The 226,789-nt window shown below is 62.1% G+C and carries 214 protein-coding genes, 1 tRNA gene and 5 pseudogenes (1 of these 220 cut by a window edge); 74 read left to right on the top strand and 146 right to left on the bottom strand.

Annotated features, from left to right (window positions below; translation table 11 throughout):
• Both AFIDRAFT_RS09810 and AFIDRAFT_RS09805 read right to left on the bottom strand, forming a co-directional pair.
• Positions 1-1,290: the start of a multidrug efflux RND transporter permease subunit gene (locus AFIDRAFT_RS09810; RefSeq protein WP_009339204.1), read on the bottom strand. It extends 1,860 nt beyond the left edge of the window; 1,290 of the gene's 3,150 nt are visible here — the first part of the coding sequence; the start codon lies at positions 1,288-1,290; the stop codon falls past the left edge of the window.
• A 2-nt stretch (positions 1,291-1,292) separates the two neighbouring features.
• On the bottom strand, positions 1,293-2,441 hold the full coding sequence (locus tag AFIDRAFT_RS09805; protein WP_009339203.1) for an efflux RND transporter periplasmic adaptor subunit: 1,149 nt from the start codon (positions 2,439-2,441) through the stop codon (positions 1,293-1,295).
• A 149-nt stretch (positions 2,442-2,590) separates the two neighbouring features.
• Here AFIDRAFT_RS09805 and AFIDRAFT_RS09800 point away from each other — a divergent pair, with 149 nt between their 5' ends.
• Positions 2,591-3,082 carry a MarR family winged helix-turn-helix transcriptional regulator gene (locus AFIDRAFT_RS09800; RefSeq protein WP_009339201.1) on the top strand — a complete coding sequence of 164 codons (492 nt, stop codon included), beginning with the start codon at positions 2,591-2,593 and terminating at the stop codon, positions 3,080-3,082.
• A gap of 29 nt (positions 3,083-3,111) precedes the next feature.
• Here AFIDRAFT_RS09800 and AFIDRAFT_RS09795 read toward each other — a convergent pair whose 3' ends face one another.
• From AFIDRAFT_RS09795 to AFIDRAFT_RS09775, 5 genes and pseudogenes are all read right to left on the bottom strand, one after another.
• A complete protein-coding gene (locus AFIDRAFT_RS09795) occupies positions 3,112-3,321 on the bottom strand; it encodes a hypothetical protein (RefSeq protein ID WP_009339199.1) in 210 nt (69 codons plus the stop codon).
• Positions 3,318-4,472, bottom strand: coding sequence for a PepSY-associated TM helix domain-containing protein (locus AFIDRAFT_RS09790; RefSeq protein ID WP_009339197.1), 1,155 nt, complete (start codon positions 4,470-4,472; stop codon positions 3,318-3,320). The genes AFIDRAFT_RS09795 and AFIDRAFT_RS09790 overlap by 4 nt, the downstream gene beginning before the upstream one ends.
• Positions 4,473-4,484: 12 nt before the next feature.
• The gene (locus AFIDRAFT_RS09785) at positions 4,485-6,854 is read right to left on the bottom strand and encodes a TonB-dependent siderophore receptor (protein WP_009339195.1); all 2,370 of its coding nucleotides are present in this window, start codon (positions 6,852-6,854) and stop codon (positions 4,485-4,487) included.
• Between the two features lie 403 nt (positions 6,855-7,257).
• Positions 7,258-7,452 carry a hypothetical protein gene (locus AFIDRAFT_RS09780; protein WP_009339188.1) on the bottom strand — a complete coding sequence of 65 codons (195 nt, stop codon included), beginning with the start codon at positions 7,450-7,452 and terminating at the stop codon, positions 7,258-7,260.
• Between the two features lie 390 nt (positions 7,453-7,842).
• Positions 7,843-8,801: pseudogene (locus AFIDRAFT_RS09775) on the bottom strand (HlyD family secretion protein).
• A gap of 222 nt (positions 8,802-9,023) precedes the next feature.
• On the opposite strand from AFIDRAFT_RS09775, the gene AFIDRAFT_RS09770 reads away from it, so the two are divergent.
• The gene (locus tag AFIDRAFT_RS09770) at positions 9,024-10,028 is read left to right on the top strand and encodes a SphA family protein (protein ID WP_009339185.1); all 1,005 of its coding nucleotides are present in this window, start codon (positions 9,024-9,026) and stop codon (positions 10,026-10,028) included.
• A gap of 102 nt (positions 10,029-10,130) precedes the next feature.
• On the opposite strand, the gene AFIDRAFT_RS09765 is transcribed toward AFIDRAFT_RS09770, so the two are convergent.
• Positions 10,131-10,204, bottom strand: a tRNA-Gln gene (locus AFIDRAFT_RS09765).
• A gap of 363 nt (positions 10,205-10,567) precedes the next feature.
• On the opposite strand from AFIDRAFT_RS09765, the gene AFIDRAFT_RS09760 reads away from it, so the two are divergent.
• Both AFIDRAFT_RS09760 and AFIDRAFT_RS09755 read left to right on the top strand, forming a co-directional pair.
• Positions 10,568-12,346, top strand: a complete 1,779-nt coding sequence (locus AFIDRAFT_RS09760; protein WP_009339184.1) for an ATP-binding protein — start codon at positions 10,568-10,570, stop codon at positions 12,344-12,346.
• Positions 12,347-12,352: 6 nt separating this feature from the next.
• Entirely contained in the window at positions 12,353-12,811 is a 459-nt protein-coding gene (locus tag AFIDRAFT_RS09755; RefSeq protein WP_009339183.1) for an MgtC/SapB family protein, read from the top strand.
• Between the two features lie 34 nt (positions 12,812-12,845).
• Here AFIDRAFT_RS09755 and AFIDRAFT_RS09750 read toward each other — a convergent pair whose 3' ends face one another.
• The gene (locus AFIDRAFT_RS09750; protein ID WP_009339182.1) at positions 12,846-13,469 is read right to left on the bottom strand and encodes a ParB-like protein; all 624 of its coding nucleotides are present in this window, start codon (positions 13,467-13,469) and stop codon (positions 12,846-12,848) included.
• Between the two features lie 227 nt (positions 13,470-13,696).
• On the opposite strand from AFIDRAFT_RS09750, the gene AFIDRAFT_RS09745 reads away from it, so the two are divergent.
• The 7 genes from AFIDRAFT_RS09745 (at position 13,697) to AFIDRAFT_RS09715 (ending at position 19,476) form a co-directional block, all read left to right on the top strand.
• On the top strand, positions 13,697-13,981 hold the full coding sequence (locus tag AFIDRAFT_RS09745; protein WP_009339181.1) for a hypothetical protein: 285 nt from the start codon (positions 13,697-13,699) through the stop codon (positions 13,979-13,981).
• Between the two features lie 174 nt (positions 13,982-14,155).
• The gene (locus AFIDRAFT_RS09740; protein ID WP_002711294.1) at positions 14,156-14,437 is read left to right on the top strand and encodes an acyl carrier protein; all 282 of its coding nucleotides are present in this window, start codon (positions 14,156-14,158) and stop codon (positions 14,435-14,437) included.
• Positions 14,438-14,448: 11 nt separating this feature from the next.
• On the top strand, positions 14,449-14,916 hold the full coding sequence (locus AFIDRAFT_RS09735; protein WP_009339180.1) for a 3-hydroxyacyl-ACP dehydratase FabZ family protein: 468 nt from the start codon (positions 14,449-14,451) through the stop codon (positions 14,914-14,916).
• Positions 14,913-16,112, top strand: coding sequence for a beta-ketoacyl-ACP synthase (locus AFIDRAFT_RS09730; protein WP_009339179.1), 1,200 nt, complete (start codon positions 14,913-14,915; stop codon positions 16,110-16,112). The genes AFIDRAFT_RS09735 and AFIDRAFT_RS09730 overlap by 4 nt, the downstream gene beginning before the upstream one ends.
• Before the next feature lie 15 nt (positions 16,113-16,127).
• A complete protein-coding gene (locus AFIDRAFT_RS09725) occupies positions 16,128-17,408 on the top strand; it encodes a beta-ketoacyl-ACP synthase (protein WP_009339178.1) in 1,281 nt (426 codons plus the stop codon).
• A 112-nt stretch (positions 17,409-17,520) separates the two neighbouring features.
• The gene (locus AFIDRAFT_RS09720; protein ID WP_009339177.1) at positions 17,521-18,543 is read left to right on the top strand and encodes a zinc-binding dehydrogenase; all 1,023 of its coding nucleotides are present in this window, start codon (positions 17,521-17,523) and stop codon (positions 18,541-18,543) included.
• The gene (locus tag AFIDRAFT_RS09715; protein WP_009339176.1) at positions 18,544-19,476 is read left to right on the top strand and encodes a lipid A biosynthesis lauroyl acyltransferase; all 933 of its coding nucleotides are present in this window, start codon (positions 18,544-18,546) and stop codon (positions 19,474-19,476) included.
• Positions 19,477-19,482: 6 nt separating this feature from the next.
• Here AFIDRAFT_RS09715 and AFIDRAFT_RS09710 read toward each other — a convergent pair whose 3' ends face one another.
• From AFIDRAFT_RS09710 to AFIDRAFT_RS09680, 7 genes are all read right to left on the bottom strand, one after another.
• Positions 19,483-20,574, bottom strand: a complete 1,092-nt coding sequence (locus tag AFIDRAFT_RS09710) for a polyamine ABC transporter substrate-binding protein (RefSeq protein WP_009339175.1) — start codon at positions 20,572-20,574, stop codon at positions 19,483-19,485.
• A gap of 10 nt (positions 20,575-20,584) precedes the next feature.
• Complete coding sequence (locus AFIDRAFT_RS09705) at positions 20,585-21,736, bottom strand: aminotransferase (RefSeq protein WP_009339174.1); 1,152 nt, start codon at positions 21,734-21,736, stop codon at positions 20,585-20,587.
• 48 nt (positions 21,737-21,784) lie between these two features.
• Positions 21,785-22,102 carry a rhodanese-like domain-containing protein gene (locus tag AFIDRAFT_RS09700; RefSeq protein ID WP_040298246.1) on the bottom strand — a complete coding sequence of 106 codons (318 nt, stop codon included), beginning with the start codon at positions 22,100-22,102 and terminating at the stop codon, positions 21,785-21,787.
• Between the two features lie 101 nt (positions 22,103-22,203).
• Positions 22,204-24,126, bottom strand: coding sequence for a potassium transporter Kup (locus AFIDRAFT_RS09695; RefSeq protein WP_009339172.1), 1,923 nt, complete (start codon positions 24,124-24,126; stop codon positions 22,204-22,206).
• Between the two features lie 112 nt (positions 24,127-24,238).
• Positions 24,239-26,140 (bottom strand): potassium transporter Kup, encoded by a 1,902-nt coding sequence (locus AFIDRAFT_RS09690; RefSeq protein ID WP_009339171.1) that lies wholly within the window; start codon positions 26,138-26,140, stop codon positions 24,239-24,241.
• Between the two features lie 162 nt (positions 26,141-26,302).
• Positions 26,303-27,130, bottom strand: coding sequence for an OmpA/MotB family protein (locus AFIDRAFT_RS09685; RefSeq protein ID WP_009339170.1), 828 nt, complete (start codon positions 27,128-27,130; stop codon positions 26,303-26,305).
• A 30-nt stretch (positions 27,131-27,160) separates the two neighbouring features.
• Entirely contained in the window at positions 27,161-27,934 is a 774-nt protein-coding gene (locus AFIDRAFT_RS09680) for a motility protein A (RefSeq protein ID WP_009339169.1), read from the bottom strand.
• 215 nt (positions 27,935-28,149) lie between these two features.
• Between AFIDRAFT_RS09680 and AFIDRAFT_RS09675 the strand changes: the two genes are divergently transcribed.
• A complete protein-coding gene (locus AFIDRAFT_RS09675) occupies positions 28,150-28,362 on the top strand; it encodes a hypothetical protein (RefSeq protein WP_009339168.1) in 213 nt (70 codons plus the stop codon).
• Between the two features lie 16 nt (positions 28,363-28,378).
• Here the strand turns inward: AFIDRAFT_RS09675 and AFIDRAFT_RS09670 are convergent, their stop codons facing one another.
• From AFIDRAFT_RS09670 to AFIDRAFT_RS09660, 3 genes are all read right to left on the bottom strand, one after another.
• Entirely contained in the window at positions 28,379-29,263 is an 885-nt protein-coding gene (locus AFIDRAFT_RS09670; protein WP_009339167.1) for a CDP-alcohol phosphatidyltransferase family protein, read from the bottom strand.
• Positions 29,264-29,356: 93 nt separating this feature from the next.
• On the bottom strand, positions 29,357-30,070 hold the full coding sequence (locus tag AFIDRAFT_RS09665) for a phosphatidylserine decarboxylase (RefSeq protein WP_283804992.1): 714 nt from the start codon (positions 30,068-30,070) through the stop codon (positions 29,357-29,359).
• A gap of 142 nt (positions 30,071-30,212) precedes the next feature.
• Entirely contained in the window at positions 30,213-32,150 is a 1,938-nt protein-coding gene (locus AFIDRAFT_RS09660; protein ID WP_009339165.1) for an ABCB family ABC transporter ATP-binding protein/permease, read from the bottom strand.
• A 183-nt stretch (positions 32,151-32,333) separates the two neighbouring features.
• On the opposite strand from AFIDRAFT_RS09660, the gene AFIDRAFT_RS09655 reads away from it, so the two are divergent.
• Entirely contained in the window at positions 32,334-32,945 is a 612-nt protein-coding gene (locus AFIDRAFT_RS09655) for an LOG family protein (RefSeq protein WP_009339164.1), read from the top strand.
• Positions 32,946-32,975: 30 nt separating this feature from the next.
• Here the strand turns inward: AFIDRAFT_RS09655 and cimA are convergent, their stop codons facing one another.
• The 3 genes from cimA to cysS form a co-directional block, all read right to left on the bottom strand.
• The gene (gene cimA, locus AFIDRAFT_RS09650) at positions 32,976-34,571 is read right to left on the bottom strand and encodes a citramalate synthase (protein WP_009339163.1); all 1,596 of its coding nucleotides are present in this window, start codon (positions 34,569-34,571) and stop codon (positions 32,976-32,978) included.
• A 10-nt stretch (positions 34,572-34,581) separates the two neighbouring features.
• Positions 34,582-35,103, bottom strand: coding sequence for a GNAT family N-acetyltransferase (locus AFIDRAFT_RS09645; protein WP_009339162.1), 522 nt, complete (start codon positions 35,101-35,103; stop codon positions 34,582-34,584).
• Positions 35,104-35,212: 109 nt separating this feature from the next.
• Positions 35,213-36,607, bottom strand: coding sequence for a cysteine--tRNA ligase (gene cysS / locus AFIDRAFT_RS09640; RefSeq protein WP_009339160.1), 1,395 nt, complete (start codon positions 36,605-36,607; stop codon positions 35,213-35,215).
• A 352-nt stretch (positions 36,608-36,959) separates the two neighbouring features.
• Between cysS and AFIDRAFT_RS09635 the strand changes: the two genes are divergently transcribed.
• Together AFIDRAFT_RS09635 and AFIDRAFT_RS09630 are read left to right on the top strand one after the other, a co-directional pair.
• Positions 36,960-37,262: a hypothetical protein gene (locus tag AFIDRAFT_RS09635; RefSeq protein WP_009339159.1), complete on the top strand. Its 303-nt coding sequence runs from the start codon at positions 36,960-36,962 to the stop codon at positions 37,260-37,262.
• Positions 37,263-37,412: 150 nt separating this feature from the next.
• Complete coding sequence (locus tag AFIDRAFT_RS09630; protein WP_040298327.1) at positions 37,413-38,474, top strand: DUF2865 domain-containing protein; 1,062 nt, start codon at positions 37,413-37,415, stop codon at positions 38,472-38,474.
• A gap of 13 nt (positions 38,475-38,487) precedes the next feature.
• Here AFIDRAFT_RS09630 and AFIDRAFT_RS09625 read toward each other — a convergent pair whose 3' ends face one another.
• From AFIDRAFT_RS09625 to rpiA, 7 genes are all read right to left on the bottom strand, one after another.
• Positions 38,488-40,242, bottom strand: coding sequence for an NAD+ synthase (locus AFIDRAFT_RS09625; protein WP_009339157.1), 1,755 nt, complete (start codon positions 40,240-40,242; stop codon positions 38,488-38,490).
• Positions 40,243-40,291: 49 nt separating this feature from the next.
• Positions 40,292-40,645 (bottom strand): diacylglycerol kinase, encoded by a 354-nt coding sequence (locus AFIDRAFT_RS09620; protein WP_009339156.1) that lies wholly within the window; start codon positions 40,643-40,645, stop codon positions 40,292-40,294.
• 1 nt (position 40,646) lies between these two features.
• Positions 40,647-42,035: a class II 3-deoxy-7-phosphoheptulonate synthase gene (locus AFIDRAFT_RS09615; protein WP_009339155.1), complete on the bottom strand. Its 1,389-nt coding sequence runs from the start codon at positions 42,033-42,035 to the stop codon at positions 40,647-40,649.
• A 306-nt stretch (positions 42,036-42,341) separates the two neighbouring features.
• Positions 42,342-43,502 (bottom strand): YncE family protein, encoded by a 1,161-nt coding sequence (locus AFIDRAFT_RS09610; RefSeq protein WP_009339154.1) that lies wholly within the window; start codon positions 43,500-43,502, stop codon positions 42,342-42,344.
• Between the two features lie 118 nt (positions 43,503-43,620).
• Positions 43,621-45,006: a glutathione-disulfide reductase gene (gor, locus tag AFIDRAFT_RS09605; protein ID WP_040298325.1), complete on the bottom strand. Its 1,386-nt coding sequence runs from the start codon at positions 45,004-45,006 to the stop codon at positions 43,621-43,623.
• 64 nt (positions 45,007-45,070) lie between these two features.
• Positions 45,071-45,574 (bottom strand): DUF2059 domain-containing protein, encoded by a 504-nt coding sequence (locus tag AFIDRAFT_RS09600; RefSeq protein WP_009339152.1) that lies wholly within the window; start codon positions 45,572-45,574, stop codon positions 45,071-45,073.
• 10 nt (positions 45,575-45,584) lie between these two features.
• Positions 45,585-46,295 carry a ribose-5-phosphate isomerase RpiA gene (gene rpiA, locus AFIDRAFT_RS09595; protein ID WP_009339151.1) on the bottom strand — a complete coding sequence of 237 codons (711 nt, stop codon included), beginning with the start codon at positions 46,293-46,295 and terminating at the stop codon, positions 45,585-45,587.
• Between the two features lie 137 nt (positions 46,296-46,432).
• Between rpiA and AFIDRAFT_RS09590 the strand changes: the two genes are divergently transcribed.
• The 5 genes from AFIDRAFT_RS09590 to AFIDRAFT_RS09570 all read left to right on the top strand — a co-directional run bounded on the left by AFIDRAFT_RS09590 (position 46,433) and on the right by AFIDRAFT_RS09570 (position 51,522).
• Entirely contained in the window at positions 46,433-47,116 is a 684-nt protein-coding gene (locus AFIDRAFT_RS09590) for an HAD-IA family hydrolase (RefSeq protein WP_009339150.1), read from the top strand.
• 170 nt (positions 47,117-47,286) lie between these two features.
• Entirely contained in the window at positions 47,287-47,730 is a 444-nt protein-coding gene (locus AFIDRAFT_RS09585) for a PEGA domain-containing protein (protein ID WP_009339149.1), read from the top strand.
• 115 nt (positions 47,731-47,845) lie between these two features.
• Positions 47,846-48,877, top strand: coding sequence for a GTP 3',8-cyclase MoaA (gene moaA, locus AFIDRAFT_RS09580; protein WP_040298241.1), 1,032 nt, complete (start codon positions 47,846-47,848; stop codon positions 48,875-48,877).
• Between the two features lie 166 nt (positions 48,878-49,043).
• On the top strand, positions 49,044-49,640 hold the full coding sequence (locus AFIDRAFT_RS09575; protein WP_009339147.1) for a TRAP transporter small permease subunit: 597 nt from the start codon (positions 49,044-49,046) through the stop codon (positions 49,638-49,640).
• A gap of 37 nt (positions 49,641-49,677) precedes the next feature.
• On the top strand, positions 49,678-51,522 hold the full coding sequence (locus tag AFIDRAFT_RS09570; RefSeq protein ID WP_009339146.1) for a TRAP transporter large permease: 1,845 nt from the start codon (positions 49,678-49,680) through the stop codon (positions 51,520-51,522).
• 63 nt (positions 51,523-51,585) lie between these two features.
• Here the strand turns inward: AFIDRAFT_RS09570 and AFIDRAFT_RS09565 are convergent, their stop codons facing one another.
• The 3 genes from AFIDRAFT_RS09565 to AFIDRAFT_RS09555 form a co-directional block, all read right to left on the bottom strand.
• Positions 51,586-52,674: a TRAP transporter substrate-binding protein gene (locus AFIDRAFT_RS09565; protein ID WP_009339145.1), complete on the bottom strand. Its 1,089-nt coding sequence runs from the start codon at positions 52,672-52,674 to the stop codon at positions 51,586-51,588.
• A gap of 166 nt (positions 52,675-52,840) precedes the next feature.
• A complete protein-coding gene (locus AFIDRAFT_RS09560) occupies positions 52,841-53,929 on the bottom strand; it encodes a TRAP transporter substrate-binding protein (protein WP_009339144.1) in 1,089 nt (362 codons plus the stop codon).
• 141 nt (positions 53,930-54,070) lie between these two features.
• Complete coding sequence (locus tag AFIDRAFT_RS09555) at positions 54,071-55,180, bottom strand: Mrp/NBP35 family ATP-binding protein (protein ID WP_009339143.1); 1,110 nt, start codon at positions 55,178-55,180, stop codon at positions 54,071-54,073.
• 253 nt (positions 55,181-55,433) lie between these two features.
• Between AFIDRAFT_RS09555 and AFIDRAFT_RS09550 the strand changes: the two genes are divergently transcribed.
• From AFIDRAFT_RS09550 to AFIDRAFT_RS09525, 6 genes are all read left to right on the top strand, one after another.
• Positions 55,434-56,075: a DUF47 domain-containing protein gene (locus AFIDRAFT_RS09550; protein WP_009339142.1), complete on the top strand. Its 642-nt coding sequence runs from the start codon at positions 55,434-55,436 to the stop codon at positions 56,073-56,075.
• Positions 56,076-56,087: 12 nt separating this feature from the next.
• Positions 56,088-57,092, top strand: a complete 1,005-nt coding sequence (locus AFIDRAFT_RS09545) for an inorganic phosphate transporter (RefSeq protein WP_009339141.1) — start codon at positions 56,088-56,090, stop codon at positions 57,090-57,092.
• Positions 57,093-57,115: 23 nt separating this feature from the next.
• Positions 57,116-57,832, top strand: coding sequence for an MgtC/SapB family protein (locus AFIDRAFT_RS09540; RefSeq protein ID WP_009339140.1), 717 nt, complete (start codon positions 57,116-57,118; stop codon positions 57,830-57,832).
• A gap of 166 nt (positions 57,833-57,998) precedes the next feature.
• Positions 57,999-59,576, top strand: coding sequence for a sensor histidine kinase (locus AFIDRAFT_RS09535; protein ID WP_009339139.1), 1,578 nt, complete (start codon positions 57,999-58,001; stop codon positions 59,574-59,576).
• A 58-nt stretch (positions 59,577-59,634) separates the two neighbouring features.
• A complete protein-coding gene (locus AFIDRAFT_RS09530) occupies positions 59,635-59,850 on the top strand; it encodes a DUF1289 domain-containing protein (RefSeq protein ID WP_009339138.1) in 216 nt (71 codons plus the stop codon).
• Positions 59,851-59,878: 28 nt separating this feature from the next.
• Complete coding sequence (locus AFIDRAFT_RS09525) at positions 59,879-60,391, top strand: TIGR02281 family clan AA aspartic protease (RefSeq protein ID WP_009339137.1); 513 nt, start codon at positions 59,879-59,881, stop codon at positions 60,389-60,391.
• Here the strand turns inward: AFIDRAFT_RS09525 and dusA are convergent, their stop codons facing one another.
• The 8 genes and pseudogenes from dusA to AFIDRAFT_RS20210 all read right to left on the bottom strand — a co-directional run bounded on the left by dusA (position 60,392) and on the right by AFIDRAFT_RS20210 (position 68,074).
• Entirely contained in the window at positions 60,392-61,381 is a 990-nt protein-coding gene (dusA, locus tag AFIDRAFT_RS09520) for a tRNA dihydrouridine(20/20a) synthase DusA (RefSeq protein WP_283804991.1), read from the bottom strand.
• Positions 61,382-61,732: 351 nt separating this feature from the next.
• Positions 61,733-61,937, bottom strand: a pseudogene (locus AFIDRAFT_RS19780) (IS3 family transposase); the annotation flags it as partial.
• 3 nt (positions 61,938-61,940) lie between these two features.
• Positions 61,941-62,588 (bottom strand): hypothetical protein, encoded by a 648-nt coding sequence (locus tag AFIDRAFT_RS19120; RefSeq protein ID WP_009339135.1) that lies wholly within the window; start codon positions 62,586-62,588, stop codon positions 61,941-61,943.
• Positions 62,589-62,661: 73 nt separating this feature from the next.
• A complete protein-coding gene (locus AFIDRAFT_RS09510) occupies positions 62,662-63,270 on the bottom strand; it encodes a Crp/Fnr family transcriptional regulator (RefSeq protein WP_009339134.1) in 609 nt (202 codons plus the stop codon).
• Positions 63,267-63,554 carry a hypothetical protein gene (locus AFIDRAFT_RS20410; protein ID WP_198007809.1) on the bottom strand — a complete coding sequence of 96 codons (288 nt, stop codon included), beginning with the start codon at positions 63,552-63,554 and terminating at the stop codon, positions 63,267-63,269. Before AFIDRAFT_RS20410 ends, AFIDRAFT_RS09510 begins: the two co-directional genes overlap by 4 nt.
• Positions 63,555-63,686: 132 nt before the next feature.
• Positions 63,687-65,192, bottom strand: coding sequence for a DUF1254 domain-containing protein (locus AFIDRAFT_RS09500; RefSeq protein ID WP_009339131.1), 1,506 nt, complete (start codon positions 65,190-65,192; stop codon positions 63,687-63,689).
• 92 nt (positions 65,193-65,284) lie between these two features.
• Positions 65,285-67,711, bottom strand: a complete 2,427-nt coding sequence (locus tag AFIDRAFT_RS09495; RefSeq protein WP_245258156.1) for an arylsulfatase — start codon at positions 67,709-67,711, stop codon at positions 65,285-65,287.
• Positions 67,712-67,822: 111 nt separating this feature from the next.
• On the bottom strand, positions 67,823-68,074 hold the full coding sequence (locus AFIDRAFT_RS20210; RefSeq protein WP_009339127.1) for a hypothetical protein: 252 nt from the start codon (positions 68,072-68,074) through the stop codon (positions 67,823-67,825).
• Between the two features lie 594 nt (positions 68,075-68,668).
• Between AFIDRAFT_RS20210 and AFIDRAFT_RS09490 the strand changes: the two genes are divergently transcribed.
• Positions 68,669-70,825, top strand: a complete 2,157-nt coding sequence (locus AFIDRAFT_RS09490) for a tetratricopeptide repeat protein (RefSeq protein WP_009339125.1) — start codon at positions 68,669-68,671, stop codon at positions 70,823-70,825.
• A 26-nt stretch (positions 70,826-70,851) separates the two neighbouring features.
• Here AFIDRAFT_RS09490 and AFIDRAFT_RS20345 read toward each other — a convergent pair whose 3' ends face one another.
• Positions 70,852-70,974: a hypothetical protein gene (locus tag AFIDRAFT_RS20345; RefSeq protein ID WP_009339123.1), complete on the bottom strand. Its 123-nt coding sequence runs from the start codon at positions 70,972-70,974 to the stop codon at positions 70,852-70,854.
• Positions 70,975-71,074: 100 nt separating this feature from the next.
• On the opposite strand from AFIDRAFT_RS20345, the gene AFIDRAFT_RS09485 reads away from it, so the two are divergent.
• Entirely contained in the window at positions 71,075-71,431 is a 357-nt protein-coding gene (locus tag AFIDRAFT_RS09485; RefSeq protein ID WP_009339121.1) for a YbaN family protein, read from the top strand.
• On the opposite strand, the gene AFIDRAFT_RS09480 is transcribed toward AFIDRAFT_RS09485, so the two are convergent.
• The 7 genes from AFIDRAFT_RS09480 to oxc form a co-directional block, all read right to left on the bottom strand.
• On the bottom strand, positions 71,432-72,169 hold the full coding sequence (locus AFIDRAFT_RS09480; protein ID WP_009339119.1) for an ABC transporter ATP-binding protein: 738 nt from the start codon (positions 72,167-72,169) through the stop codon (positions 71,432-71,434).
• Positions 72,166-72,900, bottom strand: coding sequence for an ABC transporter ATP-binding protein (locus tag AFIDRAFT_RS09475; RefSeq protein ID WP_009339116.1), 735 nt, complete (start codon positions 72,898-72,900; stop codon positions 72,166-72,168). The genes AFIDRAFT_RS09480 and AFIDRAFT_RS09475 overlap by 4 nt, the downstream gene beginning before the upstream one ends.
• The gene (locus AFIDRAFT_RS09470) at positions 72,897-73,844 is read right to left on the bottom strand and encodes a branched-chain amino acid ABC transporter permease (RefSeq protein ID WP_009339113.1); all 948 of its coding nucleotides are present in this window, start codon (positions 73,842-73,844) and stop codon (positions 72,897-72,899) included. Before AFIDRAFT_RS09470 ends, AFIDRAFT_RS09475 begins: the two co-directional genes overlap by 4 nt.
• Positions 73,841-74,704, bottom strand: coding sequence for a branched-chain amino acid ABC transporter permease (locus AFIDRAFT_RS09465; RefSeq protein WP_009339112.1), 864 nt, complete (start codon positions 74,702-74,704; stop codon positions 73,841-73,843). Before AFIDRAFT_RS09465 ends, AFIDRAFT_RS09470 begins: the two co-directional genes overlap by 4 nt.
• A 48-nt stretch (positions 74,705-74,752) precedes the next feature.
• Positions 74,753-75,970: an amino acid ABC transporter substrate-binding protein gene (locus AFIDRAFT_RS09460; protein ID WP_245258155.1), complete on the bottom strand. Its 1,218-nt coding sequence runs from the start codon at positions 75,968-75,970 to the stop codon at positions 74,753-74,755.
• 248 nt (positions 75,971-76,218) lie between these two features.
• Entirely contained in the window at positions 76,219-77,493 is a 1,275-nt protein-coding gene (gene frc / locus AFIDRAFT_RS09455; RefSeq protein WP_009339109.1) for a formyl-CoA transferase, read from the bottom strand.
• Positions 77,494-77,569: 76 nt separating this feature from the next.
• Positions 77,570-79,309, bottom strand: a complete 1,740-nt coding sequence (oxc, locus tag AFIDRAFT_RS09450; RefSeq protein ID WP_009339107.1) for an oxalyl-CoA decarboxylase — start codon at positions 79,307-79,309, stop codon at positions 77,570-77,572.
• A 657-nt stretch (positions 79,310-79,966) separates the two neighbouring features.
• Between oxc and oxlT the strand changes: the two genes are divergently transcribed.
• From oxlT to AFIDRAFT_RS09425, 5 genes are all read left to right on the top strand, one after another.
• Positions 79,967-81,271, top strand: a complete 1,305-nt coding sequence (gene oxlT, locus AFIDRAFT_RS09445; RefSeq protein ID WP_009339105.1) for an oxalate/formate MFS antiporter — start codon at positions 79,967-79,969, stop codon at positions 81,269-81,271.
• Between the two features lie 324 nt (positions 81,272-81,595).
• Positions 81,596-83,728, top strand: a complete 2,133-nt coding sequence (locus tag AFIDRAFT_RS09440) for an acetate--CoA ligase family protein (RefSeq protein ID WP_009339103.1) — start codon at positions 81,596-81,598, stop codon at positions 83,726-83,728.
• 12 nt (positions 83,729-83,740) lie between these two features.
• Positions 83,741-84,937 (top strand): ADP-forming succinate--CoA ligase subunit beta, encoded by a 1,197-nt coding sequence (sucC, locus tag AFIDRAFT_RS09435; protein WP_009339100.1) that lies wholly within the window; start codon positions 83,741-83,743, stop codon positions 84,935-84,937.
• A 4-nt stretch (positions 84,938-84,941) separates the two neighbouring features.
• Entirely contained in the window at positions 84,942-85,850 is a 909-nt protein-coding gene (sucD, locus tag AFIDRAFT_RS09430; RefSeq protein ID WP_009339098.1) for a succinate--CoA ligase subunit alpha, read from the top strand.
• A 134-nt stretch (positions 85,851-85,984) separates the two neighbouring features.
• A complete protein-coding gene (locus tag AFIDRAFT_RS09425) occupies positions 85,985-86,722 on the top strand; it encodes a GntR family transcriptional regulator (RefSeq protein WP_009339096.1) in 738 nt (245 codons plus the stop codon).
• A gap of 91 nt (positions 86,723-86,813) precedes the next feature.
• On the opposite strand, the gene AFIDRAFT_RS09420 is transcribed toward AFIDRAFT_RS09425, so the two are convergent.
• From AFIDRAFT_RS09420 to gcl, 6 genes are all read right to left on the bottom strand, one after another.
• Positions 86,814-87,587, bottom strand: a complete 774-nt coding sequence (locus tag AFIDRAFT_RS09420) for a fumarylacetoacetate hydrolase family protein (RefSeq protein ID WP_009339094.1) — start codon at positions 87,585-87,587, stop codon at positions 86,814-86,816.
• Between the two features lie 40 nt (positions 87,588-87,627).
• On the bottom strand, positions 87,628-89,037 hold the full coding sequence (pyk, locus tag AFIDRAFT_RS09415; protein ID WP_009339092.1) for a pyruvate kinase: 1,410 nt from the start codon (positions 89,035-89,037) through the stop codon (positions 87,628-87,630).
• Between the two features lie 170 nt (positions 89,038-89,207).
• The gene (locus AFIDRAFT_RS09410; protein WP_009339090.1) at positions 89,208-90,227 is read right to left on the bottom strand and encodes a 2-dehydropantoate 2-reductase; all 1,020 of its coding nucleotides are present in this window, start codon (positions 90,225-90,227) and stop codon (positions 89,208-89,210) included.
• 65 nt (positions 90,228-90,292) lie between these two features.
• Complete coding sequence (glxR, locus tag AFIDRAFT_RS09405; protein WP_009339088.1) at positions 90,293-91,183, bottom strand: 2-hydroxy-3-oxopropionate reductase; 891 nt, start codon at positions 91,181-91,183, stop codon at positions 90,293-90,295.
• Positions 91,184-91,224: 41 nt separating this feature from the next.
• On the bottom strand, positions 91,225-91,995 hold the full coding sequence (gene hyi, locus AFIDRAFT_RS09400; RefSeq protein ID WP_009339086.1) for a hydroxypyruvate isomerase: 771 nt from the start codon (positions 91,993-91,995) through the stop codon (positions 91,225-91,227).
• A 53-nt stretch (positions 91,996-92,048) separates the two neighbouring features.
• Complete coding sequence (gene gcl, locus AFIDRAFT_RS09395) at positions 92,049-93,842, bottom strand: glyoxylate carboligase (RefSeq protein ID WP_009339083.1); 1,794 nt, start codon at positions 93,840-93,842, stop codon at positions 92,049-92,051.
• A 214-nt stretch (positions 93,843-94,056) separates the two neighbouring features.
• On the opposite strand from gcl, the gene bhcR reads away from it, so the two are divergent.
• On the top strand, positions 94,057-94,881 hold the full coding sequence (bhcR, locus tag AFIDRAFT_RS09390; RefSeq protein ID WP_009339081.1) for an HTH-type transcriptional regulator BhcR: 825 nt from the start codon (positions 94,057-94,059) through the stop codon (positions 94,879-94,881).
• 52 nt (positions 94,882-94,933) lie between these two features.
• Complete coding sequence (locus AFIDRAFT_RS09385) at positions 94,934-95,287, top strand: GFA family protein (RefSeq protein WP_009339079.1); 354 nt, start codon at positions 94,934-94,936, stop codon at positions 95,285-95,287.
• Positions 95,288-95,296: 9 nt separating this feature from the next.
• Here AFIDRAFT_RS09385 and sucD (AFIDRAFT_RS09380) read toward each other — a convergent pair whose 3' ends face one another.
• Positions 95,297-96,178: a succinate--CoA ligase subunit alpha gene (sucD, locus tag AFIDRAFT_RS09380; protein ID WP_009339078.1), complete on the bottom strand. Its 882-nt coding sequence runs from the start codon at positions 96,176-96,178 to the stop codon at positions 95,297-95,299.
• A gap of 1 nt (position 96,179) precedes the next feature.
• Positions 96,180-97,352 (bottom strand): ADP-forming succinate--CoA ligase subunit beta, encoded by a 1,173-nt coding sequence (sucC, locus tag AFIDRAFT_RS09375; RefSeq protein WP_009339075.1) that lies wholly within the window; start codon positions 97,350-97,352, stop codon positions 96,180-96,182.
• 510 nt (positions 97,353-97,862) lie between these two features.
• On the opposite strand from sucC (AFIDRAFT_RS09375), the pseudogene AFIDRAFT_RS09365 reads away from it, so the two are divergent.
• Positions 97,863-100,124, top strand: a pseudogene (locus AFIDRAFT_RS09365) (PAS domain-containing sensor histidine kinase); the annotation flags it as partial.
• Between the two features lie 28 nt (positions 100,125-100,152).
• Here AFIDRAFT_RS09365 and AFIDRAFT_RS09360 read toward each other — a convergent pair.
• The 16 genes from AFIDRAFT_RS09360 to AFIDRAFT_RS09285 form a co-directional block, all read right to left on the bottom strand.
• Positions 100,153-103,119, bottom strand: a complete 2,967-nt coding sequence (locus AFIDRAFT_RS09360; protein WP_009339071.1) for a bifunctional [glutamine synthetase] adenylyltransferase/[glutamine synthetase]-adenylyl-L-tyrosine phosphorylase — start codon at positions 103,117-103,119, stop codon at positions 100,153-100,155.
• Positions 103,116-104,525, bottom strand: coding sequence for a sensor histidine kinase (locus AFIDRAFT_RS09355; protein WP_009339069.1), 1,410 nt, complete (start codon positions 104,523-104,525; stop codon positions 103,116-103,118). Before AFIDRAFT_RS09355 ends, AFIDRAFT_RS09360 begins: the two co-directional genes overlap by 4 nt.
• A complete protein-coding gene (locus tag AFIDRAFT_RS09350) occupies positions 104,509-105,228 on the bottom strand; it encodes a response regulator transcription factor (RefSeq protein WP_009339067.1) in 720 nt (239 codons plus the stop codon). The genes AFIDRAFT_RS09355 and AFIDRAFT_RS09350 overlap by 17 nt, the downstream gene beginning before the upstream one ends.
• A gap of 137 nt (positions 105,229-105,365) precedes the next feature.
• Positions 105,366-106,943, bottom strand: a complete 1,578-nt coding sequence (locus AFIDRAFT_RS09345) for a Do family serine endopeptidase (RefSeq protein WP_009339065.1) — start codon at positions 106,941-106,943, stop codon at positions 105,366-105,368.
• Positions 106,944-107,037: 94 nt separating this feature from the next.
• Complete coding sequence (locus AFIDRAFT_RS09340) at positions 107,038-107,742, bottom strand: MSMEG_1061 family FMN-dependent PPOX-type flavoprotein (protein ID WP_009339063.1); 705 nt, start codon at positions 107,740-107,742, stop codon at positions 107,038-107,040.
• A 45-nt stretch (positions 107,743-107,787) separates the two neighbouring features.
• Entirely contained in the window at positions 107,788-108,279 is a 492-nt protein-coding gene (locus tag AFIDRAFT_RS09335; RefSeq protein WP_009339062.1) for a cytochrome c-type biogenesis protein, read from the bottom strand.
• Between the two features lie 4 nt (positions 108,280-108,283).
• Positions 108,284-110,272, bottom strand: a complete 1,989-nt coding sequence (locus tag AFIDRAFT_RS09330; protein ID WP_009339061.1) for a heme lyase CcmF/NrfE family subunit — start codon at positions 110,270-110,272, stop codon at positions 108,284-108,286.
• Positions 110,269-110,769, bottom strand: a complete 501-nt coding sequence (gene ccmE, locus AFIDRAFT_RS09325; protein ID WP_009339060.1) for a cytochrome c maturation protein CcmE — start codon at positions 110,767-110,769, stop codon at positions 110,269-110,271. Before ccmE ends, AFIDRAFT_RS09330 begins: the two co-directional genes overlap by 4 nt.
• Before the next feature lie 58 nt (positions 110,770-110,827).
• Positions 110,828-111,931, bottom strand: coding sequence for a c-type cytochrome biogenesis protein CcmI (gene ccmI, locus AFIDRAFT_RS09320; protein ID WP_009339059.1), 1,104 nt, complete (start codon positions 111,929-111,931; stop codon positions 110,828-110,830).
• 116 nt (positions 111,932-112,047) lie between these two features.
• Positions 112,048-113,430, bottom strand: coding sequence for a hypothetical protein (locus tag AFIDRAFT_RS09315; RefSeq protein WP_009339058.1), 1,383 nt, complete (start codon positions 113,428-113,430; stop codon positions 112,048-112,050).
• Positions 113,431-113,588: 158 nt separating this feature from the next.
• Positions 113,589-114,974: an ATP-binding protein gene (locus tag AFIDRAFT_RS09310; RefSeq protein ID WP_009339057.1), complete on the bottom strand. Its 1,386-nt coding sequence runs from the start codon at positions 114,972-114,974 to the stop codon at positions 113,589-113,591.
• Entirely contained in the window at positions 114,964-115,638 is a 675-nt protein-coding gene (locus tag AFIDRAFT_RS09305) for a response regulator transcription factor (RefSeq protein ID WP_040298316.1), read from the bottom strand. Before AFIDRAFT_RS09305 ends, AFIDRAFT_RS09310 begins: the two co-directional genes overlap by 11 nt.
• A gap of 159 nt (positions 115,639-115,797) precedes the next feature.
• A complete protein-coding gene (locus AFIDRAFT_RS09300) occupies positions 115,798-116,109 on the bottom strand; it encodes a PilZ domain-containing protein (RefSeq protein ID WP_009339055.1) in 312 nt (103 codons plus the stop codon).
• Between the two features lie 177 nt (positions 116,110-116,286).
• Positions 116,287-116,538, bottom strand: a complete 252-nt coding sequence (locus AFIDRAFT_RS09295; protein ID WP_009339054.1) for a hypothetical protein — start codon at positions 116,536-116,538, stop codon at positions 116,287-116,289.
• Position 116,539: 1 nt separating this feature from the next.
• Positions 116,540-116,932, bottom strand: coding sequence for a hypothetical protein (locus AFIDRAFT_RS09290; RefSeq protein ID WP_009339053.1), 393 nt, complete (start codon positions 116,930-116,932; stop codon positions 116,540-116,542).
• Between the two features lie 11 nt (positions 116,933-116,943).
• Positions 116,944-117,189: a Pam3-gp28 family putative phage holin gene (locus tag AFIDRAFT_RS09285; protein ID WP_009339052.1), complete on the bottom strand. Its 246-nt coding sequence runs from the start codon at positions 117,187-117,189 to the stop codon at positions 116,944-116,946.
• On the opposite strand from AFIDRAFT_RS09285, the gene AFIDRAFT_RS09280 reads away from it, so the two are divergent.
• On the top strand, positions 117,176-117,406 hold the full coding sequence (locus tag AFIDRAFT_RS09280) for a hypothetical protein (protein WP_156786882.1): 231 nt from the start codon (positions 117,176-117,178) through the stop codon (positions 117,404-117,406). The two genes, AFIDRAFT_RS09285 and AFIDRAFT_RS09280, sit on opposite strands and share 14 nt — an antisense overlap.
• 8 nt (positions 117,407-117,414) lie before the next feature.
• On the opposite strand, the gene AFIDRAFT_RS09275 is transcribed toward AFIDRAFT_RS09280, so the two are convergent.
• Genes AFIDRAFT_RS09275 through AFIDRAFT_RS09215 form a run of 13 tightly spaced genes read right to left on the bottom strand, consistent with a single transcriptional unit; the run spans position 117,415 to position 128,198 of the window.
• A complete protein-coding gene (locus AFIDRAFT_RS09275; protein ID WP_009339050.1) occupies positions 117,415-117,942 on the bottom strand; it encodes a lysozyme in 528 nt (175 codons plus the stop codon).
• A gap of 57 nt (positions 117,943-117,999) precedes the next feature.
• The gene (locus AFIDRAFT_RS09270) at positions 118,000-119,457 is read right to left on the bottom strand and encodes a DUF2793 domain-containing protein (RefSeq protein ID WP_009339049.1); all 1,458 of its coding nucleotides are present in this window, start codon (positions 119,455-119,457) and stop codon (positions 118,000-118,002) included.
• 7 nt (positions 119,458-119,464) lie between these two features.
• The gene (locus tag AFIDRAFT_RS09265; protein WP_009339048.1) at positions 119,465-123,334 is read right to left on the bottom strand and encodes a baseplate multidomain protein megatron; all 3,870 of its coding nucleotides are present in this window, start codon (positions 123,332-123,334) and stop codon (positions 119,465-119,467) included.
• Complete coding sequence (locus AFIDRAFT_RS09260; RefSeq protein WP_009339047.1) at positions 123,334-123,777, bottom strand: NlpC/P60 family protein; 444 nt, start codon at positions 123,775-123,777, stop codon at positions 123,334-123,336. The genes AFIDRAFT_RS09265 and AFIDRAFT_RS09260 overlap by 1 nt, the downstream gene beginning before the upstream one ends.
• 11 nt (positions 123,778-123,788) lie before the next feature.
• A complete protein-coding gene (locus AFIDRAFT_RS09255; protein ID WP_009339046.1) occupies positions 123,789-124,679 on the bottom strand; it encodes a phage/gene transfer agent baseplate hub protein in 891 nt (296 codons plus the stop codon).
• Positions 124,676-125,317 carry a DUF2460 domain-containing protein gene (locus AFIDRAFT_RS09250; protein ID WP_009339045.1) on the bottom strand — a complete coding sequence of 214 codons (642 nt, stop codon included), beginning with the start codon at positions 125,315-125,317 and terminating at the stop codon, positions 124,676-124,678. The genes AFIDRAFT_RS09255 and AFIDRAFT_RS09250 overlap by 4 nt, the downstream gene beginning before the upstream one ends.
• 14 nt (positions 125,318-125,331) lie before the next feature.
• A complete protein-coding gene (locus AFIDRAFT_RS09245; RefSeq protein WP_009339044.1) occupies positions 125,332-125,922 on the bottom strand; it encodes a phage tail tape measure protein in 591 nt (196 codons plus the stop codon).
• Positions 125,919-126,122 (bottom strand): rcc01693 family protein, encoded by a 204-nt coding sequence (locus tag AFIDRAFT_RS09240; RefSeq protein WP_009339043.1) that lies wholly within the window; start codon positions 126,120-126,122, stop codon positions 125,919-125,921. Before AFIDRAFT_RS09240 ends, AFIDRAFT_RS09245 begins: the two co-directional genes overlap by 4 nt.
• 3 nt (positions 126,123-126,125) lie before the next feature.
• Positions 126,126-126,437 carry a gene transfer agent family protein gene (locus AFIDRAFT_RS09235; protein WP_009339042.1) on the bottom strand — a complete coding sequence of 104 codons (312 nt, stop codon included), beginning with the start codon at positions 126,435-126,437 and terminating at the stop codon, positions 126,126-126,128.
• A 9-nt stretch (positions 126,438-126,446) separates the two neighbouring features.
• Positions 126,447-126,854 (bottom strand): phage major tail protein, TP901-1 family, encoded by a 408-nt coding sequence (locus AFIDRAFT_RS09230; RefSeq protein WP_009339041.1) that lies wholly within the window; start codon positions 126,852-126,854, stop codon positions 126,447-126,449.
• A gap of 36 nt (positions 126,855-126,890) precedes the next feature.
• Positions 126,891-127,301 (bottom strand): DUF3168 domain-containing protein, encoded by a 411-nt coding sequence (locus AFIDRAFT_RS09225; protein WP_009339040.1) that lies wholly within the window; start codon positions 127,299-127,301, stop codon positions 126,891-126,893.
• 10 nt (positions 127,302-127,311) lie between these two features.
• Positions 127,312-127,632, bottom strand: a complete 321-nt coding sequence (locus AFIDRAFT_RS09220) for a phage head closure protein (RefSeq protein ID WP_009339039.1) — start codon at positions 127,630-127,632, stop codon at positions 127,312-127,314.
• A complete protein-coding gene (locus AFIDRAFT_RS09215) occupies positions 127,629-128,198 on the bottom strand; it encodes a head-tail connector protein (RefSeq protein WP_009339038.1) in 570 nt (189 codons plus the stop codon). The genes AFIDRAFT_RS09220 and AFIDRAFT_RS09215 overlap by 4 nt, the downstream gene beginning before the upstream one ends.
• 56 nt (positions 128,199-128,254) lie before the next feature.
• Between AFIDRAFT_RS09215 and AFIDRAFT_RS09210 the strand changes: the two genes are divergently transcribed.
• A complete protein-coding gene (locus AFIDRAFT_RS09210) occupies positions 128,255-129,013 on the top strand; it encodes a S1 family peptidase (protein WP_009339037.1) in 759 nt (252 codons plus the stop codon).
• A gap of 35 nt (positions 129,014-129,048) precedes the next feature.
• A complete protein-coding gene (locus tag AFIDRAFT_RS09205) occupies positions 129,049-129,312 on the top strand; it encodes a hypothetical protein (RefSeq protein WP_009339036.1) in 264 nt (87 codons plus the stop codon).
• Positions 129,313-129,344: 32 nt separating this feature from the next.
• Here AFIDRAFT_RS09205 and AFIDRAFT_RS09200 read toward each other — a convergent pair whose 3' ends face one another.
• Entirely contained in the window at positions 129,345-129,548 is a 204-nt protein-coding gene (locus AFIDRAFT_RS09200) for a hypothetical protein (RefSeq protein WP_009339035.1), read from the bottom strand.
• 200 nt (positions 129,549-129,748) lie between these two features.
• Here AFIDRAFT_RS09200 and AFIDRAFT_RS09195 point away from each other — a divergent pair, with 200 nt between their 5' ends.
• Positions 129,749-129,967: a hypothetical protein gene (locus tag AFIDRAFT_RS09195; protein WP_009339034.1), complete on the top strand. Its 219-nt coding sequence runs from the start codon at positions 129,749-129,751 to the stop codon at positions 129,965-129,967.
• Between the two features lie 50 nt (positions 129,968-130,017).
• Here the strand turns inward: AFIDRAFT_RS09195 and AFIDRAFT_RS09190 are convergent, their stop codons facing one another.
• The 9 genes and pseudogenes from AFIDRAFT_RS09190 to AFIDRAFT_RS20020 all read right to left on the bottom strand — a co-directional run bounded on the left by AFIDRAFT_RS09190 (position 130,018) and on the right by AFIDRAFT_RS20020 (position 136,025).
• The gene (locus AFIDRAFT_RS09190; protein ID WP_009339033.1) at positions 130,018-130,269 is read right to left on the bottom strand and encodes a PilZ domain-containing protein; all 252 of its coding nucleotides are present in this window, start codon (positions 130,267-130,269) and stop codon (positions 130,018-130,020) included.
• Between the two features lie 143 nt (positions 130,270-130,412).
• Positions 130,413-131,669 (bottom strand): phage major capsid protein, encoded by a 1,257-nt coding sequence (locus tag AFIDRAFT_RS09185; protein WP_009339032.1) that lies wholly within the window; start codon positions 131,667-131,669, stop codon positions 130,413-130,415.
• 11 nt (positions 131,670-131,680) lie between these two features.
• Positions 131,681-132,172, bottom strand: coding sequence for an HK97 family phage prohead protease (locus AFIDRAFT_RS09180; RefSeq protein WP_009339031.1), 492 nt, complete (start codon positions 132,170-132,172; stop codon positions 131,681-131,683).
• Between the two features lie 59 nt (positions 132,173-132,231).
• A complete protein-coding gene (locus tag AFIDRAFT_RS09175; RefSeq protein WP_009339030.1) occupies positions 132,232-132,411 on the bottom strand; it encodes a hypothetical protein in 180 nt (59 codons plus the stop codon).
• Between the two features lie 2 nt (positions 132,412-132,413).
• Positions 132,414-132,611 (bottom strand): hypothetical protein, encoded by a 198-nt coding sequence (locus tag AFIDRAFT_RS09170; RefSeq protein WP_009339029.1) that lies wholly within the window; start codon positions 132,609-132,611, stop codon positions 132,414-132,416.
• 256 nt (positions 132,612-132,867) lie between these two features.
• Complete coding sequence (locus AFIDRAFT_RS09165; protein WP_009339028.1) at positions 132,868-134,043, bottom strand: phage portal protein; 1,176 nt, start codon at positions 134,041-134,043, stop codon at positions 132,868-132,870.
• Between the two features lie 13 nt (positions 134,044-134,056).
• Positions 134,057-135,365: pseudogene (locus AFIDRAFT_RS09160) on the bottom strand (DNA-packaging protein).
• Complete coding sequence (locus AFIDRAFT_RS09155; protein ID WP_009339025.1) at positions 135,316-135,834, bottom strand: hypothetical protein; 519 nt, start codon at positions 135,832-135,834, stop codon at positions 135,316-135,318. Before AFIDRAFT_RS09155 ends, AFIDRAFT_RS09160 begins: the two are co-directional and overlap by 50 nt.
• Positions 135,835-135,875: 41 nt before the next feature.
• Positions 135,876-136,025 (bottom strand): hypothetical protein, encoded by a 150-nt coding sequence (locus AFIDRAFT_RS20020; protein WP_198007818.1) that lies wholly within the window; start codon positions 136,023-136,025, stop codon positions 135,876-135,878.
• 316 nt (positions 136,026-136,341) lie between these two features.
• Between AFIDRAFT_RS20020 and AFIDRAFT_RS09150 the strand changes: the two genes are divergently transcribed.
• Positions 136,342-137,919 carry a DUF262 domain-containing protein gene (locus tag AFIDRAFT_RS09150; RefSeq protein WP_009339023.1) on the top strand — a complete coding sequence of 526 codons (1,578 nt, stop codon included), beginning with the start codon at positions 136,342-136,344 and terminating at the stop codon, positions 137,917-137,919.
• Between the two features lie 4 nt (positions 137,920-137,923).
• Entirely contained in the window at positions 137,924-138,067 is a 144-nt protein-coding gene (locus tag AFIDRAFT_RS19775; RefSeq protein WP_156786881.1) for a hypothetical protein, read from the top strand.
• Between the two features lie 67 nt (positions 138,068-138,134).
• Here the strand turns inward: AFIDRAFT_RS19775 and AFIDRAFT_RS09145 are convergent, their stop codons facing one another.
• Positions 138,135-139,079, bottom strand: coding sequence for an IS1595 family transposase (locus tag AFIDRAFT_RS09145; RefSeq protein WP_009339022.1), 945 nt, complete (start codon positions 139,077-139,079; stop codon positions 138,135-138,137).
• A 179-nt stretch (positions 139,080-139,258) separates the two neighbouring features.
• Between AFIDRAFT_RS09145 and AFIDRAFT_RS09140 the strand changes: the two genes are divergently transcribed.
• Positions 139,259-139,459, top strand: coding sequence for a hypothetical protein (locus AFIDRAFT_RS09140; protein WP_040298233.1), 201 nt, complete (start codon positions 139,259-139,261; stop codon positions 139,457-139,459).
• Between the two features lie 58 nt (positions 139,460-139,517).
• Here the strand turns inward: AFIDRAFT_RS09140 and AFIDRAFT_RS09135 are convergent, their stop codons facing one another.
• The 3 genes from AFIDRAFT_RS09135 to AFIDRAFT_RS19770 all read right to left on the bottom strand — a co-directional run bounded on the left by AFIDRAFT_RS09135 (position 139,518) and on the right by AFIDRAFT_RS19770 (position 141,882).
• Complete coding sequence (locus AFIDRAFT_RS09135) at positions 139,518-141,086, bottom strand: MDR family MFS transporter (RefSeq protein WP_009339021.1); 1,569 nt, start codon at positions 141,084-141,086, stop codon at positions 139,518-139,520.
• A 149-nt stretch (positions 141,087-141,235) separates the two neighbouring features.
• Positions 141,236-141,745: a YcgN family cysteine cluster protein gene (locus AFIDRAFT_RS09130; RefSeq protein WP_009339020.1), complete on the bottom strand. Its 510-nt coding sequence runs from the start codon at positions 141,743-141,745 to the stop codon at positions 141,236-141,238.
• Entirely contained in the window at positions 141,742-141,882 is a 141-nt protein-coding gene (locus AFIDRAFT_RS19770; protein ID WP_009339019.1) for a hypothetical protein, read from the bottom strand. Before AFIDRAFT_RS19770 ends, AFIDRAFT_RS09130 begins: the two co-directional genes overlap by 4 nt.
• A 258-nt stretch (positions 141,883-142,140) precedes the next feature.
• On the opposite strand from AFIDRAFT_RS19770, the gene AFIDRAFT_RS09125 reads away from it, so the two are divergent.
• Genes AFIDRAFT_RS09125 through AFIDRAFT_RS09115 form a run of 3 tightly spaced genes read left to right on the top strand, consistent with a single transcriptional unit; the run spans position 142,141 to position 145,584 of the window.
• Positions 142,141-144,405: a transglycosylase domain-containing protein gene (locus AFIDRAFT_RS09125; RefSeq protein ID WP_009339018.1), complete on the top strand. Its 2,265-nt coding sequence runs from the start codon at positions 142,141-142,143 to the stop codon at positions 144,403-144,405.
• A gap of 34 nt (positions 144,406-144,439) precedes the next feature.
• Entirely contained in the window at positions 144,440-145,018 is a 579-nt protein-coding gene (locus tag AFIDRAFT_RS09120) for a DUF1214 domain-containing protein (protein ID WP_009339017.1), read from the top strand.
• On the top strand, positions 145,015-145,584 hold the full coding sequence (locus AFIDRAFT_RS09115) for a DUF1254 domain-containing protein (protein ID WP_009339016.1): 570 nt from the start codon (positions 145,015-145,017) through the stop codon (positions 145,582-145,584). The genes AFIDRAFT_RS09120 and AFIDRAFT_RS09115 overlap by 4 nt, the downstream gene beginning before the upstream one ends.
• A 5-nt stretch (positions 145,585-145,589) precedes the next feature.
• Here AFIDRAFT_RS09115 and AFIDRAFT_RS09110 read toward each other — a convergent pair whose 3' ends face one another.
• Positions 145,590-145,823: a hypothetical protein gene (locus tag AFIDRAFT_RS09110; RefSeq protein ID WP_009339015.1), complete on the bottom strand. Its 234-nt coding sequence runs from the start codon at positions 145,821-145,823 to the stop codon at positions 145,590-145,592.
• Positions 145,824-146,019: 196 nt separating this feature from the next.
• Here AFIDRAFT_RS09110 and AFIDRAFT_RS09105 point away from each other — a divergent pair, with 196 nt between their 5' ends.
• A complete protein-coding gene (locus AFIDRAFT_RS09105) occupies positions 146,020-146,310 on the top strand; it encodes a DUF3551 domain-containing protein (RefSeq protein WP_009339014.1) in 291 nt (96 codons plus the stop codon).
• A gap of 49 nt (positions 146,311-146,359) precedes the next feature.
• Here the strand turns inward: AFIDRAFT_RS09105 and AFIDRAFT_RS09100 are convergent, their stop codons facing one another.
• The 4 genes from AFIDRAFT_RS09100 to AFIDRAFT_RS09085 all read right to left on the bottom strand — a co-directional run bounded on the left by AFIDRAFT_RS09100 (position 146,360) and on the right by AFIDRAFT_RS09085 (position 148,841).
• On the bottom strand, positions 146,360-147,001 hold the full coding sequence (locus tag AFIDRAFT_RS09100; RefSeq protein ID WP_009339013.1) for a TerC family protein: 642 nt from the start codon (positions 146,999-147,001) through the stop codon (positions 146,360-146,362).
• Positions 147,002-147,265: 264 nt separating this feature from the next.
• The gene (locus AFIDRAFT_RS09095) at positions 147,266-147,655 is read right to left on the bottom strand and encodes a hypothetical protein (protein ID WP_245258153.1); all 390 of its coding nucleotides are present in this window, start codon (positions 147,653-147,655) and stop codon (positions 147,266-147,268) included.
• 196 nt (positions 147,656-147,851) lie between these two features.
• Entirely contained in the window at positions 147,852-148,580 is a 729-nt protein-coding gene (locus tag AFIDRAFT_RS09090) for a hypothetical protein (protein WP_009339011.1), read from the bottom strand.
• Between the two features lie 54 nt (positions 148,581-148,634).
• The gene (locus AFIDRAFT_RS09085) at positions 148,635-148,841 is read right to left on the bottom strand and encodes a hypothetical protein (protein WP_009339010.1); all 207 of its coding nucleotides are present in this window, start codon (positions 148,839-148,841) and stop codon (positions 148,635-148,637) included.
• 206 nt (positions 148,842-149,047) lie between these two features.
• Here AFIDRAFT_RS09085 and AFIDRAFT_RS09080 point away from each other — a divergent pair, with 206 nt between their 5' ends.
• Complete coding sequence (locus AFIDRAFT_RS09080; RefSeq protein ID WP_009339007.1) at positions 149,048-150,016, top strand: DUF2336 domain-containing protein; 969 nt, start codon at positions 149,048-149,050, stop codon at positions 150,014-150,016.
• A 129-nt stretch (positions 150,017-150,145) separates the two neighbouring features.
• Positions 150,146-151,117 (top strand): molybdate ABC transporter substrate-binding protein, encoded by a 972-nt coding sequence (locus tag AFIDRAFT_RS09075; RefSeq protein WP_009339005.1) that lies wholly within the window; start codon positions 150,146-150,148, stop codon positions 151,115-151,117.
• A 13-nt stretch (positions 151,118-151,130) separates the two neighbouring features.
• Here the strand turns inward: AFIDRAFT_RS09075 and AFIDRAFT_RS09070 are convergent, their stop codons facing one another.
• From AFIDRAFT_RS09070 to AFIDRAFT_RS09060, 3 genes are all read right to left on the bottom strand, one after another.
• Complete coding sequence (locus tag AFIDRAFT_RS09070; protein ID WP_009339003.1) at positions 151,131-151,475, bottom strand: DUF1491 family protein; 345 nt, start codon at positions 151,473-151,475, stop codon at positions 151,131-151,133.
• Between the two features lie 64 nt (positions 151,476-151,539).
• Positions 151,540-152,154: a peptidoglycan-binding domain-containing protein gene (locus AFIDRAFT_RS09065; RefSeq protein ID WP_009339001.1), complete on the bottom strand. Its 615-nt coding sequence runs from the start codon at positions 152,152-152,154 to the stop codon at positions 151,540-151,542.
• A gap of 10 nt (positions 152,155-152,164) precedes the next feature.
• Complete coding sequence (locus tag AFIDRAFT_RS09060) at positions 152,165-153,967, bottom strand: PAS domain-containing sensor histidine kinase (protein ID WP_009338999.1); 1,803 nt, start codon at positions 153,965-153,967, stop codon at positions 152,165-152,167.
• A gap of 401 nt (positions 153,968-154,368) precedes the next feature.
• Here AFIDRAFT_RS09060 and AFIDRAFT_RS09055 point away from each other — a divergent pair, with 401 nt between their 5' ends.
• Both AFIDRAFT_RS09055 and AFIDRAFT_RS09050 read left to right on the top strand, forming a co-directional pair.
• The gene (locus tag AFIDRAFT_RS09055) at positions 154,369-154,869 is read left to right on the top strand and encodes a DUF5330 domain-containing protein (RefSeq protein ID WP_009338997.1); all 501 of its coding nucleotides are present in this window, start codon (positions 154,369-154,371) and stop codon (positions 154,867-154,869) included.
• Positions 154,870-155,006: 137 nt separating this feature from the next.
• Positions 155,007-155,438, top strand: a complete 432-nt coding sequence (locus AFIDRAFT_RS09050; RefSeq protein ID WP_009338995.1) for a SufE family protein — start codon at positions 155,007-155,009, stop codon at positions 155,436-155,438.
• A 13-nt stretch (positions 155,439-155,451) separates the two neighbouring features.
• Here AFIDRAFT_RS09050 and AFIDRAFT_RS20015 read toward each other — a convergent pair whose 3' ends face one another.
• From AFIDRAFT_RS20015 to AFIDRAFT_RS09030, 5 genes are all read right to left on the bottom strand, one after another.
• A complete protein-coding gene (locus AFIDRAFT_RS20015) occupies positions 155,452-155,601 on the bottom strand; it encodes a hypothetical protein (protein ID WP_009338992.1) in 150 nt (49 codons plus the stop codon).
• A 77-nt stretch (positions 155,602-155,678) separates the two neighbouring features.
• The gene (locus AFIDRAFT_RS09045; RefSeq protein WP_009338990.1) at positions 155,679-156,281 is read right to left on the bottom strand and encodes a DUF6456 domain-containing protein; all 603 of its coding nucleotides are present in this window, start codon (positions 156,279-156,281) and stop codon (positions 155,679-155,681) included.
• Positions 156,278-156,637, bottom strand: coding sequence for a helix-turn-helix domain-containing protein (locus tag AFIDRAFT_RS09040; RefSeq protein ID WP_009338988.1), 360 nt, complete (start codon positions 156,635-156,637; stop codon positions 156,278-156,280). Before AFIDRAFT_RS09040 ends, AFIDRAFT_RS09045 begins: the two co-directional genes overlap by 4 nt.
• 100 nt (positions 156,638-156,737) lie before the next feature.
• The gene (locus AFIDRAFT_RS09035; protein ID WP_009338986.1) at positions 156,738-157,151 is read right to left on the bottom strand and encodes a Ros/MucR family transcriptional regulator; all 414 of its coding nucleotides are present in this window, start codon (positions 157,149-157,151) and stop codon (positions 156,738-156,740) included.
• A gap of 134 nt (positions 157,152-157,285) precedes the next feature.
• The gene (locus AFIDRAFT_RS09030; protein ID WP_009338984.1) at positions 157,286-158,113 is read right to left on the bottom strand and encodes a hypothetical protein; all 828 of its coding nucleotides are present in this window, start codon (positions 158,111-158,113) and stop codon (positions 157,286-157,288) included.
• Positions 158,114-158,420: 307 nt separating this feature from the next.
• Here AFIDRAFT_RS09030 and AFIDRAFT_RS09025 point away from each other — a divergent pair, with 307 nt between their 5' ends.
• Both AFIDRAFT_RS09025 and AFIDRAFT_RS09020 read left to right on the top strand, forming a co-directional pair.
• Complete coding sequence (locus AFIDRAFT_RS09025) at positions 158,421-160,073, top strand: glycosyltransferase family 39 protein (protein WP_040298231.1); 1,653 nt, start codon at positions 158,421-158,423, stop codon at positions 160,071-160,073.
• 193 nt (positions 160,074-160,266) lie between these two features.
• Positions 160,267-160,623 carry a hypothetical protein gene (locus tag AFIDRAFT_RS09020; RefSeq protein ID WP_009338980.1) on the top strand — a complete coding sequence of 119 codons (357 nt, stop codon included), beginning with the start codon at positions 160,267-160,269 and terminating at the stop codon, positions 160,621-160,623.
• Between the two features lie 65 nt (positions 160,624-160,688).
• On the opposite strand, the gene AFIDRAFT_RS09015 is transcribed toward AFIDRAFT_RS09020, so the two are convergent.
• Entirely contained in the window at positions 160,689-162,092 is a 1,404-nt protein-coding gene (locus AFIDRAFT_RS09015) for a M20/M25/M40 family metallo-hydrolase (RefSeq protein WP_009338978.1), read from the bottom strand.
• A 65-nt stretch (positions 162,093-162,157) separates the two neighbouring features.
• Positions 162,158-163,810: a helicase HerA-like domain-containing protein gene (locus tag AFIDRAFT_RS09010; RefSeq protein ID WP_009338976.1), complete on the bottom strand. Its 1,653-nt coding sequence runs from the start codon at positions 163,808-163,810 to the stop codon at positions 162,158-162,160.
• A 563-nt stretch (positions 163,811-164,373) separates the two neighbouring features.
• Here AFIDRAFT_RS09010 and AFIDRAFT_RS09005 point away from each other — a divergent pair.
• The 7 genes from AFIDRAFT_RS09005 to AFIDRAFT_RS08975 all read left to right on the top strand — a co-directional run bounded on the left by AFIDRAFT_RS09005 (position 164,374) and on the right by AFIDRAFT_RS08975 (position 169,740).
• A complete protein-coding gene (locus tag AFIDRAFT_RS09005) occupies positions 164,374-164,781 on the top strand; it encodes a DUF4332 domain-containing protein (RefSeq protein WP_009338975.1) in 408 nt (135 codons plus the stop codon).
• Positions 164,782-164,854: 73 nt separating this feature from the next.
• Positions 164,855-165,709 carry a dihydropteroate synthase gene (gene folP / locus AFIDRAFT_RS09000; protein ID WP_040298229.1) on the top strand — a complete coding sequence of 285 codons (855 nt, stop codon included), beginning with the start codon at positions 164,855-164,857 and terminating at the stop codon, positions 165,707-165,709.
• Complete coding sequence (folB, locus tag AFIDRAFT_RS08995) at positions 165,706-166,071, top strand: dihydroneopterin aldolase (protein WP_009338973.1); 366 nt, start codon at positions 165,706-165,708, stop codon at positions 166,069-166,071. The genes folP and folB overlap by 4 nt, the downstream gene beginning before the upstream one ends.
• A gap of 3 nt (positions 166,072-166,074) precedes the next feature.
• Positions 166,075-166,566, top strand: a complete 492-nt coding sequence (gene folK, locus AFIDRAFT_RS08990) for a 2-amino-4-hydroxy-6-hydroxymethyldihydropteridine diphosphokinase (RefSeq protein ID WP_009338972.1) — start codon at positions 166,075-166,077, stop codon at positions 166,564-166,566.
• A 45-nt stretch (positions 166,567-166,611) separates the two neighbouring features.
• Complete coding sequence (locus AFIDRAFT_RS08985) at positions 166,612-167,406, top strand: DUF3298 and DUF4163 domain-containing protein (protein WP_009338971.1); 795 nt, start codon at positions 166,612-166,614, stop codon at positions 167,404-167,406.
• A complete protein-coding gene (locus AFIDRAFT_RS08980) occupies positions 167,403-168,086 on the top strand; it encodes a pyroglutamyl-peptidase I (protein ID WP_009338970.1) in 684 nt (227 codons plus the stop codon). Before AFIDRAFT_RS08985 ends, AFIDRAFT_RS08980 begins: the two co-directional genes overlap by 4 nt.
• Positions 168,087-168,375: 289 nt before the next feature.
• Positions 168,376-169,740: a TIGR03808 family TAT-translocated repetitive protein gene (locus AFIDRAFT_RS08975; protein WP_009338969.1), complete on the top strand. Its 1,365-nt coding sequence runs from the start codon at positions 168,376-168,378 to the stop codon at positions 169,738-169,740.
• Here the strand turns inward: AFIDRAFT_RS08975 and AFIDRAFT_RS08970 are convergent.
• The 4 genes from AFIDRAFT_RS08970 to AFIDRAFT_RS08955 all read right to left on the bottom strand — a co-directional run bounded on the left by AFIDRAFT_RS08970 (position 169,696) and on the right by AFIDRAFT_RS08955 (position 172,964).
• Positions 169,696-170,037: a TIGR03809 family protein gene (locus AFIDRAFT_RS08970; protein ID WP_009338968.1), complete on the bottom strand. Its 342-nt coding sequence runs from the start codon at positions 170,035-170,037 to the stop codon at positions 169,696-169,698. The two genes, AFIDRAFT_RS08975 and AFIDRAFT_RS08970, sit on opposite strands and share 45 nt — an antisense overlap.
• Before the next feature lie 237 nt (positions 170,038-170,274).
• Entirely contained in the window at positions 170,275-171,699 is a 1,425-nt protein-coding gene (locus AFIDRAFT_RS08965; RefSeq protein ID WP_009338967.1) for a S8 family serine peptidase, read from the bottom strand.
• 36 nt (positions 171,700-171,735) lie between these two features.
• The gene (locus AFIDRAFT_RS08960; RefSeq protein WP_009338966.1) at positions 171,736-172,398 is read right to left on the bottom strand and encodes a hypothetical protein; all 663 of its coding nucleotides are present in this window, start codon (positions 172,396-172,398) and stop codon (positions 171,736-171,738) included.
• Positions 172,395-172,964: a sigma-70 family RNA polymerase sigma factor gene (locus AFIDRAFT_RS08955; RefSeq protein WP_040298228.1), complete on the bottom strand. Its 570-nt coding sequence runs from the start codon at positions 172,962-172,964 to the stop codon at positions 172,395-172,397. Before AFIDRAFT_RS08955 ends, AFIDRAFT_RS08960 begins: the two co-directional genes overlap by 4 nt.
• A 316-nt stretch (positions 172,965-173,280) precedes the next feature.
• Here AFIDRAFT_RS08955 and AFIDRAFT_RS08945 point away from each other — a divergent pair, with 316 nt between their 5' ends.
• On the top strand, positions 173,281-174,420 hold the full coding sequence (locus tag AFIDRAFT_RS08945; RefSeq protein WP_009338964.1) for a GGDEF domain-containing protein: 1,140 nt from the start codon (positions 173,281-173,283) through the stop codon (positions 174,418-174,420).
• Positions 174,421-174,475: 55 nt separating this feature from the next.
• Complete coding sequence (locus AFIDRAFT_RS08940; protein ID WP_040298315.1) at positions 174,476-175,582, top strand: DUF2336 domain-containing protein; 1,107 nt, start codon at positions 174,476-174,478, stop codon at positions 175,580-175,582.
• 17 nt (positions 175,583-175,599) lie between these two features.
• Here AFIDRAFT_RS08940 and AFIDRAFT_RS08935 read toward each other — a convergent pair whose 3' ends face one another.
• Both AFIDRAFT_RS08935 and AFIDRAFT_RS08930 read right to left on the bottom strand, forming a co-directional pair.
• On the bottom strand, positions 175,600-176,238 hold the full coding sequence (locus AFIDRAFT_RS08935) for an NrsF family protein (RefSeq protein ID WP_009338962.1): 639 nt from the start codon (positions 176,236-176,238) through the stop codon (positions 175,600-175,602).
• On the bottom strand, positions 176,235-176,786 hold the full coding sequence (locus AFIDRAFT_RS08930; protein WP_009338961.1) for a sigma-70 family RNA polymerase sigma factor: 552 nt from the start codon (positions 176,784-176,786) through the stop codon (positions 176,235-176,237). Before AFIDRAFT_RS08930 ends, AFIDRAFT_RS08935 begins: the two co-directional genes overlap by 4 nt.
• Before the next feature lie 221 nt (positions 176,787-177,007).
• Between AFIDRAFT_RS08930 and AFIDRAFT_RS08925 the strand changes: the two genes are divergently transcribed.
• Complete coding sequence (locus AFIDRAFT_RS08925; protein ID WP_009338960.1) at positions 177,008-177,667, top strand: hypothetical protein; 660 nt, start codon at positions 177,008-177,010, stop codon at positions 177,665-177,667.
• On the opposite strand, the gene AFIDRAFT_RS08920 is transcribed toward AFIDRAFT_RS08925, so the two are convergent.
• Positions 177,657-179,495: an acetyl-CoA hydrolase/transferase C-terminal domain-containing protein gene (locus AFIDRAFT_RS08920; protein ID WP_009338959.1), complete on the bottom strand. Its 1,839-nt coding sequence runs from the start codon at positions 179,493-179,495 to the stop codon at positions 177,657-177,659. The genes AFIDRAFT_RS08925 and AFIDRAFT_RS08920 overlap by 11 nt on opposite strands.
• A gap of 270 nt (positions 179,496-179,765) precedes the next feature.
• Between AFIDRAFT_RS08920 and AFIDRAFT_RS08915 the strand changes: the two genes are divergently transcribed.
• On the top strand, positions 179,766-181,124 hold the full coding sequence (locus AFIDRAFT_RS08915) for a TolC family outer membrane protein (RefSeq protein ID WP_009338958.1): 1,359 nt from the start codon (positions 179,766-179,768) through the stop codon (positions 181,122-181,124).
• Between the two features lie 13 nt (positions 181,125-181,137).
• Here AFIDRAFT_RS08915 and AFIDRAFT_RS08910 read toward each other — a convergent pair whose 3' ends face one another.
• The 3 genes from AFIDRAFT_RS08910 to AFIDRAFT_RS08900 form a co-directional block, all read right to left on the bottom strand.
• On the bottom strand, positions 181,138-184,266 hold the full coding sequence (locus tag AFIDRAFT_RS08910) for an efflux RND transporter permease subunit (RefSeq protein WP_040298314.1): 3,129 nt from the start codon (positions 184,264-184,266) through the stop codon (positions 181,138-181,140).
• A 121-nt stretch (positions 184,267-184,387) separates the two neighbouring features.
• Positions 184,388-185,608, bottom strand: coding sequence for an efflux RND transporter periplasmic adaptor subunit (locus tag AFIDRAFT_RS08905; RefSeq protein WP_197083252.1), 1,221 nt, complete (start codon positions 185,606-185,608; stop codon positions 184,388-184,390).
• A gap of 272 nt (positions 185,609-185,880) precedes the next feature.
• On the bottom strand, positions 185,881-187,056 hold the full coding sequence (locus AFIDRAFT_RS08900; RefSeq protein ID WP_009338955.1) for a M20 aminoacylase family protein: 1,176 nt from the start codon (positions 187,054-187,056) through the stop codon (positions 185,881-185,883).
• Between the two features lie 128 nt (positions 187,057-187,184).
• On the opposite strand from AFIDRAFT_RS08900, the gene AFIDRAFT_RS08895 reads away from it, so the two are divergent.
• The 3 genes from AFIDRAFT_RS08895 (at position 187,185) to AFIDRAFT_RS08885 (ending at position 190,095) form a co-directional block, all read left to right on the top strand.
• Positions 187,185-188,804 carry a GMC family oxidoreductase gene (locus AFIDRAFT_RS08895; RefSeq protein WP_009338954.1) on the top strand — a complete coding sequence of 540 codons (1,620 nt, stop codon included), beginning with the start codon at positions 187,185-187,187 and terminating at the stop codon, positions 188,802-188,804.
• A gap of 157 nt (positions 188,805-188,961) precedes the next feature.
• Positions 188,962-189,198, top strand: coding sequence for a hypothetical protein (locus AFIDRAFT_RS08890; RefSeq protein WP_009338953.1), 237 nt, complete (start codon positions 188,962-188,964; stop codon positions 189,196-189,198).
• A gap of 144 nt (positions 189,199-189,342) precedes the next feature.
• On the top strand, positions 189,343-190,095 hold the full coding sequence (locus AFIDRAFT_RS08885) for a glucose 1-dehydrogenase (RefSeq protein ID WP_009338952.1): 753 nt from the start codon (positions 189,343-189,345) through the stop codon (positions 190,093-190,095).
• Between the two features lie 149 nt (positions 190,096-190,244).
• Here AFIDRAFT_RS08885 and AFIDRAFT_RS08880 read toward each other — a convergent pair whose 3' ends face one another.
• Complete coding sequence (locus AFIDRAFT_RS08880) at positions 190,245-191,636, bottom strand: aspartate aminotransferase family protein (RefSeq protein ID WP_009338951.1); 1,392 nt, start codon at positions 191,634-191,636, stop codon at positions 190,245-190,247.
• 123 nt (positions 191,637-191,759) lie between these two features.
• On the opposite strand from AFIDRAFT_RS08880, the gene AFIDRAFT_RS08875 reads away from it, so the two are divergent.
• Positions 191,760-192,386, top strand: a complete 627-nt coding sequence (locus tag AFIDRAFT_RS08875) for a DUF2147 domain-containing protein (protein WP_009338950.1) — start codon at positions 191,760-191,762, stop codon at positions 192,384-192,386.
• On the opposite strand, the gene hpnN is transcribed toward AFIDRAFT_RS08875, so the two are convergent.
• Positions 192,336-194,942, bottom strand: a complete 2,607-nt coding sequence (hpnN, locus tag AFIDRAFT_RS08870) for a hopanoid transporter HpnN (protein ID WP_040298225.1) — start codon at positions 194,940-194,942, stop codon at positions 192,336-192,338. The two genes, AFIDRAFT_RS08875 and hpnN, sit on opposite strands and share 51 nt — an antisense overlap.
• 212 nt (positions 194,943-195,154) lie before the next feature.
• On the opposite strand from hpnN, the gene dxs reads away from it, so the two are divergent.
• From dxs to hpnH, 3 genes are read left to right on the top strand one after another with little or no spacing between them, the layout of a single operon-like run.
• Positions 195,155-197,071 carry a 1-deoxy-D-xylulose-5-phosphate synthase gene (dxs, locus tag AFIDRAFT_RS08865; protein ID WP_009338948.1) on the top strand — a complete coding sequence of 639 codons (1,917 nt, stop codon included), beginning with the start codon at positions 195,155-195,157 and terminating at the stop codon, positions 197,069-197,071.
• On the top strand, positions 197,064-198,038 hold the full coding sequence (gene ispH / locus AFIDRAFT_RS08860; protein ID WP_040298224.1) for a 4-hydroxy-3-methylbut-2-enyl diphosphate reductase: 975 nt from the start codon (positions 197,064-197,066) through the stop codon (positions 198,036-198,038). The genes dxs and ispH overlap by 8 nt, the downstream gene beginning before the upstream one ends.
• Positions 198,039-198,056: 18 nt before the next feature.
• Positions 198,057-199,247 (top strand): adenosyl-hopene transferase HpnH, encoded by a 1,191-nt coding sequence (hpnH, locus tag AFIDRAFT_RS08855; protein ID WP_009338946.1) that lies wholly within the window; start codon positions 198,057-198,059, stop codon positions 199,245-199,247.
• Between the two features lie 91 nt (positions 199,248-199,338).
• Here hpnH and AFIDRAFT_RS08850 read toward each other — a convergent pair whose 3' ends face one another.
• The 7 genes from AFIDRAFT_RS08850 to AFIDRAFT_RS08820 all read right to left on the bottom strand — a co-directional run bounded on the left by AFIDRAFT_RS08850 (position 199,339) and on the right by AFIDRAFT_RS08820 (position 207,720).
• The gene (locus AFIDRAFT_RS08850) at positions 199,339-200,148 is read right to left on the bottom strand and encodes a class I SAM-dependent methyltransferase (RefSeq protein WP_009338945.1); all 810 of its coding nucleotides are present in this window, start codon (positions 200,146-200,148) and stop codon (positions 199,339-199,341) included.
• Positions 200,149-200,266: 118 nt separating this feature from the next.
• Positions 200,267-200,986 carry a phosphorylase gene (locus AFIDRAFT_RS08845; protein ID WP_009338944.1) on the bottom strand — a complete coding sequence of 240 codons (720 nt, stop codon included), beginning with the start codon at positions 200,984-200,986 and terminating at the stop codon, positions 200,267-200,269.
• Between the two features lie 5 nt (positions 200,987-200,991).
• Positions 200,992-202,953, bottom strand: a complete 1,962-nt coding sequence (gene shc, locus AFIDRAFT_RS08840) for a squalene--hopene cyclase (protein WP_009338943.1) — start codon at positions 202,951-202,953, stop codon at positions 200,992-200,994.
• A gap of 10 nt (positions 202,954-202,963) precedes the next feature.
• Positions 202,964-204,229 (bottom strand): hydroxysqualene dehydroxylase HpnE, encoded by a 1,266-nt coding sequence (gene hpnE, locus AFIDRAFT_RS08835; RefSeq protein WP_009338942.1) that lies wholly within the window; start codon positions 204,227-204,229, stop codon positions 202,964-202,966.
• Entirely contained in the window at positions 204,229-205,056 is an 828-nt protein-coding gene (gene hpnD, locus AFIDRAFT_RS08830; protein WP_009338941.1) for a presqualene diphosphate synthase HpnD, read from the bottom strand. Before hpnD ends, hpnE begins: the two co-directional genes overlap by 1 nt.
• A 7-nt stretch (positions 205,057-205,063) precedes the next feature.
• Positions 205,064-205,942 carry a squalene synthase HpnC gene (gene hpnC, locus AFIDRAFT_RS08825; protein WP_009338939.1) on the bottom strand — a complete coding sequence of 293 codons (879 nt, stop codon included), beginning with the start codon at positions 205,940-205,942 and terminating at the stop codon, positions 205,064-205,066.
• A gap of 188 nt (positions 205,943-206,130) precedes the next feature.
• Entirely contained in the window at positions 206,131-207,720 is a 1,590-nt protein-coding gene (locus AFIDRAFT_RS08820; protein WP_009338938.1) for a B12-binding domain-containing radical SAM protein, read from the bottom strand.
• A gap of 188 nt (positions 207,721-207,908) precedes the next feature.
• On the opposite strand from AFIDRAFT_RS08820, the gene fdhD reads away from it, so the two are divergent.
• From fdhD to AFIDRAFT_RS08805, 3 genes are read left to right on the top strand one after another with little or no spacing between them, the layout of a single operon-like run.
• Complete coding sequence (gene fdhD, locus AFIDRAFT_RS08815; protein WP_009338936.1) at positions 207,909-208,727, top strand: formate dehydrogenase accessory sulfurtransferase FdhD; 819 nt, start codon at positions 207,909-207,911, stop codon at positions 208,725-208,727.
• A 56-nt stretch (positions 208,728-208,783) separates the two neighbouring features.
• Positions 208,784-209,542: an oxygen-dependent tRNA uridine(34) hydroxylase TrhO gene (gene trhO / locus AFIDRAFT_RS08810; RefSeq protein WP_009338933.1), complete on the top strand. Its 759-nt coding sequence runs from the start codon at positions 208,784-208,786 to the stop codon at positions 209,540-209,542.
• The gene (locus AFIDRAFT_RS08805; protein ID WP_009338931.1) at positions 209,535-209,756 is read left to right on the top strand and encodes a SlyX family protein; all 222 of its coding nucleotides are present in this window, start codon (positions 209,535-209,537) and stop codon (positions 209,754-209,756) included. Before trhO ends, AFIDRAFT_RS08805 begins: the two co-directional genes overlap by 8 nt.
• Positions 209,757-209,768: 12 nt before the next feature.
• Here the strand turns inward: AFIDRAFT_RS08805 and AFIDRAFT_RS08800 are convergent, their stop codons facing one another.
• The 13 genes and pseudogenes from AFIDRAFT_RS08800 to AFIDRAFT_RS08740 all read right to left on the bottom strand — a co-directional run.
• Positions 209,769-210,608 (bottom strand): aldo/keto reductase, encoded by an 840-nt coding sequence (locus AFIDRAFT_RS08800; protein WP_040298220.1) that lies wholly within the window; start codon positions 210,606-210,608, stop codon positions 209,769-209,771.
• Positions 210,609-210,701: 93 nt separating this feature from the next.
• On the bottom strand, positions 210,702-212,222 hold the full coding sequence (gene glpD / locus AFIDRAFT_RS08795; RefSeq protein WP_009338927.1) for a glycerol-3-phosphate dehydrogenase: 1,521 nt from the start codon (positions 212,220-212,222) through the stop codon (positions 210,702-210,704).
• 75 nt (positions 212,223-212,297) lie between these two features.
• The gene (locus AFIDRAFT_RS08790; protein ID WP_009338926.1) at positions 212,298-213,224 is read right to left on the bottom strand and encodes a FecR family protein; all 927 of its coding nucleotides are present in this window, start codon (positions 213,222-213,224) and stop codon (positions 212,298-212,300) included.
• Between the two features lie 11 nt (positions 213,225-213,235).
• Positions 213,236-214,600: a tetratricopeptide repeat protein gene (locus tag AFIDRAFT_RS08785; protein WP_009338925.1), complete on the bottom strand. Its 1,365-nt coding sequence runs from the start codon at positions 214,598-214,600 to the stop codon at positions 213,236-213,238.
• A gap of 139 nt (positions 214,601-214,739) precedes the next feature.
• Positions 214,740-216,509, bottom strand: a complete 1,770-nt coding sequence (locus AFIDRAFT_RS08780) for a glycosyltransferase (RefSeq protein ID WP_009338924.1) — start codon at positions 216,507-216,509, stop codon at positions 214,740-214,742.
• A 60-nt stretch (positions 216,510-216,569) separates the two neighbouring features.
• Positions 216,570-219,653, bottom strand: coding sequence for a multidrug efflux RND transporter permease subunit (locus AFIDRAFT_RS08775; RefSeq protein ID WP_009338923.1), 3,084 nt, complete (start codon positions 219,651-219,653; stop codon positions 216,570-216,572).
• Positions 219,654-219,672: 19 nt separating this feature from the next.
• Complete coding sequence (locus AFIDRAFT_RS08770) at positions 219,673-220,881, bottom strand: efflux RND transporter periplasmic adaptor subunit (RefSeq protein WP_009338922.1); 1,209 nt, start codon at positions 220,879-220,881, stop codon at positions 219,673-219,675.
• A gap of 1 nt (position 220,882) precedes the next feature.
• Complete coding sequence (locus AFIDRAFT_RS08765; RefSeq protein ID WP_009338921.1) at positions 220,883-221,584, bottom strand: TetR/AcrR family transcriptional regulator; 702 nt, start codon at positions 221,582-221,584, stop codon at positions 220,883-220,885.
• Between the two features lie 148 nt (positions 221,585-221,732).
• Positions 221,733-223,244 carry a tripartite tricarboxylate transporter permease gene (locus AFIDRAFT_RS08760; protein WP_009338920.1) on the bottom strand — a complete coding sequence of 504 codons (1,512 nt, stop codon included), beginning with the start codon at positions 223,242-223,244 and terminating at the stop codon, positions 221,733-221,735.
• A gap of 12 nt (positions 223,245-223,256) precedes the next feature.
• On the bottom strand, positions 223,257-223,808 hold the full coding sequence (locus AFIDRAFT_RS08755) for a tripartite tricarboxylate transporter TctB family protein (protein WP_009338919.1): 552 nt from the start codon (positions 223,806-223,808) through the stop codon (positions 223,257-223,259).
• A gap of 106 nt (positions 223,809-223,914) precedes the next feature.
• Positions 223,915-224,907: a Bug family tripartite tricarboxylate transporter substrate binding protein gene (locus AFIDRAFT_RS08750; protein ID WP_009338918.1), complete on the bottom strand. Its 993-nt coding sequence runs from the start codon at positions 224,905-224,907 to the stop codon at positions 223,915-223,917.
• A gap of 70 nt (positions 224,908-224,977) precedes the next feature.
• Positions 224,978-226,183: a pyridoxal-phosphate-dependent aminotransferase family protein gene (locus AFIDRAFT_RS08745; protein ID WP_009338917.1), complete on the bottom strand. Its 1,206-nt coding sequence runs from the start codon at positions 226,181-226,183 to the stop codon at positions 224,978-224,980.
• Positions 226,184-226,531: 348 nt separating this feature from the next.
• A pseudogene (locus AFIDRAFT_RS08740) lies at positions 226,532-226,789 on the bottom strand (serine--glyoxylate aminotransferase); the annotation flags it as partial.

Below are 226,789 nucleotides of genomic sequence, written 5' to 3'. Positions count from 1 at the left end.
GCCCTTCAGTGCGGCCCGATACGGGTCCTCCCCCTTCTCCACGTAACGCGAAATGTTCTCCAGCATCACGATGGCGTCGTCGACCACGAAACCGACCGCGATGGTGAGCGCCATGAGTGACAAATTGTCGAGCGTATAACCCGCCATCCACATCAGCGCGCAGGCGCCCAAGAGTGCCAGCGGCACCGTGACGCTCGGGATCACGGTCGCCCAGAAACTGCGCAGGAAGATGAAGATGACCATCACCACGAGAGCGATGGTCAGGAGCAGCGTGAACTGCACGTCCTCCACCGCCGCACGGATGGTCGTGGTGCGGTCGCTCATGATATGAATCTTGACCGCCGGCGGAATGGCTTTCTCAAGCCGCGGCAACTGCGCCTTGATCTTGTCGACCGTCTCGATGACGTTGGCGCCGGGCTGCTTGAAGACGACGAGGAACACGCCGCGCTTGCCGTTCGCCCACGCCGCCTGCTTCATGTCCTCGGGCCCGGACACCGCCTGCCCGATATCGCGGATGCGCAGCGGGCCGCCATTGCGATAGGCAATAATAACGTCGTTCCAGTCTTTCGACGCCGGCAACTGGTCGTTGGCGTAGATCGTGTAGCTGCGGGTCTTGCCGTCGATGTTGCCCTTCGGACTGTCGACCGTGGTCTGCACCAGTTGCGCGCGCACGTCTTCCAGACCGAGCCCCTTCGCGACAAGCTTCGCCGGATCGATCTGCACGCGGATCGCAGGCTTCTGCTGGCCGCCGATGGTGACCTGGGCGACGCCGGTGATCTGGCTGAGTTGCTGAGCGAGCTGGCTGTCGACCGCGTCATTGACCTCGATCAGCGGCATCGTCTCGGAGGTCGCCGACAGGATCATGATCGGGGCATCCGCCGGATTGACCTTGCGATAGGTCGGCGGACTGGGAAGACTTTTCGGCAACTGGCCGCCCGCGGCATTGATTGCCGCCTGTACGTCATTCGCCGCACCATCGATATTGCGATTGAGATCGAACTGGATCGTCACCGCCGTCGAGCCGAGCGAGCTCGTCGAGGTCAACTGCGCGACGCCCGGAATCTGCGCGAACTGCCGCTCGAGCGGCTGGGCGACCGACGACGCCATCGTTTCAGGACTGGCGCCCGGCAGGCTCGCCGAGACCTGAATGGTCGGAAAATCGACCTGCGGCAGAGGCGCGATCGGCAGCGACGGATACGCCACGAGACCGACGAACAGCACGCCGACCATCAGCAACGAGGTTGCGATGGGGTAGCGGATGAAAGGAGCCGAAACGCCGCCGTAAGCCATGATCAATCAGCTTTCGGTTCGTTGTCGCCGGAGCCAGCAACCTTCGTGGCCAGAAGCGATCCCGCCTGAACCCGGTATTGGCCGCGCGTCACCACCTCTTCGCCCGGCGCAAGGCCGCTGTCGATCAGGCTTTTGCCGTTGCCGGTTTCCCGGACCTTGATCGGCCGCACCACGGCCTTGTTGCCCTCGCCGACTGCGAAGGCGAACAGCCCATCGGGACCGTGCTGCACGGCATCCTCAGGCACGACAGTGGCATCCTTGACCGTCTCGATCAGAAGGCGCGTGGAAACCGACAATCCCGGCCACAGCGCATGATCCTTGTTGTCGAACGTCGCTTTCAGGCGGATGGTTCCACTGGTGGAATCCACCTGATTGTTGATGAGCGCCAGCATGCCCTCCGAGAGTTGCTTCCGCCCATCTGTCGTATAGGCGATGACCTTGAGCGGGCCGCGCTTCATCGCAGCCGCGATGGCGGGCAGTTGCTGCTCGGGCGCGGTGAAGATCACGGAGATCGGTTCGACCTGCGCGATGGACACGATCGCCGTCTGCGCCGCCGCGGTGACGATATTGCCGACATCGACCATGCGGATGCCGGTGACGCCGGCGATCGGCGCACGGATACTGGTGTAATCGAGCTGCGTCTGCGCGTTGTCGATCGCGGCCTGATCGCCTGCGATCTGCGCGGTGAGTTGCGCGACATTGGCGTTCTGGGTGTCCACAGTCTGGCGGGTCGCGAACTCGCCGAGCTTGGTCGAGCGGGCGAGATCGAGCTTGGCGTTGTTAAGCGTCGCCTCGTCCTGCACCTTCTTGGCCTTCGCTGCGTCGAGCGTCGCCTGGAACGGGCGCGGATCGATCTGCGCCAGGAGATCGCCTTCCTTGACGAACTGCCCTTCCTTGAAAACGATCTGCGTGATCTCGCCATCGACGCGCGTGCGGACCTGCACGGTGTTGAAACCCTGCACGGTTCCAAGGCCCGACAGATAGACCGGGAAATCCGCCTTCTCGACCGGGGCGATCGTCACCGGAACCGCTGGCGGCGGACCTGCCTTAGGCTTGTGCGAACCAAGGCCACGCCAAGCGGCGGCCAGCGCGCCGACAGCCACCAGCGCAATCAGCAAAAATCCCCAGCGAGGCATTCCAGGCTTCGTCATTCCGTCTCTCGTAAACCCGATACTCTTACATATTACTCATATGACTGCGATTATTTAGTATGCAAGCACTTAATATCATGACATGCTAATGAACTCTTCGTCAGACCAAACCGCCCCCTGGTCATGGCAACCGTCACGGTCCAGCGTCCATGTCACTCGATCTCAAACGGCAGTTCATCACACAGCTCGTCGAATCTTCCCGGCTGCTGCGCAATTATATCGAACACCGCGCGAAGAGCCGCGGGACCACGCGCGCCCAATGGATCGTGCTCTTTCGATTGCGTCAGCAGGAAGGGTTGTCGCAGGTCGATCTCGCGGAAGTGATGGAATTGCAGCCTATATCGCTGGTGCGGTTGCTGGATCGCCTTGTCGATCAAGGCCTTCTTGAACGCCGTCCTCACCCCACCGACCGGCGGGCCAATCAACTATATTTGACCGATATGGGACGGCGGCTCGTCGACGATCTCGACAGCCTTCGCGATTCTATCGCCTCCGAGGCGCTGCGCGAAACATCCACGGCCGCGATCCAGACCGCGCTCGACGTGCTCCTTCAGGTTAAGGATAACGTCAAGAACAACGCCGACAGCGTTGCCGACACTGTCCCGCCCCCACCGGCCCGGACGCGGCGGTTGCGACGATAGATCGCGCTCGCCCACCGGCTCTCCGCCGGTCAGCGCGCTTTCGGACGGCGCGGAATATAAATGCAGGCCGCGTAGATGACGACCGGCGTGAGTAGCATCAGCCACGACAACCCGTCCCACACGCCATCGCCGACCAGCGCGGCCACCAGACCGACGATGCTCATGACACCGATGAGCGCCGGGACCGCGAAAATCTGCCCGAGCGTGCGATGCTTGGGAAAAACGCTGCGTCCACTCATGGCGTCTGCGGCTCCAGTGCCGAGACGCTCGCGACGGAGCGCTCGATGGAAACACCCGATTTTCGTCGCCGCAGCCAGATATAAAGTCCCGTGACCAGAAGCACGATGGTGATGACGTCGAGGATCGCCCAGAGGATCTTCAACGGCATGCCGCCGTAATCGCCGAAATGCAGCGGCTGCGACAAGAGCAGCGTCGAGACGTACCAGGGCATGTCACGGCTGTCCGTCATCGCGCCGGTCTGCGCATCGATCAGCGCGGGCTTCAAGAGACGCGATGTCAAAGGCGTGTCGCCGCGCATGAACACGGCATAATGGCTCTTGCTGCTGAAGATCGTGCCCGGAAACGCAACGAAGGACGGCTTCATGTCCGGCTCGGCCTTGATCGCAACCTTCACCGCTTCGTTGATCGAGGCCGGGTTCATGACGACGGGACGATCCTTGTATTGCGCCGTCATCGCCGCGAGCTGATCGAACTGCCAGTACTTGATGACGAGATCGGCCCAGGTGTTGATGACGCCGGTGAAGCCGACGACCAGCGTCCACATCACCAAAAGAATGCCCGCGAGATTGTGCACATCGAGCCAGCGCACCACCCGCTTCCGCTCGCGCCGGTAAGTGCCGAAGTCGAGTTTCCGCATCGACGGCGCATAGACCACGATGCCGGAAATGATCGCCACGCAGAACAGGATGCCCATGAAGCCCAAAAACAATTTGCCCGGCAGACCGGCAAACATATCGGTGTGCAGCTTCAGCATGATGTAGGTGAAACGGCCGGTGACATCCGGCGCGTCGAGATATTTCGCCGTATGCGCATCCACGCGCGCGAGCGTGTTCTTTGACGGATCGGCATCGATGGTCTTGCCGACGCTTACCATCAATGCGTTCGGATCGTCGCGATCCCAGATCAGGAAATGCGGCACCATGTCCCGCTTCTGCGCCTTCACCGCCGCGACGACATCGTCGAGGTTGGCAAGCGGCGTGCCCGCAGGCACATCCGCCGCCTTCACCTGCGAATGCAGGACGTCATCGATCTCCTCGTGGAAGATCAGCGGCAGGCCCGTCACGCACAACAGCAGCATGAAGGCCGTGCAAATGATGCTCGACCATTTGTGCACCCATCCCCACCGCCGCAGTGACTTGCTCGCCGCCAATTTGGACTCCTTTTATTTCCAGCTGTATCGCAGCGTGCCCAGAACCGTACGGGCCGTTCCAAGACCGCAATAGGCCAGACCAGTCAGGCACGACTCGACGTAATACTTGTTGGTCAGGTTCTTTGCGGTGATCTGCGCGCTCCAGCCTTTCATGTCCGGGCGCAGATAGGAGAAGTCATAACTGACAGCCGCGTCGAGGAGCGTATGGTCGGGGATGACGAACGTGTTCTGTCCGTCGCCCCAGCTCTTGCCGACATAGCGCACACCCGCGCCAAGGCCAAAACCCGCCATTGGGCCGTTATACCATGTGTATTTGGCCCAGAGAGATGCCTGATCTTCAGGGGCGGCCTGAAGGTGTTTGCCGAGATTGTTGGCCGCAGCCGGCGCCAGGCTTTTCGTGATCTTTGTATCCAACCGGGTGTAACCGCCAATGATTTCCAGTTCGCGGGTCACGTTTCCGCGCACCTCGAACTCGAAGCCGCGCGAACGCGCCGAGTCGGTCTGCAAACTCGTAAAGAAGATCGTCGGATTGCCCGTCAGAATATCGTTCTGATTGATCTCAAACAGCGCCGCGGTCATCATCAGGTTCATGCCGTTGGGCATGAACTTGACGCCGATTTCCTTGCCGTCGCCTGTCGTCGGCTTGAACGGAGTTGTGCTACCGGCGGCAGCGCCCGTATTCGGCACGAACGACGTCGAATAGCTGATGTAGGGCGACACGCCGTTATCGAACAAATAGTTCAGACCCACACGACCGGTCTGCGCGGAATCGCTGCGCGAATACTCATTGGGAGGCGGATAAAATGCCGGAGACAGACTGGTCAGGCTCGTGTTGACGAAATCCTGCCGCCCCGTGAGCGTCAGCGTCCAGCGGTCAAGCTTCATCTGATCTTGGGCGTAAAGGCCGGCCTGATCGATCTTGTTGTTGTTCAGGATGAACGGTGACAGGGCGTCGAACGGAGTTGGAACTGCGCCATAGACCGGATTGTAAGGGTTGATGCTGGGGAACGTGCCGCCGAACGCCTGACTGCCCTGGGTTCGATAATCGACGTGACCTGTCTGATGCAGGAAGTCAAAACCGAGCAGCACCTTGTGCGTAACCGGGCCAGTGCGGAAATCGGCCTGCAACTGATTGTCGAGTGTGACGTTCTGCGAATGCGCCTTCACGTAATTGTAGGAACGCGCGACAAGCTGCGTCGGATTGGCGGGATCCATGCCTTCCGAACGAACTGACCGCAGATCGTTGTCCACTTCCATGTAACGGAAGTTCTGGCGGAACTGGAGGTTGTTGTCGAAGCGGTGCTCGAACGCATAGCCAATGGACTTCTGTTCCAACTTGTAACCATCGAATGCCGGCTCGCCGATATACGTATTGTACGGAACGTGCCCGTTCGGATTTGGCAGGAAGGTGACCTGGCCGGGCAGATATTGCTGGTAACCCTTGTTGTCGATCTTCTGGTACTGCGACAGGATCGTGAAGCTGGTGTCGTTGGTCGGACGCCATGTGAAGCTCGGCGCAATGAACGCCATGTTGTTCTGCATGAAGTCGGTCTGTGTGTCGGCCAGCCGGCCCAGACCCACGATGCGGTACAGGAACTCGCCGTTCTTATCGATCGGACCACCGATGTCGAACGCGCCCTGCTTGTAGTTGAAGTTTCCGAATGTCGTTTCGAAATCGTAGTGCGTCGTCGCCGTCGGGCGCTTGCTCACCATGTTGAGGAAGCCACCCGGCTCGGTCTGGCCGTAGAGACCGGACGACGGACCCTTCACGACTTCCAGCCGCTCGAGACCGTAGGTTTCGATTTTCGGGATGGCGAAGGTCGTGCTGTCGGCCGGCAAACGCAAGCCGTCGAGATAGCTCACCGCGTTGAAGCCGCGAATCTTGAAGCCATCGAAGAATGCGTTAGCGCCGTAGCTCTGGAGCGATACGCCGGGCGTATATTGAAGCGCATCCTGAACGCTTTGTGCGCCTTGCGCGGCGATCTGATCCTGCGTGACGACCGAGATCGATTGCGGCGTTGTCAGAAGCGGCGTGTCAGTCTTGGTGCCCGAAACACTCTGGTGAGCAAGATAACCGTCGACCGGCCCGGTGCCGCGCTCGAGGCGGCCACGGCCATCGACGACGCTCTCCTGCGCCGCCTGCTCCGTGCCCCTGTTGCGCGCGACGTTGCTCGATGTGCTGCGGACACGCGATGAAGGACGCACCGCCGCGCGGCGTTTCGCTTGCGGCTTCGGCGCATCGACAGTGACGGCAGGGAGCGCGGACGATGATGATTGCAAAGTTTGCGCGTGAACTGTCGAAGGAGCATTGATCATCAGCGCGAGATAACTGACCGCGCCCATGCAGATCGCGCGTTTGAAAATCTTCGACTTGCCGTTCATTTCGTGCCCCACGATTTATTCCGCCCCTCGCGGATTTCTTTGTCCTCCTATCACGCGGAATCGCGTTGACACGTTTTTGGAAATTAGAAGCCATCGAAAAGCGGCATTGCCGACGCGCGTGTGGCTTCCATACCTCGCGACAATATCACGCGATATATTTTGAGAGATTCTAGTTTTGGATTTCGAAGGATTCTAATTTTCTCGCGGCTCATCGTGCGAGTGCGTGGGAAGCGAATGCCAAACGCATGAAGACGATTCTCGACCGCAGTGAGGATCGCGCGTCTTCATTATTATTGGAGAATCTCGAAAGCGATTTTCATCAAACGACGAGACAAGAATTTTCGCGGCGGCGACCGCTTCGGGCGCCGTCTGTCTTTCTGGTCTCTTAAACGATCGCAGAAAGCTATGGGCCGACGAAGAGAGGTTCGATGCCGTATTCGCCGACTGCAAAGATCGCAGCAATCAGCAAGTCGCGATGCACGTCTGCCGCGCCAAGCACGAGCAGAGAAAACAGACCCAGAGCTATGAGGATTAAGGTTGGCGAGGCAGAACCGTCATTCGGTTTTCTACCGATCGCGTTTTTGTCCAATGTCCACATGACATTCTCCCACTTATCGTCGCGGGAAGTTCGTCTGCCACCGACCGGCGAGATCAAAACCGACTTCTCTCGGCGTAATCCAGGCAGGGACGGTATCATATGCCGGACTCTGCCTGCTGCCCCACCGATATACCTCCGTTTGCTCCAATTCCAGCCAAATGCCCCCCCATCGGCGCTTTGGTCGCAGGCCAACATGGGGCTGCCAGGCAGCAGGCGGATCTGCGTGTTTGCAGACAAGAGAGAAGAAAGAACCAAGAGGCTGAAATACTTAGCCGAAGAGGCGCGCGACATGATCGCAGGGAATTGACGCCGGCGCAGTCGGCCATGCCGCTCCGGAGAGCGAAGCCTCTGTCGAAACCAGATCGGAGACTGCCGCCAAGCCCCTCCCGGCTAAAGCGGATTGATGTAATTCGTAATCGCGATCTGCGCAGCAGCACCTTGCGAATGATATGCGCCGACTTGATGTGATCCGTGAAAATCGCCGCGGCGCCTGCGCTCCCTGCGGGAAGATCCTCGGCGACGGCTGCATCGTTCAGTCTGATCCGAACAACAAGCGGCCCGGCCTGAATGCCTTTCGGCGTCACCGCAGTGCCCGAGACCTGTACCTGTCCCGCCGAGATTGCCTGCAGCACCGTTTCAACCTTGCCGGTGTAGACTTGTCCCGGCCGAAACTTGAAAGTGACTTCGACCGGCTGTCCGGCCTTCAGATAGCGCGCGTAGATCTGATCAATCTCGATGCCAATCAGCGTGTCGCTGGTGTCGATAAAGGCCATGACGGGCGACAACGGCAGATTGGAAACCCGCGCGCCCTTGCGCAGCGCGACGTTGGTGACATAGCCATCGCTCGGCGCACGCACGACAGTCTTGTCCAGATTCCATTTCGCACCTTCAAGCTGTGCCTTGAGTTGGTCGACTTCCGACTGCCGCTGCTGCACGTCGAACGCGCGGCCCGAGTCGCGTTCAAGCAATTGGGTCATCTGCGCGAGGCGCAACTCCGAAAGCTTCAATTGCGCTTCCAGCGCACCTACCTGAGCCTGGTAAGGAACCGGATCGATCTTGAACAGAACATCTCCTGCCTTCAGGCGCGTGTTCGGCTCGACCGGCACATCGATCACCTCGCCGGCAACATCCGGCACGATCGCAATCGATTGCCTAACAACCAGCGTCGGCCCCGACGGCGCGCCCCACCCCATCGGAATGAACAATCCGAACATCAGCAGGCATAGCACCAGAAGCGGCGACACCTTCCAGAACAGATTGAAACGGACGATGTGCAGCTTCACCAGTACGAACAGCAGCACCAGATAGACGTTAACCCGGGCGACGCCATGCGGAAGCGCAGGCCTCACAGCAAGTACAGATATCCCGACCACGAGATCGTTCACGATGACAATATCCGCGATATATATCGCCTATTCAGCATCCATGCTAAGATGAAGCACAAGCGGGCACGGTTCCCTTGAGGGAAAGGTACAAATAAATCTGTCTCGATGCGATGGACTGTGCGACGTTGAGACCACCACGAAGATTCGGCGCGCGTTTTTCAAAAGACAGGCGCCATGGGGGCAGCGATGAAACGATCCTTGGTCAGCTCGCCGCGCTTATTCGGATTGATCGTCGGCGTCATTGCCTTTGCCGGTGCATCGAACAATTCAGCGCATGCCGATGAAGGCGGCATCAGCTTCTGGCTTCCGGGAATAAATGGCAGTCTGGCTGCCGCGCCGGGCGCTCCCGGCTGGTCCTGGGTCACGCTCTATTATCACACGTCGGTCGATGCGAGCGGAAGCAAGGCCTTCACGCGCGGCGGCGCGGTCGTCGCCGGCCTCAAGGGACAAGGCGACCTCGCTATTTTCGGCCCGACCTACACATTCGCAACGCCTTTTCTCGGCGCGCAGGCCGCCGTGAGCCTTCTCGGCGTCGCCGGCAGAAATCAGGCCTCGATCGATGCAACGTTAACCGGCCCTCTTGGCAACACCATCTCCGGCCATCGCACCGATACATTGGTTGATGTCGGCGACGTCATTCCGCAATTCACGCTGAAGTGGAATCAGGGCGTCAACAATTTCTTGTGGTACGGCACCGGCGACGTTCCGGTCGGCGCCTATCAGAAGGGACGCCTCGCCAATCTCGGCATCGGCCACGGCGCGATCGACAGCGGCTTCGGCTACACCTACTTCAATCCGCAAACCGGCAACGAATTCTCTGCCGTGCTCGGCGCCACCTACAATTTCAAGAACACCTACACGCAATATCAGAACGGCGTCGATCTCCATCTGGATTTGGGCGCGTCGCACTTCGTCACGAAGCAATGGATGATCGGCCTCGTGGGCTATTACTTCCAGCAGGTGACTGGCGACAGCGGTTCGGGAGCCGTGCTGGGAGATTTCAAATCCCGTGTCGCAGGTGTCGGCCCGCAGATCGGCTACCTGTTCCCGATCAATGACATGCAGGGCTACGTCAATGTGAAGGCTTACAAGGAATTCGCCGCCGAAAACCGGCCGGAAGGCTGGAATGTGTGGCTGACCTTCCAGCTCTCACCGAAGGCTCACGAAAAGCCGATCACCACGAAATACTGACACGGCATCCGGCTGCGAATATCCGCGTTTCGCGACAAGGATCGCGTGAGAGTCTGCAATTGTTCTGAATTAGCGAGGAATTGTGGAAGTTTAAGCCAGTGATGGCTGGGGAACCTGGATTCGAACCAAGACAAACAGAGTCAGAGTCTGTTGTGCTACCGTTACACCATTCCCCAATGCGTTGCCGGCACAGGACGCAGGGCGTCTCAAATCGGCCGGCAAATCGCGATCGCGGGGTGGATATAAAGTGCGAACGGGCGGCGGTCTACCCCTTTCCGCCCGCCATCCCCACGGTATGGAACCACCGCCCTCCTTCGAGACGGTAAACAATGTATTTAAGCCGTGGCAGCCGCCCGGCTCCTGCCGCCATTAGATAATGGCGACAAAGGCCGCAAAATCGGCACCGGAGACGCCAAGCCCCCGAAAGGGCGGCAGTTCGGCCTGCCCGAACCCGGCCAAACTGCACTATCCCTTAACAATTTCTGCAACATGGCGGGCGCATAGTTGGCCGGAAAACAGGTCTCCGAAGCCAAACTCACATGCTGAATCCGCCCGTTCCCCAGATCGCCGCCCTTGGCCGTGTCGTCTCCGTGCGGGGCTCACAAGCCCGCATCGGTGTCATGGCCAGCCCCGAGGTGACGCCCACCACTCTGCACGCCACCGTCGGCCAGTTCTTCGGCATCCGCAGCGCCCGGGCGACCATCGTCGCGATGATCACCGAGATGTCGCGCGAGAACATCGACATGCGCGACAACCATATCGCCGTCGCGTCGGTGGACCTGCTGGGTGAAATCTCGCACGAAGGCCGCTTCCAGCGCGGCGTCACGTCCTATCCGACCATCGGCGATGCCGTCGACATCCTGACCACCAACGAGCTGCGCACCATCTACACGCCCACGGGCCGCGATCAGGTCAACATCGGCGCGCTACAGCAGGATTCGGCGATCTCGGCCTACGTCAACATCGAGGAAATGCTGAGCAAGCACTTCGCCGTGCTCGGCTCCACCGGCGTCGGCAAATCGACCAGCGTCTCGCTGCTTCTCAACGAGATTCTGCTGGCGCGGCCGACCCTGCGCGTCTTTCTGCTCGACGTGCACAACGAATACGGCCGCTGCTTCGGTTCGCGCGCGCAGGTGCTGAACCCGCGCAATCTCAAATTGCCGTTCTGGCTGTTCAATTTCGAGGAGTTCGTGGACGTTCTGTTCGGCGGCCGTCCCGGCGTGCCCGATGAAATGGAAGTCCTCTCCGAAGTCATCCCGATCGCCAAGGCGACCTATCTGCAATACGGCAACTCTGACCGGCACGGATTGAAGCGCTCCGAGCCGCGCGCCTCCGGCTTCACGCCCGATACGCCGGTGCCCTATCGCCTGGTCGATCTGATCTCGCTGATCGACGAACGCATGGGCAGGCTGGAAAATCGCTCCTCGCGCATCACCTATCACAAGCTGATCCAGCGCATCGAAGTCGTGCGCAACGATGCGCGCTACAGCTTCATGTTCGAGAACGCCAATGTCGGCGGCGACAGCATGGCCGAAGTCATCAGCCACCTGTTCCGCCTGCCCGCCAACGGCAAGCCGATGACGGTGATGCAGCTCGCGGGCTTCCCCGCCGACGTGGTGGATTCCGTCGTCTCGGTGCTATGCCGCATGGCATTCGATTTCGGCCTGTGGAGCGACGGTGCATCGCCGCTGCTGTTCGTCTGCGAGGAAGCGCACCGCTACGCGTCCGCCGACCGCACCATCGGCTTCGGCCCGACCCGCAAGGCGGTGTCACGCATCGCCAAGGAAGGCCGCAAATACGGCGTCTATCTCGGCCTCATCACCCAGCGTCCGGCGGAACTCGACGCCACCATCCTGTCCCAGTGCAACACGCTGTTCGCCATGCGGCTCGCCAACGAACGCGACCAGGGGCTGCTGCGCTCCGCCGTCTCGGATGCCGCCGCCAACCTTCTGTCCTTCGTGCCGTCGCTCGGCACCCGTGAAGTGCTGGCGTTCGGCGAAGGCGTCGCGCTGCCGACGCGGCTGCGCTTCAAGGAAGTGCCCGCGCACCAATTGCCACGCAGCGAAGCGACAATTGCGACCACGCCGATATCGGACAACGGGCACGACATCAATTTCGTCAACTCGGTGGTCGACCGCTGGCGCGGCTCCACCACGCATCGTGACGCGCCGAGCGATCCGCACGTCTCGGACCGGTTTGCCGAACGCATGGGTGATCGTCCGCTGCAACGACTGGTCGATTCGCCGATGCTGCAGCCGACGTCGCCGCTCGGTCTGGAACCGGACCGCTATTCGCTGTTGAAAAAGCCGCTGCGGTAGCAAGCCATGATCGCCTGGGACGACATTGTGCTGCGGCTTGGGGTTGCGACGCTCGCAAGCGCCGCGATCGGCCTCAATCGCGACCTGCACGGCAAGCCAATCGGCATGCGCACGCTTGGCCTCGTCGGCCTCGCCTGTGCCGCGGCCGTCATCTTCGCCATGCCGACATCCGGCGAAGCCCGGATTTCCGATGCAACAAGCCGCGTCATCCAGGGCATCCTCACCGGCATCGGCTTTCTCGGCGCGGGTGTCATCGTTCACGCCGAAGTCGCCGGCCAGCACAAGGTCCACGGCCTGACGAGTGCCGCCTGCGTCTGGTTCACCGCCTGCGTTGGCGTGATCTGCGGCGCGGGCGAATGGCGGCTCGTCGCCGTCGCGCTCGCCGTGGCGCTCATCCTCCTGATCGCGGGCGGCCCGCTGGAGCGGACCCTGCACCGGCTACTTTCAGGCGAAAAGCCGACTTAAGCGCATCACCTTAGCCGTCACGGCAACACTCTGCTCAATTATCGTCCGCCGGCCCGCACCAGCCCGGCAGGTAGATCGCGTCCTTGCTCTTGGCGAGCGCGAGAGCCTTTTCGATCGCCTTCTCGAAATCCTTGCCGACGACCTTGCGCGGCAATCGCCGCCGCAGAAAATCCGCCCACAAGAATTCGCTGAACGGCGTCGTGTCCTTGGCAAAACCTCCCACGCGCCGAAGCTCGCCGGCGAGACTGCGGAACGGGTCGTCCACCAGTTTGCCGATATTCTTCGGCAAATCCTTGTAAGGGCGCCGCTCTCCGTTCTCGTCGTAGGGATAGACCCAACGGTGATTGTCGAGCACGACCCAGAACGCCTTCGGCTCCACCATGGTCAGGTCCGCGATCACGCTGACCAACACATCCTTCTCACCTTCTTCATGAAGTGCTCGCGCCAAGTGATGGTGATCGATTACATAATTCATCCTGTCGGGCCCGACCACGACAGGGATCTGGTGCCTGCCGAGCAGTTTCGCGCGCTTCTTGTCGTCATGTTCGCGCCAGCGCTTCCGCTTTTCCTTCACCTCCCGCATTCCGACCGTCATCTGGGTCGGGCGCAACGACATGATCGGCACCGGCTCAAGCACCGGTTCGCGCTTGATGACCATCTTGATCCTCCTTCGGCTCGTCCTTCGCAGGCGATGGATCGCAATGTTGCCAGTTCATCCATTTTGTGAGGAGCGACAGCGGATCACTTGTGCGGCATCGGACAATCGAATTGGTATCCCCCGAATGGGTCGCCACGGTGCCTTGTCCCGATGATGATGCAGACCTATCCTGAATGACAGAAGCAGCCGGACCCTGAGCCGGACTCTGAAGGCGAGACTTTAAAGACATGGCGCGGCCGCCTGATTTTCCCGACAGTGAGCGCCGCGTGGTGAAATTCAGCCCGCGACCGGCCAAGCCTGCGCCTTTGTCTCCCCAGCAATCCCCTGCGCCGGAACCGGTCGACTATCGTCAGCGGATGTGGGCGAATCTCGCCGCGACCGTGTTTGCGGTTGTCCTGATCGCGGTCGGCGTGTGGCTCGTCACCAGCCTCAATCACATGCGGCAGACGCAGGATTGCATCATGATGGGCCTGCGCAATTGCGGGGAAATCGACACTTCGCCCCATAGTTAGGGCCAAAACGCCTTCGTGAGCCGCCCGGGAGGGCCGTCTCGCCGCCATTGAACTCATCGCCCCGCTCCGTTATACGAACATTTGCTTCGGACGTGCCGATGGGGGTGCGCTAACCGGGCCGTGCTCTCCTTTGCGCCGATCGGCGTTTACCGAGAATAATCAAAGGCTTAATGAATGTCTTCAACGTTCGATCAGGTCGCCACGATCATTGCTGAAACCTGCGATATCCCGCGCGATACCATCACGCCGGAAAGCCACGCGATCGATGATCTCGGCATCGACAGCCTCGACTTCCTCGATATCGCGTTCGCCATCGACAAAGCGTTCGGCATCAAGCTGCCGCTGGAGAAGTGGACGCAGGAGGTCAACGACGGCAAGGCGACGACGGAACAGTACTTCGTCCTGAAAAACCTCAGCGCGCGCATCGACGAGTTGGTCGCCGCCAAGGGCGCCTGACGCGCACGCCCATGCGCCTCGAATATTTCCAGATGGTCGATCGCATCGTCGATCTTAATGTCGGCGAGCGCCGCATCACCGTCTCCGCGCAGGTGCCGCAGCAAAGCTCGATCTTCGAGGGCCACTTCCCCGGCTATCCGCTAATGCCCGGCGTGCTGCTGATCGAGACCATGGCGCAGACATCGGGCTGGTTGCTGATCGCGATGTTGAAGTTTGAACGCATGCCGTTCCTCGCCTCCGTCAAGGAAGCCAAGATGCGCGATTTCATCAAGCCGGGCGAACCGCTCACCGTGGACGCGCATGTCGTCCATGACGGCTCCGGTTTCGCCGTCACCGCCGCCAAGATCAGTGTTGACGGCAAGCTGAAATGCAATGCGGAACTCACCTTCCGCCACACCCCGTTTCCCAACGCAGATTTGCGTGGCCACATGGAACAGATGGCCCGGCAGATCGGCTTCCCCGGACAGGCCACGTCATGAGCAACACCTCTTCAACCCGTGAGGTCTGGATCACCGGCATCGGTCTTGCTTCGTCGCTGGGCGAAGGCCTCGACCAGCATTGGGACGCGCTCGAGGCGCGCAAGGTCAATGTCGACGAAGCGACTTTCGCGCCCTACCCGGTGCATCCGATCGTCAAACTGAACTACGACGCGCAGATTCCGAAGAAGGGCGACCAACGCCAGATGGAAGCCTGGCAGCGGATCGGCACCTACGCGGCCGGTCTTGCGCTCGACAGCGCGGGCCTCAAGGGCAACACCGACATTCTCTCGCGCATGGACATGATCGTTGCCGCAGGCGGCGGCGAGCGCGATCTCGCCGTCGATGCTGCGGTCATCAACGATCAGGCGCAGGGCAACGCCGCCCCCGGCACGCTGAACGAGCGGCTGATGAGCGACCTGCGTCCGACACTGTTTCTGGCGCAATTGTCCAACCTGCTCGCGGGCAACATCTCGATCGTGCACGGCGTCACCGGCTCCTCCCGCACCTTCATGGGCGAGGAAGCGGCCGGCACCGACGCCTTCCGCATCGCGCTTGCGCGGATCGTCTCCGGCCAGAGCGACATCGCACTGGTGGGGGCCGCGCATAATGGCGAGCGCAAAGACCTGCTGATGCTCTACGAGTTCGGCGACTTCGCATTGAAGAACAAGTTCGCTCCGGTCTGGGCACGCGATGCAAGCCATTCCGGTTTCGCGCTCGGCTCTGGCGGTGTCTTCCTCGTGATCGAATCGAAAGACCACGCGCAGGCGCGTGGCGCCAAGCCGTTCGCGCGGCTCACGCATGTCGTCGCGGATCACGCCCGCCGCTCGACGCCGGGCAACATCACCGCCGTGCTCGACGGCCTGTGGGCGAAGCTCGGTGCAAAGGCGGATGCGCCGATCCTCACCAGCGCGACCGGCGCTGCTCAGGCCACCGATGAAGAACGCGCCTTCCTGAAGAAACATGCAAGCGCGCCAGTGCGGGCGCTCGGCACCTCGTTCGGCCATCTCATCGAGGCCCAGTTTCCGCTCGGACTCGCGCTGGCCGCGCTGTCGCTGTCCAGGGGGAAATTGTTCGCAGCCAACGATACGACCGGCCTTGAGGTTGAAACTACCGCCTCCCCCTCCCAGATTGTCGTGGTCAACACCGGACACTGGCGGGGCGAAGGCATGGCGCTGGTCGAATCTGTTCCGGCCTGAGATCGGAGAACCCGCATGACCGCAGCGAAAGACAAGTTCGGCCGCCCCACCGTCGTCGTCACCGGCATGGGCGTCGTCACCTCGCTTGGCGCGGGCAAGGCCGAGAACTGGAAAAAACTCACGGCGGGCGAATCCGGAATCCGCACCATCACCCGCTTTCCGACCGACGGGCTGCGCACCACCATGGCTGGTACCGTCGATTTCATTCCGATCGAGCCGTTCACATCCACGGCGCTGTCCGACAAGCTCGCGGACCTCGCCACCGAAGAAGCGGTGACTCAAGCGGCCATCGGCAGCAAAGGCGATTTCCCCGGCCCGCTGTTTCTCGCGGTTGCGCCCGTCGAAGTCGAATGGATGGCGCGTCTTGAAGCCGCGCGCGCGACCAGCGCCACATCCGGCATCGACTACGACGCCATGCTCAAGGTCAGCGGCGGCGGCAAGTTCGCGGGCTTCCACAAACGCTTCCTGTTCGGCTCCGTTGCCGACCATCTGGTCGAACGCTTCGGCACCAAGGGCTCGCCGATTTCGCTCTCCACCGCCTGCGCCTCGGGCGCAACTGCGATCCAGCTCGGCGTCGAGGCGATCCGCCGTGGCGAGGCCGATGCCGCGCTGTGCGTTGCGACCGACGGCTCGGTGAATCCCGAAGCCCTGATCCGCTTCTCGCTGCTCTCGGCTCTGTCCACCAACAACGATCCGCCGCAGGCGGCCGTGCGCCCGTTCGCCAAGAACCGCGACGGCTTCGTGATGGCGGAAGGCGCAGGCGCACTGGTGCTGGAAAGCTATGAAGCCGCCACCGCGCGCGGCGCGAAAATCCTCGGCGTGCTGGCCGGTTGCGGCGAACTCGCCGATTCCTTCCATCGCACCCGCTCGAGCCCTGACGGCAAGCCGATCATCGGCTGCGTGCGCAAGGCGCTCGATGATGCGGGCATGGGTGTCGAACAGATCGACTACATCAACGCCCACGGCACCGGCACGCCGGAAAACGACAAGATGGAATATCTCGGCATCTCGACCGTGTTCGGCGAACGCGCGACGCAGGTGCCGGTCTCCTCCAACAAGTCGATGGTCGGGCATACGCTGTCCGCTGCTGGCGCGGTCGAAGCGGTGTTCTCGCTGCTGACGCTCGAGCACCAGCGCATTCCACCGACGATCAATTACGACATCCCCGACCCCGCGATCCCCTTCGACGTGGTGCCAAACACGGCCCGCGACGCCAAGGTGACGGCGGTGATGTCGAATTCGTTCGGCTTCGGCGGCCAGAACGCCTCGTTGATCCTGACCCGCGAGCCTGTTTAAGTCTCTGGCGTATAAAGTCTTTCTGACCGGTTGACGCGGCCGCGCCAAGCGGCGATACCTCGTTCATTCCCGAGGTTCACTCCCAAGGCTGATTTCTTTCAGGACGCCTCCCATGCGCGCGCTTACCCTCGTTGCCGACCGCCAGTTGACGGTCGTCGAAATGCCTCCGCCGCCGCCACCGGCGGAGAACGAGGTGCAGATTCGCGTCCGCGCGGTCGCGCTCAACCATATCGACGTCTGGGGCTATCGCGGCATGGCCTTCGCCAAGCGGAAGATGCCGCTCGTCATCGGCGCGGAAGCCTCCGGCGAGATCGTCGCGACCGGCAAGAACGCCACGCGCTTCAAGCCAGGCCAGAAGGTCGTGATGTATGGCGCGCTGACCTGCGGCACCTGCAAGGCCTGTCAGGAAGGCCGCGACAACCTTTGTGAAAACGTGGCGGGCATCATGGGCTTCCACGTCGACGGTTTCGCGCGCGAGCTGATGAACCTCGACGAGCGGCTGGTCATTCCGGTGCCAGACAGCGTCAGCCTGCGCGACGCGGCCTGCGCGCCCATCGCCTTCTCGACCGTCCAGCACATGCTGTTCGACAACGCCAAGCTGCAACCGGGCGAGACCATCCTCGTTCATGCCGGCGGCTCCGGCATCGGCACGGTCGCGATCATGATGGCCAAGGCCATCGGCTGCACGGTCATCACCACGGTCGGCAGCGACGAAAAGATCGAGGGCGTGAAGGCGCTCGGTGCGGATTACGTCATCAACTACCGCAAGGACCGCTTCGAGGGCGAGACGCGTAAGATCACCCGCAAGAAGGGCGTCGATGTCGTGTTCGAGCATGTCGGCGCGGACACCTTCAACGGCTCGCTGCTATGCCTGAAACGCGGCGGCCGCCTCGTCACCTGCGGCTCGACCTCCGGCCCCACCACCACGATCAACCTGATGCAATTGTTCCAGCAGCAGTATCGCATCATCGGTTCGTTCGGCGCCTCCATGCGCAATATCGCCGAGAGCCTCGACAAGATGGCGCAAGGCATCAAGCCCGTGATCGATACCGAGGTCCCGGTCGAGAACGTGGAGAAAGCACTGGAGCGGATGGAAAGCCGTCAGGTGTTCGGCAAGATTATCGTCACGCTGTAAATGGCGCACCTCGTCCTCCGCTCGAAGATCATTCTCCGCAACAAATTCGTCGCGGCGAAAAATGCCGTGATCGGTGCGGCGGCGGTCGGGCTGCTGCGCGCCACACGGCATTTCGACGCCGTGAAAACCGGCGATGTTTTCGCGAAGATCACGCGCACGATCGGCCCGTGGTGGCCGGAGCATCGTGTCGCGCACGCCAACCTTGTCGCGGCGTTTCCCGAAAAATCACCGGAGGAGATCGACGCGATCCTCGCCGGCGTATGGGACAATCTCGGCCGCATCGGCGCCGAATTCGCCCATCTCGACCATATCTGGAAATACGATCCGGCCACCCCCGACAAGAACACCGTCGAGTTCGGGCCCGGCACGCAGGAACGCTTTGCGGAGCTGAAAAACGACGGCAAAGGCGCGCTGATCTTCGCAAGCCATCTCGGCAATTGGGAGCTTCCCGCACTTGCCGCGGCAACCCACGGCCTCGACTCCGCCGTGCTGTTCCGTCGCCCCAACATCGCCGCCGCCGACCGCGCGATTCAGGAATTGCGCTCGGTCAACATGGGCGAAATGATCGCCACCACGCATGACGCGCCGATCAAGCTCGCCGCAGCTCTGCAACGCGGCCTCCATATCGGCATGCTGGTGGACCAGCATTTCGGACGCGGTGTCGATGTCATGTTCTTCGGCCGGAGGGTGAAGGCCAATCCCCTGCTCGCCCGTCTCGTCCGCCGGATCGATTGTCCGGTTCATGGCGTGCGCGTGGTGCGGTTGCCGAACCGGCGCTTTCGCGTCGATCTGACCGAGCGGATCGAGCCTGCGCGTAATGAATCAGGCGAAGTCGATATTCAGGGCACCATGCAGCGCGTCACATCGGTGATCGAGGGCTGGGTGCGTGAGCATCCCGAACAGTGGCTGTGGCTGCACCGCCGCTGGCGGTGACGGCAATCACCGCCCCGTCTTCACCTTTGTCCATAACCGGTTGATGGCGCGCTGCATCGCGGGCGCGCGCGCGGTGATGATGAACAGCCGCTTCATCGTCGCCTCGTCCGGATAGACGCCGCGATCATTCAACACTTTCGGATCGACCAGTTTTTGCGCGGCGAGATTGCCGCTGGCATAGCCGAGGAAGCTCGAATTCTTCGCCGCCATATCCGGGCGATACAGATAATCGATCAGCGCGTAAGCCTCATCGACGTTCTTCGCATCCGAGGGGATGGCGAGGTTGTCGAAGAACATCTGCGCGCCCTCCTTCGGGATCGCATAGGCGATTTCGACGCCGTTGTTCGATTCCGCCGCCCGCTTCTGCGCCTGCTTGATATCGCCGGACCAGCCGACCGCGAGGCAGATTTCGCCGGTGGCGAGCGCGCTGAGATATTCGGACGAATGGAATTTGCGAACATAAGGACGGATTTTCGCGACAACCTCCGCCGCCTTTTCCAGATCCTCGCGCCGCGTCGAATTTGGATCAAGACCGAGCCAGTTCAGCGCGGCGGGCAGAATGTCGTCGGCGGAATCCAGCATATGGATGCCGCAATCCTTGAACTTCGCGATCTTCTCCGGATTGAAGATCGTATCCCAACTGTCGATCACGGCATTGGGACCAAGGATCTTATGCACGGCGCTCACATTGTAGCCGATGCCGGTGGTGCCCCACATGTAATTGGCGGCGTACAGATTGCCGGGATCGTATTGCGCGAGATGGTTCATCACCTCGGGCCAGGCATTCTTGAGGTTCGGAAGTTTCGACTTGTCGAGCTTCTGGAACACACCGGCGACGATCTGGCGTTGCAGAAAATACGCCGTCGGCACCACGAGATCGTAGCCGGACTTGCCCGCGAGTAGCCGCGTCTCCAGCGTCTCATTGGCATCGAAGGTGTCGTAGACCACCTTGATGCCGGTTTCCCTGGTGAAGTCCTCCAGCACGCCGGGCGCCATGTAGCTCGACCAGTTGTAGAAGTTCACCACGCGCTCAGCCGCCTGCGCGGACGAAACGGCCATCGCCGCCGCGAGCACAAGCAAGAGCTTTGCAATTTTCATCGCTGCCTCCCTAGCTCCGCAACACGCGTGACAGCCGCTCCAGCGCCGTGTCGATCGTCGCATCCGATTTGGCGAAGCAAAGCCGCACCACCGACTTCACCGCGTCATCCTCGTAGAACGACGAGACCGGAATGGACGCGACCTTGTGCTCCACCACAATGCGCTTGCAGAAATCCTCATCGGTCTCGTTGAGGCCAAGCGGCGCGAGATCGATGTTGAGGAAGTACGTCCCCCGCGAAGCCAGCACCGGAAAGCCGATGGACTTCAAGCCATCCGTCAGACGGTCGCGGCTACGCTGCAGATCGCGCCGCATCTCGTCGAAGAAAGCATCTGGCTTACCTAGCCCGTAGGCCACCGCCACCTGCAAATTCGGTGCGGTGGTGAAGGCCAGAAACTGGTGCGCCTTGGCCAGCACGCGCAGTAGCTTTGGCGCGGCGCAGACGAACCCGACCTTCCAGCCGGTGAGCGCGAAGATCTTGCCTGCCGAGCCGATCTTCACCGTACGTTCGCGCATCCCGGGGATCGCGATCAGCGGAATATGCGCGCGGCCATCGAACACGATGTGCTCCCACACTTCGTCGCAGATCGCGACCGCATCGAATTCCTGGCAGAAGCGCGCCAGCAGTTCGAGGTCCTCGCGCGGGTACACCACCGCCGCCGGATTGAGCGGGTTGTTGAAGATCACGAATTTCGTCTTCGGCGTGAATGCCGCGCGCAACGCGTTCTCGGTGAGCCGCCAGTGCGGCGGCTCCAGCCGGACGAGGCGCGGAATGCCGCCCGCGCGGCGGATCAGCGGCACATAGGCGTCGTAGAACGGCTGGAAAACCACAACCTCGTCGCCTTCGCCGACAAGACCGAGGATCGCACCCGCGAGAGCCTCGGTCGCGCCCGAGGTCACCATCACCTCGCTCATGGGATCGAACGCAACGCCGTGCCAATGCGCGTAGTGGTCAGCAATTGCGGCCCGCAACTCCGGCAGGCCCATCATCGAGGGATACTGATTGTAGCCGTTCAGCACCGCGTCGGCGGCCTTGCGGCGGATGTCCTCCGGCCCCGGCGCTTCGGGAAAGCCCTGCCCGAGGTTGATGGCATCGTGGTCGCGCGCGAGCTGCGACATCACCTCGAAAATCGTCACCGGAAGATCGGAGAAAATCGTGCTCATATCGCCCGCAAATCGAGAACGATCACCTCAAGCGCAAGCGCGCTCGTGCTAGCCGCCAATTTTGGTGGGAAGGCCCACGGCTTTCCAGCCGATCATGCCGCCTGCGAGGTGGAAATGATACGGCTTGCCGGCAGCCTGCGCCGCGAGCGAGGCCGTCACCGAGCGCTTGCCGGAGCGGCAGGCGAACACCACCGTCCTGCCTTCGGGGTCGGGCAATGCGGCCGGATCGAAGGCCGAGAGCGGCATCGTCGCGCCCTCGGGATAGGCCTCCGCCGCAGTCTCGTTCGGCTCGCGCACGTCGATCAAGAGATAGCGCCCCTCGATCAGGCCCTTGGCCACCTCCTCGGGGGTCAGGTCGTGCACCATGCTGGTATCGGACAAGGAAGCCTCCGCTGCGAAATAAGCCCACGCAAACTCCCCCTTTGCGCCCTCAAAATCAAGACCGTCCGGCCAGAGTTTACGCAGGTTCAGATGGCGACCTGTGTTCCGATTTCGACCACGCGACCGGTCGGGATCTGGAAATAGTCGGTGGCGTCGTTGGCCGAACGGCTCATCGCGATGAACAGACGATCCTGCCACAGCGGCATGCTGGATTGGGCCGCCGGTTTCAACAACCTCCGCGACAGGAAGAACGACGTCGCCATGATGTCAAACTGCCAGCCGAGCTTGCGCGCGATCGCCAGCGCCTTCGGCACGTTCGGCGATTCCATGAAGCCGAAGCGCAGCGTGACGCGGACGAACGTTTCGCTGATCGGCTCCATCCGCACGCGCTCGTTCAGGTCGACGCGCGGCATGCGCGCGATCTCGACCGTGAGAATGACGTTCTTCTCGTGCAGCACCTTGTAGTGCTTGAGGCTGTGCATCAGCGCGGTCGGCGCCAGCGTGGCATTGCTGGTCAGGAACACCGCCGTGCCGGGAACGCGCTGCGGCGGCTTTTTCTCCAGCATCCTCACGAGGTCTTCCAGCGGAATTTCCTGCTTGTGGGATTTCTCGAACAGGACCTTGCTGCCCTTGCGCCACGTATACATCAGCAGCATCACGACGCCGCCGATCGCCAGCGGCACCCAGCCGCCTTCGAACACCTTGAGCAGGTTGGCCGCGAGGAACGTCAGGTCGAACAGCAGGAACGGCGCCATCAAAAGGCCCGCCGCGAACGGGCTCCATTTCCAGACCCGCCAGATCACGATGAAGCCCATCATGCCGGTCACGACCATGGTGCCCGTCACCGCGATGCCATAGGCGGACGCCAAAGCGCTCGACGAGCGGAACAGAACCACCAGCAGCAGCACGGCGATGAACAGCAGGCGATTGAGGCGTGGGATATAGATTTGCCCCGCATGACTCTCGGAGGTGTGGCGGATCTCGAACCGGGGCAGCAGCCCGAGTTGCACCGCCTGCCGGGTCAGCGAATATGCGCCGGTGATGACGGCCTGGCTCGCAATCACGGTCGCCACCGTCGCCAGCACGACCATCGGCACCAGCGCCCAATCCGGAAACATCAGGAAGAACGGGTTCTGCACGGCGGCCGGATTGTGCAACACCATTGCCGCCTGCCCGAGATAGTTCAGTGCCAGCGACGGCAGCACGATCGCAAGCCATGTGATCCGGATCGGCGACTTGCCGAAATGGCCGAGGTCCGCGTAAAGCGCCTCCGCACCCGTCACGGCAAGAAACACGGCGCCAAGCGTGACAAGGCCGATCACGCCATGCTCCAGCAGGAATTCGAGCGCGAGCAGCGGATTGAGCGCCAGGAAGACCTGCGGCTGATGGAGAATCGGCGGGATCGCCGCAATGCCGATGACCGCGAACCAGAGGCACATCAGGGGGCCGAAAAATGCGGCGACCCGCGCGGTGCCGCGCGACTGCACCGCGAACAGTGCTGCGAGAATGATGACCGTCAGCGGCACGATATAAGGGTCGAGCGCTTCCGTCGCGAGCTTCATGCCTTCGATGGCGGAGAGGACCGACAGCGCGGGCGTGATGACGGCATCGCCATAGAACAACGCGCCGCTGATGATGCCGAGCAGGATCAACCCTCCGCCCGCCGTGCCGAGTGCGCGTTGCGCCAGCGCCATCAGCGCGAGCGTGCCGCCTTCCCCATTGTTGTCGGCGCGCAGCAGGATGACGACATATTTCAGCGTCACCACCACGATCAGCGTCCAGAGGATCAACGACAGCACGCCCAGCACGATGCCGGACTGAATGGAGCCCGAACCGGACGCCGCATTGATCGCTTCGCGGAAGGCATAAAGCGGTGAGGTACCAATGTCGCCGTACACGACGCCGATGGAACCCAGCATCAGCGCCTTATATGACGCCGTGGAATGCGCCTGCCCATGCTCTTCCGCCGCCGACGTTTCCGCGGCGGAGACCGATATGTCACTTGTCATGGGGAAAGGTGCCTCAACGCCGAGCAGCGGCGAAAACGGCCAGCGCTATACGCTGGGGGCGCAGAGAGATCAAGTCGTCCCGACTGTCAAAAAGGGCAATATTGAAACAATATTATATGGTGACCTGCGTTCCGACCTCGACCACGCGACCGGTTGGAATCTGGAAATAGTCGGTCGCGTCGTTGGCCGACTTGCTCATCGCGATGAAAAGATGATCCTGCCACAGCGGCATGCTGGATTGCGCGGCGGGCTTCAGCGAGCGGCGCGACACGAAGAACGAGGTCGCCATGATGTCGAACTGCCAGCCGAGCTTGCGCGCGATCGCCAGCGCCTTTGGCACATTCGGCGTTTCCATGAAGCCGAAGTTCAGCCGCACGATGGAGAATTTCTCGCTGATCCCCTCGTATTCCACGCGGTCGATCGGATCGACGCGCGGCGTCGTTGCGGTGCGAATGGTGAGGATGACGTTGTGCTCGTGCAGCACCTTGTTGTGCTTCAAATTATGCAGCAGCGCGGTCGGCACGAATTCCGGGTCGCTGGTGAGGAATACGGCCGTTCCCTTCACGACATGCGGCGGGCGCTTCTCCAGACTCTTGATGAGATCGCGCAACGGCACTTCGGTGCGACGCGTCTTGTTCAAGAGAATTCCGGTGCCGCGCCGCCACGTCCAGATCATCGCGACGAGGCAGAGGCCGAACAGCAGCGGCACCCACGCGCCTTCAAACAGCTTCAACAGATTGGCGATGAAGAAGCTGGTGTCCACGAAGACGAGCGGAGCGATCAGTGCCGCCGCCGTGGCCGCGCGCCAGTTCCACAGCTTCCACACCACGATGAAGCCCATGATGCCGTCCGCGACCATAGTGGTGGACACGGCGATGCCGTAGGCCGAGGCAAGGCCGCTCGACGTACGGAACAGGCCGACCAGCAGCAACACGCCGATCAGCAGCAGGGTGTTGACACGCGGCAGGTAGATTTGCCCGGCGTGAACCTCCGACGTGTAACGGACTTCAAATCGCGGCAGCAGGCCGAGCTGAATAGCCTGCCGCGTCAGCGAATACGCGCCGGTGATGACCGCCTGGCTCGCGATCACGGTCGCTGCCGTCGCCAGGATGATGACGGGCACCAGCAGATAACTTGGCACCATATGATAGAAGGTGTTGTCGATCTTGTCCGGATGCGCCAGCAGCATCGCGCCCTGCCCGAAATAATTGATCAGCAGCGCCGGCAGCACGAAATAAAGCCATGCAGCCTGGATCGGCTTGCGTCCGAAATGGCCAAGATCGGCGTACAACGCCTCGCCGCCGGTGACGCACAGGAAGACGGCGCCCAGTGTCACAAGACTGATCTCGCCATGCGTCAGCATGAACGAGACCGCGTAATACGGATTGATCGCCGCGAGCACGGTCGGATCATCGGCGATGTGCCACGCGCCAAGCACGGCCAGCAGGATGAACCACAGGATCATGACCGGGCCGAACGCCGCCGCGATCCGCGTGGTCCCGCTGCTTTGCACCGCGAACAGGATGACGAGAATCAACACCGTCAGCGGCACCACGTAATGCTCGAATTCAGGTGCGGCGAGTTTGAGGCCTTCGACCGCCGACAGCACCGAGATCGCCGGCGTAATCATCGAGTCGCCGAGGAACATCGCCGCGCCGACGACGCCGAGCGCCAGCAATACCCACGCCCGGCGGCCAAGCGCACGCTGGCCCAGCGCCATCAAGGAGAGCGTGCCGCCCTCGCCGTTGTTATCGGCGCGCAGGAGCAGCAGCACGTACTTCGCGGTCACCACGACGAACAGCGCCCACAGAACCAGCGACAACACACCCAGCACGATGGGCCGGGTGATGACCCCTGCTCCGGCGGCGCTATGCGCGGCTTCGCGGAACGCGTAGAGCGGCGAGGTGCCGATGTCGCCAAACACCACGCCGATGCTGCCTACAGTCAGGCTCCAAAAGCCGTGAGCAGGAGCGGCCTCGGTGGGGAGGTCGGTGGGCGGTTCGGTAGCAGCCATGAAGTGAGAAAAACGCCTTGATGATCATTCGCCGCGGGCGGCCTGGATGGGCGATCAGCGGCGACCGTATAACACCGCTGGGGCTTCCTGCCCAATGCATGAAGCAGGGAACTCACATTAAGGTAATATAGTAGCTGATTAAACTTTAGTTTAATCAAGCCATTAGGGTTTTAAATCCGGCGGCAGTGGCGGATCTTCCCGCATCAGGGTGATGGTCACGCGGCGGTTGGCAGCCAGCGAGGGATCGTCCGGAAACAGCGGCTCACTGTCCGCCTTGCCGGAAACCGAGAAGATATGGGTGCTCGGCAGCCCTGCCCGCTCCAGAATCTGACGCACCGCATTGGCGCGGTCGGCGGAGAGATCGAAGGCATCATAGCCGGGGCGCGGCGAGGTGAAATCCGACGAGGTATGGCCGACGATCGCCACCCGCAGCGGCGACTGCCGCAACGGCGCCGCCAGCTTGCGGATCAGCATGCGCGTGCGCTCATAAGGCTCGCGCGAGCCTTCCGCAAACATCGAACGGCCATCCTGATCGACGATCTCGAGGTTGAGACCCTGCTTGGTCTCCTCGAACATGATGTGCTTGGACAGCTCCGTCATCTCCGGCATGTCCTGCAAGGCCTGCCGTAGCGAGGCCGAGGCCAGCGCAAACTCGCGATCGGTCTTGATGCGGGCGCCGTAAAGTTTGGCCTGCTCCTTTTCATCCGGCGACGGCGTGTTGGACGCCTCCTCCGGCGGAATATGGTCGACATTCTTCAGCTTCGGCCGCGTCGGCAGGCCGTCGGTTTCGATCACACCCGAATAGCGCGCATTGGCCACGCCGAAAGCCTCGCGCATCGAGCCCGCGACGATCTTCAGCTTGGTCTGGTCCTGATTGGAAAACGCGACCAGCATGACGAAAAAGCTCATCATCAGGCCCATCAGGTCGGCGAAGGTCACGAACCAGCCGTGTCCTCCCGCATGGGCCTCGCCGCGTTTTTTCTTGGCCATGGTGCTGTCCCTGCCCCGCGCAGGCGCCGCTTACGCGGGCACCGGCTCGCCGGCTTCGTGCCGATGTTTTTCCGGCAGGTAAGCGAGCAGCATTTCTCGCACCAGCGTCGGGCTCTTGGCGTCGCGGATCATCAAAATTCCGTCGATGATGATCGTGCGGTTGGTTTCTTCATCGAGCAGCTTGCCGTGCAGCTTGTCGGCGATCGGCAAGCAGAACAGGTTCGCGACCACCGCGCCGTACAGCGTCGCGAGCAGCGCGGTCGCCATATACGGGCCAAGCTTGGAGGGGTCAGTCATGTTGGCAAACATCTGCACCATGCCGATCAATGTGCCGACCATGCCGAACGCGGGCGCGCAGTCGCCCACCGCGCGGTAGATCTTGCTGCCCTCATCGAGATGCATCAGGAAATTGTCACGGTCGCGCTCGAGGTTGTCGCGAATGAAATCCATGTCGTAACCGTCGGCGACGTAGCGGATGCCCTTGGCCAGAAACGGGTCCGGCGTTTCCACCTTTTCAAGCCCGACCGGGCCCTGCTTGCGGGCGATCTCGGCAACGCCGGCGAGTTCATCGACCAGACCACGTGCGGTGGTGCGGCTCATGGTGAAGGCGTATTTCGCGCCCAGCGGCAGACCGTGCAGAATCGAAACCAGCGGGAAGCGAATCAGCGTCGCGGAAATCGAACCACCGAAAATGATGATCATCGCATGTTCGCTGATGAACATGTGCAGGTCGCCACCTGTCAGCACCAGCGCGACAATGACGATGCTGCCGGCGACCAGGCCGATGCTAGTGGTAATATCCATGAAGTACTCCGACGCGCACAACGGCCGTTCTGAGCCGCATTCCAAACCGTAGCGTCGGCGCAATTAAATTCGCGTAAAGCTTATGAAACGCGGGGAGCAAAAGGCCTCACGCTGCGCGCGAGAAGCTGCCCCACGCGAGGCCTCGCGTCATCATGGTTAATATTTTGAAAAGATCGCAGGCGTAGTCTCTGAAGGATCAACCGGCGAGAATTGAAATGACTGCGATCAGCAATTCCATTTCCTCACAGGCCACCCTGGCGCAGGCCCAGGCCAAGCTTGCCGCGGACCAGGCCGCCAAGGCCGATGAAGCCACGATCAAGGCCGATCAGGAAGCCGTCGACGAAGCCCAGCAGGCTTCCCAGCAGACGGCAACCCCGTCGCAAGGCGGTGGTGCAGCTCCGGCCGGCGGCGTGAATATCACCGCCTGACCGTCATCTGGCGGAATCAGTTCAGCCGCGTCGGCCGATCGGAGGCTTCCGAATCCGACGGCGGTGTGAACACCGGCTCCGGCGCGGTCGCGGAAGCGACACCCTGTCCACCGCTCTGCTGCGCGCGGAAGGCCCGCTCCTGCTTGCGGAAGGCTGCCCAGCTAATCGGCAGCGCGGCAAGATAGATCATCGACCCGACGCTCAGCACATACCACGGATAGCTGATGAGCACGGCGATAAACAGAACCGCGAAGATGACCAGCGGCACCGCTGCTTCCGGCGATACGCGGGCACCGAGCTTCTTGCCGGAATAAACAGGCAGGCGCGACACCATCAGGAACGCCATGGTCAGCGTGAAAATCAAAATCACCGTCGTCGGCAGTTGCGGCAACCCGATCAGCACCAGATACATCGGCAGCAGCACGCAGAGCGCGCCCAGCGGCGCCGGCACGCCGGTGAAGTAATTCGCCGCGAACGGCAGATCACTCGGCTGGTCGATCTGCGTATTGAAGCGCGCGAGCCGCAGGCAGCTTGAAATCGCGAAGATCATCGCAGCGATCCAGCCGACATTGTTGAAGTCGTGCAACTGCCAGAAATACAGGATCAGCGCCGGGGTCACGCCGAAGTTCACGAAATCGGCGAGGCTGTCGAGTTCGGCTCCGAAACGCGACTGCCCCTTGATCATCCGCGCCACGCGGCCGTCGATGCCGTCGAGAATGGCCGCGAACACGATCGCGCCGAGCGCCAGTTCGTTGCGCCCCTCGATCGACATTCGGATGGCGGACAGGCCCGCGCACAGCGCGAGAAGCGTGATGACATTGGGCACCAAGACCCGCACCGGGATCGAGCCGAACCGGCGGCGTTGCATATCGGGCTTGTCAGAACGGGGGTGTGTGCTCATGAACCCTTTATATGGGGATTATCGTGGTCCGCCAACATGACTTAAAGCCATGCGGCAAGCCGCTCATCTTCCGCAATCGCATGGCGGATAAGGTTAATCCGTGCGGTAGACGCGGCCGCCATCGCCCATCTGGAAATCGGCCAGCACAGTCTCCCCCGCCACCGCCGTCTGCCCTACCGCCACCAGCGGTTTGGCGCCATCGGGGAGGAAAACATCGAGCCGCGAGCCAAACCGGATCAGACCGAAGCGCTGTCCTGCGGCAAGGCTTTCGCCCTCGCGCACGAAGGAGACGATGCGCCGCGCGACGAGCCCCGCGATCTGGATGACGCCGATGCGCCCCGCAGGCGTCGCGATCACCAGCGAATTGCGCTCGTTGTCCTCGCTCGCCTTGTCGAGTTCGGCATTGATGAACTTGCCGGGGCGATAGGCGATGCGTTCGATCCGGCCCGCCACGGGGCTGCGGTTCACATGGCAGTTGAACACGCTCATGAAGATGGAAATCCGCATCAACGGCTTGTCGCCGAGGCCAAGCTCGGCGGGCGGCACCACCGGCTGCACCATCGACACCCGGCCATCGGCCGGCGCCACGACAAGCCCTTCCCGCACCGGCGTGGTACGGACGGGATCGCGGAAGAACAGCGCGCACCAGATCGTCAGCACGACGCCGATCCAGCCGAGCGGCGCCCACAGCCAGAACAGGATCAGGCTCGCCAGAGCGAAGCCGCCAATGAAAGGGTATCCCTCCTGATGGATCGGCGGGATTTGCGCGCGGATGGAATTGGCGATCGACATGGGACTCCGAAGGATATCCGCTTTACAGCGATGAAAATGAGTGGTCCGGCAACGTCTGCTTTCTCGTTTCGGCGAGAGAGCGGGAATCTTTGCCTATTCTAGGGCGTGCGCCACAAAAAGTCTCGGAAAAGCGCCTGTTCGTTCGGGCTGGTACTGCCTACTCCGCGGCATCCCGTGCAGGCGAAACATCCCCAGCCTGTCCGTCCTTCCCGGCCAGTTCGTCGTCGCCGAACTGGGCGAGCTTCTCGCGCGCCTCGTCGGCCTCACGCTGCCTGTTCCACATGCTGGCGTACAGGCCATCCATCGCAAGCAACTGCATGTGCGTGCCACGCTCGGCGATGCGTCCGCGCTCGAGCACGATGATCTCGTCGGCGCTGACGATGGTGGACAGGCGATGCGCGATCACCAGCGAGGTGCGGTTGCGCGACACCTTTTCCAGTTCGTCCTGGATTTCCCGTTCGGTATGGCTGTCGAGCGCGGAGGTCGCCTCGTCCAGCACAAGGATCGGCGGCCCCTTGAGGATGGTGCGCGCGATGGCCACGCGCTGCTTCTCGCCACCCGACAGTTTCAAGCCGCGCTCGCCGACTTCCGTCTCGTAGCCCTGCGGCGACATGCGGATGAAGCCGTCGATCTGCGCCATCTGCGCGGCAGCCTCGACATCGGCATCGCTCGCATCCCAGCGGCCATAGCGGATGTTGTAGCGGATGGTGTCGTTGAACAGCACCGTATCCTGCGGCACCATACCGATTGCCGCGCGCAGCGATGTCTGCTGCACGTCGCGAATGTCCTGCCCGTCGATGGTGATGCGTCCGCTGCTCAGATCGTAAAGGCGAAACAGCAGCCGCGAGATTGTCGACTTGCCCGCGCCCGACGGGCCGACGATCGCGACCGTCTTGCCGGCGGGCACCTCGAACGTGATACCCTTGAGAATCTCACGGTCGGGGTCGTAATGGAAATGCACGTCCTCGAAACGCACCGTGCCCGACGTCACCTGCAGCGGTTTCGCGCCGGGCCTATCCTTCACTTCCGGATTGCGGCTCAGCACGCCGAACATCATCTCGATGTCGATGATCGCCTGCTTGATCTCGCGATAGACGAAGCCCATGAAGTTCAGCGGCTGATAGAGCTGGATCATCATGGCATTGATCATGACGAAATCGCCGACGCTCTGGGTGCCGTTGCGGATGCCGATGGCGCACAGCACCATCGTCGCGGTGATGCCGAACGAGAAAATCACCGCCTGTCCGGTGTTGAGCCAAGCGAGCGAGGTGTAGGTCTTGGTGCTGGCGCGCTCGTAACGCTCCATCGAGGCGTCGTAACGCTGCGCCTCGCGCGTCTCCGCGCCGAAATACTTCACCGTCTCGTAATTGAGCAGCGAGTCGATGGCCTTGGTGTTAGCTTCGGTGTCGGACTCGTTCATGCGGCGGCGAATATCGATCCGCCACTCGGTCGCGACATAGGTGAACCACATATAGGCCAGCACGGTGCCGACCGTGATCAGCACGTAGCGCCAGTCGAACTGATACAGCAGCACGCCCATCATCATCGTCAGTTCGACGACGGTCGGCGCCAGTTGCTGCACGGCGAGCCGCACGATGGTCTCGATCCCGGTGCGGCCGCGCTCCAGAACGCGCGTCAGCCCGCCGGTCTTGCGCTGGAGATGAAAACGCAGCGACAATTCGTGCATGTGCACGAAGGTGAGGTACGCGAGTTTGCGCACCGCATGCATCGCGACCTTGGCGAAGATGCCGTCGCGCCACTGCGTGAACACTGCCATCAGGACGCGGGTGGCGCCGTAGCTCACCGTCAGAATGATCGGCGAGGCGAGCAGCCACATCATCCAGTTCGACGGCGCGACCGGCGCGCTGCCCTGCCCGTTCAGCGCATCGATCGCCCATTTGAAGGTGAACGGCACGATCATGGTAAGCGCCTTGGCGATCACCAGAAGCACCATCGACCAGACCACGCGCATTTTCAGGTCGGCCCGCTCTCCCGGCCAGATATATGGCCAGAGCTGCACCAGCGTCGCGGTCAGCGAGGCGTTCGCCACCGCTCGGGCGGGGCGATTTTGATCGGGCGTATCAGAGGCGGTCATTCACAATCCTGCGGCTTCGGGGCGAAACGCCCTGCGCCGGGCTTCGATTCGGCAACATAGACCTGTCATATAGGACGCCACAGGCGGTTCCGCATCCGGCCGGGGCGTTTTTCTGCCCGGCGCCGTACAGGCCACGTCCCGGCTCGTCTTGACGAGGTCACACGGCAATGCCACATCGAGTCGATGACCAAGACCAATATTATTAAGACTGTCTGCGTTTATTGCGGTTCCGGCCCAGGTACAGACCCCCAGTTCATGGAAGCAGCGAGCGCCCTCGGCAAAGCCTTTGCCGAGAACGGCATCGGCCTGGTGTATGGGGGCGGCTCTATCGGCCTGATGGGCGCGGTCGCCAATGGCGTTCTCGACCACGGCGGCAAGGTGACCGGCATCATCCCGGACTTCCTGATTGCCCGCGAGCATATGCTGGATCGCGCGCAGGAATTGATCGTCACCAACAACATGCATGAGCGCAAGCAACTCATGTTCGAACATTCCGACGCCTTCGTCGCCCTGCCCGGCGGGATCGGCACGCTGGAAGAGCTGGTCGAGCAAATGACGTGGGCACAGCTCGGTCGCCACACCAAGCCGGTGCTGCTGGCCAACATCGGCAATTTCTGGGAGCCGCTGTTGTCGCTGCTCGCGCACATGCGCCAGAAAGAATTCATCCGTCAGGGACTGGCGGTGAACTTCCTCACGGCCAATCGCGTCGAGGACATCGTGCCGAAGCTGGAGGCCGCAGCCTCAAGTTCGCAGTCCGCTCCGGCACCGGCGGAAGCCGTCACCGCGCAGATGTAATCCCGGAAGATATCTCCCGGCTGGCAATCGTCAGGCTGGCGCGCCTGACTTCACCAGCTTGTAGGTGAGCGAATCCATCAGCGCCTGGAACGAAGCGTCGATCACGTTGGACGATACGCCGATGGTGGTCCAGCGCGCGCCGTTCTCGTCTTCGCTCTCCACCAGCACGCGCGTCACCGCCTCGGTGCCGCCATTGAGGATACGCACGCGGTAATCGGTCAGTTTCAGGCCGTCGATGTATTTCTGATACTTGCCGAGATCCTTGCGCAGCGCGACGTCGAGCGCGTTGACGGGGCCATTGCCTTCCGCCGCCGAGATCAGCACCTCGCCCGCGACCTCGACCTTCACCACCGCGAGAGCAACAGTGTGCGGACCGTTCCCGTTGGAGCGCTGCTCGACATTGACGTCGAACTGCACGACGCGAAAGTAATCCGGTACATGGCCGAGCGTGCGCCGCGCCAGCAGCTCGAACGACGCATCGGCGGATTCGTAGGCATAACCACCCGCTTCCCGCTCCTTCATCTCCTCGACGAGGCGCGTGACTTTCGGATCGTTCTTGTCGAAGGCAATGCCCGCGCGCTCCAGCGCCGCCAGCACGTTCGAGCGCCCGGCCTGATCCGACACCAGAACCTGGCGGCGGTTGCCGACGACATCCGGCGCGATGTGCTCGTAGGTGTGCGGGTCCTTCAGCACCGCCGACGCATGAATGCCGGTCTTGGTGACGAACGCGCTTTCGCCGACATACGGCGCATGCTTGTCGGGCACGCGGTTCAGGATATCGTCGAGCGCGCGCGAAACCTGCGTCAGTGTGGCGAGCTTCGCATCCGACACGCCGATCTCGAACGTATCGACGAATGGCTTTTTCAGTTTCAGCGTCGGAATCAGCGAGCACAGATTGGCGTTGCCGCAACGCTCGCCGAGGCCGTTCAGCGTACCCTGGATCTGGCGCACGCCCGCGCGCACCGCCGCGAGCGAATTCGCAACCGCCTGCCCGGTATCGTCATGCGCATGGATGCCGAGATGCGTGCCGGGGATGTGCTTCGTCACCTCGCCGACGATCGCCTCAACCTCATCCGGCATGGTGCCGCCGTTGGTGTCGCACAGCACCACCCAGCGCGCGCCGGACTCATAGGCGGCCTTGGCACATGCCAGCGCGAACTCCGGGTCTTCCTTGTAGCCGTCGAAAAAATGCTCGCAGTCGAGCATGGCCTCGCCGCTTTTCTTCGCGGCGGCGCTCACGCTGTCGCGGATTGAGGCGAGGTTTTCCTCCTTCGTCGTCTCGAGCGCGACCCGCACCTGATAGGCGGAGGATTTCGCCACGAGACAGAACGCATCGGCCTTCGCCTCCAGCACGCCGACGAATCCGGGGTCGTTCGACGCTGAACGGCCCGCGCGGCGCACCATGCCGAACGCGGTGAACTTCGCGTGGGCAAATTTCGGATGGGTGCTGAAGAATTCGCTGTCCGCCGGGTTCGCGCCCGGATAACCGCCCTCGACATAATCGAGGCCGAGATCGTCAAGCATCTGCGCGATCACGCGCTTGTCGTGCAGCGTGAAATCGACCCCGCTGGTCTGCGCGCCGTCGCGCAGCGTGGTGTCGAAAAGATAGAGTCGTTCGCGGCTCATGATGCCAACCTTATTGTCGAAGTCTTGGATTATCCTCGGGCGGCGTGTCGCCGAGTGCTTTGGTCATGGTGGTGTTGGCGAGCCATTCGTCGCCAATGGAAATCGAATTGCGCTGCTGGCCGAGATAGCCACGGCCCGCGAAAAACTCCTGCGCGGAATCGCTGGCATCGACGCTCATAAGCTTCGCACCGCGCGCCGCCGCGAGTTTTTCAAGCGCATCGCACAGCGTGCTTGCCACGCCCTGCCGGACCGCTCCCGGATGCACGAACAACATGTCGAGATGGTCGGCGCCTCTCAGCGAAGCAAAGCCGACCGGCGAGCCCTGCACCGTCGCAACCAGTGTCAGTTGCGCGCCAAGTTTTTTGCCGAACGCCGCCTCATCCTCGGCGCGTGAAGCCCATGCCTCGCGCTGCGCCTCGGAATAACTATCCTCGGTCAGTTCCTCGATGCTGGCGATGAAGATCGCCGCGAGAATCGAGGTATCGGCCGGCAGGAATGGCCGCAGCCCGATTTTGGGAAGCGCCTGTGCCATCACCAATATCCGAAAAACTTGAATGCGAGCGCGACCGCCAAAGCGATCACGCACCACTTCAACACGATATAATAGCGCCAGTGGCGTGGAAAAGGCGTCTCGGGCTCTTTCATCGCGCGATCTCCCAGGTGGTGCCTTCCTTGGAATCCTTGATGGCGACGCCCATCGCCGCGAGTTCATCGCGGATACGGTCGGATTCTTTCCAGTCCTTGCGCGCGCGGGCGGCCGTGCGATCCGCGATCAGGGCACTCACTTGCGCGGCATCGACGCCGCTTGCCTCCTGCTTGCGGGCATCCCAATCCGCTCGTGTCTCTGCCAGAAAGCCCAGCAACCGGAGCGATGAAGCGAATTCATTGCGCTCGGCTTCGCCGCCCCGTTCCGCCTGATGGCGCAGGCCATGCAGTGCCGCGACAGTCTGCGCGGTGTTAAGATCGTCCGCGAGCGTATCGAGCACTGTGCCTGCAGGCGCGCTGCCCTTGATATCACCCGCAGTTGCGTACCAGTCGTCTAGAACCTTCGCGCTTTCCTCCAGCCCCTTCACCGTCCAGTCGATCGGCGAACGATAATGGGTCTTGAGCATGTTGAGGCGCACGACCTCGCCCGGCCAGTCCTTCAAGAGTTCATTGATGGTGACGAAGTTGCCGAGGCTCTTCGACATCTTCTCGCCTTCGACCTGCAGGAAGCCGTTATGCAGCCAGTAGTTCGCCATCGCATGCGTGCCGTGGGCGCAGCGCGATTGAGCGATCTCGTTTTCATGGTGCGGGAAGATCAGGTCGAGCCCGCCGCCATGGATGTCGAACACGTCGCCCAAATAGGCGGCGCTCATGGCCGAGCATTCGATGTGCCAGCCGGGCCGTCCCCGGCCCCACGGGCTGTCCCAGCCCGGCTCATCCGCGGAGGATTGCTTCCACAACACAAAGTCGGCCGGATGTTTCTTGTGTGCGTCCACCGCGATGCGCGCGCCCGCTTGCTGCTCGTCGAGCCTGCGGCCGGAAAGCTTGCCGTAATCCGGCATCGAAGCGGTGTCGAACAGCACCTCGCCGTTCGCTTCATAGGCATGACCGCGATCGATGAGAGTCTTGATGAGCGACACCATGTCGGCCTTGCCGTCGGCGCGCGGCAGCACGAAATCGGTCGCGCGCGGCTCGACGGTTGGCTTCAGGCAGCCGAGTGCATCAACGTCGGCATGAAACTGCGTCGCGGTCTTTTCCGTGACCTTGCGGATCGCCTCGTTCAGCGGCAGGCCAGGATAGTCGCGCAGCGCGCGGTCGTTGATCTTGTCATCGACGTCGGTGATGTTGCGCACGTAAGTGACGTGCTGCTCGCCGTAGATGTGCCGCAGCAGGCGGAACAGCACGTCGAACACGATGACCGGGCGCGCATTGCCGATATGGGCGAAGTCGTAGACCGTCGGTCCGCAGACGTACATCCGCACGTTGCGCGGATCGATCGGCTTGAAGGCACGTTTGTCCTTCGTCAGCGTATCGTAGAGCCTCAGCTCCATAGACATCATTCCCTTGCCCTGGCGTCCGAATTCGTACGTGCGCCCAAATGAACGGGCCGCCGACATGATGCGGACACGCGAACCACCACACTCGTGGCCGGGCGTCAGGTGATCTCGATGTGAGAAAAGACGGCTCCAGCCAGCGAATCGCTAGCTAATAATCTCGTGGCAAATGCCGAAAAACGAGGAAGAACCGTTCATGGCCGGCACAATGGCCAGCCCCGCGCGCCCCGTCAAGGGGCAGCCCGCAGCCTGGTCAACGGCGGCTAGTGCTCCGAAACAGGCGGGTTAATGATTTTTAACATTTTAGCCTTATCCGTGTCGGGCTTCCGATTCTCGTTTTTGGTGCCCCATGCGACTGAGTTCCGCGGCTGCGTTGTGCGTTTTCGCCCTCTCCTCCTTGCCTGCTTATGCCGATAGCCGCGTATTCATCATCGCCAATCAGCCGGACGGCTATGGCATCGACGAATGCCTCGCCAATGGCGCGAGTTGCGGCGCTTCCGCGGCGCGGATGTATTGCGAATCCCATCAATTCGCGCGGGCGAGTTCCTACCACCGCGTCGAGAATGAGGACATCACCGGCGCCATTCCGGCCTCCACCCGGAGCCCGGCTTCGCGCGCCGAGGCTTACGTCGCCATCACCTGCCAGCGGTAAATCGCGGCTTCGCCGGCCTTGCGTTATTCACGGGACGCCCTGCCTTGCCTTGAGAGCGCCCAGAAATCGGCGTGACCTTGCCCCCTGAAACGGCTATGCAAACCCGCATTGGCCGCGCCTGCGGCTGCTTTCCCGGATAAGTACTTGGCGATGCTCCCTCGATCCCTGCCGATGCTGGCTGCCCTCGCTATCGCAGGGCTGTCGGCCCCCGCTTTTGCGCAGAATTTCACACCGGGCAGCGGTGGTCAGGGCAGCCCGATGTGCCAGCGCCTTGAAGGCCAGTTGGCCGCCATCGACCGCAGCCAGGGCGGCGGCGATGCCGGCAAGGCCGACCAGATCCGGCGTTATGAGGATGCCGCGAACCGCCAGCAGGCCGAACTGGAGCGCGTTCAGGCGCGGGCGCGGGATCAGGGCTGCGACAGTTCCGGGTTCTTCTCGCTGTTCAACGGCCGCTCCGCTCAATGCGGCCCGATCAACAACCAGATCCAGCAGATGCGCCAGAACCTCGACCAGATCACCTCCAGCCTGGAGAGGCTGCGTACAGGATCGGCAAACAGCGCCGACGATCCGCAGCGGCGTTCGGTGATCCTTGCGCTGGCGCAGAACAATTGCGGCCCGCAATACGCCAACATGGTGCGCTCCGGAAACTTCCTGAGCAACCTCTTCGGCGGCGGTCCCTCCGACAACAATGGCGCGGTCGATCCGAACGCACCGCAATCCGGCACCTACCGCACCGTCTGCGTCAAAAGCTGCGACGGCTCCTATTTCCCGATTTCATTCGCGACTGTGCCGAGCCGCTTCGCGGATGACGAGCGCACCTGCAAGAGCCTGTGTCCGAATGCGCAGGTCACGCTGTACACCTATCACAATCCGGGCGAGGACATCGCACAGGCCGTCTCAATCAACGGCCAACCCTACTCGCAGTCACCGAACGCCTTCCACTTCCGCACCCAGTACGACAAGACGTGCAGTTGCCGCGCACCGGGGCAGAGCTGGGCCGATGCGCTGAAGAACGTGGATACGTCGAGCGGCGCGGAGCAAGGCGACATTACCGTGACCGAGGACCGCGCCAGGCGGATGTCGCAGCCGCCACGCACCGCGCCTGCGAAGCAGCCCCAGACCTCGGCTCCCGCCGCATCGGCACCGGAGGCAAATACGGATCCGGGCAAGATCCGCTCGGTCGGCCCGACCTTCATTCCGAACAACCGCTAACGGCGAGCGTCGCTCACCCGTCAAAAACCTCGGTCGTGTCCCGGCGCGAGCGGGACACCAGCGCATGGTCGGGTTCGGGATCGCGGTCGCCATTGTCGCGAAAGCGGTTGGTGATCGGGTAGCGGCGGTCGCGCCCAAAGTTCTTGCGCGTGACCTTCACGCCCGGCGCAGCCTGCCGACGCTTATATTCCGCGAGGTTGAGCAGCCGGTCGATACGCAGCACCGTATCGCGATCGAAACCATCACCTACGATCTCGGCGACCGACATATCGCGTTCGACGAGCCGCTCCAGAATGCCGTCGAGAATTTCATAAGGCGGCAGCGAGTCCTGGTCGGTCTGGTTCTCGCGCAATTCCGCCGTCGGAGGACGCGCGATGATGCTGACCGGAATGACCTTGCCGGACGGACCGAGCGCGCCTTCCGGCTTCCATGAATTGCGCAGCGAGGACAGACGAAACACTTCGGTCTTGTAGATATCCTTGATCGGGTTGAAGCCGCCGTTCATGTCGCCGTACAGCGTCGCGTAGCCGACCGACATTTCGGACTTGTTGCCGGTGGTCACTAGCATGTCGCCGAACTTGTTAGAGATCGCCATCAAGAGCACGCCGCGGGTACGCGCCTGAAGGTTCTCCTCCGTCACGTCGCGCGGCTTGCCATTGAAGACATCCTTCAGGATATCCTCGAAACCGTTCACCGCCGCCGCAATCGGCAGCACGTCGTAGCGGATGCCGAGCCCGCGCGCGATCCGCGCCGCATCCTCGATCGACTCCTTCGCGGTGAACCGAAATGGCAGCATCACGCCGCGCACACGCTCGACGCCGATGGCATCGACCGCGATGGCAAGGCACAATGCTGAATCAATGCCGCCCGAAATACCGAGCAGCACGCCGGGAAAGCCGTTCTTGCCGACATAATCGCGCAATCCCAGCACGCAGGCGGCATAGTCCGCCCGGTCGCCCTCGATCAGCGGCGAGATCGGCCCCTTGCAGGTCCATCCCTTCGCACTCTTTGTCCATGTCAGCGTCGTCGTCACTTCCTCGAAACAGGGAAGCTGCGCCGCGAGGGAGCGGTCGGCATTGAGCGCAAACGACGCGCCGTCGAACACCAGTTCGTCCTGACCGCCGACCTGATTGACGTAAACAAACGGCAGGCCACTTTCGGTCACGCGCCCTACCGCCATCGACAGGCGGATATCGTTCTTGGCCCGCGCGTAAGGCGAGCCATTTGGCACGATCAGGATCTCAGCGCCGGTCTCAGAGAGGCATTCGACGACGTTCTCATACTCCGCCGACTCCTCCATCCATGTGTCTTCGCAGATCGGCACGCCGATGCGAACACCGCGAATGGTCAGAGGTCCCGCCGCCGGGCCCCGCGCAAAGATACGCTTCTCGTCGAACACGCCGTAATTCGGCAGGTTGGCCTTGAAGCGCAGACCGGCGATGCGCCCGCCATCGAGCAGCGCCACCGCGTTATAGAGCTTGCCCTCCTCGACCCATGGCGTGCCGATCAGCACCGCCGGGCTGCCGTCGGAGGTCTCGCGTGCAAGCTCTTCCACGGCTATGCGGCATCGCGCCTGAAACGAGGGCTTGAGGACGATGTCTTCCGGCGGGTAGCCGCACAGGAAAAGCTCGGGCAGCACCACGAGAGCGGCGCCATCCGCCGCCGCCTTCGCACGCGCGTCCCGCGCCTTGGCGGCATTCCCGGCGATGTCACCCACCGTCGGATTGAGCTGCGCCAGGGTCACCGTAAATTTTGCGGATTCAGTCATGGGCCTGTTGTAGCCCGCCACGCGAGGCTTTCGCAATTGCGGGCTTTGCTCAGATGATCCCGATCCGCTCGGCGATGGCGAACAGCCAGGTCAGACCGGCGATGGCGAGCGCCACACCAACCGCGGCGGAGCCCATATCCTTGACCCGGCCGATCTGCGGGTCGTGATCCAGCGTCAGGCGATCGGCCAGCTTCTCGATCGCGGTATTGAGCAACTCGACGACGAGAAGAAGGAGCACGACAACAACCAGCTCCACCCTGCGTGCAGGCGTGACGCCGACCAGCCATGACAATGGAAGAGCCAGGATCAGCGCCACGACCTCTTCGCGAACCGCCCGTTCGGAGCGGAACGCGAAGATAAGGCCGTTGAGGCTGTTGATGGTCGCGCGCCAGAAGCGCAGCACGTCAGAGGCCGGCCACCGCAGGCAGCGGCTGCGCCTTGCGCTCCCGGCCCTGCTTGAGGAATTCCGCGATCAGGAATGCCATGTCGATCGACTGTTCGGCATTCAGGCGCGGATCGCAGACCGTGTGATAGCGGTCGTTGAGATCCTCGTCGGTGATCGCACGCGCGCCGCCGATGCACTCGGTGACGTCCTGCCCGGTCATCTCCAGATGCACGCCGCCGGCATGGGTGCCTTCGGCCGCGTGAACCTCGAAGAACGACTTCAACTCGGACAGGATGCGGTCGAACGGCCGCGTCTTGTAGCCGGACGTCGAGGTGATCGTGTTGCCGTGCATCGGATCGCAGGACCACACCACCGACTTGCCCTCGCGCTGCACCGCGCGGATGAAGTGCGGCAGCGTCTCGCCGACCTTGTCTGCGCCCGAGCGGTTGATGAGCGTCAACCGTCCCGGCTCGTTGTCCGGGTTGAGGATGTCGATCAGCTTCAAGAGTTCATCCGGCTTCAGCGACGGGCCGCACTTCAGGCCGATCGGGTTCTTGATGCCGCGGAAGTATTCGACATGCCCGTGATCGAGCTGGCGCGTGCGGTCACCGATCCAGAGCATGTGCCCGGATGTCGCGTACCAGTCGCCGGTGGTGGAATCGACGCGCGTGAACGCCTGCTCGTAGCCGAGCAGCAGCGCCTCATGGCTGGTGTAGAACTCGGTCGCACGCAGTTCCGGATGGCTTTCCAGATTGAGGCCGCAGGCGCGCATGAAGTTCAGCGCGTCGGAAATGCGGTCCGCCAATTCCTTGTAACGGCGCGACTGCTGCGAATCCTTGACGAATCCGAGCATCCACTGATGCACGCTGCCGAGATTGGCGAAGCCGCCGGTCGCGAATGCACGCAACAGATTGAGCGTCGCCGCCGACTGCCGGTAGGCCGCAAGCTGGCGGCGCGGATCGGGCACGCGCGCTTCCGCCGTGAAGGCGATGTCGTTGACGATGTCGCCGCGATAGCTCGGCAGTTCGACGCCGTTGATCTTTTCGGTCGGCGAGGAACGCGGCTTGGCGAACTGACCGGCGATGCGGCCGACCTTCACCACCGGCAACGCGCCGGCATAAGTCAGCACCACCGCCATCTGCAGGAAGACGCGGAAAAAGTCGCGAATGTTGTTGGCGCCGTGCTCGGCAAAGCTCTCGGCGCAATCGCCGCCCTGCAACAGGAAGGCTTCGCCGGCGGCCACGCGCGCCAGCGCCTTCTTCAGGTTGCGTGCCTCACCTGCAAAAACCAGAGGCGGAAAGGTCGCAAGCTGCCCCTCGATATCCGCCAACGCCTTCGCGTCCGGATATTCCGGCACCTGCAAAACCGGTTTCTTGCGCCAGCTATCGGGCGTCCACCGCTCAGCCATGATCGAAAACTCCTGCCTGATCGTCCCATGATCGGCCGGGGCTTATATACACAGCCCACCCGCCGCTTTCCACCCGCAATTCGTCCTGTCTGGTCAACCAGTTAAGCGGGGGTCAGCGCCCTGCCCGGTCTTGGGCGGAAAAAGCCGCCGCCAGTCCGGGACCGGTGGCGGCCTTAAAATCCGGGATCACCCGGAGGTTTTATATCGCAATGTCATTCCGGGATGCGGCGAAGCCGCAGACCCGGAATCTCGAACGTCTGGATTCCGGGGGCGCTCGCTTTGCTCGCGCCCCGGAATGACTTGTCATCAATCCGCGATGCGGATGCCCGCCGGTCCGTTGGCCTTCAGCGACGCGCTCTTTTTCAGCTTTTTGCCGTCGAAGTCGAACACCATGATCTCGTTCTCGATCATGCACTGGACCAGCACCTTCTTGGCGTTCTTGTTGAAGGTCACGCCCTGACACCAGTGGCCGACATTCGTTTGCGTCACGAAAGACAGCTTCTTGTCCTTGAGACGATAGATTTTCAGGATGCCGTGGTCATTGTAGATCGGCGCGGACTTGGACTTGTTCGAACCGTTCATGACCGCAAGCGCGAGGTACTGCCCGTCACGGGACAGCGTCATGCCCTCGGGCGTCGGACCGACGGTGACGGCATCGATGGTGCGCGGCGGATTCGCCTTCACGTCGATGATGCTGACCGTGTCGTCATCGCCATTGCCGTTGTTGAGACCGAGATCGGCCACCACCGCCACGTCGCCCTTCGGCGACATGTTGATGCCGTAGGGACGCAGACCCGCGGCGATATCGCGCTTGGTGTATTCGATCTTGTCGCCGTCGATCTTCAGCACCGAGACCTTGTTGTCGCCATCGCGGGTGACGAAAGCGAGTTTGCCATCCGGGGTGAAAGCCACCGCGCAGGGGCCCGATTTCGGCGCGCCGAAGTCAATCTTACCCGCAGGCGTCAACGTTTTGCCGCTGATCTTGAAGATCGAAACCGTGCCCTCGGAACGATTTGCCACGAGCGCAAGGTTGCCCGCAGGATTGATCGAGACGCCCGCAGCCCCCGGCCCGGCTTCCAGCGTGGCGGACACCACCGGCGGCTTCGCCTTCAGGTCGATCACCGAGAGCCTGTTATCGGCAACGATCTTCTTCGGATCGGCCGGATCGACCTTCATCGCGCCGGTGACCAGCGCGAACGATTCATCCTTGGCAACCGCGACGCTGGTCGGCGGCCCCACCGCGCTGGCGGGCGCGGCCACCTCGCCGATCACCTTCGGCGGCGACTGGTTGAGGTCGATGACGAAAACGCTATCCGGCACGAGCGGATCGCGCACCTGGGACTTGCCGTCATTCAAAGCCGACTTGCCGTCATTGGCGGATACGGCGATCTGGGCCGTTGCCGCCACCGGCGTCAGCAAAGCCAGCGCCAGAACAAGGGCGCAGGTCTGCGGTACTCGATAAACCATGGATGTTCTCTCCCCCCGGTGTTTTTTTCATACAGACCGGAATCCGGGCAGCGCCGGTCTGACAGACCAGCTAACACCGGCACGGGTAAATTCGTCCACCAGGAAGTTACAGGAGAGGTTATTCTGCCGCTTGCCGGACGTGCCGCGCCGTGGGCGTGCGCATGGTGACGAGTTCTTCGGCGCTCGTCGGATGCAAGGCCATGGTGGCGTCAAAGTCGGCCTTGGTCGCTTTCATCTTGATGGCGATGGCTACCACCTGCGTCAACTCGGCAGCCTCGGGGCCGACGATATGGCAGCCAAGAACGCGATCCGTGGAGCCATCGACAATGAGTTTCATCAGCACGCGGCTCTCGCTGCCGGACATCGTCGCCTTGATCGGACGGAAATCGGCCTTGTAGATATCGACGCGGTTATATCGTGCGCGAGCCACTTCCTCGGTCAGGCCGACGGTCCCGACCTGCGGCTGCGAGAACACCGCTGTCGGAATGCTGTCGTGATCGACGACGACCGGCTTGTTGCCGAACACCGTGTCGGCGAAGGCGTGCCCTTCCCTGATCGCCACCGGCGTCAGGTTCATGCGGTGAGTGACATCGCCCACCGCGTAGATATTCGGGACATTGGTGCGCGAATGCTCGTCCACCGCGATGCCGCCATTGACGGGATTGAGCGCGACGCCGGCCTTTTCCAGACCTAGCCCGTTGACGCAGGGATGGCGGCCGATCGCGAACATCACCTGATCGGCGGCGACGCTCGAGCCGTTCGACAGATGCGCAGTGAAAACATCGCCGTGGCGGTCCACGCGATCGACCGTGCAGGAGGTCAGAAGCGTGACGCCCGCCTTCTCCATCTCGCCGCGAACGTGCTTGCGCACATCCTCGTCGAAGCCGCGCAGGATGTTGTCGCCACGATAGATCAGCGTGACGTCGGAGCCGAGGCCGTTGAAGATCGAGGCGAACTCGAGCGCGATATAGCCGCCGCCCTGAATGACGATGCGCTCGGGGAATTTCTCCAGATGGAAAACTTCGTTCGAGGAAATCACATGCTCGATGCCGGGGATCGCCGCGCCATGATTGGGCATGCCACCGGTCGCGATCAGAACGTGTTTGGCCGTAACCTTCTCGCCGGTTGAGAGCCGCAGCGTATGCGGGTCCTCGAACACCGCGCGCGCCTTCACTGTCTGGGCACCGGCCTTTTCGAGGTTTGCGGCGTAGATGCCTTCAAGGCGGGCAATTTCCTTGTCCTTGTTGGCAATCAGTATCGTCCAGTCGAAGTTCGCTTCCGGAATGGTCCAGCCGAACCCGGCGGCGTCCTTCACCTCGGTCGAGACCAGCGAGGCCAGCATCATCAGCTTCTTCGGCACGCAGCCGCGGATCACGCAGGTACCGCCGAAGCGATATTCCTCGGCAATCATGACGCGCGCGCCATAACCCGCCGCGATGCGGGCCGCACGGACACCACCGGAGCCGCCCCCGATCACAAACAGATCAACGTCGAAGTTTGTCATGTACTGCCCGCGCGCCCGAAACCAGTCATTCGCGGGCATGCCGCAAATGACCGATATGCCGGTGTCAGATGGCCTTGCCGCGCGCCTTCATCTCGGCGCGGAACTTGTCGATGATCTTCTGGGAGAAGGTCTGCGCCCACTGATCCATGAAGCCGCGCGAGGCTGCGAAGATCTGCGGCTCCTGCTCGATCACCTTCTTGCCGAGCGGCGACTTGTACCAGGCGGCGATGTCCTTCAGCTCCTGCTCGGAGAAGCGCGAGGCATAGATCTTTGCGATCTCCTCGCCTATCTCCTTCTCACCACCGGCGAGGTCCTTCGCCACCTTGGGCGCGAGCTCGTTGAGATCCTTCTGGTAGTTGAGGTTGCTCGACACGAGCGTCCCCTTGGCGCGCTCGACGAGGCTCGGCACCGCTTCCTTGTAGAGTTCCTCGATGTGCTTGTCGTGGAGGATATCCTTGGCGGTCGCAATCGCCGCCGGTGACGGGTTGGGGTTCGACTGCGCGAAAGCCGGGCCTGCCATCACGCCGACAAAGCCAGCCGCCAGAAGGGCGTAAATCGTCTTCTTCATTTCAAGCTCCTCAAACCCGGCCTGCCGGCCGATCAACGATACGAAGTCCCTGCGATCCGGCCAGAATGGCCGTTTTCGCAAGGCCGATGAACAATCCATGCTCCACGACGCCGGGAATAGCGCTGAGAAGCGCAGCAAGCCGCGGCGGGTCCGGGATACGTCCCAGATGAGCGTCCACGATCCAGTGGCCGCCATCGGTGACAAAAGCATGGCCATCCTTGCCCTGCCGAAGGCTTATTTCGCCTGCGACACCGGCCTGCGCGAAAGCCGCAGCCAGCGCATGACGTGTCGCCCCGAGACCGAACGGGATGACTTCCACCGGCAGCGGAAACCGCCCGAGGGTGTCCACCCATTTGCTGTCATCGGAAATCACGACCATCCGCGCCGAGGCCGCCGCGACGATCTTCTCGCGCAAAAGCGCGCCGCCACCACCCTTGATGAGATTGAGCGAGGGGTCGATTTCGTCGGCGCCATCCACGGTCAGGTCAAGACGATCGATCTCGTCCAGCGTCGTCAGCGGAACGCCGCAGCGTTCGGCATCGGCCCGCGTCGCCTCGGAGGTCGGCACCCCGATCACGCGGAGGCCGCCGCGCACGCGCTCGCCCAGCAATTCCACGAAATGCTTCGCCGTCGAGCCGGTGCCAAGGCCGAGTTGCATGCCGTTTTCGACATACTCCAGGGCCCGCGCGGCCGCGGCCCGTTTCAGCTCTTCCTTCGACATTGCGCCAGTACCCTCATCACCCGGACGGCGCGGCTTTCTACCCTCGATTTGGCCCGAGGAACAGGGTCACCACCCCTGAAATCCGCTGATTTTTCCTGCCCCTTGCGCTCGCGCCAGACGCGCGGTAGCGAACAATCATGAGCAATCTTCCCCTTATCGTTTTCGACCTCGACGGCACGCTGGTGGACAGTGCGCCGGACCTCGTCAATGCACTGAACTTCGTGCTGGAGCGCGAAGGCCTCCCGGCCGTCCCGCTTGCACCTGCACGAAAAATGATCGGCGCCGGCGCGCGCGCCATGATCGAGCGGGGGCTGGAGGCCGAGGGCCGCGTCTGCACACCGGATTACGTCGCGAAATTGACCGACGATTTCATCGCGTTCTACGCCGACCACATCTCCGACAACACGCGCCCGTTTGAAGGCACCGAAGCCGCCCTCGACGAACTCGCAAGCCAGGGGCACCGGCTCGCCGTCTGCACCAACAAGCTCGAGTGGCTCTCCAACCGGCTGCTGAACAACCTGAAGATGAGCGCGCGGTTCGCCGCGATCTGCGGCGCGGATACCTTCGGCGTCCAGAAACCCGACCCCGCCATCCTGCGCCAGACCATCGCCCGTGCAGGTGGAACGCCTGCGGCTGCGATCATGGTTGGCGATTCCGGGGCCGACATCGGGGTTGCCAAACGGGCGGGCGTTCCCGTCATCGCCGTCGATTTCGGCTACACGCCGATCGCGGTGAAGGATCTCGATCCCGACCGGCTGATCTCCCATATGCGCGACCTTCCCGCTACGGTGGCGAACATGCTTGTTGCCGCAAGCAATTGATATGGATCAATTTTATGTTGCGTCTTAAGACACCGCATTAACCGCGTCTCTTAAGATGCAGTGTCGTCCGGTTGCGCTCATATGCCGCGACCCGTATGCTTGGGTATGGGGATCGTGTGCTTGGCCGTGGGGATCGTGTGCCAACCACATCAAAAAAGACGGATGTATCCATGCGTGTCGTTCTGATCGTTGCGGCAGGGCTCAGCCTTGCAGGCTGCTCGTCCACGGATTTCTTCAAATCCACGCCGCCGCAGGTGACCCTGCAACTGGATTCCACGCCTCCGGGGGCCGACGCGACAACGTCCGTCGGGCCAGGATGTAAAACGCCCTGCTCTGTGCAGGTCCCGGCCGGTGAGAACTTCACGGTGACCTACGCGCTGGCGAAATATCAGCCCGCGACCATGGAGGTCACGGTCGTCAAGCAGTCTGGCGCTGATCCGATCCTCGATCCGAACCCGGTGGTCGCCGAACTCCAGCCCGCCACGCCGCCCAAGAAACCGAAACGCAAGCCGCATCCGAAGCCCAAGGCGGCTGCTCCTGCAGCCCAGCCCGCGCCTGCCGCAACCGCTTCACCGCCGCCGCCCGGCCTGTCGCCGTTCCCTCCGGTCCGCTGAACCGTCTGGTCTAAAAGGGCCCCTGCGTCGGATCGCCGATTGTACCAGACCCTTGCAGCGCCTAAATAAAGCAGGTTGCCCGACCGTGCGAACGGGCAACCTCTGCTGGCGGAACATGATGGACGCTCCTCTGGATACAACGGCCAAAACCACTCCAATGATTGATCCGTTCGGACGGACGATCAGCTACCTGCGCGTCTCGGTGACCGACCGCTGCGACCTGCGCTGCTTCTACTGCATGTCCGAGGACATGACCTTCCTGCCCCGCAGCGATCTTCTCACGCTGGAAGAACTCGACCGGCTGTGTTCCGCCTTCATCGCCAAGGGCGTCCGTAAGCTGCGCCTGACCGGTGGCGAACCACTGGTCCGCCGCAACGTGATGTCGCTGTTCCGCTCGCTCTCGCGCCATTTGCAGAGCGGAGCGCTGAACGAACTCACGCTCACCAGCAATGGCTCGCAGCTTGAGAAATATGCAGCAGAGCTCGCCGATTGCGGCGTACGCAGGATCAACGTGTCGCTCGACACGCTCGACCGCGACAAGTTCCGCGCCATTACCCGCTGGGGCGACATCGACAAGGTGCTTGCCGGAATCAAGGCCGCACAACGCGCCGGCCTGCGGGTGAAGATCAACGCCGTCGCCCTCAAGAACATGAACGAGGACGAGATCCCGTCCCTGATGCGCTGGGCGCATGGCGAAGGCATGGACATGACGCTGATCGAAGTCATGCCGATGGGCGACATCAGCGGCGGCCGTCTTGACCAGTATGTGCCGCTGTCGATGGTGCGCTCACGTCTTGCGACCCAATTCACATTGACCGACCTGTCCGAGAGTTCCGGCGGCCCTGCCCGCTACGTCCATGTCGGCGAGACCGGCGGCAAGCTCGGCTTCATCACCCCGCTGACGCATAATTTCTGCGAATCCTGCAACCGCGTCCGCATCACCTGCACGGGAACATTGCATACCTGCCTCGGCCAGGAGGATGCTTCCGACCTGCGCAAGCCGCTGCGTGCGTCATCCGACGATACCCTGCTGAGCGCTACGATAGATCGTGCGATAGGGTTGAAGCCCAAGGGCCATGATTTCGTGATCGACCGCCGCCATAACGGCCCGAGCGTCAGCCGCCATATGAGCGTGACTGGTGGTTGATATGCCACATCCCATTATTCTCCGGCACCTCCAAACTTCCAATTGACGGCAGCTTTGGGCGCTGATTTTGTCCGCCCGAATTTATCCCGGACAGCTTGAAGCGTTCGACGGACGGCAGACAATCCAGCTAAAATGCCGGGGCGTCTGCACGGTGGGGGAGGCTTAATTGCAAACTTTGCTCAAGTTGAGTCGCGGCATCGACTCGTTCACGACAGTGATCGGACGATGGCTTTCATGGCTGATCGTCATTGCCGTCATTATCTCGTCCGCCAACGCGACGATCCGCAAAATTTTCGACGTGTCGTCGAACGCCTACCTTGAACTGCAATGGGTTCTGTTCGGCGTGGTCTTCCTGTTGTGCTCTCCGTGGGCGCTACTGAACGGCGATCACATCAAGATCGACATCGTCAATCATCACCTGCCGCTCAAAGTCAGAAGCTGGATCGATCTGATCGGCCACGTTTTCTTCCTGCTGCCGTTCTGTATCGTTCTGCTCTGGACGTCGATTCCATTCTTCCTTGTCTCATATCATCAGAACGAACAGTCCTTCAGCGCCGGCGGCTTGCCGCAATGGCCGGCCAAGTCGTTGCTCGTAATCGCCTCCGCCCTGCTCCTGGTGCAGGCGATCTCCGAAATCATCAAGCGCGTTGCCGTGATGCGCGGGCTGCTCCCTGATCCCAACAAGCTGGCACTTTCCGCTCAGGAACAGGCTGCGGCCGAAGCGGCGCGGCTTGCCGAAGCTATTTCCTCAGAAACCCATTAAGCGCGCGAGCGCATTCACGCTCAAAGGACGCAACTGAATGGCTGCGATATTTATTGAATACATGGCACCGATCATGTTCGCGTCGTTGGTGCTGTTTTTGCTCCTCGGCTATCCGGTCGCATTCTCGCTCGCCGCGAACGGCCTGCTGTTCGCTTTGATCGGCATCGAGCTCGGCCTGTTCCGCCCGGACTTCCTTCAAGCACTGCCCGAGCGCGTCTACGGCGTGATGAACAACGAAACGTTGCTCGCCATTCCGTTCTTCACCTTCATGGGGCTGATCCTCGAACGATCCGGCATGGCCGAAGATCTGCTCGAAACCATCGGGCAGCTTTTCGGCAGTGTCCGCGGCGGCATCGCCTATGCCGTGGTGTTCGTCGGCGCCCTGCTTGCCGCCACCACCGGCGTCGTCGCGGCGTCAGTAATCTCGATGGGCCTGATCTCGCTGCCGATCATGTTGCGCTACGGCTACGACCGCCGGGTCGCGACCGGCATCATCGCCGCATCCGGCACGCTCGCACAAATCATCCCGCCCTCTCTCGTCCTCATCGTGATGGCCGACCAGCTCGGCCGCTCGGTCGGCGACATGTACGAAGGCGCCTTCATCCCCGGCATCGTGCTGTCGATCCTCTATGCGTCCTACATCTTCCTGCTGACGATCTTCGCGCCGAAGGCCGTACCCGGCCTCCCGTTGGAAGCCCAGACGCTGCGCGATCCTGAAACGGCGCAACACCGCATGGTGCTGCCGGTCGCCGCTCTTGCCGCAGCGGGCGCCGCCTACCTTTTCGCAGTCAAGCTCGGTCTGTTCGACTGGACCGCGCCGGTGTTCGATATGATTTCGAGCAATGTGCAGGTCCGCCACGGCTTCTGGTTCATGATTCTTCTGGCGATCTTCGTCAAGCCGTTCATCGGCATTGTCCGCACGATGACCCTCTCGCTTTTCATCGCCTTTGTCGGCTCGACAATCCTTGCCCTGATCGCGATGAGCTTTACCAGCGTCAAGGCCGGTGCGGATTACGTGGTTCTCACCATGTCGCTCGTGGTCGCGATCTCCTTCGTGATCGCGGTCCTCAACAAGCTCCTGGGCCTGAAATTGCTCTCGCGCCTTGCCGAACAGGTCGTGTTCGTCATGGTTCCTCCGCTCGGCCTCGTCTTCCTCGTGCTCGGCACGATCTTCATCGGCGTGGCTACGCCGACCGAAGGCGGTGCCATGGGCGCCACCGGCGCGCTGATCCTGGGCTTGATGAAGCGCCGGCTCTCGTTCGACCTGACCCGTCAGGCTGTCGAGTCGACCGCGAAGCTCTCCGCTTTCGTGATGTTCATTCTGGTCGGCGCGCGCGTCTTCTCGCTGACCTTCTACGGAGTGGATGGCCACCGCTGGGTCGAGCATCTTCTGGTCTCGCTACCGGGCGGCCAAGTCGGCTTCCTGCTGTTCGTGAACGCCTTCGTCTTCGTCCTCGCGTTCTTCCTCGATTTCTTCGAGTTGGCCTTCATCATCATTCCCCTCCTCGGCCCGGTCGCGGAGAAATTGGGCATCGACCTGATCTGGTTCGGCGTCATCCTCGGCGTGAACATGCAGACATCGTTCATGCATCCGCCATTCGGATTTGCGCTGTTCTACCTGCGATCCGTCGCACCGAAGGACTCCTACATCGACCGTGTCAGCGGACGGCGCATGGAGCCTGTCACGACCGCGCAGATTTACTGGGGCTCGGTGCCTTTCGTCATCATCCAGGTCATCATGGTCTGCCTGGTCATCCTGTTCCCGCAGATGGTGATGCACTACAAGGGAACGCTGTCCACGGTCGATCCATCGAAGGTGAAGATCGAAATCCCTCAGATCGAGATGCCCCAACTCGATCTTGGAATACCCAACATCAAATAGCGCTCCGCAAATACGAAAGCCCGGCTTCAAAAGCCGGGCTTTTTGCATTTCGGGAGGCCTGTATCAGCCGCGGCTGCGGGAACGGATCTGGAAGTTGTCAAACGTCAGTTCGGCGACCTGCCACCACAGATACTCGTCGTTGCGATAGGCCTGCATCGCCTCGATTGATGTCTTGAAGGTCGGATTCTTGGCGGAAATTTCCGCCCACAACTCGTTCGTCGCCTTGAAGGCCGCCTGCAGGATGTCCTGATTGAAGGGGCGCAGCATCGTGCCGTTCGCCACAAGGCGTTTCAGAGCTGCGGGATTCTGCTCGTCATAGCGCGCCGCCATATAGATGTTGGCATTCGCCATCGCATTGGCGACGATCGCCTGATAGGTCTTCGGCAGCGAATTCCACTTCGCCAGATTCGTGAAGACATGGATCATCGGCCCGCCTTCCCAAAAGCCGGGATAATAATAAAACGGCGCCACCTTCTGAAAGCCGAGCTTCTCGTCGTCGTAAGGCCCGACCCACTCTGCCGCATCGATGGTGCCTTTTTCCAGCGCCGGGTAGATGTCGCTGCCCGCAAGCTGTTGCGGCACGACGCCGAGCTTCGCCATGACCTGCCCCGCGATGCCACCGATGCGCATTTTCAGGCCACGCAGATCGGCAACCGTCTTGATCTCCTTGCGAAACCAGCCACCCATCTGGGTGTTGGTGTTGCCGCACGGATGCGCGATCACGCCGTACTTCTTGAAGAACTCGTTGCCGAGCTGTTCGCCGCCGCCCTGGTACCACCAGGAGTTCTGCATCCGCGCGTTCAGCCCGAACGGCACGCAGGAAAAAACCGCAAAGGTGGGGTCCTTGCCGACATAATAGTAAGCGACGCTGTGTCCCATCTCGACGGTGCCGTTCGCAGCGGCGTCGAACGCCTGCAAGCCTGGCACGACTTCACCCGCAGAGAAGACCTCGATCTGGAATTTGTTGTCGGTCATTTCGGCGACTTGCTTCGCCATCACCACGCCCGCGCCATAGAGCGTGTCGAGAGACTTCGGGAAACTCGACGTCATCCGCCATTTGATGACCGGCATCGATTGGGCAATCGCCGGCGCGGCAATGGATGCGCCGGCGGCACTGGCTGCCGACACTTTCAGAAAATCGCGACGCTTCATGAAATACCCCCAATCCTGCCTGGAACCGGGTCTATCGGAATTGCGCACGGCAAAAAAGGATTATCATCGTCACACGAGGGTCTTCTCGTGCAATGCAGCAGAATCTTCTGCGCAGCAAAAAGCCCGGCCCCTGCGGGGCCGGGCTTCGATTTCACGTGATGATCGATCAGCCGCGGGTGCGCGAACGGATCTGGAAGCTGTCGAAGGTGTATTCGGCAACCTGCCACCACAGATACTCGTCGCCGCGATAGGCCTGCATCGCGTCGATCGACTTCTTGAAATCCGGGTTTTTCGCCGAAATTTCAGCCCAGAGGGTGTTGGTCGCCTTGAGGCTTGCCTCGAGCACTTCATTGCTGAACGGACGAAGCTGCGTGCCGCCCGCAACCAGACGCTTGAGGGCGCCGGGGTTCTGCAGATCATAACGCGCGGCCATCAGCGTGTTGGCGTTCGCGTTCGCGTTCGCCAGAATCGACTGATAGTGCTTCGGCAGCGCATTCCACTTCTCAAGATTGGTGAGCGAGTGGACCATCAGGCCGCCTTCCCAGAAGCCGGGATAGTAATAATACGGCGCAACCTTGTTGAAGCCGAGCTTTTCATCGTCATACGGACCGATCCACTCGGCCGCATCGATGGTGCCCTTTTCCAGCGACGGATAGATGTCGCCGCCGGCGAGCTGCTGCGGCACGACGCCGAGCTTCGCCAGCACCTGCCCTGCGATGCCGCCGATGCGCATCTTCAGGCCGGAGAGATCGGAAACGGTCTTGATCTCCTTGCGGAACCAGCCGCCCATCTGGGTGCCGGTGTTGCCGCAGGGATGTGCGATCACGCCATGCTTCTTGAAAAACTCGTTGGCGAGCTGTTCACCGCCGCCCTGATACCACCAGGAATTCTGCATGCGCGCATTGAGGCCGAACGGAACGGCCGCATAGATCGCGAAGGTCGGATCCTTGCCGACGTAATAGTAAGTGGCTGTATGGCACATCTCGACGGTGCCGTTCGAGGTGGCATCCAGCGCTTGCAGACCCGGCACGACCTCGCCAGCGGCGAAGACCTGGATCTGAAACTTGTTGTCGGTCATTTCGGCGACCTGCTTCGCCATCAGCTCGGCCGCGCCATAGATCGTATCCAGCGACTTCGGGAAGCTGGACGTCAGCCGCCATTTGACCTCAGGCGACGATTGGGCAATCGCCGGCGAGGCGACGGCTGCCGTTGCTGCGCCCGCAGCCGTTACTTTGAGAAAATCGCGACGCTTCATTTACTTCTACCTCCTCTGGCAGACCTTCGAGTCCGCTAAACTTGCCGTCTAGCATGGAACTTTCAAGTTCAAAACGCGACAAGTCGTGCAGCGACGCTAAACACAAGGTCGCATAAGCAGCAGGTGTCGAAATATTACCGCTCAGGCGGCGGCCGTTTGTAGCCGCAATGCGTCTTTGATCTTTCCGGCGATGGCACGATAGATTTCCGCATGCTTGCCGGATGGATCGGTCTCCAGCACCGGGCGGCCTTCGTCCGAACCCTCGCGAATGGCGATATCGAGCGGTATTTCGCCCAGGAATGGAACGCCGACCCGCTCCGCCTCATGACGCGCGCCGCCATGTCCGAAAATATCGGATCGCGTATTGCAGTGCGGGCACATGAAATAGCTCATATTCTCGATAATGCCGAGGGTCGGAACATCGACCTTCTTGAACATCGTGATTCCGCGCCGTGCGTCGATCAAGGCGAGATCCTGCGGCGTCGAAACGATGACAGCGCCCGCCAGCGGCACCTGCTGGGCGAGCGAAAGCTGGACGTCGCCTGTCCCCGGCGGCATGTCGACCACCAGCACGTCGAGGTCTCCCCAGGCGACATCCTGCAGCATCTGCTTGACCGCCGACTGGATCATCGGCCCGCGCCAGATCATCGCGGTTTCTTCGGCCACCAGGAATCCGATCGACATCAGCGTCAGGCCGAAGCGCTGAAGCGGAATCATCTTCTTGTCGTCGGTGAGCTTCGGCATCTCCTTGACGCCCGTCAGCCTCGGCACGGACGGTCCGTAAATATCGGCGTCGAGCAGCCCGGTTTTCAGCCCGAGGTCGCGCAGACCGAGCGCCAGATTGAGGGCCGTCGTCGATTTGCCGACCCCGCCCTTGCCCGAAGCCACCGCAATGATGGTCTTGATGCCGGGAATGGCCTTCTGCTTGCCCATCGGCGAATCCCCGCCCGCGCCGTGATGATGCGCAGCCGCCGGCTTGACGCCACCTGTTGGCCCGGAGCCCGGGCGCCGCTCGGCCGTCAGCGCGACCATCACCGTCTTGATCCCCGGAAGGGCGCGCACTGTCTCCTCCGCCTGGGCCCTGATCGCCTCCCAGGCGCGGGCTTCCGCCGCATCCACCGTCAGGGAGAAAAAAACCTTGCCGTCGGTTGCCGTGATCTCGGACAGGACCTTCGCGGCCGGGAGCGGCACGCCCTTGGGGGTCTGAATCTTGGCCAAACTGTTTAAAACGTCGTCTTTGGTCACACTCACATCGGTCTCCTGACAGCCTGATCGCAGGGACTTTTCCCCAAATAGCGGGGCCTTCCGCCTCCCGCGACCGAGACGGTCTTACCACTCCGCCTCCGGCGGTACCACCGCTGGCCCGGCGACATTTTTTCAGTCAAATCGGGGCAAGATTGATCCTCCTTAAAGCGGTGGATGAAGATTTTTGACGCGGAAAATTCTGCGCCAAATGGCGAAAATGACATAAAAGGTTCACGCAATCTGTAGCGGGGGCACGTTTATGCGCTGGTTCAAGGCATTGATGCCAAAGGAACATTCGTTCTTTGAGCTATTTGCCAGACATTCCCGAACACTCGTCGACGGGGCGGAAGCCCTCCAGGGCATGCTCCGGGGCGGGGCCGAAATCGAATTCTACTGCGACAAGATCAGCCAGTATGAGAACGAGGCCGACAACATCACCCGCGAAGTGATGATGGCGATCCGGCGCTCTTTCATCACGCCCTTCGACCGCGGCGATATCAAGAACCTTATCGCCGCGATGGATGACGCCATCGACCAGATGCAGCAGACGGCCAAAACGGTCCGGCTGTTCGAGGTCAAGGAGTTCGACCAGCCGATGCAGGAGATGGGCGCCATCATCCAGCACTGCGCCGAGCTCGTGGTCCGCGCCCTGCCTCTCCTGCAATCGATCGGCGCCAACGTCGCCACGCTCTCCTCCATCACGGAAGAACTGACGCGGCTTGAAGGCAAGGTGGACGACCTGCACGATCTCGGTTTGAAGAAACTGTTCCTCAAGCACCGCAGCGGCAATGCCATGGACTACATCGTCGGGGCCGAAATCTACGACCATCTCGAGAAAGTGGCGGACCGTTTCGACGACGTCGCCAATGAGATCAACAGCATCGTGATTGAACAGGTCTGAACGGATAGTCTCGTGACCGCTTCACTCACGCCTCAACTTCTGATCGGCCTGGTCGCGGTCGCGCTGCTGTTCGATTTTCTCAACGGCCTGCACGATGCCGCGAACTCGATCGCAACGATCGTCTCCACGCGGGTGCTGAAGCCGCAATATGCGGTGCTGTGGGCAGCCTTCTTCAATTTCATCGCGTTCCTGTTTTTCGGCCTCCACGTCGCCGAGACGCTGGGCACCGGGATCATCGACCCCGGCATCGTCGATCCGCATGTGATCTTCGCAGCCCTCATGGGTGCGATCGTCTGGAATCTCATCACCTGGGCGGCGGCCATTCCCTCCTCAAGCTCGCACGCGTTGATCGGCGGGCTGGTCGGCGCCGGGCTTGCAAAGGCGGGCTTCGTCGCGCTGGAATGGTCGGGCCTCACCAAAACCATTCTGGCGATTTTCCTGTCTCCAATGATCGGGTTCGTCCTCGCGCTCGTCCTGATCGTCGTCGTGGCGTGGTGCTCCGCGCGTTCGACGCCGTTCATGGTGGACAGCGCCTTCCGCATCCTGCAATTCGGCTCCGCATCGCTCTACTCGCTCGGCCATGGCGGCAACGACGCGCAGAAGACCATGGGCATCATCGCGATCCTGCTGTTCTCGCAGGGTTATGGCGGCGATCATTTTCATGTCCCGCTCTGGGTCGTTCTGGCCTGCCAGGCGGCGATGGCGCTTGGCACCCTGATGGGCGGCTGGCGCATCGTGCGCACCATGGGCAGCCGCATCACCCACCTCAATCCGATGCAGGGCTTCTGCGCCGAAACTGGCGGCGCACTGACGCTGTTTGCGGCGACCGCACTCGGCGTTCCGGTCTCGACCACCCACACCATCACCGGCGCCATCGTCGGCGTCGGCTCGGCGCGGCGGCTGTCCGCCGTCCGCTGGAATATCGCAAGCTCCATCGTGGTCGCCTGGATTATCACCATCCCCGCCGCCGCCGCCGTCGCCGCCCTTGTGTATTGGCTCGTTCCGATCTTTCATTAGCCCTCCCGCAAGGTGGAGCGCCGATGATCAGCAACATCAGCAACGTCGAAATCCTTCTTCGGTTGGCCGCGGCCGCGGCCCTGGGCAGCATGGTCGGCTTCGAGCGTGAACGCCTGCTCTGGGCCGCCGGCATCCGCACCCACATGCTGGTGTGCGTCGGCTCATGCCTAATCATGATCGTATCGGCTTACGGGTTTGCCGGCGTGCTGGGCCAGGAGCATACCGTGCTGGACCCCTCCCGCGTCGCCGCGCAGGTCGTCTCGGGCATCGGCTTTCTCGGCGCGGGCTCGATCCTCGCCCGTGGCGAGATCATCAAGGGACTGACCACCGCGGCCAGCATCTGGACCGTCGCAGCGATCGGGCTTGCCATCGGCGGCGGCCTCTACTTCGCAGGCACAGCCTCCACCATCCTGATCCTGATCATTCTGGCCGGCGTGAAGCCGCTGGAGGAGGCCTACCGTGCCCGCAACCAGACCGTCCATTTCAAGATCACGGCGGAGCGTGGCGCCCTGAGCCCGGAGGAATTGCGCCAGACGCTGTCGCTGCGGGTTAGTCAGATCAAACGCTTCGTGGTGGAAAATCGCAGTGGCGATGAGGGTAACGACGAAATCCTCGTCCTTCTGAACAAGGTGTCCTCGCAGGATATCGCCGACTTCAAGAACAGGTTGAACGAGGTCCCGGCAATCCGCCGGGTCGATCTCATCAGCCGTTCAGCCGCCGACAACTCGTCCGCGACCTGATCCCCCGCAGCTTTCACCGAAAGCCGGCGGCACGGCGGCGGCGGGCCGCAGATTTACTTTTCATTAACCTGATTAAATCTGTCTTTAAGGCCCCTCTTAAGAATTTCCCGCCAGAAATGGAGGCGGGAAAATCCGTGCCCTGCGCGTACCGGGAATTTGTTTGTAAATGAGTGATCTCGTGCCCTCTCCGGCCGATAGCGTGGCCGCTGCGCCTGCCAGGACACGGCGCGTGGCCGCCCAACGCGTCCGAGAAGCGCGTGACCGCCTGACCTCGTCGAGCGGCACCCGTCCTGCATTCGATCACGAACTGCTGCGTCAGTATGCCCAGACGCGCATGTCCGCCTCGCTCGTGGTGATCCTGCTTGTGGTCGCCACGGGGGCGCTCTCCAGCCTCTGGCTGCCGATGCTGTATGCGGGCATCTGGACTTGCGGAATTCTGGCGATTCATGCCGTCGTCATCCGCCTCTGCTCGAGATTCATGAACCTGCCGCCGGCTCCCGCGACCACGCGCAGATGGCGCCACCGTTTTGTCGCGCTCGACCTGCTCTATGGTCTTGGCTGGACACTGATCCTCGTTCATCCATCCGGTGTCGACGTGGTGTCGAACACGTTGATGCTGTTCCTGATGCTGCTCGTCGTTGCGGTCTCGAGCATGCTCGCGGCAAGCCTGCCCATCGCGGCCTTCGCCTCGACCATTCCAGTGACAGCGGCCATTGCATTGAATTTCGTGCTGCGCGGCACGCTCGACGCTTACATTCTGGCAGCACTTGCGGTTGCTGCCGAATGCTACTTCGCCCTGCTCGCCCACCGGCTGCACTCGACCACGCTCGCCACGCTGGAAGCGCGCGCCGAAAAGGACGCGCTGATCGGCGAGCTTGAACAGGCCAAGGCGATCTCCGACGAGGCGCGGCACCGCGCCGAAGCCGCCAACGTCTCCAAATCGCGTTTCCTTGCGCAGATGAGCCACGAGCTGCGAACGCCGCTGAACGCCATTCTCGGCTTCTCGGAAGTCATGAAAAGCGAGATTTTCGGATCCCACGCGGTGGCCGTCTACAAGGACTACTCCGCCGACATCCACAATTCGGGCGTGCATCTTCTCAATCTCATCAACGAGATTCTCGATCTGTCGCGCATCGAGGCCGGCCGCTATGAGTTGAACGAGGAGCCCTTCTCGCTCGTTCATGTGGTCGCCGACTGCCACCACCTCCTGAAGCTGCGCGCATCGAGCCGGGGTATCACCATCCACGAAGTCTTCGAGGATGAAATGCCGAAGCTATGGGGCGACGAGCGCGCCACGCGCCAGATCGTGCTCAACCTTCTGTCCAACGCCATTAAGTTCACCCCGCAAGGCGGCGAGATCTGGCTGAAGTCCGGCTGGACCGCATCCGGCGGGCAGTACCTCAGTGTCAAGGACACCGGCTCCGGCATTCCCGAGGATGAAATCCCGATCGTGCTGGCGTCCTTCGGACAGGGCTCGAACTCGATCAAGTCGGCCGAGCAAGGCGCGGGCCTCGGCCTGCCGATCGCCAAGAACCTGATCGATATGCACGGCGGTACCTTCACGCTGAAATCGAAGCTGCGCATCGGCACCGAGGTCATCATCACCTTCCCGCCCGAGCGTGTGATGGCGGCGCTTGCTCCGATGCCGGAAGGCCCACCGCTGCAGCCAGATCAACTCGACATGAGCGATGAACGAAGCCGGCCGCGCGGACGGCCGATCATGAATGCAGGAACGGGGCTCTGAGCCATGGCCGCACAACACACGGCTTGCGCTGAAACACCGGCGGCCTTTTATAGGAGGCATGAGCTACGAGTCGCCGTGCATCTCCGTCTGCGTGATGAGCCCCGAGACCGGGCTTTGCCTGGGCTGCGGGCGGACGATGCAGGAGATTTCCGACTGGGCCGCTCTGACGCCCGAGGAGCGAGCCGCCATCATGGTCACGCTGGTGAGGCGCATGACCGATGCCGGGATGAAAGTGCCACCTGCGCTGGTGCGCTGGCTCGAGGTCTGTTGCTGACCTCCGACAGCATGATGGCAGGTTCGCCGTGATCCGGTTTCTGACAGTTATCATCGTCCTGCTCGGCACCGCCGGCTCTATCTATGCCGTGCAGAATCCGACCGGTTTCGAGAGCGCAAAACGCACCGCGCTGAATGCGGTCAACCACTACACCCGCCGCGACACTCGCGCGGTAGAAATTTCCCGCACCCATAGCGGCGAATTCGCGCTCCGCGCCAGGATCAATGGCGTCAAAACACCGATGGTGATCGACACCGGCGCTACATCCGTCGTGCTCACTTACGAAACCGCGAAAGCCGCGGGCCTGCCGCTCGATCTTGCGACCTACGATGTCGAGGTCGAGACTGCTGGCGGCCATGTCCGCGCAGCGCGCGTCACGCTCGACCGGCTGGCGGTCGGAAAGCTCGTTGAATTGTCAGTGCCGGCGCTCGTTGTGCCGCGCGGCCGGCTGAAAACCAACCTGCTCGGCATGAGCTTCCTCAACAGGCTGGAAAGCTGGGAAGTCCGCCCTGACAGACTGCTGCTGCGCGGCTATCCGTAATCAGGCCGCAGCAGCCTCGGCTGGCACGACCAGCCGCAGCGCATCACGCAACTGCTCCACGCCTGCATCGGCCTTTACGCAGTTTTCCGCCAACGCGCGACGGAATGCCCGCGCACCGGCCACGCCATGAAACGCACCGACCATATGGCGGGTGATGGAGTGCAACCGCATGCCACGCGCGCGTTGCCTTTCGATATAGGGAAATAGCGACTCGATGGCTTCATGCATCGAGGCATGCGGCGACGACGCACCGAACAGCTCGGGATCGACAGCGAGCAGCCGCCACGGCTCGTGATAGGCGGCGCGGCCCAGCATCACGCCATCGACATGCTGCAGATGAGCCTTCGCCTGTTCAATGGAAGTAACGCCGCCATTGATGGAGATCGTGACGTCCGGCATCGCCGCCTTCAGCCGATAGACCCGATCATAATCGAGCGGCGGAATGTCCCTATTCTCTTTCGGCGACAATCCCTCGAGCCACGCTTTGCGGGCGTGAACGATCAAGGCATCTGCGCCCGCCGTCACCACGTTCTGCGCAAGCGCGTCGAGCGCCTGTTCCGGGTCCTGTTTATCGACGCCGATGCGGCATTTCACGGTCACCGGCACGCGGACCGCGGCCTTCATCGCCGCCACGCAATCGCCGACCAGTTGCGGCACGGTCATCAGGCATGCGCCGAAACGGCCATCCTGCACGCGATCGGAGGGGCAGCCGACATTGAGATTGATCTCGTCGTAGCCGAACCCTTCGCCGATCTTCGCACTCTCCGCGAGATCGTGCGGATTGGACCCGCCCAGTTGCAACGCCACCGGATGCTCGCACGCGTCGAAACCGAGCAGCCGCTCGCGGTCGCCACGAATGACCGCGCCGGTCGTCAGCATCTCGGTGTAAAGCCAGGCCCGGCGCGTCAGCGCACGATGGAAGACCCGGCAATGCCGGTCCGTCCAATCCATCATAGGCGCAATGGAAAATTTATGCGTACAATCAGACACTTAACAGAATTTCCGTTAAAATCGCGGACTTTCGAGCCGATCTTTACTGAGCATCTTCAGATACTTAGGGTTGTGAGTCCGTGCAATCAACCGATTTTTGTCTCGGACTTTGTCCTGCGCTGATGCAGTCGGCCGCCATGAGTATCGACAGACGACGGTGGGACGGGTCGCACTCATCATCGATAATTCTCTATACGAGCTGGATCTCCCGTGTACGTTCCTAGCTCGAATGCTTTTACAAGTTCTGGCGTGCACCCATCATCACTATTGGCAAAATGACATTGCAACGGAATGCGAAGGTCCGCGGGATCGCAAGCTCTTTAGAGGGTACACCAAAACATTTCGCGGTTACACGGACCAGCCGACCACGTGTCGGGAAACAGATCAATGACGGCGGCCACATAGAGCCAGCCTTCTGCCACCCAGACATAAGTAAAGTCGGCAATCCATTTCCCGTGGGAGCTGGCGTTTCGAAGCAACGGTCGAGCACGTTGGCTGCGACGGCGCTCGCCTGACGATCACCCACATCGGGAGGAAGGCGCCGCCGTCCGGCACGCCCTCAATGAACGAACTGCCCCGCCGCCATCATTAGGTGATGCTGTTGATGGTGACCGCCCTGCACCATAATTCCCATGAAGCCGAGCGCCCTGAGCTTGGTCAGCGGCTGTGTTTCGCTCGCTATCACCGTGAGAGTGACGCCATTTTGCAGATCGTCGCTTTTTGCATTCCAGCCAATCTCGCGTAGCTCGCTTACGTGTGCGGGTACCATACGTTTGATCGCCTCCAGCGTGCGCCCTTCGCCAGTCACTTTGATCTCGATGCCATTGTCCACGTCACGTTGGGTGGCGGCAGCATGCAAGGTCACTTCGTTCATATCGATGAGGTGCTGCCTCAATGCCTCGATGTTGACCTTCGCCCAATCCGTCTTCGCGTCAGCTTGCAAAATCTGTACGACCTCTTGAATAGCGCCGAAAGCGTCTTGCCCCGGCATGGTTGGGGTGCTGGTTACGCCGGCTTGCGCTCCGTGCATCATGCCGCGGTTGCCCATACCGCCGCGCTGCATCATTTGCTGATGCATCTGGTCCATCGTGCCGCCTTGCTGCATGTGCCCATTCATGCGGTCCGAGAACATTTGGGCAGAGGCATACACGGTGGCGGCCAACAGCGTCGAAACGGTGAGGGCTGTTTTCCAAGGAAATCTCGTCATTAAGGACCTCTTTTGCTGCGTGCCCCACAAATATCCTTTTAACAGCCCGCTCCATCCACGCATATGATCTCAATCATACGCGCTGAAAAACTATGATCTTTGATCCTCTGCGTTTGATCTCGCCCGAATGTTCGAGCTTCGCCAAAGTTCGATAGAGGGCCTCGTGCGTTAGACCCAGTTCGGCAGAAAGGTCTTTCAAGGTGCCGGACAGCCTGACTGTGCGGCCGTCTGCACCGGTGTTCAGCGCGAGAAAGTGTCGAACGCGGTCGGCTGCCGAACGGATATTGCGCTGTTCAATCCGGGTGCGGAGGTTCATCACCTGATGAGCTAGAGTCGCAGAGAACGCCCGAGCAGCCTCCGGGCTTGCCTCGAAAGCGGCCAACACCTCGCGCTTGGGATACAGGCGCACAATTGCGTGGGTGCTTGCGATTGCATCGCAATGATACCGTGATGAAAACAATGATGCCTCGGCCAAGGTCTCTCCGGGATCAGCCACATGCAACACCACCTCGCGGCCGGAGCTATCAGTCCGCGTGAGCCGAACACGTCCCGTTAGAACCTCAATTAGCCCCTCAGTTCTGTCGCCACATCGAAACACGGCCTCGCCTGCCGTCAGCTTGCGGTCGACTGCTGCTTCCCGCACGGCAGCCGCCAGCCAGTTGTCGACCGACGTTGAAGTCATTGCATATAATCGATTCGATTCCGCCTGTTGGGCGGGAGCCGTCCGACCTGGAATTCCCGCGACGCCGCAGTGGCACCCGATGCATTCACACTTGCATGGTAGTAGATTGCGGCGATTGACCAGCCGGGCGTCGTCGGCGTTGCGGCAAGACTGCCGTATAGGCCCGGCAACCAGTATGAAATGCCATTTTCGTCGGCGGCGGCCATTTGCGGAGAAAGCAAAGCAATTGCGGCGGCTGCGAGAACACTGGTCAGCCGGGGCCCGGCCATACCGTAGCTTTTCATGATCATCGCCTTTCCGATCTAATGCTCTCGGTCAGTCCCCGTTGGTTCAGACGACTGTCTGCAACATCCGGGTGCGCAATCGGAGAATGCCCACTTCACCACCGTTTTCCGGGGCTGTACATGACGAAGAAGCTATTGTTGAAGTTCAATTTCGCCGGGCCGCCAAGCCTTGTCGAACCAGGGCTTTGTCGGACCATAGAGCCGCAAAAGGGTGTTCCAGCTCGTACCAGGGACCGTCTGCACCCAGTTCTTTTCCTGCCCCGCGGGCGCCTTCGGGCCGAAGAAGACATCTACCGAACTGTCGGCATTGACCTTGAGGCCTTCGGTTTGGCTGCCGACCGTCGGGAATTGCTGGTCAGTTTGGATCATCGAGCGTGTCTGGTTGTCGTAGAGGATGATCGACCAGAAGTTCTTGATCGGAATGTTTGACGGCAAATGCAGCTTGTAAGACTTTCCCCCGTCAAGCGCATCGCCCTTCGAGTCGACGAAGGCGGCCATGTATTGCGAGCCTTCGCCAACGGCTTTTGAATCCATCGCCGGCGTGACCCCGGTGGCATAAAAGAAAAAGCCTGCGTAACCGTTCAACTGACGGGCGCCTTTTTCCTCAAACTTGTAGCCACCGATGAAACCAAGTCGCCAATTGCTCTTGCTGTCGGGATAATAATAGCCGTCGGCCCCTCGCCATTTGTACATTGTGGCGCGTGCGGTGGCGTCACCAACAGCGGCGGCTTCGGTCAGTATCTTCTTCATTCTGTCGTCCGGTGCGAACGGCTTGCCCTTCGCAATTCCAATTGAGGCCCAGAATCCAAGGGTCGTAGAGTCAACGCTGTCAGTGGGTTCGTCCTGCACGACTTTGTTGAGAAGCTCCCAGAACCGGTAATCCCCCGGACCGACCATGTTGAACGGCTTACCGGACATGTTCACGAAATTGAGTTTCGGTGGTTTGGCCGCCTGTTTGAGCGGGTAGATCTTTGTGAATTTCTTGACGGCATCTACGCCGGGCTTCGGATCGCCATTGACCAGGAAGCTCCGCCAGGCCGTCCAGACGCTGAACGAGTTCGGACGAATGATGAAGTAGCCTCTCGGCACCTCACCCGTGTAGCCGGGCGGCAAGAAAAGATATTTCCCGCCTTTACCTCGATCCGGACCAGTGAGCCCTATGTCGCCATTCCAATTGTACCACATATCATCAGCGAGCCCGAGCACCTCGGGAGGAGCTTCGACGACGATGGGTCCGTCATGGAGGTCCAGCCAAAACCAGGTATAAGGTGTATTGTTGTTGGCAGTGAGCTCCGTGGTGCGGGAGTCGACCAACGTCTCCCAGATCGGCACGGTCGTGTTGGCCGGGCCTAGCCGCAGAATGTTGTCTCGGTTAGCCACCTGATTCACCACGGGCAGAGCCAGCAGGTAGGCTTGGACCGCGCGCTGAAAGTCGAGGTTGTCATACAACTTGTCGACCGTCGCCGCGTCAGGGAAACCGCCGAAGAAACTCAGAGTCCCAAGACGCGTTTCCACCTTGTCCGGGATAGCAATGCCGGGAGGAATGGGCGTTTGCATCTTGTACTGCTGGGAATTGGCGGGAAGCGCCGAAAGCGCCAACAAAGATACAGCAGAGGCCGCCAGTTTAATCGACGTCATCGTGTTGTCGCCTTTTTCAGGAGCGCGGTGATCTCAAAGAATCGTAGTGGCGGTAGGATGCCCAATCCTGTTGTTGCGCGCCCCCAGTCTTCTCAATCAGACAGTCCCTTCTTCAGCACCGCCGCCTTGCGGCCCTGTACAGCTTCTTCACTGTCGGCCTTCTTCATTTCCTTCAACTCGATCGTCACCTCGCCGATTTTGCCGGTAAATTTGAACGGCACCTTGTAGGCCTCCGTGACGGGGGTGCCCTCGTCGGCCCCGACATCGGCACCTTCGTCGGCTGAGAAGCCGCAGCACTGAGTCTGCTCGATGCGGCCGCTGGCAACTCTTTTGCCGTTGACAAACATCGTACCTGTACCGCCCTTGCCGATCCCGCCGCCGTCGTAGGCGAACTCGAATCGGATCGTGACCTTTCCGGCCGGCAATGCCTGCTGGGAAGCCACCGTAAATCGCTGCAAGCCAAGGAAATTGTAGGTGTACGTCGGCTTGCCATCCTTCAGGTACAGACTCCACCCGCCGAACCTGCCAGCCTGGGCAAGGATGGCTCCGCTGGCACCCGCCTTCGGGATTTCCACATCCGCAGTAATGACATGCGAGCGGTTCTTCGTATTGATGAACACGTTCTCGGACATCCCGAGCATGCCCTCGTGCACCGTCAGGGAGGTACGTCCAGCCATCAAGTCGGGCCGTCCGACCATCGCCGCGTTCAGTCGCTCCAGAGTGCGGTCGTCGAGCGGCAACACAGAATACTTGACTGCCTCCTTGAGAAACAGCTCCTGAAGCTCCTTCAGCTTATCCGGGTTCTTTGCCGCGAGATTGTTCGCCAGGCTGAAGTCCGTCCGCGTATCGTAAAGCTCCCAGATATCCTCTTCGAGCGGACGGCGATTCTTGGTTTCCCACGCTGCCCGGTGGATCGTTCCGGCCAGCCAGCCATCATGGTACACCGCGCGGTTGCCGAAGATTTCGAAGTACTGCGTTTTATGGGTGCTGTCCGCCTTGGGATCGGCAAAGGAGTAGACCATGCTCGTTCCCTCGATCGGTGTCTGAACCGTGCCATTCACGCTCTTGGGCTCTGGCAAGCTGGCCGCCTCCAAGATCGTCGGCACGATATCGATCACGTGATGCCACTGCGAACGCAGCTCACCCTTCGCCGCAATGCCCTTCGGCCAATGAATCACCATGCCATTGCGGGTGCCGCCATAGCTCGAAGCCACCTGCTTCGTCCACGTGAAGGGCGTATCTCCCGCGACTGCCCATCCGGCCGCATAATGGCTGTACGTCATCGGGCCGCCGAGGTCGTCGTAATGTTTGAGGATATCCTGAACGGTTTCCTGCACGCCGTTGAAATAGGTCATCTCGTTGAACAAGCCGTTCATGCCTCCTTCGGCACTCGCGCCGTTGTCGCCGACAATGTAGAAGACCAGCGTGTTGTCGAGTTGGCCGGTCGCCTTGATGGCATCGATCAGCCGGCCGATCTCGGTATCGGCGTATTCGCCGAAGCCGGCGAACACTTCCATCTGGCGCGCAAACAGCTTTTGCTCGTCCGCGCTCAGCGTGGCCCAGTCCTTTATGGCTTCCGGCTTGGGGGCGAGTTTCGTATTCGGCGGCACCACGCCGAGCTTGATCTGGCGGGCCAGCGTTTCCTCGCGCAGCTTGTCCCAGCCCTGATCGAACTTGCCCTTGTACTTGGCGATCCATTCCTTTGGCACATGGTGCGGGGCATGGGTTGCGCCCGGCGCAAAGTAAATGAAGAACGGCTTATCGGGCGTCAGCGACTTCTGGTACTGCATCCAGTCGATCGCCTTGTTGGTCATGTCCGTCATGAAATTGTAATTCGGATCTTTCGACGGCTCGACCTGGGTCATCCCATCATAGATCAGCGGAGCCCATTGGTTGGTCTCGCCGCCCATGAACCCGTAAAACTTGTCAAAGCCCTGACGGGTTGGCCAGCGGTCGGTCGGGCCCGACGGACTCACTTCCCACGCCGCAGTTTCGTGATTTTTGCCGAAATGGGCGGTGCTGTAGCCATTCAGCCTTAGCATCTCTGCCACGGTAGCTACGCTGTTGGGGCGCTGTCCGGTCTGCCCCGGAAAGGTCGTCGCAGTTTCCGCGATCGAACCGAAGTTATTCATGTGATGGTTACGGCCGCTCAGCAGCGCCGATCGGGTCGGCGAACAAAGCGCCGTGGTGTGAAATTCGTTGTAGCGCAGCCCCTCGTTCGCCAAACTTTCCACCGTCGGCATGTGAATCGGCCCGCCGAAGGCACTCGACTGACCGAAACCCATATCATCGATGAGGACGATGAGCACGTTCGGCGCAGCCGCCGGTGCTTTCACTTCGAATCGAGGCGGCGGCGTTGCATTGCGCGCGTCGAATACAGTGCTGTGTGGGTATTGCGGTTCCGGGATCGGCAAGACCGAACGATCCGCCGGAAGCACTATCTCCGGAGAAGCTGCCTGCTGCGCGTTCGCCGGAATTGCCAGCAGCGCAATCGAGGACAGTGCGGCGAGCGCCGTCATCATAGATCTCATGTCACCAACCTCCGGGAAATGAACGACAACAAATGATGACTAATGCAGGCATGTGCACTCGCGCATCCACAACTCGGTGCAAGCGGTTGAAAACCCGGATCAGCGTCGGCCGGCGCGATTGACAGGGCCGCCGCGGTTCATCGGCGTTCCCCGCACTCTTGCGCCGGGTCTCACTACAGCACGCGCGACAGGACGCGGCCGCAGCACGACGCCAGGTCTGACGATGCAGCCAACGGGATATTCAACATACTGGCAGTATACCACCGCGCTTGCTCTTTCGGGCCTTGCAGCAACGAAGCCGGCGACGAGCCCCGTCGTCAGCAGCGCCGATATTGCAATCGATAGCTTCATCCCGGCGTCCTCCGTTGTTCTAGTTTCCAGAATGTCGAGATCGAGCGATATGTATATTGACGCAGATCAAGCCCCGTATGCAGGTGATTACCGCGCAATACTGCTTGAGGTTAGCCGGACGCTGCGACGGTCTTACCTTGATTGACTCGGTGGGAGGGTTGCGTGCAGACCACGTGCCTACCACTTGACACAATGCCGAGGCAGTCGATGCTGGATGCCGGATGCAGTGGTGTCGACGAAGGATTGCGTGATCGCGGTTGAGCAGCAGGGCTGAAGGGCAGTCGTTTGGCACACAAGCGGAGCAAATCAGCTAGCAAGACACCGAAGGCCTTCGCGCCTTTGCCGGTTTCGTCGCTGCTAAATCTAAAGCCAGACCGGCAGGCCATCCTGCCGAGGCGCGCCGTCTGGATAGCGATAGCAGTCGCAGCGGCCGCCGTCTTCGCTTTCGGTGTTGCCTTCCAGTTTCTCAATCATAGCGGAACGACATCGAAAGCCCAAAGCCCATCCATCGCCAGCTTCGTCGGAAGCGAAACCTGCGCAGGTTGCCACCAGGCCGAAGCCAAATTATGGAACGCCTCGCAGCACAAGGCCGCGATGCAGCACGCCACCGACCGGACCGTGCTCGGCAATTTCAACGACGCGAGCTTCGACTATTACGGCGTGCATTCCCGCTTCTTTCGCAAGGGCGGCAAATTTCTGGTCGAGACCGACGGCGCCGACGGTAAGCTTGCCGTGTTCGAAGTGAAATATACGTTCGGCATCGATCCGCTGCAGCAATATCTGATCGAGTTTCCCGACGGCCGCCTGCAGGCGTTGCCGCTCGCCTGGGACTCGAGGCCGCAGGACAGGGGTGGCCAGCGCTGGTTTCACCTTTCACCCAACGAAGAGATCAAACATGACGATATCCTGCACTGGACCAAGCTGAACCAGAACTGGAATTTCATGTGTGCCGAGTGCCACTCGACCGGCCTGCGCAAGAACTACGACGCGGCCAAAGATCGCTTCACCACCACATGGGCGGAAATCAGTGTCGGCTGCGAAGCCTGTCATGGGCAGGGCTCGCGCCATACCGCCTGGGCGCGCGATCAACGGAACTGGTGGCCGTTTGGCAAGCGCGAGGATTCCAGCAAGGGATTGCTGGTGCGGTTTGACGAACATCAAGGCGTCACCTGGCCGATAGACCCACAGACCGGAAGCGCCCAACGCTCCGCAGGGCCGCCAACGCTGCGCAAAGAAGTTGAGACTTGCGGGCTCTGCCACGCGCGCCGCGCCGGTTTCCTTGAAAACTGGATACCCGGACAATCGTTGTCGCAGACCCATGTGGTCGAAGCGTTGGCGCGCATCACATATCATGCCGACGGCCAGATCCGCGATGTCGAGGAACCGTACAATTACACGCCGTTCAAGCAAGGCAGGATGTTTGCCGCCGGTGTCACCTGCAGCGATTGTCACGAGCCGCACAGCGCGAAGCTTCGCATCTCCGGCGAAGGCGTCTGCCTGCAGTGCCATGCCTCCGACAAATACGCCGATGTGAAGCATCGCCAGCATGCGACCGTCGACCCGGCGCCGACCTGCATCTCGTGCCACATGCCAGCCCGGACCTATATGGTGGTCGATATCAGGCATGATCACGCCTTCAGGATTCCACGTCCCGATCTGTCCGTCACGTTGGGAACGCCGAACGCATGCAACGACTGTCATCACGACAAGTCACCGCAATGGTCCGCCGCAGCAGTCGAGCGATGGTTCGGTCCAATCCGAAAGGGCTTCCAAGGTTACGCACCGGCATTCCATGCCGCCCGCACCGACCAGGCCGATGCCGCCGCGCTGCTGTCCGTCCTTGCTGCGGATCATAAGGTGCCTGCTGTGGTCCGCGCCAGCGCACTCGACGAACTTGCATCGCGCGTGACGGCGGCCAATGTCGCGACGGCCCGCACTGCGCTTGCCGATCCCGATCCGATGGTTCGGATTGGCGCCCTCGACATGTTGGAAAATGTGCCCGCCGGTCAGCTCTGGTACCTTGTGTCCCCGCTGTTGTCCGATCCCGTTCGCGGCGTCCGCATCAGGGCGGCCTCGCTGCTGGCGGCCGTACCGACCGCGGACCAGCCAGCACAGGACCGCACGACCTTTGATCGGGCGGCGACCGAGTTCATCGCCGCCCAGCGCGCCAACGCGGAGCGACCGGAATCCCGTACCACGCTCGGAAATTTCCTCGCGCAGCGTGGACAATTGCAGGAGGCCGAGGCCGAATACAGGGCCGCCCTCAGGCTCAGTCCGCAATATGCTACGGCGGCGATTAACCTCGCCGATCTTTATCGGCAACGCGGCCGGGACAGCGAGGGCGAAATTGTCCTGCACGCTGCGCTTGTGAGTTCACCGCGCGACGCGGCCCTGCATCAGGCGCTGGGCCTAACACTGATAAGACTCAAACGGCCGGAGGGCGCGCTAACCGAATTGCATCAAGCCACAGAACTGGAGCCGTATCAGCCGCGCTACGCCTACGTTTATGCTGTCGCGCTGCATTCCAGCGGCCAGTACGAGGAAGCCATGACCGTTTTGAAGAACGCCCTGCACAACCATCCAAAGGATCGCGAGATTCTTCAGGCCCTCGTTTCGTTCAGCCGAGGGGCGGGAGATGCCGCAGCTGCGCTCAGCTACGCGAAAAAGCTCGCGACTGTCGGGCCACCTGACCAGGATCTAGCTACGCTGATTCAAGAACTTCGTCGATCTACCCAGCCGCGCGCGCCATAAACTGGCTGGTTCCGGGTTGCCTCGCGCTATTTGTCTCCGAGCCACACCGGCGCGACCGATCCCTTTGGCGCAGCCACCAGCAACAACTCGACCGGCCCGTTGCCCGTGCGCGCGAAGTGTTTCGGATCGGTATCGCGGAAAACCACCATTCCGCCCGGCTCAAAGCTGACGCCTTTGAAAAAGCATCCGCCCTATGGCAGCCTGACGGTCCAATCACTTCGCAAGGACCATTGGCACGGTCGCCATTGCATGCGTCACATCTATCTCGTTCTCGGTATCGGATGCTTGGCACTCGGCTTCATTGGCGCGTTCCTGCCAGTGCTGCCGACGACGCCATTCCTCATTCTCGCCGCGGCTTGCTTCGCCCGTTCGTCACCGCGGCTTGAAAACTGGCTTCTCTCACACCGCCAATTCGGGCCAATGTTACGGGCATGGCGCGAACGTGGCGCAATTCCCCGCAAGGCGAAACTGATGGCGTTCGCCGGCATGAGTATCGGATTCATCGCATTCTGGATGGGCAGCAACCCCGGCCCGCTGTTGATAGCGGGCGTCGGGATCATCATGCTGTCGGGCCTTGCCTACGTGTTCAGCAGGCCCTCTGCGTAATCAAAGCCCGAGATAGGCCTTGCGCACCTGCGGATCGTCGATCAGGTCCTTGGCCGATCCGCTATGGACGATGCGGCCCGTCTCCATGACATAGCCGCGATCCGCACCCGACAGGGCCAGATGGATGTCCTGCTCGACGAGCAGCACGGTCACGCCATCGTTGCGGATCGAGGCCAGCACCTCCATCAACTGCTCGGCGATCACCGGCGCGAGGCCGAGGCTCATTTCATCGATCATCAAAAGCTTCGGCGCCGCCATCAGGCCGCGCGCCATGGCGCACATCTGCTGCTCGCCGCCGGACATGCTGCCCGCGAGCTGACGCCGGCGCTCCGACAGTTTCGGAAACAGCGTGTACATCTTGTCGAGGTCGCGCGTGACCCCCGCCTTGTCCCTACGCTGGAACGCGCCCATCAAGAGATTGTCCTGCACCGTCATGCGGTCGAACAACTGCCGCCCTTCCGGCACCTGCACGAGGCCGACAGCAAACGCTTGATCCGAGGTCATCGGCACGAGATTCTTGCCGTCGAGAATGATCTCGCCCGTACAGGCAAGGACGCGCGACAGCGCGCGCAACAGCGTGGTCTTGCCGGCGCCGTTACTGCCGACCAGTGCCACGATCTCCGCCGGATAAACATCGAGCGACACATCGTTGAGCACCGGCATGCCGCCATAGCCGCCGCTGACGCCGCGCACGCTCAGCATCACGTCTTTCTTGTCCGCAACCGCCGCCATCGTCATGCGCGCCTCTTGCCGAGATAGGCTTCGACAACAGCCTGATTGGAAAGAACGGTGTCCGGATCGCCGTCGGCAATCTTCTCACCGTGATGCAGCACCATGAGCCGGTCGGACAGGCTTTTGATCGCCTTGATGACGTGCTCGATCACGAGAATGCTGATGCCCTCGTCGCGCACCTTGCGGATGACGTCGATCACCTCGTCGATCTCGACGTGGTTGAGACCCGCCATCACCTCGTCGCACAACAGCACTTTCGGCTGCATCGCCAGCGCCTTCGCGAGTTCCAGCCGCTTGCGGCCCGGTCCGCCGAGTTCATCGGCGCGCTGATCGACGAACGCGCCGAGGCCGACGAAATCAAGCTGCGCGCGCGCCATCTCGCGCGCCCGCGACAATTGCGATTCACCACCGCCATGGCCGAACAACGCGCCAACCGCGACGTTGTCGAGCACCGACAGGCCGGGAAACGGCCGCATGATCTGGAAGGTGCGGCCGATGCCGAGGCGCGCACGTTGATACGTCTGCAGCGGATTGATCGATTTGCCTTCGAACAGAATGTCGCCGGAGGTCGGCGCGACCGTACCGCTGATCAGGCTGATCAGCGTGGTCTTGCCCGCGCCGTTCGGGCCGATGATCCCGAGGATCTCCTTCGGCTGCAGCGAAAAGCTGACGTTGTTGACGGCAATCAGGCCGGCAAACCGCCGCGTGACGTTCTGAACATCGAGTATAGCGCTCACAGCCGGGTCGCCTTGATGTTTTCGGAGAAGTAACGCCAGCCCGTCTTGCGGAACTGGCGGATGATGTCTGCGAGGCCGCGCGGCATCAGCACTACCGCCGCGACCACCACGACGCCGAAGAACAGGCCCGCGATGCTGGTGACTTCGCTGGACAGGACTTCGGAGATCGCGGACAGCGACAGCGCACCGACAATCGGGCCGAGAACGGTGCCGGGGCCGCCGAACACCGCCATGATGATCATCTTGACGTTGAGGCTGATATCGAAGGCGCTTTCGGGATCGATGAATGTCACCCAGTAGGCATGAATGCCGCCCGCCAGCGCGCTGAACACACCCGACAGTGCGAACGCCATCACCTTGTAGAGCGTCGTGTTGACGCCCATCACCTTGGCGCCCTCTTCGTTCTCGCGGATGGCGATCAGGCCGAAACCGAACTTGCTGCGCGACAGCCACCAGATCGTCAGCGTCACCGCCACGAGCAAGGCCAGAGCCAGTTCATAGAACAGCATGTCGTTGTTCAGCGGCGGCAGCACAAGACCGATGTTCTGGCCCGCCAGCTTCACGTTGGAGACGATGGCCGCCATGACCTGCGCCAGCGCCAGCGTCGCGATCGCGAAGTAATGGCCCTTCAGCCGCAATACCGGAAGGCCGAGCAGGATCGCGAACACGACCGACAGCAACACGCCAAAGGCAAGACCAACGCCAAACGGCAGATCCCACTGCACCATGGCGATGCCAACGCCGTAGCTGCCAAGGCCGTAAAACGCCGAATTGCCGAACGAAGCGTAGCCGGTATAGCCGCCGATGATGTTCCAGCCTTGCGCCAGCACGGCCAGCAACAGCGCGTTGATACCGAACTGCACCAGCACGTCAGAGCCGAACCACGGCACCGCGATCAGAACGGCCAGTGCGATCAGGATAAGGAGGAGGCGAAGCGCTTTCATGCTGTTTTTCCAAGCAGGCCGCTGGGCCGCACGATCAACACCAGCACCAGAACGCCGAAGCTCGCCACGTCAGCAAAGGTCGCGCCGATATAGAGTACCGCAAGCGATTCAATGATGCCGAGGAACAGGCCACCGACGATGACGCCGAGCGGATTGTCGAGGCCGCCGATAATGGCGATTGCGAACGATTTGGCTGTCAGCGTCGCGCCGATATACGGATTGATCTGCGAGACGGTGCCATAAAGGCCGCCCGCGGCACCGGCAAGACCGATGCCGATGCCGAAGGTCATCGCGTAAAGATGGCGCGGCTCGACGCCGTAAAGACGCGCGGCGACGAGGTTCTGCGCGGTCGCCCGGATCGCGCGGCCAAGCCGCGTATGCAGAAGAAACAGCCACATCGCGAGCGTCAACACGATGGCGATGCCGAACGCCAGAAGCCGGGCCAGCGGCAGCACCACGGTGCCGATCTGGATGCTGTTACCAGCATAGGACGGATTGATGGTGCGGAAGTCGGCGGAGAATGCGAGCTGCGCCAGATAGGTCAGCACCACTTCCAACCCGAACGTGATGAGCAGCGTGTTGAACATCGGTGCCTTGACGACGAGGTTCAGAAGCCCCCGCTGCATCGCGTAGCCAACCGCGAACATCACCACCGCCGTAATCGGCAATCCGAGGAAGGGATCAATGCCGAGATACGTATAGAGATGCCATGACAAATAGGCGCCGAGCATGATGAATGCTCCGTGCGCCAGATTGACGATATTGAGCACGCCCCAAACCAATGCCAGGCCCAAGGCCATAACGGCGTACAGCCCTCCGAGCAGTACGCCGTTAATCAGGATTTGTAGCAGCAGATCCAAGGTAGCCCCTCCCCTTCAGCCTCAGAACAGCGACGCTAAGCCCAGGGCCTAGCGCGCATTCCAGGCCGGCATCGGGTACTTAGCGGGGTTGATCGCCCCCTTGGTGCCATGGATCGCAACCAGCTTGTCGCCCTGCACCTGGATCACGGTCTGCGGCAGATCGATCTGGCCGTTTGCGCCAAACGCGATCGGACCATAGATGCTGTCGAACTTCACCTTGGCGAGCGCATCGCGAACCTTCGCAGGATCGGTCGAACCGACATCCTCGATCGCCTGAACCAGCGCCTCGACGTCGGCGGCACCGGAAGCGGCGTGATAGTCCGGCTCATAGTTGAACTTGGTCTTGTACTCAGCCTCGAACTTCGCCGCGTCACCGAACCAGCGGTCCTTCAGATCAGCCGAAGGCAGCCAGGCCGTCATGCCGAAAGCGTAGTCGGCATCCTTGCCGAGTGCCTTGCGGAAATCCTCGCTCGGAACGCCGACCGTGAACGAATACATCTTCGGCGCAACCGTCAGGCTCTTGGCCTGGCGAACGAAGTTGAGAATTTCAGTCTCGTGACCCGCGACCAGCACCGCGTCGACGTTCTTGCTGCGGATCTGCGACAACAGCGAGTTGAAGTCGGTCGCGTTGGTGCTGTAGCGCTCGTCCATCACGATGTCGAAACCCGCCGCCTTCAGCTTCGGCCGGGTGCCGTCACCCACCGACACGTCGAAGGAATCATCGGCGTACAGCAACGCCACTGACTTCGGCGCAGGCTTCAGACCCTTCATCATCTCGATGGTGGAACCGAAGTAGTTGCTGGCGGGCGCCAGCGTGCCGAAGATATACTTGAATTTACGGGCGAAGATCTGGTCCGAAGCGCCACCGCCCTGCACCATCGGAATCTTGTACTTTTCCGAGACGGCGGAGTCGGCCAGCGCGAAGTTGCTGGCGAACGGCCCGAGCAGGAAATCAACCTTGTCCTGCGAAACGAGCTGGGTGTACTGCCGCACGCTCAAATTCACATCGGACTGGTTGTCATAAATCTTCAGAACGACCTTGCGCTTTTCGTTGCCGACCTTCACGCCGCCGGCTGCATTGATCTTCTCGATCGCAAGCTCATAGGCGTCGCGATAGTAGCGGCCGGTGTTGGCGACCGGGCCGGTCAACTGCACAGACGCGCCGAAAACAATGTCCTTTGCCACCGCCGGATTGGCGGCAAATGCCAGTACGGCCGCAGAAGCCGCCGCAATCAAAGTCTTTTTGGAGATCAATTCGTTCGACATGGCCATCACCCGCTCTCTCTCACGAAAATTAGACATCGCTTGATAAGGCTGCGACAGAAAAACGCAACCGTTGCGGCTTGCCACTATCGTTTAAAGATGCATCGCAATTGCTGCGTCACGGAATATCGAGTGCGGAAAATCGCACAGTCACGTTGCATCGCAACGCGAGGAAATCAGAAGTCATGCAGAAATAAAAAAAAGGCCGGGGCTTAGCCCCGGCCAGGTCATCCTCGGGGGAGAGACCTTAATTACTCAGCGGCGAGCGGAACTTCGCCGAGCGCGCCGGACGAGCGGATATCGCCGATCTGGCTCTCGGAAAACTTCAGAACGTCGCGCAGGATTTCGTCGGTGTGCTCACCCAGCAGCGGCGAACGGACGACTTCCGCCGGGCTGTCGGACAGCTTGATCGGATTGCCGACCGAGATGTACTTGCCACGGGTCGGGTGATCGACCTCGACGAGAGTGCCGGTCGCATACAACGACTTGTCCTCGGAGATTTCCTTCATCGACAGGATCGGGCCGCACGGAATGTCGACCTTGTTGAGGATGTCCATGCACTCGAACTTGGTCTTGGTCATGGTCCACTGTTCGATGCGTCCGAAGATCTCGTTCAGGCGCGGCAGACGAGCGGCCGGCTTGGCGTAGTTCGGGTCGGTCTTCCAGGTCGGCTCGCCGATCACATCGCAGATCTTCTCCCAGACCGGAGCCTGGGTGATGAAGTAGAGGTAGGCGTTCGGGTCGGTTTCCCAGCCCTTGCACTTCAGGATGCGGCCCGGCTGGCCACCACCGGAATCGTTGCCAGCGCGCGGGGTCGCATCGCCGAATGGGATGCCTTCGCCGAACTGGCTGTATTCCTTGAGCGGGCCGTGAGCGAGGCGCTGCTGGTCGCGCAGCTTGACGCGGCAAAGGTTGAGCACGCTGTCCTGCATCGCGACGGTGACGCGCTGGCCCTTGCCCGAATGGGTGCGGTGATAAAGCGCGGTGACGATGCCGAGGGCGAGATGCAGGCCGGTGCCGCTGTCGCCGATCTGGGCGCCGGTCACGAGCGGCAGTCCATCACGGAAGCCCGTGGTCGAAGCCGAACCGCCGGTGCACTGCGCGACGTTTTCGTAAACTTTGCAGTCCTCGAACGGACCGGGGCCGAAGCCCTTGATCGAAGCGACGATCAGCTTCGGGTTGATCTTCTGGATGTTCTCCCAGGAGAAGCCCATGCGATCCAGCACGCCGGGAGCGAAGTTCTCGACCATGACATCGCAGCTCTTCATGAGCGCGGTCAGGACTTCCTTGCCCTTCGGGTTCTTCGCGTCGAGCGTGAGAGAGCGCTTGTTGTGGTTCAGCATCGTGAAGTAGAGGCTGTCCGCGTTCGGGACATCCTGAAGCTGACCGCGGGTAATGTCGCCGGTGCCGGGACGCTCAACCTTGATAACGTCCGCGCCGAACCACGCAAGCAACTGAGTACAAGTCGGTCCTGATTGAACGTGAGTAAAGTCCAGAATACGGACCCCGTTGAGCGCCTTCGTCATAGCTTCCTCCAGTTGATTCTTATTGGCCGTTGGTCCCGGCGCCACTCCCCGGAGGAAGCAGCGCCGGGGTTATCACTCATTTCTTCTTCACAACCACGCTCTGCGGGTTGAGGCTGCCGATGTTGCCGCTCTCGGTACCCGCCGCCGGATCGATCACCGCGTTGATGAGGGTCGGCTTGCCGGAATCCATCGCGGCGCTGACGGCACGCTTCAGTTCATCCGGCGTCGTCACATGAGCGCCGACACCACCGAACGCTTCCATCATCTTGTCGTAGCGAGCGTCCTTCACGAACACCATCGGCGCAACATCCGCCCCGCCCGTCGGATTGACGTCGGTGCCACGATAGATGCCATTGTTGTTGAAGATCACGACGCAGACCGGCAGGTTGTAGCGGCAGATCGTCTCCACCTCCATGCCGGAGAAACCGAAGGCACTGTCGCCCTCGACAGCGAGAACCGGCTTGCCGGTCTCGACTGCGGCCGCCACGGCGAAGCCCATGCCGATGCCCATGACACCCCAGGTGCCGACATCGAGACGCTTGCGCGGCTGATACATGTCGATAATGCCGCGTGCGAGGTCGAGCGTGTTGGCGCCTTCATTGACCAGGATCGCATCCGGCCGCGCCTTGATGACATCGCGCAACGCGCCGAGCGCGCTGTGGTAGTTCATCGGCGAAGCGTTGTTCATCAGCTTCGGAGCCATCTTGGCGATGTTGGCTTCCTTCTTGGCGTTGACGGCGCCGGTCCAGTCGGACGGTGCCTTCGCCCACTTGCTGTCGATACCACCGAGCAGCGCGGACACGCAGGAGCCGATATCGCCGACGAGAGGAGCAACGATCTCGACGTTCGAGTCCATTTCCTTCGGCTCGATGTCGATCTGGATGAACTTCTTCGGCGCGGAGCCCCAGCTCTTGCCCTTGCCGTGCGACAGGAGCCAGTTGAGGCGTGCGCCGATCAGCAGCACAACGTCCGAATCCTTCAGCACGGTCGAACGTGCGGCACCTGCCGACTGCGGATGCGTATCCGGCAGGATACCCTTCGCCATCGACATCGGCAGGAACGGAATGCCGGTCTTTTCGACCAGCTCACGGATCTTGTCGTCGACCTGGGCGTAGGAAGCGCCCTTGCCCAGAATGATCAGAGGACGCTTGGCACTCTTGAGAACGTCGAGCGCGCGCTTGACGGCGTGCGGCGCAGGAATCTGCTCCGGCGCGGGGTCGATAACCTTGACGAGCGACTTGTTGCCCTCTTCCGCGGTCATGACCTGCGAGAAGAACTTCGCCGGCAGGTCGAGATAGACGCCGCCAGGGCGGCCCGAGCATGCAGCGCGGATCGCGCGGGCGATACCGATGCCGACATCCTGCGCGTGCAGCACGCGGAAGGCCGCCTTGCAGAGCGGCTTGGCGATCGCCAGCTGATCCATTTCTTCGTAGTCGCCCTGCTGCAGGTCAACGATCTCGCGCTCGGACGAGCCGGAGATCAGGATCATCGGGAAACAGTTGGTGGTGGCGTTGGCCAGCGCGGTCAGACCGTTGAGGAAGCCGGGAGCCGAAACGGTGAGGCAGATGCCTGGCTTCTTGGTCAGATATCCGGCGATCGCGGCGGCGTTGCCGGCGTTCTGCTCGTGGCGGAACGAGATGACACGGATGCCCTCGCCCTGCGCCATGCGGCAAAGATCCGAAATCGGAATCCCCGGCACTGCATAAATCGTGTTGATATCGTTCAGCTTGAGCGCGTCGATGACGAGATGGAAGCCATCCGTCAATTCCTGCTCTGCCGCATTGGTATCAACGTTTGCTACTGCTGCTACTGACATCAGTACCCTCCCAGGGTTCATTCCGCTTCACGCGGTTTTCTATCGAGGTGACTAGCTCGCGAGGATCGAGCCGTTTGCGTGTTGATGGATCGTCGTACGTAAAATCATGGCTCAAGATGAGGTTTTACATCCGCTGCAGATCTATCTAGCCCGTGAACGTGTGGTCGGCTGCCATGTACCGCAACCAATCGTCACTGCCGAAGCGGTGAAGATATCGGCCGAGGCAGGCGGACTCCACTGATCGCCACAACCAGATTGCATCCGACAGACCGCATATGAAATGCGCCATCGTTGCTGGAAAAATTCATTGGCATACTAAATACCAACTGTCAACGAGGAAGCGTCACCATGCCCAATCCTTGCGACAGGCCAAATGTCGCGCGGCAAACATGTCTTCCGACATGCCGGGACTAGCAGAAATTTTGCGATGCAGAATCCACGAGGACTGCCCTTCGCGCCCCAGAAAAAAGGACGAGGAAATTTCTTCTGTAATTATAATGTGTAACGCGGACGTATTCGTCCAGATCTCAAGTTCGCATTTGCGAAAACGGCGAACAACAAGGCAGTTTTGAACACGACCCTCTTGCCTATTGGCATATCATATACCAAAATCACCCTACGCACTTCGACTAAAGAAGGTGCTTTGGGAGGAATGTTATGACAGAATCGGTAGGTAATGGCGCCACCCGTGTCAGTGACGGCTATCGCTGGACTCAGCTAGCGATCGGCGTCGGCTGCATGGTGATGATCGCGAATCTTCAGTACGGATGGACGTTCTTCGTCCCCGACATCCAAAAGCAGTTCGGCTGGGATCGCGCGTCGATCCAGTGGGCTTTCACACTTTTCGTCCTGTTCGAAACCTGGCTCGTGCCGGTTGAAGGCTGGATCGTCGACAAATACGGCCCGCGCCTCGTCATCATGATGGGCGGCGCCTTCTGCGCCATCGGCTGGGTTATCAATGCTTACGCAACGTCGCTGACCGGCTTCTACATCGGCCAGATCATCGCTGGCGTTGGCGCCGGTGCCGTGTACGGCACTTGCGTCGGTAACGCGCTGAAGTGGTTTCCGGACAAGCGCGGCCTTTGCGCGGGCATCACCGCTGCTGGTTTCGGCGCTGGCTCTGCCCTCACCGTCGCTCCCATTCAGGCGATGATCAAGAACGACGGCTTCCAGGCTGCGTTCTTCAACTTCGGCATCGGTCAGGGCGTGATCTGCATGATCCTCGCGATCTTCATCATGGCGCCGAAGCCCGGCCAGGCGCCGCAGCCTGTGGTGAACACCAACATCCAGCAGACTCGCCGCGACTACGGCCCGAGCGAAGTCGCCAAGACCGGCGTGTTCTGGCTGATGTATTTCATGTTCGTCATCGTCGGCGCAGGCGGCCTGCTCGTCACTGCCAACCTGAAGCCGATCGCTGCCGACTGGCATCTCACCAACATGCCTGTGACCCTGATGGGTCTGACAATGACCACCGTGACCTTCGCAGCGACAATCGACCGCGTGCTGAATGGCCTCACCCGCCCGGCCTTCGGCTGGGTCTCGGACAAGATCGGCCGCGAGAACACCATGTTCATCGCATTCGGCCTGGAAGGCCTCGGCATCGCGGCGCTTTACATGTGGGGCCACGATCCGGTGTGGTTCGTGATTCTCACCGGCACCGTGTTCTTTGCCTGGGGTGAAATTTACAGCCTATTCCCCGCTGCCTGCACCGACACCTTCGGTTCGAAGTTTGCAACCACCAACGCGGGTATGCTTTACACCGCGAAGGGCTTTGCGGCGCTTCTGGTGCCGTTCGGCAATTACATGCAGCAGGCCACGGGTAGCTGGGATGGCGTCTTCCTGCTTGCTGCAGGTGCGAACATCCTCGCCTCGCTGCTCGCCGTTGTGGTGTTGAAGCCCTGGCGCAAGTCTGTTGTTATGAACAGCCAGCTTCCAAACGCCGCAGGTCAGTTGGCCGCTTAAAACCCTATCAAAATCGGGCCCGCCGGAATTCCGGCGGGCTCCCGCCTTTGACAAATCCGATATCAAGCATGTCTAATATCCGGTATGCCACGCCTGATATTTGGAATGCCAAACGGGCAAAAGCATTTGAAAACGACCACGCCACCCGGCAAAAGCGGCGGCGAAAGAATTACAAGCCGATTGCTCTGACATGGCCGTAGCGGCCAGCGGATCAACCTCGGAAACCAATCTGAACGGACGGCAACGTCCCGTTCGATACAAGAAGCAACGCCGGTAGCCACCGGCAGACGCGACGATCAACGTTGAAAACATCGGAGTTCACTTATGGCAATCGACAAAGCATCCGTCCGCAAGGTTCTTGACAAGGTCAAGGCCGACGGTCGCAACAGCTTGACTGCGCCGGAAGGCAAACTGGTTTGTGACGCCTATGGAATCGCCGTCCCCGGCGAAGGTCTGGCGAAGTCCGCTGACGAAGCGACCAAGCTCGCAGGCGGCATGGGTTATCCGGTGGTGATGAAGATCGTCTCCCCCGACATTCTGCACAAGACCGAAGCCGGCGGTGTCGTGGTCGGCGTCAAGGACGACGCGGCTGCGAAGGCTGCCTACGACCAGATTCTGGCGAACGCCAAGAAGTACAAGGCCGACGCGAAGATCGAGGGCATCCAGGTTCAGCAGATGCTGACCGGCGGCACCGAAGTCATCATCGGTTCGATCACCGACGATTCGTTCGGCAAGCTCGTGGCCTTCGGCCTCGGCGGCGTTCTCGTCGAAGTGCTCAAGGACATCACCTTCCGCATGGCGCCCGCAACCAAGGAAGATGCGCTGTCGATGCTCGACGGCATTCAGGCCAAGGAAATGCTGCACGGCGTTCGCGGCGGCGATGCCGTGAACCGTGACGCGCTGGCCAACATCATCGTCGGCGTCTCGCAGCTCGTGACCGACTTCCCCGAAATCGTCGAGCTCGACCTCAACCCGGTGTTCGCCACCAAGAAGGACGCGATTGCCGCCGACGTGCGCATCGTCGTCGACTTCAACTACAAGCCGAAGCCGGCTCCGCGTCCGGATTCGGAAATCGTCACGGCGATGAACCGCATCATGATGCCGAAGTCGGTTGCGGTCATCGGCGCTTCTGCCGAAGACGGCAAGATCGGCAACTCCGTGATGAAGAACCTCATCAACGGCGGCTACAAGGGCAACATCTATCCGGTGCACCCGAAGGCCGCCGACATCCTCGGCCACAAGGCCTACAAGAGCGTCAAGGACATTCCCGGCGAAGTCGACGTCGCGGTGTTCGCGATCCCGGCGAAGTTCGTTGCCGGCGCTCTGAAGGAGTGCGGCGAGAAGAAGATCCCCGGCGCCGTTCTCATTCCGTCGGGCTTCGCCGAAGCCAACGAGCCTGAGCTTCAGGAAGAGATCGTCAAGATCGGCAAGCAGTACGACATCCGCCTGATGGGGCCGAACATTTACGGCTTCTACTACACCCCGGCCAACCTCTGCGCGACCTTCTGCACCGCGTTCGACGTCAAGGGTTCGGCGGCGCTGTCGTCGCAGTCCGGCGGCATCGGCATGGCGATCATCGGCTTCTCGCGTTCAGCCAAGATGGGTGTCTCCGCGATCGTCGGTCTCGGCAACAAGTCGGACATCGACGAGGACGATCTGCTCGCCTTCTTCGAGCAGGACAAGAACACCAACGTCATCGCGATGCATTGCGAAGACCTGAAGGACGGCCGCGCTTTCGCGAATGCCGCCCGGCGCGTGTCCAAGAAGAAGCCGGTTATCGTGCTAAAGGGTGGCCGCACCTCCGCGGGCGCCAAGGCCGCGGCGTCGCACACCGGCGCCCTCGCCGGCAACGACAAGATCTACGAGGATGTCTTCAAGCAGGCTGGCGTGATCCGCGCCCGCTCGCTGCGCCAGCTCCTCGAGTTCGCACGCGGCGTTCCGTTGCTGCCGACCCCGAAGGGCGAAAACGTCCTGATCATCACGGGTGCCGGTGGTTCGGGCGTGCTGCTGTCGGACGCGGTGGTCGATAACGGCCTCTCGCTGATGACCATGCCTGCCGATCTCGACGCGGCGTTCCGCAAGTTCATCCCGCCGTTCGGTGCGTCCGGTAACCCGGTCGACATCACCGGTGGCGAGCCGCCGATCACCTACGTCAACACCGTGAAGCTCGGCCTCACCGACGATCGCATCCACTCGCTGATCCTCGGCTACTGGCACACGATCGTGACGCCGCCGATGGTGTTCGCGAAGAACATGGTGCAGATCAAGAACGAGATGAAGGCCCAAGGCTTCGAGAAGCCGATGGTCGCATCTCTGGCAGGCGACGTCGAAGTCGAGGAAGCCTCCGAATACCTCTACCAGAATGGCATCCCTGCCTACGCGTACTCGACGGAGCTTCCGGTGGAAGTGCTCGGTGCGAAGTACAAGTGGGCGCGCGGCGCCGGTCTCATCAAGTAAGGGTTCTGACGAATGAATATCCACGAGTATCAAGCGAAAGCCGTGCTGAAGGAATTCGGGGTTCCCGTTTCCAAGGGCATTCCGATCCTGAAGGCTTCCGACGCCGAAGCTGCCGCCAAGGAACTTGGCGGCCCGGTGTGGGTGGTCAAGAGCCAGATCCACGCTGGCGGCCGCGGCAAGGGCAAGTTCAAGGAAGCCTCTGCCGGTGACAAAGGCGGCGTCCGGCTCGCAAAGTCGGTCGACGAGGTGAAGACCTTCGTCCAGCAGATGCTGGGCGCCACCCTGGTGACGGTGCAGACCGGCCCCGTGGGCAAGCAGGTCAACCGCCTCTATCTCGAGGAAGGCGCGGACATCGACAAGGAGTTCTACCTGTCGGCCCTCGTTGACCGCGAGACCTCCCGTATCGCCTTCGTGGTTTCCACCGAAGGCGGCATGGACATCGAAAAGGTCGCCCACGACACCCCCGAGAAGATCGTGACCTTCTCGGTCGATCCGGCGACCGGCATCATGCCTCACCACGGCCGCAAGGTCGCGCAGGCGCTGAAGCTGAAGGGCGACCAGGCCAAGCAGGCCGAGAGCCTCGTCAGCAAGCTCTACGCGGCGTTCGTCGCCAAGGACATGTCGATGCTGGAGATCAATCCGTTGATCCTCTCCAAGCAGGGCGAACTGCGCTGCCTCGACGCCAAGGTGTCGTTCGACTCCAACGCCATCTACCGTCATCCTGACGTGCTGGCGCTGCGTGACGAGACCGAGGAAGACGCCAAGGAAATCGAAGCGTCCAAGTACGACCTCGCCTACATCGCGCTCGATGGCACCATCGGCTGCATGGTGAACGGCGCGGGTCTTGCGATGGCGACCCTCGACATCATCAAGCTGTACGGCGAAAGCCCGGCCAACTTCCTGGACGTCGGTGGCGGCGCTTCCGAGGAGAAGGTGACCGCTGCGTTCAAGATCATCACTGCCGATCCGAACGTGAAGGGCATCCTCGTCAACATCTTCGGCGGCATCATGAAGTGCGACGTCATCGCTGCCGGCGTTGTTGCCGCGGTGAAGGCTGTCGGTCTGAAGGTGCCGCTGGTTGTCCGCCTCGAAGGTACCAACGTCGAGGAAGGCAAGAAGATCATCCGTGAAAGCGGCCTCAACGTTCTGCCAGCCGACGATCTGGACGACGCCGCGCAGAAGATCGTCAAGGCTGTGAAGGGAAAGTAAGCCAATGTCAGTTATGATCGACAAAAACACGAAGGTCATTTGCCAGGGCTTCACCGGCAAGAACGGAACCTTCCACTCCGAAGCGGCAATCGCTTACGGCACCAAGATGGTCGGCGGCACCTCGCCGGGCAAAGGCGGCTCGACCCATCTCGGCCTGCCGGTGTTCGACAGCGTCGCCGAGGCCCGCGCCAAGACCGGCGCGGACGCCTCCGTCGTCTACGTTCCGCCGCCAGGTGCTGCGGACGCGATCTGCGAGGCCATCGACGCGGAGATCCCGCTGATCGTCTGCATCACCGAGGGCATTCCGGTGCTCGACATGGTGCGGGTGAAGCGCGCCCTCTCCGGCTCGAAGTCGCGCCTCCTGGGCCCCAACTGCCCCGGCGTCGTGACCGCAGGCGAGTGCAAGATCGGCATCATGCCGACCAACATCTTCAAGCCGGGCAATGTCGGCATCGTGTCCCGTTCGGGCACGCTGACCTACGAAGCCGTGTTCCAGACCACCCAGGTCGGCTTTGGCCAGACCACGGCGGTCGGCATCGGCGGCGACCCGGTCAAGGGCACCGAGTTTATCGACGTGCTGGAGATGTTCCTCGCCGACGACAAGACGGAATCGATCATCATGATCGGTGAAATCGGTGGTTCCGCCGAGGAAGACGCGGCCCAGTTCCTCAAGGACGAGGCCAAGCGCGGCCGTAAGAAGCCGATGGTTGGCTTCATTGCCGGCCGTACGGCCCCTCCCGGGCGCCGTATGGGCCATGCCGGCGCCATCGTGGCGGGCGGCAAGGGCGACGCGGAATCGAAGATCGCGGCCATGGAAGCCGCCGGGATCGCGGTCTCGGCCTCCCCGGCCCGGCTCGGAAGCACGCTGGTGGAACTCCTGAAAGGGAATAAGCCAGCAAAGCGAACCGCTTAAAAAAGACTGACCAAGGCCCCTTCTGGGGCCTTGGTTTTATGGGTCAAGACCCTCTAGAATAGGAATCGGACCCTAAAACTCACTGAAGCGCCAGTTACTGGCATACGGCAGGACATATGCCAGATAATACCGGGATGGAACGTGTGAAACCAATTGCCCAGCGGGCACCCCTGTCAAAGCCGGCTCCCGAGCTGGTGGTGGGTAGGTTCGCACCTGAGCAGACTTTCAAAACTCGCGCCTACGAGGCTCTGAAGCAGGCTATCCTCGATATGGATATCTATGCGTCCTCCGAGCCCGCATGGATCGACGAACGGCAACTCTCCGAGCAGCTCGGCGTCAGCCGTACTCCGGTACGGGAAGCCATCGTGATGCTCGAGCACGAGGGTCTCGTCAAATCGGTGCCGCGCAAGGGCGTGATGGTCCTGAAAAAGACCAAGCGCGAAGTCATCGACATGATCCAGGCCTGGGCCGCGCTGGAAAGCATGGCCGCCCGCCTCGCCACCCTGCACGCAAGCGATGAAGCCATTGCCGGCCTGCGTCGCCTGTTCCGTGGGTTTGACGACGGCCACAAGCCTTCCGATCACCTCAGCGAATATTCTTCGGCCAACATCCTGTTTCACCAAACCATCGTGAAACTGTCGGGCTCGCAGGTGCTGGTCGACATGACCGAGCAGATCCTGCTGCATGTGCGCGGCCTGCGCCAGATCACCATCGGCCGCGACGATCGCGCCTCGCGTTCGATCGTGGATCATTTGGGCATCATCGATGCGATCGAAAAGCGCGACACCGAGCGCGCCGTGATCCTGTCGCGCGACCATACGCTCGGCCTCGCCGACTACGTGGCCGCCCACAGCGACGGCATCTTCGAATAAGCCGACCACTTTCTGAATCAAAAAAAGGCCGCCTGCGATCGCAGGCGGCCTTTTTAATGTGACTGTATCGTGCTTGGACGAAAACCGGCCGTCAGTTCGCAAACACGTTGTGGAGCGTACCAATGCCTTCGATCGTCACGTCCATGGTGTTGGTCGGCTCCTTCATCGTACCGACACCAATCGAGGTGCCGCAGCAGATCAGGTCGCCGGGGTTCAGCGTCATGTCGTGCGACAGGAGGCTGACGAGCTTGTGCGGCGGGAAGATCATGTCGGAGAGCTTGTAGTTCTGCCGCTCCGCGCCGTTGAGGACAAGGCGAACCGATTCCTTGGTGGGATCGATGCCGGTCGCGATCACCGGGCCGAACGGGCCGAACCCGTCGAAGCTCTTGGCGCGCACCCACTGGGCGAAGCTTTCATCCTTCGAGATGATTTCCGCGGCCGTGATATCATTGACGCAGGTGTAGCCGAAGATCGCCTTCGCGGCTTCGTCTTCCGAGGCATTGGTGCAGGTCTTGCCGATGACGATACCGAGCTCGCCCTCGTAGACGACCTTGCCGGAATAGGACTTCGGCCGCTTGATGGTGGTGTTCGGCGATGAGATGCTGGAATTCGCCTTCATCAGATAAAGCGGCTCCGGCGGAATCGACTGCTTCAGCTTGGCGGCGAGTTCGCGGAAGTTATTCCACAGCGCGATCACCTTGGTCGGCTCGGACGGCGGCAACACTTCGACGCTCGCGAGCTTGAGCGTCTGTCCGGTGGCCTTGGGCGAGGCGAACATGTCGCCGCTGTGCTCGGCGATGGTGTCCCCGCTCAGCGTGCCGAAGCCCACCTTGCCGTTCGCGCGATATCGAATCCACTGTGTCATCGTTTCCTCTACTCTTACGCTTTATGGCGATCGCGACCGGTCAGACGGTCACGACGCGCAGATTGTTAGTCGAGCCAGACTTGCCGAACGGCACGCCCGCGACCACGACGATGCAGTCGCCGTCCTTCGCAAGCCCGCTGTCCTTGGCATGGTGGACCGCATGGCTCACCATTTCGTCATACGATGAAATATCGTCCGAACGCATGCTCGTCGAGCCCCACAGCCAGGAAAGCTGGCGGGCGGTGGATTCGTTCGGCGTCACGCTTAGGATCGGCGTCGGAGAGCGCTGGCGCGCGATCCGATAGGCGGTGGCGCCGCTCGAGGTGAAGGCCACGATGCAGGCCGCACCGATGGAATCGGCGACTTCCGCGGCCGCCGCCGCGATCGCGTGCTGCGGCAGCGGCTCAACCTGCGGATGCAAAGCCTCGACGATATTGCGATAGGCCTTGTGCTGCTCGGTGCGGCGGATGATGCGATCCATCGTCTGGACCGCCTGAACCGGAAACTGCCCCGAAGCGGATTCGGCCGACAGCATCACCGCATCGGAGCCATCATAGATCGCAGTCGCGACGTCGGAGGATTCCGCGCGCGTCGGCGTCGGCGTATAGATCATCGACTCCAGCATCTGGGTCGCGATGATGACCGGCTTGCCCGCCAGGCGGCACAACCGCACCAGATCCTTCTGCGCGCCCGGCACGTCTTCCGGCGGGATTTCCACGCCGAGATCGCCGCGTGCCACCATGATGGAATCCGACAGCGCCACGATATCCTCGATCACCGACATCGCCGCCGGCTTTTCGATCTTCGACATCACACCGGCACGTCCGCCGACCAGCGTGTGCGCCTCGATCAGGTCGGAGGCACGCTGCACGAACGAGAACGCGACCCAGTCCACCCCGAGTTCAAGACCGAAGGCGAGATCGACACGATCCTTTTCGGTGATCGGCGACAACGCCAAAATCGTATCCGGCAGGTTGACGCCCTTGCGATCGCTGACGATGCCGCCGGAAATCACCTTGGCCTCGATATAACCCTCGCCCACCCCGGTCGCCGACAGGCGCACCTTGCCGTCATCGATCAGAAGCTGGTTGCCCGGCACGATGGCGTCGAACACTTCCTTGTGCGGCAGCGGCAATTCATTGCCCTTCGCGGTCGCGCTGCAGACAAAGCGTACCGTGCTGCCATTGGTCAGCTCGCGCTTGCCGCCTTCCAGCGGCCCAAGGCGGATTTTCGGACCCTGCAAATCCTGCAGGATCGCGATCGGCGTACCGACATCGCGCTCGACCGCGCGGATCGCTTCATAGCGCGCGCGATGATCGTCATGGCTGCCGTGGCTGAAATTGAGCCGGAACATATCGACGCCGGCATCATAGAGTTTGCGGATCATCTCAGGCGAGGAACTCGCCGGGCCTAGCGTCGCAACAATCTTCGCGCGCCGATTACGGCTCATCATCAAATCCTTCCGTGAGCAGCCAGGATAATCTTGGGGACGATCATGGTTTCAGATAATCCGATTCAGGCTGCAAATAAATATATCCTGCACGACACGTGCGCGAAAACGGACGATCGCAGGGAGAGGCGCCGTATGCCGGATGGGTGTCCGGCATACGGAATATCAAATCAGGCCGTGACCGCTTCGGGGGTGCGGACTTCTTCCGGGAAAGTCGGATAGACGCCGTTGGAGCGGCCCATCTGTTGCACCAGCGCCAGCACCGTATCGATATACGGCGTCTTCACATTGGCCAGATGCCCCATCTCCTGTACCGACGTGAGGAGCGCATCGATCTCCAGCGGCCGCTTCTTGTCGAGGTCCTGCAGCATCGAGGTGCGGTGCGCGCCGACACCGGCGGCTCCGTTGATGCGGCGCTCCACGTCGACGCGGAAGTGCGCGCCGAAGTGCTGGCCGATTTGCTGGGCCTCAAGCATCATGTTCTTGGCGACAGCGCGCGTGCCGGGATCGGTCGCAACGATGTCGAGCGTCGCATGAGTCAGCGCCGACAGTGGATTGAAGCACAGGTTACCCCACAGCTTGATCCAGATGTCGTCGCGGATGTCGTCATACAGGCGTGGCTTCAGCCCGCCCGCGGTGAGCGCATCGGCGAATTCGGTCAGGCGCGCGCTAGGCTGGCGGTTCGGCTCGCCGAGGCCGAACTGGTCGCCATAGATGTGCTTGATGACGCCCGGCTCGGTGATTTCGGTAGCCGGATAGACGGTCGCACCAATCACGCGCTGCGGACCGATCGCATTCCACTGGCGGTTACCGGGATCGACGCTCTTGAGCCGCAGATCGGCGAACTTCTCGTCTAGACCGTAGAAATACCACCACGGCACGCCGTTCTGCGCGGTGACGACCACCGTATTCGGGCCGAGCAACGGCTTGAGCTGATCGACAGACTCCCAGGCCTGATGCGCCTTCAGCGCGATGATGATGTAATCCTGAGGGCCCAATTCCTTGGGATCGTTGGTCGCCGGCATGGCTGCCGACAACTCCTTGTCCTTGAACACGACCTTCAGGCCATTGGCCTTGATGGCGGCAAGGTGGGGTCCGCGCGCGACAAGCGAAACATCGACGCCGCCACGTTTCATCATCACGGCCATGTAGCCGCCGATCGCGCCAGCACCGAAAATACAAACTTTCATGGACCCCTCCTAAATTATTGTTCTGCGAACATCCGGGGCCGGAGCCCCGGATGTCCGATATCGAATTACTTCTTGCCGGCGACCGCGTGGTTGGCCATCAGCTCGAGCGCCTTCACCATGCCGGAGTGATCCCACGCCTTGCCGCCATTGGCCGCACAGGTGTTGAACAGCTCTTGCGCCATCGCGGTGTTCGGCAACGCCACGCCGAGTGCCTTGGCGCCCTGCAGCGCGAGGTTGAGATCCTTCTGGTGCAGCTCGATGCGGAAGCCCGGATCGAACGTGCGCTTGATCATGCGCTCGCCGTGCACTTCGAGAATGCGCGAGGAAGCAAAACCACCCATCAGCGCCTGACGCACCTTGGCCGGATCGGCGCCCGCCTTCGATGCGAAGATCAACGCTTCCGCAACCGCCTCGATGTTCAGCGCGACGATGATCTGGTTTGCGACCTTGGTGGTCTGGCCGTCGCCGTTGCCGCCGACGTGAGTGATGTTCTTGCCCATCAGCTCGAAGTACGGCTTCACGGTCGCGAAGTCCTCGTCATGACCGCCGACCATGATGGTGAGCGAGGCAGCCTTGGCGCCAACTTCGCCACCGGAGACCGGCGCATCGAGATAACGCGCACCAAGCTTCTCGACCTTGGCGGCGAACTTCTTGGTTTCGATCGGCGAGATCGAGCTCATGTCGACGACGATCTTGCCCTTGGCAAGATGCTCGGCGACGCCGTTCTCTCCGAACAGCACGGATTCAACGTGCGGCGTATCCGGCACCATGATGATGATGATGTCGGCGTTCTTCGCCACCTCGGCGGCGCTCTTGGCAACCTTGCCCTTCTTGGCGAGATCGGCCGGCACACCTTCGATGGTGTAGAGGTGAACCTCGTGACCGGCGGCGATCAGATGACCGGCCATCGGTGCACCCATCGTGCCCAATCCGATGAAGCCCAGTTTCTTAGACATCGAAAAACTCCCTAATCTCTATGAGGATGGCGGCAGGCTTTTTACTTCGGCAACCAGCCAAGCCCTGCGACCGTGTTGGTCTTAGGCTTGTACTCGGCTCCGATCCAGCCCTTGTAGCCGATCTTGTCGATGAACTCGTACAGGAAGGGATAGTTGATCTCGCCCGTGCCCGGCTCGTTGCGGTTCGGATTGTCCGCAAGCTGGATGTGCGCGATCTTGGCCAGGTTGGCCTCGATCGTGCGGGCCAGATCGCCCTCCATGATCTGCATGTGATAAATATCGTACTGGTCGTACAGGTTGTCCGAACCGACCTCGGCGATGATGTCGATCGCCTGCTTGGTATGGGTCAGGAAGAAGCCCGGAATGTCGCGGGTGTTGATCGGCTCGATCAACAGCTTGATACCTTCGTTCTTCAGCGCGGAGGCCGCGAACTTCAGGTTCGACACCAGCGTATCGTGATGCTTCTTGGCGTCAGCGCCCTGCGGCATCACGCCGACCAGGCAGTTGAGCTGGCCGCACTTCAGCGCCTTGGCGTAAGCGATCGCCTTGGTCACACCGGCCTTGAACTCGTCAACGCGGTCCGGGAAGATCGCGATGCCACGCTCGCCCTTGCCCCAATCGCCCGCGGGCAGATTGTGAAGAACTTGCGTCAGACCGTGCGTCGAGAGCTGCTTGGCCAACTCCTCGACCGGGAAATCGTAGGGAAACAGGTATTCAACGCCCTTGAAGCCAGCCTTCGCCGCAGCGGCGAAGCGCTCCATGAACGGGACTTCGTTGAACAACATCGTGAGATTGGCTGCAAAGCGCGGCAAAGCGCCCTCCTTCATTTCCAGTTTGTGACAGGTTGCGGGATCGCCGCTGCAGCCTAGACGGGCTGCAGCTTGCGAGGATTACCCTTACCTGCCGGCACTTCGTCAAGCGGAAGGTCGAGGACCTCCTCGAACTCGACGACGTTGTCGATCTCGGTGCCCATGGAGATGTTGGTCACGCGCTCGAGAATGAACTCGACCACCACCGGCACGCTGAACTCCTTCATCCACTTGCGGGCCTGCGCAAACGCAGCCTGCGCATCCTTCGGATCGGTCACGCGGATTGCCTTGCAGCCGAGGCCTTCCGCGACCTTGATGTGGTCGACGCCGTATTCGCCGATCTCGGGCGTGTTGACGTTGTCGAACGAGAGCTGCACCTGATAATCCATGTCGAAGCCGCGCTGCGACTGGCGGATCAGGCCCAGATAGGAGTTGTTCACGAGGACGTGGATGTAGGGCAGCTTGAACTGCGCGCCCACCGCCAGCTCCTCGATCAGGAACTGGAAGTCGTAGTCGCCCGACAGCGCCACGATCTCACGATCCGGATCGGCCGCACGCACGCCGAGAGCGGCGGGCAGCGTCCAGCCGAGCGGACCGGCCTGACCGGCGTTGATCCAGTGGTTCGGCTTGTAGACGCCGAGGAACTGGCCGCCCGCGATCTGCGATAGGCCGATGACGCTGACGTAGCAGGTGTCGCGGCCGAACGCCTTGCTCATCTCCTCATAGACGCGCTGCGGCTTGATCGGCACGTTGTCGTAATGGCTCTTGCGCAGCATGGTGCGCTTGCGATCCTGACAGGCGGCGGGCCAAGCCTGGCGCTCCTTGAGCTTGCCGGCCTTCTTCCATTCCTTCGCGACCGCGACAAACAATTCTAGCGCCGCCTTGGCGTCGGAAACGATGCCGAAATCGGGATTGAACACGCGCCCGATCTGGGTCGGCTCGATGTCGACGTGAACGAACTTGCGGCCCTTGGTGTAGGTCTCGACCGAGCCGGTGTGGCGGTTGGCCCAGCGATTGCCGATGCCGAGCACGAAATCGGACTCCAGCATGGTCTTGTTGCCATAGCGGTGGCTGGTCTGCAGGCCGACCATGCCAGCCATCAGCACGTGGTCGTCGGGAATCGAGCCCCACCCCATCAGGGTCGGGATCACAGGCACGTTCAGCGTTTCGGCGAACTGCACCAGAAGGTCAGAGGCGTTGGCGCTGATGATGCCGCCACCGGCGACGATTAGCGGCTTCTCGGCGGCGTTGAGCATCTCAAGCGCCTTCTCGATCTGCTTGCGGGTCGCCGACGGCTTGTAGACCGGCAGCGGCTCGTAGGTCTCGATGTCGAATTCGATCTCGGCCACCTGCACGTCGAACGGCAAGTCGATCAGCACCGGACCCGGACGGCCCGAACGCATGATGTGGAAGGCCTGCTGGAACACGCGCGGCACCAAAGCCGGTTCGCGCACCGTCACCGCCCATTTGGTGACGGGCTTGGCGATCGACTCGATGTCGACGGCCTGGAAGTCTTCCTTGTAGAGGCGCGCGCGCGGCGCCTGTCCGGTGACGCAAAGGATCGGAATCGAATCCGCGCTGGCCGAATAAAGGCCGGTAATCATGTCGGTGCCGGCGGGACCGGAGGTACCGAGGCAGACGCCGATGTTGCCGGGCTTGGTGCGGGTATAGCCCTCGGCCATGTGAGAGGCGCCTTCGACGTGACGAGCGAGCACGTGCTTGATCCCGCCGCTCTTTTTCATCGCCGAGTACAGCGGGTTGATAGCCGCTCCCGGAACGCCAAACGCCTGAACGATGCCTTCCTTCTCCAGAACGGCAACAGCGGCGTCTACTGCTCTCATACGGGCCATAACGGCATCTCCCTGAATATTTCTTCTATCTGGTATACAGAATGCCAAAAGGCTTCCGTCGTCAACTCATTTCAGAATATTTTTCCAGTTTTGTCTATGTATATTTTTTCTTATAATATCAATTAGTTGAATTTATAAATCGACTAATCGGATTTCATTATAAAAAATGTTTCCGTAATATAGGAAGCAAGAGATAGCTTGGAGTTGAGATCGGATGAGCACGGTAGACCACCGCAAGCGAGGGCGGCCGCGTAACTTCAATCCCGCAAAAGCTGGATCGATCCAGGCGCTGGACCGTGGACTTGCATTGCTGCGGCTGATCTCGGAGGCCGACGGGCTGACGCTGACCGATCTCGCACAACGGTCGGGCCTTGCTCCCTCCACCGTGCACCGCCTCCTGTTCACGCTCGAGGCGCATCGCTTCGCGATGCACGACGAGGAGCGCGGGCTATGGCTGATCGGCGTCGATGCCTTCAAGACCGGCATGACTTTCCTGCGCAACCGCCGCCTCGCCGGGATGGGCCGCGAGGTGATGCGCCAGTTGATGGAGCAGACCGGCGAGACCATCAATCTCGGCATCGAGGATAATGGCGAGGTGGTTTTCATCTCGCAGATCGAAAGCCACAACACGCTGCGCGCTTTCTTCCGCGCCGGCTCGCGCAGCCTGATGCACGCCTCCGGCGTCGGCAAGGCGCTCCTCGCAGGCTTTCCCGAAGCGCGCGTGAAGCAGATCCTTTATTCAAAGGGCCTGCAACGGTTTACGGAGAAAACCCGCGTCGATCCGGCGGAGTTGTTTACGGAACTGGCGGAGAGCCGCGAACGCGGTTGGGCGATCGACGACGAGGAGCGCACGCCCGGCATGCGGTGCATCGCAGCTCCCATCTATAACGAGTTGGGAGAAACCATCGCGGCGGTGTCGATCTCAGGCCCGACGGTGCGGCTGACATCGCAACGGCTCGGCGAATTCGGCCCGCTGGTGATGCGCGCAGCCGAGCAGATCACGTCCTCGATCGGCGGAGCGGCACCGCACCGCGCTTGAGCGGGTAGCATTCGCGCGCTAACCAGCCTCCGGTTCACGCGGGAGGACAATCATGCCCAAGACCTACAGCGGCGGCTGCCAGTGCGGCAACGTGCGATATGAAGTGGAGCTCGATCTTGCCGGCGTGATGGCCTGCAATTGCTCGCGCTGCGGACGGCTTGGATCACTGCTGGCCTTTGCACCCGCCGAGTCCTTCACTCTCCTGAAGGGCGAGGATGCGACCACGGAATACACCTTCAACAAGCACGCCATCCATCATTTGTTCTGCACGACATGCGGCATCCAGTCGTTCGCGCGCGGAACGGCACCGGATGGCCGGAAGATGGCGGCGATCAACGTGCGTTGTCTCGATGGCGTCGATATCGACGCCCTGCCCGTCCAGCAGGTCGACGGCCGCAGCTACTGAGCGCTGCGCTCAGTTCACCTGTCGCAGCGCCTGACGGATCGTCGCGCCGACGAGATGCGAACTCGGCGCAACCTGCACGCCTGCCCGCTCCAGCGCCGCGATCTTGCTGTTGGCATCGCCGCGCCCATACATCGTCAGTGTGCCGGAATGCCCCATACGACGCTCGGGCGGCGCGTACTGCCCGGCGATCAGCGCGACCACCGGCTTCGCCACCTTGCGGCCTTGCAGATATTCGGCGACTTCCTGCTCCTCGGTACCACCGATCTCGCCGATCAGCACGATGCCCTTGGTTTCGGGATCTTCCAGAAACAGCTCGACGCACTGAAGCATGCTCATGCCGTGGATCGGATCGCCGCCGACGCCCACCGTCGTGGATTGCCCGAGGCCTTCGCTTGAAATCTGCGCCACCACTTCGCTTGTCAGGGAGGCCGAGCGCGAGACGATGCCGACATTGCCGGGCCGCTCGCTGCCGGTCGCCATCACGCCGATCATGCAGATCTCCGGCGCGAGAATGCCCTGCGAATTGGGCCCGATCAGCCGGGTCTTCGAGCCGTTGAGCGCCTGACGCACGCGCACCATGTCGAGCGCGGGGACGCGCTCGGTGACCGCCACGATCAGCGGTATCTCAGCCTCGATGGCCTCGATCATCGCGGCTGCTGCATTGGCCGGCGGCACGAAGATCATGCTGGCATTGGCCTCTGTCTCGGCCTTGGCCTTGGCGACGGTGTCGTATACCGGCAGGTTGAGATGCGAACGGCCGCCCTTGCCCGGCGTCACGCCCGCGACCACCGTGGTACCATACTCCATCATGCGCGCGGTATGATGCGTACCCGCCCAGCCGGTCATGCCCTGGCACAGAACCTTGGTATCCTTGTCGACGAGGATGGCCACCTCATCCTCCCTTCTGTGCAATGGCGACCACCTTGGTCGCAGCGGTCCACATGTCCGGGCAATCGATGACCGGACAACCGAAATTGACGAAGCGCGAGCGCGCGAATTCCGCGTTGTTGCCTGCAAGCCGCGCCACCACCGGCAACGAGCGGCCGGTGCGGCGCATGGCGATGCCAAGCCCTTCCGCGATGGTGTCACAGGGCTGCATGCCGCCGCCATGGACATTGAGGAAAATCGCGCGCGTCGCAGGATTGTCGAGCAGCAGGCCGAAGCCATAGGCCACATCAAGGCTCGTCGCGGTGGTGCGGATGTCCATGAAGTTCGCGGGCTTGCCCTTCGCCGCATAAACCAGATCGACACTCGCAAGGCCCAGGCCTGCGCCGTTGGCGACGATGCCGATATTGCCGTCCATGCTGACGAAATTGAGCTGGTGGCGCTGCGCCTCGACCTCGCGCTGGTCGATGTCGTCCTCGTCGCGCAAGGCGGTGAGGTCGGGATGCCGGAACAGGGCGTTGTCTTCCAGCACCATCTTGACGTCGAGCGCCTGGAAGCTGCCATCGCGCAGCATCGCCAGCGGATTGATCTCGATCAGGCTGGCGTCGAGCTCGACAAAGGCGCGGCGCAGACCATCGACGATGGCCTCGAATGCCGGAACGGATGCGCCGTCGATACGTATCTTGCTTGCGAAGGCAGCCACTTCATCCGCGAGGCGCTTGGAGCCGTCGCCAAGGCCGAGGCGTTCGAGCCGCAACTCTCCGCGCGCAGCCCGCTCCTCGATGTCGCCGCCGCCATGGGCGCTACCGAACAATGTGAGATGACCGGAGGAGCCGTCGATCAGCAGCGCGACATGCAGTTCGCGCACCGGCTCGACAGCCTTCTCGATATAGATACGCCGGACCACGCGCCCGGCCGGGCCAGTCTGGGCGGTTACAAGCTTTTTGCCGAGGAGCGAGGCCGCGACTGACTTCGCCTCTTTCTCCGAATGGACGATTTTGACGCCGCCAGCCTGAGCGCGGCCACCGGCGTGGACCTGCGCCTTCACGGCGACGGCACCACCGCCGAGCTCATTATAAATCGCGACGGCCTGATCCGGGGTGATGGCGACCTTGCCGCCCGGAGAAGGCAGGCCATAGCCCGCCAGGATTTGTTTTGCCTGAAACTCGTGCAGATTCACGCGTGCATCTCCAGCCGGTGGCTTCGGCCGATGCTGCGTAGGTTCGCCCCTCGATTCAAGAATAAAGGGCCTTCAGGCCAACTTCGCACCGAACGACTTTTCGACCACCGGAATATCAAACTCGCAGCATGTCCGCAACGCGCGAGGCTGCAAGGGCTGGCCTGCGGTAAGGGCGGGCCGGACGCATGCAAAACAGGCAAACCGCAGCACCGCCACAGCCGAAATCGCGCGATGGCCCCTCACTCGCCTCGCCGCAAAATTGTCGCCGGCGATCGCGCGCGACAGCCCAATGAATCGCATTATCGGCAGCGCATGACACCGATCGTTCTCGGTTCGGACTCAAAAATCGGCGTTCGCGACACCAAAAGAAGCGTTGGATAAAATTATTTTCGATTAAGGATTCGTTGACTCTCGACAGCGTGGGAAAACTGGATTCAAATCAACTTGCGATTCGAGAGCAAGTTGCGCGTCAGCTTTCGGAGGGGGAAACGGCAAATCCGGGGGCTGTTAATGGCGCGCGTTCACGCGACGAGTTCGTGTGTCCAATCCGATTCGATCAAAGGATTGGCACAGTCGATAGCTCAACCAGCTTATAATCGCCTCCTCATCGCCGAACCGCTTCTTCGCCGCGCCGTTCCTATCCTCATCATTGCCTTCCTCGTAACGATCCTGATCGGCGCCTTTGTGCAGGTGCTCGACCAAAACCGCCAGAAGCATGCCGCAACGACGCGCGAGATTGCTTCCCTCGCCGATTTGATGAAGGAACGCATCGACCATCTGGCGGCACGGCGGCCCGATCGCGCGCTGTCGGCGACCAAACTCCAATCCACCCTGCCCGCCCTGGTGCCGCCATGGGCCAGCGCCTCCGGCCGGCACATCCTTATTACCGGTCTCGACCGGCAAGAGGGCGTGCAGCTTGCGCTCGATGGCAGCAACGACGCAGCCTTCGATGCTGTCACGCCCGCACAAGTTCAGGCACTCAACGATACTGGCGAGGCCGTGATCGAATTGCCATTGCCCGACGGACGCATGGCGCTGGCCGCCCAGCGCACGCTGGACACAGCATCCGGCAGCGTCATCGTCATGCAGGCGCAGAACGCAGCCTCGTGGCGTTCCGACACGGCGCTGCAGATCACGCTGTCGGCCACCACCGGTTTTGTGGTGCTGATCCTGGGCTTCGCCTTCCACTGGCAGTCGACCCGCGCGCGCGAAAGCGACCTCATCAACGACGCCGTTCGCGGCCGCATCGACACCGCGCTCAATCGGGGCCGCTGCGGATTGTGGGACTGGGACCTTTCACGAGGGCGCATCTTCTGGTCGCAATCGATGTTCACCATGCTGGGGCTGGAGAGCCGCAACGACCTCCTCGCGTTCGGCGAGGTCAACGCGCTGGTGCACTCCGAAGACATCGACCTGATGGCGATTGCCGACCAATTGCTGTCGGGGCAAATCAGCCATATCGACCAGACCTTCCGGATGCGTCACGCCGACGGCCACTGGATCTGGCTGTGTGTGCGTTGCGAACTGACCGAAGCCGGCAGCAACGGCGGCTGCCATCTGATCGGCATCGCGCTCGACATCACCGAACAGAAAAGCCTCGCGGCGCGCTCGGTCGAAGCGGATCTGCGCCTGCGGGACGCCATCGAGACGATCCCGGAAGCATTCGTCCTGTGGGATTCGGAAAATCGGCTGGTGCTCTGCAACTCGCACTTCCAGCGTCTGCACAAGCTGCCGGATTCGGCTGTCACCGCAGGCACGCCTTATGAGACGGTGATCGAAGTCGGACACATGCCGGAAATTCGCGCCCGTGTTGCCGACACCGAAATTTCCGCACCGGGCTCGCGGACCTTCGAAGCGCAGCTTAATGACGGAAGCTGGCTGAACATCAGCGAACGCCGCACCAAGGACGGCGGCTTTGTGTCGGTCGGGACCGACATTACCCAGATCAAGCGTCACGAACAGCGACTGGTGGACAACGATCTGCGGCTGACGGCCTATGTCGTCGATCTCAAGCGTTCGCAAGCGGCGCTCGAACAACAGGCCAGGGAGTTGGCCGACCTCGCGCAGAAATATGCCGAGGAGAAACGCCGCGCCGAGGAAGCCAACCAGACCAAGTCGAAATTCCTCGCCAATATGAGTCACGAGCTGCGCACGCCGCTCAACGCCATCATCGGCTTCTCCGAAGTCATGGGTCGCGGCATGTTCGGCCCGCTCGGCTCCGGGCGCTATCAGGAATACTGCCAGGACATCCTGACGAGCGGCAATTACCTGCTGGACGTCATCAACGATGTCCTCGATATGTCGAAGATCGAAGCCGGGCGTATGAAGCTCGACCCCGAGAAGCTCGACCTCGCCGAAACCGTTTCCGAATCCACGCGCGTCGCCTCAAGCTGGGCGGATGGCAAGCGGCTGACGCTCGACAGCCGGATTGACGGCGCCATTCCGATCGTAGCCGACCGCCGGGCTATGAAGCAGATTCTCGTCAATCTTCTGTCAAACGCGGTGAAGTTCACTCCCGATGGCGGCCGCATCGTGGTGCGCAGCCGCATCATCGGAGACAGGGTGATGGTGACGATTGCCGACACCGGCATCGGTATCCCGAAGGAGGCCCTCGCCCGCCTCGGCTGCCCCTTCGAACAGGTCGAAAGCCAGTTGACCAAGAGCTATCACGGCTCCGGTCTGGGCCTCGCCATCGCCAAGTCCCTGGTTCAGTTGCATAGCGGTTCGATGAAATTACGCTCGCAGCTTCATATCGGCACCGTGGTCAGGATCAACCTGCCGTGCGCCGTAACCGAAACGATCAAGGCCGCGCCTGCATCAGCTTCAGGAAAATCTCGCGCACCTCGGCTTGCGTCTCCCGAAGGCGAGCCTCGACCGCGGAAAAATCGGGCGCGTCGGCAGCCCGAGTCATCACGCGCAAAAGATCTTCCCCAGCCGTATCTGGTTTGAATTTCTCTGACACGCACAACCGCAGCACCTGCGTCAGATTCTGATAGAGCCGCGCGGCAGGCCGCAGGATTTCCGCGTCCGACGAGGCCAGCACGCCGAGCTTCACCGCGTTGTCGTAGACCTGCATGGTGTTGACGTTGAGAATGCCGGGCTTTTCAGCGGCATGAATAAGCTGCAGGTACTGCGCCAGGAATTCGATATCGACGATGCCGCCCGCGGCATATTTCAGGTCCCAGATATCGTTCTCGCCCTTTTCGTCGGCCACCGCCTTGCGCATTTCCAGCACGTCGTTGGCGATGATGTGGATGTCGCGCGGGCGCATCAGCACGCGCGCGATCAATTCCTCGATCTGTTTCTGGAAATCCGGCGGCCCGGAGATCACCCGGGCGCGGGTCAGCGCCATGTGCTCCCAGGTCCATGCCTCGTTGTCCTGATAATCGGCGAAGGCATCGAGCCGCGTCGCGACCGGCCCAGCACGCCCCGAAGGGCGCAGCCGCATATCGATGTCATAGAGCACGCCGTAATTGGTGCGCGTCGTGAACGCGCTGATGAGGCGCTGGGTGTAGCGGGCGAAATACTGCGCGCCGTGGAGCGAGCGTGACCCATCTGAATCCGGATGATCGTGGTCGAAATCGTAGATCAGGATCAAATCGAGGTCCGATGACGCGGTCATCTCCCGGCCACCGAGCTTGCCCATCGCGAGGATCGCTGTCTGCTGGCCCTTGATAAGACCGTGCTGTTCGGCGAACTGGCGCGCGGTGAGATCGTGCACGGTATGCACGATTCCTTCCGCGACATCGCCGAACGCCGTGCTCGCCTGCTGCGCCGACACCGTGCCGGACAGGATACGCGTGCCGGTCAGGAACAGGCTCTCCTGCCCGAACATCCTGAGGCGATCGAGAAACTCCTCGTAGGAATCCGCATCCGCCAGTGTCGCGGTGAGGCGCGCCGACAGTTCGTCGCGATCCGGCATCGCACCGAAGAAGCGCGGATCGATCAATCCGTCCATGATCTGCGGATGACGCGCCAGCATGTCGCCGAGGCGAGGTGCCGCGCCAAGGATCAGCGCCACAAGCGCGACCACGTCCTTGTTCTGCGCGAGCAGCGAGATCAGCCGGCCGCCACGGGTCAGCGCCTGCAGGAAGCGGTCGAATTCGTTGACGGCGGCATCCGGATACTCGGCACGCGAGAGGCCGCGCAACAGGTTCGGCACGAATTCGCGGAACGCCTCGCGCGTGCTCTCCACCTTCAGCGCGCGATACTCGCCCGCCATCCAGTGCTGCACGGTTTCCGCCACTGTGCGCGGCGTCTTGAAGCCGAGGCGGCGCAACTGATCAAGCAACCGCGCGTCGTCCGGCCCCGCGCCGTAATCGACATCGGGCGCCTTCTCCGGTTCGGTCGGGTCTCCTTCGAACAGACGCTCATAGTGGCCCTGCACGCAATTGAGGTGGCGCAGCAGGTCGGCGGCGAAAGACGCACGGTCGGCATAGCCGAAGAACCGCGCAAAGCGCTCGATGCCCTCCCTGTCGGCGGGCAATGTGTGGGTCTGCTCGTCGGCGACCATCTGGATGCGATGCTCGACGCGGCGCAGGAATTCGTAGGCGCTCGCCAGTTCCTCGCGCACGCCCTGCGCGATCCAGTTGTTGGCGGCGAGAATGTCGAGTGCCATTAACGTCGGCCTCACCCGCAATTCGGGATGGCGCCCCCCCGCGATCAATTGCTGGGTCTGCGCGAAGAACTCGATCTCGCGAATGCCGCCGCGACCGACCTTGACGTTATGGCCCTCGACCGAAATCTCGCTCTGGCCACGGAAGCTCTGCATCTGCCGCTTCATGTCGTGGACATCGGTCAGTGCGGCGAAGTCGAGATGCTTGCGCCAGACGAACGGAGAAATTTCCGAGAGCAGCGCATCGCCGGACGCAAGATCGCCCGCGCATGGCCGCGCCTTGATCATCGCCGCGCGTTCCCAGGTGCGACCCTCGCGCTCGTAGTAGTGAAGTGCGGCCTCCACCGACACCGCGGCGGGAGTCGAGGCGGGATCGGGACGCAGCCGCAGATCGACGCGGAAGACGTAACCGTCGCCGGTGCGCTGTTGCAGCAGGCGCGCGATGCCCTGCGCCAGACGCGCGAAGAACGGCGAAGCCTCGACACTTTCCGACAACTGGCCCTTGTCGGGGTCGTAGAACACGATCAGGTCGATGTCGCTGGAGAAGTTCAGTTCGCCCGCGCCCATCTTGCCCATCGCGAGAACGATCAGGCCGCTGCCCTCCTCCGGGTGCTGGGGATCTTTGGTGAGTAGGCGGCCGCGCTCCACTTCCTGCGACAGCAGGAAACGCACCGCGCACTGCACGGACGTGACGGCAACATCGGTCAGTGCTGATGTTACCTGCCCGACCGGCCAGACGCCGCCGATATCGCACAGCGCGATCAACAGCGCCGCCTCGGCCTTCAGCCGCCGCAGGACCTGCATCACCGACGCTTCGTCGGCGGCAGCTGCCGCTTCGTTCCGGGCCTGCGCGATCAGCGCCGTCATATGGTCTTCCGGCCGACAGGTGAACACCCGCAGGCCGCGCGCGGGATCAAGCCGGATCAGGTCGAACAGATAGGGGGAGAATTCAGCGATACCGTGAAGAATCGCATTGGCATGGGAATGCCCGTCGATGACAGCCCGCCATACCCCGGCATCCTCTCCCGGCAGGTCCGCGAGCCAGCCCGCGACGCGTTGCTGCGCCTGATCGGGCGCAAAGGGTGTTGGATTTGTTACAAAACGGGCGGCCAGCGGTCGGGAATCCGCGGCGCCTGCACTCGCTGACGTCATACCCCCGCTTGTTCCACGTCTCGCCCCGGCATGGCAAGGGTCGCGCGCACGCCAGGCTTCGCATCATCCAGCCGCAGCCCACCTCCATGCAGCACGGCGACCGCCGAAGCTAGACTTAAGCCCAATCCCGAACCCGGCAGGGTCCGGCTGGCTTCGAGACGAACGAATCGCTCCATCGCCCGCTGGCGGTCCGCCTCGGGAATACCGGCGCCGTGATCGGTGACACTGAGCTTGACGCCTTCGGCGTCGCGGCGCGCCTCGATCAGCACCGACGGCTTCACATCTGGCGAAAGTTCGGTCGGCTTACCGTATTTGATGGCGTTCTCGACGAGATTGGCGAGCGCCTGGCTGACGAGTTCGCGGTTGCCATGAATGAACGCGGGCTCGGTTTGAACCTGAAGCGCGAGGCCGCTGTCTTCTGCCAGCGGCTCGTACAATTCCTGGATATCGCGGGCGACAGTGGCGGTATCGAAATCGACCATGTTGTCACGCGCCTGCCCCGATTCCGCCCGCGCGATCATCAACAACGCATTGAAGGTGCGGATCAGCCCGTCGGATTCCTCGATGGTGCGCTCCAGCGCGGCGCGGTATTCCGCCTCGTTGCCGGCGTCGGCCAGCGCCTCCTCGGCGCGGTTGCGCAGCCGCGTCAGCGGCGTTTTGAGATCGTGGGCGATGTTGTCGGAGACTTCCTTGAGCCCCGCCATCAGCGCCTCGATCCGCTCCAGCATCGCATTGAGATTTTCCGCAAGACGATCGAGTTCGTCGCCGCTGCGCCCGACTGGTAGCCGCTCGCTCAGGTCGCCGCCCATGATTCGCTGCGTCGTCCCCGTCATCGCATCGATGCGGTGGAGCACCCTGCGCGCAACGAAGATGCCGCCGCAAAGCCCGAGCAGCAGCACGATCGCCACCGACCATTGCGCCGCCTTGGCAACGATACCGAACAGCCGCTGCCGCTCCTCCAGATCGCGCCCAATCAAAAGGCGAAATCCACCGGACAGTTGTGTGACACGCACCAGAGCAAAATGATTTTTGGAATCGTTTTCGTCGAGGCGGTGATAGACGGTGTTCGCCCAGCCAGTACGGCTCATCACGCCGGGCTGGAGCGAGCCGATATTGCCCGCGACCGCCTGCCCTTGCGGCGTCGTCAGCAGATAGAGATTGGCCCCGGGCCGCATCGCCCGGTTCTCGATCGCAAACACCAACCCGCGAATACCCTCGCGGGAATATTGCTGATCGAGTTCGCTCAGTTCGCCGTTGACGGTCTCGGTGATCTGCTCGGTAATCATCCGCCGCGTGTTCCAGGCGAAGTAGCCGAGCAGCGAAGCCGCGAACAGCGCGAACAGAAAAAGATACACCAGCGTCAGGCGAAACGCCGTGGTGCGGATCAGTTTACCGAAGGCCGTCACGTATCATGTATCCGGCGCCGCGAATGGTGTGCAGCAGCGGACGCTCCTGCCCCTTGTCGATCTTCGAGCGCAGCCGCGAGATATGCACGTCGATGACGTTGGTCTGCGGATCGAAGTGATAGTCCCATACGTTCTCCAGCAGCATGGTGCGCGTCACCACCTGCCCCGCATGCTTCATCAAATATTCGAGCAGGCGGAATTCGCGCGGCTGGAGCGTGATCTCGGTCGTGCCGCGCCTGACCTGATGCGATAACCGGTCGAGTTCGAGGTCGCCGACGCGATAGCTCGTTTCCTCCGAAGGTCCACCACGGCGGCGGGACAGCACCTCGACCCGCGCCAGCAGTTCAGCGAATGAATAGGGCTTCGGCAGATAATCGTCGCCACCGGCGCGCAGGCCCTTGATGCGGTCATCGACCTGGCCGAGCGCGGACAGGATCAGCGCGGGCGTGGTGTCGCCCTTCTCGCGCAGCGTGCCGATCACCGACAGGCCGTCCCGCTTGGGCAACATGCGGTCGACCACCAGCACGTCGTAATCGCCGGACTGGGCCAGAGCCAACCCTTCCTCGCCATCGCCAGCCAATTCCGCGACATGTCCGACCTCGCGAAAGGCTTTCGCAAGGTATTCCGCAGATTCGCGATCGTCTTCAATAATAAGCAGGCGCATCTGCGATGGAGTCGGTTCGGGATTATTGGCTATCACCATGGCGCGACGACCGTTTTCTTTCAAGGCATTGGGAACTGAAAAGAAGATGGGCGGCGAAGCTGGGGAAACCTCACCGCCCACCCATTACCCTTCCGACGGAGGGGGGCGTATTCCATCGAAAGGAACTTCACATGTAGTTAGCCCTTGCCGACCGGCAATGCGACGAAACGTGATGAATCGCCGCTCCGGACACGGATCAGGACACTGTTCTTCTTGTCGGCGCGGGCAGTATTCAATTCGTTGCGGATATCGTCCGCCGTAGCGACCGACTTGCCGGCAACCTCGAGAATCACATCGCCCTCCTTCAAGCCGCGTTCGGCGGACGCGCCGTCCGGATTGACGTTGGTGACCACCACTCCTTCCTTGCCAGCGCCCGCGACGGACCTCGCCGGGGCCACGGTGAGGCCGAGGTTGGGCACATCCGAACCGTTGCCGTTCCGGCCGAGACCGTTGTCGTTATCGTTGAAGCCGGTCTTGATCGACTTGGCGTTCGGCAGTTCGCCGAGCGTCAACGTCAGCGTCTTTTCAGAGCCCTTGTGGAGCACGCCGAGCTTGATCGACGCGCCGGGCGCCATGCCACCGATGGTGCGAGCGAGTTCGCGGGCATCCTTCACCGGCTGGTCGTTCACCTTGTTGATGACGTCACCCGATTCAATGCCTGCCTTGGCGGCGGGACCATTGGTCTGCGGCTCCGCCACCAGCGCACCCTCGGCCTTCTTTAGTCCGAGACTGTCGGCGATCTCCGGCGTGACGGGCTGGATTTGCACGCCGATCCAGCCGCGGCTGACGCTGCCCTTATCCTTGAGCTGGGCAACCACGTTCTTCACCGTCGCAGACGGGATCGAGAACGCGATGCCGACGCTGCCGCCGGACGGCGAATAGATCGCGGTGTTGACGCCGATCACTTCGCCTTCGGTGTTGAAGGCCGGGCCGCCCGAATTGCCCTTGTTCACGGGCGCGTCGATCTGGATGAAGTCGTCATACGGGCCGTTGCCGATGTCACGGCCGCGCGCGGACACGATGCCCGCGGTCACGGTGCCGCCGAGGCCGAACGGATTGCCGACCGCCAGCACCCAGTCACCGATGCGCGGCTCGCCATCGGACAGTTTCGCGAACGGGAAGTTGCTGCCGCCCTCGACCTTAATCAGCGCGAGGTCGGTGCGCTTGTCGGTGCCGATCACCTTGGCCTTGTAGGTCTTGCCGTCATCGGTCGTAACTTCGACCTTGTCGGCGCCATCGACAACATGGTTGTTGGTGACGGCATAACCGTCAGCCGAAATGAAGAAGCCCGAGCCCTGCCCGGTCACGAGATTGCCACGACCACGGCGGCCGCCGGGGCCACCCGGGAAGCCATCAGGGCCACCGAAACGGCGGAAGAACCGCTCCATCGGCGAGCCGGGCGGGAACGGCAGGTCGTCATTGTTGTCCGCCGTTTGCTTCTCCTCGATCCGGACGCGCACCGAAATCACCGACGGCTTCACGCGCTCGACAATGTCGGCAAAGCCGACCGGCTGCTGAACCTGCCGCACGTCCTTGTTGACCTGCGCATGCGCGGTGCCGACGAACATGTCCGTCGCATACGGCGTGCTGAGGCCATAAGCGGCGGCGCCGAGACCGACGACGACGGACGCCATCAAGGCGAATTTGCGCATGGCGAGAAGACCGCGCGGTTTTTTCTGGGGCGGGATTTTCGGGAGGTCGGCGGGGTTGGTCATGGGGGTCACTCCGGTGAATCGAAATTCGTGACGCGGGCTGCGTCTTCGGAGTGAAAGATGGGGGATGCGCCCTTACGGCGCTCTGTCGGGGGAATTAAGTTTTGGTAATTAAGGGGATACCGCCTGCGGGCTGATGCCGCAGGCATCGTGGAAATATCGCCTTCAGTACAACGTCGCCTTGATCCCGCCCCGGCAACGCAGCGTCGTAAGCGTGGCCGTCAAACGTCGCGATCTCCCCGTTGCGTGCCGTAATATCGCGCAGGATCGTGCCGGCCGACGGCAGGTCGAGTTTGCCAGTTCGCCGCTCCGGATTCCAAAGTTCAGCGCGCAGGACCGCACGGGAGCACTGAAAGAAGACCTTCTCCACATGAATGATCATGACACTCGCAGGCTGCTTGCCAGCGACCTCGAATTGCGCCCGCAGGTCCGGATCGCAAGATAGTTCGGCGTTCCCATTCACACGCAAGGTCTGCCCGTAACCTGGAATCAGGAAAAGCATTCCAATGCGGTTATCGGACAAAATGTTTCTGAAAGAATCGAGCCGATTGTTGCCTCTGCGATCCGGCAACAGCAGAGTTTTGGAATCCCGAACCGTGACAAAACCGGGCGCGTCCCCACGCGGGGAGCAATCCAACCCCTCGGGGCCGACTGTCGCGAGCACGACAAACGGCGAAGCCGAGATCAGGGCTGCATAGTTCTCATCCACATGATCGATCTCCTTGAACAACGAAGCCGGAGAAACCGGGTTCGGATAGGCATCGGCCAGATCTTCGGATGAAGCGATACGGTCGCCAACCATGTGGTCTCCGGGACGAACGAGAAGCGTTGCGCTCACTCTAATCGCTCAAGCGGACTTTTCCATGGAGTCTTGATCGGCGATCAGCTTTTCCAGCCGCGCCTCCTCCTCGGGCGTCAGTGCGGTGACATCCTCGCGCCGCGAGGCCCAGCGCTTGCGGTTGTACAACCACAACCCCGCCCCGCCGCCGATCAGAACGACGGGCGTGAGCAACCACAGGATCAGCGTGTGTTCCTTGAGCGGCGGCTTCAACAGGACGAATTCGCCGTAACGCGCAACAAGAAAATCCAGCACCTGCCTGTCGCTATCGCCGGCAGCGATCCGTTCGCGCACCAGCAAGCGCAAGTCGCGCGCCAGCGGCGCTTCCGAATCGTCGATCGACTGGTTCTGGCAGACCATGCAGCGCAGTTCGCGCGACAGGGCCCGCGCCCGCGCCTCCTTGGCCGGATCGTGCATGACTTCATCGGGCTGAACCGCATGGAGAACCGACGGCAGACCCGCCATCAGCACAAGCGCAACAATCGCCGCGAGACGCCGCATCGCCCTACTCCGCCGGTTGCGCAAGGCCACTGAGCTTCGGGCGCGCGGGCTTCGGCGCGCCGACCCGCAGGCGGCGGTCCGACAGCGACAGCATGCCACCGAACGCCATCAGCACCGGGCCGAACCAGATCAGAAGCACCATCGGCTTGTAGTAAATGCGCGCAGTGATCGAACCATTGGGCTCCACCGCGCCGAGCGAGATGTAGAGCTGGCTCACGCCGCGCGTCATCAGCGCTGCCTCCGTGGTGGACATGCCGCGCGTCGTGAAGCTGCGCTTCGACGGCGTCATTGTGCCAACCAAGGCGCCGTCCTGCCGGATGGTGAAGGTCGCGATGTCCTCGCGATAGTTCGGGCCCTGCCGCGAGGTCATGCCGTCGAAGGTCGCGCTGTAGCTGCCAAGCTGCGCGGTATCGTTCAGCCGCATCGTGGCGATGTGTTCGATGTTCCACGTCGATTCACAGACAATGCCGATCAGCGCGATGCCAAGCCCCGCATGAGCAAACGCCGTGCCCCAAGCCGAGCGCGGCAATCCCTTGGCGCGGGACCATGAGGTCTCAAAAGGTGCGCGGAACAGCTTCACGCGCTCGGCGATATCGACCGCCGAGCCGAGAATGACGAACACCGCAAGCCCGATCGCGAGCGGCGCAAACGCGCTGCCGCCCCGCTGCCATGCCCAGACAATGGCAATCGTCACCAGAGCGACGATACCCGCCATCATCAGGCGCTGCGCGGCGCCGACGAGATCGCCACGCTTCCATGCGAGCAACGGGCCGAACGGCACCGCCAGCAAGAGCGGCAGGAACAGCGGTGCAAAGGTGAGGTTGAAGAACGGCGCGCCGACAGAAATCTTCTCGCCGGTCACGACTTCCAGCGCCAGCGGATAAAGCGTGCCTACGAAAACGGTGGCGCAAGCCGTAGTCAGCAGCAGGTTGTTGAGCACCAGCGCGCCCTCGCGCGAAATCGGTGCGAACAGACCGCCCTGCTTCAATGAGGCCGCGCGCCACGCATAGAACGACAGGCTGCCGCCGATGAACACACACAGGATCATCAGGATGAAGACGCCGCGGCGGGGATCGGTCGCGAACGCATGAACCGAGGTGAGCACGCCCGAACGCACGAGGAACGTGCCAAGCAGCGACAGCGAGAAGGTGAGGATCGCCAGCAACACGGTCCAGATCTTCAGCGCCTCGCGCTTCTCCATCACCACCGCCGAGTGAAGGAGCGCCGTGCCGGCGAGCCAAGGCATCAGCGAGGCATTCTCGACCGGGTCCCAGAACCACCAGCCACCCCAGCCGAGTTCGTAATAGGCCCAGTACGAGCCCATCGCGATGCCGAGCGTGAGGAATATCCACGCCATTAGCGTCCATGGCCGCACCCAGCGCGCCCACGCCGCATCAATGCGGCCCTCGATCAGCGCTGCGATGGCGAACGAGAACGAGATCGAAAAGCCGACATAGCCAAGATAGAGCATCGGCGGATGCACGGCGAGGCCCGGATCCTGCAGGATCGGGTTGAGGTCGCGGCCTTCAAGCGGCGGGTTCGCGATGCGCAGGAACGGATTGGAGGTCAGTAGGATGAACAGATAGAACGCGGTCGCGATCCACGCCTGCACCGCCAGCACATGCGCGCGCAGCGACAGCGGCAGATTGACGCCGAAGATCGCGACAAGCGCGCCGAACAGCGACAGGATGAACACCCACAAAAGCATCGAGCCTTCATGGTTTCCCCAGACGCCGGTGATCTTGTAGATCAGCGGCTTCAGCGAATGTGAGTTCTCATAGACGTTGACGACGGAGAAATCTGACAGGACGTGCAACAAGATCAGCGCCCCGAAGGACAGCAGCACGAAAGCGAATTGTGCGATCGCCGTGGAGCGCGACACGTTCATCAGCGCGGGATCTTTCACCCGCGCGCCGATCAGCGGCACGAACGACTGGATCAACGCCAGCCCGAGCGCCAGCACCAGCGCGTAGTGCCCGCCCTCGGCGATCATCTCACGCCCCCCGGCGCATCGGCGGCTGAGGTCTTGCCATAATTGCTCTTCGAGGCGTTGCCGTAATCATCCTTCCAGTGGCCTTCCTTCTTTAACTCGTCGGCCACGGCCTTGGGCATGTAGGTCTCGTCATGCTTGGCAAGCACGGTGTCGGCATGGAAGACGCCGCTCGAATCGAGCGAGCCTTCCGAGATCACACCCTGACCCTCGCGGAACAGGTCCGGCAGGATGCCCTGAAAAGCCACCGGCACCTTGGCGCTGCCGTCGGTCACCTCGAAATTGACCTTCAACTGATCGCCGCGCACCAGCGAGCCCTTCTCGACAAGACCGCCGAGCCGGAATTTGGTACCGGGTGCAATATGTTGTTCGGCGATCTTGCCGGGTGTGGTGAAGAACATGATGGAACTACGCATGGCGTTCAGCACCAGCGCCGCGGCCACCGCCAACACCGCCAGCGCGCCCGCAATCATCGTCAGCCGCCGTTGTTTGCGCGTCATTGTAGCCTTTCGCGCATGACGCGGCCCGATGACCCATTCACGGTTTCCGGCATCATGTCTATCCGTCTATTCCAAGTCCCTTGAGGCCATCATTGAGCTGGCGCAAATGTTCAGAATTCCCACTCACGGCCTGCCTTGCATCGTCACGCGCGGCGTTGGCCTTGTCCTTTTCGCCGAGAACCATATAGGCCCGTACCAGCCGCAGCCATCCTTCGACGTCATCCTTGTTCGTTTTGAGACGGTCCGCCAGCCGCTCGACCATGCTTTCGATCATGGCGCTGCGGCCCGCAGCATCCATCCCCTTGGCCATCGACATCTGGTCTGCGGATAGCGCCGGAGGGCGGTTGCCAGACACCCGCGCCAAGGCCTCCTGAACCAGTGACCGCCACGGCGCATCGGCCGGTGCCTTTTCCAGCATTCCGCGCCAGATATCGGCCGCCTTGGCCGGCTGGCCGTCTTGTTCCAGCGCAACACCGGTGAAATAGCGAGCCTTGCTCTCGTTCGGGTCGAGCACCAGAGCACGGTCAAATTCGGCCTTGGCCTCCGCCGTCACCACGCCGTTCGCAGCTACCGTAAGGGCTTCCCCGAGATCGGCGTGGCGGCCTGCCGTCTCCGCGTTATAGGCAAGCGCGTTGCGGAAGGCCGGAACAGCCTCGTCGACGCGACCGAGCTTGAGCAGCACCGGCGCCAGCACGCTCCAGCCGCGTCCGTCCTTGGGATTCTTCTCAAGTATCTCTTGCACCCGTGCAATCAGACGCTCGATCGAGGCGTCCTGCGGCTTCATCTGCTGGCGCGCGGCAAATGGAAAATCCGGCAGCCAGGGCGAGCCGATCTGGAGGTAAAGACCGGCGGCAAGCAAAGGCAATCCAGCCAGCGCGACGATCGACACCGCGCGGCGCCAACTCTTGCTGACGGCAAGCGTACCGCCCTCCTCGCTTGTGGCTGCGGCCAGCAGGCGGCGGCTGATCTCGATCCGCGCGGCTTCCGCTTCCACCGGGCCGATCAAACCGGAATCAGCGTCGCGCGTCACTTCGGCCAGTTGGTCCTGATAGACGACGGTTTCGCTGGCGGCCGGCCCTCGTTTGACTTGCCGCCCGAGCGGCCACAGCACCGCGAAGACCGCCACAGCCGTCATCAACGCGAGCATGAACCAAAGTGACATTCCGGTTTCCGAACAGGACTGGCCAGCGCCCGGCAAAACTTCAGGGCGCGGCGGGGTTACACCACGCGAAGTCAACCTTTGCAAACGGCTATTTCAATTGAGCTGGAACAAAAAAATCAGGTTTTGCGGGAAGTTTTCCGCTCGGATTTGGCGACTTCGACCGCCTTTTTCATCAATGAGGCATAATCGGGCCCAAAGATCACCTCGCAGAAGCGGATCGCCGCCTGCGCCTGGGCGTAGCGGAACGGCCGGGTTCTGGTGTCGCTCGCCCGAAGCGTTTCGACCAGCGATTCGGTGGCCTTCTCGATGTATTGCTGCAGATCGCTATAGGTGCGCCGCGTCACCTCGTTGATGGCGAGTTCGCTCGCGTAGTTGCGGCAAGTGGCGACGAAGTCGATGAACGCCGCGGTTTCGTCGACTTCCATCTCGTCGATGCGACTGTTCGCCGTGATGTCCTTATCGGGCCGCTGGCGCAGCAGACGACGAACGCGGCCGGGCACGGAGCCGATTTCCGAGTCCAGTGCATTGGAGATTTCAGCCCGCATCGATGAGAGCTGCTTGCCCCAAGCCGAATCCGAACGAATGTCCAGTTCGGTGCGCAACCCACGCAGGCCGTCATGAAGGACTTTCAGAATATTGGCGGTGTCGTCGAACTTTCCGCGACGGACGTCGTTGCGCAGTTCTCCCACAAGACGCGACAGATCGTGGATTGCCATGGTGACAGCGACCCCGTAGGGCGTGCCCGCCACGCGAACCTCGTCGTCGGAGGCCGCCACAGAAATGCTCAGGCGGATCACCTGCCAGGGCGACATCAGCCGCTGCATCACGACCGACAAGGCGAAAGGCAGAGCCTGCGGGGTCTGCAGTGAAGGCAGATTCATCGCCGTGGTGACGGAAGCGACTTGTGCTTCGTTCAAAGCGCGTATCTGCCCCGGCAGGCGCGCGCCGAAAATCTCGAGCGACTCGCGAATTTTGAGGACGGCGCCGATCGCGGGAATATCTTCCACTGCGGAAGGCGTGCCGATGCGGCCAAAACCACGGCGGTCCGTACCGCTGGCCGCCGCCTCGATCGCCTGCGCGGACGCAAGCTGCATCTGACGCACCGCACGATCGATCTCGGTCGCGGTTGCCTGCGGATTTTTCAGCACTGCTTCGTATGTCTGAGTCTCCGTCGGAGCGCCTTCGCGCGACAGCCACATCCAGACCGGCGCCAGTGAAGTGCGCCTGATCTGTCCGGGCCTGACCGCCCCCGTGCCCTCGATCAAAAACGGTTCGACCGGTGTGAATAGCAAACGCGCGGGATCATCGGTGCGGGGCGTGGTGTTTTCGTCGGGGGCGCGCACGATCTTGCGCAACTCGGCGAGAACGATGTTGGCCACGATCGCGTCGTCGCCACCACGCTCGATGGCGCGCTCGAACTCCCGCATCAGCAGCGCCTGCGACTTCGGCGGAAGCTGCGCGAGAAATTCTTTCAGGCGTTCGAGTGACTTGGGACCCATGGATGCATAAAGGCTGCCAGCCGCCGGGACAGGCGACACTTCCCTTAGCCTTACCCCGCACGTCGTTAACATCGCGTTAGGAATGGCTGTCGTCCCACCACCGATCCGGGTCCGCTATCCAAGTCCGGTCAAAGTGTTAGCGGACTGTCATACCGCCCTTAGACTACCCCTGGCAGCGCCAGTTCGGCCCGCAACCCGCCCATGGGAGCGCGGTCGAACTTCAGGTTCCCGCCGTAAAGCCCTGCCAGATCGACAACAATGGCCAGCCCCAGCCCCGAACCGGGCTTCGACTCGTCCAACCGCTGCCCGCGCTGGACGATCTGCCCCCGTTCGGCGACCGACAGCCCCTTGCCGTCATCATCCACGACGATGCTCAGGGTCGGGTCCAGTTCCTCGTCCCCCGGCGGCACCACCGAAACCCCAATCCGCACCCGGCGAGCCGCCCATTTGCAGGCATTGTCGATCAGGTTGCCGACCATCTCCTCAAGGTCCTGTCGCTCGCCACGGAATTTCGCGCCTTCGGACACCTCCCAGTCGATCACCACGCCACGATCGCGATGGATTTTCTCCATCGTCCGCACCAGCCCTTCGATCACGGGCTCGATCTCCGTGATGGTGGCCACCACCGTCAACCGTGCCGCGATGCGGGCGCGCTCCAGATGATGGGCGACCTGGCTGCGCATGACATCGCCCTGCTCCAGTATCTTGGCTGCGAACGGGTCGGAGCCATGCGTATTGGCTTCGTTGATGATCACCGACAACGGCGTTTTGATTGCATGAGCAAGATTGCCGACATGGGTGCGCGCACGCTCGACAATGGCGCGGTTCGCATCGAGCAAGGCGTTTGTCTCGCGCGCCAGCGGCGCGATCTCCACCGGGAAGCGTCCCTCCAGCCGCTCGGCCTTGCCGGAGCGGATATCGGAGAGCGCGTTGGAAATGCGCTTGAGCGGGGCAAGACCGAAACGGACCTGAAAGATCGTGGTCAGCAGGAGAACCGCGGCAAGCGCCGCGAACGTGCCGCCGAGATACCAGTCGAACAATCGCGTCTCGTCGAAAATTTCGTTGGCGTCACCCGCGACGGTGACCAGATATTTGCCGTCGGTGCCGAGATCGATCGGACGCTCCACCATGCGCAGCGGTTGATCTTCCGGCCCCTTGACATAGCCGAGCCGCACTCCCGATGCCGTGAGAGGAATGCTTTTCTCATCGAGGCGCGGCAGCGTCGCGTCCCAGAGCGAACGGGATGCGCGCGCTTCCTGCTTGGCGGAATCGATACTTTCGATCTGCCAGTACCAGCCCGACAACGGCAGTTCGAACAACGGCTCGCCGAGCGCGGGAATGCTCTTTTCGGGATTTTTGGGATCGTCCGGCGTCCCTACCTCGGCGATCAGCGTACGCAGATAGAGGTTGAGGCGGCGATCGAAGGCGCGCTCCACCGAATGATTGTACAGCGAGGAGAGTGCAAAGCCGGTGACGGTGAGAATCAGCGCGACCCAGACGGCGGCCGACAGGAACAGCCGGGTGGCGAGGGAGTTAGCGCGCATCGGTCGTGGGCGGCGCCAGCAGATAGCCGAGCCCGCGGACGGTCTGGATGATGTCGACGTCGAGCTTCTTACGGATGCGGCCGACGAACACTTCGATGGTGTTCGAATCGCGGTCGAAGTCCTGATCGTAGAGATGCTCGACGAGTTCGGTGCGCGATACCACGCGCCCAGCATGGTGCATCAGATAGGCCAGCAACCGGTATTCGTGGGATGTCATCTTGATGGGATTGCCGTCCACCGTTACGCGGCCGGTGCGGGTGTCGAGCACCACAGGCCCGCAGGTCAATTCGCTCTGGGCATGACCGGTGGAACGCCGCAGCAGCGCACGAATGCGCGCCAGCACTTCCTCGAGGTGGAAGGGTTTTGCGACATAGTCGTCGGCGCCGGCGTCGAAGCCCTGCACCTTGTCGCTCCAGCGGTCGCGCGCGGTGAGGATCAGGACCGGCATCACCCGCTTGTTGCGCCGCCAGGATTCCAGCACCGAAATGCCGTCCATTTTCGGCAAGCCGATGTCGAGCACGACGGCGTCGTACGGCTCGTTATCGCCGAGAAAATGCCCTTCTTCGCCGTCGAAGGCGCGGTCGACCACATAGCCCGCATCGCTCAAGGCGGCGGTCAGTTGGCGGTTGAGGTCGGGGTCATCTTCGACAACGAGAAGGCGCAAGGCGGTCTCCGGCATCCTGGGTTGAACGGATTCAAGATGACCCGCATGGGCGTGAATGGCAAATGAATGCATCCACCCGGAAAAGCTTACATTTTCGTCAGGAGGGAGCCGGGTCCCGCCGATGCGGGGCAGCGGCTTGGAAAAGCTGCCGGGCCGGGTCTAGGCCGGACGACCGCCGCCTTTGGCGGGAGGACGCTCGTTCGCCCAGATGAAGTGGACCCCCATCTGTTCGCCATTGACCCACGCCATTTTGCAGCGGCGAAAGGCGACGCCGGTCGAAGACAGCGCCAGAAAGAATTCATCGAGGTTGAGACCGCTCAGTGATTTTTCAAAGTGGAGCAGCGCCCCCTCTTCCGACACGTCGAGGATGTTGCAGGCCCGAACCCATGAACCATCGATCGCGATGATCCTCATGGCGAAGCCCTTGCCGAATTGAATCCGATCGGCTTTGCGCCTTTGCTTCTGCTCCATCTCCAATACCAGTGTGCTCGGTTACATTGGCCAATCCATAAAATGCGAAATTGAAAAATCGCTTAAATGGTGCGTTTCTGGCCGGGCATTCGTCTCACCAGGCGGAATTTGCCGCACACCTTTTCACTCTACCGCTCCGATCATGGTGTCGGGGTACCACGACACAGGCGGGCGCCGTCAGGTCGTGGTGGAACCATCGTCAGTCGGCAGCGGCTTCAAGAACTCATCAGTCGCCGCATTGATCTGCGCCAGAGTGGCGTCAATCTGCTCCTGCGTTGCGTTAGTGCCCTGAATAAGTCCGGCGATCGCCTGCACATAAGGCAGAGACGATATAACTCCCTGTTGGATTGCGGGTGCGACTTTCACGATGGTGCTCACAATCGCTTCCGCAATCGCCACGCCGGCTTCGATGTCTGCTGCGCTCACCATGTCAGTTCGCTCCTGATGCAAGGACAGCCTGAACGTCGCTCAACGCCGCCTGTGCGGCAGCGACGACATTCGTCACGTCGAGAGTGGGATAGGCTTTCTGAAACGCGACCGCATTGTTCACGGCGAGCCGCGCGCGGCTCATCGCACTTTGCAGATTCACGATCACCGAGCGCTTGGCGCAGATGTTCGTGGCGCTGGGTCTGGTGCCCGTCGCGCAGAGCGGCAACGCCTTGTATGCGTTCGCGGCGTTGACGGCGATGCCATAGGCATTCGCGACGCCGTAGACCGTATTCAAGGCGACGGCATTGGAGATGCTCACCGACGGCAAGACAGTGGTGCAGTTCGCGAGCGCCAGCGACAGGGCGAGCGCCGCGGCAACCTGAAGGTTTCGCATGGACAGTCCTTTCAGTTGGTGGAGATCTTGCCGGTCGCAGGATCAACGAGCGGCGTGTCGATCCTGGCGGCGTGACTGGCCGTGGTAGTTCGTGTGCCGTACTTCACCCACACGCCCCAGGCAGTGGTGAAGATCACACCGACCGCGCCGGTCACGGTCGTGACTTCATCGGAAGACAAGTAGCCCTTGGTGATGAGAGGGCCGAAAGCGAGAAGCAGCGCATAGCGAATGAGCTGCCAGATCGTGTCTGACGTCATGATGGTTCCCCTTGTTGATGGTTGCCCGGATGCGCCGGGCGCGATATTGGAGCGGCAGCGCGGCCGTATCGGCGCCGCGTCGACCCCGATGGAACCGAGTGCCGAAATGTCATGGTTTGATTTATCGCTGCGCGAGCAGCTTCTCGCGGGCAGCGCGATGGCGCTCACGTTTGCTGTCTTCTTCGTCGCCGGTCTTCAACTCGGCGGCCACTGGTAATATCCGGCTCAGGCGAGCGCGAGGGCGAGCGCGCCTTTCACATCGCCAGCGAACATCAAGCCTTCCGCCTTGCGGCGGCGCGTCAGGCCCGCCAGAACGCGGCCGCCTGCCCTGTTCCACTTCGCCAGTTCGCGCGGCACCGCAGCCCTGTCGCCTGCGTTGAGTTTTCTCCACAACGTCGCGTGCGCCGGGCCACCGGTGTTGAACGACCACGACACCAGCGCATCGAATTCATGCTGCTCAAGATGGATTTGGCAGAGATCATGAACGTGGCGTTCGAATGTCATCATGTCGCCTGCCAGCGCGGCATCGCATTCCGCGCGTGACCAGATCGCGCCGGATGCAAAGCGCGGCAGATGATGATTGGTGTGCCCCCAGCCGATGGTGAGCACACCTGCCGAATCCATGTAGGTGGCGAAAAACCCTTTCCGGTTCGGCACGGCCTTCATGCAGGACTCGAAAGCGCGCACGAGTTCGAGCCCGGCCGGACCCATGCGCAAGGGTTCGGCCGCCGGGGCGATGGCGGACCTCAGCATTGGCTCCTCCTGATGATGGCTGGCGCTTCCGGTCTAAAACCGGTTCTGGCTTAAACCTTAGAGATACTGCCCGCCGGAGGACGTGGTACCGGCGGAGTTGCCGGGAAGAGCCGATGCCCCGGCACCGTCTGTTTGAGTGACTGAATTGGTCGACGCAAAATAACGCGATCCGGCTGCTGAGCCGGAGTAAGTCACGCCTGCCGACCTGAAAAACCCCATATTGTTTGCCCCTGCAAAGAACGATGAAAAGGCTGGGACTCCAGACAGTGTAACTGTCACCCCGGCATAGACGACACCGCCCAGTTGCTGGGCATAGATATGAGCGTATGCACCGCCCGAAACGGTGATGTTTCCGCCGCCGATGTTAAAAAGCTTGCCGCCATTCGCGGCACTGATATGGACGCTTCCAGAGGCCAGCGCACCAAATTCAACCGCTCCGACAATGGTCACCGTGCCGTTGGATGTAACGTCGATTCCATCTCCGGACGTCGTCGTCCTGAATTTAAATCCGCCGACCGAAAGCGAACCGCCATTTTGTACGGTGATGCAAGCGGCAGATGTCGTGGAGATTAGAACATTGGACGGGGTGGATGTGTCGCCAACGATAGAAACGCTTCCTGAGCCAACGAACGGGCCATTGACCAGGACACTCCCTGTATATGTGCCGGATGCAACATGGATCGTGACGTTGTAGATCGAGATGTCGAGCGATGCGGTTGTGTTGATCGCCTTTTGAATAGTCAGGAACGCGCCGCTCGATGCGTTGCTCAATCCGTCATTGCTGTCACTACCATCAGTGCGAACATAGTAGGTGCGATTGGCGGTGAGAACCTCACGCGCACCGCCTGCGGGAAACGACACCCGCCCCGTGGTACGATCGAACCTGAGTGCGTCACACCAAGTCGTGCCGTCCGCGCTGACCTTGAGATGAAAATCGTCGTCTCCCGTTAGGCCGAATTCCGCGCGTCCGGAGAACGCATCCGAAAACACCACCGACGACGTATTCGCTGCCGCCGACTTTGACAGTTGCAGCCGGACGTCGCCGGTGCCGCCGTCCGTGGTGTCGATCGCGTTGAGCAGCGCATCGTTGGAGTGAACGGTCAGAAGGTTGGAGTCCGCGACCGTGGCATTGATCCCCACATTCGGCAGGTTGTTGGATGAAAAGGTCCCGCCCGCTGTCGTCACCGGTGCCCACGCACTGCCACCGAACACCAGCAGAGCATCGTCTGCGACGGACCACACGCACCACCCCGCTTTCGGCGCGAGAAAGCGCCATGCATTGGTCTCCCATGTCGCAACTGAACTGCCATGCCCGGCCCATGCGCCGGTTGCGCCGCTCGCAACGATGTGGCGTTCGCCATCCACCGGCAAGGATGGCGGCACGGTGAGCGTGCTGTCGAGCACCGTGATCTGGATCGCGTCATCCAGAATCCGGAGTGCCTCGTTATGCGTGACATGTTTTTGCGCCTGGCTGCCGTCGATGAACGGCAGGCCAAGATTGGCCGTCTCTGTCATGTGATCCTCAAAGCGCGAAAGTGGATTGTGCGGAATGGCCGCGCCCGACCGTGCTGGACAGCTGGAAAACCCGAATGGTGAGGCTCGTCTGCGGGCCGCCGAAATCGGCGACTTCATCCGCTGCGGAATATGTCGCCACAGGCGCGTTCACCGAAAGCGTGCGCTTCACTGTATTGCCCGACAGGATGTCGATCTCGTAAGCCTCGGCATCCTCGCCGAGCGGCACCTCGACGCCCCAGCCATCGCCGTCCTTGCGGGTGCGGCGTATCCAGGAGATCGCGATGTCGCCGTCATTGTTGCGCGCTGCATGCAGATGCACCGGCGACAGCGGTATCAAAGCTGTTGCTTGTGGCACCAGCGTCATCGCCAGCGCCGAGGGATCATCGTGGCTACGGCCGGTGGCGACGATCCGCAGATCACTCGTCCGGTCCAGCGTGCCGATGCCGCGCGCGATCTCGATCAAGTGCTCGTCGAGCAATACGAACGGCGCGCCCGGAAGCAGCGACGCGGCTATGGCGTATTCGCTGCCCACCTGCCCGCGCAACAATCGGCTCAGCCGATAAGTCCTGTCATCGACAAGCTCGGCCTGCGCGAACTGAATCACCTCCCACGCGCCGTCGGCGTTCATGATCGCCGCAGCGTTGGCGCCGTTGAGCACATTGGCATCCGCGAGCGATGTCAGCGTGCCGCCATAGAGCCGCACCCGCACGTCACTGCCTCGATCCCAGCACGCGGCGGGACTTGCAGGCAGCGCATCGAGCGTCTCGCCCATCACCGATGGAACGAAAACCGTCGCCGCGCGCTCGAAACTCAGGCCGTCCGATGACTGCCAGATCGTGACCGAGCCCGGCCACGGATTTGCAAACACCGCAAGCCGCGTCAGCACCGGCGGATCGGACGAATCCAGCATCGGTAGATCGAGCGCGAGCGCCTGAACCGGGCCGAGCGCAGGCGGAATTGCCGGCACGCTCTGGCGCGGTTGCGGCAGCGGCACGTTGAAAATGTCTGGATCGATGCTGCGTGCGCTGATCTGCCGCTGTTCGGTATCGACCAGCTCGCCGACTTCATAAAGCCGCCGCCGGCCCTTGATCGTAACGCCGACGACATCGCCCGGCGTTAACGTCAGATGCTCCATGCCGAGCGCGAATGAAATGCTCTCGCGCCCTGCCCACAGATCCTGCAGCCAGATATCTGCGCGCCGTGTCGCAGCGGCATCGTTGGTGACGACGGCAAGATCCGAATGCAATGCACGGGTGGCGCCGCCGACCAGACGTCGCGAGGTGACGGCGGCGCGGCGATAGTCCACCGAGGCGTCGGTGTAACCGAAGCTCACCTCGCGCGGCAGTTCGGTTTCCTGCGCGCGCGTCAGTTTCGCCGGCGCATCCTTTTCAGGATCGACAAGCTGGTCCTCCGAAATCTCCATCACCGGCATGCCGCCGCGCGGCACAAACATGAGATTGTCACCGACCGCCGCCGCATCGAAGGCATAGGCCGTGGCGAGCGGATCGATCATCGCGCGCGGCGTCATTGGCCGGTCCACCACGTAACCGTCGCAAGCGTCGCGCAGCGAGGAAGCATCAACATCCGTGATGGATGCGTCCTGCAACAACGTCGCGACCGTGGCGTCGAGCGGCGCACCGCCGAGCCGCCCGGTCAGCCAGTGCCCGGTCTGCCAGTTCGGCGCATCGCTCCAGACGTCGCTCGCGAGCGGAAACACCGGATAAGGCCGCGCGTCCCAGGTCCACAGATGGATACCGGAAACGTCGATCATCGGCCCGCCGTAGATAGGCGAAACAGGATTGTGCGTCTCGTCGCCGCCGAAAGCAGGATCGAATGCGCCGAGCACCGCCTCAAGCATCCGGCGCTGAATCAGGTCGTCGCGCTGGCCGTTCGAAAAATACGGCACATTGCCGTCGGACGACTTCGCATCCGGGAATACGCTCGGCTGGTTTGTGCCTTTGTCCACTGCGGGGCAGCCGATCTCCGTCAGCCAGACCGGCTTGCTGCACGGTGTCCACGCCGTCGCGGTGCCAAGCTCAACGCCGCCGACACGCTCGTGGTGAGGATTGCTCCACCAGGTCCAGATGTCCTTGGCGCGAAACACCCACGGCTTGCCAAGGCCATCGGTGATAGGACTACGCGTCTGCGCGGTGCGCGCGGCGTCATTGGCGTAGTACCAGTCATAAGCCTCACCACTTTGCAGGCGGCTTTTCAGATAATCGCGCTCGTAGATTGAGGAGAACTCCGCCGTATCCAGATGACCCGCTTCGTCGCGCCAGTCGGACAGCGGCGCGTAGTAGTCGATCCCGACCGCATCGATAGCAGACGACGCCCACAGCGCATCCAGCGGAAAACGCACCTCGGAGGCATCGGGCGTCACTACGTCCGAGCCATACTCGGTCCAGTCCGCGCCATAAGTAATGAGCGTGGACGATCCGACGATCGCCTTCACGTCGGCAGCCAATGTGGCGAGCGCCGTCACCGCGGGATAGACGCCCGCACCGGAACGCACGCGCGTCAGCGCTTTCAACTCCGAGCCGATTAGGAATGCATCCACGCCACCACAGGAGGCCGCGAGCGAAGCGTAGTGCAAGATCATGCGGCGGTAATTCCAACCGCTGACATCATCGCCGGAAAAGAACGCTTCAACCTGCGTGGCCGCGTCCGCTGTCCCCTGAGGCGAGCCGCTCATGCCCGGTGCGGGATCGCACGTGATGCGCCCGCGCCACGGATAGGCTGGCTGCGATGATGCGTCGCTCCAGGGATCGGGCAGCACATTGTCGGGTGGAATGTCCATCATCAAAAACGGATACAGCGTGACCTTGAGGCCCCGCGTTTTCAGATCCGTAATGAGGTGAATCACGCTGTCATCGGAGGGCGTGCCGCCATAAGACGGCACACCATCGATGCTGGATACCAGATACGCATCCGGCCGCGTCACGCCCGCGACCGACCATGTGCCGCCGGACGTCACCTTGATCGCATTATCGACGCCGGGCCGGACCTTGCATTCGCCCGCGCGCAGATCGCTGCCGAACCACGCCACCACGATGGCGACACGCTCGAGATTGGGACACGTCGCCTGTAGATCGTTGAGCGAGGCCATCACATCGGACGCCGCAATGGTGACGTGACGGTTTTCCGGCGCGGACTGGCCGGGGCCGAGCACACGCACCACGGCGGATGTCTCGTAACCGAACTCCGTGGAACCCGGAATGAGCGTCACCGCGCGCGTCATGCGCTCCAGCGCGCCGACAGGCCGCACGATCTCGAACGACAGTTGCGGAATGCGATTGCCGAAATCGGCCAGCGGCAACCGCTCGAACACTACATAAGCGAGGCCGCGATAGGACGGCGCATTATCCGCACCCTCCTTCGCCACGATCAGATCGTCCGGCAACTGGTCCTCGCCGCCGCGATGCACACGCATCGTCAGCGTCGATGTGTCGAGCAGGTCGCCATCGGCCCAGATCCGGCCGACGCTTCCAATCTCGCCCTCGCACAGGCCGACGGCAAAATTGGCGTAATAGGAATAGGTCGTGGTGGTCGTGGTGGCGGTCGCGCCGCCAAGTCCGCCCTTGCCGCCGGTGGTCTGGCTGCTGGTGGACACCACCTCCTCCAGCCGTGTCGCCCAGATCACCTGCCCCGACAATCGCGCACGTCCGTACAATCGCGGGATCGGCGCGCCTTCGGTCGAGGCCATCACGTCGAGATCGGCGAGCCGCGGCCCGGTCACGCTACGCGCGGTCGAGCCGAACAGCGCCTGATCGATCATGTTGCCCGCAAGCGCGCCGGCGATACGCCCGGCGATCGCACCTGCCGGGCCGAACACCGCACCGGCCGCGCCGCCCGCAACGGAAAGAACCAGCGCCGCCATTATTCGATGACTCCGGGAAAACGAAACGCGTGCGCAAGATGCCGCCGCCACCATGGCGTGAAGGCGACCTCACACACCGCCGCGCCGTCATGGGCGTGGATCATGGTGTCTTCGCCGCTTGCGATGGCGACGTGCTTGGCGACGAAACCCTCGCGCCAGCGAAACAACAGAACGTCGCCCGCGCCGATGTCGCCCACCTCGGTCCTCATGAGATGCCGCATAGCCGCCTGCGCCAGCGTTTCCTCGCCATGCGCTTCTGCCCAGTCGGGCGCATATGGCGGCGGCAACTCCGGCTCAGCGCCGATGCAGTTGCGCCAGACGCCACGCACTAGGCCGAGGCAATCGCACCCCACGCCTTTCAGCGATCCCTGGTGGCGATAGCGCGTGCCGATCCAGCTTCGCGCCTCCGCAACAATGGCGGCGCGGGTCAAACGAGTTATCATGGCCTGATCCATCAGGAGACGAGCGAGCCGCCATCGTTGTTGGCGGATGCATTGACGCCGGCGATGACGAAGTCATTGCCGGGAATGTGCGGAAAGCCGCGAAAGTTGATGCTGTTGGCGAAGCGATCGCGGCACGTCTCGAACCGCTTGTCGCAACCGGCGGTGATGGTGAAGGCATCGCCAATTGCGATGATCTCGCTCATCGCCTGCCACAGCGTGAGTTGCACCTCGCCGCCGCCAAGACGATGTTCCTTGATCTCGACCGCGAGACCACTATTCGCGCCACTCGTCCATGTGAGGCATCCGGCGGTGAAAATCCCCTCCGAAAAACCCTCAAGACTTTCCACCGCGATGGCGGACACGCCCAGCAGGCGTGAAACGGTACCGGCACCATTCAAACCCGCCGCATCGAGCGCAATCTTGCAACGCGCATCGCCTAGATCGGCGGCGCAACGCGCGGTGTAGAGCCTCCCACTTTCCTGCGATAGCTTGTCGGCAAGCCCGCGCAGTTCGGCGCTGAACGCCTCGCCCTCGCGTTTCACCTCGCCGAGTGTGGCACGCGACAACAGCACCCTCAAGGTGACATCGCTCCAGTCCACCAGCCAGGTATCAACCCGTGCCGCGTCGAACCGCCCGGCGGCAAGATCGGCTTCCGTCAGAGAATCCGCCGCGAGCGCGCCGGAAATCTCCGCGCCATCGATCGACAGATCGAAGCGGCTCGTCGCTTCCGATGTGCCGAATCCCGTCCCGGCGCGGCATGTCACACCTTCAATGACAAGATCGCCATCGTGATCGGTGAAGCCAGACACCACACCGTCGCGGCGCGTCACGATCCAGCATCGCGCCAGCGTAGTGACGCCGCTATCGAGCTTCGCTTGCAAAGCGGAGGGAATTGCTCTCATGGCTTGATCTCCACGAGAGGAATTTTCGGAATGGCGCCCGCGGCGAACGCCGACAGATCGACTTCAAGATAGTCGGTATCGAACCGCACCGGCACATCGAACAGAAAACCCGCCGTCACCGCCGCGCCGGACGTGGGAATATGCCCCGGCATAAACGTAACGATCCCAGTCGTGGTATCGAAGGTGAAGTCGGTGTCCGCTGTTGCTTCCACACCCGCCACGGCGACGCGCACGCTGCCCGGCACCGGCTTCTCGATCGGGCGCGCGTAAGGCGCGTAGCTGGAGCCGTAAGTCTTTATCAGTTGAAACTGCGCCTGCACGCCATCGCCCGTGCCCAGCATCTGATCGAGCGGCGATGGTGCCGCATCATCGGATGCGGAGGAATGATCGAGCCGGTCGCGCCAGCGAAACCCATAAAGTTGTCCGCGCCGCTCCTCGAAGAACGCCACTACCTGTTGCAAGGCGGTGAGCGTCTTCACGCCGTAGCCTGCATCATACCGTCGCCGCGAATGCGCCCAGCGTGCGTTGCGCTGCTCGCGCCCGGAGCCGAACGCGACAATCTCGGTGCGGCGCTCCGGCCCGCCCGCGCTTTTCAGCGCGATGTCGAGCGGGAATAGAATTTCGTGAAAAGATATCATCGAACTCCCCGCGCCTACAGGCTGCGCTGGCCACGCGCGACAGCGCGCGCGATCCGGCCGGTGATATAACTTTCCGAGCGGCGGAAGCTGCCGGGGTCCGGCGTCGCGATCTGCACCGTGATGTTGTTGACGCCGCCGCCCGCGCCCGCGACGCCAAGGCGTCCATCAGGCCCGCGCTTGAGCGGCATGATCGCTTCCGGCCCCGCCTCGCCTGCAAGGCCGACACCGCCCTGCATCAACGGAAAGTAAGTCGGCGCGCCGATGACCCCGCCGGATGCGAACGGCTTCACCGCGCCGCTTGCCGCCGCAACCGCCGTGTTGGCGGATGCGCCCGTTCCGGTCAGTCCCGACAGCAGGTTTCCGATGCCGCTTGCGATGGAATTCTGCACCGGCTTCAACGCGGCATTGAGCGACAGACTGGACAGCCGCAGCGCGAGCGATTTCAGCACGTCATCGAATTGCTTGCCGCCGGCGACGGAAATTGCAAAAGCCTGCGTCATCGCCCGCGAGAAGGACGTCGCGCCCAGTTCAAGGTCGCGTACCCGTAACGCGAGATTGCTCGCAGCTTGCGTCGCATCGTCCAGATTGGTGAACGTATCACTCATGGTTTGACCTCCGCGAGATCCGGAAACTGTTTCATCAACGCGTCGAGCGATGCGCGATCGATCGGCTCCGCCACGGTCCCGCATACTCCACGGATCGCGAAAGCCAGTTCGCGCGGCGTCATCGCCCAGAACTGCGCAGGCGGCAGCCGCAACACGCCAAGCCCGAAGCCGATGGCCTCATTCCAGGGGAAAGGCTTCATCGCTCACGCGCCATCGAACGTCGCGGCGATCAGGTCGGCGGCGATGCGGACATAACCCGTCACCCCACCCTCGACCCGCAAGGCCGCCACCTCATCATCGCTCACGCTCTCGCCCGCGCCGCGAAGCCCGGCAGCAATAATGCGGACAAGATCGCGCGCCGACAGCCGCCCGGTGCCGAAGCGTTCCGCCAACGCCATCAGGTCGGCGGCGCCAAACGCGCTCTCCAGTTCCGCCAGCGCGCCAAGGGTCAGGACCAGCGTGCGCATTCGGTCGCCAAGCAAGGCTTCAATCTCGCCGCGATGAGAGTTCGCCATCGTCCTCTCCTACAGCGCGGTGAAGGTCAGCGCGCCCGCGGATTCAAGTCCGAGGTCGAACGTCACTTCGCCATTGTGCTCGCCGGAAAATTCCAGGCCGGAGATCTGGAACAGCCCCTCAATGGTGCCTAAATCCGGCACCACCACCTGGCACGCATTGATCGCACCATCGAAGAACGCCTGCCTTACCAGCGCGTCGGAGGCCGCATCCTTGAACAACCCGCGTCCAGAGATCGACGCGCGCTTGACGCCCGCGCCTTCCAGCAGTTCGCGCCAGCGATCCACCGACTCCGCATGCGTCACGTCCACCGTCTCGGCGTTGAACGCGATCTTGCGGCTTCGCAGGCCCGCGACCGTGACATAGTCCGTACCGTCGTTCATTTTCAGGAGCAAGTCCTTGCCCTTTTGCGCGCCCATGGCGTCTCCTTGGATGTTCGATGTGTTTGTCCGCGATCAGACTGCAGGCTCGGTCACCGCGCGAAAGCGCACCAGCGCGTGATAGGTCTTGCCGTCGTTCTCGCGGCGAATGTCCGCCAGAGAGAAGCGCAGGTTGACGAGACGGTTGTCCTCGAGCGACAGCGGCGCATCATCCAGCGCCTGCAACAGCGCACCCGCGATCATATGCGCCTCGCGATGGCCACCCTGCCGCGACCAGGCATGCAGCGTCAGCTGGTGTTCCTGCGTCTCGCCGCCGTCGCCGGAGGAATCCATCAGCCGCGCCTCGCCGAGCGTCACATAGGGAAAGGCAGTATTGCGCGGCGGCTCGTCATAGATACGATTGTCGCCAAGCACGGCAGCCAGCGCACTATCACCGCGCAAGGCCGTGTGAATGGCCGCGCGCAGCGCCACGTTGGATGGGGTCATGTCGAAGGCCTCATTGAACGCGCAACTGCGCATCGATCTCGATGTAACGGCGGTCGTCGGAGTTCCGGACCGCGACGATCTGGTAGACCTTCGCGCCCTCCACCAGCCGGTGTTGCAACGTGAGGCTGAAATTCGCGCGCATGGTGATGCGATAGTTTTGCGTGGCGCCGCTTGCATCCGCCTCTACGCCCGGCAGTGCGGTCAATGGCACGACCTTCGCCCACGCATTGCCGTAAGATGACCAAGCGCGCATCACGCCGCCCTGATCGTCCGGCGTCTCGATCGGCTGCTGCAGCAGCAGCCGCGTCCGCAACTGTCCCGGATCGATCATAGCGACAGCACCCGATGCGAGGAGATCAGCGCGTTGACACTCGGCGGCATCACCACGATGCTGGCGCCGATGGCGATCAGCCCGCGATTGTCGTACCAATGTGCGACCATCATTCGCAGCGCCTGCATCAAAGCCTGCGGCACGTCGCCGCCCGCATCGCCAAATCCAGCGACAACATCGATCTCGATTCCCGCCGTGGCGCGCCCCGGCTGCGGCATCACACAAGGCCGCACCGCGATCACGCCTTGCGCGGCATCGAGCACGAAATTCTCCGCATCGATCACATGCGCTGTCCCCGCCTCGTCATAGACACGCGCGGCAGTGACAGCAGACAGCGGAGCGAGCTTCGGCTTGATGCGTCCGTCCGGGGGCCAGCCATCCAGCACCAGCCGCCAGCTCTGTGTCAGCAGCGCGCAGCGGCCAAGTGCCTCGACATGGCTGCGCGCCGCCGCGATCAGACTGGCGATCAGCACATCGTCGTCGTCGGTTTCCACGCGCAGATACGCTTTTGCGTCACTGACCGAGAGCGGCTCGGCCTCCGGCGGTGTCAGAAGAATGGCGGCCATCGGCTCACTTCTCTTTCAGTTGACAAAACCCTCGCGCGCAGGCTCAAGCTGCGCCCATGACGCCGCCTCGCCTCGCTTCCGCATTCATCCTATTGTCCGCGCTCGCGTGTCCCGCGCATGCCGTCACCGGCAGCCGCTCCGCGCCGAGCGGTGCGGTCGCGCATTCGCTCGTCACAGTGATCGGGCCGAATGGTGTTGTATGCACCGGAACCGTGATCGCGCCGACGGTGGTGCTCACCGCCGCACATTGTGTGTCATCGAGCAATTCACTGCGTGTGGTGGACTATTCCTCGAAACCGCCGCGCCTCATTACACCGCGCAAGGCCCTCACCCACCCGCGCTACAGCGCGCAGGCCATGGCTGCGCATCGCGCCACCGCCGATCTGGCGCTTGTGCAGTTGCCCGCGCCGATGCCCGGCAAGTCGCCGGTCGCGCTCGGTGCGCCGCGCCTGCCCGTGGAGCCGGGCGCGATGTTCACCATCGCAGGCATCGGCTCCAGCACGCCGAGCGGCAACGATGTCGGCACGGCACGCGCGGCTTCTCTCACCGTGACGGGCAAGCCCGGCACTCTGCAGGTCCGCCTCACCGACCCGCAGACTCAGAACAAGCGTCCCGGCATGGGCGGCTGCACCGGCGATTCCGGCGCGCCGATGTTCGAGGATCAAAACGGCCGCAGCATCGTTGCCGGCGTGGTCAGCTGGTCCACCGGCCCGAACTTCACCAATGGCTGCGGAGGCATCACCGGCGTGACGCCTCTGACATTATATAGAGACTGGGTCGTGCAGACCGCGCGAAGCTGGGGTGCGCCACTCTGACGAAGCCGTGCCCATCACTGCAGCGGAGGACATCGATGCCACGCAAACCGTTCCTGACCGTTTCGCTCGCGGCGCTCCTGGCGCTGGCATGCACCGCCTCTGCATCCGCGGAACAGCAGCAGCAAAAGCACAAGCCGCGAAAACATCCCGCGCATGAAGCGACGACAACCCTCACGCCCCGTGCGCCGTCACACAACCCCTGTGCGCAGTATGGCGCGGGCTTCGTCCGCGCGGCGGACAGCAATACGTGCATCCGCATCGGCGGCTATGTCGGCGTCGAAGCTGGAGGACGGTTCTAGCGAACACAAGGCACTCACCGCCCCTTCGCGGATCAATGGCTGCGCTTGCGCTTCTTCCTGTGATGAACCACGGGCTGCGCGGGCGCGGGTTGCGCCTGCAATTGCTGCCGCGATTCCTGAAGCCGGCGCTGATAGCCGGGTGAATCCATCAAGTTCGGCGCACCGCCGCGGGCGAAGCATGGGGATAGATTTGCCAGCGCAGCAAGAGCAAAAGATACAAAAACCAGGATACGCATTGGAGCAGTCCTCTTCTCCGGCAATCGCGATTTATATCTTGCCACGACTCGTTGTCAGAATCCGCGGATTCGTGGCGCGTACAAAAAACCCCATAGAAAGTGGCGTTTCTGAACAGCCATTCAGAAAATTATGGACGTGACGACAGGAACATCATCATCGGCCATAGGTTCATCCTCCGCCTAATGGAGGAGGATTTGAAATGAAGAAAATTGCTTTCGCATTCGCGACACTCTGCGCGCTGGCTGTTGTAGCGCCGACCATGGCCTCGGCCGAGACCATCGTGATCAAGAAGGGCCATCATCACCATCACATGGATCGCGGCTGGCACCACGGATGGGATCGCGGCCGGCATCACGGCTGGGACCGGGGCCACCGGCACAATACGGTGGTGATCAAGGAACACACTCGGACCTACTAAAACAAATGGCCCCCTCACCGGGGCCATTTTCTTAGGCGCAATCGGCACTCTTACTGAAACGCGACCCCAACCCGTCGGCCGTTGGTCCAGGCGACGCGGCACTTCTTCTTGATGGCGCCGTGGATCAGTTCGAAACGCTTCGGCAGCACCACGCCGGGGTTGACCTGCAGACACACACCGCCGGCACCATAATCGATGATGAAGCAATCGATCAGCGGCGACTTGGCATCGATCGCAATCTTGCCGGAGCTTGAAATGCGCCCCGAGGGTTTGACACGCGCAAAGCGTCTGTTCTGAACCACGCCCCACCTCAAAATTGGCAGCCAGCATCCACGGCCCAAACCATCATAATCGGTAACATTATGACGCCAGAGGTGAACGAGGGGTTAAGCGCGGACAGACCCGCCTGCGGCAGGCAGGCAGGTCCGCCACTGAGCGAGCAGCCTCAGCTCGCTGCGAACTTCACCAGCTTGATGGCGTCGAAGTCCTGAACGCCGCCGCCGACGCGCTTCGTCGTGTAGAACAGCACGTAAGGCTTGGCGGAATACGGATCGCGCAGCACCCGCACGCCGAGCCGGTCCACGATCAGATAGCCGCGTTTGAAATCGCCGAACGCGATCGACAGCGAATTCGCGGCGATGTCCGGCATGTCCTCGGCTTCCACCAGCGGGAACGTCATCAGCGAGGCGCGGCCGCCCGCCTGCGCCGGCGGCTGCCACAGATATGCGCCGCCCGTGTCCTTGAACTTGCGGATTGCAGCCTGCGTCTTGCGGTTCATCACGAAGGCGCCGTTCTGCCGGTAACCCGCCTTCAGCGCGTAGATGGTATCGACCAGCACGTCGGACGGATCGGACGCAGGGAATGCACCGGCTGAACCAGAGGCCACATAGCCGAGGCTGCCCCACGCCCACGATGTATTGGCCACCGCAGTGTAGTTGAGAAAGCCCTTCGGCTTGCTGCTGCCATCGCCGTTGACGAACGCGGCGCCCTCCTGCACCGCGAAGGTCAGTTCGACCTCCGAGGCGATCCATTCGTCGATGTTCACCGCAGAATCGTCGAGCAGCGTCGCGGTCGCCGCCGGCATGGCGTAAAGCTCCATCGCCGGGAACGACAGCGCATCGAGCGTCGGCGACGTGGTTTGCGAACGTGAATCCGTCTCGCCCACCCAACCGGTGGCGGGGCCCGCGGTCATGAACGGCTTCTTGTAGACACCGCCGGAAATCTCGCGCACCGAAGCGATGGCGCGGATCGGCGAGATCGCCGCCAGCCGCTGGCCAATCTCGTGCTCGAGTTCGGTCGGCACCAGATAGCCGCCATCAGCGTTGCTGCCCGCCGACATCGCCTTGGTCTCGATCTGGCGCAGCGCCGACGTCTCGCCCGAACGCACATAGGCATCGAACGCGCTCTTGTGCTCGCGCGCCGTATTGTCGCTGTGGCGGGCGCGGCTGCCGTCAAGCGAAGGCCGCGCCGATTTCAGCGCCAGTTCGTCGATCCGCTTCATCTGCGCGTCGAGCGCACCGTTGATGCGATCGACCTTTTCTTCCAGCAGCACGTCGGCGCGATGGCCGAGCGAAGCCACGCGCTCGTCGTTCGCCGCCTTGAACTCCTCGAACATCTGCATGATCTGGTCGTGCTCGCCGCGCGCGGCGGGAGCGATACCGGATTTATGTTCCGGCGCATGGTCCTGAATGTCGTAATCCATAGGGTTCTCCTTCATGAAGCGGTTGAAAAACATTTCTGTCGTGCACGTCCCTTCACCGCATGCACGCGCGCACCCGTGAGCAACGGAAAGGTGACGATGGACACCTCCCAGAGATCGACCTGGTAAAGCCTGCGGATGCGGGTTTTCGGATCGATCCGGCCACGTACCGTGCGATAGCCGATCGAGAGGCCGTCGATCGCGCCTTCGCGCACCAGCGCCAGCAGTTCGCGTCCGCGCGCGACCTCAGGAATGAGGCGCCCCCTCGCCCACAGCCCGCGCCAGTCCTCGCGTAGTTCCAGCCAGATGCCGACGGGTTCGGACGGGTCATGCTGAAACAGCATCGGAATGCGGCGCAGCCCACGGTTCTGCAGCGTCTGCGTAAACGCGCCAGGCATGACCATATCGCGCGCCTGATCGACCTCGCCGAACAGGCTGGCGTATCCCTCGACAGCGCCGTCACTCGTGAACGAGACGCGAGACGTGGATGGCAACGGCGCATGCATGGGCGTTCTCGCAGAATGCAAGGTGGGAAGGCTGACGGTGAAAGACTTTGAGTGGCGCGCTACTTCGCGCGGCGCGGCTTGCGCTTCGCCGGTTTGGCGGCAGCCTTCACCGGCGCGCGTGGCGCCTTGTGCTGGATCTTTTCAAGGTGCGCGAGGAATTCGCGAAACACCGTGAGATGCGCGGGCTTGGCTTTCGTCTCGCCGCTGATCGATTGAATTACTGTATGCAGTTCGTCCATCGTCAATCCATTGGTTTGCGGCGGCGTGCCCGCCGGTTGAACAAAGACAATTCGCGCACGAAATCATCGAACCGGCGCGAGGCAGCTGCCAATTCGCGCAACGTGAATAAAAATGCGGCGCTCGCCGCTGCCGCCCACAGAAACAGCGCCAGATGCGCGAGGTCACCGCGCTCCGTGAATGTGCGGATCAAATCGTTCATTGCGGATCGCCAGCTTTCCGATAAGGGCATGAAAAAGGCGCACCGAGCTTTCGCTCGATGCGCCTTCTCTTCCGAATCTCGCTGAACCAGGCGGGAGAACCGCCCTGTCCGAAGCTCAATCGAGCTTAGCGGGCGGCCTCAGCGAGGTGACAGCGCTTGGAATAAGACACTGGACCACCTCCTTTCGTTGTTGACGATGGTCTGAAGGTAATCGTCCTTTCTGGTTTTGCAACCAGCCTGACGCGGGTTCCCACGCTCACTCAAATCTATCCCCGTCCTTCACAGGGGCGTAGCCGGCGGCTTCGCGTTTTTCGTTGAGCGTGAGAAACTGCGCGCGCTCGATCCGGTCCCACAGCGCCGAACGATCGGCGGCCAGCGCGTCGATGCGGTCGGTGTCGATCGCAAGCCGCAGATTGTTGCCGAATTGCGGGCCGAGCCATTGTGCCAGCGCCTGCCCGACGCGCGAAGCCAGCGGCAAAATCGTCTGCCTCCACAGCGCGCGGTTAGCTTCTTGAAAATTCGCATAGGTGTTGTCGCCGGGAATTCCGAGGAGCATCGGGGGCACACCGAAGGCGAGCGCGATCTCGCGCGCGGCGGCGTTCTTGGCTTCAAGAAAATCCATGTCCTTCGGCGTGAGCGACATCGCCTTCCAGTCGAGCCCGCCTTCGAGCAGCAACGACCGCCCCGCATTGGCCGCGCCTTGATAGGTGTCGGTGAGTTCGCGCTTCAGCCGCTCGAACTGCGAGTCCGAGAGTACCGTGCCTTCCGGCCCGGCATAGACCAGCGCGCCCGAAGGCCGCGCCGCGTTGTCGAGCAACGCCTTATTCCATTTCGCCGCTGCGTTGTGGGTATCGACCGCGACGGCGGCCGCCTCCAGCGGTGCCAGGCCGTAATGGTCGTCGAGCGGATGAAAGAACGTCAGATGCAAAATCGGCGGCACCCTCTGCGCCGATTGATCGAACCGCACGCTGCGCGCGCCGACGCTGTATTCGTAGGCCTCAGCCCAGCCGTCCGCGCCCGGTACCACTTTCATACGGTCGGGCCGCAGCACGTAGAGTTCGCGCACATCGCCATCCAGTGCCACGCCTTCGACATAGGCGTTGCCGGACAGCAGCATGTGCGCATACAGCGTCTCGAACAGGCTTGCGCCATCCTGCTTCGGGTTGGGCCGCGCCAGAAGTCGCGCCAGTGGGTGCGCTTCCAGTTCCCGCGCGCCTTCGTACAATAGATAGACGCACGACGCCGCGTTCTCCGCGATCATCCGTACCGCGCGATGCACCACCGCGTTGGCGAGATACCCCTCGCGCGCCAGCGCCGCATAATCGCGCGGCGTCCACCGTGCGCGGCCGCCGGACGCAAAGGCTAGCACCTGTGCGGAGCGCGAGGATTTGGATTCGGGGGCACCAAGAAATGTCTTCAACCGATCGAACATCGTCTCTCCAATGTCAGAAGCTGCGCACTCTTGGCTGCCCGCGTGCACCGTGCGTCAATGACGTCAGCGCCCACACCAGTGCATCGAGCCGGTCGGGCGAGCGGCCCGATGACAATCCCGTGGGCGCGAAGTCGCACATCTCGTCCTCGAGAGCGGCGAACACGCCGACATGTTTCACCCGGCCCTGCTCGTAAAGCGTGGCGATCGGTTCGGCCCGCAGCCACTTGCCGCGATGTGCCCGGACCGGCACCACCGGCACCTCATGATCGGCTTGCGCGATCACGGCACGCACCATCTCGCCACCCTGGTTGACTTCTACCACCAGCGCATCAGCCTCCAGCCTGCGCCACAGCGCGATGGCTCTTGCAGCCCATGCCGATGGCACGGCCTGCGCCAGTGTGTCGTCGGCGAGAACGTACAGCGCGCCCTCGCCTGTGATGCCCGCCGCGACGATGCCGCAGGAATCCGCCCGCTTCCCGGAGGTCGCGGGCGGATCGACCGCCACCACGATGCGTTGCAGTGGCGGCGCGCTCGTCACGCGGCCCTGCTCGATCACCGACCTGGACCACATTGCATCCGTGCGGTCCTCGATCAGTTCGCCGTCAAGCTCCTGCCGTCCCAAACGAGTTCCGGCATAGCGCCCCATCACGTTCTTCAGAAATGTCGGCGCGAGATGCAGCGCGTTGGCGTGGGTCGGCGCGCGTCGTCACGCATGTCTCGTCCTGCAATAATCGCTTGATCAGCACGGTTGGGCGTGGCGTCGTCGTAATGAGCTGTCTTGGTTGCGCGCCGAGGCGCAAGCCGAACTGCAGCATGTCGAACGCCGCATCGGCGTAGCGCCATTTCGCCAGTTCATCCGACCACGCGCAGGAAAATTGCGGTCCGCGCAGGCTTTCGGGATCCTCCGCCGAGAACGCATACGCCACCGCGCCGTTGTTCCATTCCAGTCTTTTGCGAGACGGCAGCCACACCGGCCGCTCGTCACGCCGATGTACCGCGAGCAAACCGGAGACGCCCTCGATCATCACCTCGCGCACATCATGCTCGGTCTCGCCGACCAGCGCGATCCGCCCTGCAGGTGCGGCCGCCAGCGGCGACAATCCCAACGCCTGCGCGCGAATCCATTCCGCGCCCGCGCGCGTTTTGCCCGCACCCCGACCACCGATCATCAACCATGTCGTCCACGGCCTGCCGTTCGCGGCAAGCTCGGGCGGCCATTGATGCGGATGCGCGAACAGTTTCCAATCGGAGGCGATGGCGTCGAGTTCGTCGCTATTCAGCCTCGCCAGGATGTGCAGCCTTTGCGTCGGCGACAAGCTCATCCAGTCGCTGCGCGAGCTGGCGTCGAAGCTCGTCAAGATCGCGGGGCACGGTGTCGTCATCCTCGCGGCTCTTCTCCTCCCTGTCGCGCAACAGCATCACCTCACGCAGCGTGCGCGCCAATGAGGCCAGCGTCCGCGCGCGGCGCTCGGCCTCGGTGCGATGACGCAGGTGCACGTGCGTCCCGCATATGATGATTTCGATCTGCGTCAGCTCGCGCTCGATGGCGCTACTCACACGTTTCAGCAAGGCCGGCAGCGGCGCGGACGGCGGATCGTTGAGACGGTCGACCGCACTGCGGATATGACTGGCCCGATGCCGCTTGGGCGTGGTGTCGGCCGGCTCAGTGATTTTCTTTTTCGCAGGAGGCTTCTTGATGGTTGTCTTTTTGACGACTGCCTTCCTGATGCGCGTAACAGATTTGCCCGCCGCCGGTCGCTTGACCGGCACGGTCTTTTTCTTCACAGGCATGTTGAAAATCTATTCCGTGGCTGCCAAAGGCAGACGCCGCCTCAGGTGCGGAAGAATACGAACCAGACGATCGCCAGAGTGAATATCGCGGCGATCGTGCTGACGGCAAGTAACGCCGCCACCGACGGCCCGGGTTCGGCGGAACGCGCCTCGGTCGGCGTTTCAACGATCTGACCGTGCTGCTTTGTCACCATATTCGCCTCAAACTTCACGTTCGCATTGAATGATCCATCATCGCCCGCAAGCGATGGTGCACATCAGTCAAACGCGAGAAGCAAAGGCTAAGTTCCTCTCAAACCCAATTCTTGAGCATGGCGCAACCCTACTGCGGCAGCGTCACGCTGTCAAGGACTATTTTCCCAATTATATACTTTGCACCACAAGGCTGATGTGTTGTTCTGGCCCAGACAGGCCGGTTACCTCTTGTGGGCGGGTGGTTAAGTGAGTTCCCCCGCCCACAACCTGCGGTATTGTCTGTCATCGTCGATTCCCGACGAGGGTGATCCGATGGCTACAACCACAAACATTGTGAATCTTGATGCCCTCATTACGCGGGCGGATTTAGCTGCGCCAGGTGAGTCCTCTGAGGACATAACCGCGCTCTCTGTACCGGGCCTTGAAAAAAAGGGTTTTCTTTACCCCGCCCTTCGTAAACCGGATTTCCAGCGGGAAACCGCTAGCTGGAGTCCTGAACAGGTCGCGGACTTAGTCGGAACATTCGCCCGTCGGGATTTGATACCTGCGGTGATCCTGTGGCGCGCTGGTCAGAATGTCTTCGTAATTGACGGCGCTCACAGACTGAGCGCGCTGATCGCATGGGTTCACAATGACTACGGAGACGGTGAAGTTTCGCGCCGCTTTTTTCAAAACTTGATCCCGGATGAGCAGGCGGTCGCTGGTGATAAAGCACGGCGATTAGTTGAAGCTAACGTTGGCTCTTATGAAGCCCACAGGCTAGCAATCGAATATCCAAAGAACGCTCGCGCCGATATTGCTGAGCGCGCGTCTCGTATCGGTTGGCAGGATATTCCTGCTCAGTGGATCAGAAATGCTGACCACGATAAGGCCGAAAAATCATTCTTCCGGATCAATCAGGGCGGCACAAAAATCGACCCTACCGAGCGGCGGATATTGAACGCTCGTCGTTCTGCAACAGCCTTGGCATCAAGGGCGACGCTACGCGCCGGTACGGGCCACAATTACTGGGACAAATTTGCCAAGGCGACGCAGGAAAAAATAGAAGACTTGGGGCGTGACGTTCACAAAACCTTGTTTGACCCGAATCTTGAGCTACCTATCAAGACTCTTGATCTGCCTATGGCGGGTGCCGGATATGGACCGCATGTTTTACCTTTTGTGTTCGATCTACTAAAGCTTGTTAACGAGCCGACGGCGGGGACGACAAAGAAAAAAGCCTCAAAGGATGAGGGGGTCCCAGATGATGAAGACGGCACCGCGACCGTTGGACACCTCACGGCGGCACGTTCCATGGTTTGGCGAATATGCTCAACCCATCCATCTTCGCTGGGTTTGCATCCCGCTCTCTATTTTTATAGTCCAAGTGGTGTTTTCCAACCAGCGGCGTTACTTAGCTTCGTATCTCTTTTCAAAACTTGGGATACGCCAGAGTTCAAAACATTCACGGCGATTCGGTCAAAGTTCGAAGAATTTCTGCTCGCTCACAGGGGCATTACTGAAGCTGTTCGCAAAATTGGCGGCGGTGCGAAAAGTCGTCCACGCATAATATCGTTCTATCGAACCATCATTGAAAATTTGCAGTCCGGCAAATCGCCGGAAGAAGTACATTCTCTTCTTAAGAAGGACGCAAAGTTTGAGTTCATGTTCGGGGACGCCTTCGATGATGACACCGGCACGGTGACAAGTCGATTTCCTAGAGATGTTAAGGGCGCGGCGTTTTTACGAGAAGCGCTGCCAACTGCTCCTAAATGTCCGACGTGTGGGGGCATTCTGCATCGGAACGGAATGCACGCGGGACACATTGAACCTAGACGGGAAGGCGGCTCTGGTAAGTTAGCTAATGCACAAATGCAGCACCCATTTTGCGACAGCACTTATGCTCAGTGAACCAATGGCTAAGAAAAGCGAAGAATACAGCAAGAAAGAGATTGCTCAACGATTTGAGGCATCGCTTCGCGGAGCGATGAAAGCACCCGCAAAACCGATCAAAGAGAAAAAGAAAGTGAAGGCAAGGAAGAAGGCCGTCCCAAAATAATGGGTTTCATTTCTTGCTCTTCGTCTTCCAGCGTAAAAACCTCCCGGCCTTCTTAGAGAAGTCAGGTTTAATGAGATTGTTGATACATCAGACGCTTGCCAGCTGCGCCCTTGATAGCAATGTCCGCACGTTCTCCGTCATTGAAGCCTAGCTTGATGCGGTGATTGTAGCGGAAATCGTATTCCGAGAGATAACGGTGCAGATGCTTCTCTGCACAATGCTGATAGACGCCGCGCATACCGCGCTTGAAGATTGAAAAGTAGCCTTCGACTGAATTGGTGGTCACGTCACCGCGAGCGTATTCCTTGCGCGAGTGATTGACTGTTTCGTGCATGGCGAAGTGTGCATCAGCGCCGTGATAGAGGCGGCTTTCATCCGTGTGAAGTCGCGTCTCGCGTGACACGTTGTCCTTGACGATCTTGCGGACCGTTTCGCCGTCAGCAACTGCGACATGGAAGGAGCGAACGGAACCGCCGCGCTCAACGAGTGAGACGATAGCGCGCTTGTTTGACGGACCAGTGCGGCCAGACTTGGTGAAAGGACGGCCAGAGGTCGTGACCTTGCGAACCTTGTCCTTTGCGACCGGGCCAAAATACGTTTCGTCGGCTTCTACGATTGAGCCTTCGCCGCCCATAGGGGAGACAATGCCGCCGTTACGCATTGCTTCGCGGATGCGGTGCGACAAGAACCAAGCGGTCTTATAGGTCACGCCAAGGGCGCGGTGCAGTTGATGGCTGGATACGCCCTTCTTGGACGAGGCCATGAGGTAGAACGCCTGTAGCCAGATGTGCAGCTTGATATGGCTGCTTTCCATCACGCTCTTGGTGGTCACGCTGAAATCCTTGCGGCACTCCTTGGAGGCGCAGCGATACACGCCGGGCTTCTTGGTGGCGTAGGAAGAATTGATTGTGCCGCAATGCGGGCAAACGCGCTCCGAGCCCCAGCGAAGGGCTTCAAGGTAGGCGCGGGCCGCTTCTGGGTTCTGGAAATGCTTGGCGTTGAACTGAGACATTGGGGCCAATCCGGTTTTGATGGCCCTTTTTAAGAATCCAGCCTTGTGGTGTCAAGTATATAATTGGGACTATTTTCCTAAACGAAATTCCACTGAAAAACAGCCGACCACTCGCTTGATTAGCACGCACGGCACATCGATGATGCGCCTATTGCAAAGCAGTTTTTAGAAAGACAGCCATGAAATTTTTCGTTTCCGCCTGTGGTGTCGCGGCAGCTCTTCTTTTTCTTGTTCCCTCCGCGAATGCTGCCCCCAAAGGAAAAAGCCGTGAGGAATGCTTGGCTCTCGCACAGCAGCGCGGATTCAATGGCGGCGGCACCATGGGTGGCAAACAACGCGCGGAGTTCGTCGGCAAATGCATGCACGGCAAAGCGAAGTAGTTCGGCCTGCTTCGCTACCGTCGCTGCTTAGACCATGACGGAAGAAAATCGCTGCGCCCTACTCCGCCATCGTCGCCGCCGGTGACGGTTTGCTCCCCGCCAGCGGACGTTCTTCCATCAGCGCGAACAGCGCAGCCGCCGTCGCCATCAGGAACGCGGCCGCGAGAAACACGAAGCGGAAGCCGACGATCATGTCGTCCGACGCCAGATTGTGATTACCGCTCATCCCCTCGCCGATCGGAATCTCCTGCCCGACCGCGGCAAGCAGGATGGCGGTGAACATCGCCACCGCGAAAGACGACATCAGCGCACGGAAGAAATTCATTGCGCCGGTCGCAGTACCGACCTGCGAGCGCGGCACCGCGTTCTGGATCGAGACCACGCTAATCGGGAAACAGGTGCCAATTCCCAGCGCAAGCACGGCGAGCAGCGACAGCAGCACCCAGAGCGGCGGCGCGGCGAGATACGCCATCAGCAGCAGGCAACTTGCAGCAACGGATGCGCCGCCGACCGCCGCCCACTTGTAGCGTCCAGTCACCGCCATGAACTGCCCCGCGCTCCACGCGCCCAGCACCGAGACCGCGACCAGCGGAATCAGCGCGATGCCAGCCTCGCTGGCGCTCAACCGATAGACCGCTTCATAATAGATCGGCAGGTGCACGATCATCCCGATCATCGCGCCCATCGCGCAGCCGCCCGCGACCATCGAATACGGCACCACCGAACCGCTGATCAGCGGCAGCGGCAGGAACGGTTCATCATGCGTGCGCGCATGAATCACGAAGGCCGCCATCAGCACGACGGCCGCGCCCATCATCGCGAGAATCGTCGGCGACAGCCACGCGAACTTGTGCCCGCCCCATGTCAGCCCCAGCAGGAAAACGACCGCGGATGCCATCAGCAACAGCCCGCCCGCCCAGTCGAGCTTACGATGGCGGTGATAGTCGGGAATCTTGCGCAGCCGCGGCAACAGCAACATCAGCGAGCCGACGCCGATCGGCAGGTTGATCCAGAAGATCATCGACCAGTGCAGGTGCTGCGCGAATACGCCGCCGAGCACCGGGCCGCCGATGCCCGCCGTCACCCACACCATGCTGATGTAGCCTTGATAGCGGCCACGGTCGCGCGGCGTGATCACATCGGCGATCAGGGTCTGCACCAGCGGCAGGATGCCGCCGCCGCCCAGCCCCTGAAGACCGCGCGCGAGTATGAGGAACAACAGGTTCGGCGCCAGCGCGCACAGCACCGAGCCGATCAGAAACAGCACGTTCGCCGTGATGATCATCGCGCGCCGGCCGTAGATGTCGGCAAGCGCGCCATAGACCGGCGCCACCGCCGTCGAGGCCAACAGATAGGCGGTGATGACCCACGACAGGTTCGACACATCGTGGAATTGCACGCCGATGGTCGGCAGCGCAGTTGCGACGATGGTCTGGTCGAGCGCGGTCAGGAACAGGTTGCACAACAGGCTCAGCACGATCGGCAGAGCTTCGCTGTGCGGTAGCGACGCGCGGATGGCCGGTTCGGAATCTTCGATCCGGATCGCCTCGCCCGTGATGGCAGCCAGATCGTCAGGCGCCAGCGGCTCGCCTTCCATCTCGGGTTCGGGTCGTTGGATTTTGCTCATGCGGCCTGTGCGCGACTGCGCGAATTGGCGATTCAATGTGTCGGAAGAAGATGAACAGCCTACCCTACATCGGCTTGCGCCGTTAGCGGGCCGCGCGCATGGGGTGGCTTCCGAAACCGCGCATCGATCAACGCGATGTGATGACGGGGCTAGGCACGACGTTTCATCCGTGCCCGTTTCGGCAAAAGCCCCGGCCAGCGCACAATATGATCCTCGAGATCGGCATCGTCCACGTCGTCCTCGCTGCCGAATACCCGCCCCCGGACAGAAACGCCTGCCTCATGGACGGTATTGGGATCACCGGAAATCAGCGGGTGCCACCAGTAAAGGTCGCGGCCTTCGGCAACAAGCTTGTAGGCGCAGCTTGGCGGCAGCCAGTTCAACGTCCGTACATTCCGGGGCGTCAGCCGCACGCAGTCCGTCACCTTGGCGGAGCGGTTGGCATAGTCGTGGCAGGTGCACAGGTTTGCGTCGAGCAGCCGGCAGGAGACATGGGTGAAGTAGATCTTGCCGGTGTCCTCGTCTTCCAGCTTTTCCAGGCAGCAGCGCGCGCAGCCGTCGCACAGGCTTTCCCACTCAGAGTTAGAAAGCTGCTCCAAGGTTTTGGTTTTCCAGAAGGAATTGGCCTGGTCGGACGGCTTTTCAGGCGGTTTGGTCATTGGTTCTCTGGTTTGGTCACGCCCATCCGGCGGCACCCGGCAATGGCGGCGAAGCGCCCGCGCGGATTTGTGGCCTCAATGGCGTTGGACAGGCGTGGGAAATTAGCCCTTCCCATGAAAAACGCCAAGGCCAGCATTGGTTTATCCCCTTACCTCGGCTAGAAGAAGGCGGATTCCCGGACATGGAGAGGGTCCGGGAACCTGACGGCCGTCGCGTGATCTCCTCTCCGGCGCAAGCATCGACGCGCGGAACGGGCGAACAGCCCTTCCCTCCGATGATTGCCTTCACCATCGCCACGGGGATGCCGCAAACGAACGCGCATGTTCGGCTGCGCTGTCGCCGCCGCCAGTGTCCGGGCGAACCACGGACGCGACCGACGATTTAGGAAATTTTGGTGCGCAAGATCGTACCCAGCGAGTGGATGCAACGAATCCGGAATTTCTTTCTGGATCTCGATTCGCGTTTCGATTCCACGCTGTTCTCCTCGGGCCGTGGCCTGCGCGAACTCTATGAGCGCTATTCGGCGTTCATGGACCGCTTCTATGTCGGCCGCTGGAAGCGCTGGGTGTTCATCGAACCGTTGTCGGAGATGGCGACGATTGGCTTGGCCGGCGGCATTCTGATGCTCGCGCTCGCCATCCCCGCCTTCCGTGAGACCTCCGACGAGGACTGGCTGAAGAAGTCGGACCTCGCGGTCACCTTCCTCGACCGCTATAACAATCCGATCGGCAGCCGCGGCATCAAGCACAACGACTCAATTCCGCTAGAAGAGTTTCCCGACAGCCTGATCAAGGCGACACTCGCCACCGAGGATCGCCGCTTCTACGATCATTTCGGTATCGACGTCGCGGGCACGTTGCGCGCGCTCCTCACCAACGCGCAGGCCGGCGGCGTGCGCCAGGGCGGCTCCTCGATCACCCAGCAGCTCGCCAAGAACCTGTTCCTGTCGAACGAGCGCACCATCGAGCGCAAGATCAACGAGGCGTTCCTCGCGATCTGGCTGGAGACGCGCCTGACCAAGAACGAAATTCTCAAACTCTATCTCGACCGCGCCTATATGGGCGGCGGCACGTTCGGCGTCGACGGCGCCGCGCATTTCTACTTCAACAAATCGGCGCGCGACGTGAACCTCGCCGAATCCGCGATGCTCGCGGGCCTGTTCAAGGCGCCGACCAAATACGCGCCGCACATCAACCTGCCCGCGGCGCGCGCCCGCGCCAACGTCGTGCTCGACAACCTCGTGGACGCGGGCTTCATGACCGAAGGCCAGGTGTTCGGCGCCCGGCGTAACCCTGCCTCCGTCGTGGACCGCCGCGACGAGAATTCGCCGAACTACTTCCTCGACTACGCCTTCGACGAGGTGAAGAAGATCGTCGCCACCTTCCCGAAATCCTACACCGAGCGCGTGTTCGTGGTGCGCACCACCATCGATATGAAGGTGCAGAAGGCGGCCGAGGACACCGTCGAGGACCAGTTGCGCCAGTTCGGCCGCGACTATCATGCGACGCAGGCGGCCGCCGTGATCGCCGATCTCGATGGCGGCGTGCGCGCGATGGTCGGCGGACGCGACTACGGCGCCAGCCAGTTCAACCGTGCCACCGACGCGATGCGCCAGCCCGGCTCCTCGTTCAAACCTTACGTCTACACCACGGCACTCCTGAACGGCTTCAAACCGACCTCCATCGTGGTGGACGGACCGGTCTGCATCGGCAACTGGTGCCCGCAGAACTACGGGCGCTCCTACTCCGGCTCGATCACGCTGACGCAGGCGCTGACGCACTCGATCAACGTCATCCCGGTGAAGCTGTCGATCGCGCTCGGCGGCAAGGCCGGCCCGAAAGCCGGACGCGCCAAGATCGTGGAAGTCGCGCGCAGGTTCGGCATCGTCACGCCACTGCCCGACACGCCTTCGCTGCCGATCGGCGCCGATGAAGTCAACGTGCTCGAACACACCGTCGCCTATGCGGCGTTCCCCAATCGCGGCAAGGCGGTGACACCGCATGCGATCCTGGAAGTGCGCACCGGCGCGGGCGATCTGGTCTGGCGCTATGACCGCGACGGGCCGAAGCCGCGCCAGATCATTCCGCCCTCCGTCGCCTCCGACATGGCGATGATGATGAGCCACGTCGTCTCGGAAGGCACCGCACGGCGCGCGCAGCTCGACGGCATTCCCGCCGCAGGCAAGACCGGCACCACCAATGCCTATCGCGACGCATGGTTCGTCGGCTACACCGGCAACTTCGTCGGCGGTGTCTGGTACGGCAACGACGACTATTCCTCGACCAACCGCATGACGGGCGGCTCGCTGCCCGCCAAGACTTGGCACGACATCATGGAAGTCGCGCATCAGGGCATCGAGATCAAGGAACTCACGGGCGTCGGCGCGGGTCAGAAACTGCCGAAAGGCAGCATCGCCGCAACCAATGCCCCGCCGAAGATTCTCGATGTCGCCGCAGGACCGCCGCCGACGCTGACGCGGCGCGGCGTGAATACCCTCATCCGTATAGAGAAAGAAATGGACGAGGCTGCCAAGACCGTGCCGGCCGGCAAGACCTCGGTGAACGACCGCGCGCCGCCTGCGCCGCACGCCGCACTGCCGTTCCCGGACAGTTTTGCCTCCGCGAACGGCGCGACGGCGTCCACGCCGCAGAAGAAATGACGATGGGCCCGGCAATCATGAAGGCGATACTGCCGTGCGGCTGATTTTCGTGCTGATCCTCACCATGGCGATTGCCACCGTCGTCGGCCTCGGGCTGACATGGAACACGGCCACGCGCGGCGTCGAGATCGGCACGCTAACCATCGGCCCATGGACCGCGCGCCCGCGCGTCGGTACCAGCGATATTGATCCCTATGCACGCGCCACGGTCGCTCGCAGCGGCGAACTGCCGATCGGCGCCGGTGACGGCATCACCTTCCGCGCCACCGCAGACAATGCAGGCAAAAAACTCGACGGGCGCTGCGATGTGGTCGTTTCCGGCGTCACGCCCCCTGCCCGGTTCTGGACGCTGACGGTTTACGACACCAAGGGCAAGCTCGTCGCCAACACGCTGCAACGCTACGGCTTCACCAGTCAGGAGGTCGTGCGTGCCTCCGACGGCTCGTTCACCGTGCGGATCGCGCCGCGCGCAAGGTCCGGCAACTGGCTGCCGACCGGCGGCATCAGCCGCTATCAGCTCCTGCTGCGGCTCTACGATACGCCCGTCGGTGTCGCGACGCGCTCGCAGAAGGACGCGCCGCTGCCCTCCATCACCATGGAGGGATGCTCATGATCCGTTGGCTGTTTGCAATTCTGGGCGGCATCCTGCTCGGCGGCGTCGTGCATCTGGTGAGTGTGCTGGCTTTGCCGCGCATCGCTTCACAGGACGCTTACGCGCGGCTCGCCCCGACGCTGAAAGTGAACGCCGTCACGGCGTTGCCGGACGCCACGCCCGACACCGCGCCGATGCCGCTGATGGACCCCGCCTTCGCTGCCGCCGCCTGCAAGTACGATCTCTCAACCGGCTCGATCAAGCTGAAGGTGCCGGTCAGTCAGGCCTACACGTCGGTGTCGTTCTACACCAACGAGGACATCGCCTACTACGCCATCAACGACCGCTCGGCGGGCCGCAAGGTGATCGAGCTCGACCTGATGACGCCGCAGCAGAAGGCGGCGCTGCCGGAGGACGAGGACATTACGGCGGCCGACCGGCTCATCATCGAATCGCCAACGCCGACCGGGCTGATCGTGATGCGCGCGCTCGCCGCTGAACCTGGGCTGATGGCGCAGGCCAAGGCCTCGCTCGCAGCCGCAAGCTGCAAGGTGCAGGCGGAAGTCTCACAGCCGGGACGGCGGTAACTTCGTCAGCCCTGAATCTGGACAACGGCCTCGCTGGATGCGGAAAGCATTGCGGAGCGGGCTTTCTCACGCGGCCGCAACAGCCGCCGCACATCGAGCCGGAACGAGAAGACGCATTCGTGACAGCGCAGGCCCTTGCCGCCCTTGACGAGCCCGAGGTCGCGAATGACCGACCAGCGGCCATCGCTCATTCGCACCAGACGCAAATCCGGGTAACGCCGTTTCAGATACGAAAGCATTCAGCACCGCATAATATCGCGGTCCATGATGCATCGGGGACTTCCGCCGTCAATTCTTGACGCCGCGCCCATAACGCCACAAGAACGAATCATGACACATCACGCGGCTTTGACGCTCTCCCCTTCGGGAGCATGACAACATGGCTGGCGAAAGCGCGGCACGATCTTTATGTTCACTCCAACAACGGAGTTTCACATGCGAATCCTGACAGCGACCTTGCTGACGGCAGCAGCACTCGGCGCGGTGCTGACGACGACACCCGCCGAAGCCTACGACCGGCGGATTTGCCTCGTCGGCGGCGGCTATCCCTACCCCGGCGATTGCGCCTACGATACTTACGCGCAATGCCAAGCGACCGCCTCCGGCCAGCAGGCCTATTGCAGCGTCAATCCGGAATTCGCCTTCGCCGAGGCGGAAGGCCGCCGCTACCGTCCGCGCGACGGTCTCAACCTCAGCCCGCTGGTCTTCGGCCACCGCTACTACTGACACGGTCGGGAACGGACGCGCGGCAACAGAACCGCGCGCCCTCCTTCCGTCAGGATACGGCCATGCCGCCGATCCATGACGACACCTGCGGATACACTTCCAGAATGCCGCGATAGATCATGTCGCCCGCGACATAGAGGATCACTGCAAGGCCGACATAGGCGATCCAGCGGTGCTTCTGCAGCAGCCTGGCGATGAACGAGGCCGCCGCGCCCATCATCGCGATCGACAGCAACAGGCCGAACACCAGCACCCACGGATGCTCGCGCGCCGCACCCGCGACCGCGAGCACGTTATCGAGCGACATCGACACGTCGGCGATGATGATCTGCCACGTCGCCTGCGCCAGCGTCTTGCGCGGTGCGCCATCGGTCAGCGCCTCGATATCCTCCACCGCATGATGCGGAGCGCGCAGTTCGCGCCACATCTTCCAGCACACCCAGAGCAGCAGGATGCCGCCCGCGAGCAAGAGGCCGACGATCTGCAGGAGCTGCGTGGTCAACCCTGCGAACACCATGCGCAGCAGCGTGGCAGCACCGATGCCGATCAGGATCGCCTTGGCGCGCTGCTCTTTCGGCAGACCAGCGGCGGCAAGGCCGATGACAATGGCATTGTCGCCGGCCAGCACGAGGTCGATCAGGATAACCTGAAAAAGAGCGGTAAGAACGTCGGGAGTAATGAAGTCGAACATGAGCCGGGCTCCTTGGCTTTGCGAAGGAGCAGCTCCGTGACACATCGACCGCCCGCACGCGGCCGAAAGCCCACGATGCGAGGATCGACAAAGCCTTGATAGACAAACGCAAAAGCCATGACCGCCTGTGGGCGATCACGGATCACGCATCTGAAATGATCAAGACAGAGACAGGGCCACTCCCACTATGTCCAGTCCGACATCGCAGCATATGGCTGCCAGAGGGGCCCGGGCTGGTCTCTGATAATTAGTCTGCCTTTCTCCTCAATGCAACACGAAACGGCGCTCGAACAGATGTTCGAACAGCTCAACAGCATGCTCGGGATCGGCCAGCACCGAAGCCGAAATCCCGATAATGACGAAAGCCCCGGCCACATCCCAGAGCGACAGGCTGCGCGAATTGTGTCGGCTCCTCACGAACCAGGCGATGGTCGCCACCAGCAAAGCGCTGACGAAGAACATCAGGCTCAGCGCCATCATCGTCAACTCCGAGCCGACCATGCGCACGACCAGCAGAACCAGCATTGTTAATGCAACGGTGAGTGTCGTCAGAGTTGCAACGGGCCGCCTCAGTTCGGCAAACCTGCGTTTCCATTCGCCACGGCGGTCAATGGACGCAATCATATCGTCCTCTTTTCTTTCGGGCTGCGACATGCCGCGTCCCGCCAAGAGAAGCAGGACGCCTCCCGAACAGGGTCATATCAACCCGATGCGCCATCCAATAATGTATCGTATGCCCGCGCAACGCGGTCATCCGCCGCGTATCACCAGGACGCGGATTTTCTCACACGCCCGTGATCGTTTCCGCACCATCGATGCAGCGAAGTGTCGCTGGAACCTGACATGAAAATCAGCCGCCGACCCGCAGCACCTGCCCCACGACGGGCGTCGCGGTGGTCCATGCGGATGCCCCGCGGCGCGCAAGCTCGGCGATCAGCGCATCCGCCTGCGCCGCCATCCGGTCCGGCGCCATGATGACGAGGCGCTCAAGCGCCCAGCGATACGACGACACGCGCTGCTCGACGCACTGCTGCGCCCACTGCACGACCAGCACGTTCTCGCGCATCCGCGCCTGCGCATCGACACGCTCGCGCGGCGACAGGTCGCCGATATAGCCGAGCGCTTTGTTGCGCTTGATGTCGAGATCGTTGAGCTTTACCGCGAGCGGAATGAACTGGTCGAGCATGGTGAGATCGTTGCGCACGTCCTCCATCAGCCCCTGATAGGAGGAGGCCTGCGAACGATGCGGCTCGTCGATCATCTTGCGGCCGTAGCTCGTGCGGTCGAACACCACCTTCACGCGCCACGGCGCGGGGAGGCGCTGGTAATCCCCGAACACGCCCTTCCAGGCCGGGCGCGAATGCGGCGGCTCGATGAAGTAATAGGCCATGTCGCGCAGCGCGCGCTCATCGTCGGTCAAAAGAAAATGCGACGGCTGCCCGCCGAGCGCTTCGGTCGCTTCCGCGCCGACCCATTGGTGCATGTCCTGATGGTAGAACATCGAGCGCGTGCGGCCGAAATCATCGCCGACACAGCCGATCCCGAACACCAGCGGCAAAACGAAAAGTGGAGTGCACATCCGAACGGCCGTTCAGGTTGCAGACAAGCGCCGGAAGATCCGGCGCAAACAAAATCAGGACCGTGCCCGCCGGCGGCGGCGGCGGCCCGGCGCCGTCCCCTCTTCCGGTCCACGGTCGCCGCTGGTTTCTTCAGCATGCCGCTCGATCCGGACGACGGGAAGGATCAGCACGGTCGCTGTCGCCTCACGCGGGGCCGATCCCATGATTGTCTCCGTGCGCCGCAAAGCCGCATCCGCCGGAAATTCAAGAATGGTGCCCATCTACTGTCTCCTCGTCACGACATCACTGGCTCGTGACAAGGAGCATTAGAATCACGCATGGTTAATGGTGTCTTAAGGCTACGGCCCGGGTGTTTTGGTTTTCAGTGCTGCTGACGATTGCAGGATTAACCGTTCGGTAATCTTAACTGCGCGTTAAAAAAGCCGCTCTAGATTTAAACGATCACCTTACCAACGTGCCGGTTTGCATGAGTACGCCTCCTCTCTTTCAAGGCTTCGATGGCCTGATGTCCCTGTCCCAGCGCGAGGGCGTGGATATTCGCCCGACGCTGCTGCGCGTGCTGACCGACCTGTACGTGCAGACGCCCGACCACACGCCCGACGAGGAACACCAGTTCACCGAACTCACCACGCGCCTGCTCGACGAGGTGGATGACGCGACGCGCGCGGTGGTGCGCGCCAAGCTTGCGGTCTACCCGAACACGCCGCGCGACATCCGCCGCAAGCTGATGATTCCACCGCCGCCGCTTTATCCGCGTCACACGGCGCCCGCGTTGCAGCCCGCTCAAAGTCAGGCCGAACCGGCTACCGTGACCGCGCCGCCGCTTGCTCCGCAGCAACCGCTGCCGGTGCTGTCGATGAAGCCGCAGGACGCCTCCTCGCTGATCGAGATGTTCACCGCCGCGCCTTCGAAGGAGCGCGCGAAGATCCTCGAGAACCTGCTGGACGCGCCGCTGAAGCCCTCCGCCAAGGTCGATCCGAAGCGCGCCAGCCGTGCTCTCGCCACGCTGGAAGGCGCGGCCATGGTCGCCGACGCGCATGCTTTCACGGTCGAACTTGCCGACGCGCTGACCCTGCCCGCCTCGGTGGCGAAGGAGATCGTCGCGGACCCGCTCGGCGAGCCGCTCGCCTGCGCGATGAAGGCGCTCGGCATGAACGCGGACGCATTCCAGCGCGTACTCTTGTTCCTCAATCCCGCCATCGGCGCATCGGTGATCGATGTCTATCGGCTGGCGCGGATGTACGACGTGCTGACCGAGCGCGTTGCGCTCATCATGCTGGCGGCATGGCGCGGCTCCTCGATCGTGACCACGCGCGCCAAGTACAAGCCTGTCCTGTACGACGGCGAGCGCCAGCGCGCGCGCACCGCGCCGTCCAGCTCTATCGTTTCGCCCTCTTCCGAAGAGCATCAGCCGCAACGGTTGCCGCTGAAATAACCTCCCTGCCGGTCCGCTTGAGCACCTTTACAGTACTTTAGATTATTCTAAAGTACTCAGACCGCGATGTCGTGGCGGCAATACCAGTAAAAAAGCGGAATCGTCATGTCCGTACCCGGAGACGAAACAATGATGGCAAAACGAATGAGCCGCCATGCGGCAGCCCTGTGGCTTGCGCTTTGCGGCGGGGCGATATCCGCTCACGCGGCGCAGCCGACCGCAAGCACGGAATTCTATCCGCCCTGGCAGAAAGGCGCGAACAATCCATCCCAGGATCAGGGCTTCGAATTCACAGTCCACGAAGCCGACAATCTCGCCGACTTCCATGGCGACATCGCCAATGCGAGGCTCATTCTTTACGTCGGCGGCAACTACTTTTTCGCGATGGCCCCGCTCGTCAAGGCTTTCGAGACCAGGCACCCGGAGTTGAAAGGCAAGGTCTACTACGAAACCATTCCACCGGGACTGCTGGTGCGGCAGATGAAGGCCGGCGGCCGCATCACCGTCGGCAACATGACATGGACCGCCAAGCCGGACGCCTATTTCGCCGGGAAGATCGCCGTGCAGCGCTTGATCGATAACGGCCTCCTCGTCGGCCCGCCGACCATCTACGCCACCAATCAACTCGCGATCATGGTGCCGAAGGGCAATCCGGCGCACGTCAAGACCCTGAACGACCTCGGCCGCCCGGATATCCATCTCGCGCTTTCAAATCCCGAGTTCGAGGGCGTGGCGCGGCAGATCAAGGCGGCGTTCGAGAAAGCGGGCGGCAAGGCGCTTGTCGATACGGTCTATGACACCAAGGTCAAGGACGGCACCACCACGCTCACGCGCATGCATCACCGCCAGACACCGGTCTGGCTGATGAACGGCCGCGCCGAGGCCGGCGTGACGTGGCGTTCCGAGACGATCTTCCAGAAGGAACGTGGGCTTGCGACCGAGAGCGTGGAGATTCCGCCCGAGCACAATGTCACCGGCATCTATTCCGGCGCGGTCGTGAAGGATGCCACGCATCCGGAGGAAGCCAAACAGTGGCTCGCCTTCCTCATCAGCCCGGAGGCACAGGATATTTTCGCGCATTACGGCTTCGGCAAGCCCTGAGCCGCGCGGAACGTCACGTCTTGGCGAGATCGAGGAAGTGGCGACCCCGCTTGTCCTCGATCTCCACGATCCACGCATCGGGATCGAAATCGATCTCGCGCTTCAGTCGCGCCTCCACGGTCTGCTCCTCGATCGGCTGCGCGGTCGAAGCCACGAAAGCCCGGTCGGAAGGCTGCGCATCGTCGTAGGAGGTTTGCGGCGCGGGCGCGAACAGCGTCGCGGTGCCATCGAGCAGCGCGAGCTTGACGAACACGGCACCCGCTTCCTCCGCGCCGCGACGGCGCACGGCGGCGAAAACGCCCTCGCCCTGCAGGCGGCGCAGATAGGCCGCGACCCAGATCGCCGATTTCAATCTCATGCTGTGGTGATAGGCGATCCATCGCACCGACGCCAGCGCGATGTCGTGACGGCGGCAAGACGGATCAGTTGATCGTCTTGCCGGTGAGCTTCGCCATTTCGGCAAGCAGCCAGTCGGAAATCTGGCCGGTCTGCGGATGGTGGCGGTCTTTCTCGAATTGGCGGATGGCCGCGCGGGTGTCCGGCCCGATCGTGCCATTGGCCTTCAACTGGCCGTAGCCGTAATTCGTCAGCACGCGCTGCACCGAGATGACCCGGTGATTGGCGTTGATTAGATCGCCGAGCGGGTCCTTGTGCGCAGGCACGGGTGCCGGAGGACGCACGGCGGCCGGTGCCGCAGGCTTCGCGGCCGGGATCGCAACCATCGGCTGCGGGTCGATGACAGTGGCAGGCTGCGTGTCCGTCTCGGCCGGGCGCGGACGCGGCAACGGTTGCGGCTGCACGGGCGTCGCAATGGTCGTCTCGATGGGCATCGCGCCGAACATCGGCGAGGGATGATGGCCGGGCTGCAGGAACATCGCGTTGACGACGATGGCCGTCATCGCCGCGAGCGCGACCGTGCACGCCATGGTGTCTTTCGGGCTGTGCAGCAGCACCCGCATCAACAGATTGGGCTCCTGCTCGATCTCGATCGCGACCGCCTTGGCGCGGCGCTTGCGACGCGGCTTGTCATCATCCATCGGAGCACTCTTACGCAATTTTCTTCACCAGCGTGACTTTGGCATCGGCGCGCGGCGCCGGGGCCAGGGTTGTAATATTGCTCGGCTTCACAGCCGGCGTGAAAATCATCGGCAGGCGCACCGAAATGGTGGTGCCGCGATCGAGTTCGCTCTCGACCTTCATCTCGCCGCCATGCAGCGACACAAGGCTTTTGACGATGGAGAGCCCGAGGCCGGTGCCTTCACGACGGCCCTGATAGCTTGCGCCCGCCTGGAAGAACGGATTGCCGAGACGCGCAAGATCGTCCTTGCCGATGCCGATGCCGGTGTCGGCCACACGGAGCAACAGCTCGCGGCCTTCGACCTGCGCGGAGACGGTAACCGAGCCGCCCTCTCCGGTGAACTTGATCGCGTTCGACAACAGGTTCAGCAAAATCTGCTTGAAGGCGCGCGCGTCGCCCGTCATCTGCGGCAGATCGGAGGGCATGCGGGTCGTAAGGTCGATGCCGTTGTCTCGCGCCTTGAGCACCATCAGGTTGCAGCAGCTCGAGAGCGCCTCGCGTGGCGCAAACGGCTCCGACACCAGCTCGAACTTGCCGCTTTCCATCTTCGACATATCGAGAATGCCGTTGACGACGGACAACAGATGCAACCCGGATTCGTTGATGAGCCCGGCATATTCGCGGCGGCGCGCAGCGTCGAGCTTCATCTCATCTTCGCGCGCGATCATCTCGGAGAAACCGATGATGGCGTTGAGCGGCGTGCGCAGCTCGTGGCTCATGGTGGCGAGGAAACGGGACTTCGACGCCCCCGCCTGCTCGGCCTCCTGCCGCGCGGCTTCCAGCGCCTGCTCCTGCATCTTGCGCTCGGTGACGTCACGCATCACCGAAACCACCTCGAACGCGCCGCTGGCCTGATCCTGCGTCGGCTCGAGCGGACGGCAGCGCATTTCCACCCAGGCGAATTCGGGGCCATGCGGGCTTTCGCGGCGAACACGGAATTCAACGCTGCTCGCTTCACCGCCGCGCGCGGCATCCGACAGCGCGGTGAGATAACGCGGACGGTCCGCGACATGAACGCGATCGAACAATCCGTGCAGCAATAGCGTCGGGCCAGGTACGCCCAGCAGCACCTCGGCCGCCGGCGAAATGAAATTGAGATCACCGTTGGCGCGATGGCGCGCGATCACATCGGAAATGTTGCGGGCGAGCAGCCGGTAGCGCCGCTCCTCCACCGCCAGAAGATGCTTGCTGGTGCGGGCGAGCGATTCCGCGCCGAACGCAAGGCCTGCGGCATAGATCGTCGCCAGCACGATACAGAGACCGGTGAACAGCGATGCAACGTCGCTGGACAGATGCGACGGCGGCAGCGCGTTCATCGATTCCAGAACGACGAGCATGGCCGCGCAGCCGAGAGCAAGCGCGACCGCCGCCGTCACCACGCGCCGCGAGGCCGACAGCGCCGCCTCGAGCGGGACCGCGATCAGCCAGATCGCCGCGAACGAGGACATACCCCCGGTCTGCACCGATACCGCGAACACCAGTGCAGCGAGAGAGACGGACGACAGAATGTGCGCCATCTCGAACCGGCCGGTGCGCGACAGAAACCAGGAAATCAGGATCGGCGAAATGAACCAGGCGAGGATCATTACCTCGATCATCGAGGGAGCACCGCGAACGGCAAGATAGACCGGCACGCCGCTCAGAACCGCGAGGCCACCGCCCATGCGCAGCGCGATGAAGGCACGATGACGCGCGCTCGCCATCGCATCGCCCCTGACGGACGGATGCAGCAGCGAATCCAGATGCTCGCGCAGGATCTTGAAAAGCGTCACTTGAACTCTCACACCGCCGGGTCGCCAATGGCGGGCCGGCAAGCCCCCTCTTGTTCTTCGCGGGATCGTGTCAGAGCGAGCTTAAGCGAACACTAAGGCAACCGCCTCAACGCGCGGACGCGCTGCCGTGATCGCGTTTTGCGGGTATTTTGCGCATGCATTTGCCGGTGATGGTGAACGCATCGTTTCACTGCGCGTCAGCTTATGGTTTCGAAATGGTAGACACGGGTTTTATCGGCTGATTTGCGTGCGCCGGCGTCAATCGAAAATTTACGCCATCCGAAACGATTCAAATTTTACGCAAATTTAGCCGTCCCAAAACACTTAAGATTTATTCGCCAGTGGTTTAACGCAAGCCAACAAAGCCGCGTCAGGAGAACGCGGTTCGACGGGGATGCGTAATGTTCTTCTTGTTGCGAATGGCCTTCTGGCTCGGTCTGGTGCTCGTGCTGCTTCCGCGCGACAAGGCGCCCGATACGAACAAGGGACCGCAGGTCAGCGCGAGCGAAGCCGTGCTTGCCGCGACCGCCGCCGTTTCCGACATGTCGCAGTTCTGTACGCGCCAGCCCGCGGCATGCGCGGTGGGCGGACAGGCCGCGACCGTGGTCGGCGAGCGTGCGCAGGCGGGCGCGAAGAAAGTCTATGAGATGCTGACGGAGCGTTCGGAGAAGAACGACAAGCCCGAGCAGGTTGAGGCCACCGAGAAGCCTCAAGCCGCGCCGGACAAAACGCACGAGAAGCCGAAGAAGGGCAAGCACGGCGCCAGCCGCAAGAGCCCGGATCACACCGGCTCCATCGATTCCACCGGCGACGCCAATCCGTTCCCAGATACGCTGACGCAGGCCGATCTCGCGATCACGTGGGATACCCCACAAGCCTGGTGGGACGGCCCACAGCCCTGACGCTGTGCTGCATCCTGAGCGCGCGGTTTTCGCGGAAAATTCCGCTGAAACTCTCGCTTTCCGCCGTCCGCGTTCTCATATAAGCCGTAAGCGACAGCGCGAGGTCCGCGCGGCCTTTTCACGACGGCAATATCGGCATGACCACGATCGACGACATTCGGGACAATTTTTCGCTGCTTGACGACTGGGACGATCGCTATCGCTACGTGATCGAGCTTGGCCGCACGCTCGAGCCGATGCCGGACGCCGAGCACAACGCCGCAAACAAGGTGCAGGGCTGCACCAGCCAGGTCTGGCTGTCGCGCAAGGACGACCGCGACGCCTCCGGCGAGCCGGTGCTGCGCTATCTCGGCGACAGTGATGCCCACATCGTGCGCGGGCTGGTCGCGATCCTTCTCACACTGTATTCGGGCAAGACGGCGAAGGAGATTCTCTCCACCGATGCGCTGGCGATCTTCGATGAGTTCGGCTTCCGCGAACATCTGACGCCGCAACGCTCGAACGGCCTGCGCGCAATGGTCGACCGCATCAAATCCGATGCGCGCAGGGCCGTCGAAGCCAAAGTCTGACTTTCGGGGTTGTCTACTTCATTCCGCCATCAGGTTTCTTGCGGCCCTTTTCGGGAATGCTGGCGCTTTGCTGCTGGGAGCGGCCGGGTTTCGGCTTCCTGACGATTTCCGGCTTGTCCTTGGCCGGTGGAAACTCAACCTGCGTAATCTGAATCTCTTCCATGCTCCGTCCTCCATGTGGTGCGGAATCAACCTCTTACCGGATCAAACGTTCCGGCCGGTTCCCGCGAGGCGTCCGCCTCACGCCGTGAACGATGCATCCTCCGCGAGCCAGGTGCGGATATGCGCGCTGCCACGGGCATTGTCGTGAAGCCCGTAATGGCGAGCAAGACGATCCAGCGCGAGTTGCAGAACAACCTTCGCCGAGCGCGCGGGCCAGCCGCGCTCGCGCTCCACATCCTCCAGCCCGCGCAGCAAACAGCACACATCGAGCAATATGCCGGAGAATTCCGGCCCGCACACCTCCAGCGCCAGCCGCACCCGCTGGCGCGCGGCTATCACCACGTCGGTCATCGTGCCCGCGTCGCCACCGCCGCAATTTTTTCCGCGCGCGATCCCCGACCAGCTCGACGTGACACGCGGCGCGAGGTGGCCACGGGTGAAATCGGCGCGCAGCTTCTCGCCCGCGATGAACTGGTTGTGGCCGATCATGGTGCGCCCGTCGCGGCCCTTGCGGCGCGCGAGCCACGCGAGCGGGCTCTCGCTGTCGTTGACCATGACGCGGGCAACGCCGCTCTCTGTCATCACCTCGCGCGAGGCGAGCGTGAGGTGCTCGGCGCGCCTGGCGTCGATGTCATGCGCGGGCTCGGCTGTTCGTGTTTTGGAGGGGCGATGCGACTTCATCGGCCGTACTCCGCCCGCGCCACCACGCGTTCCAGCGCGGCGATCCGGCTGTCGAACCAGACATCCTCGCGCCGTTCCTCGATCACGCGGCAGGCGTAGGCCACCGTGGTGCGGTCGCGGTGAAACAGCCGGCCGATGCCCTCGAAACTCAGCGCGAAGCCGACATGACAGAGATACATCGCGACCTGACGCGCCAGCGACGCACGCGGCGAACCACGCGAGCCGAACGCCAATTCGTCCGCGGTGATGCCGAAATCGGCAATCACATATGCGGCGACGCGGGACCGGATGGTTTCAGGGTCGGGAGAAGGTGCGGCGGAATGCGAGGAGGAAACGGAGACAGGGGTGGGCAGCATTGGGCGACCTCGTTAGGATTTTATACCTACACCCTAACCCAATTTTTGCAACCGGGGATATCTTTCCCCGCTTTCTCGCTCATCGCTGTGAAATGCGTGCCTACCTCTTGGCCCGGCGGCGCTGCTGGCCAAGCCCCATCTTTTTGGCGAGCTGCGAGCGCGCCACCGCATAGTTCGGCGCCACCATCGGATAATCCGGCGGCAGGCCCCACTTCTTGCGGTATTGCTCCGGGCTCATGTTGTACTGGCTGCGCAGATGCCGCTTCAGCGACTTGAAGCGTTTGCCGTCTTCGAGACAGACCAGATATTCCGACGTCATCGATTTCTTCACCGAGACCGCAGGCCGCGCGGCCTCGACGGGCGCATCCCCGCCCGTCGCCACGCGCAGCAGCGCGGCATGAACCTGCGCGATCAGCGCGGGAATGTCGGACGGCTGCACCGTGTTGTTGCTGACATAGGCCGAGACGATGCCTGCCGCCATTTCAACGAAATTCTTGCCGGCAGGCTCACTCATGCAGCGCTCGCGATATTCGATGGAAGGGGCGTGTATCGTTGCGGCCCCTCATGCCTCGCAAAGATTAGGCGAGCGGGTCGGGGGTCCGCAAGATCGATCGAACGCTGTGCCCTGAATGTGTGCAGCGGGCGCCTTCAGCGGCGGTCGAGATGGGCGCGGAGCTCCTCGATCGATTCAAACCGCACGGTGCCTTCCGGCAATTGCGCTTCGATCGAACCGTCCGAATACAGCGAATAGGCCATCGCATCGACCACGCCGGATTTCACCACGCTGACTTCCGGCTGCGGCTCGCGGCGCGGCGGCTCCTCCCGGCGCGAAGGCGGGGTGAAACGGCGCGGCGGCCGCAACGGATGGCGCGGCTCGGCCGCGAAATCGTTCTCGGGTTCGGGCGGCTGCTCGGGTTGCGACCACGGCGGCTCGAACAGATTGTCTTCCGTGTGGGACGCGGTTTCCGCCTCGGCGGGAGGTGCAGCATCCTGCGCCGTCTTGCGGCGGCGGGAGGAAAACAGGAAGTCGCGTTTCGGGCGCTCCGGTGCCGCTGCGGGTTCAGGACGCTCGGGGAGCGGCGGAAACGGCGCGCGGGTCGGCGGCGGAAATTCGAACTCGGTTTCCGTCGCGCGGACCGCCGGCTCGTCGCGCGAGAATAGAAAATCGCTGTTTCCAGGCGCGCGCGGTGCCGGGCGCGGCTCCTCCGGCATCGCAGGCGGCGGCACTTCGGCCACGATGATTTCCTCGACCTCCGCCTCCTCCCGCACCGGCGCGGTGCCGAGACGGCGGGAGAGTTGCTTCACCTCGCGCGTGAGAATGCTGAGACCGATCAGAATGAGCCCGGTCGAGGCGGCAACCGTGCCGCACAGGATCACCGTATTGCCGAAGGAGAATTCCTTGATCGGAATCCCGAACACGATGGCCAGCACGCCCGCGCAAAACACCAAGGCTCCCGCCAGCAACAACGCAATCATCACTCAAACTCCAGCTTGCGGCCTCGCCGGCCCGCAGCTTCGACTGTCATATGACTGTTCCACTACCGGCTCAGCTCTTGCCCGACGAAAGGTAATATTTCCTTATTCCATTCCGAAAAGTACAAGGATACCAACGATTTCCATGGCATGGACCACCACGATGGATTGCAACCCAGATCGTTTCAACTCCCGGCAACCCCTTATTGTTGCAGCGTTTTAGGAAAATTAAGCCATAATCGCCGACTATGCCCCCTGGCTGAACGGCAGAAACAGCCACCTGCAAGCCCCAAACAAGCGTAACTGCATCATGACATCGATCACGGCATCCGGATTTGAGGTCCCTCTCCGGCGGCCATTTGATCAGACCTGCGACATGCTCGCCTGCGCCGCCCTTGTGGTGATCGCATGCGTCGCCGCCCTCACCTTCCGCGACTACGGCCTCGGCTGGGACGACTACACCCACGCCGAATATGCCGACCTTCTGCTGAAGATGTTCGGCTCGGGTTTCAAGGACCAGAGCGCGCTCTCGTTCGCAAACCTCTACATGTATGGCGGCGGCTTCGACATGATCGCCGCGCTTCTGCACAAGATCGTTCCGCTCGGATTGTTCGACACCCGCCGTCTCGTCGGCGCCATCGTCGGCCTGATCGGCCTTGCGCTGACATGGCGTCTCACGCGCCGCGTCGGCGGCCCGCTCGCGGGGCTGGCAGCACTTCTCTTGCTTGCGCTGTGCCCGACCTTCTACGGGCACATGTTCATGAACCCGAAGGACCCGCCGTTCGCGGTGGCGATGATCGTGATGCTGCTCGGGCTGGTGCGGCTGGCGCAGGAGTATCCGTCGCCCTCGCCGCATACGGTGCTGATCCTAGGCCTCGGCGCCGGACTGTCGCTCGGCTGCCGCGTGCTCGGCGGCTTCGGCCTCGTCTATGCCCTGCTCGCTTTCATCCCGATCTGGCGCGAGGAGATCGCGACGCAGGGATGGCGCGAGACGCTGCGCCGCTTCGCCCGCGCCTGCTGGCTGCTGCTGCCGGGGCTGTTCTTCGGCTACCTCGTGATGGGCCTGATCTGGCCGTGGTCGATCATCGAACCCGCCAATCCCTTACGCGCAGTGACCTACTTCTCGGCCTTCTTCGAGAAGCCATGGAAGGAATTGTTCGACGGCGCGATGGTGTCGGTGCCGGACATGCCGTGGTCGTATCTGCCGACGCTGTTCGCGTTGCAGATGCCGGAGATCTTTATCGCGCTTTGCCTCGGCGGCCTTGCCATGACGATTGCCGCAGCAACGCGGCGCAGCGATGCCCGCCGCACCACGATCTATCTCATGATCGCGCTGGCGGCCTTTCTTCCGCTGGCCATTGCCGTGGTGAAACGGCCCGCGCTCTACAACGGCATCCGCCATTTCATCTTCGTCATTCCGCCGATGGCGATCCTCGGCGGCCTCGCCTTCGGCCGCTTGATCGAGTGGCTGGGCCGCAACGAGCGCCGCCGCAACTGGCAATTCACAATCTGCGCGCTGTTTACCGCGGGCCTGACGATGCCGCTGGTGGAGATGGTGCGACTGCATCCGTACCAGTACACATACTTCAACGATGTCGCCGGAACGGTGCGGGAAGCCGACAGCCGCTTCATGCTAGATTACTGGGGCCTCGCGCTGAAGCAGGCGTCCAACACGCTGCGCGAGCAGATCATCGCGCGGCAGGAAATTCCGCCCGCCAACCGCAAATGGAAGGTGGCGGTGTGCGGGCCGCAGCGTCCGGCGCAGGTCGCACTCGGCCCCGACTTCTCGATCGGCTGGGACAGCCATTCGGCCGATTTCGCGATGAGCCTTGGCGAATTCTACTGCAAGGGCTTGCCCGCCCCGATCTACGCCGAGGTCAAACGCGACGGCGTGGTGTATGCCCGCGTCTACGACATCCGTGGCGAGAGCATCGCGAGCCTGCTGGCGATTCCGCCGCCGTAAGCAGCGGCTTGACCTTGCCGCGCGGCAGGGTAGATTCAGTCATCACCCTCTACACAATTCAAACGCCGTCCAATTCCGGGCGGCGTTTTTACGTTGCGGCATGCCGGACCGTCCCGCCGCAGGAAACCGCAGCTTATCCCGGCGCGCAACATTTGCTCTTTTGGACAACAACACGCCGCCCTATGGTCGGGCGATGAAACGCTTGAGCAACGCGCTGCGCATCGCCGACATCGAATATGTGCTCGATGCGCCCGCTTCCGTCACGGGCAGCGCGTCATGGGTGGCGCATGGCGTTCATTGCGAGCGCCACCGCCACCAATATGCCGGTGTCGATCACGCGTTCACTTTCGACGTCGTGCATCTCAAATACCGGCATGGCCGCAATCTCTGGCACGCCGCCATCATCACGGAGTCATGGCGATTTCCGCAAATATCCAACCAGCCACGAACGACCAAGAGCATCAAGCTGCTTCAGGGCCGCTCATCCGACATTCTGGACTGGATACGGCAGGCCCGCGCGGCAAAGCTTGAAACAGCTTCCAAATCATGACGGCGCCGCCGGCGAAACGCCGTCCCATTCCGGGCGGAATTTCACATGCTGAAAATAAAACCGCCTCAGCGCGGCGCTTGCGCGAACGCCGCCAGAATCCGCACCCAGGAGCGGATGCCCTTGTGGAAGCTCTTGAGGTCATACTTCTCGTTCGGCGAATGGATGTTGTCGTCCTCCAGCCCGAAGCCGATCAGCACCGTGTCGAGCCCCAGCGTCTTCCTGAAATCCGCGACAATCGGGATCGAGGCGCCCGAGCCGATCAAGAGCGCCTCGGTGCCCCACTCGTCCGTCAGCGCACGCTTGGCGGCGGCGAGCGGCTTCATGCCCCAATCGAGCGCAATCGCGGGCGCGCCCGCATGGTCGAGGAATTCGACGCTGCAATCCGCCGGAATGCGCGCCTTCACATAGCCGCGGAACGCGTCGCGGATCTTGGCGGGGTCCTGCCCTTCGACGAGGCGGAATGAAATCTTCGCCGACGCCTGCGCCGGAATCACGGTCTTCGATCCCTCGCCGGTGTAACCGCCGACAATACCGTTGATGTCCGCCGTCGGGCGCGAGGAAATCTGCTCGATCAGCAGACGATCCTTCTCGCCCGCGGGCAGCGACAATCCGATGGGCTTGAGAAACAGCTCAGGCGTCAGGTTCAGCTTCTTCCACTGTTCGAGAATGGCGGGCGGCAGATTCTTCACGCCATCATAGAAGCCCGGAATGGTGATGCGGCCGTTGTCGTCGTGAATGCCGCCGAGTATCCGCGTCAGCACGCGGATCGGATTCTGCGCGCCGCCGCCGAAGATGCCGGAATGCAGGTCGCGGTTGGCGGCCTTGACGATAACTTCCTCATAGACGAGGCCGCGTAGCGCGGTGGTGATCGCAGGCGTGTTCTGATCCCACATGCCGGTATCGCAGACCAGCGCGAAGTCCGCCTTCAGGTCCGCCTTGTTCTTCTCGAGGAAGGGACCGAAATTCTTCGAGCCGACCTCCTCCTCGCCCTCGATCAGGATGGTGATGCCGAGCGGCAGACTGCCGGTGACGCTCTTCCACGCCCGGCAGGCCTCGACGAAGGTCATCAACTGGCCTTTGTCGTCTTCCGCGCCGCGCGCGACGATAATCTCACGCCCGTCCGCATGCTTGGTGACGACGGGCTCGAACGGCGGGCGGTCCCACAAATTCAGCGGATCGACCGGCTGCACATCGTAGTGCCCGTAGAACAGCACATGCGGACCGTTTTGCACCGGGCCGTCATAGCGCGCGACAATCGCCGGGTGTCCTGCGGTCGGCCGCACCTCGGCGGAGAAGCCGATGCTCTCGATGTCTGCCGCAAGGTGCTTGGCCGCCTGCGCGCAATCATCGTTGAACGCCGGATCGGCGGAGATCGACTTGATGCGCAGCAGGGCGAACAGGCGCTGCAGGCTGCGGTCGAAATCGGTATCGACACGGTCGAGAACGGCGGAAAGATCATCAGGCGTCATTGTCGGTCCTTAAATCGCCCGCACGGGCGAGAAATTGCCTTGGGACGTTTTGTTGTGACCTGCCGCTATCGCCGCAGCAGGCCTCCGAGCGCACCGCGCACGATCGAGCGCCCGATGGAGCTGCCAATCGAGCCGCCCATCGACTTGCCAAGATCCGCCACCACACCGCCGACGACCTTGTTGGTCACCGAGCGCGTAACATTGCGGGCGATCAGTTGCCCCGTGGTGAGCCGTCCGCGCGATGTCGAGGTGCCGAACACCGAGCCGACGATGGAGCCGATGTGGTCGAGCAATCCGCCGCCGCTGCCGGGCTCGCCGGTCGCGGCCGTCTCCGTCAGGCGCTTCTGCAGCATCTCATAAGCGGAATCGGAATCGATCGTGGTGTCGTATTTGCCCTTTACCGGGCTTGCCGCGATGATCGCCTTGCGCTCCTCCGGTGTGATCGGGCCGATCCGCGCGCTCGGCGGCCGCACCAGGATGCGCTCCACCATCGCGGGCGTGCCGTTGCCTTCCAGAAACGACACCAGCGCTTCGCCCTTGCCGAGTTCGGTGATGACCTGCGCGGTATTGAGCGCGGGATTCGGACGGAAGGTCTGCGCCGCCGCCTGAACCGCCTTCTGGTCGCGCGGCGTGAAGGCACGCAGCGCGTGCTGCACGCGGTTGCCGAGCTGGGCCAGTACCTTGTCCGGCACGTCGATCGGATTTTGCGTGACGAAATAGACGCCGACGCCCTTCGAGCGGATCAGGCGCACCACCTGCTCGATCTTGTCCATCAGCGATTTCGGCGCATCGTTGAACAACAGGTGCGCCTCGTCGAAGAAGAACACGAGTTTCGGCTTCGGCAGGTCGCCGACCTCCGGCAATTCCTCGAACAGTTCGGACAGCATCCACAACAGGAAGGTCGCGTAGAGCTTCGGGCTCTGCATCAGCTTGTCGGCGACGAGGATATTGACCATGCCGCGCCCGTCGGAGTCGGTGCGCATGAAATCCTTCAGTTCCAGCGCGGGCTCGCCGAAGAATTTATCGGCGCCCTGGTTCTCCAGCACTAGCAACTGGCGCTGGATGGTGCCGACGGTCGCCTTGGTGACGTTGCCGAACGCCTGCGCGGCGGTACGCAGGGCTGCCAGCGGGTCATCCTCGCCCGCTTTGGCCGGGACAGGGATCATCGCGTCCAGCAGCGCGCGCAGATCCTTCATATCCAGCAGCGGCAGATGGTTCTCGTCAGCGAGGCGGAACGCGACATTGAGCACGCCCTCCTGCACGTCATTGAGATCGAGCATCCGCGACAACAAAAGCGGGCCCATTTCCAGCACGGTGGCACGCACCGGATGTCCCTGCTCACCGAAAACGTCCCAGAACACCGTCGAGAACTGGTCCGGCTGGAACGTCAGCCCCATGCCCTTGGCGCGGTTCAGGATAAAATCGTTCGCCTTGCCCACTTCCGAGATGCCGGAGAGGTCGCCCTTGATGTCGGCGGCGAAAACCGGGACGCCCGCGCGGGCAAAACCCTCCGCCATCACCTGCAACGTCACGGTTTTTCCCGTTCCGGTCGCGCCTGTCACGAGGCCGTGGCGGTTGGCGAGCGACAAGGTCAGAAAAGCCGACTGATCGCCCTTGCCGATAAAGAGTGCAGTGTCGGTATCCCCCACCGCCGGCTGCGGCGCGCTGGCCGTCGTCGGACTTGTTGACGCGGATGCCTGTTTCGTCGCCTTCGCCATCGTCGTTCCTCGCTTCGGATGCCGTACCGCTATCTGACTATATTTATTGAAGCATCTTTCCCGCTTCTTCAATGGCAATGGAACCATCTGGCCATAGATAGAGACGAAACAAATCAAATCCCGACGATAGAAGAAGGAGGTAATTCGTCGCGCGCGGCCAGTGTGACACGCGATTTTCGCCTCGCGTCACCGAAATGGAGATGCTCACTCTTGCATCACAGCAACACCGGACGCGCATCGAGAGAGAATCTGAACTGCAAGCGCGTTCGTCTCTTGTAATTCGCGTCTCATCCGATCAAGATAAAAACATAAGCGTTAAGAGCCGGAATAAACCGGAAGGATAAGAAACTATGGACTGCCGGATTGCATTGCGTGGGGCCATGTCGGGACGCATCAGCATCAAAACAGAAAAACGCTCGAAGCATTCCGACCTTTCCGATCATTCAAACCTTCGCCATTCCGTCTGCACCTCAGGATTTTTTGTGCGCCACGCTTGTCATCGCGATGGTTCGCTGCAACCGGCACCCTCGATTTTCTGGAACGCGTAAATTCTTCCATTTGCAATGACATATCCTCTGACACAGATCGACGGACTGGGCCCTCTCGCGGCCTCGAAGTTGAAATCCCAGGGCATTCGCACGACTGCGGCGCTGCTGGAGAAGGCTGGCACCTACAAGGGCCGCAAGGAATTGGCGGAGGCCACCGGCCTTTGCGAAAAGCAAATCCTCGGGTGGGCCAACATCGCCGACTGCATGCGCATCAAGGGCATGGGCAAGGCCAAGGCCGAGTTGATCCGCGCCGCGGGCGTCACCACGGTGCGGGAATTTGCGCTGCGAAACCCCGGACGGCTGGCGCAGGCGATGGCCGAGGCCAACACCAAGCGCAAACTGGTGCGCGTACTCCCCTCGGAGCGGTCGGTCGGCCAGCTGATCGAGCGCGCCAAGAAGCTGCCGCTCAAGATCAGCTACTAAGCCTACGAGTTTAGGGCACCTTCCCACCCGCTTGCCGCTTGACTCGTGTTTCGGGACCGCGCAAAGCCGCGCCATGAGCGCCCGTTCTTTAACACTTGGCCCCATGCGAGACGCCCGGCACGACATCTTGCCCGCGTTGCTGGCCAAGCCGCATGTGCTGGTGATGGGCGTGCTCAACATCACCCCGGACTCCTTCTCAGACGGCGGCGAATTTCTCGATCCTGCCGCCGCACTGGTGCAAGCCGAACGGCTTGTCGCCGATGGCGCCGACATTCTCGACATCGGCGCGGAATCCACCCGGCCCTACGGTGCAAAACCCATATCGGCCAACGAGGAAATGGCACGGCTTGCGCCCATCCTGCCCGCCATTGTCCGGCTCGGCGTGCCAATTTCGATAGACACGATGAAGGCGGATGTCGCGGCGTGGGCGCTGGATCAGGGTGCCGCCGTTCTCAACGACGTCTGGGGCCTGCACCGCGACCCCGCGATGGCAAAACTCGCCGCCGGGCGCGGCGCGCCCATCGTCGTGATGCATAACCGCGATGAAGCCGACCCCGCCATCGACATCATGAAGGACATCGCCGTGTTCTTCGAGCGCTCGCTTGCCATCGCCGACACGGCCGGCCTCTCTCGCGACAGCATCGTGCTCGATCCCGGCATCGGCTTCGGCAAGACGCCCGAGCAGAGCATGATCGCGCTGGCGCGGCTTGGCGAATTGTCCCAATTCGGGCGGCCCATTCTGGTGGGGGCCTCGCGCAAGCGCTTCATCGCCAGCGTCTCGCCCTCCGAGCCGCGCCAGCGTATCGGCGGCTCCCTTGCGGCGCATCTGCTGGCAGTTCAAAATGGCGCGCGGATCATTCGCGCGCACGACGTTTTCGAGACCGTTCAGGCGCTGCGCGTGACGGCCGCAATCGGGGACAAACGGTGAGCGATACCATCTTCATCAAGGGCCTGCTGATGCACGCCCGTCACGGCGTCATGGAGCATGAAGCCGAAGTCGGACAACGGTTCGTCATCGATCTGGAATTGTCCATCGACCTCGCGGATTCTTCACGCACCGACAAACTCGCCGACACCGTGTCCTATTCCGATGTCGTCACCAGCGCGAGCCAGGCCTTCAAGGGCCAGAATTACTATCTGCTGGAACGGGCGGCGGGCGCGGTGGCGGACGCCGTACTGCGCGATTTCACCAAGGTCGAGGCCGTGAAGGTCACGATCCACAAGCCGCACGCGCCAATCGCGGCAATCTTCGATGATGTCGGCGTCATCATTCTGCGCAAGCGTACCTAACCCATGGCAAGCGTGCTGATCGCGCTCGGTGGCAATGTCGGCGACGTCCGCGCAACCTTCAAATCCGCCATTTCCCATATCTGCGGGGCGACGCAGGCGGTTCTCGTCGCACGTTCGTCCGATTACCGCACGCCGCCTTGGGGCGAGGAAGACCAGCCGCCCTTCATCAACGCCTGCATCGAGATCGAAACCTCGCTCGACCCGATGGCGCTATTGTTCACGCTGCACCGGATCGAGAAGAAATTCGGCCGCGACCGCGCCAACGAGAAAAGATGGGGTCCGCGTACGCTCGACCTCGACATTCTCGCCTACGACAACGGCACGATCCACACGCCGGAACTGACGCTGCCGCATCCGCGCCTGTTCGAGCGTGCCTTCGTACTGGTGCCTTTGGCCGAGATCGCGCCCAACCGTGATATCGGCGGGCGCACGCCGCATCAGGCACTGGCGGGTGTTCCCACGCAAGGCATCGAGCGGCTGGACGACCTCGCTTGAATGCTGCTTATCGGCCCCCGCCGATAATTGCTGTATAGAAGGCAGATGGCCCCGTTCGCACCGATCCGCAATATTGCCCGTGTCGCTGTTGCTGGCATCTGGCTGACCGGCGCCTGCTTCGCCGCCGAGCCCAAACCGGACATCGCCATCAAGACCGACGCTGTCGATGTCAGCGTCACCCTCGATGACACGATCAAATCTCACCCCGCCCTTGCAGCCGATTGTCTCGCGGAAGGCAAACGCTATGCCGAGAAGCAGCGCAAGGAAGCCACCCAGACCAAGCGCAGCGATCCAAAATACTTCCCGAAAGGCGGGTACACGTTCGAACGCGAATACGTCACCGCTTCGGTTGTCGGCGGCCGCTACATCAGCATTCTCCGGGAGGATTACGCCGACACCCACGGCGCGCACCCCAACACTTATGTCGATACGCTCCTGTGGGACGACACCGCAAAGAAGCGCATCAGCATCCGGCCGTTTTTCAAGGAAACCGCTGATGACGGCCCGACACTGACCGCGATGCGGAACGCCGTCCTTGCCGCGCTGAAAGCCGAGAAGAAGGCGCGCGGCATCGCGGACGACGAGTCCCCTATCGACTGGTACAAGGATATCGGGACGAGCCTGCTCAAGATCGGCCCGGTGACACTCGCGCCCTCGACCGAGCCCGGCAAAAGCGCGGGACTTGCTTTTCACTACGCGCCCTATGCGGTTGGCCCCTACGCCGAAGGCCGCTTCGACGTAACCGTGCCGTGGCAGGAGCTAAAGCCGTACCTGTCGGCGGAAGGCACAGCGATCTTCGGCGGCGCGCAGCCGCAGGAAGACAACATCAACCGGCAATGACGGCAGGCAGGATCCGCGTCCTCATCACCGGCTTCGGCCCGTTTCCCGGCGCGCCGTACAACCCAACCGGAAAGCTGGTGGAGCGGCTGGCGCGCCTGCCCCGCCCGGCATTTTCCGATGTCGAACGGATCGGCCACGTCTTTCCGGTCAGCTATCAGGCCGTCGATGCGCAGTTGCCCGCCTTGCTCGCGCAGCACGAGCCGGACGTGCTTTTGATGTTCGGCCTCGCGACCCGGACGCCCTATGTCCGGATCGAGACGCGGGCGCGCAACACCATCACCCAGCTTTGGCCGGACGCGGATCATGCGGCCATCCTGAGCCTCACCATCGATCCCACCGCCCCCGCGACGCGGCGGTTCGGCGGCCATACGCGACATCTGTTGCACGCCGCGAAGGCGACCGGCATCGATGTCCGCCCTTCGATCAATGCCGGAGCATATCTCTGCAACTATCTGAGCTGGCGCGCGATCGAGGCCGCAGAGCGGCACCCCCACGCATTGCCGCTTGCGGCCTTCATCCATGTGCCAAAGGTGCCGCGCGACGCTCATTCGGGGAAGCCCGAGGCCGTCAGTTTTGAGCAGCTTGTCGATGCCGGAGAAGTGATGCTCGCCACACTCATTCAGCGCGCGCGGGCGGCGCGCTCTTGTCTGGATCGGAGCGACCATCGCTCTTGGTGCTGAAAATTTTAGCCAACAGCAAATCTGGCACAGCGAACACTAACAAAATACCCAACCCGGGAATAAAGGACAGCAAAAGGGCAGCAAAAAAATAACTGCTAATCTTAATATCCGCTGGAATATCCCGGAACTTCATATTTCTAGAATAACACGAATTGCAGAGCCCGAATTCACAATCGAGCGCGCGGGCGGCGCGCTCTTGCGCAAATTTAACCAGCAGCAGGCCATAACTTTGCCGCACCCTCTCCTTCGGCCCAAGGTTGTGCCATAAACCGGCGACAGGAGCCGCCTCATGGATTTCACCCGCCGCCGCATCATGGGTTTGTTCAGCGTGTCAGCCGCCGCGCTGCTGCTCGAGCGCGGCATCGCCAAAGCCGCGCCCGCGATGTCGTCGCTCGGCCGCGATGCGGGCCAACTCGGCGTCAAGCACAACAGCCCGGACGACCAGACCATTCCGTTGCAGCGCGCGATCTACGCCACCGCCGCCGCGCGCATGCCGCTAGTGCTCCGGCCGGGAATCTATCGCACCGGCGAACTCGAACTGCCGAGCGGCGCGCAGATTGTCGGCGCGCGCGGGGCCACGCGGCTGGAATTCACCGGCAGCGGCACATCGCTTCTCACCGCCAAGGGCGCGGACGGCCTCAACCTGAAGGGCCTTGTGCTCGACGGCGGCGGCCATGACCTGCCCGAACGGCGCGGGCTCGTCAGCCTGCAGGCCTGCCGCGACTTCCACATCGGCGATTGCGACATTGCCGGCAGCGGCCGCAACGCCATCCGGCTCGAAACCTGCTCGGGCGATATCCGCAACACCACCATCCGCCAGACCTCCGCCACCGCCATCGTCAGCGTCGATGCGCTGGGCCTGCTGATCGCGCAGAACACCATCCAGGGCGCTTCCGAGAACGGCATCGAAATCGTCCGCTCGGCTGCGGGCGATGATGGCACCATCGTCGTCGACAACCGCATCGAGAATATCAAGGCAGGCCCCGGCGGAACAGGGCAGTACGGCAACGCCATCAACGCCTTTCGCGCCAACAACGTGATCGTGCGCGGCAACCGCATCCGCGATTGCGACTATTCCGGCGTGCGCGGCAACTCCGCCTCCAACATCCAGATCGTCGGCAACACCGTCACCGACGCGCGCGAGGTCGCGCTCTATTCGGAATTCGCCTTTGAAGGCGCGATCATCGCCAACAACGTGGTCGATGGCTGCTCCACGGGCGTGTCAGTGGCGAATTTTAACGAGGGCGGCCGCCTCGCCATCGTGCAGGGCAACATTATCCGCAACACCAAAACGCGGCGCTATCCGGGATCGAATACCGATCATGGCGGCGTCGGGATTTACGTCGAGGCCGACAGCAACGTGACCGGCAACGTGATCGAGAACGCTCCGGTCTGCGGCATCAGCGCGGGCTGGGGCAAATATCTGCGCGACATCAACATCGCCAACAACATCATCCGCGACGCCTTCGTCGGCATCGGCGTCTCGGCGGTGGACGGCACCGGCAAGACGCTCATCAGCGGCAACCTGATCTCGAACGCGCCGCGCGGCGCGATTGTCGGCTTCGATCACGACAAGCCGATCACTGGCGATCTCGCGGTGGTCGGCGCGTCAGGATTTCCGAAAATCGTACTGGGTCTCAACACGGTCCAGTAGGCCCGGCTTGGCGAGGCTTCCGGGAAGACTCTCCCCGGTTGCATCGGTCTGCGCAATCGCAACCTCGATCGGCTTGTCGAGCGCGGCATCGGGCGGCGCCAGATCCTGCCAGACCTTCAGCACCGTGCGCGCCTCGTGCACCATCGCGAGGAAATCGCTTTCGGTGTGATAGAGCTTCCAGCGCCCGCTCTCATAAAGCTCGGTGAGATGATCGAGCCGCTGCTGCGCCAGGATGCGCCAGCGCGCCACCACGCTGCGGCCCGCCGCCTGAACCGGTTTCGGAAAAGCTTCAGACATCGCCTGTTTCCATAACAAACACGTTGCAGAAATGACGCCAGCCTTACTCGGCCGGTACGAAACGATGGTGACACAAAGCAACTTGGGGACGCGAAGCAGGACGCAAAAACGCGCGGCGGGCCATCTGCCCGGTGCGGCGAAGCAATAGAATCGCCGCTGGAATGACCCATCGTCTTCATGACGCGAGTTCGGGTCAAGGTATTTGCGTACAGAAGCCTTCCAATCTCGCGGGCAGAGTTAACGCGGCGCGGGCTTGAGCGGCTCCGACGCGGTGGCAACAGGCGCCGCCACCGCCGAGACGGCGGCAAAGGCATCGGCCTCCCCCGCCCCGAACCGGTCGTCGCGCCCGGCCGGGCCAAGGTCGCGGGCGGATTGTACCAGCGCCTGCCGCACTTCGTCGGCGGTGAGCGCGGGATTGCGCGCCAGCATCAAGGCCGCGAGCCCGCTGACATAGGCCGCCGACAACGACGTGCCGGACGAGACGCCGTATTTGCCGCCGGGCAGCGGCGCGAGAATGTCGACGCCGGGTGCTGCCACCGCGACATAGGCGCCCTGATTGGCTTTCGCGAAAATCGCATCGGAAGCATCGGTCGCGGTGACACCGATGACGTGCGGATCGGCGCCCGGAAACAGCGGCGCGGATTTCGGCCCGGCATTGCCGACCGCCGCCACCAGCACGATGTTCTTCGCCGCCGCTGCCGCAAGCCCACGTTCGACCACCTTGTCGCGGGGGCCAGCGAAACTCATGTTGATGATCTGCGCGCCGTTTGAAGCGGCATAATCGAGGCCTTTCAGCACAACAAAGGTGGTGCTCGACGCACCCGACTTGGCTTCCCCGAACGCGCGGATCGCCAGCAGCTTCGCGGCCGGAGCCGCGCCCTTGAGGGTCGCGTGCGCAGCGATGATGCCCGCGATGCTGGTGCCGTGCGCATGCGCGGTCTCCTTGCTGTCGAGCGCGTCGAACGTGGCCGCGATCGAGCCCGCAAGCTCGGGATGGTCGGTGTCGATGCCGGAATCGATCACCGCAACTCTGACTTTCTCACCGGTCGAGATCGCCTGCGCTTCCGGCAGCCGCAATTTCGCCAGCGCATACTGGAACGGCGCTTTGCCGCCCTGCTCATCCTGCAAACGGAAGATCGAATTGCGGTGCACCGATGTGATGCCGCGATCCGCGCTCAACTGCTTCACCACGGTGTCGACCGAGCGCCCGTCCGGAATCCGCCAGCGATAGAACGTGGTATCGAGCAGTGCGATGTGCTGCGACTGCACCTGCCGCAGCTTGTAACGCTTCGCGATGTCCCGCACCTGCGCGTCGGTCGGCTGACCCGCGATCTCGATCAGCACTTCGTTCGGCACGTAGGTCGGATCGGCCGCGACGGTGGTGCGCGAAGGCTTCTTCGACCCACGCTCCGGCGGCGGCTTGCGCGAACGCGGCGGACCGCCATCGATGCGGTCCTCGATCACCGGGCCGTAATGCAGGTTCGGCGAATAGCGCACGCTCGGATTGACCGGAATCCGGGGGCCGATATGGATGCTGGGGCCACCGACACTGAGATTGCGCATCTGCGCCCGCGCCGGTGTGATGGCTGGGGACGCCAATCCGATGGCCGCCGCAAGCAGCCAGATCTTCGGGCCGTTGAATGGATCGTGTCGCTTCGTCATGCCTTCACCCGTTCCGTATGAAGGAAATGCGAGAAATCACTGTGTCGCAGCGGCAAATGCCACGGTCTTGTCCGCCTTGACCTTGGCGATGAGCTGCTCCGCGTCCTTGGCTGCGAGCGTCGTGTCGCCGAATTTCACCGTGAACATGCCCGCCTGCGGCCCCGCCACGACGGAGGCGTGATAGGCCACGAGAAAGGCGGTGATCTGATCGAACGTGGCGTCGGACTTGAAGCCAACCAGAAGACGCGTGCCCGCCGTGGAAGCCTCGGACGACGCCGTCTGATATCCGCCGCCCTGCTTCATCACCGCCGTGGTGATGATGCCGGCCTGCAGCACCAGCGCGAGCATTGCCGCAGCCGCCGCCCAGCCGAGCGTGCGTGGCGACCATCCGTTGAAGAACGTCCCCAGGCGCGCCATCAATCCCGATGACGTCGACGCGCCACGCGCAGGCTCCGCCTCGATCGCCGCGAACAATTTTTCCAGCGCGCGGGTGGACGGCGCGCCGAGGTCTTCGTTCAGAAGCACGGTTTCGGCCAGTTCGTCCTTGATGATCTCGTATTGCTTGGCGAGCGCGGAATCCTTCGCGAGCGCGGCATCAACCAGCCGCGTCTCTTCGGCGCTCAGGGTGCCCGCCGCCCGCCAGGGCAGCAGCGCCTCGATCTTGCCGGGCTCGGCCAATTCCTTGTCTCTCGTCGTCATGGCCAGCCTCGCTCCACGCCGGCTTCCTTCAGAAGCTCGGCGAGTTTCTTGCGCGCATAGAACAGGCGCGTCTTCACCGTGTTCTCCGGGATGCCGACGATCTCGGCGACCTCCTCCACGGACTTCTCGTGGTAGTAGACCAGATCGACGATCTCCCGGTGGTCCTGCGACAGCTTTGCCAGACAGTTGCGCAGCACATTCCCGGTATCCTTCTTGGCGACCGTCACCTCCGGATTGTCGGACGTGTCCTCGATCGCCGCTGCTGTTTCGTCGTCGAGTTCCGCGTCCTTCTTCTTGCGCAGCGCCGACAACGCCTTGAACCTCGTGATCGCCAAGAGCCAGGTCGAAACGGCGGAGCGCCCTTCGAACTTCCCGGCCTGACGCCATACGTCCAGAAACACCTCGCTGATGAGATCTTCGGCGATCTGTTCCTTCCGCACCAGACGCAACGCGAACCGATAGACCCGGACATGGTGCCGTCCGTAGAGAACCTGCATGGCGAGACGATCGCCTTGGGCAATGCGGCCGATCAGGGATTCGTCCGAAGCGGCCTGTGTTGCACTCAATGGCTATCTCGCAAGGTTGGTCGCACGGGGACGTGATCGGGTTCGATAAAAACGTCTTTCGGCATCGCTGCCCGGAAGGCAGCGAAAATGCCCTCGAAGCAGGAGTTGGGCAAGCCGCGCCGATCCTGCTCGCATTTTACGGCCGCACCTCGGGCCGAAAACACAAAGCTCAAATGTAAGACATTGATATAATTATATATTTTTAGATTTCGAGCGGTACCGGCGTTTCTCGCAAAGACCGGCCGGTACCGCCAAATGATACCAAACCTAAACGCTTTGCTGACTAATTTACTCAAGAGCTGCGGGGTTTTACGATATGTGGGGAGCCGTCTTTCCACTCAAACTGATGGATCAACTGAGTTCAGCCGATGCGCCCGCATCGGACGTGCTGCCGCGCCGCGCCGTCCAGCGCCGCCAGATCCAGACCATCATGGCGCTCAGCTACCTGACCGATACCGCGGTGCTGGCGCTCTACGCCCTTGCCGGCACCACCAGCCTCACCACTCCGCCGGTGTTCCTCGTCTGCGCGCTGCTCAGCGTCACTTGCTTCGTCCTTCTCTCCGACGCGCATTTCAACGACCGCTTCAAGGATCATTATCTCGTCCTCCAGCAGATGGGCGTTAGCTTCCTGCTGATGCTCTCGTTCATGTATATCGTGCCGGAAGTCGGATGCGTGTTTCTCTGCTCGCTGTTCGTGATCGTGGCGCTCGGCTCGCTGCGCTCGACCATGCTGCAGATCGGCATTGCATGGGGCGTGCTCACGGCAGGTCTTGCGTGGCTGTTCCTGCTCACCACCATTCCGATCAGCATGCCGCACGGCACCTTCGCCGAGCGCTTCGCCACCCTGTTCCTGTTCGTGGTCACCATCGGCCGCTGCATGATGGTCGGCATGTTCTCCAGCGCGCTCAGAGAATCCTTCTACACGCAGGGACTGGCGCTGAAGGAAGCCTATCGGCGCATCGAGGAACTCGCCGAATTCGACGAACTGACCGGCGCACATAATCGACGCAGCATCATGCATGCGCTGGTCGAGGAGAGCGAACGCGCGATCCGCACCAAAAGCCCCTGCTCCATCGCACTGATCGACCTCGACTTCTTCAAGAAGATCAACGATCTTTATGGCCATCCCGTGGGCGACGAAGTGCTGCGCACCTTCGCTATCACCATGTTCGCCAACGTGCGGGCGATCGATAAATTCGGCCGCTATGGCGGCGAGGAATTTCTGCTGATCATGCCGGAGACGGCCGAGGACACCGCCGAGAAGGTGGCGGATCGCCTGCGCATGATCATCGCGGACATCGACTGGAATTCGATTTCGCCCGGCATCGCCGTGACGATGTCGGCAGGCGTGGCCACGCTGCGCCACGACGAGGCACCGGAGAACCTTCTACTGCGGGCCGACATGGCGCTGTATCGTGCCAAGGACCGTGGACGAAACAGAATCGAGCACGCTTAGAATGTTGTTTTCCCTCCGCGAGAATGTCGGCGGGTTGCCGTTTGGGACAGAAGTCATGAGTGCACACGCCGCCAACGCCACCAGTCTGTTGGCAGATCTTCAAGCCGCACTGACCCATGGAACGGTAGCACGCCGCGTCGAAACCCTCCGCCGCGTCACCGATCTGTTTCTGTACGCGCCTGCCGCCTATTCGGATGAACAGATCGCGCTGTTCGACGATGTATTCCAGTGCCTCCTGCTCAAGATGGAGCAATCGGCGAAGCAACTGCTGGCCGAGCGTCTCGCACAGGTGGCGGAAGCCCCGGCCGGTGTGATCCGTACGCTCGCGTTCGACGACATGATCGAAATTGCGGCCCCTGTCCTGTCCCATTCCGAAAAGCTCAACGAAGCAGCGCTGGTCGAGAACGCGCGAAAAAAGAGCCAGGGTCATCTGCTGGCGATTTCGAAGCGCAAGGTCCTGACCCACGCCGTCACCGATGTGCTGGTCGAGCGCGGTAATGACGATGTGGTTGAGAGCACGATCAACAATCCCGGCGCGGAATTCTCCGACAATGGATACTCGCGCCTGATCATGCGCGCCGAGGGGCACGACGGCATCGCGACCTGCCTTGGCCTGCGCCCCATTCCGCGGCATTTTTATCTGCAACTGGTAGCCAAGGCCTCCCACGCGGTTCGCACCAGACTTAATGAGGCCAACCCGCATTACGCCGCCGAAGTCGCCGCCGTGGTGAAGGATGTCGCGATCCAGGCCAGCGCCGCGAAAACCGAAGACACCATCCGCGCGCAGACGCTCGTCAAGCTGCTGCACAGCGACGGCCGCCTGAACGAGGCGCAGGTGGCGGCCTTCGCCGAACACGGCCGCGTCGAGGAAGTCTCCACCGCCATTGCGCTGATGACCGACGTGCCGATCCTCACCGTCGAGAACATGATGATCGAGCCACGCGCGGAAGGGCTGCTGGTGCTGGCGAAGGTCGCGGGCCTCAGCTGGGCGACGGTCGAAAAGATCCTGAAGGCGCGCCATGCGGTCGGCGACGTTGGAGTCTCGACAAGCCTTGCCGAATATCACGACCACTTCAACCTGCTGCGGCCCGCCACCGCCCAGCAGGTGCTGCGCTTCTACCGGATGCGCGAGGCCGGCACGATCCCTGCGGCGGCTTCCTAGAACCGCAAGACCCGTTCCTAGAACCGCAAGACCCGGCGCCCGGCCATCGCCCCGATGAGCGTCACGAAAGCCGCCGCCAGCGTGTACCAGGTCGCCACGAACAAGGGCGAATCGTCTGCGCAATGCGAGGCATAGAGCGTCGCGCCCAGCCCCGCCGACATCAATCCCGCCAGCGCACCCAGCAGCATCGGGTGCGAAGTCGCTCCCTTGCGCAGCATCAACAGCGTGGCGATCAGGAACGGTGCCGAGAACAGCGGAATCGACGACATGCAGGCCATCGAGTTAGACCCGACCAGCCGGCCCTCCCAGTTCACGCGCTGAGGCACGGCGAAGTCCGCGACGATGCCGATGCCGAGCAGGCCTACGGGCAGCGCGAGCAGCCACATCCAGCCATGCAGCGAGGCATTCGGACGCGACAGATGCAGGCTCAACGCCGCGGCGCTCGATGCCAGCGCCAGCGTGACCAGGAATTTCAGATCGAAGAACGGATTGTAGATCGCCGTCGCGATATCCGGCCGCGGGCCGAGGCTCACCATGAACAGCACCGCCGACAGCGGCAACGCCGCGCAAATGCCCGCCAGCAGCCAGAGCCAGACCGGCTGCATCCGCGAAGGGTGATCGGCGACAAGGCTTGCGATGAGATCGTCGGTTTTCATATCAGGTCTTTCCGTGCACGCGCCGCGAGGGTCGAAAGTCCGCGGTGAAGCGCCACCCGCACCGCACCTTCCTTCATCTCGAACTTCTTCGCCGTCTCGGTAATCGACAGCCCGTCAACCGAAATCGATTGCAGCACGTCGCGCTGGCGCTGCGGCAGCGTCTTCAGATGCGCCTCGATGTCCACGCCGTTCGTCACTTCCGGCGCTTCCTCGCCGGGAAGCACGTCGGTGAAATCGTCGATATCCAAGAACACCCGGCGGCCGCGGCGGCGCAGCGCGTCGATCAGCTTGTTGCGCGCGATGGTGAACAGCCACGGCGCGAACGGCGCCTTGGCGTCCCATGTGTGTCGCTTCAGATGCACGGCGAGCAAAGTATCCTGCACGATATCCTCGGACTGATCGGGCGATTGCCCGGCACGCAACAGACCGCGCCGCGCCGCCGCCCTCAAGACCGGCGTGATGGCCGACAGGAGACGATGGTAGGCGGCGGTGTCACCCGCATTGGCCGACCGCATCAGGTCGGTCCATTCATGTTCCTGGCCGCGCACCGCGTTCCCTCTAGATGGTACGGGCTGTTTTCTAGAATGTTACAGCAGCCCGTGGCAAATCCTCAGGTTCCCACCTGCACCCCGGAGGCCGGTCCGTCGTCCCGCCCCTCCAGGCCGGTTTGAACCAAAGATTCCCAGCTTTTGCCGCGATGTGGCCACCTCCGGCAGGCCATTCTGGGCGCGGGCGCTGGGCAAAATAGAGAAACAACGGAGACGAGATCATGCGACGGAGAATCCGTTATGCGCTGATCATGGCCGCCATGGCCTTCGCCTGGGCCGCCGGAAACGCCGAGCCAGTGCAGGCCGCGCCGCAAACCGAGGCGGCAGCCTCCAGCGCAAAGCCGCTCGCGCTCGGTAAGTTCACTAAGCTCCGCAAGAAGCACGTCCGCCATCATCGTTCTTCAAAGAAGCATCACGCCAGCGCCAAGGATTCCTCAAAGGTTTCTTCCAAGACCGGCAAAGACGACGGAGCCCAAACCGCCAACGGGGCCGAGGCAGATGCAGCCCTGTCACCCTCCGTCGCCAATGCCCATGCCGAACTGACCAGCCCTCCTCTGGAGCAGCCGATGTTCGCACAGAACATGCTGCCCGATTCCTCCACCCTGACGGACACCGACAAGGCCGCCACGGCTGAGCCGGTGCCGAACGGCGTTCAGGTCACCACGTCCGATCAGTTGAACGACATGGACCGCGAGGCCACGGCCGCCCCGGCAGCAACGCCTGAGCCCACCCCCGTCGCGCTGGCGCAGGTTGCCCAGCCCGCCGTCGCTTCGACAGGCGATGAATCCGCATGGCGCAGCGCTTCGCTGATCGGGAAAATCTTCATCGCCTTCGGCGTGATGCTGACACTCGCCTCCGCTGCGCGGATAATTATCGCCTGAGGGCGCCGCGCAACAACCAGCAATAGAGATGCTCGCGCATCGTCGCGGGCGCGTCCAGCCCCATGCGCGCGAGACAATCGGCATCCTCCGTGCTGCTTGCCGACAAGCCGCGCCATAGGAGCGACAACAGCGCAGCGGGACTTGATGAGGCTTGCTGCAAGCTCTGTAAGGCCGGAATCAAACGCTGCTCGGTGGCGGTGAAATCCGTTCCGAACGGAAACTCCGGCAGCAGTCCCTTCTCCCGCAACGGCGCAAGCGCGCGCGCAATGCGTTCGGGCGTGTTGGTACGATAGGCAGACGGAATCTCGTAACCCAGCGGCAGCTTGCCCGCTGCCTTGGCCTGCCGCATCAGTTCATCCTGAAAGCGCGAATCCGAAACGCACAGCATCGCCGCGATCACCTCGGCGTCGGATTTTCCGCGCAGATCGGCGATGCCGTATTCCGTCACCACGATGTCGCGGAGGTGCCGCGGAATGGTGGTGTGGTCGTACGACCAGCGGATGTTCGATTCCAGCCGCTTGCCGTTGTGGCGCGTGGCTTCAAGCGTCAGGATCGAACGCGCACCGTCCAATGCGAAGGATTGCGCGACGAAATTATACTGCCCGCCGACACCGCTCACCATCTGACCGTTGCTGAGACCATCGGAGATAGCATCGCCAAGCAGCGTCACCATCATCGCATTGTTGACGAAGCGCGCCTTTGGCCGCCCGATGCGCTTCGCGTCCTCGTCACCGTAAAGCTCGTTGGTGAAGGACACCGGCATCATCTGGATGCGATTAAGCCTGTCCTGCGGCATCTCGCGCAGCGCGCGGTAGAACGATTTCGGCCCAAGGAAGAACGCCGCGTGCAACCATGCACCATCGACTTCGCGGCGCACGATGCCCGCCTCGATCAGACCAAGGAATGCCTCGAAGAACATTTCGCTGAGGCCGTTCAACCCTTCTTTGAACGGCGCAAGCACGCGGGCGGGTTCGCCCGGCGAAAAACTGCTTACTGCCGTGCAAAAATCTACGTTGTTGCGATCACGGACAATGAGGCATTGCGCCAGCGCATCACCCACCTGCCCGATTCCGATCTGCAATGTGCCGCCATCCTCGATCAGCGTCGCTGCGTGAAGGCCAATGGCATATTTCGCATCGCCGACCGGTTCGGACGGCGGCGCGAACAGTGGGAAGTCCGTCTCCGCGCTATCGAGAATGGCGTGGAATTCGGACGCCGGCAGATCGCCCGGCCCCGGCATAAACGGCAGTTCGGAATTCACCTGCCCGATCAGCTTGAAATCGATCTTGCCCTCCGCGCGCGCCTTGAGAAGGTCGAGCGTGGTGTCGGTGTTGCAACTCAGGCTGTAGCGCACTTCGCCGTTCACGACACGCTTGGCGACGAGTTGCAGCACGACGTTGAGGCCGCGCGTCAGCATCCCCGCGACGGCATGGGTGTAGTTCGCCGCGATGTAATGCTGCTGGGCGTAACCGTTGTGCAGCCACTTGCCCGCGAGGAAGAAGAATTCCGTGATCTCGATGTTCTCTGGCAGGATGCCCGCATGCAGCCATTTGGCGTAATCGAGGTCCGGATAGCCGCCAAACAATCGCTCGATCACCGGGCCGATGAAGCGTCGCTCCAGATCGGATTTCGGGGTGGGCTTTTCCAGCGTCAGTGCTGTGAAGATCGTCAGGTGGATCGCAGAATCCGCCGCCGCCCGCTCACATAAAGCATTGGCGATATGGTTGGCCTTGCCGAGCCCGAGCGGCAGGCCGACCACCAGTCTGGGGCCGCACTCGCGCAGGACCGCGTCCACAAGCGTATGGGCGTCGGCATAAATCCTGGACATGCTGTTTCGACCCACCGTTTCGCACTGCCGGAGCCGGGCCGACTGTCATCACCCGTGCGGCAAGGTCAAGCAAATTAGGCATCTTCCGCGTTCATCGCGGTCGGATTGCCACAGCCGCCAACATTTTCACGGGACAGTTTGCCCAAGGTTTGCTCAAGCCCCGCCCGGCCAGTATGACTGCCCCCAAAGTTGAGGTATCCGCTGTCGCGGGGACCTTTGTGATCGGGCGTCATGATTCGTTGGCATTCACAGCAGAGTTACGGAGCGGTGATGGCCCTGTTGCTGCTAGGCGCAGCTTCGGGCTCGCGCCCTGCATTCGCCGAAACGCTGCAGGACGCACTGGTGAAGGCCTATCAGTCCAGCCCGCAATTGAACGCCTCCCGCGCCCAGCAGCGCGCCACCGATGAAAACGTGCCGCAAGCGCTGTCAGGTTACCGGCCGCAGATCATCGCCAGCCTGTCCGCCGGCCTGCAGACCGTCCGCAATACCCTGCCTGATAATTCGATCCAGACCCAGGGACAGAAACCCTGGCAGATCGGCGTCACCGTCACGCAGACGCTGTTCAACGGCTTCAAGACCTCGTCCAGCGTGCGGGTCGCAGAATTCCAGGTGCTGTCAGGGCGCGAGGCGCTGCGCAATACCGGCCAGGGCGTGCTACTCGACGCCGTGACCGCTTACATGAATGTGATCGCCAATCAGGCGCTGGTCGAGACCCAGAAGCTCAATGTGCAATTCCTGCGCGAAACGCTGGGTGTCGCCCGCACCCGTCTTGCGGCAGGCGATGTCACGCCCACCGACACCGCGCAGGCCGAGGCGCGGCTCAGTCGCGGGCTGGCCGACCTGAACGCGGCGCAGGTCGCGCTTCAGGTCAGCGAGGCCACCTATGCTCAGGTGATCGGTGAGCGGCCCGGCCATCTGGCCGCCGCCCCCACGGTCGATCGCTTCATCCCTCATACCCAGCAGGCATCGATCGATCTGGCCATCAAGCAGAATCCGGCGGTGATCGCGGCGACCTACGATGTCGACGTCGCGACCACGACGATCAGCGTCGCGGAATCGAGTCTGATGCCGCAGGTGACCGTGCAGGGCAACGTGCTGCGCCAATCGGACGGCGACCCCTATCTCAGCGTGAAGCGCGCCGATCAGGCCACGGTGGTCGGCCAGCTCACCATGCCGATCTATGACGGCGGCCTCGCCGCGTCGCAGACCCGCCAGTCGAAGGAGCTGGCGATGCAGAGCCGTCAGGTGCTGGAGCAAGTCCGCAATCAGGCGCGGACGGCTGCCCTCAGCGCCTTCATCACCAATGAAGGTGCCAAGGTCGCCCTCTCTGCCGCCGAAAGCGAAGTGAAAGCCGCAACGGTCGCGCTTGCGGGCGTCCGGCGCGAGGCTCAAGCCGGCCAGCGCACCACGCTCGACGTGCTGAACGCACAGGCCGATCTCACCGCCGCGCGCAGCCGCCAGATCCTCAGCCAGCGCGACCGGGTGATCGCCTCCTACACGCTGCTCAGCGCCATCGGCAAGCTCGACGTCCGCACATTGGGCCTCAACACGCCGGATTACCTGCCCGAGGTGCACTACCATCAGGTACGCGACGCCTGGCACGGCCTGCGCACCCCGTCAGGGCAATAACTCAGGTTGTAACTTAAGCTTGCTCGCGCCCGCGCCGCGAGAAAAGCAGGATCAGCACCGGCAGCGTGACGAGGATCACGATCGGCGCGAGCGCCATGCCGGACACCACCACCAGCGCCAGCGGCTTCTGCACCTGCGAGCCGATGCCCGTCGACAAGGCTGCAGGCAGCAAGCCAATGCCCGCGACGGCGCAGGTCATCAGCACGGGCCGCATCTGCAATTCGCCGGTGCGGATCACCGCCTTGACGCGATCCACACCCTCATCGATGAGCTGATTGTATTGCGACAGCATGATGATGCCGTCCATCACCGCGATGCCGAACAACGCGATGAAGCCGATCGCCGCCGACACGCTGAATGGCACACCGCTGAACAAGAGGCCGAGCACGCCGCCAAGCACCGCCATCGGGATCACGCTCATCGCGAGCATGGTGTCAACCATCGAGCCGAAATTGAACCACAGCAGAACGCCAATCAATGCGAGGCTGATCGGCACCACGATCGACAGCCGCTTGATCGCATCCTGCAAATTGCTGAACTCGCCGACCCACTCGAGATGCGTGCCCGGAGGCAGCTTCACCTCGGCGGCCACCTTCTCCTGCGCTTCGCGGATGGTGCTGCCAAGGTCGCGCTCGCGCACCGAGAACTTGATCGGCAGATAGCGTTCCTGCTGTTCCCGGTAGATGTAGGCCGCGCCGGAAACGAGCTTGATCGTCGCAACCTCGCTCAACGGAATCTGCGTGATGCCGTTCGGCCCCTGCGCCGCAATCCGCAGGTTGCGGATGCTTTCGGCACTCTTGCGATATTCCGGCGCGAGGCGAACGACAATCGGGAAATGACGGTCGCTGCCCGGCTCATACAGGTCACCTGCGCTGTCGCCGCCGATGGCGACGCGGATGGTGGCGTTGATGTCGCCCGGGGACAGCCCGTAGCGCGCCGCGCGGACGCGGTCGACATCGATCTGGATCGTCGGCTGCCCGAGCGAGGTGAACACCGACAGGTCGGCGATGCCCCGTACCGTCGCCAGCACCGACTTGATCTTGTTGGCCGTCTCCGTGAGTTCGACGAGATCGTTGCCGAACAGCTTGATCGAATTCTCGCCCTTCACGCCCGACACCGCTTCCGCGACGTTGTCCTGCAGATATTGCGAGAAGTTGAATTCGACGCCCGGGAACTTCGCCTGCAACTGCGCCAGTAGTTCAGACGTCACCTCGTCCTTGTCGTGCGTCCCGGGCCACTGGCTCACGGGCTTCAGCGGCGCAAAGAATTCCGCATTGAAGAAGCCTGCGGCATCGGTGCCGTCATCCGGGCGGCCATGCTGCGACACCACTGACTGCACTTCCGGCCGCTCAGCAATCAGGCGCCGCATCTCGTTGACGTAGGTGTTGCCTGCTTCGAGCGAGATGGTGGATGGCAGCGTGGCGCGAATCCACAGGTTGCCCTCCTCGAGCTTCGGCAGGAATTCCAGCCCGAGCATCCGGATCGCGATGAAAGTGAAAACCAGCAGCACACCTGCTGCGGTGATCACGTATCTGGTGTGCGCCACTACCCAATTCAGCAACGGCCCGTAGCGCGCATGCAACCAGCGCACCACTCGCGTTTCGACCTCGTGAACATGCGCGGGCAGGATGATGGCGCTGAGCGCCGGCGTCACGGTGAAAGTTGCAAGCAAGCCGCCGACCAGCGCGTAGGCATAGGTTCGCGCCATCGGGCCGAAGATATTGCCCTCGACACCGCTCAGCGTGAACAGCGGCAGGAAGGCTGCAATGATGATCGCCGCGGCAAAGAAGATCGAACGCGACACGTCGGCGGCCGCGCTGAAAATCCCGTGACTCTTCATCCCCATCATTGTCTCGGGCGAAATCGCCTCTTCCTCGGTCGGGGACAGTTCGGTGCCGTGCGACAGCCGCCGGAAGATCGCCTCCACCATGATGACGGTACCGTCCACGATCAGGCCGAAGTCGATAGCGCCGACCGACAGCAGATTCGCGGATTCGCCCCGCAGCACGAGAATGATGACAGCGAAAAACAGCGCGAACGGAATCGTCGCGCCGACGATCAGCGCGCTGCGCAGATCGCCCAGGAACAGCCATTGCAACAATACGATCAGGATGATGCCGACGACCATGTTGTGCAGCACCGTTGCCGTCGTGGTATCGATCAGGTCCTGACGATCGTAGATGCGCTCGATGCGCACGCCGGGCGGCAGGATATTGGACTTGTTGATTGTGTCGACCATCTGGGTGACGCGCGCGATGGTCGGCGAGCTTTTCTCGCCACGACGCATCAGCACGATGCCCTGCACGATGTCGTCGGCATCGTTCATTCCGGCGATGCCGAGCCGTGGCTTGTAACCGATCTCGACCTTGGCGACATCCTTCACCAGGATCGGGTTGCCGGCGCTCTGCGAGATCATGGTGTTGGCGAGATCGTCCACCGAGCGGATCAGGCCGACACCGCGCACCACCGCCGACTGTGTGCCGATATTGACGGTGCTGCCGCCAACATTGATGTTGGCATTACTGACCGCCTGCAGCAATTGCGGCAACGACAGGCCCGCCGCCGCGAGCTTGTTGAAATCGACCTGCAACTCGTAGGTCTTGGTCTTGCCGCCCCAACCGGTGACGTCGATTACGCCCGGCACCGCACGGAAACGGCGCTGCAACACCCAATCCTGCAAGGTCTTGAGATCGAGCACGCTGTAATTTGGCGGCCCAACCAGACGATAGCGGTAGATTTCGCCGACCGCACTCAGTGGCGAAATCCCAGGCTGGGCTCCCCCGGGCAATGGCGACAATTGCCCCAGCCGGTTCAGAACCTGCTGCAAAGCCTCTTCATAGGTATAATCGAACGAGAACTGCAGTTTGACGTCGGATAACCCGTAGAGCGAGATCGTGCGGATGACACGCAGGTTCTTGATGCCCGCCACTTGGGTTTCGATCGGGATCGTAATGTAGCGCTCAATCTCCTCGGCCGACATGCCCGCGCTTTGCGTGACGACGTCCACCATCGGCGCGGTCGGATCGGGATAGGCCTCGATGTTGAGCTTCTCGAACGCGATCAGGCCGCCGATCACCACCGCGGCAAAAATGCCGAGAATGAGGAAGCGGCGATGAACAGCCAGCGAGACGAGACGGTCGATCAATCCAGCGCCCCTCGATAGGAGGCCTGTCGCAGGCCGTCTGCGCCGGTGGCTTCATGCCTGCCGCAGACGCTCTGATTTGGCCGCACACTGCGGCATCGGCGGATGGATTGAGCCATTATTAGCTGCCGGACGCGGCACGATCGATGAACAGCCCGCCCTTGACGACGACCTGCTCGCCGGGACGGAGGTTTTCCGTCACCTCGACAAGATTGCCGCTCGACAGGCCGACCTTCACCGGGCGCAATTCGATGGTCTTGTTGTCATGCGCGACCCAAAGCCGGACATTCTCCGCCTCGTAGATCAGGGCCTGCTTCGGCACCGCCACCGCAGGATGGTCGCCCGGCGAAAAGATCGTGACGTTGGCGAACATTTCCGGCTTCAGGCTGCCGTCGGAATTGTCGATGGTGGCGCGGATGGTCAGCCGCCGTGTCACCGGATCGATCGCGGTCGCGACATAATTGATCCGCGCGGTGCGCGTACGCCCCGGCGACGACAAAACGGTGAAGGAGACGTCCTGTCCTACCGCGACATCGTCGGCGTCCACCTCGCGGACATAGCCGGTCAGCCACACGGTCGACAGATCGCCGATCACGAAAACAGGATCAGTCGCGCCCGCGTTGATGTATTGCCCCGGCCCGACCTTGCGCTGGACCACGGTGCCCGCGATCGGCGACACGACGGTCAACTCCGGATTGATGCTGCCCTTGTCCTGGAAGGAGGCGATGGCGGCATCGCTCAGGCCGAGAATCTTCAGGCGGTTGCGTGACGCTTCAAGCGCCGTCTGCGCCGAACGCATGTCGTTTTCCGCCTGCACCTCCGTCGCCTGAGCGGACTGGTAGTCCTTCAGCGGAACGGCCTTGCCGTCGAACAATTCCTTGGCGCGCTTGCCCTGCGTCTGCGCGAGATCGAGCGCTGACCGCGCCTTGTTGGTCGCGGTCAGCGCCGCGATAAACTCGTTCTGGGCCTGCACGGTGTCGGTGGCCTCGAGCACGAACAGAGGCTGCCCCTGCTCGACATGATCGCCCGCGCGCACCAAGAGTTTCGTCACACGCCCGGTGTAGGGCGAGAACACCTGGGTGGAGCGATCCTCGTCGATGGAAATCTTGCCTTCGGTGATGTGCTCGGCGCGGAACACCTTTTGCGTGGCAGGCATCACCGTCAGGCTCGCCCATTCCACCGCCGTCGGCTTGTAGCGGGTCGGATCGCGGGCCGCCTTGCTGGAAATGTCGGACAGTTGCGGGTCCGGAGACAGAAGATGGACGCCGCCGTAAATCACAGCACCAGCGCCCAGCACGGCGCAAAGACCGAACACGGCCCGCTTGGGCCCGATCCGGGCAATGATATCCTTCAAGGAAGGGCGGTGATCCAGCACGCGAACGATCCCGTGAAAGAAGAAAAGACTGCCATGATTATGGCCCGACGGTCGCAACCCAAGTGTGACGGTATCCCGTCAACCCGGCCGTCTATAGGGCCGGTTTTGGCTTTTCGACAATCCAAAACATCGTGGGCGGGAGGAATTCCGATCACTTCTTCGATTATGTGTTAATTCCGCTGCCCGGCGGCCCGGCGAAAACCTTCAAAACATCCGAAAAATCACGATTCTCGGCCGATTCAGGCAGGAAGCCGGGTTTCCACCAGCCGGACCCAGTAGGACGTCCCGAAAACGATGGCGTCGTCGTTGAAATCGAACGCCGGGTGGTGCCAGCCGGCGCTGTCGCCGTTGCCGAGAAAGATGAATGCCCCCGGACGCGCCTGCAGCATGTAGGCGAAATCCTCCGCCGCCATCAAAGGCGGAATACCGAGGCTGACCCGCCCCTGCCCGGCGACCTCGCCCGCCACCTGCGCCGCGATATCGGTTTGTCCGGCATGATTCGCCAGCACCGGATAGCCGCGCCGATAATCCACGGCGATCTTCGCCCCGCTCTGCGTCGCAATGCCGGCTGCAATCTCCCGCACCCGCTTCTCGACCATGTCGCGCATCTGCGGCGTAAGCGTGCGCACCGTGCCGATCAGCGTCGCGGTCTGCGGGATGACGTTACGTGCATCGCCCGCCTTGAACTGGCAGATCGAGATCACCGCCGCCTCCAGAGGATCGGCGGCCCGCGAGACGATGGACTGCAACGCAACGATCAGTTGCGAACCGGCCAGCACTGGATCGATCGCCTTGTGCGGTGCAGCAGCATGACCGCCGGCACCTTCGATCTCGATGTCGACATGATCGGTCGAGGCCATAGCCGGGCCGGCGCGCAACGCGAACGTCCCCACCGCCATGCCGGGAGAATTGTGCATCCCATAGATTTCATCGATGCCGTATTTTTCCACCAGACCGTCGTCGAGCATCGCAGCAGCACCCGCACCGCCTTCTTCGGCGGGTTGAAACACCACCACCGCTTCGCCCGCAAAATTGCGCGTCTCGGTGAGATAACGCGCAGCACCGAGCAGCATCGCGGTGTGGCCATCATGGCCGCAAGCATGCATCCGGCCCGGCACGGTCGAGCGATACGGCGCGCCGGTTTCTTCCTCGATCGGCAGCGCGTCCATGTCGGCACGCAGGGCGACCACCTTGATGCCGTCACCTTGCGCGGGCTTGCGGCCCTTGATGCGCCCGACCACGCCGGTGCGTCCGATCCCGGTCGCCACATCGTCGCAGCCGAATTCGCGCAATTTCGCGGCGACGAACTCCGCCGTCCGGTGCACCTCGTACATCAGCTCGGGGTGCGCATGCAGTTCACGCCGCCACGCGGTGATCTCGGGCTGGAATTCGGAGATGCGATTGACGATCGGCATTCGGCGAACCTGAAAAGAGTGCGACGCACAAAGGTAACATGCCCGTGCCTCTGGCTCAAAGTGCAATGGCGTGCCGCGAATCTGCGCGTTAAGACCACATGACGTTTGAAAATGCCGAAGGCTCCCCCATGACCGATCTTCTCGAAGGTGACTATGACTATATTGTCGTAGGCGCCGGCACTGCCGGCTGCATTGTCTCCAACCGATTGTCCGCCGACCCGAAAAACCGGGTGCTGACACTGGAGGCCGGGGGGCGCGATAACTGGATCTGGTTTCACATTCCGGTCGGCTATCTGTTCGCCATCGGCAATCCGCGCTCCGACTGGATGTTTCGCACCGAACCGGAGCCCGGCCTTAACGGCCGCTCGCTGCATTATCCGCGCGGCAAGGTGATCGGCGGCTGCTCCGCGATCAACGCGATGGTGTCGATGCGCGGCCAGGCTGCGGACTACGATCACTGGCGTCAGCTCGGCCTCAATGGCTGGGGCTGGGATGACGTGCTGAAATCGTTCAAGTCGCTTGAGGATCATTACCTCGGTGCGACCGAATATCACGGCGCGGGCGGCGGATGGCGGATCGAGCCGCCGCGTATTTCATGGGACGTGCTCGACGCCATCGCAAACGCCGCCGAACAGATGGGTATCCGCAAGATTCCCGATTTCAACACCGGCGACAATGAAGGCTCCAGCTATTTTCAGGTCAACCAGAAGCGCGGACGGCGCTGGTCGTCGGCGCGCGGCTTTCTCAAGCCCGCACTGAACCGCCCGAACCTGCGGCTGGAGACCAATGTGCTGGTCGATAAGCTTATCATCGAGAACGGCCGCGCGGTCGGCGTCCGCTACAGCCGCGACGGCAAGACATTCGAGGCCCGTGCCAAGGGCGAAGTCATCCTCACGTCGGGATCAATCGGCTCGGTGCAGATCCTGCATCGCTCCGGCATCGGACCGCGCGAATGGCTGGAGCCACTCGGCATCGAAACCGTTCTCGACCGTCAGGGCGTCGGGCGCAATCTACAAGACCACCTGCAACAGCGCGCGATTTACAAGGTCCAGGGCATCAAGACCCTCAACGAGGTTTACGCTTCGCTGGTCCAGCGCGCATGGATGGGCATCGATTATGCGCTGCGGCGACGCGGGCCGCTGACAATGGCACCCTCGCAGCTCGGAATCTTCACGCGGTCGAGCCCAGAGCACGAACGCGCCAACATCCAGTTTCACGCACAACCGCTGTCGCTCGACAAGTTCGGCGATCCGCTGCACGATTTTCCCGCCATCACACTCAGCGCGTGCAATCTGCGTCCGACCTCGCGTGGCGAGATCAGGTTGCGATCCGCAGCGCCGGACGAAAAGCCGATCATCGCACCGCACTATCTGTCGACCGACGCGGACCGCAAGGTCGCTGCCGATGCGATTCGCGTGACACGCAAGATGATGAAACAACCCGCGATGGCGGCCTACAATCCTGAGGAATACCTCCCCGGCCCTTCCGTCGGCGACGACGATGCTTCGCTCGCAAAGGCCGCCGGCGATATCGGCACCACCATCTTCCATCCAGTGGGAACCGCGAAAATGGGACTGCCGAGCGATCCGCTCGCGGTGGTCGATGAACGTCTGCGATTCTTCGGAATCGAGCGGCTGCGCGTGATCGACGCCTCGGTGATGCCGACCATCACCTCCGGGAACACCAACACGCCCACCGCCATGATCGCCGAGAAAGGTTCCTCATTCATCCTTGCGGACAACCGCTAGGAAAATCGTCGAATACAGCACTACGATTGCTGCCACATTTGATCTGCACAACGCGCGTAAAACCGGCGAGCGAAGACGGTGCTTGCCGGTTGCGTTTGGTATTCATCTCCATGGCCTCTATAGTGCGAATCGCACCGCCATCAGACAAAGGACGAAAATGATCAGAACACTTCTCGTTGCCGCATTGCTTGCGTCCTCGACGGCTGCGGTCATGGCACAGGGACAGGCCCGCAGCGGCACGCCCGAGGAGCAGAAGGCTTGCGCGAAGGACGTTTCGCGTTATTGCCGCTCCGTGATGGATCAGTCGGACCTCGTGATCCTCTCCTGTTTGCAGCAGCATCGTCCCAAGATCAGCAAGACGTGTGATGGCGTTCTGATCAGCCACGGTCAGTAAGATCGCCTGCGATATCCGGACAAACAAAAAGCCGCCGCATCATCGATGCGGCGGCTTTTTGCTGTCCCCGGCCCTTCTACGTTAAACAGGACTTGATCCGCACATCCCCCGATTCAAGCCCACCCACCATGAAAGGTCCGCGAGATGGAACAAGCGCAGCTTATTTTGATAACCGGTGGCGGTCGCGGTGTCGGCGCGGCAACGGCACGGCTTGCTGCGGCACAGGGATACGATGTCGCGATCAGCTTTATCTCCAATGAGTCTGCCGCTCTTGCAGTGGTGCACGATGTGGAAGCCGTCGGACGCCGCGCATTGGCCGTGCGCGCAGACAGCGCAGACCCGAAGCAAATCGCTCAGCTCTTCGCCGCAATTGACCAGAAATTCGGGCGGCTCGACGTGCTGGTGAACAATGCGGCGATCATTGCAAAGCAGTCCCGGCTGGAGGACCTCGAATTCGAGCGGATGCAGCGTATTTTCGCAGTCAACGCAATCGGCCCGATTCTCTGCGCACAGCAGGCAGCGAAGCGTATGTCACACCGACACAACGGGCGCGGCGGCGTGATCGTCAACATCTCGTCGGCAGCGGCGCGGCTCGGCAGTCCCAACGAATATATCGACTACGCCGCATCAAAGGGCGCCCTCGAGACATTCACGACGGGCTTCGCCAAGGAAGTCGCGCGCGAGGGCATCCGCGTCAACTGCATTCGCCCCGGCCACATTTACACCGAGATGCATGCCAGCGGCGGCGAGCCGAACCGCGTGGATCGCGTCAAGGACACGATCCCTCTTGGGCGAGGCGGTCAGCCTGAAGAGGTGGCGAAGGCGATCCTGTGGCTGGCCAGTAGCGAGGCGTCCTTCATCACCGGCACGTTCCTCGACGTCACCGGCGGTAAGTAAGCAACACGCGCGGTCATGTCGGGGCGCGAGCAGCTTCGCGAGCGACCCAGAATCCGGTGCGGCGAGTCCGCATCGATACCGAGAGAGATTCCGGGTCCGGTCCCCTGCAGGGCCCATCCCGGAATGACAATCCTAAACTGAGAAACGTATTACGCCGACTTGCGCACCGCGTTGTCCATCAGCGTCTTGCCGAGCGACCACACCGCGCCGGGGACGCGATGGCTCGCGGCGATCACGTCATCGAACGATTTCTCGATCCACGCGCAGTCCTCATCGGTGATGATGAGCGGCGGCAGCATCTTCACCGTATGGCTCGCATGACCCGCGACCTGGGTCAGGATCTTGTGGTCCTTGAACAGCGGAATGGTGATGAGCTGGCAGAACAGTCCCTTGCTCGCCGATTCCAGCAGATTCCAAGACGCCTTGAGCGCGAAGGATTTCGGCGGGCCGAACTCGACGCCGATCATCAGTCCCTTGCCGCGCACGTTCTTGAGAAGCTCGTAACGCGGGATCATCGCATTGAGCGTGCTGACGATGCGGTTGCCGCAACGCTCGGCATTCTCGATCACCTTCTCGGACTTCAGCACCTCAAGCGTGGCGATGCCTGCAGCCATCGCGAGATCGTTCTTGGCGAAGGTCGAGCCGTGAACGACGGCGCGATCCATGCGATCGAAGATCTTGTCGAAGATCGCCTTGCGCATCAGCACCGCGCCGACCGGCACATGGCCGCCTGAGAGCGACTTCGACAGCAGCACCATGTCCGGCTCGACATTCCAGTGCTCGACCGCGAGGAAGCGTCCGGTGCGGCCGAGGCCGCACTGGATTTCGTCGGCGACGAAGATCGTGCCGTATTTCTTGCAGAGCGCGGCTACGCCCGGCAGATAGTCGTCGCTCGGAATGTTGACGCCCTTGCCCTGCACCGGCTCGACGATGAAGGCCGCAACCTGCCGCGACATCAGCGCCTTCTCCAGCGCCTCGAGGTCGTTGAAAGGGATCACCGAGCAATCAGGCAGCAGCGGGCCAAAGCCGCCACGGAAATTCGCGTCATCGGTCAGCGACAGCGAGCCATAGGTCAGGCCGTGATAGCCGTGGTCGCAATAGACGATGCCGGTCCGTCCGGTCGCACCGCGCGCAAATTTGATCGCGGCTTCGACACATTCCGTCCCCGAATTCGCGAAAAACACCTTATCAAGATAAGGCACATGCGCGATCAGACGCTCGGCCAGAACACCGGCGAGCGTGGAAATGTCGAGTTGAACGAGATTGGCGAATTCGCTGTCGAGCACGCTTTTCAGGGCATCGCGAATCACGGGATGGTTACGGCCGAGCGCGAACACCCCGAAGCCGCTGAGGAGATCGAGGTAGCGCGCATTGTCGCGATCGAAGAGGTATTGCCCCTGCCCGCGCTGGAACCCGACGTCGTAACCAATGGTTTTGAGAACCCGGACGAGTTGCTCGTTCAGATACCTCGTATGGAGCGCACCACGCTGAAACTGGCGATCGGCGACTATCTCGGAAATGTCTAGATTTGCTTTCACCATGCAGTACATACGTCGTTTGATGGGTCGCTCGTCAACCGAAAAAAGCGTCGCGGCCCACGGCGGCCGGATGGAACGCCCCGTGAAATTACGGTTTACTTTCGTTTGCAGCCTGCGCGAGGATTCATGCGAAAATTAGCTTGTTCGGCGATAGTCTTATTCGGTGCCATGGGTTCAGTCGCGGGTATTGCCCATGCCGCCGAAATCCCCGGCGAATGGCTGGTTAAGGAAGGCGTGGCCACCATCCGCATCGCCGACTGCAACGGTCACCTCTGGGGCGTCGTCGCCACGGAAAAGACGCCGGGCGGTGTGGACAGCAAGAACCCGGACAAAACCAAGCGCAGTCGCCCCACCCTCGGCATGCCGGTTCTTCTCGACATGCAGAAGGACGAGGACGAGAAGGGCAAGTGGAACGGCCACATCTATAACGCCAAGGACGGCAAAACCTACGAGTCCTCGATCAAGTTGTCGTCACCGAACCAGTTGAAGGTCGAGGGCTGCGTGCTCGGCTTCCTGTGCGGCGGCGAGACGTGGACGCGCGTGCTCGAGCCGGTCACGCCGATGGCCGCCAATCCAGCCACGCCGCACGCCGGGACACCACATACCGGCACGAAAGCGACCGGCAGCGTTCCGCGGACCATCGGTCAGAAGGCTCCCGCCCCGATGCCGGGAGCGGCAGCAACGACGCCCCCGGCTCCCGGTTCAGTCTCCGACATCTGTCTTCTCCCCGACATCGCGGGGGCGGCCCATTAGGGCCGGCTGAAACAGCACCGCCGCCGCGAGCGTCGTCACCAGCGACAGCGCCATCAGCTTGCCCATGCTCGACGTGCCGGGATGGCTCGACAGCCACAGGCTGCCGAATGCCGTCGCGGTCGTCATCGCACTGAAGAAGATCGCGCGCGTCAGGCTCGATTGCAGCAGCTTGACGTGCCCTGCCCGCCACGCCGTCACGTAATAGATCTTGAACGCGACGCCGACACCGAGCAGCAACGGCAGCGCGATGATGTTGGCAAAATTCAGCGGCATTCCGATGATGACGCAGATCTCCAGCGTCACAACGCCCGCGAGAATGAGCGGCACCAGCGTCAACAGCACGTCAGTGAACCGCCGCAGAACGATGTACAAAAGGACACCGATCGACAGGAGCGCCCAGCAGCCTGCCTGAATGAACGCCATGACGATGGTGTGGCCCGATTCCAGAATCGAGATCGGTCCGCCGACCGCAGTCGGCTCGACCTTCTGAACCGCCGCCGCAAACTTGCGCAGCGTCTCATTGTCGTTCGGATCACCCTTCGGCTGCGCCTCGACGCGCGCGCGCCCATCCGGCGTCATCCAGTCCGCGACGAGTTCAGGCGGCAGGTTTTTCAGCGTGATCGGCTGGGCCTTCAGCGAATTGCGAACCTGCTCCACCAGGGTGTGATACGGCGACAGGAATATCTCCGCGGTCTTGTCGCGCACCGATTTGTCGGATTGCGCGAGCCGGGTCAGATCGCCCGCAAGCCGGTTGGCGGCGGCCGCGACTTCGGGCGAAGACTTTCCGGCCGTGCGCTTGAGGGCTGCGGCGGCGTCCGTCAGCGCCGCAACGTTGTCGAAATCCTCCGCCGCAGCACCGGGCTGCGATCTGAAGATTGGATCGAGCGCGCCCGCGGCACGGCGGATCAAGCCGAGCTTGGCCTGCTGATCCTCCGGCACGAAACTGTCCAACGTCGTAGTGCGGGACACTTCCGGCAGTTTCGCCAGCCGCTGTTCGGCCTCCTTCGCCGCCGCAAGTGACGGCGCCAATACCTCTACAGCATTGGTCGCGGTGGTCGGATCGCGGCGCAGGTCGAGATAGGTCGCGATCGACTCCACCTTCGGGCTGCGCAGGTTCATCGGGTTGAAGTCGAAATGCAGGAAGTACAATAGCGGCAGGCCGAGCGTCGCCACGCCGAGCGTGGTCGCGACGATGCCAATGCGGTGGTCTTCCAGAAACTTGTCGACCGGCGCGAGGAAGGCGTAGCCGACAGGCTCCTTTTCGCCCGGCGGGTTGAACAGCTTCAACAGCGCGGGCAGCACCGTCACCGCCATGAAGAACGCGATCAGCATGCCTGCACCGGCGATCTTGCCGAGTTCGGACACGCCTTTGTAATGCGTCGGCAGGAACGACAGGAAGCCTGCGGCGGTCGCCACGGCGGCGAGCGTCAGCGGCACCGCGGCATGTTTGGCTGCCGCCTCCAGCGCCTCCTGCAGATCGGGGACGTCGTAACGATCCGATCTGTAGCGGACGCTGTACTGAATTCCGAAATCGACGCCGAGACCGACGAATAGCACGAAGAACGCGATCGATATCAGATTGAACGACTGCGCGATCAGCAATGCCACCGCCGTCGTCACCGACAAGCCGATGGCGAGTGTGATCAGCACCGCCAGAATGATCCGCGGCGAATGCAGCGCAAGCCACAGGATGAAGATCACGATCAGGATCGTCGCAATGCCGTTTTCCAGCGCGCCATCCTGTACCGTGCCGAATTCCTCGTTGGCGATCGGCACCGGGCCGGTCAGGCGCACGCGAGCGTGAAAATTCTTGTCGAACGACAGATCTCTCGCCGCCTGCCGGATCGCGTCGGTTGCGACCTTGCCGGGCTCGAGCGCCTGATAGTCGAGGATCGGCTGGATCAGGATAAGCGAACGCAGGTCGGAGGGCGTCAACGGCTCGTTGCTGGTGAGTTGCCGCCAGGAAAAGGTGCCGCTGCCGGTCATGAGGATCTGCTCGAGACTCTCGGAGACGAGATTGAGCGGCCGCGCCAGCCCCTCGCGCGGCAGCTTGCCGCGCTCCACGCCTTGCAGCGCGGTCTGGAGCACGCCGGTCAGACCTCGGATGCTCGGATCGTCATGCAGGATGTCAAAAAACGGCTGGGCCGCCGTATACTGGCCGGTGATCTTGCCGACCTCGGCCGTGGACAAGAACAAAAGTCCGTTATTCTGGAAAAACGGGGTATCCGCCGGGCGGACCACCGAGGTGAATTTATCGGTCTGCGGTGCGAGTTTTTGCTCCAACGCCGCGCTCGCCTGGGCGGCCAATTCCGGGGTTGCAGCCTCAACAACCGCGATAATCAGCTCGTTTCGGCCCGGAAATGCCTTTTCATAGGCCAGTTCACGCTGCCGCCAGGGCAGGTTTTCGGAGATCAGCTTGTTGACGTCGGTCGAAATCGCAAAATTGTGCGATGCATATATACCGGCTATGACTGCCAAAATAACGCCAAGAAGTACGGTAAGCCATGCATGGCGCGTACAAGTCTTGACCAAAGAGACAATTATCCTTGTCAGCACAGGTTTTCTTTCTATTTGAAGCGATCAGGTTGAGGGATTGCGCGTTTTAGGTAGGCCAGCGGATTAACTCTGACCTGCTGGATAGGTGCCCATTGGACACATAATCATGGCATAAGGCGGAAAATTGCCGGGAACTACTGCGTCATAGCTGCCTTAATGATACACTTCCTCGCCGTTCACGTCTTGTTCTTGTACAGTTCGGATCTCCCCCAATGACCTCATCCACACCGTTGCTCGACCAGATCAACTGTCCCTCCGATTTGCGCAAGCTCAAAGAAAGCGAGCTGGCACAGGTGGCACAGGAGCTGCGCGCGGAAACCATCAATACGGTTGCGGTAACGGGCGGCCATCTCGGCTCAGGCCTTGGCGTGGTGGAACTCACTGTCGCGTTACATCATGTTTTTAATACGCCCGAGGACCGCATCATCTGGGATGTCGGCCATCAAGCTTATCCTCACAAGATTCTGACCAGCCGACGTGACCGGATTCGTACGCTTCGGCAAGGTGGCGGCTTGTCCGGCTTCACCAAGCGCGCCGAGAGTGAATACGACTGCTTCGGCACCGCGCACTCCTCCACCTCGATCTCCGCCGGTCTGGGCATGGCGGTGGCCCGCGACCTGTCGGGCGCCAACAACAACGTGATCGCCGTGATCGGCGACGGCGCGATGTCCGCCGGCATGGCCTATGAGGCGATGAACAATGCAGGCGCGATGGATTCGCGACTGATCGTCATCCTCAACGACAACGAAATGTCGATCGCCCCGCCGGTCGGCGCGATGTCGTCCTACCTGTCGCGGCTGACCTCCAGCAACACCTATCGGTCGCTGCGCGAGATCGGCAAGCAGGTTGCCAAGCGGCTGCCGAAATTCGTCGAAAAGGGCGCGCAGCGCGCCGAGGAATACGCCCGCGGCATGCTCTCGGGCGGCACGCTGTTCGAGGAGCTTGGCTTCTACTATGTCGGCCCGATCGACGGCCACAACCTCGACCATCTGCTCCCGGTGCTGAAGAACGTCCGCGACTCCAAGGTCGGCCCGACGCTGATCCATGTCGTGACGCAGAAGGGCAAGGGCTACAGCCACGCCGAGACGGCCAAGGATAAGTACCACGGCGTCGTTAAATTCGATGTCGCCACCGGCAAGCAGAACAAGGCAAAGGCCAACGCGCCCTCCTACACGAGCGTGTTCGGCAATGCGCTGGTCAAGCTCGCCGAGAAGGACGAGAAGATCATCGGCATCACCGCCGCGATGCCGTCAGGTACCGGCATCGATATTTTCCAGAAGGTCTATCCCGAGCGTACGTTCGACGTCGGCATCGCCGAACAGCATGCAGTGACGTTCGCTGCGGGCCTTGCCACCGAAGGCATGAAGCCGTTCGTCGCGATCTACTCGACCTTCCTGCAACGCGCCTACGATCAGGTGGTGCATGACGTCGCGATTCAGAAACTGCCGGTGCGCTTCGTGATCGACCGCGCCGGTCTCGTCGGCGCCGATGGCCCGACGCATGCAGGCTCGTTCGACCTCGCTTATCTCGGCTGCCTGCCCGACATGGTCATCATGGCCGCGTCGGACGAAGCCGAACTCGTGCACATGGTCGCGACCGCCGCCGGCATCAACGACCGCCCCTCCGCCTTCCGCTTCCCGCGCGGCGACGGTGTCGGCGTCGATCTCCCTTCCGAAGGCGTTCCGCTCGAAATCGGCAAGGGCCGCATCGTGCGCGAAGGCTCGTCGGTGGCGATCCTGTCGCTCGGCACACGGCTCAATGAATCGCTGAAGGCTGCCGACATTCTGAAATCGCACGGGCTGACCACAACGGTCGCCGATGCGCGCTTCGCAAAACCGATCGATACCGATCTGGTGCTGCAACTTGCGCGCGACCACGATGTTCTCATCACCATCGAGGAAGGTGCAATCGGCGGCTTCGGCGCGCAGGTGCTCCACACGCTCGCCGAGGCGGGCGCTCTCGACAAGGGCCTGAAGGTTCGCTCGATGGTGCTGCCGGACGTCTTCATCGACCAGGACAGCCCCGCTGCGATGTACGCAAAGGCCGGTCTCGATGCCAAGGGCATCGTTAAGCGCGTGTTCGAGGCGCTCGGCCGTGAAAACGAAATCAACGCGGTGCAGCTTGCTTAACAAGATCCCTACTCCGACCACACTTCAGGTCCTGCTGGCCCAGCCGCGCGGCTTCTGCGCGGGCGTGGTGCGTGCGATCGAAATCGTCGAACGCGCGCTGGAGAAGTATGGCCCGCCGGTCTATGTCCGCCACGAGATCGTCCACAACAAGTACGTGGTCGAGAGCCTCAAGGCGAAGGGCGCGGTGTTCGTGGAAGACGTCCATGAAGTGCCGGACAACGCCATCACCGTGTTCAGCGCGCATGGCGTCGCCAAGAGCGTAGAAGCCGAAGCTGCTTCGCGTAACCTTCCGGTGCTGGACGCCACCTGCCCGCTCGTCTCCAAGGTCCACAATCAGGGCAAGCGCTATGTCGGCAAGGGCCGGCAACTGGTGCTGATCGGCCATGAGGGCCACCCGGAGGTGGTCGGCACCATGGGTCAGGTCCCCGGCCCGGTGACGCTGGTGCAGAGCGTGGAAGACGTCGCGCGGCTCGACATTCCGAGCGATGCGCCGGTCGCCTACATCACCCAGACCACGCTCAGCGTCGACGACACCAAGGACATCATTGCGGCTCTCGCAGAGCGGTTTCCCGATCTTGAGGGACCCGACACCCGCGATATCTGCTATGCTACGCAGAATCGACAGTCCTCGGTTCGCGACCTCAGCAAGCTCGTCGACCTGATCCTTGTTGTCGGCGCGACCAACAGTTCCAACTCCAACCGTTTGCGCGAAATCGGCACCGAAGTCGGTGTCCCGAGCTATCTGATCGCCGACGGCAGCCAACTCAATCCGGAGTGGCTCCGCGGCGTCAAAACGGTCGGAATCACCGCCGGGGCATCCGCTCCGGAAGTCCTTGTCGATGACGTGATCGACGCCCTTCGCCGCATCGCCCCCGTGACGGTGGATGTGGTGCCAGGACGCGAGGAAAACATCGAGTTCAAGCTGCCGCCGGAGCTGACATCGGTCAGAGCCGGAGCACAGCTCTAATCGGAAAGACGCTTCTTCATGGCCATACCATTTTTCAAGGAAATCAAGATCGGTTCCTACCTGATGAAGCAGAAGCTTCTCGGTCGGAAACGCTATCCGCTCGTGCTGATGCTGGAACCCCTGTTCCGCTGCAACCTCGCCTGTGCGGGCTGCGGTAAGATCGATTATCCCGATGCGATCCTGAACCGCCGCATGAGCGCGCAGGAATGCTGGGACGCCGCCGAGGAATGCGGCGCGCCGATGGTTGCCATTCCGGGTGGCGAGCCGCTGATCCACAAGGAGATCGGTGAGATCGTGCGCGGCCTCGTCGCGCGCAAGAAGTTCGTCTCGCTCTGCACCAACGCGCTGCTGCTCGAGAAGAAGCTCGATCTGTTCGAGCCCTCGCCGTACCTGTTCTTCTCCGTCCATCTCGACGGCCTGAAGGAGCATCACGACCAGTCGGTGTGCCAACAGGGCGTGTTCGACCGCGCCGTCTCCGCGATCAAGGCGGCGAAGGCACGCGGCTTCACCGTCAACGTCAACGCGACGATCTTCGACAATTATCCGGCCGAGGAAATCGCGAAGTTTCTGGATTTCACCACCGAGCTCGGCGTCGGCGTCTCGATCTCGCCGGGCTACGCCTATGAGCGCGCGCCAGACCAGGAGCACTTCCTCAACCGCAAGAAGACCAAGGAGCTGTTCCGCGGCGTGTTCGCGCGCGGCAAGGGCAAGAAGTGGAATTTCATGCACTCGAGCCTGTTCCTCGACTTCCTCGCCGGCAACCAGGACTTCCATTGCGAGCCGTGGGGCATGCCCGCACGCAACATCTTCGGCTGGCAGAAGCCCTGCTACCTGCTCGGCGAAGGCTACGTGCAGACCTTCAAGGAGCTGATGGAAACCACCGACTGGGATTCCTACGGCACCGGCAAGTACGAGAAGTGCGCGAACTGCATGGCGCATTGTGGCTACGAGCCAACCGCGGCCAATGCCGCGATCTCCAACCCGTTGAAAGCCATGTGGGTCTCGTTGCGCGGCATCAAGACCGAAGGCCCGATGGCGCCGGAGATCGATCTCTCCAAACAGCGCCCGGCGCAGTACGTGTTCTCCTCCGAGGTGCAGAAGCGCCTGTCCGAGATTCGCGTCGACGAGGCCAAGGAAGCCGAAGCCAAGGCTGCGAAGCTCGCCGCCGCCAAGGCAGCCCCGGCTGCAGACGCTTCGACCGCCGCCTGATTCACGGACATACGAATGTGAAAAAGCCCCGGAGCGATCCGGGGCTTTTTTATTGTTCTGCCGGCTGACGACGATCACCTGCTCCGCGGCTTCACGTCAAACGAAAGCCTGGCGCGCCGTCAAGGTAAGACGATTGCCTGATTTTCCCATGGATCTTCGCCTTTATCCACGACAGCCATCCGGAATTCGATGACGGAAGCGTCACGTAGAGATCGACGATGTCGCCGATGAATTCCATGTCCCGCCGGCCGGCAAAGCAGGCGAACTTCGTTCGCATGAAATTCTTGTAGGACGCAGCCGAGCCTTCATCCGTCAGCAGCAGCTTGTTGGGCACCAGCGCGAAAGCACGCAGACTGCCGCCCTCCTGCCGATAGCGCACATACCCGCTGATCACGCCGGTCCCGTCCTGATTCAGGATGTCGTCCAGCGCGACGATGCCGCCTGTCGCGATCGACTGTTCCGCCAGATGAAGATCGCTCGCGGTGGTCGCTTCGGTATTCCCACCATCGACGGAGAAAAAGCGAATGGCACCGTGTCTGGAAATGTCGTGAACATCCAGTTTTGTGGAGTTCGCCGAAATGACGGTGATGGACGGCGGATAGAGGAAGTGTTCGACGTTCCGATCGAACACGCCACGCTCGCCGAGACCGCAATGGTCGATGTTCTTTTGCCTATTTTCAAACAGGTCGATCGCGATGGCCTTTTCGTTCGGGCACAGCCCGCAGGCGAGCGCGATGAAATACTTGCCGCGATGGACGCCGATTTCGCAGATCGGACCCGACAGCCCGACAGCGCTCTGATGCTGCATCAATGCGTTGGAAATGATGGCCGTGGTTTTATCAAGCCATCCATCGATATCATCGATATGTGAAACGTAATAATTGAAAGTGCTCGTGATCATGACGAGCACCGTCTAGCGGGATTCAGGCTTATTCGAAAGGGAAAATAAAATATCTATCGTCGCACGATAGAGCCGCCTCAAGGCGATAGCAGGGAGATTCAACCCCTGCGAGGCTCGCCTACTCCGCCGCCTCGGCAACGCGGAAGCTGGACGCTCCATCGAGCCGGCTGCGATAGCTGCGCAGGCCCCGCAACGCGCGATTGAAGTCGCGTCCCGAATGCACCAGCGCACGGATCTGCGACGGCCGCCGCGCGATGCCGCGCATCACCTTCCAGACATCGACATCGCCATTGGCCTTCAGCGCGGCCGCCGCGATCTCGGGCAGCGCGCGGTGCGCCGGGTCGCTGATGACGCGCAAGGCTGCGAACGGCAGGCTATGCTGTTCGGCATAACGGGCCGCGATATGGCTTTCCATGTCGACGGCATCGGCGCCGGTCGTCGCACGCAACGCGGCCTTGGCCTTGCTGCCGAGCACGACCTCCTCCACGCCGGCGAGAATGCCGCGCACGATACGATGTTCGCCTTCCGGCAGGCCGTACAAAGCCTGGCTCAAACCCTCGGCGGCGAGCCAGCGGCCTTTGGACGCGACGATCTCGGAGGCGATGACAATGTCACCCGAACGCAACTTCGGGCTCAACCCGCCAGCCACACCGAAGGAGACGATCCCGCTGATGCTCGCGGGGTCAAACGACATCATCATCTCGCGGAGCTGGACCGGATTGCTGGAGCTACAGATCACCGTCAGGCCGGGGCCCGCGGCAATGCGGGCCTCCTGCTTCAATCCGGTGACGATGAGAACCGGTTTCTCGGTCTGCTGTGCGGCGTCTTCGACGGCCATCTCGCTCACATTCCAGCCCCTACGAACCGGCTGTTGCTGCTGCGCAAATTCCTATATCTGGCCATCGCCCACAAGGGGAAGAACTTAGAATATCCGTGGTATCGCAAATAGAACACACGGGGGAACCCACCGCCGGTGTAATCTGGCTCCTGCCAGAATCCGTCCACCCCCTGAGATTGCATAAGATTATCAATACCATTCTTGGTAGCAGGACGATCAACCCGTCCTGCCGCCATCAGGGCTAGCGTCGCCCAGGCGGTCTGTGACGCCGTGGTCGCATACCGTTCGTATCCTTTGTAATCCAGCCGGTAGCTGTTGCCGTCCTCGCCCCAGCCGCCATCGGCGTTCTGGATCGCCTCCAGCCAGTCGGCCGCCTTGGCGATCATCGGGTCGTCGTGGGGCACGCCCGCGGCATTCAGGGCACAGAGCGCCGACCATGTTCCGTAGATGTAATTGATGCCCCAGCGGCCGAACCAGGAGCCGTCGGCCAGTTGCGTCTTGCGCAGATACGCGACCGCGCGGCGCATCGGCTCGCTGGTCTCCAGCGTATCGCCGAGTTGCGCCAGCATCGACAGGCAGCGCGCGGTGACGTCATCGGTCGGCGGATCGAGCAACGCGCCATGGTCCGCGAACGGAATGTTGTTGAGATAGTATTCGAGGTTGTCGGCATCGAACGCCGCCCAGCCGCCGTCCACGCTCTGCAGCCCGAGGATCCATTCCTTGGCCCGCGCGATTGCGTCGTCGTATTTCGTAGTGCCGTCCATCCGGCGCACGCGGTCCATCGCCATCACGACAACGGCGGTGTCATCGAGGTCGGGATAATGCGCGTTGTTGTACTGGAAGGCCCAGCCGCCGGGCCGCACGTCCGGCCGCTTGTCCGCCCAGTCGCCCTTCACGTCGAGCACCTGACGCGGCAAGAGCCAGTCGAGCGAGGCCTTCGCCGCTTCCAGATCGGCGGCCTGCCCGCTTTCGATCATCGCATGCGCCGCAAGCGCGGTGTCCCACACCGGCGAGACGCAGGGCTGACAGTAAGCTTCGTCGTCCTTGATGACCAAGAGCCGCTCGACCGATTCACGCGCGAGCGCACGGTTCGGATCGTCCGGAGTATAGCCGAGCACGTCGTACATCATGACGCTGTTGACCATCGCCGGGAAGATCGCGCCCAAACCATCGACGCCGTTGAGGCGTTCGGTAACGAATTCCTCCGCCTTCCTGATCGCGCGTTGACGCATCGCCTTGGGAAAGAACGGATCGGCAAGACGCAGCACGCGGTCGATGATGTCGAAGCTCGTGAACCACACCTGACTCTGGTGCGCCGCCTTCGGCGTCGGGCCGATGGTCTTCGGGTCCTCGATGAACAATTCGCGTACGCCGATCCCCAGCGGATTCCGCGCGCGCGGCTTCAGCGTCATCAGCACCAGGAGCGGCACGATGACAGTGCGCGCCCAGTAGGAAATCTTGGTGAGATGAAACGGAAACCAGCGCGGCAGCAGCATGATTTCCACCGGCATCACCGGCACAGCCTTCCATTCGAGCTGGCCAAACAGCGCCAGCATGATGCGCGTGAAGACGTTGGCCTTGACCGCCCCGCCCCGCGCCAGCATCGTCTCGCGCGCTTTCTTCATGTGCGGGGCGTCCGGCGAGTCTCCGGCCATCTTCAGCGCGTAATACGCCTTCACGCTGGCACTCATGTCGAACTCGTGGCCGTAGAACAGCGACCAGCCTCCATTGTCGTTCTGCATGCGGCGCAGATATTTGGCGATCTTGCCTTCAAGCACGGTGTCGACCGGTTCGGCGAAATAGTGCCGCATCAGAATGTATTCGGCCGGAATGGTGACGTCGGCCTCAAGCTCAAATACCCAATGGCGATCCGGCTTCTGGACATCGAGCAGCGCGCGGCTCGCGGACGCGATGCCGTCGTCGAGGCGCTGCCTTTCGGGCGCAACCATGGTGGCGATGTCAGTCATGGTCGTTTCGTCACTCTTGCATTTGCAGGATTAGGTCGGCGGCATGATCGCCCGAGCGGATCGAACCTTCGATCGTCGAGGGCAGACCGGTATTGGTCCAGTCGCCGGCCAGGAACAGGTTCTTCAACTCCGTCGCCGCACCGGAGCGCAGCGCGTTCTGCTCAGGTGTCGCCTCGAAGGTCGCCCGCCGCTCGCGCACGATCTGCCACGGCGGCAACGGCCCCTCGGCGATATCGGTCGCAAGACCGGCCACCTTGCAGATATCCCGCCAGATGTCGCGCGCAAGGTCCTCGCGCGGCAGATTGAGGAGGCGTTCGGCGGCGCTGATGGTGATCGAGAGCCGGTCCGGGAACGCGAACAGCCATTCGATCAGCCCGCCGACCACGCCCGTCAGCGGCGGAACATTGGCCGGCGGCGTAAAGCGGAAATGCGCGTTGAGAATGGCGCGGAATTTGGTGGGCGCCTTGATGCCGGGCATCAATCCCGATGCCGCGCGCGCGGGCACCGCCAGCACCACGACATCGCCCGGGCCGAGCGGGATTGTCTCGGTGCCGAAATTGAGACCCGTGGCGCGCAGCGGCGAACGCTCGATCTTGCGCAGTTCATGTCCGAGCGCCAGCGAACCGCCCTTCTTCTTGATCAGCTCGATTGCGGGATCAATCAGCACCGGTGAAAGGCCGTCACGCGCGATCAGCGGCCGGCAAGCCGCCCCGCCCGCAAGCAACGTCTCGCGGACAATGGCCCCGGCCAAACCGGCAGACCCCTGCGGTGGCTCGACGTTGAGCGCGGCAATCAGCAGCGGTTGGACCAGACGCTGATACAGCACGCCCTCGCAGGGAATGGTGTCCTCGACTAGCGCCTCGGGCTGCGCCCAGGCCAGCGGCAGCAGCGCCAGATAATCGCGGACATACGTATCCGGCACGCGGCGCTTGGGATCGAACAGCCAGCCCGGAAAACGGCCCGCGCCGAGATCGAGCAGCCAGCGCTTGCCGCTCGCAACATCCATGAACGGGAATTGCGCGCGCACCGGACCAACGAGCTTGTCGTAGGTATTCAGCGCCTTGGCGTAGAGACGCACATGATGATTGCCCGACAGCATCAGATGATTACCGTTGTCGATCACCATGTCAGTGGCGCCGTCGTAATACGAGCGGCAGCGGCCGCCGGTGTATTGCGTGGCCTCATGAACGTGGACTTCGAATCCCTCCTTCGCCAGACGCACGCCTGCGCTCAGGCCCGAGAGCCCGGCACCGATGATGTGAGCGGTCTTCGTCATCAGAACACCGCGTAGCGCAAGAGGATCGACATTTTCGCAGCTTTACTCAGTTTCACAGACTGCCGCGGCGGCGCGAAGCCGCGCGCAAGAAGCCGTTTGAGGATTTCCTGATAATATTTCGACATGATGCGCGGCGCGCGCACGTTGCTGCGCGGATATCGCGCCATGATTTCGTCCGCCTTGGCGAAATACACCTTCACCCGCTCGACGATCGGCGCGCAGACCTTCGGCACATTCGGATCGGCGGCGACCACTTGCGGATCGCTCGACACGATGCCTGCGGCGTCCAGCAATTCGCGCGGCAGATAGAGACGGCCGATGCCGGCGTCCTCATCGATGTCGCGCAGGATGTTGGTGAGTTGCAGCGCGCGGCCGAGGTTATGCGACAACGCAATGCCGTCCGCCTCCGACAGGCCGAATACGCGCACCGAAAGGCGGCCCACCGCGCTCGCGACACGGTCACAGTAAAGATCGAGCGTCGCTTCATCCGGCGCACGGATTTCGGCAGGTACGTCCATCTCCATGCCATCGATGATGGCAATGAAGTCCTCGCGCTTGAGGCCAAACCGTTTCACCGCAGGCAAATAAGGTGCCACGCGCGGCGGCGGATTTCCGGTATAGAGCGCATCGATATCGCGCCGCCATTGCGCCAATGCTTCAAGACGCTCGGCACGCGGACCATCGGAATCCGCGATGTCGTCCACCTTGCGGCAGAAGCTGTAGATGTAGAACATCGCCTCGCGCTGCTCGCGCGGCAGGATGCGCATCGCCGCGTAGAACGAACTGCCGGAAGCCGTCTGAGCCGGTGAAGTATCGACGTCGGTCATGGCAGGATCATGCGCCCGTGGATAGCCGCGGCATTGATTTCACGCCGGCCGCACGGCGTCCGATTTCGAACCCCGATGCCATAGCGGCCAGCATCAGCATCGCGGGCTTCGACAGATGCACGTTCTCGCTGAGCGGATCGCGCGTCTTCAACAGATTGACGATCTTCCGCGCAAAGGTGTCGATCACGGCAATCTCCATGCCGAGCCGTGCGTCCTTCACCTGCGAGGAGAACGACGCGCTCTGCATCAACAGCGCCTCGTTGCGTTCGGCCAGCGACTTCAAGCAGGCCCGCAACGCAGGCGATGCCTTCGCCTGCCCCAGTTCCTCGACCGACGCACCTGCCGCTTGCAGCGCATCGAGCGGCACGTAGACGCGGTTGATGTCGCGATAATCCTTGCCGCAATCTTGCAAATGATTGTTGATCTGCAGCGCGGCGCACAGCGCATCGTTCGCAGCCCAGGTTGCGCGATCCTCGCCATGCACATCGAGCATGAAGCGGCCGACCGGCATCGCCGAATAGCTGCAATAGTGAATGAGATCGTCCCAGTTGTCGTAGCGCAGCTTGGTGACGTCCATGCGAAACGCGGTCAACAGATCCTGCGCATGGCGCGGCGGCATCCCGCGTTCAGCGAATGCACGGCGCAACGCTACCGCTTCCGCCTGCGTCTCGCCCTTCCCCAGCAATTCCGCTTCGAGCCGGTCGAGCTGGTCGAGCTTTTCTTGCGGCGGCAGACTGATGTGATCGGCGATGTCATCCGCCGTGCGCACGAAATTGTAGAACGCGAAAATCAGCGCGCGATGACGCGGATGGATCAGCTTCGAGGCGACGGGAAAGTTTTCGTCCTTGTGTCCCTTGCCCGAGCGCAATTCGCCGGCAGCCGTCATGACTGACGCCCTTTTCGCAGCATCGCCAAATGGCATGCAGAAATAGACCAAGACTGGGCGAACGAGTTCGTCACGGCGACCTAAGATACTGTTTTTATTAAATAAAAAGCGGCATCGCCGCTGAGAGAGGCCATATTACCCTACCCACGCGGGGAATGCGAGAGGGCCTAAGGAGCTGAAAATGCGGCCTATTCCGCCGCCTGCGGCAACACTGCGGCAGGTTTGTCGGAATAATATGACGCGGTCTGGCGGCCACTGGAAGCACCACGCGCGAACGTAATCAGATGATGCGCGACGAGGCTGCAACTGATGAAGCGTTCAACATCGCCCGCCTTCAGGCGCGGCCATGCGAACTTCCAGAATTCGCGGCGGTAATCGCCACGCACGCCCGCATGCCAGATGATCTTCGCCACCATGGTGAGGCCGCGCCTGATGTTCGCCGCTGTCAGCCGCTGTTTTGTCGGCGGCGGATGGATGCGGTTCGGATAGGTATGCTCGATCTGATGCTGGAAGCGCGCGAACATCTTCTCCGGCGTGTAGGCGCGGCCCATGCATTCGCGCCACATCGCGACCACTTGATCGTAGGGCAGCAGGAAATCGACATTGGAATCGCGGTCCGTGTTTTCAATCAGGCGGCCGGCACGTTGCAGGCGATCCCATAGCGGCGTCTTGGGGAGCGCCTGCAACAGATTGATGGTGAGCAGCGGAATCTGCGACTGTTCGATGAAATCGAGAATCCCCTCGCCTGACTCTTCGGTATCGGTGTCGAGGCCGAGGATGATGCCCGACACCACTTCGAGGCCGTAGCTGTTGAGCGTCTGCACGCCCTCCAGGATCGGCACCATCATGTTATGCTCTTTTGACATCGCCTTCAGAGCGTTCGGGTCCGGCGTCTCGATGCCGCAGAACACCGTGAGGAAGAAGGCGTCGTGCATCAGTTGCAGGATTTCCGGCCGTTTGGCGATGTTCAGCGTCGCCTCGCAGGCGAACTGCACCGCATAGCCATTGCGCTTCTGCCATTCGACCAGATGCGGCAACAATTCGAGCACCGCGCGGCGGTTGCCGATGAAATTGTCATCAACGAAATAGACCGCGCCCGACAGTCCGTTCTCGACCATCTTGTCGAGCTCGGCGATCACCTGCTGCGGCGATTTCAGGCGCGGGTTGCGCCCGTACAGGCCCGGAATGTCGCAGAACTCGCATTGATACGGACAGCCGCTGGAGAACTGGATGCTGCCAAGAAAATATTTGCGCAGCGGAATGAGTTCGTAAGCTGGCAGCGGAAATTCCGTCATGGCGAGACGCTCATGCGTCTCCAGCATCACCTGCCGCTTCGGACGTGTTGGATCGGCGCTGAGGCGCGCGAACAGATCATCCGTCGCATCGCCCATCTCGCCAATGTGCAGATAGTCGAACTCGGGATAATAGTCGGGGCACGCACTGACAGAAGGGCCGCCCAATGCGGTTGGCAGGTCATGTTCATGCGCGCGGCGGCAGATGTCGTTGATCTGTTTGCGCTGGATGTGCATGCCGGAGACGAACACGGCCTCGGCCCATTCGAAATCCTCATCCGTGGCAGCGCGAATGTTCTCGTCGATGAAGCGGACACTCCAGCCTTCGGGCAACGCCGCCGCGATCAGCAACAGCCCCTGCGGCGGCATGAAAGCCTTCACGCCGTCCGTCAGCGGATAGGCATATTCGAACGTGCCGAACGACGGCGAGTATTTCGGGAAAACACAAAGAATACGGCGCGGTGCGAGCCCGGTTGTCTTTTTCATGCGCGCTGTCTGCCTCCCCGATTCACTTGCCAAGCTCGCCACAGCTTTTCGGTGACAATGGGGCGACGCATGTCAGCCGCCCGCAGCGTCCATTTTGCCCTTGCGAGACGGCCCCAGCCGCTTACCCTGACGTGCATGATGTCCTATATGATGTGCACCGACGGAGTTGCCGGGACAGGATACAACGCATGACCGAGCCGACAGTTTCAGCCCACCGCCAGATCTGGCGCGAAAGCGGCCTCACCGAGGGCGATCGTACCGTGCCGGAGGAAACGGCGCTGGCGATGTCCTACAATGCGGGCACCCATGCGGTGATGATGGGCACCCCGCAGGATCTGGAGGACTTCGCGATCGGCTTCAGCCTGACGGAGGGCATCATCGACTCGGCCGACGGCATCGATTCGCTCGAGGTTGTTCCGCAGGACGAAGGCATCGAACTGCGGATGTGGCTGAAGCCGGAGAGCGCCGCCCGGCTCGGCGAACGCCGCCGCCACATCGCGGGCCCGACCGGCTGCGGTCTGTGCGGCATCGATTCCATCTCTGAAGCCATGAAGCCCGTCGCCATTGTCGGCAAAGGCATCACCGTGACGCCCGCGCAGATCATGGCCGCGATGCAGGCGCTCTATCCCTTGCAGAAGCTCAACACGCTGACCCGCGCGGTTCATGCCGCCGCGTTCTGGGAGCCGGATCGCGGCATTCTTGATATTCGCGAGGATGTCGGCCGCCACAACGCCCTCGACAAGCTCGGCGGCGCGCTCGCGCGCAAAAAGATCGACGCCAACCGTGGCGCTGTGCTGCTGACGAGCCGCGTCTCGGTCGAGATGGTGCAGAAGACCGCCTCCATCGGCGCATCGCTGATTGTCTCGGTGTCGGCGCCGACCGCGCTTGCGATCCGCATGGCGGAACGCGCCGGGATCACGCTCTGCGCCATCGCGCGGTCCGACGGCTTCGAAATCTTCACGCACCCGCACAGGGTCGCGGCGAACGAAGCGATCCATGTCGCCTGAAGCACGTCGCCTGACGCCGCCTTTTCCCCTGCCCGCCTTGCCATTATAAGACCGCGATGTCGTACAAAGTCGCCGCGTTCTATCAGTTCACCCCGCTGCCGGACTTCGAGAGTCTGCGCGAGCCGTTGCGCAACATGTGCGCAGCACTCGACATCAAGGGCATCATTTTGCTTGCCGCCGAGGGCATCAACGGCACGGTCGCGGGCAACGCCGTCAACATCGACGCGCTGATGAAGCAGATCCAGCAAGGCGCGCTGTTCGGCGGGCGGACCAATAACCTCGAACTGAAATTCTCCACCGCATCAGACATGCCATTCAACCGGATGAAGGTCCGGCTGAAGAAGGAGATCGTCACGCTCAAGGACGATGGCACCGATCCCACGAGGCAAGTCGGCACCTATGTCGACGCGCAGGACTGGAACGAACTGATCGCCCGCCCCGGCATGGTGCTGCTCGATACCCGTAACGACTTCGAGGTTGAGATGGGCACCTTCGAGGGCGCGGTCGATCCGCACATCAAGAGCTTCAGCGAGTTCAAGGAATTCGCCGACCATACGCTGGACCCTGCGCGCGACACCGAGATCGCGATGTTCTGCACCGGTGGCATCCGCTGCGAGAAAGCCAGTTCCTATCTTTTGTCGCGTGGCTTCAAGAACGTCTTCCATCTCAGGGGCGGCATTCTGAAATATCTCGAGACCATTCCCGAGGGCGAAAGCCGCTGGAAGGGCGACTGCTTCGTGTTCGACCAGCGCATCGCGCTCGGTCACGGCCTGACCGAACGCGCGGCCCAATTGCAAGGTGACGACGATGAGTAACGCAGCCGAACTGGCAAGCCGGATCGAGGCGCTGGAAATCCAGATCGCGCATCAGGATGCGACCGTCGAGGCCCTCAATCAGGTCATCACCTCGCAGTGGAAGCAGATCGATATTCTTACGCGGCAGATGGCGCGGTTGACCGACCGCATCGCCGCCGCCGAGCAAAGCATCCCATCGACGCCGGGTAATGAGCCGCCACCGCCCCACTACTGAAAGTTCTGCACCTCAAAGCATCGGCAAATGGCTCGGCTCGCGCCCGCGCGGGAAAGCCTTGTCGATCTGCGCGATCTCGGCGGCGCTCAGTTTCAGGCCTCCGGCTCCGGCGTTCTCCGCTGCATGAGCTGCCGACGACGCCTTCGGGATCGTCACCACGGCAGGCGCGCGGGTGAGAAACGCCAGCGCGACCTGACGCGGGCTCGCGCCATGTGCCGCCGCGATCTGTTGCAGCACTTGCCCACCTTCGGATTTCGGCGCCGGAAAGTCGCTGTGCCCGAAAGGCGAATAGGCTGTCACCGTGACGCCGTGCGCCTCGCACCACGGGATCACCGAATGCTCAATCGCGCGCTCCTTGAGATGATAGAGCACCTGATTGCAGGCGATCTTGCCCTTGCCTGCGACCTCGTAGATTTCCTGCAAGTCGTCAGCATCGAAGTTGCTCACTCCCCATGACAGGATCTTGCCGTCCTTCTTGAGTTGTTCGAAGGCGCTGACGGTGTCTTCCAGCGCGTAGCCGCCGCGCCAGTGCAAGAGATAGCAATCCATCCGGTCGGTGCGCATCCGCGCCAGCGAGCGCTCGGCGGCCTTGATGGTGCCCGCACGCGAGGCGTTGTTCGGCAGCACTTTCGACACCAGAAATACTTCATCGCGCCGGCCTTTGATGGCATCGGCCACCACAAGCTCGGCGTCGTCATACATCTCGGCGGTGTCGATATGGGTCATGCCGAGGTCGAGGCCCTTCTGCAAGGCCCCCACCGCAGCCGCATGATTGCCGTGGTCGATGTACCAGGTACCCTGCCCGATCACCGAAACCTGCGTTCCGGTGGCCCCCCACACCTTCGTCTGCATTGTATTATTCGTCATCATCGGCTCCCGGCTCGTTCCGGTACCGCTTAGCGCATCTCATCTCGTTGCAAAAGGTGGAAGCGCGCCCTTAGACGCTCAATACGGATCCGGCGCGACAGGCTTCCGCTGTGTCGCCATCCACGCATCGAGCGTGGCGACTTCCTGTTGCGTGAGCCACAGCCCGAGCTTCGAGCGCCGCCAAACCACATCTTCCGCCGTCTGCGCGAATTCATGCGCCATCAGATAGCGTACCTCCCGTTCCGTCAGCGTGTGGCCGAAATCGCGGCCAAGGTCGGCAATACCCGCTGCCCGGCCGAGAAGGCGCTTCGCATGGCTTCCATAGGCGCGGACCAGCCGCCGCGCATGGCGGCGCGGCAGGAACGGATAATCCTGTAGCAGGAGATCCGTGAGCGCATCGACACCGCCGACCGCGAAATCGCCCCCGGGCAGCGGCGTACCTCCGGTCCACGGTGCGCCGCCGCTGCGCAAGTATGGCGACAATTTCTCCAGCGCATGCTCGGCGAGCTTGCGATAGGTCGTGATCTTGCCGCCAAACACCGACAGAATCGGCAACCCGTCCGGCACGTCGAGCTCGAACACATAATCGCGCGTCGCGGTCCGCGCCTCGCTGGCGTGATCGTCATAGAGCGGCCGCACGCCCGAATAGCTCCACACTACATCGGAGGGCTGCACCGGCGTCGCCAGATATTCGCTCGCCGAGGCGCACAGATAGTCGATCTCCTCCTGCGTCGCGCGTACCTTGGATGGATCGCCCTCATAGTCGCGATCCGTCGTTCCGATCAGGGTGAAATCGTCCTGATAGGGAATGACGAAGATCACCCGGCCATCGCCGTGCTGGAACGTATAGGCATGATCATGCGCATAAAGGCGTGGCACGACGATGTGTGAGCCCTGCACGAGGCGGACATGCGCCTTGGCCTCGACGCCCGCGCGCTCCGTCAGGATCTCCTGCACCCAGGGACCACCCGCGTTCACAAGGATTCGCGCCTTGATGGTGCTGCGCGTTTTTGTGGCCGTGTCCTCCACCACAAGCTCCCAGACGCCATCCTCTCCCCGCTTCGCCTGCACGGCTTGCGTTCGCGTGGCCACCATCGCGCCGCGCTCGACGGCATCCAGCGCGTTGAGCACGACGAGACGGGCATCGTCCACCGTGCAGTCGGAATATTCGAACCCGGTTTTAAAAATTGGCTTGAGGGGTTTTCCCGCGATGTCGCGGCGCAGGTTCAGCGTTCGCGTGGCCGGCAGACGGCGACGACCTCCGAGATGATCGTAAATGAAAAGCCCGAGCCGCAGCAGCCACGCAGGCCGCAGCCCGTCATGGTGCGGCAGCACGAAGCGCTCCGGCGCAATGATATGAGGCGCAATGCCCCACAGCACCTCGCGCTCGATCAGCGCCTCGCGCACCAGACGGAATTCATAGAACTCGAGATAGCGCAGGCCGCCATGAATGAGCTTGCTCGACCATGACGAAGTGCCGCTCGCCAGATCATTCATCTCGCACAGGTAGACCGAGTAGCCGCGCCCTGCCGCATCGCGCGCGATACCACAGCCGTTGACGCCGCCGCCGATCACCGCGAGATCGTAAATCTGCTCCAAGACCGCCCCTGCTCACCGATGGCGAGCAAACCGGCTCGCTCGCCGATCATAGCGGCAGCGCCAATGAATTTGGAATTAATGCGAGCTGTAAGAACAGCAGGGATAACAGGGAGGAGGACCGCCCGTAGTCGGCTGTTGCTGGGTCTGCCCGGCCTGCGCCTTGTTCTTGGCGAGTTCGTTGCCGCCATCGAAAATCGAGACATAGCCGAGCGGGTCGGTCCCCGGCGGGTGGCTCGGATCCGGCAGCGTGCTTGCGCCCAGCCCCTGACGGCTCGCCATCTGATCGGTCGGCAGGTCGATCGCGCCGCCGCTTTGTCCCGGCTTGCTGGTCAGGTTGGTCATGATCTGCGCGAGCAGCGCATCGGACACCCGGAACGGCTCCGGAATTGGATCGTTCGGGCCGGTCACACAGGTCGCAAAACCAGGCCTCACCGTAGCCGAGCCGGTTGAGTTCTTGATGGTCGAGGAGCCAACATGGCCGACGATCAGTTCGCCCTTGCAGTTGGCGACATTCGGATCAGCTGCGGCATAGCCCGCCGTGATCGGATAGACGATGGTGGCGACGCCGCCACGAATGCCAAGCGTCGCGACCGGCGTCTTGATGGTGACGCCTGCGGTGTGGCTGATCTGGCCGCCGACGAAACGCAGCACGCCCTTGCCGACCGAGGCGACCATTTTTCCGGTGCCCGCATTCGGATCGTAAACATATTCGTCGATCACGATGTTGCTGTTGCGGCCGACATTGAGCGTCGAGCTATCGGGAAAAAGGATCTGCGTCGAGCCGGACGGCGAAGTCTGGATGCGCTCCTTGTGAATGACATTGGTGCCGATCGCCAGCATGCGCGAGGCGTTGCCCGGCGGCGTACCTGTCGCATCCTGATTGACCGCGCCGACACGGCCGACATTCTGTGCTTCGCCAGGCGCGACAGCAACGAGCGTCGAGACGCTGGAGAGAAGCACCGTGAGAAACGGGGTCAGGCGGGATCGTACGCGCGTGTCCATCGCAAACATCCTCAGAACCGGAATGTCGGCCCGGCGATGACCGAGAAATTGTTCAGCCGGTAGTTCGGCAAGTTCGAATTGTTGCGGTCGTATTGCAGCGTGGTGGTGAAGCCGATCGCTTTGGTGATCGGCGTGTTGAAGATTGCACCGGCGCTCCACTGGTTGTCGTGGCGCACGGTAGCCGGATCGATGTTCGGGTTGGCCGCATCAAACCGCGTGTTGGCGTATTTGAAGTACGGCGAGATGCTCCAGTTGCGCGGAATGCTGACGAAAGGTGGCGCGAACTCCCATGTCAGCGCCGCTTCCAGCCCCCAGGAGTCGAACGCCTGATAGACGAAGTAGGCATCACCCCGGCGATACAGGCCCCGCCCCTCCAGCCGCACGGTCTGGCTGATCTGCCATGAGCCACCGACAGCGCCGGTGTACCAGTTGCCCGAGCCGTAGCCGGAGAACGTCTGCAACGGGCTGCTGGTGAAATCGGCATGACGCCATTCGAAGCTTGGTCCCCACGCAAAGCGGGTGCCGGTCGGGAAGTTCAGCGCGACGCCCGCGCCGCCGGTCGACATATAGGACGAGCCGCCGACCCAGGTGTTACCGCCGACGATGTAAGGCTTGATCGTGGCACCCGGCAGCAGCTCAGGCGCCAGCGCGATTCGTGGGCCGACCGAGATGTCGAACAGACCGACATTGAGATCGGAGAAACGGTCCTGCGCGGTGAGATAGCCGGCGAAGCGCGTTTCCAGCACGTCGCCGCGCGAATTCAGATCGTAGTCATGACTCAGGCCCGCAAGACCGAACCAGTTGACGTCGCTTTTCTTCTGCGACGACAGCGGCAGCGCGAACAGCGTGCCGCCCGACAGCAACGAGCCGGTCGCAGGCGCGTAGTTCGCATTCGACTGATAGCGCACGCCGGTCTGGAAGAAGCCGGAGAAGCGGCTCGGCTGCAATTGCTTGTTGGCGTCCGGCAGATAGGCCTCGACGCGTGCGCGCGTCACCGGATCGAGATCGGGGCTGGCCAGCGCTTCCTTGAAATAGCGTTTCGCCATCTCGTAGGAGCCGAGCCGGAAATACAGTGCACCCAGCTCATACTTAACCCGCGTCAACTTCGGGTTGTAGAACAGAAGCCGCTCCAGCGCGCCGATCGCCGCCTCATAATCGGTATTGGCGGTGGCGACGCGGGCATATTCAAAGGTGATCTCATGGTTCGTCGGGTTGCGAACCATCTGCTGGTAAAGGCGATTTTGCTCGGACGCGTCCTGCGCAACGGCGGAAGCGACACTCCCCAGCCCTGCGATAATAGCCATGGCAAGCAGTCCGCCCGCTCGCGGCACGGCATTCGCCTTGGCCCAGGATTCAAGATCAGCCCAAAAACCCATGCCTGTTGGTCCCCTCAGCCCAACGACAGGTTCAACAACCACAAAAATTTCCGGAATCAAACGGGGGGTGCCCGGCGGGAAACTGGATTCCACCCCGGAGTCACCGAAAAGCCTCAGATTCTATCGTATCCGGTCAGCGCTACAGCCCAGCCGCGCGATACATATGCCGCACCCAGCGGTTGACCTGATCGAACGTCATCCGCGCCGGAAAATCCGCGGTTGCGCCATAACGCTCAAGCAATTCAGCAAGATACGAGCCTTCCGGCGGCGCAAGCTGGGACGGGATTCCCGCCCGCCGCCAGACCTCATCCTGCAGATGCAGAAACCGCGCATCGGCAGCGGTGCGATACAATTCATCCCGCTTTCCCGGATCGAACAGATCTGGGACGTTGAGCCAGGAAATCGGGCCGAGCCCATCTTTTGACTGCGACAGAATATCGCGACCCAATACCAGCTCACTCAACAATGCCGCTCCCGCGCGCTCCCACGCCTCGGGACTGTCATCGAGTGCATCCGCTTTCGCGCGCGCCTCGACCATCAGCGGATGATGGACCGGGAATTTCAACACCGCGACCGGCGTGCGGCGAAACACGTCTGGCGGCGCGATATAAACGTCCCCGTCCGGCAAATCCGGTTGCATCAGCATCACGTCGGGATCGATCCACCAGCCGCCAAGCTGTTCCAACAGCGCGTAACGAAACAGGTTCGCACGGATGCCTACTTTGCCACCCGCAAGCGGACGCAGCACACGTTCCTCCGGCAAGATCTCCCGCGCATCGCGAACATGAAGTCCGTCCGCGAAGCGCGCACCGTCGGAATAGGTGAACACTTCGACACGATGGCCACGACGGGCGAAACTCGCAAAACACGCCTGCTGATACAGCGGCATCACAGCGCCATGCCAGAACGTGCGCACCGTCTGCGGATGCGCGCTTTGCGTCTCGAACGGCAGATGCTGCGGCTGTTGCGGACGATAGAGCCGGTCGCGTGGCTGCCAGCCGTCGCGCCGCAGCGCCTGCATGAAGTCGCCCACCGCACTCGCGGAGAAATCCGGCTCACCGGCCCGCCGCTTGTATTCCTCCAGAATGCAGTCCTCCATCGCCCATGACGCGATGGACTCGTAATTGAGCCTGCCCTGCTCCGGCACGGCGATGCCGAAGCGCGCGAACAGCACGTCGAGAAGGCTGCCGCGCGGCGGCCCGTAATTTTTAGGAATGCGCAGCGCGGCCCACGCGCCATTCCACAGATGGGTGAAGGTGCAGCCTTCGAGCCGCGCGAGAAGCGCCTCGCATTGTTCGGGATCGAAAAATGCCAGCGCCTCATTGAACGGAATCGCGTAAGCGTCCCGCGTCGGAGCCGCCAATCGATCCAGCCCATGCTGTTGCAACATCCGGCTGAGCAGCGGCGTGCCGATCATGGCGCGGGCTTTATCTTCCGTCATCGTGTCCGCTTGAGGGAGTAACCGCTCCGCTTCCGCGACAAGCTCCTTCAGAACCGCCGCACCCTTCGGAAATTTCAGAAGCCCCGCAAAGATGCGTGCCTCGTTGGCACGGCCGAAATACACCTCGCCCTGCGGAAGCGCATCAGCGAGGCAGACGATATCGAGATCGGCGTACCAACCTCCGAACTTCTCCAGCATCACATAGCGGAATAGGTCAGAATGGCGCGCCCACGCCTTCGCATTCCCGGAATTGTAGCGATTGAAAATATCGAGCGGCAAAACCTCTGCGGCGTCACGCAACTCGACGCCGTCCGGCACCGCGAGGCTTTTGTCGTACGCGTACAAAATGACGCGCGCCCCGGCGCTGAGAAAACTCTTCAGCGACAGGATTTCGTAAGCGCTGAGCGGAGGCCCAACCCAGAAAAACCGGACTTCATCGCGCAAGGAGGGTGGAGGCGGAGAATTCATCCGCCCATTGTGACTGCGGGTCCCCGCCGCCGCAAGCGGTGGGGACCCGCGTCAACCCGATCAGGAGGCGACGCTCGCCTCGAATGCCTCGATGTCCTTGGTGCGCTTCGAGATCGCATGCGCCGAGTGGTCGGTCGCGATCGCGACATACACCGCAGGCAGCACGAACAGCGTGAACATCGTGCCGATGGTCATGCCCGCGACGACGACAAGACCGATGGAGAAGCGGCTCGCCGCGCCCGCGCCGCTCGCCGTCAGCAGCGGAATGAGGCCAGTCACCATCGCCGCCGTCGTCATCAGGATCGGACGAAGGCGCACGCGCGCCGCCTTTTCGATGGCTTCACGCTTGCCAAGGCCTTCCTTCAACTGGAGCTCATTGGCGAACTCCACCATCAGAATGCCGTGCTTGCTGATCAGGCCGATCAGCGTCAGCAGGCCGACCTGCGTGTAGATGTTGATCGTGGCGACGCCGAAGAACAGCGGCACCAGCGCGCCGCTGATCGCCATCGGCACCGAGATCAGGATCACCAGCGGGTCGCGGATACTTTCAAACTGCGCAGCCAGCACCAGGAAGATGATGATCAACGCGAAGCCGAACGCCACCGCGAGCTGGTTGCCTTCCTGTTTGTACTGGCGCGCATCCGCCAGATAGTCGTGTCCGAAACCGGACGGCAGTTGCTGTGCCTGCTTCTCCAGGAAGTCCACGGCGGTGCCCACGGTCACGCCCGGCATCGGCACGGCCTGGAAGGTCGCGGAATTGAGCTGGTTGAAGTGGGTCAGCGCGTTGGGGTCAGTGCCGGTCTTGATGTCCACCAGAGTCGAGAGCGGAATCTGGTCTCCATTGGCAGCGGACACGTAATAGCCGTTGAGAGCTTCCGGCGACAGACGAAGGGCACGTGGCACCTGCGGGATCACCTGATAGGAACGTCCCTGCAGGTTGAAGCGGTTGATGTAGTTGCCGCCGAGCGCGACCGCCAGCGTGTTGCCGATATTCAGCATCGTCACGCCGAGTTCATTCGCCTTGTTGCGGTCGATGTTCACCCGCACCACCGGCTGGTCGAAGGCAAGGTCGCTGTCCGAGACGATGAACAGGCCGCTCTTGCGCGCGGCAGCCTTCAGCTTCTCCATCTCCTGATAGACCTGCCGGAAGTCGCTGGTGGAATTGATCACCATCTGCACAGGCAGGCCGCCCGGGCCGCCCGGCAGCGCCGGAAGGTTGAACACGAAGGCCTGCGTGCCGGTGATCTTGCTGACCGCGCCCTGCACCTCCTGCTTCATCGCGGTGGAGGAACGCTTGCGCTCATCCCATGGCTTCAGGATCATGCCCGCGATGCCCTGGTTAGCGACGGGTGTGCCGTTCAGCACGAAGGTCAGGTCGGTTTCAGGGAAACTGCCGAACACCTTGCCGAGCTGGTCGCCGTAATAATTGACATAGTCGATGTTGGCATATTTGGGCGCCTTGGTCAGCGAGAACAGAATGCCCTGATCTTCCTCGGGAGCAAGCTCCGCTTTTGAGTGGGTATAGAGGAATCCAACGAGAAACAGGATCACCAGCGCGAACAACGCTGTGATGGGCCGATAGTCCAGCGAGCGGTCGAGACGGTTGCCGTACCAATCCGTCACCGAACGGAAAACCGCATCGACTTTGCGGGCAAACCATCCCTGCTCGACATGCGTGAGCAGAATCGAACACATCATCGGCGACAGCGTCAGCGCGATAATGCCCGACACGATCACGGAACCGGCCAACGTGAAGGCGAACTCACGGAACAGCGCGCCGGTGACACCGCCGAGGAATCCGATCGGCGCGTACACCGCAGCGAGCGTGATTGTCATCGAAATAACCGGGCCGACGATTTCTCGCGCGCCTATCATGGAGGCCTGAACGGGAGACTTCCCCTCCTCCAGATGCCGGTGAATATTTTCCACCACCACGATCGCGTCGTCGACCACAAGACCGATGGCGAGCACCATCGCCAGCAGCGTCAGCAGGTTGATACTGAAGCCTGCGAGCAACATCAGCGAACAGACGCCGATCAACGACAACGGAATGGTCACGACCGGAATGATCACTGAGCGCAACGAGGCCAGGAACAGGAAGATCACCACGATCACGATGATCACGGCTTCGCCGAGCGTTTTTTCAACTTCATCGATCGACGACTGAATGAACTTGGTCGAATCGTAGGCGACCTTCATTTTCAACGTCGGCGGCAGACTGCGCTCGATTTCCGGGAACAATGCCCGCACACCCTTGACGATGGTCAACGGGTTGCCTTGCGGCGTCGCCTGAACGCCGATGAAGATGGCGTGCTGGCCGTTCATCGCCACGCTGGAATCGTTGCTCTGCGCCGCCAGTTCGACGGTCGCGATGTCTTCCATGCGCACAAGGCCGCCGTTCTTCGACTTCACGACCATGCGCTTGAACGACTGCACATCGCTGAGGTCGGAGTTGGTGGTGACGTTGGAAACGATGAAGTAGCCTTTGGTCTGGCCGGCAGCCGCCTGATAGTTGTTGGCCTGGATCGCCGCCGCAACATCCGCCGCGGTGACGCCCCGCCCCGCCATGCGCGCGGGATCGAGCCACAGGCGCATCGCAAAGGTCTGGCCACCGAGAATGTCGGCGGACGCCACGCCGTCAACCGTGGACAGGATCGGCTGGATCACGCGCGTCAGATAGTCGGAGATGGCCGAGCCGCCCAGTTCGTCACTGGCGAAGCCGATATACATCACGGCTGTGGTCTGGCCGGTGGATTTAGTGATGACCGGGTCGTTCGATTCCTTCGGAATGAGATATTTGACCGAGTTCACCTTCGCCAGAACCTCGGTCAGCGCCTGGTTGGGATCGAAGTTGAGGCGTACATACACCTGAATGGTGCTGGTGCCCTGCACCGAGGTCGAGGTGATGTAATCGACGCCTTCGGCCGATGCGACCGCCTGCTCGATCGGAGTCGTGATGAAGCCCTGCATCAATTCGGGTGATGCACCGGGATAGCTTGTCGTCACGGTGACCACCGTGTTTGACAGCTTCGGATATTGCCGGATCGGCAGGCTGGTCGCGGCCTTGAAGCCGATCAGCAGGATCAGCAGGCTCACGACCAGCGACAGGATCGGCCGCTTGATGAAAATATCGGTAAAGACCATGAAAGCTGGCTCCGGCTGATCAGTAACGCGGCGGCTGTGCCGGAATCGGCGGCGGCTGATCGGACGAAATTTCGATGGCCGCGCCGGACTGAAGCTTGAGCTGGCCTACCGCGACGACACGATCGCCGGGATTGACGCCCTTCTTGATCGCCACCCGTCCGTGGATACGGATGCCGGTGGTGACAGGCACACGCTCCGCGGTCAGCGACGTCTTGCCGTCCTTATCCTTGTTCTCCTTCACCAGGAAAACGGAGTCGCCGTACAGCGTGTAATCGACCGCCGTTTCCGGCAGCGTCACCTGTGCGGGCTCCGCCGGCAGCACGATCGAGACAGTGGCGAACATGCCCGGCTTCAGGAGATGCTCGGGATTGTCGAGAGTCGCCTGCACGCGCACGTTACGTGTATCGGAGGAAATCTGCGGCTCGATGGTGGTGATCTTGCCCTCGAACGTGCGGCCCGGATAGGCATCGACCAGAATCTGGACCTCCTGCCCGACCGCGATGATGGCGCGATCCTTTTCCGTCACGGTGATGTTGGCGTAGACCTTCGACAGATCCGTCAGCGTCACGATCAGCGTGCCTGCGCTCAGATATTGACCGACTTCCACGCGGCGCACGCCAAGCTGTCCGTCAAACGGAGCGCGAACGAGCTTCTGCGAAATCACCGCTTCGGTCCTGGCGACGCTTGCGCTCGCCTGATCGAAAGTGGCCTGCGCCTGATCGACGGTCGCCTGCGGGCCGAACGATCTGGCGAGCAGCGCCTTGGCGCGGTCGAGCGCGAGCTGCGCGTTCAGCGTCTGCGCCTTGAAGCTGACGAGATCGGCCTGATCCGGCGCATCGAACAGTTGCACCAGCGGATCGCCCTTTTTCACCGTCGCGCCCGCCGTGAACAGAATCTGCGTCACGCGGCCGCTGACATCGGCGGAGACATCCACCTGATGCACGGCGGCGAGATCGCCGATCGTCGTGATCAGGTTCGGCAGCACTTCGCTCTTGGCGTCCACCACGGCCACGCTGACCGGCGGCGGCTTCATGTTGGCGAAGAACTGCGCGATCATGTGCTCGCGGAAAGCATTGAATCCCACGAACAGGAACACCAGCACGGCGAGTCCGCCGCCCACGATGATCATCCATTTGCGCAGGCGCACCGGCTTGTGCGCATGGGCAGCGGATTCGGTTTCACCGGCAGGCCGCTGCAAATGCGGATCGTCTTCGGCAGGAACGGTCATGTCAGGCACTTTCCGGAATAAGATGCTGCGATGTTGGGAATGACGCGGGGTTCTTGAGATGGGCGGCAATGAAATCCGCCTTCACCCCAAGCGCGCGCAGGATGAAACCGTTCAATTCGTTCGCGAGGGTATCGTCCGCCGGATAATCGAGCGAAGGCGTTTCCGGCAGCCGCGTCAGCGCGAGCGAATGAAGCAGGTGATGTACGAACCAGAACAGGTCGATCGGCTTGGTCTCGGTCGGTACGGCATCGCCTGCGGCGACGGCACTCTCGATCGAGGCAATGAATAAAGGCGCGATCAGGTCGCCGACCTTTTCGAACAGCAGCCGTGCGAACTCGCCGTCGTCGAGATGGCTCGAAGCGGTCAGGCGAAGCCGTTCCGCCTTCTCGCGGTTCGGCAGGGTCCGGATCGCGAGGAAATGGACGACCATCTCCCGGACAAGAATAATGAGCGTTTCGCTCGAGGGCTGAAGTTCACGCAGCCGCTTGAGGTCGGGATCGGCCTCGCAGGCCTCCGACAGGATTTCGGCGTGCAGCGCGGCCTTGGTGGCGAAATGACGGAACAGCAGCCCTTCCGAGATACAGGCAGCCGTTGCCACTTTCCTCGTCGTGGTGCCGGCGAATCCGTACTGCGCGAAGCATTGCTTCGCTGCGTCCAGTATCTGCCGCCGGCGCGAATCGCCGCTCATGCGCTTGAATGCCATGGGACGAAGTAAGCACTTACTTGGATACGGTCAATTAATTTCTATGGTCCAAAACGACCGTCTTTCGGCGAATTGAGGGCTTCCGCCGAGAGAAAAAGGGGCGCGGCAATTCCGCGCCCCTTCAGGAGAGTCAGGCCTGTCTGGAGGGTCAGGCTTGGGCTGGCCGCAGGACGCGGCCGATCCTGGAAATACCCTTCTCGATCTGCGTCAGGAACAGAAGGATAAAGGACAGCGTGGTGATCGAGCCGACCAGCCAGTTCGACCAGAAGATGCCGAATGAGCCGGAACCTGAGATCATCGAGAGCCGGAAGGCATCCTCCGCCCTGCTGCCCAGCACCAGTGCCAAGGTCAATGGCGCTAGCGGTATCCCGATCTTCTTGAAGACGTAGCCGATCACGCCGAACAGCAGCATCAGCCAGATGTCGAACATCGCGTTCTGGATCGCGAAGGCACCGATCGCGCAGGACACCACGATCATCGGCGCGATCGCCGCGAACGGGACGCGCAGCACCGAGGCGAACAGCGGCACGGTCGCAAGCACGATGACCAGACCGACGACGTTGCCGAGATACATCGAGGCGATCAGGCCCCAGACGAAATCCTTGTGCTCGACGAACAGCAGCGGACCGGGGTTGAGGCCCCACACCATCAACCCACCGAGCAGGATCGCCGCGGTGCCCGATCCCGGAATGCCGAGCGCGAGCATCGGCAGCAGCGCCGAGGTGCCGGAAGCATGCGCCGCCGTCTCGGGGGCAAACACGCCCTCGATCTTGCCTTTGCCAAAGCCTTCCGGATCCTTGGAGAAACGCTTGGCGAGGTTGTAGCCCATGAAGGAGGCCGCGATCGCGCCGCCCGGGGTGATGCCGAGCCAGCAGCCGATCGCCGATGAGCGCACCAGCGTCACCCAATAGCGCGGCATCTCCCTCCACACCTTGAACACGGTGCGGATGCTGATGGCGGCGGCGTGGCCCTTCAGCGCGAGTTGCTCTTCCATGGTGAGCAGGATTTCGCTGATGCCGAACAGACCGATCACCGCGACCAGAAAGTTCACGCCGCGAAGCAGGTCGGTCGAGCCGAACGTCATGCGCAGCGTGCCGGACACGGTGTCCATACCGATGCCGGTGAGCAGAAGTCCAAGCGCCATCGAGATGATGGTCTTGTGCTTGTCCTCACGGCCGAGGCCGACGAAGGAGCAGAACGTCAGGAGATAGACCGAGAAGAATTCCGCCGGGCCGAACCGCAACGCGAACGACGCGATGCCGGGCGCAACGAACGTAATCAGCAGCACCGCGACGAACGAGCCGATGAACGACGAGGTGAACGCAGCCGTCAGCGCCTCGGCGGCCTTGCCCTGCTGGGCCATCGGATAGCCGTCGAATGTCGTGGCGACCGACCACGCCTCGCCCGGAATGTTGAACAGGATCGAGGTGATCGCGCCGCCGAACAGCGCGCCCCAATAGATGCAGGACAGCATCACGATGGCCGATGTCGGGTCCATCGAGAACGTGATCGGCAACAGAATGGCGACGCCGTTGGGGCCACCGAGGCCCGGCAGCACGCCGACAAACACGCCGAGGATCAGGCCGACGAACATCAGGCCAAGGATCTTCCAGGTGAGCAGCACCGAGAAGCCATGGAGCAGAAGCGAAAAAGCCTCCATCGAAATATCTCCTCAGTAGCCGAACAGGGCTTCGAGCGGCCCCTTCGGCATGATGACGTCAAACTTGACTTCAAAGATGTAGAACATGGCGACCGAGAAGATCGCAGCCGTCAGCAACGACTTCCAGACCGACAGCTTGCCGACGAAAATCATGAATCCCGCCGTCAGCAGGAAGCTCGCGACATAAAGGCCGAGCCACTGCATCGCCACGCAGAACGCCACCGTCGGCACGAACACCAGCAGCACGCGCTTGAACTGATCGCGGGTGACGAAGACCTCCGCATCGCCACCGGCGGAGCGCCGCTCATAAAGCGACTTCACGATGCCATACACGCTCGCGAGCACCAGAATGACCGACAGATAGAACGGAAAATATCCCGGCTCCGGACCGTCTTCGGTCCATCCCATACCGGTTCTGTAATTGTCCCAGGCCATCACCAAGGCAAAGGCGCCCAATACAACCATCGCCCAGATATCGACCGTCAGCGTCCTGGCGAGCGACGGGGAATTCTCCGCCGGAGCGGTCGGGTCGGACACTTCGATTTCGATCTCGTTATTTGCCATGATTATGCTCGCAGATGGTCCTGTTTCGAGGCGCGCGTCATCGTGGCGACAACGCGCGCCTCACCAAGTCTTGGAAGACTACTTAGAAAGTTACGTCAGACGTCTGTTACTGCTTGACGAAGCCGGCCGCCTTCATCAGGTCGGCATTGGCCTTGTCGTCCTTTTCAAGGAAATCCATCATCTCCTTGCCCGTCATGTAGACCGGCTTGAGTGCCTGCTTTTCCATGTACTCCTTGTATTCGGGAGTCTGGCTGACCTTGCGGAACATGTCCTCGTAGAACTTCACCTGATCGGGCGTCACCTTGCCCGGCAGGAACATCGCGCGCAGCATCTTGTACTGCACGTCGACGCCCTCCTCCTTGCAGGTCGGGACGTCGTGCCAGGACTGCTTGTCCGTCACCTTTGTCGTGTAGGCGATGCGTTCGTCGTCGAACACGCACAGCGCACGAACCTGGCCTGCACGCCAGACTTCAAGATTTTCCGAAGGGTTGTTGACGTTGGCGTCGATATGCTTGCCGACGAGCTGGGTCGCCGCCTCGCCGCCCGACTTGTAGGGCAGATAGGAGAATTTCGCGCCGGTCTGCTTCTCGAGGCCGACCATCAGGATCTGGTCTTCGCGCTTGGAGCCGGTGCCGCCGAACTTGAATGGCGTCGGGGACTTCTTCGCCGCGTCGATGAATTCCTTCACCGTCTTGTACGGCGTCTCGGCGTTATCCCACAGGATGAACTCGTCGAACGCCATGATGTTGACCGGCGTCAGGTCGCGCCAGTTGAACGGAATCTTCGCCGACAACGGCAGTTGATAGATCAGCGAATAGGCGATCAGAACCTTGTCGGCCTCGCTGGGGCTGCCCTTCATGTACATCAGCGCTTCGGCGCCGGAGGCTCCGCCCTTCAGCGACACGACGACCGGCACGTTCATCAGCTTGTGCTTCTGGATAGCCGATTGCAGCATGCGGGCCATCTGGTCCGATGCACCGCCCGCGCCCGCCGCGACCACGATTTCGACAGTCTTGGTCGGCTCCCATGCACTGGCGCCGGTGATACCCGCAGCCAACGTCAGTGCAACAACCGCCGCCGTATTCATCGCCTTCCGCATCGTATCTCTCCCTGGTTTGCCCTTTTGAAACTGCGCTGCTCTTTTTTGCGAGCTTATACGCCCTTGCCCGTCATGCGACGGCAACTCGTGGAACCTCTACAACGCCTTCATCTTTCGATTTCAGAACATCCATCGCCGCCAGCACGCCGCCCTTCTTGTGCGGAATACCTGCGAGATCGAGTCCCATTTCGACGCCCGAAAGCGTGCCCATCAGCATCAGATCGTTGAAGTGACCGAGATGACCGATGCGGAATGCACGGCCCTGCAGGCGGCCGAGGCCCGCGCCGAGCGACATATCGAAATTCTCAAGCACGACCTTGCGGAAGCGATCCGCATCGTGGCCTTCCGGCACGAACACAGCCGTCGTGACCGGGGAATACTCACCTGCATCGACGCAAACCGTCTCGAGGCCCCAGGCCCGCACGGCAGCGCGCGTCGCTTCGCCATGCCGCTGGTGGCGGGCGTAGACGTTCTCCAGCCCCTCCTCCTCCAGCATCGCGATGGATTCACGCAGGCCGTAAAGAAGATTGGTCGCAGGGGTGTAAGGCCACGAGCCGAGCTGGTTGGCCTTCAGCACTTCGTTCCAGTCCCAGTAGGAACGCGGCAGCTTGTTGGTCTTGGAAGCGGCAATCGCCTTGTCGGACACCGCGTTGAAGCTCAGGCCCGGCGGCATCATCAAGCCCTTCTGCGATCCGCAGACCGTGACATCGACGCCCCAGGCATCATGCTCGTATCGGATCGAACCCATCGAGGAAATCGTATCGACGAACAACAGCGCGGGATGCCGCGCGCGATCCATCGCCTTGCGGACTTCATCGACACGGCTGGTGACGCCGGTCGAGGTCTCGTTGTGGACGATCATCACCGCCTTGATGGAATGCTGCTTGTCAGCGACGAGACGCGCTTCGATCTCGGAGGCCTTCGCACCGCGACGCCAGTCGCTCGGAATCGTCTCGACGTCGACCTGGAAACGCTCGGCGAGATTGCGCCACAGGACCGAGAACTGTCCGGTCTCCGCCATCAGCACCTTGTCGCCCGGCGACAGCGTGTTGACCATGGCGGCTTCCCATGCGCCCGTGCCGGATGAGGGGAAGATCAGCACTGGATTCTTGGTACGGAAAACCCGTTTGCAGCTTTCCATGATGCCGAGCGCCATCTCGGCGAACTCCGGACCACGATGGTCGATCGTCGGCATATCCATCGCGCGCAAGACCCGGTCCGGCACGTTGCTCGGGCCCGGAATCTGGAGGAAATGCCTTCCTGTATGACCAACCATCTCTAAATCCTCGATTTTTATGACGCAAATGACCTTATTATAAGGTCGATTTGCCGTCGGGAATGTATCGGGAAAAGCCCCCCGCGCAACCATAAAATCGTCCTGTTTCGTTATCCGGATCAATCTTTAGTACGATGAAATTCCACTCCTATTTCAGGCTGTCGCCCTCTTCCGATTCGCCTCCAACCGCCTGTCCACAAGAGCCACGATCGCGTTCTTGAAGCGCACAAGTCCGTTGCGGGACACGTCAAGGCCACAGACATCGCACCTCATCCAGGGTCTCCGCTTCATATTGCCGCTCCGTCGTCTGACAAATTCCGGTCTTCGCGGTTCAGGTCTTAGTGGTCGTCAGTTTTTAATGATCTTGAGATGGTTTGCGAGATTGGCGTTGGTGCGGTCTTCGAGGAGCTTCATGGCGGCAGCGACGCCACCGGCGCGATGCGGCACGCCCGCGACCGACAGGCCCAGCTCCACGCCCGACAGCGCGCCGAGCAGCGTCAGCTCGTTGCATTCGCCGAGATGACCGATGCGGAATACCTTGCCCGCGAGCTTGGTCAGGCCCGCGCCGAGCGACATGTTGAAGTTCTCGAGCACGACCTTGCGGAA

The organism is Afipia sp. 1NLS2 (assembly GCF_000178995.1).
Classification (GTDB): Bacteria; Pseudomonadota; Alphaproteobacteria; order Rhizobiales; family Xanthobacteraceae; genus Afipia.
Note: the sequence above shows the minus strand (reverse complement) of the source record. Positions and strands in the feature narration are given on the sequence as shown.

Coding starts and splice junctions, on each gene's coding strand:
- AFIDRAFT_RS09805 (WP_009339203.1), bottom strand. CDS start 2,441: ATGACGAAGCCTGGAATGCCTCGCTGGGGATTTTTGCTGATTGCGCTG.
- AFIDRAFT_RS09800 (WP_009339201.1), top strand. CDS start 2,591: ATGTCACTCGATCTCAAACGGCAGTTCATCACACAGCTCGTCGAATCT.
- AFIDRAFT_RS09795 (WP_009339199.1), bottom strand. CDS start 3,321: ATGAGTGGACGCAGCGTTTTTCCCAAGCATCGCACGCTCGGGCAGATT.
- AFIDRAFT_RS09785 (WP_009339195.1), bottom strand. CDS start 6,854: ATGAACGGCAAGTCGAAGATTTTCAAACGCGCGATCTGCATGGGCGCG.
- AFIDRAFT_RS09780 (WP_009339188.1), bottom strand. CDS start 7,452: ATGTGGACATTGGACAAAAACGCGATCGGTAGAAAACCGAATGACGGT.
- AFIDRAFT_RS09770 (WP_009339185.1), top strand. CDS start 9,024: ATGAAACGATCCTTGGTCAGCTCGCCGCGCTTATTCGGATTGATCGTC.
- AFIDRAFT_RS09760 (WP_009339184.1), top strand. CDS start 10,568: ATGCTGAATCCGCCCGTTCCCCAGATCGCCGCCCTTGGCCGTGTCGTC.
- AFIDRAFT_RS09755 (WP_009339183.1), top strand. CDS start 12,353: ATGATCGCCTGGGACGACATTGTGCTGCGGCTTGGGGTTGCGACGCTC.
- AFIDRAFT_RS09750 (WP_009339182.1), bottom strand. CDS start 13,469: ATGGTCATCAAGCGCGAACCGGTGCTTGAGCCGGTGCCGATCATGTCG.
- AFIDRAFT_RS09745 (WP_009339181.1), top strand. CDS start 13,697: ATGGCGCGGCCGCCTGATTTTCCCGACAGTGAGCGCCGCGTGGTGAAA.
- AFIDRAFT_RS09740 (WP_002711294.1), top strand. CDS start 14,156: ATGTCTTCAACGTTCGATCAGGTCGCCACGATCATTGCTGAAACCTGC.
- AFIDRAFT_RS09735 (WP_009339180.1), top strand. CDS start 14,449: ATGCGCCTCGAATATTTCCAGATGGTCGATCGCATCGTCGATCTTAAT.
- AFIDRAFT_RS09730 (WP_009339179.1), top strand. CDS start 14,913: ATGAGCAACACCTCTTCAACCCGTGAGGTCTGGATCACCGGCATCGGT.
- AFIDRAFT_RS09725 (WP_009339178.1), top strand. CDS start 16,128: ATGACCGCAGCGAAAGACAAGTTCGGCCGCCCCACCGTCGTCGTCACC.
- AFIDRAFT_RS09720 (WP_009339177.1), top strand. CDS start 17,521: ATGCGCGCGCTTACCCTCGTTGCCGACCGCCAGTTGACGGTCGTCGAA.
- AFIDRAFT_RS09715 (WP_009339176.1), top strand. CDS start 18,544: ATGGCGCACCTCGTCCTCCGCTCGAAGATCATTCTCCGCAACAAATTC.
- AFIDRAFT_RS09710 (WP_009339175.1), bottom strand. CDS start 20,574: ATGAAAATTGCAAAGCTCTTGCTTGTGCTCGCGGCGGCGATGGCCGTT.
- AFIDRAFT_RS09705 (WP_009339174.1), bottom strand. CDS start 21,736: ATGAGCACGATTTTCTCCGATCTTCCGGTGACGATTTTCGAGGTGATG.
- AFIDRAFT_RS09700 (WP_040298246.1), bottom strand. CDS start 22,102: ATGGTGCACGACCTGACCCCCGAGGAGGTGGCCAAGGGCCTGATCGAG.
- AFIDRAFT_RS09695 (WP_009339172.1), bottom strand. CDS start 24,126: ATGACAAGTGACATATCGGTCTCCGCCGCGGAAACGTCGGCGGCGGAA.
- AFIDRAFT_RS09690 (WP_009339171.1), bottom strand. CDS start 26,140: ATGGCTGCTACCGAACCGCCCACCGACCTCCCCACCGAGGCCGCTCCT.
- AFIDRAFT_RS09685 (WP_009339170.1), bottom strand. CDS start 27,130: ATGGCCAAGAAAAAACGCGGCGAGGCCCATGCGGGAGGACACGGCTGG.
- AFIDRAFT_RS09680 (WP_009339169.1), bottom strand. CDS start 27,934: ATGGATATTACCACTAGCATCGGCCTGGTCGCCGGCAGCATCGTCATT.
- AFIDRAFT_RS09675 (WP_009339168.1), top strand. CDS start 28,150: ATGACTGCGATCAGCAATTCCATTTCCTCACAGGCCACCCTGGCGCAG.
- AFIDRAFT_RS09670 (WP_009339167.1), bottom strand. CDS start 29,263: ATGAGCACACACCCCCGTTCTGACAAGCCCGATATGCAACGCCGCCGG.
- AFIDRAFT_RS09660 (WP_009339165.1), bottom strand. CDS start 32,150: ATGACCGCCTCTGATACGCCCGATCAAAATCGCCCCGCCCGAGCGGTG.
- AFIDRAFT_RS09655 (WP_009339164.1), top strand. CDS start 32,334: ATGACCAAGACCAATATTATTAAGACTGTCTGCGTTTATTGCGGTTCC.
- cimA (WP_009339163.1), bottom strand. CDS start 34,571: ATGAGCCGCGAACGACTCTATCTTTTCGACACCACGCTGCGCGACGGC.
- AFIDRAFT_RS09645 (WP_009339162.1), bottom strand. CDS start 35,103: ATGGCACAGGCGCTTCCCAAAATCGGGCTGCGGCCATTCCTGCCGGCC.
- cysS (WP_009339160.1), bottom strand. CDS start 36,607: ATGGAGCTGAGGCTCTACGATACGCTGACGAAGGACAAACGTGCCTTC.
- AFIDRAFT_RS09635 (WP_009339159.1), top strand. CDS start 36,960: ATGCGACTGAGTTCCGCGGCTGCGTTGTGCGTTTTCGCCCTCTCCTCC.
- AFIDRAFT_RS09630 (WP_040298327.1), top strand. CDS start 37,413: ATGCTCCCTCGATCCCTGCCGATGCTGGCTGCCCTCGCTATCGCAGGG.
- AFIDRAFT_RS09625 (WP_009339157.1), bottom strand. CDS start 40,242: ATGACTGAATCCGCAAAATTTACGGTGACCCTGGCGCAGCTCAATCCG.
- AFIDRAFT_RS09615 (WP_009339155.1), bottom strand. CDS start 42,035: ATGGCTGAGCGGTGGACGCCCGATAGCTGGCGCAAGAAACCGGTTTTG.
- AFIDRAFT_RS09610 (WP_009339154.1), bottom strand. CDS start 43,502: ATGGTTTATCGAGTACCGCAGACCTGCGCCCTTGTTCTGGCGCTGGCT.
- gor (WP_040298325.1), bottom strand. CDS start 45,006: ATGACAAACTTCGACGTTGATCTGTTTGTGATCGGGGGCGGCTCCGGT.
- AFIDRAFT_RS09600 (WP_009339152.1), bottom strand. CDS start 45,574: ATGAAGAAGACGATTTACGCCCTTCTGGCGGCTGGCTTTGTCGGCGTG.
- rpiA (WP_009339151.1), bottom strand. CDS start 46,295: ATGTCGAAGGAAGAGCTGAAACGGGCCGCGGCCGCGCGGGCCCTGGAG.
- AFIDRAFT_RS09590 (WP_009339150.1), top strand. CDS start 46,433: ATGAGCAATCTTCCCCTTATCGTTTTCGACCTCGACGGCACGCTGGTG.
- AFIDRAFT_RS09585 (WP_009339149.1), top strand. CDS start 47,287: ATGCGTGTCGTTCTGATCGTTGCGGCAGGGCTCAGCCTTGCAGGCTGC.
- moaA (WP_040298241.1), top strand. CDS start 47,846: ATGATGGACGCTCCTCTGGATACAACGGCCAAAACCACTCCAATGATT.
- AFIDRAFT_RS09570 (WP_009339146.1), top strand. CDS start 49,678: ATGGCTGCGATATTTATTGAATACATGGCACCGATCATGTTCGCGTCG.
- AFIDRAFT_RS09565 (WP_009339145.1), bottom strand. CDS start 52,674: ATGAAGCGTCGCGATTTTCTGAAAGTGTCGGCAGCCAGTGCCGCCGGC.
- AFIDRAFT_RS09560 (WP_009339144.1), bottom strand. CDS start 53,929: ATGAAGCGTCGCGATTTTCTCAAAGTAACGGCTGCGGGCGCAGCAACG.
- AFIDRAFT_RS09550 (WP_009339142.1), top strand. CDS start 55,434: ATGCGCTGGTTCAAGGCATTGATGCCAAAGGAACATTCGTTCTTTGAG.
- AFIDRAFT_RS09540 (WP_009339140.1), top strand. CDS start 57,116: ATGATCAGCAACATCAGCAACGTCGAAATCCTTCTTCGGTTGGCCGCG.
- AFIDRAFT_RS09535 (WP_009339139.1), top strand. CDS start 57,999: ATGAGTGATCTCGTGCCCTCTCCGGCCGATAGCGTGGCCGCTGCGCCT.
- AFIDRAFT_RS09530 (WP_009339138.1), top strand. CDS start 59,635: ATGAGCTACGAGTCGCCGTGCATCTCCGTCTGCGTGATGAGCCCCGAG.
- AFIDRAFT_RS19120 (WP_009339135.1), bottom strand. CDS start 62,588: ATGACGAGATTTCCTTGGAAAACAGCCCTCACCGTTTCGACGCTGTTG.
- AFIDRAFT_RS09510 (WP_009339134.1), bottom strand. CDS start 63,270: ATGACTTCAACGTCGGTCGACAACTGGCTGGCGGCTGCCGTGCGGGAA.
- AFIDRAFT_RS20410 (WP_198007809.1), bottom strand. CDS start 63,554: ATGAAAAGCTACGGTATGGCCGGGCCCCGGCTGACCAGTGTTCTCGCA.
- AFIDRAFT_RS09500 (WP_009339131.1), bottom strand. CDS start 65,192: ATGACGTCGATTAAACTGGCGGCCTCTGCTGTATCTTTGTTGGCGCTT.
- AFIDRAFT_RS09495 (WP_245258156.1), bottom strand. CDS start 67,711: ATGACGGCGCTCGCCGCACTGTCCTCGATTGCGCTGCTGGCAATTCCG.
- AFIDRAFT_RS20210 (WP_009339127.1), bottom strand. CDS start 68,074: ATGAAGCTATCGATTGCAATATCGGCGCTGCTGACGACGGGGCTCGTC.
- AFIDRAFT_RS09490 (WP_009339125.1), top strand. CDS start 68,669: ATGCAGCACGCCACCGACCGGACCGTGCTCGGCAATTTCAACGACGCG.
- AFIDRAFT_RS20345 (WP_009339123.1), bottom strand. CDS start 70,974: ATGGTGGTTTTCCGCGATACCGATCCGAAACACTTCGCGCGCACGGGC.
- AFIDRAFT_RS09485 (WP_009339121.1), top strand. CDS start 71,075: ATGCGTCACATCTATCTCGTTCTCGGTATCGGATGCTTGGCACTCGGC.
- AFIDRAFT_RS09480 (WP_009339119.1), bottom strand. CDS start 72,169: ATGACGATGGCGGCGGTTGCGGACAAGAAAGACGTGATGCTGAGCGTG.
- AFIDRAFT_RS09470 (WP_009339113.1), bottom strand. CDS start 73,844: ATGAAAGCGCTTCGCCTCCTCCTTATCCTGATCGCACTGGCCGTTCTG.
- AFIDRAFT_RS09460 (WP_245258155.1), bottom strand. CDS start 75,970: ATGTCGAACGAATTGATCTCCAAAAAGACTTTGATTGCGGCGGCTTCT.
- frc (WP_009339109.1), bottom strand. CDS start 77,493: ATGACGAAGGCGCTCAACGGGGTCCGTATTCTGGACTTTACTCACGTT.
- oxc (WP_009339107.1), bottom strand. CDS start 79,309: ATGTCAGTAGCAGCAGTAGCAAACGTTGATACCAATGCGGCAGAGCAG.
- oxlT (WP_009339105.1), top strand. CDS start 79,967: ATGACAGAATCGGTAGGTAATGGCGCCACCCGTGTCAGTGACGGCTAT.
- AFIDRAFT_RS09440 (WP_009339103.1), top strand. CDS start 81,596: ATGGCAATCGACAAAGCATCCGTCCGCAAGGTTCTTGACAAGGTCAAG.
- sucC (WP_009339100.1), top strand. CDS start 83,741: ATGAATATCCACGAGTATCAAGCGAAAGCCGTGCTGAAGGAATTCGGG.
- sucD (WP_009339098.1), top strand. CDS start 84,942: ATGTCAGTTATGATCGACAAAAACACGAAGGTCATTTGCCAGGGCTTC.
- AFIDRAFT_RS09425 (WP_009339096.1), top strand. CDS start 85,985: ATGGAACGTGTGAAACCAATTGCCCAGCGGGCACCCCTGTCAAAGCCG.
- AFIDRAFT_RS09420 (WP_009339094.1), bottom strand. CDS start 87,587: ATGACACAGTGGATTCGATATCGCGCGAACGGCAAGGTGGGCTTCGGC.
- pyk (WP_009339092.1), bottom strand. CDS start 89,037: ATGAGCCGTAATCGGCGCGCGAAGATTGTTGCGACGCTAGGCCCGGCG.
- AFIDRAFT_RS09410 (WP_009339090.1), bottom strand. CDS start 90,227: ATGAAAGTTTGTATTTTCGGTGCTGGCGCGATCGGCGGCTACATGGCC.
- glxR (WP_009339088.1), bottom strand. CDS start 91,183: ATGTCTAAGAAACTGGGCTTCATCGGATTGGGCACGATGGGTGCACCG.
- gcl (WP_009339083.1), bottom strand. CDS start 93,842: ATGGCCCGTATGAGAGCAGTAGACGCCGCTGTTGCCGTTCTGGAGAAG.
- bhcR (WP_009339081.1), top strand. CDS start 94,057: ATGAGCACGGTAGACCACCGCAAGCGAGGGCGGCCGCGTAACTTCAAT.
- AFIDRAFT_RS09385 (WP_009339079.1), top strand. CDS start 94,934: ATGCCCAAGACCTACAGCGGCGGCTGCCAGTGCGGCAACGTGCGATAT.
- AFIDRAFT_RS09360 (WP_009339071.1), bottom strand. CDS start 103,119: ATGACGTCAGCGAGTGCAGGCGCCGCGGATTCCCGACCGCTGGCCGCC.
- AFIDRAFT_RS09350 (WP_009339067.1), bottom strand. CDS start 105,228: ATGGTGATAGCCAATAATCCCGAACCGACTCCATCGCAGATGCGCCTG.
- AFIDRAFT_RS09345 (WP_009339065.1), bottom strand. CDS start 106,943: ATGACCAACCCCGCCGACCTCCCGAAAATCCCGCCCCAGAAAAAACCG.
- AFIDRAFT_RS09340 (WP_009339063.1), bottom strand. CDS start 107,742: ATGGTTGGCGACCGTATCGCTTCATCCGAAGATCTGGCCGATGCCTAT.
- AFIDRAFT_RS09335 (WP_009339062.1), bottom strand. CDS start 108,279: ATGCGGCGTCTCGCGGCGATTGTTGCGCTTGTGCTGATGGCGGGTCTG.
- AFIDRAFT_RS09330 (WP_009339061.1), bottom strand. CDS start 110,272: ATGATCGCCGAGGGCGGGCACTACGCGCTGGTGCTGGCGCTCGGGCTG.
- ccmE (WP_009339060.1), bottom strand. CDS start 110,769: ATGACGCGCAAACAACGGCGGCTGACGATGATTGCGGGCGCGCTGGCG.
- ccmI (WP_009339059.1), bottom strand. CDS start 111,931: ATGTCACTTTGGTTCATGCTCGCGTTGATGACGGCTGTGGCGGTCTTC.
- AFIDRAFT_RS09315 (WP_009339058.1), bottom strand. CDS start 113,430: ATGGGTCCCAAGTCACTCGAACGCCTGAAAGAATTTCTCGCGCAGCTT.
- AFIDRAFT_RS09310 (WP_009339057.1), bottom strand. CDS start 114,974: ATGCGCGCTAACTCCCTCGCCACCCGGCTGTTCCTGTCGGCCGCCGTC.
- AFIDRAFT_RS09300 (WP_009339055.1), bottom strand. CDS start 116,109: ATGGAGCAGAAGCAAAGGCGCAAAGCCGATCGGATTCAATTCGGCAAG.
- AFIDRAFT_RS09295 (WP_009339054.1), bottom strand. CDS start 116,538: ATGGTGAGCGCAGCAGACATCGAAGCCGGCGTGGCGATTGCGGAAGCG.
- AFIDRAFT_RS09290 (WP_009339053.1), bottom strand. CDS start 116,932: ATGCGAAACCTTCAGGTTGCCGCGGCGCTCGCCCTGTCGCTGGCGCTC.
- AFIDRAFT_RS09285 (WP_009339052.1), bottom strand. CDS start 117,189: ATGACGTCAGACACGATCTGGCAGCTCATTCGCTATGCGCTGCTTCTC.
- AFIDRAFT_RS09275 (WP_009339050.1), bottom strand. CDS start 117,942: ATGCTGAGGTCCGCCATCGCCCCGGCGGCCGAACCCTTGCGCATGGGT.
- AFIDRAFT_RS09270 (WP_009339049.1), bottom strand. CDS start 119,457: ATGACAGAGACGGCCAATCTTGGCCTGCCGTTCATCGACGGCAGCCAG.
- AFIDRAFT_RS09265 (WP_009339048.1), bottom strand. CDS start 123,334: ATGGCGGCGCTGGTTCTTTCCGTTGCGGGCGGCGCGGCCGGTGCGGTG.
- AFIDRAFT_RS09260 (WP_009339047.1), bottom strand. CDS start 123,777: ATGATAACTCGTTTGACCCGCGCCGCCATTGTTGCGGAGGCGCGAAGC.
- AFIDRAFT_RS09255 (WP_009339046.1), bottom strand. CDS start 124,679: ATGAGAGCAATTCCCTCCGCTTTGCAAGCGAAGCTCGATAGCGGCGTC.
- AFIDRAFT_RS09250 (WP_009339045.1), bottom strand. CDS start 125,317: ATGATATCTTTTCACGAAATTCTATTCCCGCTCGACATCGCGCTGAAA.
- AFIDRAFT_RS09245 (WP_009339044.1), bottom strand. CDS start 125,922: ATGAGTGATACGTTCACCAATCTGGACGATGCGACGCAAGCTGCGAGC.
- AFIDRAFT_RS09240 (WP_009339043.1), bottom strand. CDS start 126,122: ATGAAGCCTTTCCCCTGGAATGAGGCCATCGGCTTCGGGCTTGGCGTG.
- AFIDRAFT_RS09235 (WP_009339042.1), bottom strand. CDS start 126,437: ATGGCGAACTCTCATCGCGGCGAGATTGAAGCCTTGCTTGGCGACCGA.
- AFIDRAFT_RS09230 (WP_009339041.1), bottom strand. CDS start 126,854: ATGGGCGCGCAAAAGGGCAAGGACTTGCTCCTGAAAATGAACGACGGT.
- AFIDRAFT_RS09225 (WP_009339040.1), bottom strand. CDS start 127,301: ATGACCCCATCCAACGTGGCGCTGCGCGCGGCCATTCACACGGCCTTG.
- AFIDRAFT_RS09220 (WP_009339039.1), bottom strand. CDS start 127,632: ATGATCGATCCGGGACAGTTGCGGACGCGGCTGCTGCTGCAGCAGCCG.
- AFIDRAFT_RS09215 (WP_009339038.1), bottom strand. CDS start 128,198: ATGGCCGCCATTCTTCTGACACCGCCGGAGGCCGAGCCGCTCTCGGTC.
- AFIDRAFT_RS09210 (WP_009339037.1), top strand. CDS start 128,255: ATGACGCCGCCTCGCCTCGCTTCCGCATTCATCCTATTGTCCGCGCTC.
- AFIDRAFT_RS09205 (WP_009339036.1), top strand. CDS start 129,049: ATGCCACGCAAACCGTTCCTGACCGTTTCGCTCGCGGCGCTCCTGGCG.
- AFIDRAFT_RS09200 (WP_009339035.1), bottom strand. CDS start 129,548: ATGCGTATCCTGGTTTTTGTATCTTTTGCTCTTGCTGCGCTGGCAAAT.
- AFIDRAFT_RS09195 (WP_009339034.1), top strand. CDS start 129,749: ATGAAGAAAATTGCTTTCGCATTCGCGACACTCTGCGCGCTGGCTGTT.
- AFIDRAFT_RS09185 (WP_009339032.1), bottom strand. CDS start 131,669: ATGGATTACGACATTCAGGACCATGCGCCGGAACATAAATCCGGTATC.
- AFIDRAFT_RS09180 (WP_009339031.1), bottom strand. CDS start 132,172: ATGCATGCGCCGTTGCCATCCACGTCTCGCGTCTCGTTCACGAGTGAC.
- AFIDRAFT_RS09175 (WP_009339030.1), bottom strand. CDS start 132,411: ATGGACGAACTGCATACAGTAATTCAATCGATCAGCGGCGAGACGAAA.
- AFIDRAFT_RS09170 (WP_009339029.1), bottom strand. CDS start 132,611: ATGAACGATTTGATCCGCACATTCACGGAGCGCGGTGACCTCGCGCAT.
- AFIDRAFT_RS09165 (WP_009339028.1), bottom strand. CDS start 134,043: ATGTTCGATCGGTTGAAGACATTTCTTGGTGCCCCCGAATCCAAATCC.
- AFIDRAFT_RS09155 (WP_009339025.1), bottom strand. CDS start 135,834: ATGCCTGTGAAGAAAAAGACCGTGCCGGTCAAGCGACCGGCGGCGGGC.
- AFIDRAFT_RS09150 (WP_009339023.1), top strand. CDS start 136,342: ATGGCTACAACCACAAACATTGTGAATCTTGATGCCCTCATTACGCGG.
- AFIDRAFT_RS19775 (WP_156786881.1), top strand. CDS start 137,924: ATGGCTAAGAAAAGCGAAGAATACAGCAAGAAAGAGATTGCTCAACGA.
- AFIDRAFT_RS09145 (WP_009339022.1), bottom strand. CDS start 139,079: ATGTCTCAGTTCAACGCCAAGCATTTCCAGAACCCAGAAGCGGCCCGC.
- AFIDRAFT_RS09140 (WP_040298233.1), top strand. CDS start 139,259: ATGAAATTTTTCGTTTCCGCCTGTGGTGTCGCGGCAGCTCTTCTTTTT.
- AFIDRAFT_RS09135 (WP_009339021.1), bottom strand. CDS start 141,086: ATGAGCAAAATCCAACGACCCGAACCCGAGATGGAAGGCGAGCCGCTG.
- AFIDRAFT_RS09130 (WP_009339020.1), bottom strand. CDS start 141,745: ATGACCAAACCGCCTGAAAAGCCGTCCGACCAGGCCAATTCCTTCTGG.
- AFIDRAFT_RS19770 (WP_009339019.1), bottom strand. CDS start 141,882: ATGCTGGCCTTGGCGTTTTTCATGGGAAGGGCTAATTTCCCACGCCTG.
- AFIDRAFT_RS09115 (WP_009339016.1), top strand. CDS start 145,015: ATGATCCGTTGGCTGTTTGCAATTCTGGGCGGCATCCTGCTCGGCGGC.
- AFIDRAFT_RS09110 (WP_009339015.1), bottom strand. CDS start 145,823: ATGCTTTCGTATCTGAAACGGCGTTACCCGGATTTGCGTCTGGTGCGA.
- AFIDRAFT_RS09105 (WP_009339014.1), top strand. CDS start 146,020: ATGCGAATCCTGACAGCGACCTTGCTGACGGCAGCAGCACTCGGCGCG.
- AFIDRAFT_RS09100 (WP_009339013.1), bottom strand. CDS start 147,001: ATGTTCGACTTCATTACTCCCGACGTTCTTACCGCTCTTTTTCAGGTT.
- AFIDRAFT_RS09095 (WP_245258153.1), bottom strand. CDS start 147,655: ATGTCGCAGCCCGAAAGAAAAGAGGACGATATGATTGCGTCCATTGAC.
- AFIDRAFT_RS09090 (WP_009339011.1), bottom strand. CDS start 148,580: ATGTGCACTCCACTTTTCGTTTTGCCGCTGGTGTTCGGGATCGGCTGT.
- AFIDRAFT_RS09085 (WP_009339010.1), bottom strand. CDS start 148,841: ATGGGCACCATTCTTGAATTTCCGGCGGATGCGGCTTTGCGGCGCACG.
- AFIDRAFT_RS09080 (WP_009339007.1), top strand. CDS start 149,048: ATGAGTACGCCTCCTCTCTTTCAAGGCTTCGATGGCCTGATGTCCCTG.
- AFIDRAFT_RS09075 (WP_009339005.1), top strand. CDS start 150,146: ATGATGGCAAAACGAATGAGCCGCCATGCGGCAGCCCTGTGGCTTGCG.
- AFIDRAFT_RS09070 (WP_009339003.1), bottom strand. CDS start 151,475: ATGAGATTGAAATCGGCGATCTGGGTCGCGGCCTATCTGCGCCGCCTG.
- AFIDRAFT_RS09065 (WP_009339001.1), bottom strand. CDS start 152,154: ATGGATGATGACAAGCCGCGTCGCAAGCGCCGCGCCAAGGCGGTCGCG.
- AFIDRAFT_RS09055 (WP_009338997.1), top strand. CDS start 154,369: ATGTTCTTCTTGTTGCGAATGGCCTTCTGGCTCGGTCTGGTGCTCGTG.
- AFIDRAFT_RS09050 (WP_009338995.1), top strand. CDS start 155,007: ATGACCACGATCGACGACATTCGGGACAATTTTTCGCTGCTTGACGAC.
- AFIDRAFT_RS20015 (WP_009338992.1), bottom strand. CDS start 155,601: ATGGAAGAGATTCAGATTACGCAGGTTGAGTTTCCACCGGCCAAGGAC.
- AFIDRAFT_RS09045 (WP_009338990.1), bottom strand. CDS start 156,281: ATGAAGTCGCATCGCCCCTCCAAAACACGAACAGCCGAGCCCGCGCAT.
- AFIDRAFT_RS09040 (WP_009338988.1), bottom strand. CDS start 156,637: ATGCTGCCCACCCCTGTCTCCGTTTCCTCCTCGCATTCCGCCGCACCT.
- AFIDRAFT_RS09035 (WP_009338986.1), bottom strand. CDS start 157,151: ATGAGTGAGCCTGCCGGCAAGAATTTCGTTGAAATGGCGGCAGGCATC.
- AFIDRAFT_RS09030 (WP_009338984.1), bottom strand. CDS start 158,113: ATGATTGCGTTGTTGCTGGCGGGAGCCTTGGTGTTTTGCGCGGGCGTG.
- AFIDRAFT_RS09025 (WP_040298231.1), top strand. CDS start 158,421: ATGACATCGATCACGGCATCCGGATTTGAGGTCCCTCTCCGGCGGCCA.
- AFIDRAFT_RS09020 (WP_009338980.1), top strand. CDS start 160,267: ATGAAACGCTTGAGCAACGCGCTGCGCATCGCCGACATCGAATATGTG.
- AFIDRAFT_RS09015 (WP_009338978.1), bottom strand. CDS start 162,092: ATGACGCCTGATGATCTTTCCGCCGTTCTCGACCGTGTCGATACCGAT.
- AFIDRAFT_RS09010 (WP_009338976.1), bottom strand. CDS start 163,810: ATGGCGAAGGCGACGAAACAGGCATCCGCGTCAACAAGTCCGACGACG.
- AFIDRAFT_RS09005 (WP_009338975.1), top strand. CDS start 164,374: ATGACATATCCTCTGACACAGATCGACGGACTGGGCCCTCTCGCGGCC.
- folP (WP_040298229.1), top strand. CDS start 164,855: ATGAGCGCCCGTTCTTTAACACTTGGCCCCATGCGAGACGCCCGGCAC.
- folK (WP_009338972.1), top strand. CDS start 166,075: ATGGCAAGCGTGCTGATCGCGCTCGGTGGCAATGTCGGCGACGTCCGC.
- AFIDRAFT_RS08985 (WP_009338971.1), top strand. CDS start 166,612: ATGGCCCCGTTCGCACCGATCCGCAATATTGCCCGTGTCGCTGTTGCT.
- AFIDRAFT_RS08980 (WP_009338970.1), top strand. CDS start 167,403: ATGACGGCAGGCAGGATCCGCGTCCTCATCACCGGCTTCGGCCCGTTT.
- AFIDRAFT_RS08975 (WP_009338969.1), top strand. CDS start 168,376: ATGGATTTCACCCGCCGCCGCATCATGGGTTTGTTCAGCGTGTCAGCC.
- AFIDRAFT_RS08970 (WP_009338968.1), bottom strand. CDS start 170,037: ATGTCTGAAGCTTTTCCGAAACCGGTTCAGGCGGCGGGCCGCAGCGTG.
- AFIDRAFT_RS08965 (WP_009338967.1), bottom strand. CDS start 171,699: ATGACGAAGCGACACGATCCATTCAACGGCCCGAAGATCTGGCTGCTT.
- AFIDRAFT_RS08960 (WP_009338966.1), bottom strand. CDS start 172,398: ATGACGACGAGAGACAAGGAATTGGCCGAGCCCGGCAAGATCGAGGCG.
- AFIDRAFT_RS08945 (WP_009338964.1), top strand. CDS start 173,281: ATGTGGGGAGCCGTCTTTCCACTCAAACTGATGGATCAACTGAGTTCA.
- AFIDRAFT_RS08940 (WP_040298315.1), top strand. CDS start 174,476: ATGAGTGCACACGCCGCCAACGCCACCAGTCTGTTGGCAGATCTTCAA.
- AFIDRAFT_RS08935 (WP_009338962.1), bottom strand. CDS start 176,238: ATGAAAACCGACGATCTCATCGCAAGCCTTGTCGCCGATCACCCTTCG.
- AFIDRAFT_RS08925 (WP_009338960.1), top strand. CDS start 177,008: ATGCGACGGAGAATCCGTTATGCGCTGATCATGGCCGCCATGGCCTTC.
- AFIDRAFT_RS08920 (WP_009338959.1), bottom strand. CDS start 179,495: ATGTCCAGGATTTATGCCGACGCCCATACGCTTGTGGACGCGGTCCTG.
- AFIDRAFT_RS08915 (WP_009338958.1), top strand. CDS start 179,766: ATGGCCCTGTTGCTGCTAGGCGCAGCTTCGGGCTCGCGCCCTGCATTC.
- AFIDRAFT_RS08900 (WP_009338955.1), bottom strand. CDS start 187,056: ATGCCGATCGTCAATCGCATCTCCGAATTCCAGCCCGAGATCACCGCG.
- AFIDRAFT_RS08895 (WP_009338954.1), top strand. CDS start 187,185: ATGACCGATCTTCTCGAAGGTGACTATGACTATATTGTCGTAGGCGCC.
- AFIDRAFT_RS08890 (WP_009338953.1), top strand. CDS start 188,962: ATGATCAGAACACTTCTCGTTGCCGCATTGCTTGCGTCCTCGACGGCT.
- AFIDRAFT_RS08885 (WP_009338952.1), top strand. CDS start 189,343: ATGGAACAAGCGCAGCTTATTTTGATAACCGGTGGCGGTCGCGGTGTC.
- AFIDRAFT_RS08880 (WP_009338951.1), bottom strand. CDS start 191,636: ATGGTGAAAGCAAATCTAGACATTTCCGAGATAGTCGCCGATCGCCAG.
- AFIDRAFT_RS08875 (WP_009338950.1), top strand. CDS start 191,760: ATGCGAAAATTAGCTTGTTCGGCGATAGTCTTATTCGGTGCCATGGGT.
- dxs (WP_009338948.1), top strand. CDS start 195,155: ATGACCTCATCCACACCGTTGCTCGACCAGATCAACTGTCCCTCCGAT.
- hpnH (WP_009338946.1), top strand. CDS start 198,057: ATGGCCATACCATTTTTCAAGGAAATCAAGATCGGTTCCTACCTGATG.
- AFIDRAFT_RS08850 (WP_009338945.1), bottom strand. CDS start 200,148: ATGATCACGAGCACTTTCAATTATTACGTTTCACATATCGATGATATC.
- AFIDRAFT_RS08845 (WP_009338944.1), bottom strand. CDS start 200,986: ATGGCCGTCGAAGACGCCGCACAGCAGACCGAGAAACCGGTTCTCATC.
- shc (WP_009338943.1), bottom strand. CDS start 202,953: ATGACTGACATCGCCACCATGGTTGCGCCCGAAAGGCAGCGCCTCGAC.
- hpnE (WP_009338942.1), bottom strand. CDS start 204,229: ATGACGAAGACCGCTCACATCATCGGTGCCGGGCTCTCGGGCCTGAGC.
- hpnD (WP_009338941.1), bottom strand. CDS start 205,056: ATGACCGACGTCGATACTTCACCGGCTCAGACGGCTTCCGGCAGTTCG.
- hpnC (WP_009338939.1), bottom strand. CDS start 205,942: ATGACGGCTGCCGGCGAATTGCGCTCGGGCAAGGGACACAAGGACGAA.
- AFIDRAFT_RS08820 (WP_009338938.1), bottom strand. CDS start 207,720: ATGAAAAAGACAACCGGGCTCGCACCGCGCCGTATTCTTTGTGTTTTC.
- fdhD (WP_009338936.1), top strand. CDS start 207,909: ATGACCGAGCCGACAGTTTCAGCCCACCGCCAGATCTGGCGCGAAAGC.
- trhO (WP_009338933.1), top strand. CDS start 208,784: ATGTCGTACAAAGTCGCCGCGTTCTATCAGTTCACCCCGCTGCCGGAC.
- AFIDRAFT_RS08805 (WP_009338931.1), top strand. CDS start 209,535: ATGAGTAACGCAGCCGAACTGGCAAGCCGGATCGAGGCGCTGGAAATC.
- AFIDRAFT_RS08800 (WP_040298220.1), bottom strand. CDS start 210,608: ATGCAGACGAAGGTGTGGGGGGCCACCGGAACGCAGGTTTCGGTGATC.
- AFIDRAFT_RS08790 (WP_009338926.1), bottom strand. CDS start 213,224: ATGGACACGCGCGTACGATCCCGCCTGACCCCGTTTCTCACGGTGCTT.
- AFIDRAFT_RS08785 (WP_009338925.1), bottom strand. CDS start 214,600: ATGGGTTTTTGGGCTGATCTTGAATCCTGGGCCAAGGCGAATGCCGTG.
- AFIDRAFT_RS08780 (WP_009338924.1), bottom strand. CDS start 216,509: ATGAATTCTCCGCCTCCACCCTCCTTGCGCGATGAAGTCCGGTTTTTC.
- AFIDRAFT_RS08775 (WP_009338923.1), bottom strand. CDS start 219,653: ATGGTCTTTACCGATATTTTCATCAAGCGGCCGATCCTGTCGCTGGTC.
- AFIDRAFT_RS08770 (WP_009338922.1), bottom strand. CDS start 220,881: ATGACCGTTCCTGCCGAAGACGATCCGCATTTGCAGCGGCCTGCCGGT.
- AFIDRAFT_RS08765 (WP_009338921.1), bottom strand. CDS start 221,584: ATGGCATTCAAGCGCATGAGCGGCGATTCGCGCCGGCGGCAGATACTG.
- AFIDRAFT_RS08760 (WP_009338920.1), bottom strand. CDS start 223,244: ATGGAGGCTTTTTCGCTTCTGCTCCATGGCTTCTCGGTGCTGCTCACC.
- AFIDRAFT_RS08755 (WP_009338919.1), bottom strand. CDS start 223,808: ATGGCAAATAACGAGATCGAAATCGAAGTGTCCGACCCGACCGCTCCG.
- AFIDRAFT_RS08750 (WP_009338918.1), bottom strand. CDS start 224,907: ATGCGGAAGGCGATGAATACGGCGGCGGTTGTTGCACTGACGTTGGCT.
- AFIDRAFT_RS08745 (WP_009338917.1), bottom strand. CDS start 226,183: ATGGTTGGTCATACAGGAAGGCATTTCCTCCAGATTCCGGGCCCGAGC.